Raw genomic sequence first — 221,320 nt, 5'->3', positions numbered from 1 at the left:
GCATCCTCTCGCGAAGATTGATGGTCCTGTCTCCCTGCGGCAGCTCGCCGATGAACCGCTGATCCTTTACCCGAGGGCGCCGCGACCTGGCTATGCCGACCAGGTGATCGCGCTCTTTCACGATATCGGCGCGGAGCCGCGCATCGCGCATGACGCGCGGGAGTTGCAGATCGCCGTAGGACTCGTTGCGGCTGAAGAAGGCGTGAGCATCGTCCCGGTATCCGTCCAGAAGTCTCGCGTGAACGACATCCGCTACCTGCCGCTGATCGAGCGGGCAACGTCCCCCATCATCATGAGCCATCGCATCGGTGACGCCTCGCCAGAGCTTGCTCTTATGGGGCGCGTCATTGCCCGCATGTACCCGCGATGGGGCTACGACGTTCCCGAGCCCTTTCGCTGCGCAACATCGTGACGGATGTCTGACCCGGACCTCTTCATTTCCGGTATAGTTTGAATACTCCGATAGTCTTGGACAGGCGGCCGTCTCCTGTTCAGTTTCAAGAGACTGCCAGTGTCGAACCTCTACAGCGGCGACCCTGAGCAACGCGGAACTACCGCACGTTTCGGAGGGGATATATGCTGCAGACAAAGGTAGTTCGTCGCTGCTGAGGGCAAGGCCCCATGGCGTTCGGCCATTTCAAACATCGATGGATAAATACCGGAAGCTCAGCGGCCTCGTGCGCCTGCGCGTCTTACCGGGAGAGGAGGGCTTGGATGGGCCATGTCGTTCCGGATTTCTTGCGATCGCGGCACGTTGGAAGGCCAGATGGCATCGTCGGCGATCAGCGGCGGCGACAATCCCGCATGTGGTCCCTTCGCAGCATGTCGGGGTGGCCACGGATGAAGTTGAGCGCCACATTACGCACGTCCATTCTTATGGCGGCTATGACCATGACCTGGATGGCCGCGCCAGCCGGTGCGACCGACGTGGATCCGGGCGATTATACGGCGCTCCCTCCCGGGACGAACATGTTCCTTATCTACGGTCAGCATATCCACCGCGATGAACTCCGCACGCCCGATGGCGCCACGTTGAAGTCGGGCACCAGCCTGGACACTTCCGTCACGCTCCTGCGCTACGTGCATTTCACGAAGCTTGGGCCTTTCGTGGTTGACCCGCAGATCATCCTGCCGATCGGTTCGGTGCACAACGCGCGTGTCGGCGGACAAGGATTGGGCAAGGATACCGGTCTTGGCGATGCGCTGATCTTCGCAACCATCTGGTTCGTCAACAAACCTGGCAAGCGCCCGACCTATGTCGGATTTTCACCGATCATCGGCGTTCCGACCGGCGACTATGATCCTGAGAAGGGGATCAATTTCGGGAACAACCGGTACACGTTCAATCCTCAGATCGGCGTTATCCAGGGGATCACCGACCAGGTCCTGCTCGATGTCTACGGCGACGTCACCTTCTATGGCGACAACAACAAGGTGGGGCGCCTGCACCAGACGCTCAAGCAGCACGAAACCTACGAAGTCCAATCCTGGCTCCGCGTCGCGATGCCCGATAGCAAATCCACCCTGTCGGTCGGTTATGCCGGCTATTGGGGCGGCAAACAGTATCTGGACGGGATCTACCAGGGGCAGCGGACCGAGCACCAGCAGTTGCGGCTCGCGGCGCAGACGATGCTGACGCGGAGCTTCCAGCTCGAGGCCATCGTCGCCCGGGATGTGCAGGCCAAAGACGGCTTCCGGGAAGCCGGCCGGTTCCAGCTCCGGCTGCTCAAGATTTTCTGATCCGACGACCACGGGGCCGAGCCACGCAAGATGTGCCGGCCCCTTAACAGGGAGAGAATGCTATGTTCAAAAGGGCTTTGGGAGTCTCGTGTCTTCCTTCCTCTATCTCGGCGCTATCGCTGATCGCAGCGCTTGGCGCCTGCGATGCCGCCGCTGCGCAGACGCCGGGTGAGGCCGTGGCTGCCCCGGATGGCACACCGGTGCAGACTGCGGCGGGGCCTGGGCCGGCCGGGATTTCCGACATTGTCGTTACCGCCCGCCGCCGCGAGGAAAGCATCCAGAATGTGCCGATCTCGATCGCGGCGTTCGGCGGTAGCACGCTGGCCGAGCGACAGATCGATTCCGCGGACAAGCTCACCCAGCTTGCGCCGAACGTCCAGTTCAGCGCTGTCGCCCCCGCTTCGGGAAACAGCTCTTCCTCGGCCATCTTCATCCGCGGTGTCGGCCAGACGGACTTTCTCGCCTCGACCGATCCCGGGGTCGGCTTCTATGTCGACGGGGTCTATTTCGCGCGGGCCAGCGGCACCGCCATCTCCCTGCTGGATGTCGACCGCGTCGAGGTGCTGCGCGGGCCGCAGGGAACGCTCTTCGGCCGCAATACCGTCGGCGGAGCGATCCAGATCTTCTCGGCGCGACCGAGGTTCGACAAGATTGCGGGGAATGTCGGCGTGACGCTCGGCGATTATAATCGCCGCGACGTGCGCGGCGTCCTCAATCTGCCCGTCAGCGACACACTGGCCCTCCGGTTTGCCGCGACGAAGCGTGTCCGTGAAGGCTATGTCACCAACATCCTGAACGGCCGTGACCTCGGCGATGTCGATACCTTCGCGGGCCGCGCGAGCTTGCTGTGGAAGCCGACCGACAAGCTCGAAGTCACGCTGATCGGGGACTATACCAAGGACGATGTCCACGGTTCGCCGACGGTGTTCGGCGGCATCAATACGAGCGCTGCGTTCGTCCGGTTCGCGTCGGCGATCGCAGGGTGCCCGGGCTTCGCGCTCACCACGCCGCCCACGCCGGTTCCCGAAAACACCGACCGCCGCTGCGCGAACAACCAGTATCTCGGCCTCGGGCCCTACAAGGTTGCCTCCAATGCCCCCAGCAAATCCGAACTGGAAATGTACGGCGTCGGGCTGACGGTCCAGTATGAGCTTTCCGACTGGATGACCGTGAAGTCGATCACCGCCTATCGCAAGACCAAGCCTTTCTCCATCCGGGATGCCGACAACACGCCGCTCCAGATCCTCGAGACGGTCAACAGCGACAATATCAAGCAGTTCACGCAGGAGTTGCAATTCCTGGGCGATGTCTGGGACGGCCGCCTCAAATATCAGTTCGGCGCCTATTATTTCCGCGAGACCGATTACCAATTCTATCCTGTCTACCTTCCGTCCCAGATCAGTCCGACGACAGGCGAAGAGTTGCGCGTCGGCGGCCTCAATAACAATGCCTCCATCAAGAACCAGTCGATCGCCCTGTTCACGCAGGAATCGTTCGCGATCACCGACAAGCTCAACCTGACCGTCGGCCTTCGCTATACCCGGGACCAGAAGGAAGCCACGCCGGACGAGACCGCGGCGGCGTCGGGCTATGGCTACACCAATGTCGGGTATAATGTCGCCTATCCGGCGCCACTCTCCGGCCAGACCGTATGTCTGGGGCCTCCGAGGACTGGAGCGGCGGCCGCGACCTGCGCGGGCTCGAATGTCTATCTCTTCGATCCCGTTCTCAACAAGAAGACCATGAGCAAGGTCACCCCCGCCGCGACGCTCCAGTATCAATGGACGCCCGAGCTTATGACCTATGGGAGCTATTCGAAGGGCTTCAAGAGCGGCGGATTCAACACCCGGATCGTCCAGCCGGTGATATCTGCCAACGCGCCGACCGGCAGGGAATTCCTGCCGGAATTCGATCCCGAACAGGTCACGACATACGAGATCGGCGGCAAGCTATTGATCGGGCGCACGTTGCGCCTGTCGGGCGCGGGCTTCATCTCGAAGTACAAGGACATTCAGATCGTCGTTCGCGAAGGCGTGGCGCCTGTCGTGCGCAATGCCGGCAAGGCGACGATCAAGGGCTTCGAACTCGAAGGCACCGCCAATCCGGTCCGTCCACTGCTGATCAACTTCGGCGTCGGATACACGAACTTTCAATATGACAGCTTCACGGCCGCGCTCGAGGCCGGCCAGGTTGGACTGGCGCCCGGTGCTTTGGGGCGTGTCGACCTCAACGACAAGCAGGCCTATTCCCCCAAATGGAGCCTGAACGGCGGTCTTTCTTACCGCATCAAGGTCGGCGAGGGGTCGATCACGCCGCGTGCCGACATTTCCTATCGTAGCAAGACCTATTTCGATGCGCCGAACACGGAGCAGATCGCCCAGGGCAAATACGCCCTGGTCAATGCAAACATTCGCTACGAAGCACCGGGCAACCGATTCAGCCTCGCGGCCGGGATTACCAACCTGACCAACAAAGCCTATCGCGGCAGCGGCAACTCATCGCTGACCGCTTCCTCCGGCTACGCCGAAGTGACCTATGGCCCGCCGAGAATGTTCACCTTCGAGGGGACGTACAACTTCTAGGCGTCACGCCCCGCCACAGCATGGTCCCCGGGGTCTGACGCATCTTCCGATCGGATGAAGCGGCTTACCCGAGCGGCCGTGCCGGGTTCGCACAAATCTCCAGCGGGCTCGGCCTGGCGCTACCCGTCCACCGATGCGGCCGCGCCAGGCTGGAGGCCCAAGGCCCGATTGGGCAAGCGGCGACGAAAGCACGATCCCTATGCGATACGCGCGGTTGATGACAACGATTCGCGAACCCGGGGAGAGCGAGTTCTAGGTTTCCCGTTGCAATACCGCGCGTATGAGCCTGCAACTTTCCGGCGAATAGCCACGATTCAGCAGATCAGCCTCTGCCTCCTGTGCGCGGCTGTCTCCATGAATGAAGAGGACGCAATAGCGACGAAGCGCCTCGAGCCTCGCGTCGGCGAGTGGATTTTGAACCTGGATATCGAATACGCGTTCGATAAGCCGGCGCATGCGCCCGACCTGGGACACGCTGCGCAGGCTGTCCTGCCTGGACAGCTGCGCGACCTGCATCGTAAGCCGATCGAGTTCCTGTGAGCCACGCGTCTTTGGCGTGAACGAGCCAGACACTTCTTCGGTAAATGCCTCGGCAAAGTCGAGAAACATCACCGCCTCCTGACCGCTTCAAGCGGTGCCCAGCACCGGGATGACTGCATTTCCAGCCATCGCGCCATGACGCCCAAGGTCATCTCGTCTATTCCGATTCCCCAGAAACGGAGTATTCCAGTCGCAAACCTCATGGATGCGTCCCCCGGGCGGGATGCCCAAAAAAGTGGGGCGCGGCCGTGACCACGATCAGCGCACAGATGATGATCGCGATGAACAGATCATCAAGAACCCGTAAAAGCGCCACGAAGAGAATCGCGACTATCGCCACGGTGGCGGCGCAGAACGAGACCGAGGACAGTCGGGCCAGCATGTGCGGCCGCGTAAAAGTCGAGATCGATCTTCGCTTGCGGTCGCCGTTCAGGAGCAGAGATGGCGTGCGGCGCACAATGGGGAGCAGGAACCGTTTCATGTCTTCAACCAGGGTCTGAGATCAAGCTGGTGTCTGCGCCGCGCGGACGCGCAATTCAAAGATCGAATTGCTACTCGATGATACCGCTGCGGTATGGACTCACCCTTCGCTCTCGTGGATCATATCTGCATACCGCAGCGGAACTCTGGTCCTGCCAGCTTGGGAAGACGATCCCGCTCACCGCGCGATAGGCTGGAGACCGGGCTTGCCATCGCACCGGACGATTAGCCCTCTCTCCTGATCGACGCGCTGTTGAAGAGGCGAAGATGCGCGCCGACGTTGAGGACGGACAGCTTCTCCTCGAACCTCGATGCGGCGCCACCGGTCACCGTCACCTTTTCCCGAGAACAGGGTCTGGGCCTGGTCCGGCGGTCCCGCGACTATTGAAGCCGAGATCCAGTGAACCCTTTGGTCGCCTGGCGGGGCGGCTGCGTTGACGCCAGCCCCGCCATTTGTCGTTGCATCGTTGCTCAGAGCGCCATCGTCCTGCCGAACAGGGCTCTTCGCGCTTCATCGTCAATGTCGGACTTGAGCTTGAGCGTGTCGCGAAGAGCGATCGCGCGGCCCGCTGCCGGACGCGCATTCATCGCCTCATGCCACCGCCGAAGATGGCTCAGCGAAGAATAAGCCTCGCCGACGATGCCGGGTGCGAAATTCACCCAACCCCATGCAGCGAAGTCGACGATCGAGCAGCTGTCTCCAAGTGTGAAGGACCGATCGGCAAGGCGCGCATCGAGAATCTCGAGATGCCTTTCGGCTTCTTTCATATAGCGGTTGATCGCGTAAGGCAGCTTCTCCGGTGCAAATTTCACGAAATGGACCGCCTGACCAGAATATGGCCCAAGCCCTGTCGCGATGAACATCAACCACGATAGCAACTCGCCGCGCGAACTACCCGCCGGTGCGCCGAACTGGCCGGTCTTTTCCGCCAGATAGAGAAGAATCGCATTGGAATCGAACACGATCTCACCGTCATCCACGATCACCGGCACCTTGGCATTCGGGTTGAGCGCGGTGAAGGCCGGGATATGCTGATCTCCCTTGAAGATGTCGACGGGGATCATCTGGTATGGAAGTCCCGTCTCCTCGAGCATCAGTGCGACCTTCATTGGATTGGGTCCCGAGTGAAAATAAAAATCGATCATAGGTTGTGTTCCTGTTGAGCTTGTTCGCAGAAGTTCGGCGGCAATGGTGCCTATTGTCCTTCTTCCTGAAGTGCGCCGCGCACGACGGACCGGCCATTCCCGTTCAGTCAGCGCGCCCGCGCACGAACTGAAGCGTCGTTTCCGCAACGCGCCGGCCAAGATGCTCGGCGGTACGCAGGTCGGCGGCGGGAGGAGCAACATCGGGCCCTTCGTCAGCGTTCGATTGTGCCGACGCGCCGAGCCAGATCCCTAGCCGGTTAAGGTCCTCTTCCGATCCTGTGCTGGAATTGTTTGCGGGCGGTAGGCCGAGGCTGACCCAGTGCATGCCCTGCTGGGCCGCAAAAAGCGCGATCTGGATCAGCGTCGCAAGCTTGTCGCCAGACCGCGAGGCCGAGTTCGAGAAGCCGGCCGCGATCTTGTCTTTCCAGGCGAAGCCCTTGGCGAAGACGGTGCTCGAGGTCAGGTCCAGGAAGGCTTTGAACGGCGCGGACGCGCTGCCCATATAGGTCGGCGCGCCGAAGATGATGGCCTCCGCCGCCTCCAGATCGTCCCAACGGGTCTGGGCCTCTTCGACCGTCAGCAGCAGGGCCTCAGCGCCCTCCACCTGGTCCACGCCCGTTTTCACCGCCTCGGCCTGCCGGGCAGTATGGCCGTATCCGCTGTGATAAACGATGGCGATGCGAATGTCCGACATATGCAAACTCCTTTGTATATATGTTGGCGACATACCAGCATAATGAGGTAAATGAGATCATCCTTGCCAGGGAATGGTGAACTGGCCCCGCCGGGCGATGTCGGCGGCGACTTCCGCGATCGAAACCCTTTGCAACTCCTCCTCCAGCGCTCGACGGGCGCGATCGAGCGCAGGGAGCATCGCGGCCTGGATATATTTGCCGACCACGCATTTCTCATCGGGCGGCGAGCGATGCAGCGAAAAAATCTCGCAGTCCTCCACGGCCTTGTAGACGTCGAACAGGCTGATCTTCCCGGCGGGCCTCGCCAGCAGGGCTCCTCCGCCCAGGCCCATCTGCGCCGTCGAGAGACCGGCATCGGCGAGCCTGGAGAGAATAGACCGGATGACTGCCGGATGGGTGCTGGCGCTTCTTGCGAGATCCTGGGACCGCACGGGCCTGCCCTCGTTCACGGCGAGCGCGGCGAGCGTATGGACGGCGACGGCGAAGCGAGTGCTGGTGGGCAAGTGAAAGACCATATCCGGATGTGTTGTCATAGTGATTACACATTGGAACGGGTCCTTCAAGCCCATAAGAATGCCGCACCGGACACATGTATTTTTGTCCGGGGTGCTTAGCGCTCTGGTAAACCTCTCGCGCCGGCACATCGTATAGCGCTATGAACGCACAAAGTTACGTTGATGTAAGGCCGTCCGTCCGTCGCGGGCTTGTTCGGAATGCGTGCCACCAACTCGCTGGTCGGAGCCTGCCGACTGTACGAATTGAATTTCCCATGGCGGGATCCAAAATCGTTTTATTGTTGAGCGATAGCTTCCGGTGTGACGTTCGAATCTACATTGATGGGCGAGAGACGCTCCATCAACGTGTCGAGCATCAGGTTCGCCGCGCCGCGGATTGCCGAACCATCGCATCCGGTCGCGGCCTGGACAGACATGCCGGAAAGCGTGATGGAAATAAGCCGCGCCAGATCGACTGAATCGACGTCGCTCCTGAGCTGCCCGGTCTGGATCGCGATGGATATCCGGCGTTCAAGTTTCCATTGCCGAAACCGTCGTCGCCGTTCGACAAAATCGCGAATCGCCTCGCAGCACGGAGCACCGGAGAGGATGGCGAGGAAGCCGGTCGGGCCGCTGTCTGCGGCCAGGACGGCACTATCCACATTGCCGGTCACAAGATCTTTCAGGACGTCACGAATATGGACCCGCCGCAGGGCGGTTCGAAAATAACGAAGCCGTGTCGCTTCGAAGCGCAGAAAGGCGTGGCGAAAGAACGATTCTTTAGGGCCGAATCTCCGGTAGAGGCTCGGCCGGCGCAGGCCGGTTGCATGCTCCAGATCGTCGATGGTAGTCCCTTCGAATCCCTTGGCGCAAAAAACCGCCATGGCCGCCTCGAGCGCCACATCCGGATCGAACGAGAGATGCCTGCCCATGTGCGTTAACCGGTCAGCTCGCACCGGCGTATCGGGCGAGTTGGATCTTCCCGTTTTGCTGCGGTGTGGGATGGCTGAGTCGCGCAAGTTGGCGGCTGCTTATTCCGGGATGCCAAGTTATTGGCTTGCGGAATGATCCCCATGACTTTCATGTGTGCAGCAGCCGATCGAACGGGCAATTTAGTTCTTCCTATCGATGGATTGCTAGGCGTAGCCGGTGTTTCAGCCGCTGTCGTGCCATGATCGGGCGTGACGCATAGCGCTGCATGTCCCGGTCGCATCGATTGTAACGGGTTGGGGTGCATAAGATGAGGATGTGACCTTGAGCGACATAACACCATAGGCCGAGGTCCAGCTAACGATAACCGGCCGCAAATCTGCTGCTTCTGCTTAACGTGCAGTTGCTTTTGCTGCTGTCGAGCTCTCCTGCGGTTCTGGTCGCTCAGTTCCGTCCGTCCAACCTCCACCAAGTGCCAGGAACAGATCGACCTGCCGGTCGACAAGCGTCGCACGCGATTGTGCAAGCGTTGCTTCCGCGCTCGCCAGACTGGCCTGGGCGGATAGAACATCGATGAAATTGGTCCGTCCGAAATGATAGAGTCGGCTTGCCTGGTCGCTTGCCTTGCGTGTGTCGCCCTGGGTGAGCTCGAGGGCATGGTTTCGATCTGCTTCCCGCGCATAGGCCGACAAGGCCGTTTCGGTCTGCCGCAGCGCTTCGATGACGGTGCCGTCGAAATTGGCCGAGGCGGCTTCCGCCGCAGCCCCAGCCTCGGCGATCCGGGCATGCGCGACCGACCGATTGGGAAAGGTCCATGAGAGGAGGGGACCCAGACTGCCGCCGAAGCCGTTGCCCGAAAGGAAAGCCGAGAACGGGCCTGCGAAGCCCATCGAGCCGCCGAGCGAGATATGCGGGTAAAGTTCCGCCGTCTCGACTCCGATGGTCGCCGTCGCGGCGTGAAGCTGGCGCTCCGCCGCGCGGACATCCGGGCGCCGGCTGAGCAGCGCGGCACCGTCCCCGATCGGGATGAGCTGCCGGAGCGAAGGCGGAGCAGCACATTGCTCGGCCTCGCGAGGGTAATCCGCAGGCGCGCGCCCCATAAGCGCAGCCAGTTCGTACAGGGCAGCCTGACGGCTGGCAAGGACGCCCGGAATAGCCGCGGAGCTCTGGTCGACGGCCGCCCTGGCGCGCGTGACGTCGAAGGCGGTGCCGCGCCCACCGCTCGCAAGGCGTGTGGTAACCTGCAGTGTTTGGCGCTGCACATCGAGCACGCGTTGGGTGGCGGCGAGCGTCACGTTCGCAGAGCAGACGGCCGCGTAGTTGCGTGTGACCGCCGCAGCGACAGTCACCCGGACCTGGTCGCGTGCTGCCTGTTCAGCCTCGCTGTTGGCGCGCGCCGCCTCGATCCCGCGCTTGATGCCGCCGGCCAGATCGAGCGGGTAGGATACCCCCGCGCCCAGATTATAGGTGTAGGACGAGCCGGGGCCCGTAAAGCCGCCGATGCGGTTGATATCCGCGCCGCCCGAGATGGTCGTCTGGATCGTCCGGCCCGCTTCCGCCTCGCGCACGACATAGCTTGCACGCTTCAGATTGGCATCTGCGGCACGCAGATCGGTATTCGCCGCGAGCGCTTCCGCCACATAGGCGTCGAGCCTTGCATCCTCATAAAGATGCCACCAATGGTCGGGGAGGGGAGCCGATATGTAAACCGCCTCGTCTCCGCTGTGGAATGGCGCGTTTGCCGACGGTGACTTGACCATCGCATGGTCCGGAATCCTGAAATCCGGACCGGCGGTGCAGGCCGACAGCATCGCCATCAGCAGTCCGGACGCGGCGGCATAGCGTTTCATGACCGCTTGCTCCCCGGCAGGATCGTGACGGTCGCTGTCCGCCCGGGAATAAGCGCGGTGTTCGGAGCCAGCCGATCGATATGGATCCGGACCGGAATGCGTTGGGCCAACCGGACCCAGGTGAATGTCGGCGCGACCGTTGGCAGCAGGTTACCGCTATTGCTGCGCTGGTCATCGGCGATACCGCCGGCGATGCTGTCGACATGGCCCTCCATGGGCTGCGACGCGCCCATGAGCCGCACGGTCGCGCGGTCTCCCACGCGAATGCCGTCGAGCTTGGTTTCCTCGAAATAACCCTCCACCCTCAGGGTGTCGGTCGCGATCAGGGCCATCGCCTGCGTGCCGACCCCGATATAGTCGCCAGGATGAAGATCGAGATTGGTGACCTGACCGTTGACGCTTGCGCGGACCTCGGTCCGTCGCAGATTCAGCGCGGCGGTCTCTCGGGCCGATTGCGCCTGCATCAGCGCCGCTTCCGTGGTCAGCACACGGGCGACGTTTTCCTCGTGGGTTTCGGCCGCGACCAGATCGCCCAGCGCGAGATCGCGCCGCGCCGTCTTACGCGCCATATCGAGCGTTGCTTTCGCGCTTGCGATGTTGGCGTCGGCCTCATCGAGCGCGGCCTGATACCTCGGCCGGTCGACTACGAATAGCAGGTCGCCGGCATGTACGGTCTGGTTGTCGCGCACATGGACCTCTGTCACCAGACCGGAGACATCGTTCGTGACACGCACCACATCGGCGCGGACATGTCCGTCGCGCGTCCAGGGCGAGATCTCGTAGCGGTGCCACATAGCGACCGCGACGAGCGCCGCGACAACGACGATGACGAGGGTCGCCGCCAGTCTGATCAGATAAGGAGCAAAGCGTTTCATGACAGGGATCCGGAAATGCCGCTCACATCCGCGAGCGCAGCAAGAAGGAGAAGGAAGATGGCGAGATCGACGATTGGTCGATGAACGATGAACCGATAGAAACCGATCGTCGAAAGGAGCATCGTCACGACGCCGCACAGGATGAGCGCGACAAGCCCGACCAGGATGAGGGTCGGAACGAACACTCCGAAGACCGAGATTTCACCGATCATGCTTGCGTCTCCAGGAGAGGTGTGGCGGCATCGGGAAAGAGGCTGCGCCGCAGACCCACCAGAGCGAGCGAGAGCGCCCGCGCGGCATCCTGCGGAAACCTCGCCGCGCTCCTTGCCAGGAGCTGGTCGAGCTGCCGGCAAGCATCTTCACCCGTACCGGGAGCCGATGAACCGGCCGCTTCGAGATGGTCGTGAACCGCAACCAGAACAGACCCGATGGCACCATCGGCGTCAGCCAAGCCCTCGCTGCCCCTGATGCGGCGAAGCTCGTCGATGTTGATGCCCGCCCGCGTGTCCGCCAATATTCCTTCAAGCGTGTCGGACGAGGCCTCTCCGCGCGCGACATGCGGATAGAGATAGGCGACGCGGTCAAGCATGGTGGCGAGCCAGCGCTCGGTGCGGGGTCCGGCACGGCTCAGGCATCGGCGAGCCAGGTCACGCCGCGTGACCTGAAGCAGCTTGCGCGCACGAATGTTACCGTCGACGCTCGCAAAAAGTGTCAGGCTGATCACAGGCGCAGCCATTCCGGCGAACTGCGCCATATTGCCGTTGATGAGGGCATCGAGGCTGCTGGAATAGCGATCGAGGAGCCCGATCGAGGTGGGCAGCGTCACCATGAAACCGAGCGCATAGGGTGCGGTCGGAGGCATGGTTGTCATGCCTCCCATCAGGAGGAGCGCGGGAGCCAGAACCATGACCAGCGGTACGAAGTCCGTGACACGCGGGAAGATCGCGAAATCGTAGATCGTGCAGAACAGCGTCGCGACCACCGCGCCAACCAGCATCTTCCAGCCGGTCGCGGAATCGGCGCCGATGCTCGCAAGGATGGCTCCCACGGCGCCCGCGATCAGGGCGGCTGTGGCGCCGTCAGGCCAGGCGGTCCCGATCCAGATCGTGCAAAGCAGCAGAACCGCGGTTGCGACTCCCACGGCCGACCGGATGGCGGTCCCGTGATCGCGGTGGAGCGGGCGATGACCGGCGCGGCGCAGAACGGTTTCTATCTCTGTCGGTGGCATTGCATGCGGATCGGCTATCAATGTTCGCAAAGCGGCGCAGGCACCGTGGGATTGGATCAGTTCGTTGAGGCGCACGAGCAGGTTGGCCAGCAGCAACTCAGACCAGGTCGAGGGCGCGGTCGGTTCCAGTTCGCGCGCACGGCGCGCAAGCATCGTCGCTTCCGCGTCGAGATGCGGGCCGGACAGCAGCCAGCCGCGCGTGTCCGCCAGCAGCGCCTCGACCTTTCCCGGCATCGCTCCGGCTGTACGGAGCTGGTCGATCCGGTCGAGACACGCGGCGCCCAGCGGCATGATGAGGGAAATCTGATCCTGGAGCGCCCGAACCACCGATATTCGCGGCTGCAGGCGCGCCATGTCGAACGGCAGATGAATCGAAAGCTGGTGAAGATCGAAGATGTCGACCGCGAGACGGCGTCGGTCCCGATCCAGAGCTGCCTCCGGCCGGTCGGTCAATGTATCAGCCGACCAGCGCGCTGCATCCCTGAGGATCGCATCCACGCGAGCGATCAGACGAGAGGTGACGGTTTGCGGAAGGATCACGCCATGGATCAGGCTGGCGCAGAGGATCCCGAGCGTGATCTCCTGGACGCGCAGGATCGCGGTGGTGAAGATGGCATCGGGCGCGGAGACCGAAGGAAAGCCGATGATGCTCGCCGTATAGCCGGCGAGCAGGAAGATGTAGGACCGCGGAGTTCTGTCCAGCAGTCCGAAATAGACGCAGACGCCAAGCCAAAGGGCCAGTGCAAGCGTGAGAAGCTCGGGCGCGTTGACGAGGTTGGGCACGAGGATCACCGCCGTCGCAGCGCCGAGAATTGTGCCGAGCACTCTGAACAGGGCTTTCGACAGAACCGCGCCCGCGAGCGGCTGCGAAACGATGTAGGCGGTCAGCACCGCCCAGGACGGACGGGGAAGGCCGATGCGCAGTGCGATATAATAAGCGAGCATCGCTGCCACGAGGCACTTGAGCGAGAAGAGGGCATCGCGGACGCCGAACAGATCAGAGCTCATTGCGCCGTTCCCCGTCGAGCGATCGGGCGATCCTGCGGATCACGCGCAGGGCTGTGGCGAGATCCTCATCGTCGAAGCCTGCCAGCGCCGTAGCCCGGAGCGCCGCTATTGCCTGCTTGACTTCTCGCGCGGCGTCTCGACCACTGGCGGTGAGCCGAACGCGGCGCACCCGGCGATCGATGGGATCGAAGAGACGTTCGACATAGCCGGACTCCCCGAGCGCATCGACGAGCCGGACGAGCGATGCCGAATTGATATCGAGACCTGAAGCCAGATCGGTTTGCCGAAGATCGTCGCCGAGTTCGTCCGTGAGAAGCAGGGCGAGACCAGTGGCTCCCGAAAGCCCAAGTCTGGCCAGCTTCATGTCGAGCGCATGGCGCCAGGTGCGGGCGAGCGGAACGAACTCGCGAGTGAACTCGCTTTCCAGTGCAGCGCGGCCGCCCGCTCTGCCGTCCTGGATATCCAGGGGCATGCCGTTGCGCTTTCCACAGGATCGGGGCGATGCGCGTTGCCCTGCGTCCATCTTCTCGGTAGCCATTGTCAGGAAAGCCTTTCGGGGTGATCGCCCGACGGGTCATTTGCGCTGACGGAATGGCTGCGTAAAAGATCGTTATGGTTCGAACGAATACCGTGGGGGTATCGTGTACGATGTGAAACATCTCCGCTATTTCGTCGCCGTGGCGACCGAACGAAGCTTTACGCGTGGCGCTGAGCGGCTCAACATGGCCCAGCCGCCGCTGAGCCGCCGGATCCATGAAATGGAGGAGGAACTCGGAACGAAGCTTTTCGACCGTGAGGCAAGGCCGCTCGCCCTCACGCCCACAGGCCAGCTTTTCTACGAGCAGGCGATCCAGGTCATCCAGCGAGCCGAGCAGATGCGCACGACGATGAAACGCTTTGTCGCCTCGGAGCGCCCGCGATTTGTCATGGGGATCGTCTCGTCAATGCTCTATGCGCGTCTGCCGGAGGTGGTGCGTCGTTTTCGTGCGCGGGCGCCAAATGTCGACCTGAGTCTCGTCGAAATGAACAGTGCCGAACAGCTATCGGCTCTCAAGGAGGGGCGCATTCATGCGGGCTTCGGACGCCTGCGCCTGAATGATACGGCCGTGCGTCGGGAAATTCTGCGGGAAGAGCCGCTGGCGGTGGCCATGGCGCCCGACCATCCGCTTGCCGCCGGCGATGGACCGCTCGAACTCGAAGCTGTGGGCGATCTTCCACTCATCGTTTATCCCAAGGAGCCGCGCCCGAGCTATGCGGACGTCGTTATATCGATGTTCCAGGATCTCGGCATGTATCCGTCCCAGATCATCGAAGTGCGCGAACTGCAAACGGCGCTCGTCATGGCAGCGGCGGGCGAAGGAGTATGTGTCGTGCCGGACTCGGTGCAACGCATGGGCCGGGTCGACATCGCCTTTCGCGCACTCGGCGGCGCCATGACGATTCCGATGATCCTGAGCCATCGGGTCGATGACCGTTCCGAGGAGCTCCACACCTTGTTCCAGGTGTTCATGGACGTCTTCGCGGAATGGGGCTTTCCGCTGCCGCAGGGCATGGTCGACGCGATCAGCGGTAATCAGGAAACGGAATAGACGTCGAGACACGCGGCATCAAGACCCTTCACGCTGATCGAGCTCGTCGAAGGCGCGCTGCCACCTGTCAATGTTCTTAAGCGCTTCCTTCACGAAGGCCGAGCGCCGGATGCCAGCCAGAAAAGCTTGCGCGATTGCACGGCCAGGCTGTGCGAGCGGGCGCTCGAACTGAACAAGCAGCACGATCCGGGTTCCGTTTGTGCCGTTCCAGACCTCGTGATGCCAGGTATCATCGAAAACAAGCGTCTCTCCTTCGCGCCAGCCGAGTGTCTGGGTACCGACGGTCATGAAAAGGCCCGCGCCACGGGGAACCTGCAGGCCCAGATGACAGGTTAGCAGGCCTTTCGTGACGCCCCGATGCTTGGGAATGTGAGTACCCGGCCGCAGGACGGAAAAGAAGGCGCTGTTGAGCCCGGGCACCTGACGGAGCAACTTCTCCGTCCTCGGGCAGCGCGCCAGATTGCGTTCGACACGCTGGCCGTAACCGATCAGGAAAAAGGAGCGCCACCCCTCATCGGTGGCGATTCTGGTATGATCCGGGGAAATCTCCCGCAGGGTGGGAACAGCATCGGACGATTGTGTGACTGCGAGCGCTTCCGATTGGATGGCTCCCCAATTGGAGCGAAGCATCTCCGTCCAGGGAAACATCGCAGGATCAAGGGCCGGATCGTTTGGAACGCGCGATGAGCGGGCGATCAAGGCGTCCAGCGAGGGCCGCATTTTCTTGCCCAGCCTGATGAGAAGCGGCCTTTTGCCCGCCCCGAGGTGGGCGCCTCGAGAATCATCCGTCACCGTTCACCCACATGCCGGTTCTCGATTATACCTCCAGAAGGTCCGGAGCGCCCCTGTACGACCATCAAATCCGCGCTGAACCCGGTTTCAGGAGGATGCTCGACACATCGACACGCCGCGGCTCCCGATTGGCCCCGTTCCTCGAAAGAGCCAAAGATCGTTTTGGTCCGGGGTCATACCGATCGGGTATCGATGGGCGTCGGTAGGTGCCATCGCTTCGCGATTGGAACGAGGTGCCCGAACGGCGGACGGAAGCAACCCGATCTTAACGCCAGGCGCCTACATCTGATGCATGATCAAGCTGAAAACATTGTTCAGGCGCAACGTCCGACCGTCGGTTCCGCGGCGCGACGGTGAGGAGGCATTCTATCGCGCGCTCGCGGAACAGGCTTGTGATGTGATTGCGCATGTCGGCCCGGACGATCGTATCGACTATATTTCGCCGTCGGTGGAGACATTGCTGGGCTGGCTGCCCGAAGCGTTCATCGGGAAGGACGTCCTCGGTTCCGTGATCGAGGAGGATCGGGCGAGGGTCGCGGAGACGATCGTCAAGCTGAAGTCGGGCCAGGTTGCCGACGCGTGGACACAAGCCCGCGTACGCCGCGCCGACGGAAGTACCGTCTGGATCGAGACGACGGCGCGTCTGGATGCCGCGGGAGACGGTTCGGCCGTCCTCGTGCTGAGGGATATCACCACACGCAAGCAACTTGAGGAAGAGCTCGCCAAGCTGGCTCTGCAGGACGCACTGACGGGGCTTGCGAACAGGCGGTCGTTCGATCAGGCCCTCGAGCGTGAATGGGACCGGACCGTTCGCGAGGAAGGCCAGATGGCACTGCTCCTCATCGACATCGACCAGTTCAAGCTGTTCAACGACGAATATGGCCATCAGGCAGGAGATGACTGCCTGCGGAGCGTGGCGACCTGCATTCGCTCCCAGCTTTCCAGATCGACGGATACAGCCTTTCGTTACGGTGGTGAGGAGATGGCGGTGGTTCTGGGCGGCACCGGCCGCGAAGGCGCCATGGAGGTCGCCTTGCGGTTGCGGCAGGCTGTCATCGCCCTCTCGATCCCGCATGCGCGCAGTTCGGCTGCCCGGCATGTGACAATCAGTATCGGTGTCGCGACTGCGGTATCACGGGATGGCGGGTCCATGCGGATGCCGGAAGGTCTTCTCCAAGCAGCGGATCACGCGCTTTACCGGGCAAAAGCCGAGGGGCGAAACCAGGTGTCGGAAGCGCTGCTCTTCGCACCAGCACGGAACGGCCACGCAGCCGTTTGAACGGGATTCCTCATGGTGTCGCGCGGTTTTGGAAAGATTCCGACGCAACCCTGTATCGAGAGATGCAGTTCGCTTTGAGAGCCGGCGGGCGTGCTGCGCGCCGGGACGGAAACTCCTCTCAATCGCCGGCCAGGCCTGAGCGGCAACGATCGTCAGCGCCGGAAAAGGGCGGGCGGAGGCTGACGAGCATAGTCGCTTCCGGCAAAACGAAACGGACAAGCCGAGAACGACAATCCGCAAAAAAAGGCCACCCGAAGGTGGCCGAAGTATTAGGAGAGGATGTCTGAAAGGCCCACCTCTCATGCTGTCTCTCCGTCTATTGTGCAATTGCGAAACATGCACCCGCAGATGCCGATGCGGCACTATGCTAAAAATGATAGCATGATCATACCTAGATAGAATAGCGCCAAAACGCCAGATTTGACTTTACAAAATCCGGCTCATGCTACCGAACGATCCTGATTGCACATTTTATAACCAGGATATCTCCGTTACGACTATTTAACGGCGACCACCGCAGCGACTGCACTTTCCCAGCCTTGTCCGATTGCCGACCTCGACATTGCCGTCAGGAGGTCGACAACGGGTTCAATCCGACTGGATCAGAAGGGATAAGCCGGTGGCGCGCTCTTGATCGTGACCCACTGCCAGTCCGTGAACAACTCCCAATTGGCGGGTCCCCCGATAGAAGTACCGTTGCCCGAGGCGCCGATCCCTCCAAAGGGGTTCACGACATCGTCGTTGACCGTCTGGTCGTTGATATGCAGCAAGCCGGCGTGCAGGCGCTCGCCGAGTGCGAGCGCGCGACCGACATCCCGCGAAATGACGGCCGCCGATAGGCCATATTCCGTGTCATTGGCGAGCGCCACCGCTTCGTCGTCGCTTTCGAACGGCACGAGGACCGCGACCGGTCCGAAGATTTCCTCGGTGAAGGCCGTCATTGTGTGGCTGACCCCCTTGAGTACGGTCGGCGCAAGGAACAGTCCTTCCGACGTGCCGCCAGCGAGAATTTCCGCCCCCTCCGCCACCGACGTCTCGAGCACCGACAACGCGTGATCGAGCTGCGGCTGGTTGATGATCGGCCCAAGCGCGACGGTTCCGCTCATCGGATCCCCGACCGGCAACGCCCGGGCTTTTTCCGCGAGCTTTGCCGCGAAATCCTCGATGATCGATTTCTGAACGAGGATACGGCCTGCAGACATGCAGATCTGGCCCTGATGAAGATAGGCGCCCCAGGCGGCATTCCTGAGCGCCAGCTCCATGTCGGCGTCATCGAGAATGATCAGCGAATTCTTGCCGCCCAGTTCGAGCGAGACCTTCTTGAGGTGTTTGCTCGCATTCTGCCCGACCATCCGGCCGGCGTTGGTCGAGCCGGTGAACTGGATCATAGCGATGTCGGGATTGCTGCACAGGGCTTCTCCCGCATCGCCCCGGCCGGGAAGGACCTGGAGCACGCCGGCGGGCAGACCCGCGAGCTCGAATAGGCGTGCAATCACGAAGCCGCCGCACACCGCCGTGCGTGGGTCGGGCTTGAGTACCACCGCGTTGCCGACAGCCAGCGCCGGCGCGACGGCGCGCATCGCGAGGTAGAGCGGGAAATTGAACGGCGCGATGATCCCGACGACGCCGAGCGGGCGGCGCTTGGCGAGGCTGGTGCGTCCCGCCTCGCTCGGCAGCACGAGTCCTTGCGCCTCATAAGGCATGCCGCCTGCCAGCTGGATCGCCTTCAGAGACAGACGAAGCTCGAACTCGGCCTTGGCGCGGACGGAGCCGCTCTCCCGCATGATCCATTCGACGATCTCGTCCCAGTGTGCGTGACCGGCCTCGACCGCCTTCGGGAAGACCCCCGCACGCTGGTCCGGGCTGGTCGCAGCCCACGCCTTCTGGGCCTTGCGGGCAGAAGCAGCCGCGGTCGCGATATCGGCGGTGTCGGCCATTCCGATCTTGCCGATCACCTGGCCTGTCGCGGGCTCGATCACGTCGGCCACCGCCGGTCTCGCTGTCCATTCCCCGTCGAAGATGGAACCGCTCAGATGGTTTTTTGTCAGAAATTTTGTCGTCGTCATAATGCATCTCCGATTGTCGAGGTGGCAGGCGGAAGGCGCTCGCTGAGGGATTCCGGTGCCGTGGTGTTGCATGAATTGAGAAAGCGGATGATCGTAGTCGCGAGCGCTTCCGGCGCTTCAAGCGGCGCGAGGTGCGCGGCGTGGAGATGGGCTGTTTGCGCCCGGGGGATTGCCTCGGCAATATGTTGCCCATGTCCCTCGAACGGCGTCGACGTGTCGAGATCGCCGGCGACCACCAAAGTCGGAGCCTCGATTTCCCGAAGCCGCCAATAGATGTCCATGTCGCGGATCGCGGCGGCGCAGCCGGCATAGCCATCATTCGACATGCGACGCAGCCCCTCGGCAATATAATCGCTGGCATCCGGGTCGGTCTTCCGGAATTCCGGAGCCAGGAAACGTCCCATGGCCAGGTCAAGGATCGCCTCGGTGCCTCCGTGGCGAACAGCCTGCACGCGTGCCGCCCAGGCGCTCGGGTCCATCGTTGCGGAGGTGCAGACCGGGATAAGCGCGTCGACCCTGTCCGCGTAATCGAGCGCCAGTCCCATAGCCATCATGCCGCCCAGCGAGACGCCGGCGACCGCGGTCCGCGCCACAGCCGCATCGTCGAGCACCGCGATGACATCATCGACCAGCATGTCGATGCTATAGTCTCCTCGAGGCGCCTCAGAACGGCCATGGCCACGTGTATCCATCCGCAACACATGGAAGCCGGCCAGATAGGGCAGGACCCGATCCCACAGATGCAGATCGGTTCCAATCGAATTGAGGAGGAGAAGCGGCTGACCTCCAGTATCGCCGGCCGTCTCCCAATGGATGCTGACGCCGCGTCTCACGGTTGTCGCCATGAACTTAGTCCTTCTGCGATCCGGAAGCTCGGAATGATTGCGAACCGATCAAGACGAGGACCGCCAGCCATCGTCAGTCGTGATCCGGGCGCGATCGGGAAAGATCGTGCGCGGCGGCGCAACGGTGCACTTCGGTATGCGATACGACCCTTCAGCGGGAAGCGCTTTTTGCCATATCGGACCGGGAAGGGCCACTCGGCGGTATGTTTCGGTCTGGCGGGAATCGCCTCTGTGGATACGATTGTTCTCATAGATATTCCAAACTTCAGAAGCGTGCAGCTCGCGGGCTTTGGGTGCGCCACGCGAGCTGCAGCGGAAGGTAAGCGGGCGGCGCCATTTTCATGGCATCGCCCCTGAGTCATTCCCAGGGGGAGGGGGATGAGAACGACTCCTTGTACCAACCTCACTTACTGATGCCGGCTGCCGCCGGCACGCGAGCGACATGGCGAATGCCGGCCGCTAACGAAAAGACCATTTCGGTAACCGGCCAAACCGTTTTGATATCGCCCACCCTGAAAGCGACTGGTTCGAGGCAGCCCGCCGTTCGGTCATGCACTCACAAACCGGATCGGGTTCTCGATCGGGGCGTCCATGACGCTAGCCGAAAGATTGGCGCGGGTCTGGTGTTGTTTCGATCAAGACCTGCACATGTTTTCCGGCCATTCGCCATGGACGCTGACTAAAAGATTTTGGCGATGCGGATCTGGGCCCGTATTGCCTCACGGAACCCGCCCTCAACATGAACCATGTGGCCCGCGCTACCCTCGACCTGCAGACCCGGCGCGACGAACGTCTGCACGGCGAAGCGGATTTGCTGGTTTTCGGTCTTCGTGCCGTTGTAGAGTCCACCGACATATTGGCGGCCACCCCAATAGCCGGCATAGCCGATCGACGCTGACGTCTTGGGCGAGAGAGTGTAGCGGCCCCAGATCTGCATGGCGTCCGTGCGATGTTGCGTCAAAGTCTGCCTTTCAGCACCATAGTCGCCATTATGGCCATACCATGTCATGTCGCCATAGGCTTCGAGCGCGAACCGACGCGCAATACCCTGCACGATGCCGACCTGCATGTCATATGTGTAGCGGTTGCCGCCGATATTGGCGGCTTTGTTGTGGCTATAGGTCCCGGTTGGTATAGAGACGATGGGCGAGAAGCCCACATAGGTGCCGTGCACGGGATCGTCATGATGCACGAGCCACAAGGTCGCGAATGGCATGATGTCGCCGATTCCGCTTGAACTCCGTAGCCTCTGACCGGCCGCACGGCCGGTGTAAATCGCGCCGAACGGCACGATGATCTGCGGGTCGGCAATGAACGGACCTATCTTCACGAAGTGAACGAAACGGACGAGCCCGATGCTTGACCGGAGTTCGGTGCCATCTCCGAGCAGGCCCACGCCAGGCACCTGGATCGCATCACGATCCGTGTAGGTGCCGTACAACAGCAACATGTTGGTGCCAGGCTTCAAAGCGACGTAGTCGCCAGGATCCACATCGACTGCCGCCGCCGGGCTAGCCACAGCGGCTGCAAGCAAGAAGAACAATCCGCTACGGCGCCAGCCCATCGATCCCTCCCTGGATATCGGGTTATTCAATGACCAGGCCAAGCGATCGAAGCAAAAACCTTTATGGTCTGCGCGCTATACCCGTTCGGTATCGCCGCGCGGCGGCCTTCGACAAATCCGCCGCGCAACTTCCAGCCGCGACGCCTCATGATACCCTCGCGATATAGCAGGTTATCGATAAGGTATTTCGAATGGGGCAGCGGTGCTTCTAATGCGAAATGCGCCTGCCGATTACACCGTCAACGGGTCAGACGCGGTCAGCATAGGGTTCGCGCTCGGAATACCAGCCCGCGCTCAGGCTGGCAGGCAGTCGCGTGGATTGTCCGTGGTCGCTGGGGCGACCGCGAGTATGGAAGACTGAGAATGTCCAAGGAAAGCTACGACTTCGTGATCGTCGGCGCTGGTGCAGCCGGCTGTGTGGTGGCGAGCTACCTGGCCGAGCACACCGAAGCGTCGATCGCACTTATTGAGGCGGGCGAGACTGATCGCGATCCGTTCATCCACATCCCCGCGGGCTTCGCCAACATCCTCATCCATGACCGGCACGTGTGGAAGTATGAGACGGTGCCGCAGCATGGGACCGTCCGCGCCTATCGCGCGGGCAGGGTGCTCGGCGGTGGGTCGTCGATCAACGCGATGTGCTACGTTCGCGGCCAGGAGCGCGATTATGATGCCTGGCAGGACGCCGTTGGCGACACCGGCCGTTGGTCCTATGCGGACCTCCTCCCGTTTTCATGGCGCAGGAGGATAATGACACTTTCCACGACGACTATCACGGCATCAATGGCGGGCTGTCGGTCCAATTGCCCAAGGGCATCAACAAGCTGAACCAATATTGCCTGAAGGCATTCCAGGAATATGGCCTTCCCTACAATCCTGATTACAATGGCAAGAGCCAGATCGGAGTCTCTCCGGTCCAGTCTACGGTCGGCAACCAGCGCCGGTGCAGCGCGGCCGACGCCTATCTGCGACCGCATCTCGCCTCGGGCCGGGTAACGCTCCTCACCGACAAGACCGTCACGCGCATCCTGATCGAGAACAAGCGTACCGTGGGCGTCGAACTCCATGGGGCGACTCCGGAAGTTATCCTGGCGGGAGAGGTGATCCTTTCGGCGGGCGCGATCCAAAGTCCGAAGATCCTAATGCACTCAGGCGTCGGGCCGGCTGAGCAGCTGCAACAGCATGGCATTCCGGTCATTGTCGATTCTCCAGAAGTTGGCGAGAATCTCCAGGATCATCCGATCGTCCCCGTGCGCGCCTATGTGAAGGGCGATCTCGGCTACCAGATGGCGGCGCAAGGCCTCGGAAGCATGAAGGCCGGTCTGCGCTACCTCGTCACCAAGGACGGCCCGGCGTCGGGTAATGGCATCGAGACGGTGTCCTACTGGAATCCTGCCGACGTCACGGCCGCACCCACCATCCAGTGCTATCATGTTCCGATCATCTCGGCAGACGGTTTGAGTCCGACAGGCGATCGCGCCGGCATCACCTTCGAGCTCGTCGTCCTTCAGCCGAAAAGCCGCGGCTCGATTCGCCTGGCGGATGGCGATCCGACCTCGATGCCGCTCATCAATCCGAACTTCATCGGCGAGGAGGAGGATCTGAAGGCCGCCATCGCATCCGTCCGCGCGATTCGTGAAGTAATGCGCCAGGAGTCGCTCGCGCCCGTGATCAAGGAAGAGATTGAGCCTGGTCCGCAAGCGCAGACGGACGCGGAGATCGGCGAGTGGGTCAAACGCGTCGCCACGACGATGTGGCATCCGGTCGGCACCTGCCGGATGGGGGCGGACGAGCGGGCCGTCGTCGATGCGCGTCTGCGGGTACGCGGAGTTGAAGGTCTGCGGGTCATCGATGCGTCCATCATGCCGAACATCACGAGTGGAAACACCAACGCCCCCACCCAGGCCCTCGCACGCCATGCCTCTGCCATGCTGGTGGAGGACGTCTTGCACCGGTCTACGGGACAGGCTCCCAGCTCGGCGCAGTCTGCGGTCGTCTTTTCCGCCCGGACGTTGCCTGCCTGAAAATCCAGCATCGGTTTTGCGCCGGCAATCTGCTTCCTCCAGCCGATCACACATCATGACGGTACACGAAATCAAGTCGCCCTGCTGTGGTAGGCGCTGTCGATGTGGCAAATGACGAAGAGAACCCTCAACGCCGTCCCCACAAACCGCACAGGATCGGACGATCATCAGGAGGTGCTGTTGCGTGATCAGAAAAAATCGGCGGGTTAGTGGAGGATATCGAAGGTCTATCCTCTTCAAGCACACCAATGGTTTCCGATTTGAGCAGGGAACAGCTACGAGCGCCGTGGAGGCGCATGCGGTGGACATCGATAAGCCGATGACCTCGCCGGAAAAACTTTGCCCCGCGCAGAAGAACGACCGAGATGAGTGATGTAAGGTAACTCCTCGGCTCCTCGCCGACGGGCTCGGCGGGGCGAAGACATCCTCCCATTACGCCACCGCAACCGGAACAGCTTACGTGCCGCAAATCGCTTTAGACATGCACGGTTGGCTGGACAAACCGAACGTTCTGCCTCTCGGGCGACGATCAGTCGGCCTCCATTGCCAACCATTCCCTGAGAAGGGCGGTCGTTTCTTCCGGATGCTCCAGTGCCGCCATATGCCCGCAGTCGCGAATGATATGCATTACTGAACCCGCGATGTTGCCGTGGATTTCTTCCGCGTGTTCGGGCGGCGTAATCCGATCCCCATCGCCAGCGACGATCATTGTGGGGACCGCGATGCTGCCGAGGAGACCGGTCGAGTCGGGCCGGTTCATGATTGCCTGTTGCTGCCGAAGAAAAGCCTCTCCGCCCACGCGTTGGGCCATTGCGCGCATTTCGTCGGCAACGGTCCCTTCGACATGACTTGGATGCACAAGACTGTTCAGCAAGCGGCGAGTGACGCCCAGAAACTTGCCCCGCTGAAGGGATTCGATGCCGGCGTGGCGCTGAGCGATCCGCTCCGGCGTGTCGGCGCGCGCGCTTGAGTTGAAAAGGGCCAGACGACGTACACGGTGAGGCGCCCTGCGCATTATATCGAGCGCTACATAGCCGCCCATCGAGAGGCCGGCCAAGGAGAAGCGGGGCGGGGCTGCTGCAAGTGTCCGTAGCGCCATGTCGCCGACGTTGTCGTCCAGGGTGAGGTCTGCGATCATCGGCGCGACGACGTCAGAGAGCGCACGCACCTGGCGGCGCCAGAGCGATTGGTCGCACAACAAACCGGGCAGGAAGACGATCGGCTCGAATGATCCCGGATGCGTCGATCGGGAAGGGGAGGGCGGCGGTTGTTCCAGACTTTGCGCGTAAACCATGGTGCGTGACATATTGACGATCTCCTGCATCAGCAGGTGAGCTTGTCGTCGTCATCAGTCCAATACGCGTTGGGTGTGGTCTTAATAGCCTTTGAGCATGATATGGAATTGCGGCAGAACTTTACTTTCCTTGCTATTACGGAAGGAGGGCATTTTACCCGGGTGACGGGCCTTCCGGAACGAGATGACATAACCGCCATACTGTCGTCACCATTCGACATCGTCCCCTTGATCAACCTAGAACATCATCGAGCGCTTCATCGCCGGGAAACTCTAACCCGGGTGGTCCGGAGAACGGTGTCGGATCACCCATAGGTGGCGTCCATGCACGATACTCGCTATCTGAATTCGAAGCTGATTTTGCAGCCAGACGCAGCGATCGGACATCGGAAGCAAGCGCAGGAAGACTTTCAGTATTCCAGAGATCAAAATGCTTCAACCACAAACAGCCGATTTGGGCGGTTTCGCCCGTGTGTTCATGACCGGGAGCAAAGCGACGTTCGGCTCCGCCCTGATCTCCTGGTGCAACGCGTTAATGATCGTGCCAGCAATCCCGGCGCGGCAGTCGCCATGAAAAAATATCAGGCGTACCCCTATGTCCGGGCGAGGCGCTCGATGATCGGGCATTCGGGCCGAACATCGCCATGACAGGCTTTGGCCAATTCGTTCAGCGCCGCCCTCATTGCCTCAAGCATGGCGGCCTTGCGGCCAAGCTCCTGGGCACGCGCCAATGCCAGCGCCTTAACATCCCTGCTCGATCGCCCTCGGTCCTGCCACAAGCCGAGGAGGGAGCGGATTTCCTCGATCGGGAAACCAAGGTCACGGGCATTGGCGATAAAACGGAAGCGATGAACGTCCGCGTCCGAATAATCGCGATAGCCGCTGTCCCGCCGCACCGGCGGCGGGACGAGACCGACCTTCTCGTAGTGACGGATCATTCGCTGCGACACGCCGCTTGCCTGCGCGGCCTGCCCAATGTTCATGGTTTGCCTCTGTCGAGCCGCACGACGTTGAGCCGCAGCGCATTGGTGACCACCGTGAAAGAGGAAAGGGCCATGGCGGCACCCGCGAACATGGGCGACAGCAGGATGCCTGCTACCGGATAGAGCACACCTGCCGCGACCGGCACGCCAATACCGTTGAACAGGAACGAGAAGAAGAGGTTCTGGCGGATGTTGGCCATGGTCGCGCGGGCGAGCCGGCGCGCCCGGACCATTGCCGCGAGATCACCCTTCGTCAGGGTCAGTCCGGCGCTCTCGATGGCGACGTCGGTGCCTGTACCCATCGCGATCCCCACATCCGCCGCGGCGAGCGCCGGCGCGTCGTTGATGCCGTCGCCCGCCATGGCGACGCATCTGCCATTTGCCTTCAGCTCAGCGACGATGCGCGCCTTGTCGTCGGGTTTGAGATCTGCATGGACCTCGTCGATGCCGCCGATCGCGTTTGCGACCGCCTCGGCCGTGCGGCGGCTGTCCCCGGTCAGCATGACAATGCGCAGGCCCTCCTCATGAAGCGCGGCGAGGGCCTCGCGTGTCGATGCCTTGATCGGATCGGCGACCGCAATCAGACCTGCAGCCTTCCCGTCGACAGCGACGAACATGACGCCAGCTGCGCTCGCCCGATGGCTTTCGGCCGCAACATTGAGCAGCGAGATGTCAACGCCGACCCTGTGCATCTGTGCGGCGTTGCCGATTGCGATCGCGTGCCCGCCGACGGTCCCGCTGATTCCCGTGCCGGTTTGCGATCCGAAATCGTCGACGTCATCCAGAACGAGCCCACGATCACGCGCCCCTGCGACGATCGCCACGGCAAGCGGATGCTCGGAACGCTGCTCCAGAGCGGCAGCAAGCGCCAGCACCTCATCGGCTGCGAAGCCTTGGGCGGGGTCGATCGCTACGAGCTTTGGCTTACCCTCGGTGAGCGTGCCGGTCTTGTCGATCACCAGCGTATCGACGCCGTCGAGGGCTTGCAGCGCCTCGGCATTCTTGACCAGCACGCCGGCCTGCGCGCCGCGTCCGGTGCCGACCATGATCGACATCGGCGTTGCGAGGCCCAGCGCGCATGGGCACGCGATGATGAGGACGGCGATTGCGTTGAGCAGCGCGTGGCCGAAGCGCGGCTCCGGCCCGACCAGGCTCCAGACGATGAAAGTCGCGATCGCCACCAGCACAACCGCAGGGACGAACCAGCCGGCGATGCGGTCGGCCACAGCCTGGATCGGTGCGCGACTGCGCTGCGCTTCTGTCACCATCGCGACTATGCGCGCCAAAACGGTGTCCGAACCGATCGCCTGTGCTTCCATGACGAGGCTGCCGGTGCCGTTGACCGTGCCGCCGGTGACCGCCGCGCCGGCCGCCTTGGGCACCGACGCCGGCTCGCCGGTAAGCATCGATTCATCGACGGACGAGCGTCCGTCCGTCACGACGCCGTCGACCGGGATCGACTCGCCTGGGCGTACACGCAACCGCTCCCCTTTAGCGATGTCCGCCAACGGCACGTCGCTCTCGGTCCCATCGGAGCCGATGCGCCGAGCTGTCTTAGAGGCTGTTTGGGAACGGTAGCGGAATGAGGTTGGACGATCGGGCTTCGGTGTGATTCCAGAGGGTTGCGACACCTATTCTGGAGTGACCGATGTGGAGCCCGACCGCCCGCGCGCAGCATAGCCGCGCTGGCCTGCGCTATGGAAGCGATCTTACCGATGCCGAGTGGCGGCTGATCGAGCCGCATCTGCCATCACCTCGACCATGCGGACGACGTCGCCGGTGGTCGATGCGCCGGATCATTGAGGCGATCCTGTACGTGCTGAGGTCCGGCTGTCCCTGGCGTCTCCTGCCCGATAGTTTTCCGCCGTGGGGCACCGTGTATGGCTGGTTCTCCGAACTGCGCGACGCAGGCGTGTTCGAGAGCCTGAACCACCATCTGGTCCAGCGCGATCGTGCCCGCCTCGGTCGCCCGCCTTGCCCATCGGCCGCCGTGATCGACAGCCAGAGCGTGAAGACCACCGAAGCGGGCGGGCCGAAAGGCTACGATGCCGGCAAGAAGGTCATGGGGCGCAAGCGTCACGCCATGGTCGATACCGATGGCCGCGCCCTCGAACTGCTCGTTCACCCGGCCGACGTGCAGGATCGCGATGGCGCGGTGCCGCTCCTGCGGCAGTCACGGCGGCGGCATCCCTTTGTCGAGCGCGCCTTCGCCGACAGCGCCTACAACAGCGCGCGCGTCGCTGACGCCACCTCCATCACCATCGAAATCGTCCGCAAATTCGCCGACCAGAACGGCTTCGTGGTCCATCCGAGACGGTGGGTGGTCGAGCGCACCTTCGCCTGGATCAACCGAAACCGGCGGCTGACCAAGGACTTCGAACGATCCCTTCGCTCCGCAACCGCCTTCCTCTACGCCGCCGCAGCGCTCGTCCTCGTCAGACGTCTCGCTCGTTACGCATGAGATTCAAAACGGGCTCTTAGGCGCGAGATTGAGCAGAGCGCGAATGGCGCGGCCGGTGGATGCGCGCGCCCGTAACTCCAGGACCTGGCCGAGCAACACGAGCGCGACGACGACGCCCGCCGCTTCGTAGTAGATCGGGACCATGCCACCGTGCCCGCGGAATGCGTCCGGGAAGATACCGGGTGCGAGGGTGGCGACGAGGCTGTAGAGGAACGCGGCGCCGACGCCGATCGCGATCAAAGTGAACATATTATAGTGGCGGCTCTTCAGCGAGGCCCAGCCGCGCTCGAAAAAGGGCCGTCCACCCCACAGCACGATCGGCGCGGTGAGCGCGAGTTGCGCCCAAGGCGACCAGCGCATGGGCACAAGGTGCAGCCCAACCATTTCACCCCCCATCGAGAGCAGCAGCAGCGGTGCCGCGAGAATGCCGCTCACCCAGAGGCGGCGGGTGAAATCGACCAGTTCGGGGTTCGGCCCTTCGTTACCGTTTTGCTCGACGGGCTCCAGCGCCATCCCGCAGATCGGGCAGGTGCCAGGGCCGTTGCGACGGATCTCGGGATGCATCGGGCAGGTCCACATCCCGGAAGCCGATGCGGCGGGGGCGGGCGGCGATTGCGGCGTCAGATATCTTGCGGGATCGGCAACAAATTTTGCCCGGCATCCCGCGCTACAAAAGTGAAAGGTTGCGCCATCTCGTTCGGCATGGTGCTGTGTCTTGCGGGGATCCACGCGCATTCCGCAGACAAGATCCTTCACCTCGCGCGCAGGCTCGGCATGCGGGGAGCAATCGCTGTCATGCCCATGATGATCGTGCATCGCCTTTCTCCTTTGTCGTAGGAAATAAGGTCTGACATCATGTCAGGGTCAAGTGGATGTCGCCTTCGAGTTGTGTCCTGTAAAAGGAATGTTGTGCCGCCCCCCCCAACTGATCGCCGATATAGGGGCGACGTGGGAGCGTGCATGTTCGCAGAAGGCTGCCAGGAGAGGTGATGTCCTCCGCTCAACCCAGGACGATGAGGAGGGCCGACCAATGTCGACACCCTGTCCTGCGTCACTCGGTCAAGCGTGCGCTCATTGCCCACGGGGCCTTGCTCGCGACCCCGACGGGCGCCGCCTCCTGACCAGCCGCTCGCTTTAATCTGCACACCCTCTCACATGGGCTGCCACATCTCGTACTGAGCTTAGCACCCCTCGGCTCCGGAGGCTGTGGCCCGTGCCGAGCCTTCTGCGCAGAAGGATGAGGCGAGCGGCTCGCCGTCATCCACCGTCACGAACAGAATTGAAACCATGACCATGATTGAAATTGTTGCGGGCGATCGACGGTTGACGGCGCATATCGGCGATGCACCGATGGCGCGCGAATTCCTGGCACAACTCCCCTTGGAACTGTCGCTGAAAGACTTTGGCGGTAACAACGGACGCCGACCTGCCCCGACGTCTCAAGCGAGAGGCGGCGTCCGACGCGATCACACCGAAGACGGGAGACCTCACATCCTACGCGCTACGCGGTAATCTCGCGATATTCTGCCGTGACGGACATCGCTCCCCCACGCTTATCCACCTTGGCCACTTGGAAGGGGATTCTGAGGCTTTTGCCAGCGCCAGCTTGGTCCGCCTCTCACCCGGTTCTGCCCCTGCGCGATCTCCTGCACAATAGGCATGGTGCGATTCACAAAGGAGGGGGTACGCTAGCTTATCGTGGGCATCGCGCCCGCGTGCGTCTGACTATGTGGGCCGGACATGGATGGGTAGAATTTTCCGTCACGCTCGGCCAGCTTCGCCATGTCGCACGCCGCAAGGTTCTCGCCGATTCTCGCGCAGATCAGATGTTTCTTTGAGTCTACAGGATGGCAGATGGCGCAAGGTGCGATGTGGTCATACAGGCGATCCAGCCGCGAGACCTCCAAATCGTGGTAACCAACATATTTTGATTGTGTTAACTATGCGAACGGTAAGTTGCCATTTTTAGATGATAATTCTCAATACCGTTTAAAGGTAATTATCAATGCCTATCTATTGTAATAGAAGTTATTCGCATATTGGATGATGTTTTAATGTTGGTATTTTGCTATTTTCTGGGGAATCTGTAATAACCCCGTATTGATTATGGCAAGATTCCGGCAAGAAATGCTAGGATCGGAAACCGATCATTCACTTCGTGCTGCACAGTTTCTCAAAGAGTTTTCGTCGGATGCCTGGGCGAGCGGGCTACCGCTAGAGCCCTGAAAGCAATGACTGACGAACCAGAATCATCTCAACCTCAGCAGGCGAGCGAATTTGACGCTTCCTTCGAGACCGGTAGCAACGACCCGGCGCAAAGGCTACTTGCCCTGCTTGAGAGCGAGTATGACTCGCTGCTGAGGCGTCTCTCCGGGCATCTGCGCTCTCCGGAGGCCGCCGCAGAGGCGCTCCACGATGTCTACGTTAAACTGAGGTCTGAGCCCAGCATCGGCGACCTGCACAGCCCGCGGTCGTATCTCTACCGTATGGCCGTAAATTCGGCTATCAACCGGCGTCGCAGCGAGTGGCGCACCGTGAACTTGGATGTGGCCAAGCTATCCGAATTCCCCGATAACACACCGGACCAGGAAGCTGCCGTCCTTGCCGCAGACGAGATGGACCGGGCCCTCGAGGCGCTTCACTCTCTTCCCCTTAAGCGGCAGGCAATTTTTCTGGCCAGATGGCGCGACGAAAAGCAGCAGAACGAGATTGCCGCGGAGTTCGGTCTGCACAAGCGCTCTGTTCAAAAGGAGTTGGTTCGCGCCGAAACCTATCTCCGCAAGATCCTGCGCCGGCCCAAGAAGCCATCCTAACCCGGAATATTCACCGGTAGACCAACTTGGTGGTGGCGATCATGGTCTAGTCTCTGATTTGTAATAGAGAACGGGTGCTTACGCCATCCCTCTGCTCCAGACAGAAAGTGCCACGACCGCTATGGCTGACGATAGCGGATTCGCCTCACCTTCCCAGCCATTCGTGGCCGGAAAATTACAGCCGCGTTCGATGGCGGTCGTCTGACGTCGGACGGCGGTGTGCTGCTGCTTGCGCAGGCCGAGCGGCGGTTGGGGATCGCAGATCGACTCGCCGCATGCATCGCTGATCCGCGCGATCAGGGGCGAGTGATCCACCGTGTCGCCGACATTCTGCGCGCCCGTATGCTGACGATCTCCTGCGGCTACGAAGACGCCGACGATCTCGACACTCTGAGCCACGATCCCGGCTTCAAGCTGGCGCTGGGCAAGCTGCCGGATGGACCGGTCGGTCTTGCGAGCCAGCCAACAATGTCGCGCTGGGAAAATGCACCGACGACCCGAGAAATCTTCCGCCTGACCGGCACGCTGTCAACATCTACTGCGCGAGCTATCTCATGCCGCCGTCTGCGGTCACGTTCGACATCGACGATACCGTCGACGTCGTTCACGACATGCAGCAGCTGTCGTTCTGGAACGGCCATCATGGCGAGCGCTGCTTCCTGCCGATCCACGTCTACGACACCGCGGCCGTCGCCCTGTCGCGATGCTGTTGCGCACCGGCGAGACACCATCCGGCGCTGAGATCGCCTGCCATATTCGCCGGCTCGTGCGTCGCATCCGCCGCCACACGCCTGACACCCACATCAATCTGCGCGGCGATGGCCATTCTAGCCGTCCAGAGCCGATGGCGTGGTGCGAAAGGAACTGCGTCGACTAGGTCTTTGGACTGCCGTGCAATGCCGCTCTGCACACCGATCCCGTCATCGTCACCGAGGCCGAAAGGTGCGCGACCGATCGCGCGATCCGTGGCGACAGCCAGCTACGGCGATATACCGAGACCCGATATGCGGCGAAAAGTTGGGGTAAGACCAAACGCCGCGTCGTCGCGCGCATCGAGGCCAACACTCTCGGTTTTGATATCCGCTTCGTCGTCACCTCGCTGGCCGTCGGCAGCGCGAAGCATCTTACGACGTCCTCTATTGCGCACGCCGCCAGGCAGAGAATCTGATCAAGCTCCACAAGTCCCAACTCAAAAGTGATCGGACCTCCTGCCGCTCGGCTAACGCCAACCAGATGCGGCTCATCCTCCACACCGCCGCCCACTCCTGCGCACCGCTGAATTTGCCACCATGCGTCTACGCCCTTTTGCCCTCCGGCAACGCTCTCAGTTGGTGATTTTATGACGCATGTCATGGCTGCTCTTGTCCTTGGGCTGCTCACTCTTGCCGTTGGCCGCAAATTCGTCGCGGTATGAATGCTGCAGGAGTGATCTGCCGCAACCACAGTTAGAAAGTGCAATTGCGCCGGCCCAGAAGCCTCGGGAAAACCACGACGCCAGATAAGGCCATCAGCGCTCGCAGAATCCTTCGCGAAAAAGATGGGCGCCTTTCCTCGCGCCCGCGTGTCCACGCACGGGAATGCAAGGATCTCCTCCTGCAAGTCGCTGTTCGCATTCGTGCGGCAGGCTTTGGGTGGTGATCGAGGAAGCAGCGCGTTGAAATTCCCAGCGCGGAAAGGCTGCTTCGATAGGCCCGGAGGAGTCGCCATGGCGGCTTGTAACGTATGACCGCGGAGGTTGCGCCATGTGCTCGATCGACGGATTTCGCGCCTTCTTCGCGCTGCGCACGGAAGCGAAAGCGCAAGAGCGTCGCGCATTCGAGACCTGACGTCAGGCCAAAGCTCGCGCCTTGGCAAGTCCGTGTCGCGACACAGATCATGCTACGCGACGTCAGTGAAATTATCTCGGTCCACGAGCTTGCGTCCGAGTGCCGGCTATCGCTGTGCTATTTCATTCGAGCATTCTCCAACACGATGGGTATCGCACCCTACGCATGGTTCGTGCGGCAGCGCGTGCAGCGTGCTGAGGACCTGCTGGCCCGAACGCAGATACCGATCGCGCAAATCGCACTTGAATGCGGTTTTTCGGATCAGGCTCATTTCACAAAGGCCTTTGCCAAGGCAAACGGGATACCACCGGCGCGATGGCGGCGTGAGCTCCTGTTGTAATCGGCTATACTGAGACCCGGCCGAAAAGTTTAGTTGTCGTCGGTTCGTTCGCCCTTGCGAGCGGCGGCTCGGCGAAGAGCCGTCCGCAGGAGATTTGGATCATGCACAGGGCAATCCCAACGTGCGGAATCACTGAGAGCGGTGAGGTCCTCTATATGGGTAAGGAACGTATAGACCCGGTTTACGATCTCGATCATGAGCGCCTTCATCTCGGCGTCCGAGATGCGCGAGAGCTGAGGCCAGGGAATTTCTCCATAAGGTGTGACCACCTTCACGTCAGTGAAGTCGCCCGAAAGACTGTCCGGCGCTTTTCCTGCATGAAGTTCCTCAAGCTGCGTATTGCGTACGCATTGCTCGACGAGTGCCAGTGCTATCCGGCGTGCCGCCCGGTCGGGAATTGCTTCCTCTGCCACGTGATCAACCTCGGTTACGGCGACCCGGCCTACGCCTCATTATGTACGGTTCGGCGATTCTCGCTTGACGACCTAGGGGTAGCCTTTGACATCTGGCCCTTGGACCCTTTCAGACTTAGCACCGGCAGCGGGCCTCTGTCCGCCGCCGGTCTAGTTCGTTCAACCGTTCAGCTTGTCCTTGACGGCCTTGGCAGGCGTGAAGGTCAGCTTCTTGGACGCAGCAATCCGGATGGTCGCGCCAGTCGCTGGATTGCGACCTTCGCGAGCCGCGGCTTCCTTAACTTTGAACTTGCCGAAGCCGTTGAGCGAAATCTCTTCGCCGCTTGCCGCGGCCTCTGCGATTGCGGCGAACTGAACCGCACCGAGTTTGCCGGAGGCTCCAACTCCTGAGAAGGTGGAGCCTGTATGAGCAAGACGACGAACAAATTTGCGCCTGAGGTCCGCGAGCGTGCGGTGCGGATGGTGCTGGATCACGAGGCCGACCATCCCTCTCGCTGGGCAGCTATTGTGTCGATCTCGGAGAAGATCGGCTGCGTTCCGCAGACGTTGTTTGAGTGGGTGAAGAAGGCCGAGGTCGATAGTGGTAGGCGCGCCGGTGTCCCGACCGAGGTCGCCGATAAGGTGAAGGCGCTGGAACGCGAGGTTCGCGAGCTGCGGCAGGCCAACGAGATACTGCGCAAGGCGTCGGCATATTTTGCGCAGGCGGAGCTCGACCGCCCGTTCCGGCGATGATCGCCTTCATTGACGATCACCGCGATGCCTATGGGGTCGAGCCGATCTGCCGCGTCCTGCCGATCGCCCCATCCACCTATCACGAGCGCGTCGCGCAGCGACAGGATCCGACACGCCTGTCAGCACGGGCGCAGCGGGACGTTGCCCTGAAGCCCGAGGTCGCTCGCGTATTCGCCGAGAACTTCGCGGTCTACGGCGTGCGCAAGGTCTGGCGGCAAATGATGCGGGAAGGCTTTCCGGTCGCCCGCTGTACGGTCGCGCGGCTGATGCGTGAGATGGGCCTGGCAGGGGTGATCCGGGGCAAGCCGGTGCGCACAACCATCAGTGACAAGGCGGCGCCATGCCCGCTCGATCACGTCAACCGCAGGTTCTACGCGCCAGCGCCGAACATGTTGTGGGTGTCCGACTTCACCTACGTCGCGACCTGGGCGGGGTTCGTCTACGTCGCCTTCGTCATCGACACCTACGCCAGGCGGATCGTCGGCTGGCGAGCCAGCAGGACGGCGCATGCCAGCTTCGTCCTCGACGCCTTGGAACAGGCGCTTCACGATCGACGGCCGGCCCATCGGGGCGGCCTCATCCATCATAGCGACCGCGGATCGCAATACGTGTCCATCAAGTACACCGAGCGCCTCGCTGAAGCAGGGATCGAGCCGTCGGTCGGCAGTGTCGGAGACAGCTACGACAACGCTTTGGCCGAGACGATCAACGGCCTCTACAAGGCCGAGGTGATCCACAGGCGTGGACCGTGGCGCAGCTTCGAAGCCGTCGAATACGCCACCCTCGAATGGGTCGACTGGTTCAACCATCGTCGGCTGCTCGAACCCATCGGCAACATCCCGCCTGCCGAAGCCGAAGAGCAATATTATGCTGCCGCGGACAACCTCGATATGGCAGCGTGACTCACAACCCAACGCCTCCGGCAAACCCGGCGCGGTTCAAACACCGCGTCCACCGTTTTACGAGCATCGGCCTTGCTCACACCGGACTCGGCCACCAGCTTGTCGGCTAGATCACTGTTATTCATGAAAAACTCCCATTGGGTTGTTGTGGTTCGCTGTGGGCCAGGCCACTATAACTTTGCCTCCAGCTCAGCCAGCTTTTCCTGGCATAGCTCGTTGACGACGTTACCCAGCAGTTCAATCCGCTCCGAGAGATACAAAAATTCCTCGTCGGTCATTTGGAACCAGTCGGAGTGGCGCGCCTTCACATAAGCGTCCTTGAGCTTCAGGAAGCGGGCCTCGAGCTTCCGCTTGTCGCGTGGCCACACATCTATGAGTTTGGGCGACAGCCTCTCCGCCAACTGCCGCAGAAATTTGATGTTGTGGCTGTATGGCGTGTAGAAAGTGAAGACCAGCAGAATGCAATAATAGAGCCGCTCGCACGCCTGCTGCAGGTTGTAGGCAGCGTCCGGATACTGCTTGGCTTGGTAGAAAAATTGAAAACCCATTCTTGAGGATACGGCCAGTCCGAACCACTGGTCATAATAGCCCTTGGCCATATCGTAGGCCTGCTGCGCCGTCTTTGGCTTGGGCTTGTGCAGCTCGCTGTCGTCGGCTTGGTAAAGGGCGATGCCTTCGCGGGCGATGTCCATGAAGAAATAGCGGCCGTGCGCGAGTCCGTCATTCACCTCCTGCAGGGTGTGAACGATGAAATTGACCGGAGTCCGCAGCCGGTTCAGGATCATGGTCTCGCGATCAAGGCGCTCAGCCGCCTTTTCCCAATATTCCAGCCGGTCGGTCAGTTCCTTCTGGTTGACGATAATGAGCAGGTCGAAATCCGAGCGATATCCGCGCTCGGTGTGCGGCTCATGGACCCAACGCCCCGTCGCGTATGAACCATACAGGATGATCTTCAGGATGCGGCCCAGCTTGCGGGGGCCGGTCGGCTGGCCATGCGCGTCCTCGAATTCCTCAAACAGGATCTGGATGACCCGATCAAGTTCGCGTCGCTTGTTCGCCGGCAGATGGTCAAGTTCGGTTTTCATAGTGTCGCTCGGCTCAGGCCAAAGGAAAGTGGGATGGATCGTCTTCCCAGGGATTGAAGATCACGGCCCCGCTGTGACGGGTGTCCTTCACGTTGCGCGTCACCAGGAAGAGGTCATGTTCGATCGCGGTCGCGGCGAGCAATGTGTCAATGACCGGCGGAGCCTGCCGGACTCTGCGCTTGACGTCGCCCGAAATCTCGCCCCAGCGGAAGACGATGGCGTCGTCGACAGAGAGGAGCCGATCGCCGAAGCGGTGAGCAAGCGCATCGCGGGCCGCCATATAGCGGGAGCGGTCCGGATGATCGGGTTCGATGTTATGAATACCCTTATCATATTCGGCGAGCGTCAGGACGCTCAGGAACATACGATGTTCTGGCTGCCCCGATGCCCATGCCTTCACGGTTGGCGCACCGCCAGGACTCGCCAGCGCCGAAACGACATGTGTGTCTAGCAGCCAGCCCTTCATAGGACGATGTCCCGTCCCCGGTCGACCTCCCGCTCAAGGTCGAGACCGTCGAGGCCAAGACCCTCAAGGAACGGCACGAAATCGGGCTTGCCAGCATCCTTGGGGAGGAGGCGATTAAGTTCGTCCACGCTGATAACGACAACAGCTTCCCGGCCTCGAACCGTCACTCGCTGCGGGCCTTCGTTCTGCGCGCGCCTGACCACTTCGCTGAAGCGGGCCTTGGCATCCTCCAGTTTCCAGGCACCGGGTTGACCGGATTTATCCCTGTTTCCCTTGCGAACGGCTGTGCCCACTTGCCTTCTCCTGACTAGCTAGTCAGGCATAGCCTTTCTGTCGGTTTTCGGCAAGCGACTCCGGCAGCTTGCGCGCAAAAGCCTTGCGCGAGTTCTGAGATTCACACTGCACGTAAATAAAGTCCATTTGATGGTCGCGATCGGCGATAGTCGACCCCCTCGGCAGCGCCGATTGCCTCGGCTAGCTGCCGCTCATCAAAGACACGGCCAGCAAACTTTCCATTGGACAGGCTGGAAGCAAGCACACTCATAAAATTCTAGATACTTGCGAATAGTGAAGGTTTCAGGAATTTTGTGAAGGTGTTTCCATCGACCGGGTGCGCGCCGCCGCCCCGCCCTAACCACAGTCGAACCAAGAGATAGGCGACGATCAAGAGCGCGCCACTTCGAGGATGCGGTTCTGCTCCAGGTTGCGGGTGAAGTGTCAGCCGATGGTTACAGTCCCTGCCTTCGTCGCCATGCACAGAGCCCGGTATTCCTTGGAAAATAATGGTCGGTATTCACGGGTTGGGCGACCAACTAATCCGCAACTCCGAATGCGAAGCTTGTTGATGGCGTGGCTGCCTCCACATGCCCGATAGGCGCACTTCGGCGCCTCGCCGGGTCGGCCATTCAGGGCTCGACGAATATTTTTCCGAAGTGATGGGCGAGGACGGTCGCTTGGGCCGCTCCAATTGCAACCGCTTTAATTGTCGTCTCGGCAATTGCGTTCGCGGCGCGATCGAACAGCGCTACACAGCGATGGTTGTCGAACCGGGAGGTATAAAGAATGCCATCGGCAACCGTCGTCGCATGGATTTCTGCGCTGTCCTCCCTGCATCGCAGATAGTCGATACCGTGAAGATCGGAGAAAGAGAGGCCTTGTGCGGAGACACTGGCATCGATCAGCGGATATAGTTTTAGAGCTCTTGTGGTCTCCAGTTCACCGCGCACTCGACTTTCGATGGCTGACGACAGGATATATGGCGTTTCGGGCGTTCGAACGAGCGTTTCGCCGAATGCCGTTTCGAGCGTCCGTGCCGCGTAGAGCACCTTGTAGCTGCCATCGGGCGAGTCGAATCGGGACTGCGGCGCATCGCCGGCAGGCCCGAAGAAAATCGGACCATGCTCGGCGCGATGTATGCGATGAAGGCGCACGCCCGCGCCGATACGTCTCAATCGGATGGGCACCACTGACGATCAGGCGGTCCAGCTCGCGACCAAACCTGCAAGCTGCTTTAGAATTCTCTGCTCCGGCCGCCTCGCGAGCGTTTGGAAAATTGTTTCGGGGGACGATCCAAACCCATCGAGCGGCGTGGTGAGCATCATCAACTGCTCCCAGGGGTTCATATCGTCAAAGGCTTCCAGCACAGCCTTCAGGCCATGCAATACCTCGCCTTTAACAAACTGCGCGGCGGGATAGCGGATATCCGTTCCGTAGGGGACGCCCAGAATCTGGCGACGCTGGCGCTGCTTGTCGATCGCGGCCTGAGAGACGCCGAGCATCTCGGCGACATGGGGGCGGTCGAACATGCCGCCGGCCCGCTCGGCCATTTCCTCACGAAATTGCGCGGTCCGTTCGCGTGCTGCCCTGATCGCTTCGAGGTCGGCGGGCGCTTCGGGCGCGATGTCGCGTGGTGCGATGACCAGCGCGTGCCGGAGATCTTCAGAACCGACAATATCGGCAAGCGTATCGTCGCTGGCGGACTCCACTGCTTTGGCAATCGCCAGCTTCAGCTTTTCCAGCGCCTTGTGCCGCAAAGTGTCGTTTGCGGAAAAGGCTGCCGGCGGCGAGGTGCGCCGGCTGGATTTCGCGACGTGGGCGGTGTTGACCATGATTGTCCTTTCCGTCCGTGATATATAAATTAGGACAAAAAGGACAAGGGCGGATTATCGATTGGGGTGACGTTAGACGCCTTTGATGGTAAGAGGAATCCGAAAGGATTTCACGGTGGAAACCGCCATCGACGATCAGGACAATGCGAGCAGGCCGGAGGCGCCGAAACTGTCGGCGTGGCTCTGGTCGCCTTGGTATGCCAAGCTATGGTGGATGGCTATTCCCATCTGGTGGGTGGGTATGGCCATGTCGACGCGCGTTGACGCGCTGGCGGTGTTTTATCGTGGAGCACTGGCGGGCTATCTGAATATCCTGTTCTTCCCGATGACCGCCCTGATGGTGCTGGGTGTCGGCTATGTCAGGGAGCGTTTCGACAACTTTGTCGGACAGGGTGGAGGAATGCCGCTGTTCGATGAGGAGACCGACGCAGAGAGACAGCGCGTTTGGGAAGAGCATGAGCGGATGGTAAAGAGATCGCGCGCCTTCGCCGATCCGTCCGATCCCCGATCTGGACCATTTTGGATCGGGAATCCCTTAAACCCGCTGAATCCAGGCTACATTGATCCCCATACCGGAAAGCACCGTTAGCGCTTCTTGAAGGTACTGTCGCCGTCGCCAGGACTGCCGGCGATGTCCGTTGAGAAGCTGCCCTTCGAAAGAACAGAGTTTTGTTCCAGCGAAGTCAGTGGACCAGTGATATCAAAGGTGGCACGCCCGTTGTCCGCATCCTGAAGGTAGCGATTGCGCAAGCCGTCGGTGCCCAAGACTCGGTTCGACAGCTCACGGGAGAAGGTTGTTGCGGGATCGCTGGAGCGCGCCGCAGCACGCTCAGCGGCAGCAATCGATTCCCGAACATCGTAGTTCACAATGTCCATCGTGGATTGCGCGGCTTCGGTAGTGGATCCCTGATCCGTGCTCCGAAAACCTACATCGCCACCAAAGCGACCAGCCGTCGTTTTCCCTTTGCTAGTCGTCTGGGTTGGTCCTCGTTGCCGTCCCTTGCCAGACCGCGCGCTGTCGCTCGTCGTTTCACTATCTGAAGTAGACACCGTCCTTCCAATTTCGAGGCCGACAGTGCTTCCCATTGTCGTCTGATCAGCGGCTGAGCGGGATAGAGTTCTCTGCCATCCCGTCTGCGCCATGACCGCCTGCACATCGCGCTGGAGCGTGTCGGCGACCTGTGGCTTGAGACGCCACTCACCCTTGCGATCCATCTCGAAACCGCCGCGAAGCCAGTTTGAGAGCATGGCCTGACCCTCGGCGCCGCCGCCCATGAAATGCTCGATGGTATCGGGGCCAGCTTGTTTGCCGGCCTCGAACCGTGTGCTGGTGTCGTTGCGCGCCGAACGGCTGAAATCCGTCCCGCTTGAGACGAGGAGGTCATTGTGGGCGAAACTGAAGCGTGCATGCCCTCCATTGGCAATCGCACCGAGTTGACTTTCGTTGATGAGCCCCGCCTTCCACATGGCGGCAGCAGTCTCGGGGGTGAGATTGAGCCCCAGATCGCCATTCTGGTCCATGGCGATCTGGCGCTTGCTCAGGTTGACACCATGCTCGGCAAGCAGGCCCTGCATGCGGGTGAGCCGCTCCCGATCGACGATCGAGGTCAGCCGCTCGTTACGCGCGCGATCGGCGATACCGGGCGCACCACCTTCCGACATGTCGACCTGGTTGCCAGCGGTCCGGCTCAGTGCCTGGATGAAGCTGTCGAGACGCGCAGCCTCGCGCGTCGACGCGCCAGCAGCCGCAGCTCCCTCGGCAAAGCCGAAATTCTCCGACTGCCTGCGTTGCTCGCCGATCCGCGCCGCGTCGCGCGTCCCGGAGGTTCCAACCTCACGCTGTGCGTCGAGCCTGCCCGAGCGCTCGGCGAAATCATAGCCGGCCGCCTCGCGGGTGCGGCCATAGATGCTTGTGCCTTCGCGGCCTGCCTCTGCAGTCGCGCCATCAGCGGTGCCAAGGTGAGTGGCCGCACTGTAACGCTCCAACGCAGCCTCGACCTGCGCCTCGTTGCGGCCGGTGGCACGGGAGAGTTGACTGATCGCGGTGCTGCGCGCTTCGCCCGACAGCGCATTGATAAACCCTATGCGGCGGGATGTTTCGTCCACCGACAGGCCCAACATAGACGCGGCTTCGCGCTGGCCCTGATTGCTGCCGGTGCGCCAGCCCTGTTCGGTTGCGACGTTGGCGCGTTCGATGCCGGCTACATTGTCGCCAGCATGGTCCCGGCGTCCCTCCATCGCACCCACCTGGATTTGTGCAGAGGTGAGATCGTTCCTGAACATCTGTTCCTGGTCGAAAGCATTGGCAGTGAGCTTGGCGAAGGTTGGGTCGGCCTGCGCCTCGCCGATAACACCCGACGCCTTGAGCTGCGCGTCCGCTGGCGAATATCCAGCGCGTTCAAAGTGACGCGTCGCGCCTTGCATCATCATCCCATAAGCGCGCTGGTCGCCGAATGCGCGCCACTGGACAAGATTCTGGCTGAAGGCGGCGAATGCCTTCTCACCGGCTTCGCCCTGCCCGAAATAGCTTGTCCCAAGACTTCTCAACGCATCCTTCTCGGCGAACTGATGAATGGCCGTGGTCGCAGCATTGGCCTGGACCGTGCGCGCGACAGCCGGATCGGCAAGATCGCGGCCGCCCAGCGCCGGCGCGAGGCTCCCCAACTGGCGCGAACCCTCGATGCCGCCGAGCGCGAAAGCCGTACCGCCCGGCGTTCCTGGGCGCTCACCCAGAATGTGGCCAGCCTCGCCATAGGTCCGGTTGGCACCGAAAGTGGAGCGCTCTCCAAAATCCCCAAAGCTCGAAGCCGCCGCGGCGCGGGAACGCGTTCCCATTGCCGAAGCCTGAGCCTCCAGCGCGGAAGCCTGACCCTCGGCCGTGCCCATAGGCGCTGCCGCGGCTGTCCCTTGACTCGCAATCCCAAGCGATCCCGAGGTGAAGGAAGTGAACACGTTGCCGCTGAAACGGAAAACGGTAAACACGAAAGCCCCGGCAAGCCCGGCGGCGGCCGTTCGGAAACTGCCGAAGATCGCAAGCGCCTTCATTGCGGCGGACGGCGCAAGCAACCAGGCATTGACAGCGAGCGCATTGGATCGCAGTTCGGCGAGTGTCGCGGTCGCGCGGCCGAGAGTGAGCTGATAGATGCCCGCGTCGATCACACCCCAGAGAGCCACGAAGACGAACATACCGAGCGCGAAGCTCGCCACGCGCAGGTTGATCGGCGTCAGGATGAACAGCAAAGCGATGGGGATCATGAAAAGCATGATGCCGAACACCGTGGCCCGGATCGTCGGCATCCATTCGTTTGCGACCGACATGGTCGCCAGGCCATTCGAGATGACCGCGCGATTGGCCATGACCCTCGCCGCACTGGCCGGCGAATCCTCGAAGAGAACGTCGCCGACCGTGTTGCCTAGAAGGATGTGGGTCAGGAACGCCTGCGCGCTCAGCGGCCGGCCGAGCATCATCTGGCCCATTTCGTCAAGCTGTTGCCGACAGCGGGTCATCTGCTGGGCATTGCCGGTGTCATAACCCGTGCGAGCGCAGATCTGACTGGTGTAATTATCGAACAGCACGGGGTCGGACAGGCGATCCGAAATGTGCGTCCAGGCTTCGGAGCAACTCACCGTCGTGCCGCCCTTGTCGGCCTCGGTATAGACTGTCGAGAAGGTCGCTGGCCCCGCCATTGCCGCGAACGAGGCAGGCAAGTCGGTCGACGTCCGGAACAACTGATCGTCATCGACGCCATAGGCGGCCGACACGCGCGCGACCGGATAGCATTGACGGACATAGTCCTTGATGGTCGCATCGAGAAACACATCGGTCATCGGCCCGCGTGGGCTGACCGCGTTGAGGAACAGGTCGAAACTGTGTCCGCCCGCGCCGAATTCGATCTTGGCGTTGGGATCGAGGGTGTTGTCGTCGATCGTCTCGACCATCGCGCGCTCCATCATGTTGGTTGCGCCGGCGACGAGGACAAGCAGATTGGGAACGCCACCGACTGGCTGATAGGCGTTGCGGACGCGATCGTAGACATGGACCGTGCCAGTCGTGGCGATCAGGCCGACGAAGAGCCCGACGCCGACCAGGATCTGGAAACCGAAGGCGACGAGGCCCATGCCGGTTCCTCGCACGCTGGCGATGATTGCCCCGAGACCGATGCCGACCGTCGCGACGATCATCACCAGTGTCTCGTAGCGCGGATCCCCGAAGATCATCGAGACGAGACGGAAGGCGTCGACCGTCTCGGCGAACCCGTCATAGGTGTGGAAGCTCGTATCGACCGCGAGCGCGGGCGAAGCGAGAAAAAGGGCGGGGAAGGTGGCAATCAGCCTCGCAAGCCTGCGCATGACAATTTGTTCCTATTGGTTGCGGGCAGCGGCGCCGGCGGCGTCGCGAGCATCACGGTCGCGTGTCCGCAGGAGCCCGGCGTAGTTTGCGGAAAGATTGGCTTGATTGAGAGCGGCCATGTAGCTCTGCCGCATCTGCGCGCGCTGGCGCAGCACCTCGTCTCTGAGATCCCGTAGCTGCTCGATGCCTTTGGACAGTATCCGCGTCTGGCAGACATTCTTGTTGTTCCCGTCTGCCGAACCCGCGACGGTCGCGCCGCGCTCGGCGTTCGTCACCGTGAAGTCGATCGTGCGGGTCAGGTCATTGAGCATCTGGTAGGCAAGGGTGAGGGCTACCAGTTCGTCGGTATCGGCAACGACGGAGTCGACGACGCCCTGGCGAACGCCCCACTCCAGCATGCGATATACCGGAAGCGTCCTGACATTGGCGACGAACTGTTTCTCCTCGGCCGAGAGCGCCGCACGGGTGCGGATCTTGGTCGCGATCGACTGCATGCGCTCTCGGGCCAGAACGAGCGCACCGCGACCCGACCCGTCCTGCTCGCAGTCGGCGCCGGTCGGCGGGAAATTGAGCGTACGGCGCTGGACGCGGCCTGTCAGGAAATCCTGCGCGCTTTCCGTGTCCTGTGCGGGGCATTGCGGAATGGCCGTGAACAAGGGCACGCGGTCGCCGTCGTCCCAGCGCATATAAACGTCGCCGACCCGGGCGCGCATCACGCTCGCCCAGTCGGCTGCGCCGACGCGCGAGGCGGCATGAGAAAGCAGCGACCCGGTGCGGAAGATGTCGGTCACTTCTGCCGGGCAGTTGGCGAGCGCGTCCTTCAAGTCCTCTGTTGGGTTGTTGTTGTTCGCCTCGATCTTCTCGCGGCTTTGCTGGTAGCTCTTCGCAAATCCCTGCTTGACCGAGCGATAGCCGGTCATCTCCTCGATGATCCCCGACATATTGTCGTCGCCTTTGGCGATCTGGACCATGCGATTGGCGAGACGGCAGTCATTGACCTGAATCGAGTTCAGGAAATTGGTGGCCGCCTCCATTTTCGAGATGATGTTCCCCATCTTCTCGTCGAGCGTCTCGAGCAGATACTGGAAGGCGACCGCCGGCGCCGCCTGAAGAATGCTCTCCAACTTCTGGACCAGATAATCGGGGTCGAGGAACGACATGCCGCCCAGGAACATGTCGATGCCGCCGCAACCCGCCCTGACCTTGGGCAGGCTCACCGACATCAGATAGTCATTATGGACGTCGACGCGGCCGGACATCCCGCCTGCGGTCACATAGCCGCGGGTCTGATCCTCGAAGCTGCCGGGGGATGTGTAGGTGACGTTGTCGAACCAGCTCTCGGCCCAACTCTGGGCATGGGCGGGCGCCGCGGAGAAAAGCGTGGCGACAAGGAGAGCGATCAGCGCGCGAACGGCTGCACGAGGCCTGGCAAACATGGCGGACTCCGGACAATCTGAGGTGAGGGAGGAAGGGCTGAGGCCGCCATCGCTCAGCGCCTTCCGGTTCGGGTCGCCGGCAGCCCCACGATGCCGGTGAACTTGGACATGGCGCGGACGCCGACCGCGGGTCTCACGCCCGTCAGCATCTTCGCGGCCAAATAGAGATTGCGGGCCAGGTTGGGCGCGTGATCGGTGCCGATCGCCACCGGCACGACCCGAACATCGTCCGAGACGGGGCGAACCCAGGCCACGGGATGCCCGACCCAGGGCAAGCCGAGACGTCCCGACCGGATCATCGCCTCCTGGGCGCCGATCGTGCGGACCTGCCAGCCATATCGCGTGCCCAGCGCCGTCAGCTTGGTCCAAAGGTCGCCGCAGGGCACGCAGCCGGGTGTTGTCGTCATTTCGATGACGAACGCGGCGCCATGCCCTCTCAGCGTGGTCGTGAAATCATCGGGGAACTCCCGTGTAACCGGAACCCGCGAGAGCCAGGCCTGCATCGCCTTCGCGTCGCCGACCGGGTGGATCGCGGCCCGCATCGCCTCCGCTTGGCTGACGGTCTGCGCGGATGCCGAACCCATGCCGATGACCAGGCCCGGGATGCCGAGGAGGATGAGCGCACGCATCACGGTTTCCGTCCAATGGAAGCGTCTACCAGATCGCCGCCGAGAGCACGGGGATCGGTTGCGGACACCGGGCCGTTGCCGAGTGCATCGAAGAAGCCGGCATCTTCGCCCGGTCCTGTCATGAACTGCTCGGGCCGGATATCGCCGCGCAGCAAGCGAACCGCCTGATAGGCCATCTGTGCGAGGTTGGGATATGCCTCGACGCCAGAGGCTATGATCATGCGTTGCTGGCTGCCGCGCCGGATGATCATGGTCGTCGGCGTGATCTCGACACCGAACCGCGCGCTGACATCAGGCCGCTTGTCGAGATCCATGAGCGTCACCTGCCAGCCCATTTCCTCCTGGAATCGCTGGATGATCGGCCACTGGACCCGACAATATCCGCAGGTTGAACGCGAGAACATGACGAGAGCGAACTCGCTCGCATGGGCGCGCAGATAGGATCGGCGAATGGCGTCCTTCTCCGCCGACATCTCTGACCGGGCATCGCCGACCATCGGGTTGGCCGATTTCGAGTTGAGTTCGGGATATTGCAGCATCGCGATCTGCGTCACACCCGCGAACGCGCGTGCCTTGCGCCGTGCGAAATCCTGAAGCCGCCAGAAATCGGCGACCGCATCGACCGTCAGCACCGTCGCGGCATAGTCGCGCTGCTCTTCGATGAGTTTGCGGATCTTCGGTGGACTCCAGGTCGCCAGTTCCGCCATCGGTGGTATGACGGGCTTGACCAATGCGTCCGGCTCGGCCCTGTCCTCAGCCTTTGGTTTGGGCGCCTCATACCACCAATAGCCTTGCCTGGATGGGACGGCAGCCGGAGCCCCTTGCGCACTGACCGCTGGCGGAAGCGCAAAGAGCGCCGCGAGGGAGAGGCCGATGATGGAAAGTCGACGCTGCGGGCTGTCACTTTGTATTGACATTGTCGTGGCAAAGCGCCAGATACGGCCAAGGAGTTTTGCGACATGGCACAGCACGCACATACCGATCGAAGCGCCTCGACGCGTAAGGACGATGTCATCCAGATCAGGGCTGCGGCCGAGCTCAAGGCGATGCTCAGCCGCGCCGCTTCGTTGCGTGGGCAGAAGCTGTCCGAGTTCATGCTCGCGAGCGCGAGGCGGGAAGCCGAAGCCGCGATCCTCGATCAGCGCACCTTTTTCCTGGATGCCGAAAGCCATGAGCAGTTCCTGAGCCTTCTCGATGCGCCGCCCGCGCCGTCGCCAGCTCTTGAAAAACTGATGAAACGCGAACCACTCTGGAATCGATGATCGGACGCGTCGCTCGATTCCATGTCCAAGCGCCGTGTTACGCCGCCCGAACGCCTCAACGCCGATCACGAGGTCGCCGCGTTCGATAATGGGCGCCATGCCTCGCTCAACAGCTGGCTCGCCGAGCGCGCCCTTGCCAGCGAAGGCGCTTCGGCGCGCACCTATGTGGTCTGCGAAGCCGAGCGGCCCAGTCAGGTGGTTGGCTATTATACGATTACCACCGCGATGGAGGAGCGCGCGGCCTTGCCCACTGCGAGACTGCGCAAGGGCATGCCCGACAAGGTGCCCCTGCTTTTGATCGCGAGGCTGGCCGTCGCATCGAGCTTTCAGGGGCTTGGCCTTGGCGCCGATCTGCTTGCCGATGCCCTGCGCCGCTGTGCTGCCGCCTCGGAGATCGCCGGGGTTCGCGCGGTCATCGTGCACGCGATCGACGACGAAGCCGTCGGCTTCTACGCGCGGCATGGTTTCATCGTCTCGCCGCTGGGAGAGCGCGTTCTGCTCATGCCAATCGAAGCCGTTCGGGCGCTGCAGGGCTAACCACATCCTGCACTGCGTGCAGCCTGACGGGGCCTTTCGGGGATCGAGGACAGGCCGATGTTCGTAGCGGCGCCTGATGAGCCTTGCCTGATCGCCCGCGCTCACAGGATACGCTCCATGCGAATGAGGCTCGCGATCGGCAGCAGCCCGAAATAGCGGCTGTCGAACCCCCGAGGATGCGTCGATCCGACATAGGCCATCCCGGCGGGGATGATGCCGCTCCATTTCATATGGCTGAGCTCCATCCCGTTATGGGCCAGCGGAAGGCTCACACCCAGCAGGTGGCCATTGCAGTAATAGTGACCATCCCAGCTGCTCGGCTTGAGCGGGGAGGGCGTCTCGAACATTGTAAGCCGGTCGCCAGGCAGGCAGAGCGCATGCTTCGTGACCGATACCGGCTTTGGACCCGCAATCGCGTGATGCAGCGTGAACATCACATAATCACCGCGGACGATCAGCCCGGGGCTCTTGCGGACGGCATAGGCCTCGATCGACGGGGACATGACCAAAGTGACTTGCGGCATCAGGACCGCGGCGAACAGCGCAAGGGGCAGAACTACCAGCATGGCGTGCCAGAGTCGTTTCGGCCGCGCGGGCTGATCGGGGCCGGGAGCGCCGAGCGTCACCGCCGCCTTCCGCGGCAGGCTGCGCAAGCGTGGCCAGAGACCGGCGATCCACCTAACGATTAGCCAGAAGAGCCTGAGCATGGCTTACCTCCTCTTTCCCGCCCAGGCGGGCATATTCGTCGAGCATTCCGGAGAGCGCGCTGTCGCCGAACACGACATGGGCTGCCCGAGGGCTGTCATCGTCGCGTTCGCAATAAGCCTGGGTCGGATCACCCGGGATCATGGCGAGCGCGGGGACCTGGACGATCCCGTGCTGCCGGAACACGATGGGGTCGATGATAAGCTGGACATTGCGCATGACGCAGTTCGGCCCCTCACAGCCCGGATCGATACGCAGGATCTGGGCCGTCAGCTTCGCCATCGGGCCCATCTTCCGAAGACCTCCCGGCACGCCGCGAAACGCCATCACCCCGTGCACCCGCTCGAGCTGGACCGCATAGTTGCGCAGCGTCGAGATTGGCATCGAGGAGGAGACGAACAGGACCGGTACCCAACCCTTGACGATCACCGCAGGGGCGGCCTTGGCGAGCGCTTGTTCTTCGGCGGGTTCCAGCCCCAAAGCCTGGCGCAATGCCTTGGCTTGTCGTTCCCGCTCGGCTGCAAGGCTTACTTCTCCGCGCGCCTGCGCAGCGCGGGCGCGCGCATCCATTTCTGGCATAGGCGCGCGGCCCCTAAGGCCTTCGAAGGCGCGCCTGCGGTCGGCAGGGTTATCGGTACGCGGAAGCCTTAGATCCGGCGGCTGCCCCACAGCTTGCTTCCCGCGGGCGACGGCGCTTTCGAGCCGGTCCATGCTGGCGTGGCCCTGATCGGCGGCGGCATGCCTGGCATCGCCTTGATCGGCGCCATGCGTGGCATCCTGTCCGAGCGCGGCGGTTGCAGCACCTATCAGCGCAAGGAGGGCGAGTTTATGGATTGACTGCTTTGAGATACGCATTGACGCGCTCCCCCATGTCTATCTGGATGTCGGATTGGGCGCGGGCCTCGATGTCCGCATAATATTCGGAGAGGTCGATCTTGCTGAAGTCGAGTGCCTGGAACTCCTCAGGCGTGAAGCCGCGGCACATCGGCTTCTTTGCCGTCCCCCATAGATTGCCGTTGAACGCCTTGAGCTGGGGACGGCCCTGTTCCTGGATGATGCGCCCGAGCTTTGTGTTGAAGCAGCAATGCGCACGCGCCTTCTGGAGGCAGATGCCGAGGAAGCTCGACGTGCAATAGCTGCCGATCTCGTGGCACATGCCCGACGACCGGAGCATCGCCGTCTCCATGTCCTGCTGGTCACAGCCGGAAAACAGGAAATCGATCATGAAATTGATCGCGAGGCTGATCGCGATTGAAGTCGGGTCAAGTCCCACGATCAAAGCGTTGGCGCCAGAACTCGCCGCCTGACTTGCGGTCGCCCCGGCCTTGAACGCTGTGTAGGCGGCCTTCATGCCGGTGAACACGCCCTTGGCCACCGCGATCTTGGTGCCGATTGACGAAATGGACGATCCCATCCCGTCTTTCACGATCTTGCCCTTGTCTTTGCAGCAATTGGAAAAGGTGGTCGAAAGTCCGGCAGGCCGGCAGCGCACGCCGCGGCCCGAGAAGATCTCGATGGTCCCCATGCAATTGCCGTCGGCATCGATGCCGCCGGTGGGCTCGGTGCCCGGATCGTCCATCGGCGGTTCTTCGACGACCGGATTGTTAGCAAGATCGGCGCACTGATTGGGCGAACACGATGGCGCCCCGCCGGTGCTCTTGACGAGGCAGGCATATTGCGGACCGACCGGGCAGCTATACTGTCCCATGGCATCGGCGACGCAATCGACCTCCTGGATCGGGCAGAGCCATGCTCCGCTGATGGTCGCCAGGCAGCTTGCCTGCTCCCCTTCGTCGGCCGCATCGCCATTATTGTTGATATCGGCGGCGCAGATCTGCTGCGCATTGGCGGCACTCGGGCAGGCGAGGGCAACTCCCAGGCCGAGTACCAGCGCGAGCGCGGCACCGCGCGGATCGAAACGCCATTGTCCGTTGATGAAACAGCGGCTCATTGTACGCTCCCCGTGCAGACGAGATCCGCGCCTGCAAGGCGGACGGTCTGCATCATCACGACAGCCTCGGGAAAATCGTCGAGGCAGCCACAGGCTGACACGATCTCCTCACCGGGGCCTGCCGGGCACTGGCTGTCGGCTGTGCAGGCGTGGAAGAAGGTGTCGTAGCCGGTCGGCACATTCTGTTTGGCGCCGACAACGCCGTCGATTGCCGCTTCACTGTTCGCCTTGGGCGCGCGTGTTTTGCAGACGGGTTCGCACGCCGGCACCGAGCCGCGGTCGGGAAGGCTGAATGCTCGTGTCGAGGTGGAGTAACTGCCGTCGCTCTGACGCGTCCGGTCGGCCAGCAATGTCTCGGTCGAATGGTCGATGATATAGGCGCCGCGACTTGTATCCGGCTTCTCGATGTCATCGACGCTACAGCGATAGGTGCGGTCTTTTTGGAAGAAGTCACGCATGAGGTCGGTCGGGCAGGCGGGACCGCCCAGGATGCGGGTCTGGGGCAGGGGCCTCAAACCCGTGGCGACACCATTGATCCAGGTCTGGACCCCATCGACCAGCTCACTGTCGAGCTTGCATTGCGGATCGGCGGCGATCGCTCCGCAACCGTCGACGACCTGCTCCAGCGTCTTGCAGCTATTGTCGACGTCGACATGCACCTGCGCGAAGCCCTCGCCGCCTGACGCCACCGCGACGCGCAGCCAGATCTCGTGATCGCCGGCGGTGAGCCAGGGCTTCAGGTCGAGATTGGGATAAGCATAAAAGGTCTTCTTGAGTTCGCATTTGCTCGGTGGGAGCCCAAGTGTCGTCCAGGGCGAAGGACCCGAACCGACCAGTTGGTCATCAACACGTACCTGCGCCCAATCATCTGCGAAGAACTGGGTGAGGCGTGCGTCGATGATACGATCCGGGTCGCTCACATGCAGCGTCATACGGAAGTCGATCAGCGTGCAACTGCCGCCTGCAAGGCTGTTGTCGGTTGGCGAACCCATCAGGAAATCGAAGGACGAGCCATTCTGGATCGTCGAATAGCCGCCCGAGTTCCGGCTGATGATGTCCTCCGCGCCGGGCTTGAGTACCGTCACTCGCCGTTCGATGGTGCAGTGCCGATATTGCAGCGATGTGCCGGTTCCGGTCGCCGAGCCCTTGAGCGCCTGAAACACCGCACTGCCGCTCGATGCGGCATAGGCGTCGGAGGCGATGATCGCGGGATTGGATCTATAACCGGTCTGGGGCAGGTTAGGGTTGGATGAGCAGGCGGTCGACTGCGCGCCGACATAGCGAATGGCCGGACCGTCGATGATGGCTTCTGCGACCCCATAGCGCGGGTCGGCGGTCGTCAGCGCGCCAATCATCCCGCCGCCCAGATCGCGCAGTACGGAGGCCATATTGCCCCAGGCAAGATTGGTGCCGCAGCTATTGTTGATGCAGTAGCAGCCGGCGAGCTTGGGCATGTCGACCGAGGTCAGCTTCAACGCCTTGGTCGCATCGACATCCCAGCGGTAGAAGCTGCAGCCATTCCAGCTGCCGGGTTGACACGACACAACGCCGTTCGCGCAAATGCCCGAGACCGGCACGGGCAGGTTCGATGTCAAATCGACCGTTCCATCGAGATCGGTGTCGCGCGCGATCGTGACTGTGCCGAGGTCGCCGGTGCCCGATGGCTGAACCAGTACCTCGAGCATCGTCGCGGTCTTCTGGCAGGCGATGTTCGGCGCGAAAGTGCGGCTGTTGTCGACGGTCGAGATCGGCTGTCCAGCCAGACCCGGCGTCACATAATTCTGCTGAAGCGCGTCGCTGTCACTTGTCTTGGCGCGTGACGCCTCGGCAGCGGCACGCGCCCGCTCGTCCATCGTCTGCGCCGAGGCGCATGAAGAGAAGGAAATGGCCAGCGCGGTCGCGATGATGGAACAGGCGGAGAGGAGACGCCGGTCCCATCGGGGGAACATTGCGGCCGCGCTGGCCAAGGGTGGAGCGACGCCGCCAGGGGGGCTTGACGGCGCCGCTCCGGTCCCGCGCGGCAGCCCTCGACCGTAGGGGCCTTGGCGAACAGACCTCCGGAAAGGACGGCTGTCGCGCGCGGGAACAGGGGAAAGCGATCGGCTCATGGCACCGGTATCCCGGCGCAGCAGATCACCTTTTCAAAGAGCATGAATTGGGCATTGTCTTTGCCCGGCGCGTGCTTGGCCGAGGACCAGAGTGAACCTGGCCGACCAATGTTCACGCACTTGCCGCCCTTCACAGGCTCCATGATCTGGAGCTTGTAGCGGCTCTTGGTCCAGACGGGCTGGGGGACGAAGGAGCAACCATCCGACGAGCTGATGGTGAGCGCGCCCAGGCGCCCCATCATGAAGACCCCGCGTGCTGCGAGTCCCGCCCAGGCCTCGACGCTGTCGTCGAAATGGATGTCGCCGGCGATCGGATAGGTGGCGCCCCAGCTCCCCATGCACCAGAAGAGCGGATCGATGACCTTGCCTGCGGCCGCCGCGGCGCTGTCGCCCATGCAGGCAAGGCCGGCGGCGGGGTTGCCGAACAATATGCCCTCGGGCTGGATGATCGCGCCTAACGTCCCCGACTGCCAGGTAGGCAAAACCTCGGTGATCATGGCGACATCGAAGCCGTCATTCTCGAGGCAGGGCAGGTCGGTGAACATGTCGAGCATCGCCCACACCGGCGAGATGTAATAGTGCATCTGCGCGAACATCTTGCGGGTGTTGGTGCCGTCCGAGATCGACGACTGACTGCCTTGCAGTTTGCCGCCGGTCGGCAGCAGATCTGCGCCCAAGGCCATCATGCAGCCTGGTTCGGTCACGACATCCACCATTCGGTTCGGCGACCAGTAGGAAACCTTGACCCCGAACCAGAACTGGATGCCCTTGCGACAGGCGCACAAGGGCTTGGAGGCCGATTGCGCGTCGAGCGCCTTGTCGAGCTTGTCGAAGCTGCCGACCCGAATGCCCCCGACCGTGATCGGAAAGATGCAGGTCCAGCGAACCTTGGTGATCGGATTGAAGACCGTGCCAGCCTCGCATTTGGAGGCATGGGCCTGGCTTGGCCAGGCAAGCGTCATGACAAGCCCGATGATCAGGCCAGCGACGAAGACAGGCAGACGTCCGATCATCGCATCGCTCCTTTTGGCGGAACGGCAGCGGCGCGGCTCTTGGGCCCATATTCGGTGAGAACGAGCCGTGTGCCGGACTGCTCGACGATGACCGGCGCCACCGTCAGCCCGAGCCGCTGCTTGACCCTTTCCTCCAGGATGTAGATCGGCCGGCCAGTCTTCTCGCTAAGATCGATCGCATCGCCATTTTGCGTGCCCAGCGCCGAGAGTAGAATGAAATCGCTGGTGCGGGCGTTGCGGAGCGCCCAGTCGAGTTCGCGCGGATGCACGACGACGAGGCGCTGGGGCAGCTTCACATAGGTCAGCGGGTTGAAGGTGAAGCCCTTGGGATAGAGCGTCTTGCCATCGGGCAAGGTGATGTCGAAATCGAGTGTATAGAAGGGGACGACGCTGCGAACCCGGTCGGCGCCGGCAATCCCAAGTGGCGCGGCCTTGAGCGCCGTCCACCTGTCGCGCGCGCCGAACGCCTTGCTCATGTCGCTCGGAAGCGTCGCGACCTTGGCTTCGATCTCGGCTAGCGCATCAGGTTCTGCGATCGGCCACGTCCGCCCGATCGTGCTACGCGACGGGGCAGTGCTGTTGATCGGTCCGGCTGCGCCGAATGCAGCTGCGACAGCCAGCAGATTGCCCGTGGCGAGCACCAGCAGTATCGGGCCGCGGCGAACACGACCGAGCAGCCTATCTGCCATGACGGTGCCTCCAATGCTGTTCGGGCGGCTCGGGAATGCCGATGAGCGCGGCGACGAAGGCTGAGAACGCCAGAGGTGTCAGGACCCAGATCAGCATGCCGGAGTCCCGGTCGAGCGCAGGGGACATCAGCAAGAGCGCGCTTTGGACCATCATGAGCAGAAAACCGCTGACCACGAGCCGGATCACCGACGGCGAGGGCGTGGAAGAGGTGAGGCCGTTCATTTGCCCCTCCACCGGCGCAGGCGGCTCATCAGCTTCGCGGTGCCCGCCGAGAGGCTCAGCAGCAGCAGGCCAGTCGCAAGGCACGATGCCGCCACGAGTAGCGAGGCGCGCAGCACCATCATGGTCGGCTGCTTGAGCAGGAGCCCCGCGACGAGAACCAGCAGGCCCATCATCACGGTTTCGATCATGACGAGCCGGAAACGCCACTGGAAGGATTCCGCCTCGAACCGCTCGGCGAGTCGTCGCTCCACGATTAATTCGATTGCTTCATTGTCGGACCAGTTGAGCGGCAACTGGTCAGGATGCGGTGTAAAGCGCGCCATGCCGATCACACTCCCACCAAACCGGGCGCAGCGGACGGGCCCAGGATTTGCGAGGGCTCGACGCCGGCCAGACGGCAAATGGCTTCGAGCGGCGAAAGACCCTGACGCATCAGCGCCTCGAAGGCGGCGACTTCGTCGGGAGCCGAAGTGTTGATCCAGTAGCTGAACGGATCGACCACGAGCCGCGCGATGCCGAGCCCAAGCGGCGAGTCGATGAACACCTCGCTGTAATTGGGTTTGGAATTGCGGACCGATTTCAGCAGGTCGAGAACGAACCCCGAATAATCGAGGATCTTGTTGTCGACCGCCCGGTCATAGGTCGAACCCTGAAGCAGGAACCGGGTCGCGGCATTCTCCAGGATCACCTGCCCCGTGCCGCCGAACAATGTCAGATCGTTCATCGACTGCAGCACAATGCCGAACGAGCCGCGATATTTGCGGGCGCGGCGATAGCCCTGCCCGAAGGCCTCGGCGAGGCGCGAGAGGTCCTGGCCGTCGGTGCGCGTCATGAACTGCGCGGCTTCGTCGCACAGCACGAAGCGGGGCTTGTCGCGCGCGGACAGATAGAGTTCCTGCGTGACCGCGTTCACCACAACCATGACGATGACGTTGAACAAATCGGGCATGGATTTGAGGCGCTCGAGTTCGAGCACCACAAATTCATCGTGGCGGATGTCCAGCGTCGAGGGGCCGTTGAAGTAATGGCCATAGGCGCCGCCAGACCCGAAATCGCGCAGGTTGAAGGCTAGCTCACGCGCAACAGGTACGAGATGGTCCACATGATCGAGCGCGGTCTCGACGAGCTCGGGATAGGTGCCGAGCCATTCGCGCACAGCATCGATGCCATGATCTGCGCGGCCCGTATCGATCGTCCACTGGACAGCGGACTTGAGGAGATTCCACTCCGAGGTGGTAACGCCCTTGCGGGTGGAGGCATTGGCCATCTCGGCGACGATCGCTACCGCCATGGTGATGGCCGACTGCTTGTCATCGCCGTCGAGAGCGAGGCCCATGTCAAAGGGATTGAGGACAAGATGCTCCTCTCCGATATCGATATAGCGGCCCGAGCAGAGCGTGCAGAGCTTGCGGTAGCTGCCGCCGATATCGATGATGCGGATGAGCGCGCCGCAGGCGAAATATTGCTGGCACAGATTGTTGAGCAGGAAGCTCTTGCCGGCACCGCTCTCGGCAGAGACGATGAAATTGTAATTGTTGATGCGCGGATCGAACAGATCGAGCGTGACGAGTTGGCCCTTGCGTCCGGTATAGAGCAGTGCAGGGCGGCCGCCGCCGCGAAAGTCGGTCTGGATGGGCGCCATCAGAACGGCCGCCTTCACCGGCATGCGGAAGTCGCGCTCGAGGAGCCTGAGCGTCGTGCGGTCAGGATAGAGGCCGAATGGCAGGCTCATCACCAGCAGCGTCGGGTTGAGATAGCTCTCCTCCTGCATCGAGAAGGGAAGCGGCTCCCCTTCCCATAGTCGCTTGGCGCGCGCGGCGAGATCACGGGCATGGGCGCGGTCGCGGCCGAACACCCAGATCGTCGGAATCACGCGGACGAACTTGCTGTTGCCCGCTTCGTCCAGGATCCAGCCGATCTCCTCGATCTGCTTGCCGACCTCGACGGCGAAGCTGCCGGCCGCCTTCTGCGCAGAGAGGATCTGCGCGCGCTTGTGGATCTCGAATTGCGAATGATCGAACAGGATGTTGAGCGTATAAAGAAACGGCCCGCCGATCTGGTCGCTGTCCTCGGACGCACCGCGCATGCCGCCCATGAGGCGGTTCGCCCGCTCAGCCGTGATGCGCCGCGCCGGCGCTTTCGGCGTCAGGCAGCGCGCGACCTGGTTGCCGAGGAACACCTCCGTACCGTCGAACACGAGATCCGGCCCCGCATCAATGATCTGCTTGCCGATCGGCGGCGCGCCCGTCGTAGTACCGCCAGCGAAGACGCCGGGGGCCGTATCTGCGACGCCGTTGAAGATGCGTCTGTAGAAGGCGACCAGATCCTCTGGCGGAAGCCGACGAATGCCGAGCTTTGCCAGTTGCTCCTCGACCTGCCGCCGAAGGTCCTCACCAAGTGGCCGGCGCGTCTTGATCGACAAAAGCGTACGGAAGTTGCGCACCGGGATTCCGTGGAGCGCCTTGAGCCCATGTCGCCCTTCGCTGAGATACGCATGAGTGTAACGTGCCGATGCCTGGATCAGCGGATCATCACGGGTCTTCAGATCGAGGAAGGCATCGAGCGCGTCGTCGATCAGCGGATCCGCGAAGGTGTGGATCTGCAGGACCGTCCCGTCCGGAAAATGGATGTTGAGTAGCCCCTGCAACGCGCCCTGGACATGCGCGAACATATAGGCGGTCGGTACCAGCTCCCAGGCATGGCCCCAGGTATCGTCGATGCACAGGAACGCTTCGCTATGTTCGTCCCAAGCGACCAGAGGGAGATAGTCAGAAAAACTATCCCGTCGGACGGCGCTCCGCAGCCGTGCATAAGAGAGGCCGCTCATGGCTGGGACTCCGGGGCGGGCGGGACGATCGCGGGTGCGGTAGGAACGGTGGCCTCCTGCGCCGTCTCACCATCGGGCGCGGCACCAGCGCGCACCTGACCAAGGATTGGTGCCTGTGACGCGCGATCAGGAGAGGCGACGAGCGCGCCGCCCACCACCCAGACCGGCTTGTCGATCACGGAATAGACATAGCGCGGCATATAGAGCCGGTCTGGGCGCTGGCGGTCAGCATAGGGGAGGATGAGCGTCCGAACGGTGCGCGCAGGCTTCAGCATTGGCGTGACCGGCGCTTCGATCAGCCCCTTGAGCTCCTGGTAGACGCTGTCGCGATAGCTGCCATAGGCATTGACTGCGGCGTTGCTGCCCGGTCTGCCGTTTGCTTTGCCCAGGTCCTGGCCACGCAGCATGGCGCGGTCGTTGGTGACCTTGGGATCCGATTTCGATGCGACGCCCGCGACGGCATCCTCATAGGCGCGGTCCGGATGGATGCACTGCCCATGGTCGCTGTTCTTGCAGTCGAACTTCTCCGAATAGGGCGACATTATCGATCCGACCGTCGCGCAGCCTCCGAGACTTGCGACCAGGCTGAGCGAAAGCAGCGAACGATGAAGAGCTTGATAGGCCAGCTTGGACATGGCGGGATCTCCTGAGGAATTGGACAAGCACATCAGAATTTGCTCCCGACCGACGGCTTGATCTCGAGGGCGAGCCCCTCCTGGATGACGACCACGACATCCTTGGCCGCGCCGACCTCCACCACCGGGCCAGCCTGGCGGGCGAGATCGAGATAGAAGTCCGTAAGCTTGTCGGAGGACTTGGAGAGGCCACCCGCGACGCCGGACTTGACCGCATCGCCTGCATCCAGGCTCCGCACACTGCCTAGCGCCGATGTCGACAGGCTGCCGAACGATCCTTCCACACTTTGCGAAATGCCGGCGATCGTGCCCGCGATGAAGGAACGGGCGAGCGTGGCGCCGGCGCGGGTCACGACCTTGCCGGACAGGCCCTTCTTGCCGTCGGCGTCGACGAAGAAGCCTTTGATCGCCTGGTCGACCACCGCGTGACTGTCGAAGTCCACGCAGGAGATCGACACAAGCTGGATCTCGACCCGCTCCTTCGCGAGGCTTCCCGTCGCGTTACCGATGACGAAGCAGCCGGCGAGATTGGCCTTGACCTCATTGGGGAGGACGGCGGGTGCCTGAACCCTGGCGATAATCGGCTCGGGATTACTGGTCGCGTCCCGGCTCGCCAGGGCGTCGATGCCGGTCAGCAGCCGCGCCTTCATGAAACCAGGTGGCAAATAGATCGTCCGCTTCCCTTTTTTTGAGGCGGCGCCGCTGCCAGCACCTCCTTCCGAGGCTTGCGTGGCTGTCGCCGCGCCGATCGCGCCGACCTGCCGCTGCGTAGGCGGAGCGGGAGGCGCCGGCGGTGCAGCGGGAGCAGCAGGCGGAGTAGGGATTTCGTCGGCCGCGCCCCTGGCCCCGGGCGGCGCTGGCGGATAAGCTGGAGCCTCGCCGGGTATGGCCGGCGGCAAATCGCCACCATCTCCGGCAGCGGCCATATGAGAGCCGCCACCTGCGCCGGGAACCACTTTGCCTTCCTCAATCGCGGTGACCCGGTCGCCGAGCAGGGTCTGTCCGTCGAGAATCTTCTGGAGATCGCCGCGGAGCTTCACTTCGAGGCTGTCGCCGCGAAGGCCAGCGCCCATATCGAGGTTCGAGGCTTGGGGCGCCTTGGGCGCTTCCTTGTTGCCGCTGGTACTCGCGGTGTAGAGGCCGAGGCCGAGCAGCGCGATCGTGGAGACAACGCCGAATTGCTTGGCGCGCAGCTTTTGGTCGGAGGTCAGCTTCGACCATTGCGCGGGTAGATCCAACAGGGCCGGTCGCGCGATAACGCTCTCGTCGCTATCGTCGACGGGGTGGCTCGGGGCCGTTGGCGGCGTCGCCGGTCGGCTATCGTCAGGCGTCGTCATTGCTGGACACTCCGGCGGACGATGATCAGCCGCGCGGTCTCGTTGGGACCCAGGGTCAGCCGGTCGATCGTGATGGCAAAGATGTCGGCGCCAAGCGCGGAATCGAGGAAATAGCGCTCATCGAGCGCGGTGGCGGCACTGGCACGGACCAGATATTCGCTGACCGACAGACCAGCCCCCTCGACTTCGAGCCGCCGCCGTTCGGTAAGCGTCGCTGTAGGCAGGTCCGCAAGGATCAATCGGTCGTGCGAGGGTGCTACCTCGGAGAAGGAGGCCGGCACCCTGTCTTGCAGGATCGCGAGCACGATTCCGACCGCACGCTCTTCCTCGACAAGTGGTCCAAGCAGGGCGTCATTGGCCCGGGCGCGCTGGGCGCCCCCAGGGACGAGCGTGACGGTCTGGGCCGGTATGTCGGCGGGCTCGGCATAGAGCGGATAGATCGCGCCGTTGCACGAGACGAAGAATTCCGATGGCGTCGTCACATAGCTGTGCGTCTTGGCACCAGTTCCCGGAATATTTGGGTCCTCGGTCTCGAGGACAAGGAACTTGATCCACGCATCCGAGCCGCCGCGTTCAACAGCGAGGCCCTTCTCGGCCGAGAATTTGACGTCATCGATGTCGCCGCCCACGCACACGACGTGATTGACGTCATGGTTGGAAAGGCGGATTCGGCTCGTCTGGTCAGGCAGCGCCGCGATCGACTGGGCGAAAGCGGGTACACTTGCGGGCAGGGACGCAACGAGGGCTCCGGCGAGGCAGGCGAGCCTCGCGCGCTTAACGGATATCGGCACTGAAATTCTCCTCCTGGAGCGTAGTCAGCCAGAAGCGGCCATTTTCGAGCGCGTATCGGATGCGCAGATTGCCGCGGAACTTGCGGATCACGCCGCCAATCACCCTGACCTTCTCGACAGGCACAAGGATCTCGCTGCCCGTCCAGGTGACGGGCTGGTCGCCGCGGATATAGGTCGCGATCGACAGCGTCGGATTGTTGCCGAGCTCATCGAGCAGCCTGTTCAGGCTGTCGCGAAGACCGTTGTAGGCGCTGGGATGCGCGATCCGCAGCAGCTCCTGAAACTGACGATCCGCCGAATAAGCGGAATAGGTGCCGGCGAGACCCACGATGTTGAAGGTGATCGAGCGCAGATAAGCCGCGGAAGGCTTGTTGCCTGTCACATAGAGGTCGCCGTCCGCGCCGAATGGCACGATCACGGTGCGCGTGTTCTGGTGCGAGGTGTAGATGACGGTACCGAGGACGGCGGTAATCCCGAACAGGCCCGCGATCGCGACCTTCAGCAGCCGGTTCTCCTCGAAAAGGTTAGCCGAGCCCTGCAGATAGCGGTGCAGGTGCCAGCTCGGCCTCGTGTCGCCGATCATGTCGGGTTGGCGCTTGCGCCTGAAGGGATGAGCCATCTCGCCTACTCGAAGAAGCGGGTCTGGGTCGGACCCGGATAGTTGCGGAAGCGGGCGAGGCCCCAGCGCCAGGCCAGATGCGGGATGAATCCGCGTGGCTTGGTCCGCTTCCAGGGAATGAAAAGAAGAAGAGCGCCGATGAGCAGCCAGCCGATGATCCCGCCGACGATGACCGCGACAAAGATCACGCTCATCACGACTATGAATTCCTGACTGTCGAACCAGAGGATCTGGACCGGCCGATGCAGGAATTGCGGCAGACGTTCGTCCACGCTCTTCTCCCTTGCTTCACCACGCCGCTGGGCGTGGGTTGCGGAAGGCGACCACCGCCTCCCGTTCCGGTGGCCCGACGCCGGTCTATCCGGCGCCTGGCCAGACTTTCAGATCAGCATGCCGAAGGTCTGGAGGATCGAATCCGCCTTGATGAGGCAGACCGCCGCCACGATCGTCGGGATGCCGATCATGATGTTGGAGAAGAGCCGCGAGACGCCGAACAGGAAGGCGGCAACGCCGCCCACGAAGCCGAGCGGACCCTTGACGCCCTGGTTCACGACGATGTCGTAGATGTCGTAACCAAGGTCGCCAGCAGCCGGCGCCTGGAAGGCGTAGGCGACGCTCGTTCCGGCGATCGCGGCCAGGAGGAAAAGGACCGCCGCGTCGATCGTGCGGAACGTCCTTCCCCGAAGCAAAGTCAACATATGCAGTCTCCTTGTCGTGGTTAGGAGCCGTCCCGATCATGCTTGCCGGCACCGACGAATGATCGTTTCCGGCCGACGAGGCGCTGGACGGCTCCCGGAGCCACGTCCTCGCCGGCATTCCGGTCCTCGCGGGCACTTCTGGAGCGCACGCAGGCGAGGTCCGCCAAATCTCTGAAATGCTGCTCAGGGGCTGGCCTTGGCCTTCTTGCCGCTTGCTTCGATGAAAGCCTCAAGCTCCGCCTGCTGGAAGCCGGATACGAGCTTGCCGTCGACGAAGAGCGTCGGCGTGCCCGAGACGCCCATCTTGCGGACCGTCTCTGCATCGCGGGCCACCTTCTCGGCGCCGGCCCGGCATTTGTGCAGTACCGCGGGTCGCTCGCCGGCATAGACCGACTTGAAGGTCGCCTCGCGGTCGGGGGAACAGAGGATGTGTTCAGCCTTCGCTGCCGCCTGCGGGTGAATGCCGCTCACGAAATAGACGAGCCTCTGGACCGGTTTTCCTTCCGCTTCCTTTGCCAGCCAGAATCGCTCCAGCGCCTGGCAGTAGGGGCAATCGGGATCGGTGAACTCGATGACCTTGGGCGCCCCCGCAGGACCAATGACCAATGCATCCGCCGGATTGATGGCGCCGAGGCGCTTCCTCGCACTCGCGTCTTGGGTAAGGGCCGTCAGATTGACGCCATTCTTGTCGTAGATCGCGGCGAACAGAAGATGCTGACTCTCGGGCGCGAAATAGATGACTCGTCCGCCAGCAATGGCCTGATATATTGGTCCTCTGACAGGCGCCGGACCAAAGTCCTCGAACGTCAGATTGGTGAAGGTCTGGCGCAACTGACGCTGAGCCTCCTCGGCTGCGGCCGTGAGCGGCTCGCTGCCGCTATCCTGGGCGTGCGCAGGCGCAGTCGCGCAGATCAGCGCTGCCGCGATCAGCTTAGCGCTGCGGGACATGATGGGACTCCGGACGAACGAGGGAGGTGCGCGCGAAAAGTCGGCCGTCGAGGGTGAGCGAGTTGCCGATCTTGATCGCCGTCGATGTGGTGGGAACAACGGGCTGTTCGGGCTTTTCGCGGATCGAGAAGCCGGAATCGCTCTGAACGACGGCGAGTTGGGCGCTTCGGGCGCAAGGATAGGCTTCAGCGTCCGGCCGGTAGGTCTGGGCGCAGGCAGGTCCCGCGGCGATGCCGAGCAAGATTGCTCCGGCACGCATCGGGATTGAGCATGGGATGTCCATGGCACACGTCTCCTCGTGGCGCCACGAGGCGCTCGGGTTTGGGGTTTGGATAAACCGGGCAGGATGGCCTGGACTTGGGTCCTTGCGGCCGCCGATCCGGTGCGCCCCAAGACATGACGATCAGAAATGACAGCCGCAACAGGGAGGGCACTGAAGTGCCGAAGCGGCGAAACAAAGCACTATTCAGATGAAAGCGGCTAAATGATCTCAAAGAGCGTTGGAAAGATCAGTTTTGGGCAAAAGCGGCACTATAATGCCGCTTTTGCCTCCACTCGCCGTGGAAATGCACCCGCTCGCGCTTGTCGGCGGGTGACAAGAACATAGCTGAGGCAGGAGAAGGAGTGATGGCTCGAGCTAGACGCAGCTTCAAGCTCCGGCTTTCACCGGCCGGACTGGACGTACTCATCGACTCCCATTGCCATCTGATTCGCATTACGCGCTCGCTGATAGCCTGGGGTACGACGCTGCATGTGGCGGTAGAACATCTTGCGACGCTGTCTACCGCCGAAATCGTCGACCAGTTGAACACTTTGGAGTTTGGATGCCTCGGTGGCGGGGAGGAGCATCATGTCGGGGCATCACATCGTCTCTGGGATGTCGCCACTCGAATAACCGAGCGGGTCCAGGAAAGTTTGCCTGGCACACGTCAACCCAACCTGGGGACCATCTACATCGTAGCGCTCATGCAAATCCCCAAAGCGGACCAAATGGACCTTATGAACGCTTTTGAGCGCGCGTTGCAGTCGGGGGCGCGCAGCCCCGCTTCGCGCGATGCCAATGATCTTGTTGGGTAAATGCAGACATTTTGGCCGAGGTTGTATATTGACGTTGGTGGTAAGTACACCATAGGGTTCGACTTACGGAATTGCCTTGGCGGGCGGTATCTCCCGTAAGGAGACACGGACATGTCGCACTATTTAGCGACTTCCGTTGCTGAAAGTCCAATCCTGTACGTCAAAGTGCAGTCCGGGCGACAAATTGAAGAGGCACGGAAGAAGAGGCGCCTGACGCAACGCGATTTGGCGCGAGAGCTTGGTATGGGTGTACGCTGGCTTCGCGAGATCGAAGGCGGCAATCCCCGCTCGCGGCTAGACGATCACCTCATCTGTGCCTACCGGCTTGGTTTGTCGACCGGCCATATCCTGATACCGCTGCTATTTGCGGGCCAGAAAATGTCCTTTCCTCGCCAGTTGGCAACAGGTGATCTCAGCGAGCTTGAGCGGATGTGCATCGAGCTCATCGCTCAGCGCAACCTCGACCATCTGACACAGGCTTTGACGCCAGCCTGGTCCGCCGTGGCTGTTCCAAGGGTTACCGGCCTATGATGTCGGCGATGGATCCTCCACTTCAGGAGATCGTCTACAGATCACTGAAGGAAGATTACGCTGCGGGCGTATTTTCCCCAGGACGCCGGCTCGATGTGCAAGAGATTGCAGACCGATATCGTGCAAGCAAAACGCCTGCGCGGGAAGCCCTCTGTCGGTTGATGGGCGAGGGATTGATTGAGCCGCATCCCGACGGTGGTCTTCGATTACCTATGTATAGTGGTGAAAGGCTGGCGGAACTATATGCGTGGAATATGAGCCTTCTCATGGGTTTGGTTCACGAAGTCAGACTATCAGCGTTGAAACGAGCAATTGAAGAGGCTACCCCGCAGAATCTGCAACGGACACCCGTAGAAATCTCGCACGCGGTGGGCTCGTTATTTCTCTCCCTTGCATCGGCGACGGGCAATGAGTTTGCGATCTTGTCCGTCAGCAACCTGAATGAACGGCTCCATTATGTCCGAATCGGCGAAATTCAAGATCTCCGCGACGCCGCGAAAGAGGTCAGAATTTTGACAAATATTTCGGTGACGGATCTCCAGAAGAGCATGCGGCGCAGGCTTGAGGCTTATCATATGCGGAGAATTGACCGGCAAAAGTCCGCTCTCGGATAATCGGTAGAGCGTCGGTTTGTAGGAAATCATTTTATAATCAATAGATTGGATAATTTATCGCGCTTTGGAATGTGAATCATGTGTATTTCCAGCCATCTTGTCGGGGTATATTTTGGGAGATCGCTCAGAGATCAATTTATCCTCCTTCAGTCGCAAATCAGTGCGGCAAATGAAGAGGAATGAACCATGCAACGGAAGAACGACAAGCGGGACGTGAAGCGCCTCGATCTCGGCGGGGTCATGCAGCAGACCAAGGGCGGCGCCATGTCGGTCAACGACAACCAGAACGGGCTTCGTCCGATCTTCGGCGGTCTCACCGCCGACTGACCAGGATGCCTCGGAACGTCCGTTAGGTTGATCGCTGCGGACGTTCCCTTCTGTATGGGAAATTAGCGATGGACCTTTACATCAAACCTGGATTGCACTTTTGCACGGTTGATGGTCGGACCATCTTTCTTGATGAGGATACGAGCCGGTATTTTTGCATTCCTGAGGATGTCGATCGAGCATTTCAACGCATGATCTTGGCGGGCGGAAAACGTGGCGGGAGCTCTGATGACGCCTTGATCGCCGACCTGATGTCCTTGGAGATAATCCAAGGCGAACATGCCAGGAGAAGCGGACTGACGACACCCGATTCTTTCGTCGAGCCGAATGGCGATCTTGGTCGGCTTTCCATCCATGATGCACCAGTGATTGAAATTGCTGCAGCCCTCTTCGAACGGCTGCGCTCAAAGCGGATCGCGACACGCCAAGCGATAGCTGACGTTCGACGCCTGATTGCGCAAGAGCGCCTGCGGTTCGCCCCCCGACGTTCAGCGTGTATTCCGACCTCGAACCTTGCCGTGTCAGCGGCCTTCGAGGTCAGCGATTTTGTCTTTGGCCGCAATGATCGTTGCCTCCCGCGGGCGATTGCGATCATCAGACGGTGCTTGCGTGTGGGTCACAATCCCTCCCTGGTGATCGGTGTGCGGATCAACCCGTTCACCGCCCACTGTTGGGTGCAGCAAGGTTCGGTCGTTGTTGGCGATTCAATCGACATCACGCGGATATACACCCCGATATGCGCGCTGTGAGCGCTCCGCGATTTCTGATTGATCGGGCTATTCCCGACCGGAGGCGGGTCGAGAAAGCAGCGGAACGCTTCGGGCTCGAATTATGCTTCGATGCATGTGGAGTCCGGGCTTTCGTGTCGCCCGGCTACGCCATTCGCCTTGGTGGCGATCGTGGCGTAATTCTCGGGACACTCTTCGACCGCCACGGTCCACCAGAACCCATAGGCGAAATGAAAATGGATCAGCAGAAGCTGATCTCTGCTAGAGGCGAGCGAGCCCTCCTCGAGAACTATTGGGGATCCTATTGTTTTCTCTTAAGTGATGGCACTGTTTTCAACATTATGCGCGATCCTTCTGGCGGGCTGCCGGTCTACCATTCGGGCGCTGCTGGTTCCTGCGTGATAGGCTCCGATCCCGAGATCATTGCCGCCACTGGACATTGGAAACCCGCAGTATCGTGGGAAGACTTAGCGATCCACCTCTACACACGGGGGCTACCAGGCCCTGTGACGCCACTTAAGGGGTTGGCTGAGCTGCTGCCTGGCACTGCGTGCAACATCTGCGAAACCTCGATGAGCGTGGAAGAGTTGTGGTCTCCCTGGGATCATACACAGTTGGGATCCGTATCCGATATCTCCGACCAGGCAGAAATCCTCCAACGAACTATCCAGAACGTGGTTTCGTCATGGTCTTCGAGATATCCCTCAATCCTGATTGGTGTTTCTGGGGGACTAGATTCATCCATCGTCGCGGCCAGTATCCCAACTCGACGTACGGAAGTTGTGGGTGTTACCCTCGTTACCGACGATCCAGATGGCGATGAAAGGCTCTTCACGAGATATCTCGGGTGTGAGATTGGGCTAGAGATTCTCGAGATACATTATGATCCGGCCGATATAGATCTCGCCACTTCATGCGTTGCCCACCTTGCCCGTCCGCTTGGGCGAAGCCACGCCTTGGCGTATGATCGCGCGATACATCGTGTAGCTCACGAGCGACGCATCGACGCGTTTTTCAGTGGAAACGGTGGCGACAATATATTCTACTATACCCAATCCGCAAATCCCATCGCTGATAGGCTTCTCGTTGACGGCATAGGTATCGGTGCCCTTCAGACGGGGCGCGACGTCTGCCGATTGACGGGGTGCACGCCTGTCGAAGCTGCTGCAGCAACGATTAGATCGATCCACGAGCGAGGAAAAGGATACCAATGGCGACCTGATTCTCGCTTCTTACATGCCGATCTGGTGGCTCGCCTTGCCACAAAACCAGTGAAGCATCCGTGGCTATCGGATGGTCGCGCGCGCCTGCCGGGAAAGGCAGCGCACATTGCCGCCATGTTGAGAATACAATCGGGTCTGGAGGGGTATGACCGTCGGCATCCAGCGATGATCAACCCGCTTATGAGTCAGCCAGTTCTTGAGACGTGCCTTGCCGTGCCGTCCTGGGCCTGGGTTGAAGGAGGAAGAGATAGGGCGTTGGCTCGACGCGCCTTCAGGCGCATCCTGCCCAGTCGGATATTGGAGAGGCGATCTAAGGGCGGTCCTGATGGCTTCGCGAACCAGATTATAACCTTACATCGAGCCGAGATTCTCGAGCGGCTGACCAGCGGCCATCTAGCGCGCCAGAAGATCATTGACTGCGATGAAATCGTCTCGGCTCTCTCCAAAGATCAACCGACCATGGGAGCGGATCAGGCGCGCCTGTTGTCCTTGATCGATACCGAAGCCTGGGTGTCTCACTGGAGCCCATAGCAGCCCTTTTCATCAGAGTCAGATGGTGATGTGGGAATCCATCTGCGAAGCCATTCCAGCTGCCGCCTCGCGCTATCGAGCCGAAGCGCCGGCTCAAGAATCTGATGGGCGGTTCTTGGATAGATCGCAAGCTCGACGGGCGCCGAGCCACGGGTATTGCCGGTACGGAAAAACTTCAGACAATCAGTGGGGCCCAGACTGTTCTCTCCGCATTCCAGGAGTACAGGGGTTTGAAGCGCGTCGATTGAAAGCAGGGGCGACTGCGATAGAAGCCGTTCCTTCTCACCGATGTCATAGGGGTTTCCAAAACCCATGTTGGCGTAGGCTGCTTGTTGGTTTGGTCCGCCATATTCCAGCAACGCCCTGCTGTAGAAATCGACAACGCCTTCCATTGCTATGGTCGCTCGAAACGCATGCACGTGGCTGGCTGCATAAGCGGTAAGGATTCCGCCATAGCTGAAGCCAGCTAAAGCCATTCGGGATCGAGGAGTGCCGAGCCCTTTTGTCGCATAATCGACCCCTCCCAGGACATCCTCCAGCGGGCCTTCCACATAATCCTTCCGGTCGCGGATCGCGGCTTCAAAATCACGTCCATATCCGCCGCGCCCTCTCGTGTTGGGGATCAATATAGAAAAGCCGTTCATAAGAGGGCCATAGGGAAGAAAGGGGGCGTCATCATTATAGCTATCCGGTGTAACCATGGCCGGCCCGCCTGGGACGGAAACGAGCAATGCCTGATCTGCTTGGCGACCGACTGTCCGGATGAGCACGCCGCTTATCAGGTAATCGCCGTCCTTGCTTTGCCATGATACCGCCTCAGTGCGCCAAGGAAGGCGCGGGCCGCCCGGCTGAAGGATCAGCGCTTTTGGCGACCATAAATTCCCGGCCGTCGTGATGACTTCCCCGGGATTTTCGAGGCTGTGCCGGGTCATGAGCAGCGAACCACCAGCCCCGATTTTGCTTCCGCCGAAGCAATTTAATGACTGCCGCCCTAGGATCGCCGCTGTTCCCCGAATGGCATCAACCTTGAAGACCGGACATTCCATCTGACGCATGGCGACATAGGTGAGATGTTCGGCGTCGATCCAGGTCGGAAGATAGGGAGAACCTGTCGTCTCGTCCGGTTTCGATACGATCACCTGCTCGTGGCCGGAACTGCTCTGAATGACCAGTTGCAAGCCGCCTTTCAGCAAGTCTCGGCGCTCGGAGGTCAGATAGGCTATCCTTCTTCCATCAGGAGACCAGCGCGGGTCAAGATTGGGCCCCGGTCGGTCAGACAGGACCTTGATCGCACTAGTGACGAGATCCCAGACATAAATGTTCGGCCCGGCAGGGCTCGACCTATCCGCTCCCGATAGCTGCGCGCTGAACGCAATTTTCTGGCCATCGGGCGACCAGGAAAAATCGGCATCAAGCCCGACAAGATCATAGGCAATCGGCACCTCGCCGACGACGGCACCGTTTGATGAATCAAGGATCGCGACACTTTGACGGGGCGTGCTTCGGCTCGAGCCATCCCAATCCAGTGATGGTTGAAAGGCGGTGCGTCGCAGACCGGCTTGGGCAGTCGTGGCCAGTACGGCCAATGACTTCCCATCTGGAGACCAGCGCAAATCTGCAATGGCCGCATTTTCCAGGCTGAATGCTCGGGATCGATTATCCGACAGATCGAAGACTGTAACGCCAGCCGGGACCTTCCCCCCAAGAACTGCAACGCGAGTTCCATCTGGATTGAACGAGGGGCTTGGCAACCGCAAATTAGCTCCGTCACGGGCGGTCTGGAGCACGCTTACGAAATGTCGTTTGAGACCGTCCTTCAGGTCGATCGTCCACAATCCGTCGGTGATCGAATTGTCGGCAACGTTCGCAGATCGCTCAACATAAATCAGGTACTTGCCATCTCGCGATACATCGAACTGTGGCCGTTCCATCCACGAGCCTGGTATGCGCGGACGCTCAATGGCGTAGGCCGTAAGCCGTTCGAAGCAGGAATTGTCACGGGGCATGGCGGCCGAGCCTGAATATGGCACCAGGCACACCAGCGCGAGCAGATGGATTGCCTTGTTCATGGCGTTCACTAGAATAGCTTGCGGAGCGTCACAGAAACTTGCCGTCCGATCACCGAATAGTTGGACGAGTCATAAGGCGGCAGCGATGGATCGGAGTTCTGGATTAAAGCTGGCTTCTCATTCAACACATTGAGAACCGAAAGCATGAGCTCGGAACCGGCGAGTATGCCACCGGCTTTATCGGCTTTATATCTTAGCGTTGCGTCGAATGAAGTGAACGATCCCACATTGAGCTCGGGGAGCGATCGAGTGTCGCTGGTTCCCCCAATATGGTTGGCGAATAGCGAGGCGTCGAAGGACGTGCGGGAATATGTAAGACCTCCTTCGGCGCGCCAGTGCGGTGGGTTGAAAATGGTGCCAGCCAGTCGACTGAATGGCAAGCCAGTTGCCACTTGGCGGCGGCTCTCGAGGTAACTCGCGTTCGCTGATAGCTCCAGCGTCTGTGATCCACCGATCGAAAACTTATATTGGGCGGAGAGATCAATGCCTCGCGCGTTCTGTCGAGCTACATTCTGGTCCGTAGCGTCGATGATCGCCGCGACGCTCGCTGCATCAAACGCTGAACCACTAAAATTGGAAAGCCCTTGAGGAAGACGACCGATTTCTGCCTCGACAGTGGCTGACGACGGCGACAGGCGCACAAGATTGGCGTATATCGGATTATTCAGAGCGGCCGTGGCGCCAACAATGGGTACCGAAACCCTATCCTTGTACGCCACGTCAAAATAGCTCGCCTGCAAATGCAGGCCCGAAACCGCTCGCGGCGTCAACGAGATGGTTGCCGTCCAGGTTTCAGCCTTCTCCGAGCTTAGAGGCGTGCCCCCACCAGCCAGCAACAGGACGGGAAGGCCGCTCGGATTATCCGAAAAGATTGAACCGGGCAGCAATACGCCCTGTCGTATCTGGTTCTGTTGATAAAGAGTTGGCGCCTTGAATGAGCGGCCCCAACTGCCCATCAGACTCAAATCAGGCGATGGCGCATAGCGAAAGCCGAACTTTGGGGTCGCAACCGATCCGACCGCCTCATAATGCTCGAACCGGCCCGCCGCCGTGAAATCAAGCCGATAGAGTAGTGGTCGGCTGTTTCCCGCGCCAAAGACCGGGATCGTCAGTTCGCCATAGGCAAACTGGACGGCTCGCCTCGTATGAAACTGTTCGGTCACGATCGTCGGTGATCCGGAAGGCGTGTTGGATACCTCAACACCGAGCCCCAAGGATCGGATTCCGCCGCCGGCCGCAAGCTTGACCTCCCCCCCGGGCAGCTCTGCGAGATGCCCCTGAACCCCCACTTCCAAAGCTTTCAGGTCGTTGCCGTAAACAAGGCGCCCCGGTGTCTCGATCGAAGCAGCGTATCGCCTTGAATGAAGGTCCGCTTGGCTATCGGCGATCGTTCCTGAGAAATTGAGCGACCAGACCGGTGTCAAAGCTATGGTCAGGCTCGGCGAGACCGAATAGGTGCGAACGACGGGGTTGGACCGGAGTCCGTTTTCCGTAACTGCCCCTGTGTTCAGGTATGGATTATCGTATTTTGAATTGCGCCGGCTGAAGGTTCCATCGATCTTCAATTCTACGCCTTCCGCCATCTGCTGATGGCCGGTAGCGACGATGCTGATTTGCCGCACGCTTGGTACAAGCGTCGCGCTCTGGTCCATAAGGGATGTGTAGCTGCGCTGCCCTGCGCTAATGCGCTCCGAAGATAGATAGTCCGCTGCAACCATGAAGCCACCGCTCGACCATGTCGATCCTGTCACCGCCGAGACTTGAGCTTGTCTGCCGCCGCCATCTGTCGTCGTTGCAAACCGCGTCGAGATCTCAGTTTCGCGGAACTCCGGACGCAAAATGATGTTCGCGACGCCGCCAACCGCATCGGAGCCATAGAGCGCCGACGCGCCGTCTGCCACCACTTCGACACGATCGACCGCGGCTAACGGTATGGCAGAGATGTCCACGCCCTGAGCCAAGGCGTCGTAAGCCAGTCGATGGCCGTTGAGCAGTGTAAGCGTCGCATCCGGACCAAGTCCACGCAGATTAAGCGTGGAGGAGGAACTCACATTATTGTTGTTGCCCTGAGCCCCACCGCCGGCGACATTCGGATTTTGACCACCATTGTAGTTTTGCGGTAGAAGCCTGATGTAGCTCCCAAGATCCGTCGCGCCCTGCTTTTCAATTTGGTCTCTGGAACGGATCGTGACTGGCGATGTCGCCGGAGCACCCTTGATCCGCGAACCCGTAACCACGATGTCGCGCTGATCCGCCGGGCGATCCGCTAGAACCCCCGGCGGCTCCGATCGCCCCCGGATGATGATGACATCCTTCCGGAACTGCGCAACGAGGTCGGAACCTTCCAGCAGCGCCCGAACCGCTTCGTCTGCGCTATAGGTTCCGTGCAGCGCCGGAGCACTCCGTCCCAGCACTGCCTCGGAAGTGAAGATGATGTCCTTGCCCGACCGGCGGCTGACTGCCTTGAGTGTCTCCCCGAGATCACCGGCCTCGATCTTGTATTCGGCGCGGCGTTGCTCCTGGGCAAGTGCGGAGGCGCCCGGAACAAGCGTACCGATCGCCGCCGCAGCAAGGAGTGCAAAACGAAACCGTGACCGAGACCGCATCTGAACCATTCTTGCCCCCTATGAAATTCCCGACAATCTGGCGGGAGTTTCAGGGAGCATCGCAACAAAACTGCAATCTACGGGGTAGGGGGTATAAAAATCTCGGACTATCTTTTGCGAAGCGTGATTTCGTCCGATTTGGTTCGTTCGACGTCGAGATCGAACAATATCGCGAGGCGGTCCGCAACCTGATCGGCATTGTCCACGCGGAAGCGCCCGCTCACTCTGAGCGCCCCAATGCCTGGATCTGCCAATCTGATCGACGTCGTCGAGTCCCTGTTCGCTTCGGCAACGACGGCGGATAGCGGCGTTCGCTCATATTCCCGGATCAGCGGCTGATCCGGTTTAAGCATGACGGGCTCGATCGCGCCCTTGCCCGAAATGTTCGGAAGTGCCACCGGCGTTATCACTGCGAAGCTCAACACCTCGCCGGCCTCCAGTCTCGCCACCGCGGCGGCGGTACCCCGACCGCCTTCCACGCCCTGTGGGCGCTCGACGTCAACCGCGCCTCGCAACAAACGTACCGTGACGCGCTGGTCCCTGCCAAGAATGACATCGAACACCGTGCCACGGGCCGTCACGCTGCCGCCACCGGCCAATACAACGAATGGACGGCCTTCATGTGCAACTTCAAAACGCGCGCGCCCGCGCTTGAGTCTAAGTTCGCGCCTGCCCTTGCTGAACTCCGTCGACAATTCGCTGCCCTCGTCGAGCTCGACGAGAGATCCATCAGCGAGTCGAATGTTCCGTCGTCCACCAACCACCGTATCGTAGACACCCCGTTCGATGCCGGTGTGGGCATCCAACTGTGCCACCTGGGGAGTCCCACCGGCCGAGCCGCGCAACTCGCTGTTCGCAAACCAGCCGCCGGCGCCGAGCGCAAGAAGAAGGCTGGCTGCGATGGCCGCCCATTTCCAATTATGGCCCATAGGCCCATTGTCGTTGGCGTCAGCTTCGATTTCTTCCCTCTGGCTGGCGAGGAACCGCCCCAATGCGAAGATTTCACCTGCACGCTCATAGGCATCGCGGTGCGAGGCGCCCAACGAGAGCCAGTGTTCAAACTCGGGGCGATAGCTCTGCGCATCGGGACCGCGCATCCGCGCGAACCATAGCGATCCTTCGCGCGTCAACTGATCCATACGAGGCAGGCCCTCCGGCTGTGCGTTCTCAGCCATTGGAATTGCCAATGCTCTTGCCGATGCGAACAATGGCCTCCGCCACATGCCACTCCACAGTTCGGATACTGATGCTCAGTTTCTCCGCAATCTGCCTATATCCGAGTTCTTCAACACGATGTAACAAATATACCTCTTTCGTCCTAGGCGGGAGGCCATCAACTGCCAGGCGATAACGGTCCCGCATTTGGTTCAACTCCGCAGTTGCGTCTGGCCCAGCCACTTCCTGGCCGACTAGGCAGACCACGGGATCCAGAGGCCGGCTTCTGGCCCAGGCCCGCACACGATCAGCGAGGAGATGCCGCACGATCCCGTGGAGATAGGCTCCGGGGTTGCTCCAGGCGGTAGCCGATCGTGATGCTGCCAGTCTGGTGAAGGCCTCCTGCACCATGTCATCCCTATCGTCTTCGAGCCATATCCTTCGTCGGAGAAAGGAGCGCAGCTTCGGCGCTTCCTCGCGATATACGGCCACGAACTGGTGTTCCTCGTATATGTTTGCTGCGGGCGCACACGCGCCTTCGCTTTGCTGCGCCCGATACATAAGCTCAAGCGCACCGGACGAGATCGAATGGCGCCGAGGGGCGGCCGCATTTTTGAACGAAAGACAGCATGACAGAACCACCCACGGGTGGCGGGCAACATTGTCCAACAATTGCGCTCAACCGTTATGGATGAGCCCACCATCATGCCTGGAAGGATTATCCTGCAATCGGGTCCCAGCCATATCCCGCATTGCACCAGAATTGTGCATTGGATTTTCGTCTCTTGCAAGGCGCGAAAATCCCGCGTCGCAGTGCTGTGATGCAGCAGGCCAATCTTCACTTCTGGTGCCGGTGAAGCATGGGCAGACCGGCAGCCATCTCGACCAGTCGATCGAAGAAGCGATCGAGCATCTCGGTCGTTTCCTCTTTAAGCTCGACGATGATCCGGCGCCCGTCGGACGGATCACGGTGAAGGTCCACGAAGCCGCGTTCTGCCAGGCGGTGGACTATCCGTTGGGAATTTCGTTCCGACGCACTCGATGCGCCTGTGAGCGACGTCAGTGATCGCGGCTGGGAACTCTTGCGAGTATAGAGATCGAGCAGCATTTCGAATGCCGGGATCGTGAACAACTCCCTGCCGAACTCGTCGGCGCGCAGTTGTTGTACCTGTTCGGTCAATCCGATCATGCTGCAGCGCGTGACGGTCGCCGTTATACGTCGCCCCTCAATCATTGTGCGCTCTCCGCTGCCGGGGGTAGTGCTGATCGCAGCGGATGGGTCTTCAATCTGGTGCGGATGGGCATAGAAAGCTCCTTTCTCATGCGAGAAGGAAACTCATGTCGCACCGCTCATATTGTAAGTTTCTGCGCGTAAATGCCGCGCAATCGCCTTTCCCTCCATTATGAATGATAATATCAACTTCACTAAGAACGGCGGCGATGACCGCGAGCAGACGGTTGCTGAAATGCCCCGAATCTCGGTCTCGATCACCTGTCGGCGGAAACCCGGGAATGGGACCGATCGATAACCGCCGCCCACAATAATCTTGATCCGAATGCGTGGTGACTAGACCTTTGTCCTCCGCCTTTGAGTTTGGCCTGATGGCGTGCTTCTGCTTCTCTAATGATGCCCAAGGAGGCTTCGGCTCGATTCGGAGCGTGACGTCGGATCGGCAGGAGGGCTGCGCGAGGCAAAAACCGTCAAGAGCACGCCCCACATGCTGTGCGCATAATCCGGCCCGACATCGCGCGCCAGTTGGCAATCGCTTGCAATGGCACTCATGGGCTCATTCGGACTTGCGCCGACACGGACACGTCGGCAGAATTGGGCCCATCCACTGGACCCGATTTCAACAAGCCTGTGTTGTTCGCCGGGATCACCGGCGACGGAGGGGAGTGGGCGGAAATTGGTTGGGCGATCTGCGGGTCGCCCGTCCAACGCTTGCCCGCCTCTTCCTATCTGCCGTTCTTCACGTTTGATGAACGCACCGGCGGGCGGCCCATCTTCGGGACACGCCCATGGCTCGCACCATCAGCAAATATAATCCGGAACTCGAGGCTATCGGGTCTGATATCGTGAAGCGTCTGGGGGGCGTCTGGAGGCTGGGCGGCGCGATGTGTCGTTGTCCGGCCCATGCCGACCGCAGCCCCAGCCTTTCTGTCCGCGTGGGGGACCATGCGCTGCTCTTCAAGTGTTTCGCCGGCTGCGATTCCCGCGACGTCATCAATGAGATCCTGCGCCTCGAAGAAAAAGCGCTGCACCATGTGGACAAGGCCTCTCAGGCCTCGGCGGGAATGCCAACAGACCTGTGGCGGCGTCAGCAGGCATTGCGGATATGGGATGAAGCCAAGCCATTGATAGGCACACCCGCCGAAATCTATCTGCGCCGCAGACGAATAGCGCTGCTGCCCCGTGCCTTGCGCTTCCATCCCCGGACACCTCTCGGACAGGGTGACGACGTCGAGTTCCGGCCCGCCATGATTGCGGCTCTTCAGGACGGCGGTCTTCATGATGAGGGGCGCTTCATCGCTATCCAGCGCACCTTCTTCGATCGGGACGATGCGCGGCGCGCCCGCGATCTTGCCGATCCACGCATGACGCTTGGCCGCCCCGAGCGCGCGGCAGTCATGCTGGGCACAGCGACGTCGATCCTTGGACTCGCCGAAGGGGTCGAAACCGCAATCTCCGCAATGATCCTGTTCGGGATTCCGGTCTGGGCCACGCTCGGCAGCGAGCGACTCCATCAGATTGCAATCCCCGACCGCGTCAGGCGCCTGATTCTCTTCCCCGACAATGACATCGCCGGCGAAATCGGCGTCGCCCACGCGCTCGAAAGTTACGCGATGCCGGGCCGCGATATCGACACCGAGTTCCCGCCGCCCGGTTTCAAGGACTGGAACGACGTGCTCCGGGTGGGAGGGGAGGGAGTGGGGGAGTGGTGGCGGAAAGTGGCCTGATGGTCAGGCTGTCCCCGCCAGGAGCCTATCCACATGACCCAACTACCCATCCTCGTCGCCGCGGCGAACCTCGCCAAGTCGCCGAGCAACGTCCGAACTGTCGGCGATCCCGTCGCCGATGCCCAGCTCGAGGCGAATATTGCCGTCAAGGGCGTCCGCCAGAACCTGATCGGCGTCCCTGTGTCGCGCAAGAAGGGACATTACCGCATCATCGCGGGCGGACGACGGCTCGACGCGGTCCATCGCCTGATCGAGAAGGGCGTGTTCGCTGCCGACTATCAGCTGGCGGTCCTCGTTCTGGGCAATGCCAAGGACGCGATCGAGACCAGCCTCGAGGAGAATTTCTTCAACCTCACGATGAACCCGGCTGATACCTGCCGGGCCTTCCAGGACATCATCGAAAGCGAGAAGAAGACCCCGGAGGACGTCGCCAAGCGCTTCGGCCTGACCGAGCGGTTCGTGCGCAGTCGGCTTCGCCTTGCCGATCTCGCCGATCCGATTTTCGAAGCCCTGCGCAACGGCGAAATCACGCTGAATGTTGCCGTCGCCTATGCCAGCAACAGCGACCGTACCAAGCAGGCTGAGGTCTTCGAACTGCTCAAGGACGGCTATTACCGGGCCAACGTCAACGAGATCAAGCGTCAGCTCGTTGAGGACACTTATGTCGGCAGCGATCCCAAGGCGCTTCTGGTCGGGCGCGATGCCTATATCGAGGCAGGCGGCCGGGTCGATCTCGACCTGTTCACCGACTCGACGACCGAGCGCTGGATCGACGGCGATCTCCTTAATCGTCTCGTGGCGGACAAGCTCGCGGCCGCCGCGGAAGACCTGCGTACCCGTGAGGGGCTGGCGGAAGTCCGCATCATTCCCTCGACCCATGTCAGCTACAACGACACCTGGGACCTGCGCCCGCTCAAGGGCGACACGCCCGAACTCACGGCGGAACAGCGGGCGCGTCTTGAGGAAATCGAGGCTGAGATCGAGGCCGCCAACGAAGCCTGGGAAGATGCTGATGAAGACGGTGAGGTCGAACAGGCCAACCGCGTCGAAATGCTCGAAGCGGAATATCGCGCGATCGAGAAGCCCGTACCGATCATCTCCGAGGAGCAGAAGGCGGGGGCGCTCGCCTATGTCGTCATCGGTCATGACGGCCAGCCGCGCCTTCACGAGCAACTCTATGTCGCTCCGGTGGAGGAGCCGGACGATGAGGAGCAGGACGAGCAGTCTGAAGGCGAGGTCGACAACGACGATGTCGTCGGCTCCACGGGGAGGTCCGCGTACAGCCAGCGGCTCAGCCTGGAACTGGCTGAGATGAAAAGCGAATTGCTGCGCGTTCATATCGCCAGCGATCCGAGCTTCGCCCTCGATCTCGGAACGTTCTGGATGGTCGAAAAGGCAACCCGGCATTCGAGCGGTTTCGATCTTGCGACCGAACTCAAGGCCGACAAGCCCTTCTCCGGGCTCACCGGCTACCAGAGCGGCACGCTTGCCTCCGAGGAATGGGGCAAGATCGACGAGGCACTCGATCGCAGCTGGACCGAGGCTGGCGATGCCTGTCAGCGCTACGACGCCTTCTGCGCGCTTCCCGATGAAGCTCGTGCGGCCTGGCTCGCCTGGGCAATCGCCCGGACGCTCCACGCAGTCGTCGCGGGCAAGACTGGCGAGGCCATGATCGACCATCTCGGCACGAAGCTCGAAATCGATGTAGCGGCCTGGTGGCGTCCGACCGCGAACAACTATTTCGATCGCCTGAGCAGCAAGGCAGCCATCCTGACCCATCTCGAAGAGATTGGGGGCAAGGAATTGTCGAGCCGCTACGGGGCGTCGAAGAAGCATGATCTCGCGACCTCGGCCGAAAAGATCTTCGGCGGGTCCGTCCCCATCGAGGCTGAACTGCGCGAAGCGGCTCTCGCCTGGGTGCCTGACGTCATGCGTTTCAGCGTGCCCCCTATCGCGCCTGAGCCGGTGCCTGCGAACGACGAGAACGTCACCGGCTCGGATGACGAACTCCAGCAGGCCGCCTGATCCAACGTCCATGGGACCGCAGCCTCGCGTTGCGGTCCCTCACATGGGAGTTCTCAGGTCAAGAGGCTGTGCGGTAGAGCGTGCAGCCTCTTTCCTTCCGCACAATCATATCTGTTCTACCTTGCCGGTTCGGCTGCCAGCCGCAGCAATGAACCAAAACAGCGCGCCTGCAATAGCGCCTAATAGGGCAATTTGGCCGACGTAGTAGAAGTTCATCAGCCATCCGTAAGCAGTCAAAGATCCGTCGATGACGGTTGATCGTCCATCAATGCTCGCATTATCCGGTCGACTTATTAACGCGAGCACGAGCCAGGGAAGAGCGGCGACCACTGCACCAGTCGCAGCGCAGTTGATGATTGTCGCATTGACGTGTCGGCGTAACATGAAGAACGCCGGGAGCCCGATGATAAAGGCTGGAGGGNAAGCGCCAAACACGGCAAATGCCACAGCGCTCCGCCAGATCCGTTCGAGCGGATCGGTGATGCCCTCATATGCTGGCATAGCAATAGCCATCAACAAGGCGGCTGCGCCCGGGACCACTACAAAGGCGAGGATCACCCGCCAAATTGAAGGATAGGTGCGCTTGGCTCGTGCGGCGTACATGACGCCAGCTTATCGCTTTGTCGTCGCCATTCCAGATCAATCGTCAGGAATGGTCAGAGCGTCAGGCCATGGTCGTCCTCCTCAATTTCTGGATCACTGGCCTGAGCCTGTTGCAACAAGCGTCCCGGTGACCGGTCCGCTCTAACCTCACATCCGGTCGCCGCTCGTGCGCGGCTGCACCACAATCCCGCTTGCGTCGGGTCTGGCTCAGGAGACGGGACCAACCTTTTTTTCGGCATCTGAAGCCAACAGGGACCTCCGGTCCGTCCACCTGGATCCGGCAGGGACGATGCCCTGCGGGAACTCGTATCGGGTTACGTGCTCATGCGGCCTTCAGCAGCGCGCCTGCGGGCACCACGCCGGCCGAGACGAACTGCCACAGCGCGATCAGCAGCTTGCGTGCGACTGCCACGATCATGACCCGCCGCGCGCGACCACCGTTCGCGCCCACCCGCTCCGCGTACCACTTCGTCAGCTCCGAGTCCGGCTGATGACGCAGCCACAGCCAGGCGACCTGGATCATGGTCGTTCGCAACCGCTTGTTGCCCGCCTTGGACACGCCCTGCTCCCGGTCCATGCTGCCGCTTTGCCACGGTGATGGGGCCAGCCCGGCATAGGCGGCGACCTGTCGTCGATTGCTGAAGCTGCGGAAGAACGCTTCTGCGTGCAGCACGCCGGCGAACTCAGGACCGATGCCGCGCAACTGGATGAGCCGGGGACCAGTGTCCGCCTCACCGGCGGCATCCGACCGCGGCTCGAGCAGCGCGTCGCGCTCGGCTTCGACCTGCTTGATCTGGCCGACGACCATCTCCAGCCGGTCCAGCTCGCGCTCGATCTCGCGGCGAACATGCCGGGGCAGCGGTCGTCCATCGCCGGTCACCAGTTCGTCCAGCCGCGCCCGCCGGTCGGCGCGCAGTGGCTCGTAGTCGCCGACCCCTTGCGCGAACAGCAGGCCCTTGATGCGGTTGACGTGCCGCACCCGCTCCACGACCAAAGCCCGCCGCTCGCGCGAGATGCGTCGCCGGTCCTCGTCCTCGACGCTCGGCACCGCCACCATCGCACACACCCGCGGCTCCCCGCGCTTGTAGGCCAGCAGCGTGCGGACCAGCGCCTCGCCGTCGAGCTTGTCCGTCTTGGCGCGCCGGCTGCGTCGTGAAGCGGCAATCGAGGCGGCGTCGACGACGTAGCTCTCGATACCCTCGCGCACCAGGCAGCGGTGTATCCAGAAGCCGTCGAGGCCCGCCTCCTGGATGACGACCAACGGGTACTGCTCGCCCATCCGCGCCTCGGCCTTCGCCTGTAACTGCGCGAACCGCTCCAGGAGTGCCGGCACGTCGCTGCCCTTCACCTGATGCCGCGAGATCCGCTCGCCGCGACCCGGCGACAGCGACGTCACCAGCCAGGTGGAGCGGCTCAGCTCCAGCGACACGAAGATTGCGTTCAGCTGCGTGCTGACGGCGGCATGGCATGAGACGGACACGGGCACGGGCAACCTCCTTCACGACAAAGCGGGAAGGTCAGTCTGCCTCAACCGGCGCCAGCCCGCGCCCATGGGATCTTTTTTCGTCCACTTGCGCCTCGAGCGGCGAACCAGGTCCGAGGAACCAGACCATGGCCGATATCACCCAGCTCCCCATCATGACCGCGCGCGACGCCGAATCGATCGGTTTCGCCCGTTTCAACGATGTGCCGACCATGCCGATCGATATTCCCGACGGCAACTTCACAATCAGCGCACGCACCAGCGATGGACGCCGCATCACCTTCTTCTTCGGCGAATATAAACGCGGCGCGGCGCCGAGCTTCATCGACATCCAATATCACGACAATGGGACCACCATCCCGAATGCGAATGGTGGGGCATCGCCCAGCTTCGACCTCTTCACCATCGGTCGCGGGGGCCATAATGCTTATGACAGCCGGCGCCATCCGTCTGAGGAGAAGCCGTCGATTGCCGTGATCCTCCTCGGATCATCATAGGCCGCCACCAAGTTCTCCATCTCACCTTCTGTCTCCAACTCAGGGCCTGGCCTCACGCCACGGCCCTGTTTTCGTGCTGGCCGCACACCGGGAGGGAAGGGGGAGGAGGAGTGATGGGCCGCGATGGTCCTGATCCAATCCGGAGTTCCGCCATGTCTGTTCCTTTGCTCGCGCTCGCACATCCCGACGAGCCTGAAACTTCCAAGACCACGCGTCTTTTCGACGTCGCTACCCGGTTGGCTGACCTGCTCCGACGCGGCCAGTCTATTCGCCGCCAGGACCTCAAACGCCTGATGGAGGAAGCCTTCTCGGCCTCCGACGCGACGGGCAACTGGTCGATGCGCGATGCCTATGATGCGCTCGAGGCGGCACAAGTTATCCTCCTCAAATCCCCTGGAGGCTGGACCGGCATCGTTCCGGACGGCGCTGATGCATTCGCCTCGCTTCGCCGCTTCGAACGGGCGCTCCCCACCCAGACCTATCGCAGCGAGCATCAGGTCGAGATGCAGCAGTTCAGTACGCCGATCTCGCTTGCCTGGCTCGCCGCGCAGGCCGCGCGTATCCGCAAGGACGACCAGGTGCTCGAACCCTCTGCCGGCACCGGCATGCTGGCAGCGCAAGCGGTTCGGCTCGGTGTCGCGCTGACCTTGAACGAGCGCGATCCGGGCCGCGCCGCGCTGCTTGGAAAGCTGCTCGGCGACCCTGTCACAAACCACGACGCCGAATTCATCAACGACCTGCTAGCCCCCGGCGTTTCCCCGAGCCTCGTGCTGATGAACCCGCCCTTCAGCCGGAGCGACGGTCGGGGCAAGGACCGCTTCGCCGGCGCCCGTCATTTGCGTTCCGCGCTGCTCAGGCTGGCACCGGGCGGCCGCTGCGTCGCGATCATGCCACCCAGCTTCGCAGCGGACGGTACAGCGGCCACCGGCTATACGATGGTCTGCGAGACCGCGAACCCTCGTGTCGAGATCACGATCCTCGGCAACCCCTATGCCAAGCATGGCACCAGCATCGCGGTCCGCCTGATCATATTCGACAAAGGCTGGACAGGGCCAACGGAACGCCTGACCGCCCAAACGATTGAGGAAGCCGCGACGCTGGTCGGAAGCGTCCCGCCGCGTCTTTCCGTGCCCGAGCCGGAGCCGCCAGCGCCGGCCGTCATCCCCCTTCGACCGCGCGCCTCCGCCAAACCATCGCCGTCGACGATCTTCGGCGGCATCCAGAAACGCGCGCTGGTTGTCCCCGACCGCATAGCGGCCGATGGAAGTGCCAGTCCGGTCGACTATACGATCCGCGCAACCCCGCTGCCAGCGGGCGATCCGGCCGGACATTACGCACCCTGGCGGCCTGCACGCATCGAAATTCACGGCGCAAGGCCCCACCCGGACCAATTGGTGGAGTCGGTTGCCATGGCATCCGTGCTGCCGCCCGCGACCAGCTATCGTCCGATGTTCCAGCCGCAGGCTTTCGCCGCCCTGTCTGACGCCCAGCTCGAAACGATCATCCATGCCGGCGAAGCCTGTGAGCGCGATCTGAAAGGCACCTTCTCGCCCAACAAGGCGGGCGACCAGTTGCACGAGGATGCGGAAGGCGCCGTTTACCGGACGGGCTTCTTCATCGCTGACGGCACCGGTGTCGGCAAAGGCCGTGAAGGCGCGGGCATCATCCTAGACCAATGGAACCGTGGCCGCCGCCGGGCGATCTGGATTTCGCGCAGCTCGGCCTTGATCGAGGACGCAAGGCGGGACTGGAGCGCCCTCGGGGGCGTGCCGATCGATATCCAGCCGCTCGATGCGTTTCCTCTCGGTGAACCCGTCGCCATGGCTAGCGGGATCGTCTTCCTCACTTATGCGACGCTCCGCTCTCAGCGGCATGACCGCGCATCGCGTCTGCAACAATTGCTCGATTGGGCGGGGCCAGACTTCGACGGCGTCATCCTGCTCGACGAGTCGCATACACTCGGGAACGCTGCCGGCACCGAGACCGAGTTTGGCGCGGCCAAGGGGTCCGAACAGGGCCTTGCCGGCGTCCGGCTGCAGATCGCGTTGCCGCGCGCCCGGGTTATCTATGTCTCCGCGACCGGAGCGACCAAGCCGGAAAATCTGAGCTACACCGCGCGGCTCGGCCTGTGGGGGCCAGGCACCGCCTTCCGGGACAGAGACGCTTTCCTTGCGGCAATGGAGGAGGGCGGCATCGCGGCGATGGAGATCGTGGCGCGCGACACCAAGGCCATGGGTCTCTACACGGCCCGCGCACTCAGCTTCGCCGGGGTCGAATATGAGCCGCTCGAGCATAAGCTTACACCCGCCCAGATCGAGATTTACGACGCCTATGCCGACGCGTGGGCCGTGATTCATCGCAATGTCGACGCCGCATTGAAAGCCGCCAATATCGTTGATCGCGCCTCGGGCCGAACCCTGAACGCGATGGCCAAGGGATCTGCGCTGAGCCGGTTCGAAAGCTCCAAGCAGCGCTTCTGGTCGGCATTGCTGATCTCGATGAAGATGCCGGCGGTCTTCGAGGCGATCGAAACCGAACTCGCGGCCGGCAACGTTGCGGTTGTTCAACTTGTCAGCACCGCTGAGGCTATCCTCGACAGGCGGCTGGCCGAACTCTCTCCGCAAGAACGCGCTCATCTCGATCTGGAACTCTCGCCCCGAGCGACCATGATCGACTACCTCAAGAACGCTTTCCCGACACAGCAGATGCGTGTCTTCGCCACCAGCGACGGTTCGCTCCGATCAGAGCCGATGCGTGATGAAGCGGGCAATATGGTCGAATGTGCCGAAGCCTTGGCCACGCGCGATGCGCTGATCGAGGAACTCTGCGCCATGCCGCCAGTTCCGGCTGCTCTCGACGCACTGCTTGCGCATTTCGGTACGAGCCAGGTCGCCGAGGTGACCGGCCGATCGCGCCGCATCGTAATCGGCAGCGACGGTTCCCAGAAACTCGAACGGCGCGGCGCACGCGCCAATCTCTCCGAGACCCAGGCATTCATGGACGGGCTGAAACCCATCCTTGTCTTCTCCGACGCCGGTGGCACCGGTCGTTCCTATCATGCTGATCTGACCTGCAGGACGGCCGACAAGCGCCGCGTCCATTTCCTGCTGGAACCGGGCTGGCGGGCCGATGTCGCGATCCAGGGCCTGGGGCGCACCCATCGCACCAATCAGAGCATGCCGCCTGTGTTCCGGCCGGTGACGACCGACTGCAAGGGCGAGCGACGCTTCATCTCGACCATCGCGCGCCGTCTCGACAGTCTGGGTGCGCTGACACGCGGGCAGCGCCAGACGGGTGGCCAGAACCTGTTCGATCCTGCGGATAATCTGGAAAGCGACTACGCGCGAGAAGCCCTCACCCAATGGTATCATCTTCTCCATGGCAAAAAGCTCTCGAGCGTGAACATGGAGAGCTTCCAGGGCATGACCGGTCTCAAGCTCACCGACGAGGACGGCACACTTCTGGAGAAACTGCCGCCGATCCAGCGCTGGCTCAACCGCATCCTCGCACTCAGGATCGCGACCCAGAACGCGATCTTCGATGAATATATGGGCCTGATCCAGGCGCGCATCGATGCGGCGCGCGAGGCCGGCACATTTGACGTCGGGGTCGAGACCATCCGCGCCGAACAGATCATCACCCGATCCGAGCAGACGCTGCGCACCGATCCGGTGACCGGGGCCGAAACCAGGTTGCTGCGGCTCGAGCTTCATCTGCGCCCGCGCGTCATGCATTGGAAGCGGCTGATGCAGATCTGGGACGGCACGAGCGAAATCGCTTATCTCTGGAACAGCCGATCCAGGCGCGTCGCTCTCAAGGTGCCGTCCTGGTCGATCACCGACGAGGAAGGGCGCATCGTGTCCATGTGCCAGCTTGTTCGTCCGACCGGTGGAACCCGCATGCAGGAAATCGCGATGTGGGCCAGCCTCTGGAAAGAGATCGACCGCGACAAATTTCAGCAACTCTGGGAAGCCGAAGCGAACGAGGCGGAAGCCAAGGTCGATATCGAAACCGTCAACGTCGCGACCGGGCTTCTCCTGCCGGTGTGGCACCGACTTCCACAAGATGATGTCCGCGTCTGGCGGATCGACGATGGTCAGGGAACTTCAATCCTCGGCCGGCTCATCCCTCCGGCGGCAATGGCGGATCTGCAATCAGCGTTCGGTCTCGATGGCACGGTCCCGCTTACCGCTGCCGAACTTGGCGCCGCCGCCCAGAAAGGCACTGGTGTCGCAATTCCAGGCCTGGGTGGCGCGACGATGACGACCGCGCTCGTCAACGGATCACGCCGCCTCGAAATCCGCAACTACCGACCGGAGGACCGCGAGCGGTTGAAGGCACATGGCGTGTTCAGTGAGGTCATTCAGTACAAGACCCGACTGTTCATTCCGCTCGATCGGTCGAATGAGGTCATCGAGGCAATCCTGGCGATGACGCGGACCTGATTGCCCCTGCAGTCCGCGCGATCATGAGCAGCGGTCCGGGACCCACGATGGACCCGGACCGCACCGATCAGCCCTCCACGATCGTGGCCTCGGGCACAGGTTCGGCCGAAGGAACCGCCTCGGCGTCTGCCTTTGTGGCTCGACTGCGCTTGGGCTTCTCCGCAGCTTCCGAGCTCGCAACCCGAGCCTTGGCCGGAGCGCCCTTCGAGACCTTGCGCTTGGGTTTTTCTTCCGCGGGCTTCGGTCGGGCCTCGACAGCCTTGGCGCGCGAGCGACGCACCGGTGCGGGCTTTGCCGATGGTGTCTCCGCGACCGACGGCTCCGGCACCTCGGCGGCCGGAGGGGCAGGTACTTCTTCAACGACGGGTGCAGGAGACCTTGTGCGCTTACCGCCCAAGCCAAGCTTCAACGCAACTTCCCTCCGGGCCGCCGAATATCCGCGCGCAACCAACGGATAGTCCGCCGGAAGGCCATAACGGCCGCGATATTCCGCAGGGGTCAGCCCGTGCGCTGAAAGATGTCGTTTCAGGGCCTTGTAGGGCTTGCCATCAATCAGGCTCAGTATGTGATCGGCCGAGGCCAGGCTTTCCTCAATGGAGACCATCGGCTTATGTTCCGGCACGGCCACCGGCGTCGTCGGTGCAACCGCTGACGTTTCGGGCGCGGCCACGGGCGTCTCCTGCGCAACATCTTGAGTCGCAGGAGCGGCGGCTGGTATCGCAACAGGCGCGCCGCCCAGGAGGGCCCGCCGTGTCCCTTCCACGAGCGCCGGCAATTCGCCACTCGGCACCGTATTGTTCGCGAAATAGGCGCTGAGCAACGTCACGGTCAAAGACATGACGCCCGAATCTTCGGTTTCGGCCATGTAACATCCTTCTTCTTGCTGGAAACACAGGTCTTGAACCAGACGCTCTTGCGCAAGCGTAAACGAACTCGTGCCGTCATTCGGTGCTCAAGTCAAAGGGAGGGGAGCAGGGCGGTTGTGGGTGCCGCGGCAATTGGGCTGCCCACTATCTTCATGGAGGCCCCATGGCCGACCACTTCATACAGGGCTCATTCGCCTTCACCTGCTCGATCGCCGAAGCGGCGTTGATCGAAGAGGCATGGCAGCTTGCCGCCGATCTTATGGGAGATTTCAAACCTGTCCCCCTCAGCGACGAATTGCTGGCAGTCTTTCTGCCGACCACTGCAAATAACCCCATAAGTGGTTTTACCGCGATCTTTGACGATATGAACTTTCCCGACTTCGGCGCCGACATTCGGGTCGAGAGTTCGACCGACGATCCGATGACCTGTTCAGTCACCATCTACAGCACGATCGACTTCCAGCCCTGGCCGATCGCCGCTCTGATCCAACGTTGCTGCCAATCGTCGCTGGCGATTGCCCCGGTCGGGTTCGACTGGAGCTTCACCTGTACCAAACCCAATCTCGACAGTTTCGGCGGAGGGTGGTGCGCGGTTTTCCCGGACCGGATCGAAATAGAATTCACGCGGGAAGCGCTTTCAAAGGCGCTTGAGGGAGGCATTTCATGAGCCGCCGTGATCATTGGGAAGACGATCCCGACCATCCCGTCGACGACTGGAAAACCGAGGTCGCGAACGACGATACCCGTCTTGGCTATTGCGCATGGATCGACGCCCGGTCGGAAATGCTCGCCTCTGACGACAATCCTCGAACAACCAGCACCGCACCGCGTCGTGACCCCGTTCGAATTCGTGCAACCGATCGACTGGGCAACATCGCTTATATCCATCGTGAAGCGAACCGCCCGATGCGGTGCACACTCGCAAATGGCGTGTCCGCGGCGCTCTTCTACGCCGGCATCACAGTCGATGAGATGACGTGTCGCTTCGCGCTCGACGACTGCGAAACCGCCGACCAGGCGCTTGCGATCGTCAGGCGCTACGGGTCGCTCGATCATGGCTATCGCCACGCCGGACCGCCATCGGGCTGGGATAGTTCAACGGCATCTCCAACGGCGCTTCATCTGCTCTCAAGCCTGCTTGGGGCGATCGATCGCCTGGCGGCTGCCACGCCCGAGGTCGCGGGCCACATCGATGAGGTCGTCGTGAAGCGCGCCCGCGCCTTCATCGCGATGGAATTACCATAGGGGGCCCTGACGCCTCACAACAGCCGGCCGCAGCACCGGCCGCCTCAGCTTCAACACGGAGAAAGACCATGACCGACGTTTCGACGCCAAGTGCCCCCGCGCGCCTGTACAGCCAGACCCCGTTCGATGAGCGGGGCAACTTCCATTATGAGGGCGACCTCTATCGAACCGGCGACAATCTCTCGACGCTCGCCGCGCGCATCGAAGGTCATCTCAAGACCAGATTTCCCGACACGCGCTTCGCGATCAAGACCGAAAAATTCGCAGGCGGCCGCAAGATCATTGCCGAGATACTCGACACGCCAGCGGACCTTACCGGGCGTGACGCACAGAACGACTTTTTTATCGCGGTGCGCGACCAGATGGAGCGCTTCGGCTATACGCGCTCCAACCTGCTCCAGGATTACCACACCTGCTCCTTCTACTGCGAGGCACGGGTCGGGCAGGCCTATTGGGCAGCATTGGCCGCGCGTCGGGGAGCAAAGAATCCCGTCGAAGCCAAAGTCTCCCTTGCCGCGTTCAAGAAGCAGGTCAGAGCCGGTGACAGCCTGAAGCTCGTCGATGCGCCAGCCGGACACCGTTCGCTCGGAACGACGAGGGCAATCACTCAGGTTCGCTCAGGAGATCTCATTCTCGAGGGCCGCTCCTATCTGAGCTTTCCGCGCGCCTCCGCCTTCGCTTGCGACGGGCGGCTCGTACGGATTTCGAATGGCTCGGAATATGACCCCGATTCGCATCTGCTCTATGAGTGGCTGCGCCGGGACGCCGCCTGAGCCATGGCCTTCATCGTCAAGGGACCGGCTGTCTGCAACAAGCCGGGCTGCGGCAAATGCTGGGAGGTCGATCCGGTATTACTTGTCCCATGCCCGGATTGCCACGCGCCCGCAGGCGCCGGCTGCCGGCGCCCCAGCGGCCACAGCGGCCCGTTCGTCGAACTTCATGCCGCTCGCGACCTCCTCGCAGACCGCGAGGGCAAATACGGCCCGTGCCCCCTCGGCAGCTGCGGCCTGGCAGCCCGTGACCGTCAGTCGAGCCTGCCGCTGTTCGACTGAACGAAGCCTCACAAAACGCGGAGTTCGGTCTCCTCCATCATCTTGGGAGCAATAGATGCCCGACACTCTATTCCATCAATTTGCCGACAGCGAAGGTTGGAGCGAGGCTACCCAGATCGGCCTTCTCCTGCGCTATATCGGCACGCAGGACGATCTGGCCACCTTTGCCGACTTTCTTGCCCACTGCCGCGACGGCGAACCGGGAGGCGTGACCGACCCGGCGGATCGCTTCATGTGGCAGGTCATCGAGAGGCTCGGCAATCCCGGTCTCACCCTCAACACGGCATTCCAGTCCTTTTGCGCCAACGCCTTCGATCTGCTCACCCCAAGCCAGGCCGCCGAACGCTGGTGCTGCTGGTCGGTCGCATAGCGAGATTCCCCATGGCGATTGACATCATGGTGGGGCTCCCGCATCTCGGCGATGGAACAATCCTCAAGCGTGCCGTCAACATGCGGGTGCCGGCGCTGGTCTCGGCCAATGCGCTGTCGCGATGGAGCCGCCGCAAGGGCTGGCCGGAATGGCAAGGCTGGAACCTCGGCCAGCTCGCCAATGCGCGGCGACTGGCCAGCCTATCACTCGATTCGGCGGGGTTCGTAGCCATGGCAAGCTATGGCGGTTTTCCCTGGGCGACCGGCGACTATCTGGCGCTCGCCGCCAGCTATCCGTTCCGCTGGTTCGCCAGCATGGACTACTGCGTCGAGCCCGAAATCGCCCGCGACCGCGAGGAAGTGCTCGACCGGATATCGCGCACCGTCCGCGCCAACTTCGACTGTCGGTCCGGCGCACGGGATCTCAGCATCGAACACCGTCTGATGCCGGTGATCCAGGGCAGGCGGCCTGAGGATTATGAGCGCTGCCTTGACGGCCTCGCGCTTGACTATAGCCGCACGCCCCTGATCGGCGTGGGCAGTATGTGCCGCCGGGAGGTCTCGGGTCCGGAGGGCCTGATTGCTGTCTTCGATCACCTCGACTGCATTCTGCCGAAGGGTGTCATGTTGCATGGCTTCGGGATCAAGGGCACCGCGCTTTCCCACCTGAAGGGGATCGAGCACCGGATCGCCTCGATCGACAGCCAGGCTTATGGCCAGGCCGCAAGACATGACGCCTTGGCGCGCGGAGTCGCTAAAACCGACACTCTTGTGGCGCAGCACATGCAGGCATGGACGGCCAACCAGTTCGCGCGCCTTCGCAGGGACGCAGTGCCCCGCCAGTCGGAGTTGTTCCTGCCACAGTCGGATCAAGTCCCGGCCGACCCCTGGGAGCAGGCAATTGCTCAGGCGCGCGCTGAAATCCGTTCTCTCGTCGAGGACGGCGACATCGGCCACGAGGACGTGACGACGCTCTGGGTCGAGCAATGGGCGGCCGACATCTACCGAGACCATCTCGCACGCTAAGCCCGGATCCCGGGCACCACGCGCCGGGATGGAGGGAAGGGGGTGGGGAAGGGTTGGCCGGTTCGAAACGGATCGGGCCGTTCCAACCAGGAGATGTCCCATGGCAACGCTTGCCCAGCATATCGACGCGCCCCAGGTCTCGGGCGCCTACAAGGTCGACATATCCCGCGGTCGCAATATCGGACGGGTCTCGTCCGAATGGTATTCGCGTCCCGACGACGAGAAATTCCTGTCCCTCGACGATCTCTATGAGAGCGTTCGACGCCGCGCTGACCGTGCGCGCACACGGATCGTCGAAAGCCGCGACGTCCGCGTCGAGGCGAGCATGGACAATGCCGAGCGCCTCAGCCTCATCGTTCCCGGCGAAGCCGAGCCGATCGCCCCCACCAACTGGTCGTTCGGTCAATTGTCGAGCCTCGTGGGCGCTCCCGCCTCCTATCTGCGCAACCTTCCCGCCGCGCTCGCCGGCATCAATCTCCAGCATGGCCTCCTTAGCCATCGCGGCGAGCAGGTGAAGCTTCTCAAGACCCATGAGGGTCGCGCTGAATTGCGAGCCGTCACCGGACCCGATTACGGCCGGATCTGGGACCATGAACTGGTCGCGGCCGTCATGAAGATCGCAGGAAACGGCGTTTCAGATACGCGCTGGAAGGTCCCGGGCGTGCTCGACTGGCGCTCGATGCGCTATAACCCCTATGTCGACGTCACGCACGAGACGACGACCCTCTATGCGTCGGATCGCGACGTTTTCCTGTTCCTCGTCGACGACACGCATCCGATCGAGGCAGGGAAATTGCCGAATGGCGATCCCGATCTCTTCTTTCGCGGATTTTATTGCTGGAACTCAGAAGTCGGCTCCAAAACGTTGGGAATTGCGACTTTTTATCTGCGCGCGGTTTGCATGAATCGTAATCTTTGGGGCGTCGAAAATTTCGAAGAGATATCCATCCGCCACTCGAAATTTGCCGCCAACCGCTTCGCCCATGAAGCAGCGCCCGCACTCGAGACCTTTGCCGACTCCTCGGCCATGAGCTTCATCGAAGGCATCAAAACGGCGCGCGGCCGAATCGTCGCACGCACCGATGAGGATCGCGACTCCTTCCTGCGCAAGAACGGCTTCTCCAAGACCGACACCGCGAAGATCATCCAGTCGGTGATCGCCGAAGAAGGCCATCCGCCAGCCAGCCTGTTCGATTTTGTCCAGGGCATCACCGCGCATGCGCGCGCGAAGTCCAACCAGGACACCCGGCTCGAGATCGAGGGCAAGGCGCGCAAGCTCTTTGCCAAGGCGAACTGAGGAGGACGCCATGCCGAGCTTCACGATCGAAAGCACCTACCGGCTGCCGATTTTCCGGCACCGGACCTATCAGGCGGCCACGGCCGAAGATGCCTGCCGGCTTGCCGTCCAGGACAACGACTGGGAAGGCCAGAAGGAGGACTATGAAAATAGCGGCGCCACTTACCTGACCGGTATCTGGCCCGGTGTGGATAGCGCCTATACCGCCTCCTCGCTGGCGCTCCCTCCCGGTTTTTCCGAGGGTGAAAATCCGCCGCTGGCAAACGGGACGAAATCGGTCACGCCAACAGCGGCTCCGCTCATGCCGCGCTGTCGTCATTGCGGCAGCGCGGACATTTGCCGGGACGCAAACGCCATCTGGGACGAAACCACCCAGCAATGGTCGCTGCTAGCGACCTATGACAGCCAAACCTGCGAGCGATGCGGCGCGGACAGCAACAATCTCGCCCTCTGGGTCCCGGTCGCCGAAGCTGGCTCGGCCACGGCTTTTCTATGGGAAGTGATCCAGGCGCTGGAAACCACGTCCCTTGCCGGGGAAGCCGAATTCCAGCGTTTCTGCATCGAGAGCCATGGCCAGCTGACGGCTGATGAAGCTGCCGCCCGATGGCGCAGCACCGCGGGCGCCTGACCATCCAGTCCGGCCCAACGGGCCAACCTTCGACACCCGTCCACCCCGAGGCGGCTTCGACACAGGTCGGGGCCGCCCTTTTCATATCGAAAGGATCCGATCATGCACGCTTCCTCCCAAATCGAACTGCGCTCATTCTCCGTCGAGATCGAATTCTCCAGCGGCGGCGAACCCTATGCAACCGAGACCTATACGGTCGAGGCGACCGACCGGTATCGCGCCCAACGTGACGCGCTCGAGATGTCGGTCTCCAGTCCTTACGACAATGCGCGCATCCCCGAAATCACGCGCCGCGTGATCGCACACTAAGCAGCCCGGCTTTCTCCCGCCACCGATCACGTCATGGCGGGAGAAGTCACGGCTGCAACCGGAGTTGCCGCTGATGATCACCACCAGAAGCCAGCGCTGGCGCGATCGGCGCTGCCGCTGGGTACCGGGCGCCACTGAGATCGATCCCCGGCGCTTCGCCGTCGATGTGATTGACACCGTCAAACAGGCTGCCCCGTTCGTGCGCCAGCATCACTATGCCGCCTCGATGCCGGTTACACGCCTGTCGATCGGTCTTTTCCGAAATGGTGCCGGCGGGCGATCCGACCTGGTCGGTGTTTGCGTCTTCGCCCACCCGGTCAATAATGCCAGCGTCCCCAAATCCGCGGGCCTCTCCGATCCGCGCAGCGCCAGCGACCTCGGGCGCCTTGTGTTGCTCGATGACACAGGCGGTAACGCCGAAACCTGGATGCTCTCGCGCGCCTTCAAATTGCTGCGTCGCGAAAAACCGGAGATCGTTTCAGTCATCTCCTATGCCGATCCGATCCGTCGCACCGACGAACAAGGGCAGGTGTTCATGCCGGGCCATGTCGGCACGCTCTATTGCGTGATGGGCAGCCGCTATACTGGCCGCTCGTCAGCGCGCGTCGATCTCATCCTGCCCAACGGCCAGCCGATTTCGAGCCGGGCGATCTCCAAGATCCGTAACGACGAATGCGGTCAGCGCTATGCCGCCGAGCAACTGATTGCGGCCGGTGCGCGAAGCCGGCGTTCGAGCGAAGATGCAGCCCATTGGCTCGCCGATCTCGAGCGTGTCGGTTTTCTGCGCCGCCAGAAGCACCCGGGCAACCATGTCTATCTGTTTCCGCTCACCAAAGCGGCGCGGATCGCGGCACGCACGGTACCAAGCCTGCCTTATCCCGTTCTTGATCGCGCCCCGCCCGCCGCAGACGTGACGGCGCTCCCGCTGCTCGCCCGCGCAGCCTGACGCAAGCATGTCGGCGCGGAGGGAAGGGGGTGGGAATGGGGGCCGGTCAGGGATCGGCCCAACGGAGACCCCACCATGTCCGACCATGACGCCCGCGCCCTTCTTGTCGAGGCGCTCGATTTCTTCAACGACCATCCCCGCTTCAGCCTTCGACGCGGCCGGCGTCGGACGAGCTACGAGCTTGCCGCGCGGATCGACGCTTTCCTTGCGCCGGACACGGCCGTTCTCCCTATCGTGGCTGCCGCCCGCGAACGCTGGGCTACCGCCCATATGCTGCGCATCGACCCCGACGAGCAAACGGTCCAGCGTGATGGCGAGGGCTATTGGGTGCGTGCATGGGTGCACGTTGATGCAGCCGGTCTGGGGGAAGCCGGTGCAGCGCAGATCGACCGATACGCCAGCGCGGTTACCGCACTGCCAGAGATCACCCGCCAGGTTTTTATGGCCCATCTGCTAGGCGACGAAGATTTTACCGCGATCGCGGCGCGGCTCGGCATCACCACGCACGAAGTCGAGCAGCGTATCGCCGACGCGCTCGTCGCCATCGGCCGGGTGCTCGACCGGCGCTGATGACACCCTCCGGTCGATCGCCCCGCCGCGCACCCGACACATCCCAAGGAAAGAATCATGACCCAGACGACAAGGCACGATTTTGCGCGCCTGCTGGCCCGCGCTCGCACTGCGATCGCCGACGCAAACCCGGCAGGACATATCCTGTGCGACGAATTGGCACAGGCCGAACGGCTCATGGAAAACCACGCAGTTCCCTGGTCGGCCGACATCCACGTCGCGTTCATCGACCATCGTCATGGAGGCGATCTCTATGCCGCCTTCACCCGCGAGGCGTTAATGGCGGAGGTCGCCTCCTTCTGCCGCGAATGGTGGTCTCAAATCCGCGACAGGCGCGATCCCTCTACGCTTTGCGATGAAGAGGCAGGTTCGATCTACTTCGACGCGCACGAAGAAGAATATCTCTGGACCGAGCGCATCTCGGTCGACGCGCCGCCGATCGGTTCTCCGAACGCATTGCGCGTCGGTCGCCATCTCGTGATCAGCACCAGCCATATCCGTCCCGCCACCGCCGACCTTCTCGACCAATGGGCGCCGATGATCCCGGAATCTCGCCCGCTTGGTGTCGCCGAAGCCGGCTATGGCTGGTTCGTCCTCACGGATCCGCTCGACGGCCTGGAACGGGAGATGGTCCCAAACGAGCTTTGGGCCGCCATCGAATTCGCGCGTGCCCAGGGCTGCCGTTGGCTTCTTCTCGACCGCGACGCGGATTGCATCGACGGTCTTGAGGCCTTCGAGTGGTGAGGGCCCTGCGATGACCCGCCGCTCCGCCAGGGCCGAGGTTCGCAATCCCGTCCTCGGTCTTCCCGCCGCACGCCTCCTTCAGGCTATGCCAGCCGATACCCGCACCTTGCTCGCGGTGCTGCTGCTCGACCTTGCCGCCGAGGCGCGCCGCCGATCGCGATCGAGCTGGGAAAGCCGCAAGGTGTTTGTCGCCGCCTATTGGGCGACCGTCGCGGTCTATGCTGGGCATATAGCACGTGTCCTGCACCGCGGTGAACGTCGGTCGGCGATACGCAAACCGTTCCGGATCACTCAGAAAGCCTATCCCGACCTGGTGGCGGCGGATTGGGCCGAGGCATCGCGTCTCTATTGCGAGCGGCGCGATCAGCTTGGTCTTGGCGCCAGCCTCTATCCCGAAGCGCTGGTCCTGGTTGGCGGCACGCCGGTGGGTCGGATCAGCTACAACGGGCGGATCTGGATGCCCGGCCCATGGGAACCCGGCGACGAGCCACTGTTCGACAATCGCCGCGCGGATGTGGGCTGAACGCAGCCGCCCGCCTCTATCCATCATCTTTCAGGAGACTTGCCGTGGGCGCAACTCTCGCGCGCGGCCGCGTCGTCGCGCTTGCCGAACTTCTGCCTGCCGTAGACGAGCAGGTGATGGCCGCCATCAGGGATGGAGCCTGGTTCGTCTTCAACCTGTCGGGCGGCAAGGACTCCACCGCCGCGGCCCATGTCGCCATCGCGCTGCTCGACGCGATGGGCCATCCCCATGATCGCCGGATCGCCATTCATGCCGATCTTGGCCGCGCGGAATGGCGCTCGACGCCGACGACCATCGCCGCGATCGCTGAACGGCTCAGGCTGCCCTTGCTGGTGGTCCGCCGCACCGCCGGCGATATGGTGGCACGCTGGGAACAACGCTTCCTTGTCGGCAAGCGCCGCTATGAGGCGCTGGAAACCTATAATCTGATCGGCCCCTGGTCCTCGGCATCGCTGCGCTTCTGCACCTCCGAACTCAAGGTCCAGGTCATCGGCCCCGAACTCGCCCGGCGCTTTCGTGGCGAGATGATCGTCTCCGTCATCGGGCTGCGCCGCGCGGAAAGTCCCAGCCGGCGCGCCACGCCGATCTCCCGGATCGACGAGCGCTTCGCCAAAGCCGGCAACAGTGCGGGGACGCGCATGCTCACCTGGCACCCGGCCGTCGACTGGAGCGCCGACGATGTGTTCGCGCTCCACCACAGCCATGGGCTGCCGCTCCACGAAGCCTATACCCATTATCGGTCGACGCGTCTGTCCTGCGCCTTCTGCGTGCTGGCCTCCTCGCACGATCTGACGGCCTCCGTCGCCGCGCCCGAGAATATCGACCTCTACCGCCATCTGGTGTCGATCGAGGCGGCCTCGACCTTCTCCTTCCAACCGCAGCGCTGGCTCGCCGATGTGGCGCCAGACCTCCTTCCGGCGGCGTTGCTGCGCGACATTGCGCGCGCAAAGACACGGGCTGGCGAACGGCGCGCAATCGAAGCGGCCATGCCCGTGGGCTTGCGGTTCGTGAAAGGCTGGCCGCCGCGCCTGCCGACATGGGAAGAAGCCGACGCGATCGCACGGTCCCGCACCCGGATCCTCGCTCATCATGGTCTTAGTGACCGCTTCCCCGATGCCGGTGCGGTCCTCTCGCGTTTTGCCGAACTGCTCTGCGCCAAGGCGCTCTAGCACCACCATTCCCTGACAGGAGGGGAGCGGGAGCTTCGGGTGTGACGGCCGGATTTCGCCCGAGGATCGCCGTGGCCGTCGTCGGCGGCGATTCACCTCCCATCATCGAAGGATAACCCATGGACGTCATCGTCTCCCGGTCCCGCATCGCGGGAACCGCCTCGACCTATATGTACCGCGCACTCGTGCCGCTCGCCGAGGTCGCAGCGTCACGCCGTTCCCGCTGCGTCATCATCCAGGCGCGGATCGGGAGCGTCCGCCTGCCTTCCACCCGCATCGCCGATGTCGTGGCGCCCGCGGCATGGTATGATCGCGAACTGGCGACACCCTGCGGTCTCGCCGTCAGTCTCAATCTGGTCGCACGCCGGATCGAGGCGCTCATCATTCGCACGGCCTTTCCGGAGATGACTGCCCGGCTCACCCCGCCAATGGTCGCGCTCGACTTCGCCCCGAACGACGCAAGCTACAAGCTTGCCATGGCCGACCTCAATGCCGCCTTCGACCGGTTCGCCTCCGGGATCGATGGACTGATGGCCGCCGATCTCGACCTCTACCAGGGCTGTGATCTGCGCGCCGCCTGATGCCGCGCGATCAATATCGCCCCGAGCTTGAAGGTCGGCTCAAGGCCTCGCGCCCGGCCGACCGCGAAATCCATCCATTATGGAGGAAAATATGAGCAGTTATGCCAGGACGTTCGCCGAAACCTATACGATGCGCAGCCGCTTCTGGCAGGCGCTCGGAGAGATCGGAAAGGCGATGGCAGATGCCTACGCCTTCGATGCCGATCTCGAAAATCGCGCCGCCATCAAGGAACTAGCCTGGGACGCCATGGTCCACTCGTTGGTCGAGCATCATGGTTTCAAGCCGGAGGAACTGTGATGGACCAGGCCCCCACCGCCCAAGGCGCTCCGAAGTCAGATATGGAGGAGCGCTCCGACCTTGCCGACAGTCGGCTTGAAACGGCCGCCTGTCTCTGGGAAGCCGTGCTCGGGCTTCGCGACCGGCCGATCAGCGATCCCGACGCGATCGGTCTTGCCCTTATGATCCGCAGCGCCTTCGAGGCGCTCGGCACCGCCGCGCTGCGGCTGACCGTGGTCGGCTGGACTGACGCCGTCGATGCCGCCTGGCGTGCGGTCGAGGACGACTATCCACTCTGCTTCGACTGGGATTTCGTGCCCGACTGGATCGTCGATCATGTCGACTGGTCCGATCCGCTGCATCCGACTGTCACCCAAAGGGGAGGGGGATGAGCTTCGTTGCGGCGGGGCATTGGTCTGCGCCGCGCAGGAGCATCATCCCATGTCCTTTCCCACCACCATCCGGCCCGCGGTCGGCCAGACGCTGATCACCAAGGTCTCCCGCTTTTATGCTCAGACGCTCGGTGACGTGCTTAGCGAACTGTTCCAGAATGCCCGCCGCGCCGGCGCCAAAGGCATCTACGTCGCCCTCTACAATCTGCCCGACGGACCGGCGCTGTCCATCTATGATGACGGACGCGGTATCAATGATCCGGCCAAGCTGCTGACGCTTGGCGATTCAGGCTGGCAGTCGGACATTCTCAAGCGCGAGGATCCGGCCGGCATGGGCGTTTTCAGCCTCGCCGGGCAGGATGTTGAGGTCTGGTCCTGGTCGCGCAGCGCGGGCCGGGGCTGGTCCGTCCATATTTCGCCGGATGGCTGGGAAGGCGCCATCGCGCTCGACATCCATTCCTGCGGAATCGTGCGCGGCACCGAGTTCCTGATCAAGCTGCCGCCGGTGTGGGAACAGCAGCTCGGATCGGCCCTGCGTCTGGCTGCTCACTATCTGCCTCTCCCGGTCCATTTCGAGGGCGGTGAACTGCCGCGCCAGGACTTCCTTGCCGGCGCCAGCCGGATCGAGGAGTGGGAGGGCTGCCGCATCGGCGTCTTCCATGACAATGTAAGCGACGCTTCGCACAGCCACCGGATCAACTTCCACGGCGTGACGGTGCCATGCCAGCTTCCCAGCGTCGGCCAACTCGGCAATCCGCACAACTGGCGGGTGCGGGTCGACATCGTGGACGCGCCTGCGCTCCAGCTCGTGCTGCCCGCCCGCAAGGAAATGGTCGAGAATGAGGCACTGTCCCGCTTGAGGATAGCTGCCGAAACCGCTCTCTACCGGGCCGTCGCCGACGAGCCGTCGCACCGTCTTCCCTACAAGGCCTGGGCACGCGCCCGCGATCTCGGCGTCGATCTTCCCGAAGCCGAGGTCTGGCTCAATGCCTGGCAGCCAAGCGTCGCCGACACGGACAACCGATATATGGGTGGTCCCGTTCGATCCGGGCCGATGATCCTGATGACCGAGCATGAACCGGACGTCGAACAGGCACTCGCCCACACGCTCAAAAAGGGATCGCCATTCAATGGGCGGCTCGTTCACGAGGCGCGCGATCTCGAAGGCTATCGCTGGTACGACACTCTCCCGCGTCTCCTGTCCTCCAGCTTCACCATGAAACGCGACGGCGTGTCCCACCGCTATGCCGACGATGTCGCCTTGCCGGACGATTTCATGTCCGGACCGGTCGAGGCGTTGACCGCCGAGATTGTCCTGTGTCCCGGCGATGCGAAAGCGTCCGAGCCCATCGTGCATTGCATCCCTGCGGACATGCTGGTGTGCAGGGATGCGTCCTGGACCCTCGATGAGGCGACCATCCTCATCGATAGCGAGGCGAATGTGCAGCCAGGCGCGCTGGCTGACCTCATCTATGCGAGCCTGTTCTGCTACTCCGATGATCATGAGAGCGACAGTTGGGACACCCAGTCGGTTGCCTTCGAGCGGCAGGCGCTCAATCTCGCCAACGAACTGCTGCTCGGCGAAGATGAAGCGCTCCTGGCGCAGTTGCGCGCAGCAGTTTTCGAGCATGTCCAGTGGCTCATCCCCGAAGGGCGCAGCCTGACCGTCAGTGCGAACCGCAATGCGCTTTCGATCGACCTCGCCCAGGCCGCCTGAGGCTTCAGCCGCGCCAACCTCCATCGCAACCCTTCAGAGAGAATATCCATGCGCCGCTCCGCGCTCATCGTCTGTTCGACCGCCCACCTGCCGGTAGCCGAACGCCGACACATCGACACGCTGATCGCCGCCGCCCCGCGCGGCGACGATGGGCGGGCGGATGTAGGCCATCCCGATCTTGTGATCGAGCCTTATGCCTATGGCTTCTTCGTCCACACCTCCATCGTGGGATGCGGCGGCGAGCAGCCGGACGACATCAGCCCGCAATTCTGGGCGATCCTCACCCGGGCTTTCGACAGCGATGTTTCCTGGGTGCTGTTCGACCGCGACGAACCCTTGTCGCCCGACCTGCCCGTCTTCCCCGATCCCGAACTTCCCGAGGAGTATCAGTCATGATCGTTGCCTTTCCACCGGCCCGTTCATCCGCGCTCACGACGCTCGCAACCTATGAGCGCGCCTATGCGGTCGCAATACAGAAGCGGCGTGAAACCGGACGGCCGCAGTTCGTTCTGCGCACCGACAATCCGCTTCAGCCTTTCCGGGTCTCGGCCACCGGACCGAAGCGCCAACAATCGCTGATGACCCTCATTGCCTGACATATGCGCGCCGGTCTGTCGCAGGCTCCACATCAGCCCCATTTCAAGGAGCAGGGAAATGCCCCACGACATTGCAACCCCGCCCACTGCCGGGACGGAGATGCCGCCCTATATCGAGATAACCGAGGACGAATTCCTCGCTCGCTTTCATCCCGTGCCGAACCATCTCTCGGATACGGCCGGGTTCGATTTCGGGGAAGGGGGCTGCCTTTTCGAGGCCTCGGGCCCGAACCTTTCGTTTGTGCGCGCGCAGCCGCCCGCACGAATCTGGACCGTCATCGAGGGCGACGATGGTCTGGAGATCACTGACGGCATGCATGACGTCAATCGTCTCGGCTATCTCGTGACGGAACGGTGCTGCCCGCCGAACGTCGCCGTCAGCGTCCCGCTCGACGGTTGAATGCCGCCCTTCCGGCGGTCGCTTCCTGAACTGCCGTACCGTTGGGCCGCCTCCATGGGAGCACAGCTATGTCCGGATCAATGCGTCCGCCTCTCATGGCGGCGAACGATGACGCCTGTCACGACGACTTGTTCGGCGTCCCTGTGGTCGCCGCCTGGGGCATGGGCGTCGACAGCACCGCGATGATCATCGAATGGGTCGCCCGGGGCCTGCCTTTGTCCGTCGTTTTGACGGCGGATACAGGCGTCGAGCGCGAGGAGACCTATGCTTATCTGCCGATTTTCCAGCGCTGGATGGACCGGCATCATATCGAACATCATGTCGTGCGCTACGTCCCAAAGCGCTTCAAACACTGGCCGCCCTATTTTTCGCTGCTGGAAAATTGCCTGACCAACGCGACCCTGCCGTCGATCAGCTTTGGCCGCCATTCCTGCTCCCAAAAATGGAAAATTCAGCCGCAGGATCAATGGGTTGCCGGATGGGCGCCGGCGCGGGAAATATGGGCCCGTGGCGGCAAGGTTGTCAAGCTCATCGGCTATGACAACTCGCCCGCCGACAGCCGTCGCTATGCCCATCGCGAAGGCCATGCCAGCGACCTTTACGACTATCGCTATCCGTTGCGCGAATGGCAGTGGGACCGGGACGCCTGTGCCGCCCGCATCCGGGCAGAGGGCGTGCCGGTGCCCCATAAATCCGCTTGCTGGCTCTGCCTTGCCCAAAAGACGAGCGAATTGATGACGCTGCCGCCATGGTGCCTGCGGCTGATCGTGCTGGTCGAAGCGCGGGCGGCGCCGCGTCTCCAGACCGTCGAGGGGCTGTGGCGCAAATCCACCCGCGAACGCCCCGGATCGATGACCCGCTTCATTCGGGAGCGCAGCCTGTTGCCATCCACCGAGATCGACGCGATCATCGCCGGTGCGCCAGTCGATCTCATCGATTTCCAGCGAGTAGCGGCCGAGATCCCGATCGCCGAGCGCCCGACGATGCGCGACTGGATCGAACGCTTCAACGCCGGTGTCGAGCGTCTCGCGGCCTGATCGTCACGGTCGCGTCGGTCCGTCTGGCTGCTGGATCCGAGTGCGGACAATGCCCGTGGAACAGGCGTCGTCTTGCGCGCCACTATCATAAAGTGATAGTCCTCCTTTGCAGAGGAGTTCGGCCATGCCTTCCAGTTTTACCCTCGGCTCCCATTTCGAGAGCTTCATCAAGCAGCAGGTGCATAGCGGTCGCTATGCGTCGGCGAGCGAAGTCGTGCGCGACAGCCTGCGGCTGCTCGAAGAGCAGGACGCGCTGCGCCAGGCGCGGCTTGAGGCCCTGCGTGCCGAGATCGACCTTGGCGCCAATAGCGGCGCCGGTATTCCGGCCGAACAGGCCTTTGCAAAGGCTCGCAAACGCATTGCCGACATAGCCGCCGGCGTTGCCGAAAGCTGATGCGTCTGGAGTTTTCTCCTGCAGCGGACGCAGACCTCGCCGGGATCGCCAGCTTCATTGCCCGGGACAATGTTACCCGGGCCCTTACGTTCGTCGATAAGTTACAGTCATCGTGCGAACGGCTTCTCGAATATCCTCAGTCCGGCACCTTGCGTTCCGAAATTCGGGAAGGGCTGAGATCCAAACCTCATGGAAGCTACGTCATCTTCTACGAAGTCGAGCTGCAGGTCGTTCGCATCCAGCGCATATTGCATGGGGCACGCGATATCGGCGCCATCCTTTCGGTCAGTTGAGCAGGCCGATCATTGATCGGTCGCGCGCAGGAAGGAACCCGGTCGGGACGTCTGAAGAGACTTACGCCAATCTGTCCGAGACGTGGCTTGACCTCTCCGCGCATCCACTGGCCTAATCATGCCCATGCGCCTTATCGACCAGCTCGCAGCGGAGCGAATCTATTACCACCGGCCGTTGCCGACGCTGCCCGATATCCTGCTGATCGATATACCGCCCGGCTTCTCGGGCGACGGTCTCGCGCTTGGCCGCTATTATCCGGTGATCCTCGAGACCCTGGCCGAGATGCAGGAGTTCGAGGCCTTTCTATGTGAACGGCGCACCGAACTGATCTCCCCATCGCTGCTCGATCGCCGGCCATCCGGCTTGCGCACCGACGACATCGTCTTTGCACGATACCGCCCGTCGGCACCGTGCTGGCCATGGCTGCACTTATGTTGCTGGCCGCCTCACTACACCATGACGGCATCTGATCCGGGCGACAACTTCGCGCGCGGCGCCTATACGGTTGATGCCTTTTTCAGTGTCGATGAAGTCGATGCCGCCGAACGGCTTTTGCTGGCCACTCTCGGTCCCAGTGAGGCGCGCCATGTCCGGTCGATCCCGTCTGTTGCGGGGCACGCCTGATCCTCGATCACTACCCTCAATGGGTTCCGCAGCATTTCTTGTATTTCTTGCCTGAACCGCAGGGGCAGCGGTCGTTTCGCCCGACCTTGGTGCGCCGAACCGCGACGGGTCGATGGGGATCATTCTCCACGCGCCACTGGTGCAGCATTTCCACCCAGATCGGGATCAGGTCCGGTGCCTCGGCGTCCCAGCGATCCTCCTCCTGCTCACCGAGGGCGAGATTACCCTCGGCAAAATCCCGCAGCGTGCGGATGCCCTTGAGCGCTGCATGGCAACCGGCATCGTCGTCGCCGTCGATCCGTGCCCAGCCGTCCGGGGAAAGCGCCATCGCCTGCGCGAAGCCGTCGATCCACATCTCCCACAAGGTTTCGTCGGTGCGCGTGTCGGTCTCCAGCACCGGCGCATAGGCGCCCGGATGAGCCAGCGCATCGATGATCGCATGATAGTGGGTCATCACCAGATTGAGGAACGTCTGTAGTTCCTCCTCGCTCTCGAAGTCGGGCTCACCATTGCCCTCATCACCGGCCCAGATCAGCGGAATCCATCTGCCCGGCGTGATCAGATCCGGGCTGACCACTATTCCGGTGAGAAACCCATCCAGCTGCGATACCAGCATCGCTTCGGGCTGATCGAGCAATTGCCGGTCGAGGGCCTCGAGATAGGCGGGTTCGGTCTCCATGGCCCTAACCTAACCCCGACGCGGGCGACCGTCACCGGATCGTTGCCGCGGGAAGGCAAGACAGGGGCGTCTGAACCCGGGCACCTCCGGTGCCCGCTACGCCTGCCGGTCCAGGGCCGTCGAGATGACGGGCGCCATATCGACACGCCGCTTCATCAGATCCGTGAGCCAGACGAGATGCGCCGCCGCCTCCGCCAGGGGCAAATCGCAAACCTCCTCAAACAGCTCCCTCTGATAGTCGAGATCCCGATCGAGAATATCGCGTAGCCGCACTCGCGCCGGACTGTCATTCTCCGCGATCTCGGCATTCGCTTCGCGCGCCGCATCAAGGAACGTCTCGGCCAGCTCCTGCGCCTCATAATAGCCGCCATTCAGACCTTCGCTCGCCGCAAGGCTCGCGAGCCGGCGACGCACAAGCGGCAGTTCAGGATCAACCGCCGCATCGTCGAGCGGCAGATTGAAATCATAGCTGGCAAGATAGTCCCGGATCATGCTGCCTTGAGAACATAAAACGAACAAGATTGCAATCGCCATCTTTCACATGGCATGCGACGCTACATGTCTCGTTATCTTTTTCATGACTTTTCCCGTCGTGTTTCGCGCCGCTCACCAATTCCAGTCCAGGCCAGGATCAAACCCCGATGAGTGCCGGCAAGGCTCCGCTGCGATTGCGCGGCACTCTGCGCATCAGCGAGCGTGGTCCACTGCTCGAAATCGATGACGGTCCGATCTGGCGCCTCGAAACACAGGATGACCTGCAAGCCTATCGTGATCTTCCGGTTCGCATCGAGGCATGGACCCGCGGGACGAATCAGCTCGAGTTGCTCTGGATCGGTCCGGTCTGATCTCTCGCCGCCCATCGCATCCGCGCCGTCTGCGCCTTCAGACACGGAACGCGCGGAGCCGGCGACCTTCCTGGAGACAAGGCGCGACTCAGGCCTGTGTGTGATTACTCCACCGGCGCAATGCCGGTTCGATCCGCCGCGCCTTCGTGGCATAATCGACGACATCCCGGGGTATCACCCGCCGCGCTGCCTGACGAAACGACTCGAGGGAGGGCGGGAAGGCCGTGTCTGCGCTGGCAAAAACGATGCGATTGCCGCGCTGCTCAGCCGGGATGGCAATGGCCCGTCCATCGAAGCTGCCGGCAATACGGCGCTTGAGAATGGTGAAAGCCGTGGCATTGTCGCAGAGATTGGCCACCAGCAGCCCCGCTGGCCCGAGCCTCGCCCGGCAACTGTCGTAGAAGGCGCGCTCGCTCAGTGCCTGGGGAAGTCCGCGGCTATCGAAGCCATCCAGGAACAGCACGTCAGGCCGGCCCCCGGCCTTCGCCACATAATCCGCGCCGTCGCCGCAGAGGACCCGGAACCGGTGGTCATCGGCGGGCACATGAAAGTGATCCCTGAGCGCGATAACCTCGGGATCAATCTCCACAACCGTGATGTCGCAGTCGGGAAGGCAGCGATAGCAAGCCTTGGCGAGAGAGCCGCCTCCCAAACCGATCATCTCGATCCGCCGGGGCTGTGGTCGGAATAGCCGGAACCCCATCATCACCCGGGTATAATCGAACAGGAGATGACCGGGATCGCTCAGTTTCATCCCGCTCTGCACCGTGGTCCAGTCAAATAGCAGCGACAGCATGTCACCCAACCGGAACAGCATCGGCCCCGTCGCGCCGAATGGCGCGTCGAGCGCGATCGGGACCTGTGCGGTGCCGTCAAATCGACCCTGAAGGTTCGACCCGGGCTCGGGCCGCTCAAGGCGTAGATCGAAGACCAGATCGTGAAACCGGTCCAGGTCGACCTCAGCGCAGGACGAGGCCGGTTCGATCGCGCGAACGTCTTCATCCATTGTCCGTCCTTACCGGTGCCGATTCGTTGCCGGGCATAGAGAGATCGCGCTCCCATCGAGCGATTTCCGCCGCGTTCAGCGCCTTCAACCGTGAAAGCCTGGCAGCGTCCTCCCGTCCAAGCGACTGACTGGCGAGGCCCTCACGCACGAAATCGCTCAACAGCATGTTCTGGAGCAAAAGATATCCCGTGAACTGCTTCGCCGCCCTGGTCTTCACAAGATCATGCCCGTCCTTGCCTTTGAGGATAGAACTAGCTCATAGCACATGAAGTATGATTTTGAAAGATTGAACTGTGATGGATAATACATCATAGAGATCTGATGATCACGTCACAGCAAATGCGGGCCGCGCGCGCCCTCCTCGGGATCGACCAGAAACGCCTCGCCGAACTCGCGGGCGTCTCGCTTCCCACAATCCAGCGGATGGAAACATCGGACGGGCAGGTGCGCGGCGTCGTGGAAACGCTGGTCAAGGTCGTATCGGCCCTGGAGCGGGAAGGGGTCGAACTGATCGGTGAGAACGCGCCCAGTCAGGGCAGGGGGCGGGGTGTGCGTCTGCGCGATACTGTGCGACGCTTGGTTGATAGTTGAATGGACAAGGACAGATGACGGACAGTAGTGACGACTATGTGTATGACGAGGACAGCGGCGAATGGATGCCGGCCTCGGAACTCGCCGAGCGGCAGCGCGCTGCCTCGCAGGTGGAAGTTCGCGATTCGGTCGGCAATCTGCTCGCCGACGGTGATCAGGTAACCCTCATCAAGGATCTGGACGTCAAGGGCGCCGGCCAGACGCTCAAGCGCGGCACGCTCATCAAGTCGATCCGCCTGACCGGTGACGCCCAGGAAATCGATTGTAAGTTCGACGGCATCAAGGGCCTCGTGCTGCGCGCCGAGTTCGTTCGCAAGCGCTGATGGCGCGACGCCGGATCCCGATGCCCTCTGCGATCGAAATCCGCGCGCTGGCGGATCGCGAAGGACGTCTCGCGCTCCGCGCCACGCCCAATGCTTCGGCCGACGCAATCCTTTTGCCATCGCACGCCGGGGGCCTGGAACTTCTTGTGCGCACAACGGCCACAGCCGAGGGCGGCAAGGCCAATGAGGCAATCTTGCGGTTGCTCGCCGATGCGCTGGGGCAGCCTGTCTCGGCGCTCGAATTGCTGCGCGGCGGCAGTGGACGGACTAAGCTCGTGCGTATCGGGCAGCCGCGCGGATGATCGCGGAATGCTGATCCGCCAGGGCGACGCACGCGACAGTCGTCTCGACCGCAAGCTTGCCTTCGCGCTGGCGTCGGTGGCGGGCGGACTCAATGCGGCGGCGTTTCACGAGGTCGGCTTCTTCTCCGCCAACATGACCGGAAATGTGTCCGCGCTCTCCAGCCTGCTCGCAATGGGACAATGGCGGCAGGCTCTTGGCTATCTCGCCATAGTCTTGTCCTTCATCATCGGCTCCATGGTCTCGACACTCGCGATCGGCTCAGGCCTGCGGCGCGGGATCGGCACCATCTACGCCCGCGTGATCCTGGTCGAAGCCGCTCTTCTTGCCGCGCTCGGTCTTGCGCGGATGGCGCTCGATCGCTCCGCAGGCGTGCCGATGCTGATCATCGGCCTCGCTTTCCTCATGGGGCAGCAGAACGCCATCGTTACCCATATTTCGAACGCGCGGGTGCGCACCACCCATGTATCGGGCATGGCCACTGACATCGGCATCGGCCTCGCCAGGATGCTCGATATCCTTCGCGGCAAAGCTGGCCCTGCGGATCGCGCGGAGATTACAACCCGATTGAACCTTCACACGGGTACGGTGCTGTCCTTCCTGCTCGGCGGAGTCGCGGGGGTGCTGGCGTGGCGCATCGTCGGCGACCTCTGTTTCGTGATCGCAGGCCTGGTTCTCGCAGCCATCGCGGCAACCTCGATGCGACGTGCCGGCCAGACCGTCCCGCAAAATGATCCGCTCGATTGATCACCATTACTTCATTGCTCATTACTATGGTGAAATGAGGCCGTCGGCCCGAACAGTCACCGAGGGCCGATGATCCTGCTGCCACAATGGACCGAAAAAGCCGAAAAGCGCGGGCTCGACCCGCTCGGCATGCAGAATAGCGGCGTGCTGCTCTATCAGTCACTGCTCCCCGGCATCAGCAACGTCACGCTGCGCATGCGCTACTATGGCTATTATTGCTGGGTCAGCGAAACCTATGCGCGCCGGGGCACGACCAGCGACTTCCAAGCCTGGCGCATCTGGGTGCGCCGCGCCGAGGCACTCTACGCCCTCGTGTCAGCACGGACCGGTGAAACCGGTGTCGGCGGTATCGAATGGGCCAATCGCCGCCTCGCGACCACGGGACGCGTGATCGACTTTGAGGCCGCCGCCTCGACCGATCCCGCGCAGGAACGCTATCTTCGCCAGTCGCTCGGCGTCTTCGGCGGCGCCTATTACAGCCAGATGGCCGAAATGAACCTCTTCACCGAGAACCGCCACGGCATCCAGGTCGCCACCAAGGATCTCGGCCGTCGCGCGGCCTCCCTGTTTGCAGACGCCATCGGACCGGACCTCGCCAGACTCCTGCGACAGAAGATCGTCGACGCCAAGGTAAGCCTTCGCGAACTCGACCGGCTTCAACCCATCGCACCTTCGCAGATCAAGGAAGAAAGCGAAGAGCGGAGTTTCTACGAAACATTGCTCTTTGCCCGGTCCGGTGACGCTGGAAAGACAGGGCCGAGCCGCGCGGCCTCGCTCGACCTCATCCTCGAAACCGCCTTCATGCAAGAGGAGTGGCCAAGCCCCGAACAGGTCCGCTGGCATCTTTTCGATCCACCCGAGCCGGCCCTTCCTTCCAGCCTCGAATCCCAGCGGCTCGCCTGGGAAGCCTATCAATGCCAGGACATGATGCAGGTAGCGTGCGCCGCACTGCTCGCATGGGGCATAGCGATCATCAACGCCGAGGCTCAAGGCAAGTCGCTTGTCGAGATCCGAGCGGAGGTCGTCGCCCATCTCGAAACGCTGGATGACCCCGATCCGGACTCGAGCTGGCGCGCGCTGCGACTCGGCCTCGATCCGCGTACCTTCGATTATGCCGAGATGTGGGACGAACTCACCGGCGCGCGCGGCGCCGTTGCCGACAAGGCCGTCAGCGCATGTCTGCTGATTGCTGCGCTTCATCAGCGTCTGCTCGACCGTCCCGATCTTGCTGCCGCCGCCGCGCAAGGTCTGCCCGATCGCGGGATGGCCCACTCACTGCGTACAGAAATATCGTGGCTCGAAGGCAGGGAAGGGGAGCGCACCGCCACGCTCATCGCCGACTATATGATCGAGCGCATCATCAGGCGGCACAGTCATGTCGCCATGCAGAAACTGCGGCGACAGGGCGATTATACGTTCCTGTTCGAGCAGCAAGAGGGGCGTTTCGTCTATCTCGCCGCCTACCAGCCGGTCGCCACCACGCCGCGGCTGGCATCCGCAATCCAGTTTCTCGCCGACATCCATCTCCTTGATGATGATGGCCTGACGCCGCTCGGTCTGGTGGCGCGGGATGCCGGCCGATGAAGCTCCCCGATCGTCTGGGCCGCCGCAGCGGCCGCCCTTTCCACAGCGCAATCGCCACCAGCTTCGCCCTGGAGTTCGCTGCGGTCGAGGAAATCCTGCTGCCGCAGCTCATGGCCAGCGGCGCAACGAACCTCCTCCTTCTGACCGACGCGCGCATGACCGCGCTCGCGCTTTCGGAAGGATCAGCCCTTCCTGCCGCCCTCGGTCGCGACTATGCGCTCTACAGCCCGCCTGCCGCAAACGGCATTTTCCACCCGAAAATCATCCTGCAAATTGGTCGGGAAAGCGCCAGGGCGATCGTCAGTTCCGCAAACCTTACCGCATCGGGCTTTGCCGGCAACGCCGAGGTCGCGATCGAGATCGAATGCAAGAACATGGACAGCCCCGAGCGGGACATCATTCGCTCTATCTGGCGCTATATTGACGCACTCGTGCCCGCCGCACCTTCTCCGGCGCGCGATGCGCTGCGCTGGACGCAAGAGCGTGCGACCTGGCTGGGCGGGCCAGCAGAGGATGCCGTGCACGAACTGGATGGAACCGGCATCGCTTTCCTCCATGGACCCGGCGACACGGGAATTGCAGACCGGTTCGTGTCGCTGATCCAGGGCGCGAAGGTTCAGAGTCTGACGGTAATCAGTCCCTATTGGGACCATGATCTCGCTGCGCTGGCCGATCTCTCGAAGCGCCTCTCCCCGACCCGGATCATCCTGCCGATCGACCGCAACCATCATGAATTTCCGGTCGATGCACGCTTCGCCAGAAAGACGACGATCGTCGATCTTCGGTGGCCATCCCGGCGCTTCACGCACGCCAAGATCATCATCGCCTCGACCGCTGATCACGACCATATCCTCTTCGGCAGCGCCAACTGTACCAGTGCCGCCCTCGGATTAGCCGGGATGCCAGGCGCCAATGCCGAAGCCTGCATCTATCGCAGGCTTCCCGCCGGCGCAGCAGGACAAGCTTTGGACCTCGAACGCTGGACTGACGCTGAGCCGATCAAGCTCTCCGACCTGTCACCGCGGATTGTGACATCCCCGATCCCGCTCGACACCATCGAAGCCCGACAGCCCGGCATCTTCGAACTCGACCAGGGCCAGCTCATCTGGACAGCCGCGAAAGCGGATTTGGCAGATGGAGACATCCAGCTGCTCGACCGGTCTGTGCGCCTGATCGGGACGATCCCGGTGCGATCCTTCGTCCAGATCGATAACCGGCGACGCGCACCGGTAGAGCCCGCATTGCACAAGTCCCTGTGCTTCGCTCGACTGGCCACCGGCGATCTCGTCTCGACCCTCGCGCACATCACGCATCGCGAGATATTGCGCGCCCGACGTCGGGAGGTAGCGACCGGCAGCGTGGCCCGGGCGCTCGCGCCCTTCACCGATGGCGCTGATTTCGATCTCTGGATGCACCAGGCATTCGAAACCCTTGTGCGCGCGGATTTCGAAGCCGTGACCCAGCCGCGCGCCCTGTCGCCCGCCCGGCCGCAGGAGCGCAAAAGCGTGGACGAGCCGGCGGCCCCCGTTCCATTGAGCTATGAGGAGTTCACCCAGGCGCGCTCTGGCGCCGACCGCTCGGGCGGCGAGGGCGATAACAGTCTTGCCGGCACCTACAGCGACGCGATTCGCGACTTCCTCAATCTGCTCTCCGGCCGCGGCCCTCAAGCAGATCAATCCGCCGAAGACGACACAGCTTTCGATGACCTCTCGGACAAAAAGGCCGGCACCGACCGTGAGGATGACCCGGCCGATGAAAGCGTTAAACATCGCGACACTGGCAAGCCATCGCTTACGCCCACGCCGGTCGACGCCCGGCTCTATGAGCGCCATATTCTTGGCTATACCGAGGGACTCGAGGCCGATGAGGAGGCGCTCGGGTCCAGCGACGTGCTGCGGCTGCGCTACTGGGTCCTGTTCCTCCTCTACAAGGCCCGATGCCCTGATCTGCCGAAGGGCCTGGACACATCCAGCGCCCTCCTTGGCTGGCCACGCTTCGTCGTGCGCGTCCTTGTCGCCTTTTTCTGCGGCGGGAAGCCCGCAATACGGCGCGTCATGCTCGCACGCGATTTCGAGGCTATGCCGGTCGATTTCATGGAATGCTGGATCACCATATTATGGAGTCTCGAGGCCATCGAGACGCTGTTGGCGAACCAGCGCAAGGACCGCGAATTCCTGAAATACATCCCCGAACTGCGCCGCCGCGTGATTTCCCTTCTCGGTCTGAGATCCGACGAGCTGAATGGCGATATCGCAGCCGCGATTCGTGCAGGACTCGACAAGTCAATCGGGATCAGACTCGGGCTTGATCCGATCGCTGTTCGGCTCGATGTGCCCCAGCCATAAAGGGAGCCGGCTGCTCTTGAAGTCCCAAGCCCCAAGCGGCGCAAACCATTCGGGCACCGCCTCGCCATGGAGCTGAATCACCTGATCGCCGTCGACCGTCTGCGCGGCATAATAGCGGCTGAAAATCCGGCTGGCCCAGCCGATCCCGTCAAAGCCCTGGTCCGATGGCTCCTCAGGCTGCGCCACGAACTCGACACCTCCGATCTCGCCACCATCCATCCGTGCGATCGGCTCGCCCACGGTCCAATCCCCGAACAGGAAGAGAATCTGCGCCAGCCTGCGATCCCGAGGATCGCTCAGTTCTGTGTCCCCGCTGTACATGCGCGCCGCGCCGATCATGAACTCCGCCAACCCCTCCGGGCTCAACTTTCGCGGCATTTTCCGGTCTGCGTCGAGCACCAGGCGGAGCGGCGGCCGCGTCATAATGATCACCTCGCCGAGCCTGCCGAATTCATTCGCCATGACCGCCTCCTCCATGGTCACACGCAGGCCGCCATCGGAACGGCGAAAAGGCTCCGGGGGAATGATCGTCCAGATATTCCAGAGCGACCAGAAGATCGCCAGCTTGAGCGGCGTGCCGACCATGTCGGCATAGGACTGCAGCGAGTCGAGGTAAGCCGCCGACATGGAGGTGCGCTGCCTGAACGGCTTCTCGCTACGGACATTCTTGACCTCGACCAGCCATTGCTCACCATCGTCGAGAACAACCCGGAAATCGGGAGCACGCGATGCCGCGCTGCCATGAACACGGCCGATGTCCTCGGTCTTCAGCATCCGATAGCGTCCAAGGGTCAGAACCGTTGCCTCGAACAGCCGTTCGGTTCGCGAGCCATGGATCAGCGTCGCATCGGACAACGCGGTTTCCAGCCTCGGTCGGGCATCGGTCATGAACCTGTCGATCAGCATCGGATCATTCAGGGCGACGCCTTCACGCTGCGCGAAGGCCGCCAGCGACGCCAGCAGATCGAACGCCTTTGGCTGGGGTTGCCGAGGCATGCCCTTGGTCATGGCGTGCTCCCGTTCGAACCTGGTGGCTCGACATCGGGCGGGTTCATATATTGCCGGAATCCGGCCAGATCCTCATCGCTTGGATTTTCCGCCTCAGGGAAAAAACGGATCGTTTCGGCAATGTCGCGACGGGAGACATAGCCGATGATCGAGCCGCCATTGCTCATCTCATAGTCCATCGACCCGGTATGGCGATTGGGAAGGGCGAGACCCGGTGCAAATGCGATGGGCTTCTTGTTACCCTTCTTGCTGACCTCATGCTTGGCGAGCGCGACCCGAATGAACTCCAGCGTGGTGAACCCCATTTCCGTGCGGCGCAGATCGACGCGCATCTGATCCACCAGCTCCGGGCGTTCCTGCGCATCACGCAACTGCTGCGCGCGAAGCTCGCGGTCATAATGACGGTACCCAAGCTCGCGTTCGAGATAGCTCGCCTTCTGGTCGAACCCACCATTTTCTGCCAGCCTGATGACCTCTTCACAGCGCTGCCGCCACGTGCGCAGCAATTCATAGGCCGCGAAGATCCACATCGGCGAAAGCGCCTGCACCATAGCAATGATCGACCGTGGCGGATCATCCTCCGCCATCTGTTGCAGGACCTGCTCTTCAAGGCCGTTCAGCAGATTATCGACATGGCAAAGCTGGCTCGCCTGCATCACGAGAAACGGGTTCTCGGCAAAACCGGCCAGCAACTTCAGCGCCTCGAACAGATCGCTCCGCCCGATGTCGGACACGCGATGATAGCGTGGTTCTTCATCCCCCGGTTCGAACATCTCCGGCACGTCGTCAGGCGCGCCCATAAGGCGGGTTTGTCACCGCCAGGGGTAGGGGATCCGCCAGACCCCAGAACCGGGTGGTTGCCCGGATATAGCGTACAAGGTCCGCTTGCCGGATGCGCACATGGTCGCTTGCCACGGGCGTTCCGGGGAGGAGATCATGATAGTCGGTAGCATCCTCATCCCACAAGTCCGGCGCAAGCGCGCGCAGCCTTTCGCAGGACCGCCCCTCTCCATGACGCACGACATTGGCAACCACGAACATCTCCGTCAGAGCCTCTCCAAGACCATCAGCCGCAAGATCGATACCGGCCTGCCCGGCGCAGCCCGCAACCAAAGGTTCAAAGCCGGTGAGCCTGCTCATCTCGGCACCCCCCGCATCCTCCATCGCGCGCGCCCAGCGGCTCATTTGTCGCTCGAACAAACCGGCGAGGGTAAGGACAAACGCCTTGGCCGCCTCATTGGCAGTATAATTGTCCACCTGCGCCGCCGCTCGATCGAGAAACTGATCAAGGCTATCGGCCTCCCCGGTCTCAAGCTCCGAATGGGACGGCAGCTTGTCCATGACGGGCAAGATCACGCGATCGAAGAACCGCCCGAGATTGGCCTGAAAGATCCTGGGTAACTGCTCCGCCGTCGACATCATCGCAATCCTCTTGCGCGCTTCCTCGCGCGTCCAAAAAGGTGAAGCTTTCTCCCATAGTTGCAAGTCATCAAAACCTCGCCGTGGTGACGACGATGCGATAGAGTTGCATGCAATTAGACACAGGGGGAATGCGTGAAGAGTGCCAAAGGCGATGCCCACCGGAAATCTTCGCGAAAGCCCTATAATGAGCGCACCGACCTTGAGAAACTCCAGTCCCAATGGACCAAATTGTCGGGGCTCCACGGGCGCGATGAACCATCCGCGGCGATCGTACGCTGCGCCACGGCTGCGGAAATCGCCGCCAATTATGCGGTACGCACCGAGTGGGGCAAGAAGACCCAGTTCGATGCAGCCATCGTCGACCAGTTCCTCCGTTGGGCAAATGGTCTCCCACTGAAGGTCGAGCGCCTGTTCGTACCCGTTTTCTTCGCGACCCCCCGGACAAGCCCAACCGCACGCGCCCTGATCAGCTCGGCGGGCAAGATCCACACCGTCCGCAACGCCGTCGTCCACCAAGGTTCCTTCAGCAACAAGGATGAGGCCGAGGCGGTGATCGCGGAGGCCAAGACCTTCATCAACATGATCGTCGGCCTCTCGATCGACGGCTTTGATATCGACGCGCAGGCCGCATCGGTCAGGGCTGGAACCCCTCCCGAGGGAACGCCAGAATGACCGCCGAGAAGCCCAAGCGGCATCATTATGTGCCGCAATTCTATCTCCGTCGCTTTGCCTGCCCGGACGATTCAAACAAGGTTCGCGTGGTCGAACGACATGGCGATATCCTCGCCATCGACCGCAAATCCATCGATCGCATCGGCTATGAGGACGCCCTCCACGACTTTGTCGCGGACGGGGTCGCAGGGTCGATCGAAGGTCCGATCAACCATATGATCGAGACGCCTTTCTCCAACAGTCCGACCTGGAGGAAGATCGTCGAGGGTGCCGGCGCCAGTCTCGCCGAGACCGACAAGATACCGATCTATGGTTTCGCCCGTCACCTCCAACGTCGCAACCTTGAGACCTTACGCTTCATCGAGGCTGAGTCCGCCCGCTTCGCGGATGGCGCGCTCGACGGCGACTTGAGCGAGGACGAGCAGGAGATGCACGCATGGATCGCTGCATCCGCCGACAATGCGCATGCCCTGTTTCGCGAGGGCGCGATGGACAAGAATATTCCCGAAGACGCCGACGCCATCAATGTAATGGTCTGCCATTCGCCGATCCCTTTGCGGACATCGACGAACCCCACGCTGATGATCTCGGCGCCGGGCCATCAATCCATCTTCGGTGCCTTCTTCAACGACCTGCGAACCTGGTGGCTCACGCTCGATCGATATTGTGGCGCCTTCATCATCGCCGGTGGCCCGCCGGGGTTCAGCAATTCCACCCTGCCGCCTGACGCCGCCCGCATGATCAACCAGCAATATCTGGTCCAGCATGGCAACAGCATGACGGTTCGCTATCTCCTCGCCAACGACCCCTATCTTGACGACGACCTTGTGTGGGCCGGCTATGGCTTCGAGCGGTCCACGACCCATGGTGCCCGTTGGCGCAAGCTCGGCACGCGGCGATGAACCGGCAACCACGATCCAGCGCTTTGCACCAGGACAAGCCTCCGGTTTGTCGTGAAAGCGGGGCATCTCGGGATTGCACGCCGAGCGATCGACGACGGGATAGACATTCCGAGGTCGGGCGGATGCCCGCTGAAGCGGGCACCGGGCTCTATCTCCGCTCCGCTCCGACCAAGCCCCCTTTGGGGTCTTGGCGGCTGACGCCGTAACGATCCCTTCCGCAGGGATGCCGGGCAGGGCAGACATTCTTCCCGAGACGCCAGAATGCCCGGCACGACCATCGCAATGCAGGCTTCGCCTAAGGAATCGCGCTAGTCGCGCGATGCGGATCGTGGAGCCAGCAGACAAGTCATCACCCCCTTCGCCGCCCTCGCAGGATCCGTGCGTTGCAGGACGGGTTTCGTCCGCAAGAATTGCGTCGGGACAAAGCTACGCTAGGCGAAAAGGGGCCGGCGATGTTTGTCTGTTTTCAACAGAAGCGCCGGCCCCTTTTCGCCAAGCTTCGCTAGAGCCCCTCCCGTGCTTCTTGCGGACAAGAGCCCCGCCCTGCGCCTTCGGACCTGCGAGGGCGGCTCCGGGTGCGATGACTTGTCAGGCGGCCCACGCTCCCTTTCCATTCAAGCAGAACCGGCCGCAAGCGGCCGGTGCGTCTTTGTCATTTGTGGGCCGCTGGCGCGGCCGTTCGATGCTCGGGCTCACCAGGTACGATGGATTTCTGTCAAGAAATCAATGATATGGAAGTAATGGAGGGGAGGGAGTAGGGTTCTGATGTGGCCGGGAAAGAGAAACGAGCCACAGTACAGAGAAAGGATGAAGTCATGAAGATCGGTAGCTTCAAGTTTGACGAGCGCGCCAGCGACATTATCGGCAAGATCGCCACCCGCGAAATGCGCTTTCCTTACCTCATTATGCGCCGCGTTGAGGATCGACAAAGCGACAGCGCCCCCGTCTATGAGATTTACGAGACGAACCGCGCTGGCGATGAAATCCAGATCGGTGTCGTCTGGGAACGCAAGATGCGCTCGAATGACGAGGTGTTCCTGTCCGGCATGGTGGACGATCCGAGCTTCCGCGAGCCGCTGCCCATCGCCCTTTTCGGCGACGAGACCAACGGCTTCGATGTCCAGTGGCGGCGCGAGCGCGAGCGCGAGGCGCAGGGCGGCGGCTTTGGCGGGCGCAATAGCGGCGGTCAGCGGTCGGGCGGTTTCGGCGGACGGACCGGCGGCGGTTTCTCCGGCGGCAGCACCGCAGGGCCGGACGGCGGATATACCGGCAACGGCCGCAGCCTTGACGATGAGGTGCCCTTTTAAGCGGCACGAAAAGACGGACCGGGGGAGCGCTGGAACGCTTCCCCGGTCCTGAACCGTCATCCCGTCAACAGGAGCCTATCCCATGAGCAAGCCAACAGCCTTGGCCAAGGTTAGCAGCTTTGCCGACCTGCCGGAACTCTATGCCGAAGCCATCGCCACGCCCGATTTCGTGGCATCCTTCGGCGATCCCCTCCCGCTATCCATCATCGAAGCCGACGAGGAACCGGGCGAATTTCTCATGCCCGATCCGCTCGCGGCACAGGCGGAATGCGGCGGCATCATCGCCGCCATCTTCGACCTGCTAGGCGATACCCGGCTGGACCCGCTTGCCCCGGAACTCGCATGGGGCTTCGTAAACAGCTTCCATTTCGTCGCAAACAAGCTGGAAGGCCGCGAGGACAGGCTGGCCGATACCATTCGCGATATGGCCCGCCGTCTGGAACCGGGCGAGGTGTTCAACAAGGAACTGGAAGACACCCAGCTTGAATGCCAGTCGGTCGCGGAACAGCGCGCCGCCATGGAAGCCATGCGTGACTATGCGGCGGCAATGTATCGTGCCTATGCCGGTCGCCCATGGTCGCCCGCCAAGGGTTCGCGCGCGTCCCATGTCACCACCGCCAGCCAGATTTCGGCGCTCGACTTCCTGCGCGCAAGGTCCGAACGGAAGCGTGACCGATACGACCCGCAAGGCCCCGTCGTGGTCGTGTCCGGCCCTTCCGACTGGCACGATTGGCGGATTATCTGGGGACGGCTCGACCAGATCAGAACCCGCATTCCTCACATGGTGCTTGTCACCACCGGGCAGCGCCTTGGGGTCGATGCAGCCGCCGCCGCATGGGCAGCGCAACGGGGCGTGGTCTGCATCGCGTTCGGCCTTTATGGGCGCGGCAACGGCAAAGCCTTCCGGCGCAATCGCAACATTGCCGAGCTTATGCCCGTCGAGGCGTTGCTATGCGAAGGGTCGGGCATCCAGTCGAGCCTCTATGACCTGTTCAACCCGGAGAAGGGCCACCGTGTTCCAACCCATGTTTTCATGCGGGCAGATCAGGCGCCCGATGTGCCGATCAAAAAGAAGCGCCGCGTCATAGCGGCCTGATCGCGAAGCCACCAAGAGAAGGGCCGGGGCGGGCAACCGCTCCCGGCCCCTTGTCGTGCCTTTGGCACGAGCGGGGGAAACCCGAACGGTTTTCCCCGCGCCGCTCCTTTTGCCGGGCGTGCCGCCCGCCAACGTCGCTCCCCTTTCCGCTAAGGATGCACAGCCGTTGAGGCGTCATCACCGCCAGCCGGGGGAACAACCGCACGCTTGCGAGCCGACCCCGCAGACGGTTCCGCCTGGACGCCTTGTGCCGTCAGCCCCTTGAGCGCGGCAATCGCCACGCCGCCGCCGACCCGAATCGCTTGGCTCAGCACGTCGCGAAATTCGCGCTCGCTTAAGCGTTCGACCGGCAATTCCGTCGCCAGCTTCCCATAATGGGCGCGCAATCCACGCCGCACCGTTTCGGCTTCACGCGCGAGATTTTGCTGATCGGCCTCGATCTTCGCCAGCCGTTCGCGTTCCGTCATCTTGGGCATTCTTAGACTCCTTGCTCAAGGAGGTCTGCTCGCCGCCTTCGACTATCCACCAAGGACCACCGCCATGCAATGCCTCCCCCGCGATCGGAATGCGATCACGCCCGCAAACGCACCCAACCGGGGAGACCCGCCCACGGTCGAGTCGACGGGCGCAGCGGGCAAGCGCGCTGCGGAGGAGGCACGCACGCCGGAGGCGGATGTAATGCACCGTACGCACGGGTGCTGCGGGCGCGAATCGCCCGGATTTCCGCCGCTTTCCGCCGGCACAGAGCGGCTGTCGCTTTGGCACTGATCGTCTGCCGCCGGCAGCCAAGCACAGTCCAACGGACATGTAAGTGTCTGATCTGCCTTGGCACCGTGCGGCTGCCACCGGCAGCATTGATAAATTATTGGGATTGCGCCGAAATTCTGGTATAAGGGCGGTGCTTCACCACGTTGCTGGCGTGCCGGACAAGGAGTCCGCCGCTTGGCACGCATCACGATACGCATAGACGACGACCTCTATGCGCGCCTTTCCGTCAAGGCGCGCAATGCCGGTCTCGGCGCCGCGACCTATTGTCGCGACATCCTCGAACGCTTCGAAGGCAGCGATCCGTCGGGCTATCATGCCCGCTTCGACGAGATCCATGCGACCGCCATCCAGGCCTTCGCCATTCTCGCGACGTCGGTCGGTGAGCGCTCGCCGGACATCCTCCAGAAGGGGCTGGGCGAAGCCCGTCGTCTCCTCCGCGAAAAGGGGCTGCTCGATCCCGAGCAGGACCGGCCGTGAGTATCTTCCGGCACGACACGCTGGGCTCCTGGACGCGGGGCGGTCAGGCCATCGTCCATAACGTGCGGATGACCACCCAGGTCTTCTACCAGACCTTCCTCGCGGGGCTCGTCATCTGGATCGGCGGCACCATCTGGTACGCGCTCGAAAAGTCATCCGAATACGAACGCTTCGTGATGCTCAAGATCACGCAAGCCTATTTCATGGGCGACACGCTACCTGGCAACGCGACACCGATCCTGTTCAAGACCGCGGCGGGCAAGCAATACTGGACCACTCCCAAGGGGCTTATCGGTTCGGGTGTCGCGCACAGGACGCTTGCCGCCTTCGAGACATACCTCCTCCATGGGGCCTTACTTTCCGGTCTGTTCGCCCTCGCCATGCTGTTCTGGGCGTGGTTCTATTTCACCCGGACGGGGAGGGGCCTTGGTTCTAACCAATTCCTGCGCGGGGCCCGGTTCGGCACCGTCAAGCAAGTTCGCCGCGCGCTCTGGCGTCAGGCCAAGGGCAGCTTCGAGATTGGTGGCGTCAATGTGCCTGACGCTTTCGAGCCGGAGCATATCCTGATCTGCGGTGCCCCCGGCACCGGCAAGACCAACATCATCGTCAAGATGCTCGACGGGATCCGTAAGCGCAAACGCCGGGCGATCGTCTACGACACGGCCGGCACATTCGTGGAGAAGTTCTACCGGCCGGGTATCGACGTTTTGCTCAATCCGCTCGATGGCCGCGCGGACTCCTGGTCGCCTTGGGTCGATGTACCGCGCGACTATCATTACGACCAGATAGCGGAGTCCACGATCCCGGATAAGGCGGGCGATCCCTTCTGGGCGAAGGCCGCGCGCGGCACGCTGGTCGCCGTCCTTCGGAAGCTGGCGAAGCAGGAACGGACCCTTGTCTCGATCCTGCTCGACACGCTGCTGCGCTCCAAGCTGAAGGACCTCGCTGCCTTCGCCGCAGGCACCGATGCGGCGGCATTCATCTCGACCGAGGGTGAGCGCACCAGTGCCGGCATCCAGGCCGAGCTCGCCTCCGTCATGCGCAGCTTCTCCTATCTCGACGACACGACCGACGGCTTCTCGATCCGCGACTGGGTTTCCAATGAGAAGGACGACAGCTGGCTGTTCATCACCGTCAAGGCGGACCAGCTTCCCTCGCTCCGCCCCCTGATCACGGTATGGCTCGACATAGCCATCAGCGCAATCATGAGCATGACGCCCGATCGCAACCGGCGCCTCTATTGCGTGATCGATGAATTGCCGACGCTCCAGAAGCTGCCCTCGCTCGGCGACTTCCTCGCCCGCGCCCGCAAATATGGCGGCTGCGGCATCCTGGGCTTCCAGAGCTACCCGCAACTCGAGGCGACCTACGGCATCCAGGATGCGGCGGCAATCACCGGCTATTGCTCGACCTGGGTGGCGCTGCGCGCCAACGACACCCCCACCGCCAAGCATGTCAGCGAGAATCTCGGGCAGGTCGAGCAGGTCGAAGCCAATGAGGGCATGTCCTACGGGGTGAACGATATGCGCGACGGCGTGAACCTCTCGCGCATGCAGGTCACCCGCCCGCTGGTGATGCACACCGAGGTCACCAACCTGCCGAACCTCATGGGCTATCTGCGGTTCGGCCGCAGTCTGCCCGTGGTCCGGTTCGAGGACAGCTACAACAAGGTGGCCTCGGTCGCCGAGGCGTTCGAGGAGCGGACAACCACCCCCGTAAGGTTGGTCGGGCCGGTCGTCGAAGCGCCCCCGGAACCGGCGGTCCCATCCTCGCCGACCAGGCCCAAATCCTCCCCTCCGAAGCGGCGGCGGGCCGGGTCCGAAGAGCAACCTGCAGAGCTTCCGCTTCCGCAACCGAAGGCACCGCCAACGCCGCCCGTGGACGCTCCGCACGAGGTGCCAATAGCACCGCCCGCCGATCCACCGGGAGGGCGAGAGCAGCAGGCCACGCGTCCGCCCCTCGAACTGTTCGGTAAGCCCGCAGGGTTCCGCCTTGAGCAACATGGTCGCCGTGACGGCGCTCGCAACAAGGCGAGGCCGGCATGATCCATCCGCGTCGCCTCAAGGGCACCGCCGCCAACATCGCCCGGTATTATACGGTCGGAGATTATTACACCAAGGGCGCCGACGAGCATTCCGAATGGGGTGGCAAGATCGCCACTGAACTCGGCCTCGAAGGGAGTGTAGACCCCGGCATCTTCAAGGACCTGCTCGCCGGCAAGGTCGAGAACCAGCAACTCGGCCGGCGCCGGGCCAATGGCGAAATCCAACATCATCCGGGGTGGGACTTCGCGGTCAGCGCCCCCAAGTCGGTGTCGATCATGGCGCTGGTCGCTGGCGACCAGCGGATCGTCGAAGCGCATGAGCAGGCCGTGGGCGTGGCGCTCTCCTATCTCGAGGAGCACGCCACGATGCGGCACCGCGTCGATGGCGAGGTCACCGAGAAGACGACCGGGCGCCTCATCTATGCGCGCTTCACCGAGCACGCCTCGCGTGAGCTCGATCCCCATCTTCACACCCATGTCGTCGTCATGAACATCACCGACGAGCGGGATGGGGCGAACAAGGTCAGCCTCGAGACCCGGGCGATGTACGCCGAGCAAATGACGGCAGGCCAAGTCTACAGGAACGAACTGGCCCATCTTCTGCGCGAGCGTGGCTATGATGTCGAGTTCGACCCGCGCAAGGGGTTGTTCGAAATCCGGGGTGTGCCAAAGGATCTGATCGCCGACATGTCGCAGCGCGCCGAGCAGATCGACGCTCATGCAAAGGAGCACGGGCTGACCGGGCAGGCCGCGCGGCGCATCTCCTTCTACGAAACCCGAGGGGCCAAGGAAAAGGTCTCGCTCGAAGCTCTCCACGAGCGGTGGGAGGGACGCCTTGGCAAACATGCCGAGCCCATTCGCGATCTGCTCGCCGACGCCGAGAAATCCGGAACGCGCGAGATCGAGGTGATCCAGGCGGTCGCAGCCCGGGCGATGCTCTTCGGGCTCCGGCAATCGGAGGGAAAGGAAGCGGTTAACAATCTCGGCCGGTTGCTTCAGACTGCCTTGGCCTCCCATGTGGGCGAAGTGCGCCTGTCGGACGTCAGACCGATCGTCGACGAGCACCAGGCGCGCGCCAAGCTCCTCGAAACGCGGCATCGGACGGGCGACGAGATTCACACGCGCGGCCGCACGTCACGCAAGACCGCGCGCTTGGAAATAGCGCTGTCCGACCATTTGGCGCTGGCGCTTGGAGACGCGAAGCTGCTCGCCTCGGTCGAGAGCCTGCGCGACGCGGGGATCGCGCACGGGCTGAAGCCTGACCAACGGACGGCGCTCCTTCATCTCGGGCTTTCTTCCGATCGAGTCGTCGGTGTCCATGGCGTCGCCGGCTCGGGCAAGTCGACCATCATTGGCGCGCTGCGAGAGGCCGCGGGGGATGAGGCGACACTCATCGCGCTCGCGCCCACGTCATCGGCCGCCGCCGAACTAGGCAAGAAGGCCGGTATCGAATCGCGCACAGTGGCCAGCCTGCTCGCCTCTGGCGGCGCCAAACTCGATGACAGCCATGTCCTCGTCGTCGATGAGGCCGGCCAGCTCGGCAACCGGCAAGCGATCCGGCTGCTGGAGATCAGCCGGACCACCGGCGCGCGGCTGATCCTGCTCGGCGACACCCGCCAAACGGGAGCGATCGAGCAAGGCAAGCCCTTCTGGTTGATGCAGCGTCTCGGCCTACCCAAGGCGGAACTGCGGGAGACGATCCGGCAGGAGAATGACAAGATCACCCAGGCCGTCCGCCTGGCGCGGCTCCAGAATTATGACGGATCGCTCGGCGCGCTCGACAAAGTGACCAGCGGCGATAGCGCCGAGAAACTCGCGGTCTCGCTGGTCGCCGACTGGACGCGGCTTTCCCCTGAAACCCGGGACAAGACCAACATCCTGGTCCTCGAGAATGCGACCCGGCTCATCGTCAACACCAAGGTTCGCGAAGCCCTGAAGTCGGAGGGGGCTATCGCCGCCGAGGATGCACGGCTTTCGATCCTGTCGCCCTCTGGCATGACCGACCAAGAGAAGCATTTTGCGCGCTTCTACTCGCGCGGCCAGGTGGTGGTGTTCTCCCGGGACAATGTCGGCCTCGGTATCGCCCGGGACTCGGAATATAAGGTATTAAGCGTCGGGCGCGATGCGCGTGGCCGGCAGATGGTCAACATCGTCGATGAGCATGGGCGAACCATCCAGTGGGATCCGCGCCTCGGTCGCGCGTCCCAGATCAACGTGTTCAAGGACGAGAAGCGCAACCTCGCCGAGGGCGATCGGATCCAGTGGCGGCTGGCGAACAAGGAGCTTGGACTGAAGAACGCCGAGCGCGGCACGGTAGAACACCTCGACGGGATGCTCGCCACGATACGCTGGGATCGGGACGGGAAGGCGCAGGAGATCGACCTCTCCCGCCATAAGAACTGGGATCATGGCTATGGGGAGACGGTCTACTCCTCCCAGTCCAAGACCTATGATCGGGTCTATGTCCTCGCACCGGTAAACTCGCCGCTCGTCACCGGGCAGAACTATTACACCGCAATCACCCGTGCCCGGTTCGGCGCGAGCCTGTGGACCGAGGATCGCGAGCGGCTCGTAGAAAAGCTGACCCTCCGGTCGGGCGAGAAGACATCCTCGCTGCAGGGGCTGGGCCGAATCGAGACGGACAGCGTGAAAGGGCGCACTGCGCTCCATGGCGAGCGATGGGATCGGCTTCGCGACGAGCAGCGCATCGAGCGGGAGGCCCGCAAAGACCGTCTAACTGCGGCCCAACCACAACCGGAAGCCGGTAGGGCTGACGGCCTCGCTTCATATATCGCCGGACGGGCGCAATCGGCGGCGAGCTTCCTCGATCGGTGGATCGTCTCGCTGCTCGACCGGAACTCGGGCAGGGGAGACGAGCGCGAGCAAGGTGCGCGACAGCAGTCCGCAGCCCAACAGCCGGCACGCGAGCTCCAGCACGCCCCCGCTCAGGATCACGGAGGCGGGCATGATCGTTGATCTCAAACCCGGCCAGATCTTGCTCTCGCTCTCGATCCTTCTCGCATCGGCAGGCCAAGCAGACGCCAGAGTTGTACCGTCGGCCGATCACGACGCACGCCTTGGACAATGCATCCAGCAGGCGGCGGGTGGTCGCGCCTGGCTCGAGAAGACCCTTTGGGGGCTGCGCGATCAGGAAGGTGGCTGGATCGGTGCTGAGGTGCCGAACGGCAATGGCAGTCACGATCTTGGACCGCTTCAGGTCAACAGCTTCTGGGTGAAAAAACTGTCGGTACTCACACGGAGGCCGCCAGAGCAGGTTCGAGCTTGGCTGATAAGCGACCCATGTTTCAACGTGCAGGCCGCGCGCTGGATTTTCCTGTCGGCGCTATCCACGACGGGAACCTATTGGAAGGCGATAGGTGTTTACCACAGTCCCACCGGGTGGCGGCAAAGACGCTATGTCGCAAGCGTTGCTGGGCACCTCCGGCGGCGATACGGCCTGCAGGTCTTTCAACAATGAGCGGGAAGAAACCTCGTCGTTCGGGCCCCGCGGTATTGCCTCCGTCAGAGCCTGCCGTTGGGCGAGTCGCAGACTCCCCAAAATGTCAGCCATCCGAGGCCATAGGCCTGGCCAGGGTGACCAGCAGCGCACCGCAATCGGTACCTGAAGCAGAACCAAGGATGGCAAGACGAGATCGATTCTCGGATGGTCTGGTGGCAAGAGCGCAGTCGATTTTTGGAGCACGGCTAAAGCGTGACGTGTCGCCAGCCGAGGCAAGGCTTATGCTTGGTGACCTCACGGACTTTTTCGAGCTTGCAGTGGTTGGCATGGCACGCTTGAGAAGGGACGATCCGAACGATCCTTCCTCGATTTCTGATAAACTCCCGCCTTCGTCAGGTCATCGGTGACTCGCGCCTTGACTGTAGCTCCCTGAGGATAGAATAAAAGGTGAACAAATGCTTCCATCGCGCTGGCGCGTCAAGCAGTGACCTAGGTTCGCTGTTTAAGTTGCTCCCCGGAGGGGAGCTGGCGGATGTGGGTGTTGTAGGATGGAGTGATTATTGTGGCATCCCCCCGTGGTAAAATGAGAGCGCGGTCGCAAGGGCGCAAGGCGCAGGCAGAAAGTCGGAGGAGGGCTGTGCTCTATGCGCGCGTTTCCACTGCCGAGCAGGAACGTGAGGGTTTTTCGATCCCTGCTCAGCTGAAGCTTCTTCGAGAATATGCTGCGTTGAATGGTATCGACATCGCCGGCGAGCATGTCGATGTCGAAACCGCCCGAAAAACCGGCCGCACCCAGTTCGATGCCATGTTGGCCTACTTGAAACGCCATACCACGGTGAAGGCGATCCTGGTCGAGAAAACCGATCGACTCTACCGGAACCTGAAGGATTGGGTTACGCTCGACGAACTCGGTGTGGAAATCCATCTTGCGAAAGAGGGGGTAGTCCTGTCGCAGGATTCTCGCTCCTCAGAAAAATTTATGCACGGCATCAAGGTACTGATGGCCAAGAATTATATCGATAATCTCTCGGAAGAAGCCCGCAAAGGGATGAACGAGAAGGCCGCTCAGGGCTACTGGCCCTCACTGGCTCCACTCGGCTACCGCAATGTCAGAAATGACGATGGCAAGAAGGTGATCGTCGTTGATCCCGAAATAGGACCACGCGTGGCCCGACTTTTCGAGTACGCCTCGACAGGTCAGTTTTCTCTCAATGAGCTGGCGGCAAAGGGAAGGAAGTTAGGAATATGCTATAGGCGTAGTGGGAAGCCGATTGGGACGAGCACGCTCCACTACCTGCTTCGAAACAGGCTCTACTCGGGTTCTTACGAGTGGAATGGTCGCATCTACCAGGGAAGGCACGAGGCGATTGTTACGCCGGAGCTCTGGGAGGTTGTCCAGGATGTCGTAGACGGTCGGGCGGCGGCCAACATCCGGGCAGATTCCAAGGATTTTGTCTATTCAGGACTGATGACGTGCGGCCATTGTGGCTGCGCCGTCGTCGCTGAAATCAAGAAGCAGAAGTACGTCTACTATCACTGCACCGGCTACAGGGGCAAATGTCCCGAACGCTATGTTCGCCAGGAGGTGCTCGACGAGCACTTTGAGAATCTGCTTAAGCAGCTTCGCTTGGATACCGAAGTTTTCGAACTCCTTCGCTCGGCGCTGAAGGAAAGTCATGCCGACGAGGTCGTGGAGCGAGAGGAGGCCAGAAAACGGCTTTCAGATGAGGCAGACAAGCTCCAGAGGCGAATGGACATGATCTACCTCGACAGGATCGAGGGGCGGATAACTGCTGAGTATCATGATCGCATCATCATCCCTTGGCGGGAAGAGCGTGCCCAGGTGATCCGGAACCTCGAGCATCTGAATAGCGTCGATGAAGCTTATGTTGACGACAGCATTGCACTGCTGGAGCTGGTCACGAACGCCCACAAGGGGTTTTCCGCTACGCTTCCAAAACACAAGCGAAGAGCGCTCAATTTGGTGCTATCGAACTGCACCTGGGCCAACGGCGCATTGACTGCGACTTTCCGTCAACCGTTTGAGATGCTGAGGGATTTAACGCCTCAAACATCCTGCCACCCAGTCTCGAAATCGGCCGATTCGGCCGAATTTCAAGATTTGGTGACCCCTACGGGACTCGAACCCGTGTTTTCGCCGTGAGAGGGCGACGTCCTAGACCGCTAGACGAAGGGGCCGTGTGCGGTGGAGGGGCGCGTCTAGGCTTGGGGGCGGGGGGCGTCAAGCGGGTTTGTTGACGCCTCCCCGCACAAACCCTCGTTCAGGCGGCGGCCTTGCGGCGTTCGGCCATTTCCGTGTTCAGCATTTCCGCGAGCAGGAAGGCGAGTTCCAGGCTCTGGCCGGCGTTGAGGCGCGGGTCGCAGTGGGTGTGATAGCGATCCGCCAGGCTCTGTTCGGTCACGTCGATCGCACCGCCGGTGCATTCGGTCACGTTCTGGCCGGTCATCTCCGCATGGATGCCGCCGGCATGCGTGCCTTCGGCGCGGTGAACGTCGAAGAAGCCGCGCACCTCCGCCAGGATGCGGTCGAAGGGGCGGGTCTTATAGCCGGTTGCGGCCTTCACCGTATTGCCGTGCATCGGGTCGCAGGACCAGATGACGGGATGGCCTTCGCGCGTCACGGCGCGGACGAGCTTGGGCAGGTGCGCCTCGATCTTGTCATAGCCGTAGCGGGTGATGAGCGTCATGCGACCAGGAACGCGGCCCGGGTTGAGCGTGTCGAGCATGCGGAGCAGCGCGTCGGGTTCGAGGCTGGGGCCGCACTTCACGCCGATCGGGTTGCCGATCCCGCGCAGGAACTCGACGTGCGCCGAATTTTCGAAGCGGGTGCGGTCGCCGATCCAGAGGAAGTGGGCGGATGTGTCGTACCAGTCGCCGGTGAGCGAATCCTGGCGTGTTAAGGCCTGTTCGAACGGCAACAGCAGCGCTTCGTGGCTGGTGTAGAAATGCGTCTGCGACAACTGGGGCACGGTTTCGGGATCGATGCCGCAGGCGGCCATGAAGTCGAGCGCTTCGCCGATGCGGTCCGCCGTTTCCGCATATTTACGGCTCCACGGGCTGCGGCCCATGAAGTCGTGCGTCCAGCGATGCACCTGATGCAGGTTGGCATAGCCGCCCTGCGCGAAGGCGCGCAGCAGGTTGAGCGTCGCCGCCGATTGCGAATAGGCGCGGATCATCCGCTGCGGATCGGGGATGCGGCTTTCGGGCGTGAAGGCAATGTCGTTGACGTTGTCGCCGCGGTAGCTGGGCAGTTCGACGCCGTCGAGCACCTCGGTCGGCGCGGAGCGGGGCTTGGCGAACTGGCCGGCCATCCGGCCGAGCTTCACCACCGGCAGCTTCGAGGCGAAGGTGAGGACGACCGCCATCTGCAGGATCACGCGGAAGGTGTCGCGGATGTTGTTCGCGCTATGCTCGGCGAAGGATTCGGCGCAGTCACCGCCCTGCAGCAAAAAGGCCTTGCCCTCCGCAACCTTGGCGAGTTCCGCGGTCAGGTTGCGCGCTTCGCCGGCAAAAACGAGCGGCGGAAAGCTCGCGAGCGCGTCCGTCGCGCGGGTCAGTGCCGCGGCGTCGGGATAGTCGGGAAGCTGGCGGGCTTCGGCGCGGGTCCAGCTGTCGGGGGCCCAGTTCGCGGCCATAATGTCGTCCTTCGGGGTGTAAACGTCGCGGCACATGCGCCCAAAACGGATTTTGCGCAATGAAGGAACGCTTGGGGGGCGTATCGATCGGCCGGTGGCGTGCTATGCACACGATACAGACAGAGGGGGCGATGATGCAGAAGCGGCTGGTGGCGGTGCTGATCGGAACGGTGGTGATGGCCGGCGCAATGGCGTCGGCCCGCGACCTGCCGGTGCCCGCGGACAAAGGTTGGCGCCATGCCGAGACGGGCGTCGCCCTCATGGCGCAAAACGCGGGGCTGACGCGCACGGCGTTGACCGATGCGACCCAAGGTGAGTTCGATGTCGCCGCGCAATATTGGGCGCCCGACAAGAGCGTCACGGCGACCGTCTATATCTTTCGCCCCGCGATCGCCGACGTCGGCCTGTGGTTCGATCGGTCGCAGACGGCGCTGGAGACGCGTGCCGAGTTCCGCAATGCGGCGCCCGCGAGCGCCGATCCGGTCGCCTTCGCGCTGCCGGGTGCGACGGCGGGATCGGCGCTGCGCCAAAACTATGCCAATGCGAGTGGAGCCTATCGCAGCACGGCGCTGGCCGTCATGCCGCTGAACGGCTGGATCGTAGCGATCCGCATGAGCGCGACGACGCTGACGGCGGACAAACTCGATGCGGCGTTGCAGCAATTCATCGCGGGCATTCGCTGGCCCAAGGTGACGGCGACCGGCGCGGCGGCCAGGCTGGTGAAGCCATGCGCGACGCCTCTGGTCTTCGGAAAGGCGAAGCAGGTGGCGGCGGGCGCGGGCGACCTGCTGATGTCCCTGATGATCCCGAGCCTCGCTGCGAGCGAAAAGGCCAAGACGCCCGCCAAGACCGATGACGCACCTTTATGGTGTCGGGAGAGTGAAGGGCGCACCGAATATGGCGTCTATCGCAATATGCGAGACGATCGGGGCTATACGATGGCTCTGTACGACGGCGGGCGCTCGGTGAGCGTGTTCCCCTCGATCATGGGGCAGATTGACAAGACGGGCACGTACAGCGTCTCGCTAACGGACGTCGACGGATCGACGGCGGTCCTGCCCTCGTTCAGCACGATGCCGCAGCCCAAGCAGGTGTGGGCGGTGGTGTCGCAGGGCAAGGTGCAGGGCAGGGCGGTCGGCAAGACGATCACGCTCGATGCGAAGGCGTTGAAATAGTGCGGCGGCCGGTTCCGCTGCGTCGCGCGCTGCCGTAAGGGACGGCGTCGAGTAAGCGTAAGGATGGTCGGCATGCGCTATGGGATTTCGTGGGCAATCGCAGCGGCCGTGGCGGTTGCTGCTCCGGCGGTGGCGGCGGACCCGGACACCGCGGCGACGTTCGATGCGTTGCGGCAGGTCGACGGCCGGATGGCGGCGATCGCCTATCGCTTGACCACGGCCAATGCCCCGCTGTGTCGCTCGCTGGCGCCGACGCCGGGCTGGGCGATCCATAGCCTGGGGCAATATGATCCGGCGCTGCGCGACCAGGCGCGGGCGAGCTTCGGGTTCGAAACGCCGATCGCGGTCGAGGCGGTGGTGCCGGGGTCCGCGGCGGCCAAGGCGGGGGTTCGAGCCGGCGATTCGATCGTGTCGGTCGATGGTCGGCCGATCGGTAGCGGCGCGCCGGGCAAGGACGCGAGCAGTGCCGCGCGTGATGCGGCGGTGGAGCAGATCGCGGGCCTCACGGCCGATCGGCCTTTGGCGGTCGAGCTGATGCGCGAGGGGCGCACCCGGACCGTGACGATCCCCGCCTCGCCGGGCTGCCGGAGCGCGTTCGAGGTGCTGCTGGGGCCGGGCATGACCGCGTCGGCCGATGGGCGGATCGTGCAGATCGGGGTCCGCTTCTTCGAACGCTATACGGATGACGAGGTGGCGGTCGTGGTCGCGCATGAGCTGTCGCACAATATCCTGCGCCACGCCGCACGGCTGGAAGCGGCAGGCGTCAAGCGCGGCCTGCTGTCCGAAGTGGGGCGCAACGGCCGGCTGTTCCGGCTGACCGAGGATCAGGCCGATCTGCTGGGCGCCTATCTGCTGCGCAATGCGGGATATGATTCGCAGATTGCGGTGCGGTTCTGGCGCGAGCATGGCGGGGACGTCGACGGCGGCCTGTTCCGCAGCCGGACGCATCCGTCATCCTCGGCGCGCGCGAAGGCGTTGGAGACGGCGATCGCGACAATGCCCGCGGGCCATGGCTTTTACGCGCCCCCGCTGGCGGCGGAGGCGGATCGGCCGCTTCAGTAACCCGCGTCGAGGTCGGCGACGTTGCGCATCGGCTGGCCGGCGACGAAGGCCTGCACGTTTTCGAGGAAGAGCGCGGCGGCACGCTGGAACATCGTGGTCTGGCTGCGCCCCGACAGATGCATCGAGATGAGGCAATTGGGCGCGTTCCACAGCGGATGATCCGCTGGGAGCGGCTCCGGCGTGGTGGGATCGAGGAAGGCGCCCGCGATCGTACCGTCGGTCAGCGCCGAGACCAGCGCGTCCTGATCGATCATGTCGCCGCGGGCGATGTTGATGAGCCACGCGCTGCGCTTCATTGCCGCGAGCTGCTCCGCCCCGATCATCGTGCGGGTCGCATCGGTCGAGGGGGCGGCAAGGACGATCCAGTCGTAATCCCCGATCTGCGCCGCCCATTGATCGGGGGCAAGCGTGCCGTCGCGGCCGGAGCGGGTGACGCCGGTGACGTCCACGCCGAAAGCGGCGAGACGCTCGCCGATCAGGCGGCCGATCGTGCCATAGCCGACGATGAGCGCGCGCGTGTCGGCCAGTTCGATGCGGCCCGGCGAGACCATCGGCCATTCGCGGCGATCCGCCATGCGAACGACCTCATCATAGCGCTTCGCGGCGGCGAGGATGCCGAGCACGGCATATTCGGCCACCGCAACCGCATTGATCCCGGCGCCGTTGGTGACGGTGACGTTGCGATCGCGCAGCAGGTCGAGCGGGAAGGCGTCGAGGCCCGCGTAGAGCGTCGAAACCCATTGCAGCTTCGGCCCCGCCGCGCGGATCGCCTGTTCGGTGAGGTGGGTCGGCTGCATGTCGACCCAGGCGATCGTGGCGTCGGCGATCATCGTTTCCGCTTCGGCCGGTGTGGTGAACCACACAGGCTCGACCTCGGCGGGGAGGTGCGGTTCGAGCAGGCCACGAGCGATGGCGGGCAGGACGGCCTTCACAGCGACAGCCTCCAGTCCCAGCCCAGCGGATCGCCGTCCATCACTTCGACGCCGGCCGAGGCAAGTTCGTCGCGCAGCGCGTCGGAGCGGGCGAAGTCCTTGGCGGCGCGGGCCTCACGGCGCTCGGCGAGCGCGGCGGCGATGCCGGCTTCGTCGATCGTCGCACTGTCTGGGCGAACGCGCAGATCTTCGCGGGAGAGGGTGAGGAGGTCGAGGCCGAGCACCGCGTCGAAGTCTTCGAGTGCGGCGAGGCGGTCGGCCGGACTGACGCGCTTGTCGGCGAGCAGTTCGTCGAGCACGGGCAGGGCCTTGGGCGTGTTGAGGTCGTCCGACAGCGCGGCGTCGAGGCGTTCGGTATAGGGCGCGGCGGACGCGGCGCCCTTGGCCTCGCCGCGGGCGCGCAGAGCGGCGACGGTTTGGATCAGGCGCTTGAGGCGCGTCTGCGCGGCGGCGAGATTCTCCCACGAAAACTCCAGCTCGCTGCGATAATGCGCCTGCAGGCACATCAGGCGATAGGCGAGCGGGTGGAAGCCGCGGGCGACGAGCGCGGGCAGGGTGAGGAACTCGCCCGAGGATTTCGACATCTTTCCCGTACGATCGACGAGGAAGTTGTTGTGCATCCAGAGCGTCGCACCGGTATCGGCGGTGCCGCTGATCGCCTGGTTCTGCGCGATCTCATTGGGGTGGTGGATTTCGCGATGATCGATGCCGCCGGTGTGGATGTCGAAATGATCACCCAGATACTGCCGGCTCATCACCGAGCATTCGAGGTGCCAGCCCGGCGCGCCGCGACCCCAGGGGCTGTCCCACTCCATCTGGCGGTTCTCGCCCGGCGCGCTGGTGCGCCAGATCGCGAAGTCGGCGGGGTGGCGCTTGCCCTCGACGCTGTCGATGCGGCCCTCGACCGGACCCTCATCGCGCGTGCCGGCGAGGCGGCCGTAATCGGGGACGGTGGTGGTGTCGAAATAGAGGCCGTCGGGCAGGCGGTAGCAATGCTTGTCGGCGATCGCCTGTCCGAAGGCGATCATGCCGTCGATATGGTCGGTCGCCAGCGGGAAGCGGGCGGGATCGCGGACGTTCAGGTCCTTGAGATTGGCTTTGAACGCCTGCGTATAATGGTCTGCGATGGCCCAGATATCCTGGCCGCTCTTCTTCGCGGCGGCCTCCATCTTGTCGTCGCCGGCATCGGCGTCGCTGGTCAGATGGCCGACGTCGGTGATGTTGATGATGTGGGTGAGGCCATAGCCCTTCCACGTCAGCGTCCGGCCAAGCGTGTCGGTGAAGAGGTACGCGCGCAGATTGCCGATATGGGCGTAGTGATAGACCGTCGGCCCGCACGAATAGATGCGGACGTTGGCGGGGTCGGCGGGCTGGAACGGCTCCGCGGCTCGGGTCAGGCTGTTGTACAGCGTCATCGGCGTCATGCGCGCGGCCATAGCGCGGGCCGAGCGATGCCGCCAAGCCTCCAGCGGTAGGGCTTTATCGACGAAGGGGCAGATCGCGGCGGAGATAGACGAGCAGGTGGGCGTCCTCGCGCGGGACGGTGAGGACCTGCCGATAGGAACGCGCGAGCGTGGCGGTCATGATGCTGTGGGTCGCGGGATTCCAAGGCGCCATCGGTTCGTCCATCGTCACGATCACCGGCGGACGTGTGGCGAGGATGCGGTTTAGTTCTGCGACCTCGTTGGCCCCGGACGCGCCGCGCTCGGCGTCGTACGCGAGCGTCGAGGGGAAGGCGTAGCGCGTCGGGATGCAGGCGTTCGCGAGCAGGTACAGCACCGAATCGCCCGCGAAGACATAGGGGCAGCCGCCGCGATCGTTGGCTTTCATCACCTGTGCGACCGTGCGGGCGGAGCTGGCATCGGTAGGCGGCAACAGCACGCGGGCGACGAACAGGATCAGGCCATAGCCGATCAGCGCGACCGGCGCGGCGCGGTGCTCCAGCACCGGCGCGGCGATCATGGCGAGCGGCAGCATCAGCGGCAGCGCATAATGATCGAAAAAGGCCCCGATCATCGCGAAGGCGATCAGCGCGGCGGCGAGCCAGAGGAAGGCGATCCACCGCTCGGGCGCCATCGGGCGCTGGCGAAGGGCGATCGCCGTACAGACGATGAAGGGGAGCAACTGGGCGCCCGTGCCGGCGAGCCGCGCGGCGATCTTGGCGGCGGGATAGCCCTTGCGCAGTGAGACGGAGGCGAAATTGGAGAACCAGAAGGCGTCGAAGACCGCCGGGCCGCGGCGCCAATACTCCGCGACGACCAGCCCCGTCGGCAGGATGCCCAGCAGCATCCACAGCAGCGCCGCGCCGATGCAGAGCCGGAGCGTGGCGCCCGCGCGGTGCAGATACCAGAGGTGGGCCGCGCCGAAGAACGCGCCTTCGACGACGGGCGTATATTTGGTTTGGATCGCGAGGCCGGCGAGCAGGCAGGCGGCCGCGCCGTTGAGGACGATCGCACGCGTCGCACGAGCCTCGGCCAGCACGGGCAGGCGCAGCGTCAGTACCGCGGCGCCGGCGGTGAAGAGGTTGTAGAAGACCGGCGATTGCCCCCCGCGACCGCTGAGCAGCGACAGCCACAGGATGTACGCCGCGCCCGCCATCAGGGCCGCCGCAGGCCGCGCCCCCAGCATCCGCCCGCCGCGTGCCACCAGCCACGCCGTGGCGGCTGCGAACAGCGTCGCGACCAGCTGGTAGGCGAGGATGCCATCGCCGGGCAGCAGCCGGATCGCGGCAAAGAACAGGAACAGGCCGACGGGCTTGCGGTCCCACAGATCGACATACGGCAAGGCGCCGTGCAGCATGCGGTCGCCGACGAGCAGGTAATATTGCTCGTCGACATGAATGATCGGGTTGCCGAAATCATGCGCACGCAGGGCGATCGCCCAGAGCAGCAGCAGCGCGAACGCCACCCATCCGGTCGACGACAGCCGTGTGTCAGGGGCGGACGATGCACTGTGGGCCATGGCGCGCGCTCATAGCAGCGCCGCCCGCGGCGTCATGCCCGAAATTAATTTCGCCGCCGCGGTGCGGGTCCGGACGATCGGCGTCGTCCTGTCAGCAAGGAACGGGCGTGCGTGTCGCATGGCCGGCTGAAGCGTGGCTCGTGGGGGGCGTTGGAATGTATCTTGTTGTCGATCAGGATCGGATGGAGACGGGCGGTTCGCCGCTGTCGGCCGCCATGTTCGGCCCGGAGCGGCGCGCGACGCCGCTGTGGACCGTGCTGATCCCGTTCTTCAACGAAGCGGCGTTCCTGGGCCAGACGATCGCCAGCCTCGCCTCGCAGACGGTGCCGTTCCAGTTGCTGCTGGTCGACAACGGTTCGACCGACGACAGCGTCGTGATCGCCCGCGCGGCGATCGCTGCGCATGGCCTGGATGCGACGATCATCAGCGAGACCGTGCCGGGCAAGGTCAGCGCGCTGCGCACGGGCCTGGGGCGCGTGCGGACCCGCTATGTCGCCACCTGCGATGCCGACACGCTGTACCCGCCGCATTATTTGGCAGAGGCGGAGGCGCTGCTGGCGCAGGACGGCTGCGTCGTTGCGGGCGCCTATTTCGTCGATCCGGGCGCGGACCAGAGCGCGCTCGACGCGGAAGCGCGCCGGATTTTGACCGCCGCACGCATGCTGCCGCGTCAATGCCATGCCGGCGGGGCGGGCCAGTGCTTCGACGTGGCGGCGCTGCGGGCGGTCGGCGGCTTCGATGCGGCGCTGTGGGGCTATATCCTCGAGGATCACGAGGTGATCCACCGCACCATGTCGCAAGGCGACATGCGGTATTCGAAGGACCTGTGGTGCATGCCGTCGCCGCGTGAGCGGGATCGCGCATCGATCCGTTGGACGCTGTTCGAACGACTCGTCTACACCGCGGCGGCGCCCTGGGCTGGCGACTGGTTCTTCTACCATTTCCTGGCCCGCCGGTTGCAGCGCCGGCGCCTGATGAGCGTGCAGATCCGCGAGCGCGCGTTCCAGACCGTCACCAGCTTTGCCCATTTGCCCGTCCCGTCGAACCATGGAGGACCGATCCGTGCCGCGTCTCATCCTGTGCGCTGACGATTTCGCCTTTTCGCGCGATGTCAGCGAGACGATCGCTGGCCTGGCGCGCGAGGGGAAGCTCAACGCGACCAGTTGCATGACGCTGATGCCGGGCTGGGCGACCGATGCCGCGCTGCTGCGCGACCTGCCGCGCCATGTCGAGATCGGCCTGCACCTGACGCTGACCGGTGAGCGGCCGCTGACCGATATGCCGCAGTTCGCGCCCGACGGCGTGATGCCGGAAATCGATCCGCTGACCCGTTCGGCGGCGCGTCGCGAGCTACCGCTCGACGAGATCGCAGGCGAAGTGGCCGCGCAGTTCGACGCTTTCGTCGCGGCGATGGGCCGGGCGCCGGACTTCGTCGACGGCCACCAGCACTCCCACGCGCTTCCCGGGATTCGCGACATCGTGCTGTTCGAAACCGCCCATCGCGCGCCGAACGCCTGGGTGCGCGACTGCGTCGACCGTGTCGGCGCGATGCTGCGGCGGCCGTTTGCGGGCAAAGCGATCGGCAGCGCTTTCCATTCGCGGGGCCTGAAACGGGACGCCGCGCGTTATGGCCTGCGTTGCAACGACAGTTTCGCGGGGCACTACGATTTCTCAACCGATTATCGGGGATTATTCCCACGGTTTCTACGCAAGGCGGCGAGCATGCATCTGGTGATGTGCCATCCCGGAGCGGGTAAACGACCCGGCGATGCGATCGCGGCAGCGCGTCCGCGTGAAGCCGATGCCTTGCGTACTTGGTCGATTGCCGACATGGCAGCGGCTGAGGGTCTGGCCTTTCCGGCCTGACATGAGGAGCTTGGGCGCAGATTGGCTGACGGGAGCACGGCGGATGGGGGGCTGCGTGCCGTCTTCCTTGCGCAGCGCGCTATGCTCCTGCGTCTGTTCGTCGCGCGCCTTGGCTCGCGGGAGGAAGCCGAAGACGCGCTCCACGATCTGTGGCTGCGGCTCGATCAGCTCGGCGCGACGCCCATCGCCCAGCCTGCTGCCTTCTTATACCGCGTCGCCAGCAATCTCGCGACCGATCGCCGCATCGCCGGCGCTCGGCGCGATGCACGCGACGGTGCGTGGCTCGCATCGCAGCCCGCGGCCGATGATATGCCGGATGCCGAACGGGCGCTCGTCGCGCGCGATGCCCTGCGCGTCGTCGAGCAGGCGATCGATGCCATGCCCGAGCGGATGGGGCGGGCGCTCCGTCTGTTCCGTATCGAAGGGCGTAGTCAGCGCGCCATCGCCGATGAATTGGGCATCAGCGTGAGCGGCGTCGAAAAGCTTCTGCAGCGCGCCTATCGCATCCTGCACGCGCGCCTCGCCGAGGTGAATGGCGCGATGCCCGTGCTCGGCATGGAGCAGGATCGATGAGCGCGGCCATGGCAGCGATCGTCGATCAGGCCGCGCTGTGGCACGTTCGTCAGGCGGACATGTCGGCCGACGAATGGGAGCAATTCGTATTCTGGCTGGAAGCGGATGCCGAGCATGCGCGTGTCTATGACGCGATCGCCCTGCAGGATGCGCTGATCGCCGAAGCGCATTTCCCCGATGCGCCGGCAACGCCGGTGGCGGCGAACGACGACGAACGCGTGTTCCGCCGGCGCTGGCCGCTTGCCGGCACCGCCGGGGCGGCGATCGCCGCCGCGCTGGCGCTATGGCTGGTGCCGGGCGTGCTGTTCAATCCGTCGCCGCAGGCTGGCATGAGCGAGGTGATCGCCACTCGTGATGGCGAACGGCGCGATATCCGGATGGCGGATGGGACGCAGATCGCGATGAACGGCGGAACGGTGCTGCGGTTCGACCCGGCCGATCCGCGGACGATCGCGATGGATCGGGGCGAGGTGGCGCTGCACGTCGTCCATGATTCCGCGCATCCGTTTACGCTACACGCCGGCGATCAAGTCATCCGCGACATGGGCACGACCTTCGACGTCACGCGTGACGGCGGCGATCTGTCGGTCGCGGTCGGCGAGGGATCGGTGATGTTCGAGCCGGACGGCGCCGCGGTGACACTGAGGGCCGGCGACGCTCTCACCCGCGACGGGGCGACCGGCCGGATCGTGCGCAGCACGATTCCGGCGGACAGCGTGGGTGGCTGGCGCCAGGGTGTGTTGAGCTTCGATGCGGCGTCGGTCGCCGAGGTTGCGGCCAGCCTGCGGCGATTACACGGGTTTCGTCTGCGGATCGCGAGCGGCTTGTCCACGCGTCCGTTCACCGGCATAATCCACCTCACGGGGGAAGCCGATCGCGACATTCCGCATCTGGCCGATCTGATCGGGGCAACTTGGCGGCGTGACGGGGCGGATTGGGTGTTGGCGGAACGGTAAGCGGCGATCCCGACGGGGTGCCGGCTTGTTTCTCGCCGCCTGTTCGCTGAGCCTGCCCGCCACCGCGTTGGCCAACTCGCCGCAGCGGCGCGTCGCCCTCGCCATCGCGCCCATGACACTCGACCGTGCCGTCATCGCACTCGCGCGCGTCGCGGGGGTCGATATCGTCAGTACTGAACGCGGGCTGCATACCGTGCGGACGGCGGAGCTGCGCGGCACGCTGACGGTAAAGCAGGCGCTTGATCGCCTGCTGGCGGGTAGTGGCTTTCGTGCCGTGGCGAGCGGCCCCGGCAGCTATCGCATCGTCGTCGCGCCGCCGGCGCCACCGCCGCGACCCGTCGCCCGCCCGGCAGCGCCTCCACCGCCCGAACCGGCGCCGGCGGATATCGTCGTGACCGCCAGCAAGCAGCGGGTGCCGCTGCTCCGCTATCCGGGGAGCCTGACGTTGGTGAGCGGCGTGCCGCGTCGCGCGAACGGTGCGACGGCCGATCTCAGTCAGATCGCGGGACAACTCCCGATCCTGCAAAGCACGCAACTGGGGCTCGGCCGCAACAAGGTGTTCATTCGGGGGATCGCGGACAGCAGCTTCAACGGTACGACCCAGTCGACCGCGAGTGTTTACCTAGACGACGTGCAGCTCAACGCGTCCGGCCCCGATCCGGCGTTGCGCCTGTACGACATGCAGGCGGTCGAGATCCTGGAAGGGCCGCAGGGTACGCTTTATGGGGCGGGTGCGATCGGTGGGTTGTTGCGGCTGACGACGCGCGCACCGGTGCTGGACGGTTTCGCGGGTAGCGCGAGTGCGGGCACCACGCTGACGCAGGGCGGCGCGCCGGGGTACGATGTGGCGCTGATGGCGAACGTGCCGCTCGTTGCGGGTAAGGCGGCGCTGCGGGGCGTTGCCTATCAGGTGCGCGACGGTGGGTATATCGACGCGGCACGGCGGCGTGTGGTCGACGCCAACCATAGCGACACGACGGGGGCACGGCTGGCGTTGCGCGTCGATCCGGGGAGCGGCTGGCAGATCGATGCGAGCGGGGCGGCGCAGCGGGTCGAATCGGCGGACGGGCAATATGGCGATGTGAGGCGATCGCCTTTTGCACAGCGCAATTATATCGCGCAGCCGTTCTTCGGGCGCTTGCTGTTCGGGCGGGTGACGATCGCCAAGGATTGGGAGAGCGGACTGCGGCTGGTGTCGGCGACCGGCATCGCCGATTACCGGACGGTCGAGACGTTCGATGCGACGGGATTTGCCGCGCCGGTGTCGCGAGGGGCGGCGCGCTACGATCTCGACAACGACAAGCTGCTGGTGTCGCAGGAACTGCGGCTGTCGCGATCGCTGGATGGCGGGCGATCGTGGTTGGCGGGCGTGAGCCTGTTGAGCGATCGGTCGATCCTGACGCGATCGGTGGGGCTGGGCGGTGCGACGATCGATATCGTCGGTGTCACCAACGTCACGCGGTCGGCGTCCGGTTTTGGCGAGGTGACGGCGCGGCTGTGGCGTGATCTGTCGGTGACGTTGGGGGGGCGCGTCACGACGGCGCGGGTCGATGGCGAACCGTCGAGTACGCGGCGGCCGGGCAATTACATCAAGGGGCGATCGACGCAGCGGTTCGATCCGACGATCGCGCTGTCCTATCGCATCGCACCGGAGCTGGCGGCATTCGCCCGCTATCAGACGGGCTTTCGCACCGGCGGTCTGGCGGTGGCGCAGGGCATCGGGCGGGTCGCCAATTACGATCCCGATTCGATCCGCTTCGCCGAGATCGGGCTGCGGCGGCTGCGCAGCGGCGTGCGGGGCGTCAGCTTTGCAATCAGCGGGTCGACCGCGGCGTGGAGCAATATCCAGGCGGACCTGATCAACCGGCGCGGACAGCCCTATACGACCAATCTGGGCGATGCCCGGATCCAGACGGTGGAGGCGTCGTTCGACTGGACGCCGACGACGCGGCTGACGATCGACGGGTCGGCGCTGTACACCCACAATATCGTCTACGGCGCTATCGCCGATCAGTCGCGACTGAACAACCGGCGCCTGCCGCAGACGCCGCCGTTCGCGGCACATGGTGGGCTCAGCTATCGCTGGCCGGAAGGACGGGTTACGCCGCGGATCGCGGCGAGCGCCGATTACGTCGGACGGTCAGTGCTGGGGACCGGGGACCTGCTGGACGTGAGCCAGGGCAAGTATCTGACGATCGGCCTGACCGCCGGACTGCGCTGGCGGGGGATCGACCTGGGGTTGGGCGTCGAGAACCTGACCAATACCGCGTCCAACCGCTTCGCCTTCGGCAATCCCTTCGGCCTGCCGGGGCGGAACGAGACGACGCCGCTGCGCCCCCGCAATGTGCGGATCGGGGTATCAACCGCCTGGTAAGTCAGCGTTTTCTGGTGAGCTCGCGCATCGCGTCATCAAGGCCGGCGAGGGTGAGCGGGTACATGCGATCGGCCATCAATTCGCGCAGGATGCGGATCGACTGGCTGTAGCCCCATTGGTCCTTGGGCATCGGGTTGAGCCAGACGGCGGCGGGGTAGGTCGTCGTCAGGCGCTGCATCCAGACGGCGCCCGCTTCCTCGTTGAAATGTTCGACCGAGCCGCCCGGATGGGTGATCTCATAGGGGCTCATCGACGCATCGCCGACCAGCACAAGCTTGTAATCATGACCGAATTTGTGGAGCACGTCCCACAAAGGCGTGCGTTCGGCGAAGCGGCGGCGATTGTCCTTCCACACGCCTTCGTACGGGCAATTGTGGAAATAGAAAAATTCGAGGTTCTTGAATTCGGACGTCGCGGCGCTGAACAGTTCTTCGCACAGCTTGATCCACGGGTCCATCGATCCGCCGACGTCGAGAAACAGCAGCAATTTCACGGCATTGCGTCGTTCTGGCCGCATGCGCACGTCGAGCCAGCCGGCCCTTGCGGTGCTGTCGATCGTGCCGTCGATATCGAGTTCGTCGGCGGCGCCTTCGCGCGCGAAGCGGCGCAGGCGGCGTAGCGCGATCTTGATGTTGCGCGTGCCGAGTTCGCGGGTGTTGTCGAGGTTCTTGAATTCGCGCTGGTCCCAGACCTTCAGCGCGCGACCGTGCTTGCTCTCCCCGCCGATCCGCACGCCTTCGGGGTTATAGCCCGAATTGCCGTAGGGACTTGTGCCGCCGGTGCCGATCCACTTGTTGCCGCCCTGGTGACGCCCTTCCTGTTCGGCGAGACGCTGTTTCAGCGTCTCCATGATCTCATCCCACGAGCCTAAGGACTTGATCTGCTCCATTTCCTCGGGCGTCAGATATTTCTCGGCGACGGCCTTCAGCCAATCGGCGGGAATCTCCGTCGGCTGGGTGCCGTAGGTCGTCGCGATCCCGCGGAAGACCTTGGCGAACACCTGGTCGAACCGGTCGAGCAGCCCCTCGTCTTTCACGTAGGTGGCGCGGGCGAGATAGTAGAATGCTTCCGGCGTGCGGTCGATCACCTCGGCGTCGAGCGCCTCCAGAAGCACCAGATGCTCCTTCAGGCTGGCCGGAATGCCGGCGAGTCGCAGCTCGTCGAGGAAGGTCAGGAACATGGTCGACTTCCGCCATTCCGAGCGTGGAAGTGGACGAAGTGGACGGTACGTGACGTCCCGAATGCGGCTGCGTGCAGGGGCGTCGGAAGGGAGGGGAACAGCGTCGGGGCGAACGGATCGGTCATGGCCTGCCACCGACGCTAGGAGCATTCGGTCGTGTAGGACAGCCCCTTTTTGAAGATCGGGTTTCGGCCGGCGATCAGCGGGCGGCGTAGGCGTCGATCAGCGCGCCGACGTAATCGGGGTTGCGGGTGGTGATCTGCGGGGAGGGGCGACCGCCGTAGATGAAGCCCTTTACCGGATAGACGCTGCTGCCCAGCCCCTCGGAATCGCGGAACCAGACCTTCACCTCGCTCCAGTCGTTGTCGGGCGACACGTCGTACAGCGTGACGTCGCGTTCGGCATGGCCGCGTTCGCCGTTGAAGCGCGACCAATTGGCGTGCGTCAGCATAAGCACGCGGCGTTCGACGACCCGGCTGACGACGGCGACATGGCCGAGCGGCAGGCGCCCGCTCTTGGCGAAGACAATGACCGAGCCGACGCGCGGATCGTGGCCGCGATCGTAATGGCCGTCCGCCTTCGACCACCAGGTCCAGGCATCGCCGTAGATCTGGATGCCCGATGCCTCGCGCGCGAAGGGGACGCACTGGCCGACATAATCGAGCAGATTGCCGCCTGCTGCGTTTGCCGGGGCGGCAAACTGCGTTGCCGCTCCGATTGCCGCGGCGATCATGCCGCACTTGCGAAGAATGCCCTGCATTCGATGGGTTTTAGGGAAGGGGCGGTGACCGTTTGGTTGGGATTCGTGGTTAAGAAACGGTAATCCGGCAAAATATTGCCGGTCGTTTCGCTGCTGAAATGAGTGATTTTGTTCCGGGTGGGTGGTGAATTTTTGCTGGTGCTGCTGCCGGGGGGCCGAGGTTCGTGGCGCGGTCAGACGTGGCGCCACCTAGCCGTTACCCCGGACTTGAGCCGGGATCCCGCTTCTTCTGCTGCGGCCGTGGTGAAAAGCGGGACCCCGGATCAAGTCCGGGGTGACGGTGGAGGTGGGTGAGGGGCGGTGGGGGATTGCTGCTGTTTTGTTTGGGTGCGGCCGTTTGTGGTCTGCGTGGGGGGATCGGTTTGTTTTGAGAGAGGGCGTCCCTCACCTCCCCCTTCGTCACCGCTGCGCGGTGCCACCTCCCCCTGGCGGGGGAGGACTTTGGCGGATCGGGTGCTGGGCACGGTGTTTTCTCCGTCATCCCGGGCTTGAGCCGGGATGCCGCTTTTTCTTCTTTTGCCGCGGCGGCAAGCGGGACCCCGGATCACGTCCGGGGTGACGGTGGGGGCGCTTAGCGTCCCTGGCGCTTCGCCATGAAGGCCAGGCGTTCGAACAGCATGATGTCCTGTTCGTTCTTGAGCAGCGCGCCGTGGAGCGGCGGGATTGCCTTGGTGGGGTCGCGGTTCTGGAGGACGTCGAGCGGCATGTCTTCGTGCAGCAGCAGTTTCAACCAGTCGAGCAGCTCGCTGGTGCTGGGCTTCTTCTTGAGGCCGGGCACCTCGCGGACATCGTAGAAGATGTCCATCGCCTTGCTGACCAGGATCTTCTGGATGCCGGGGAAGTGGACGTCGACGATCGCCTGCATCGTATCGCGATCGGGGAATTTGATATAGTGGAAGAAGCAGCGGCGCAGGAAGGCGTCGGGCAGTTCCTTTTCGTTGTTGCTGGTGATGACGACGATCGGGCGTTCGGTGGCGCGGACGGTTTCCTTCGTCTCGTAGACGTGGAATTCCATGCGATCGAGTTCCTGCAACAGGTCGTTGGGGAATTCAATATCGGCCTTGTCGATCTCGTCGATCAGCAGGACGGGCGGCGTGGGCCGGGTGAAGGCCTCCCACAATTTGCCGCGGCGGATGTAATTGGCGATGTCGTGGACGCGCTCGTCGCCCAGCTGGCCGTCGCGCAGGCGGGCGACGGCGTCATATTCGTACAGGCCCTGCTGCGCCTTGGTGGTCGATTTGACGTTCCATTCGATCAGCTCGGCGCCGGTCGCCTTGGCGATCTCATGCGCCAGCACCGTCTTGCCGGTGCCGGGTTCGCCTTTCACCAGCAGCGGACGGCGCAGCGTGACCGCGGCGTTGACCGCGACCTTCAGGTCGTCGGTCGCGACGTAATTCTGCGTGCCTTCGAAGCGCTTCATGGCCGGATCCCGGATATTGAATATCGGGTACGTCGTTGCCGGATCGCGGGGCGGAGCGCAAGCGGGGGTGGTGGGGTGTGCGCGCAACCGATTGCTGTCCCTGCCGGCCTGATCCATGATCGACGAGGTGTCAGGGGAGACAATGTGATGATCGCGTTTCGTGCGCTGCTGATCGCTGCCTGGACTGTGCTGGCGATCTACACGGGGGTTGTGATCGCCAGGCATGGCATGGATTTGCTCCCGATCTTTTTCGGGGATCTCGCACGCACGACGTGGTCCGGCCAGTTCAATGCAGACTTCTCATGCTTCCTGCTGTTGTCCGCACTGTGGACCGCTTGGCGTCATCACTTCACCCCCGTCGGCTTCGGTCTCGCGATCTTGGCGTTCTTCGGCGGCGCCGGATTTCTGCTGCCGTATCTTCTGCTGCTCAGCATCCAGACGCGAGGTGACATGACGGCCCTGCTGACGGGCGGTCGTCGCGCGGCAACGGGTGGCCGCGGCACAGTCCAATAACCGCCTTACCCCTCCCGCGCGCTGGCCCTTGCCTCCAGCAAGTCCCAGATCGCGCGGTGCTGGGCGAACAGTTGCTGCGCGCCGAAGCCGATGGCGCGTTCGGTCGCGGGGGTGCCGCCGAGTGCGTCGATGCTGGCGCCCGTTTCCAGATGCGGCGGGAAGGCGCGAGGGGCCGGCTCCACGCCGAAGCGGAGCGCGGCGGCGTCGAGCAGGCGGCGGATCATGCCCCAGTCGTGGACCAGCGCGGCGACGGCGCCGGTCGCGCAGCCGCGGCGTTCGGAGGCGCCGAGCGTTTCGAGCGTGTGGCGGCTGGTGGTGAGCGCGGTCTCGCTATCCGCCTGGCCGGGCGTGGAGGGCAGCGGGCCGGCGGCGGCGGCGAGATGCGCGATATAGGCGCGCTCGACGGCGAAGGCATCGGCGATCCGATCGAGCCAGTCGCAGGCATCGGGCTGCGCGCACTGGCTGCGTGCGGCGGCGGCGAGGCCGGGGTGGACGCCATGGACCGCACAGAGTGCATGCACCGCGTCGGACACGTCGCGCGCCGAGGCGCGTGGCGAGACCAGGCGGGCGAAATGCGGATGCGCCGCGCTGCCGTCGACGGCCCCCAATCGGGCAACCATGTCCCATGCGCTTGGCGACCAGGCCGTCTGTACGGTGTTCAACATATCACTCCGGGACATTTACTGATGCCGACCGCCGATCCGGTGCGACACGCCACCCTTGTCGCCCCGTACCTATACCGAACCACGTAAAGACACGGTTGATGCGCCGGTAACCCTGCCGCAATCCCGCTTTACGTCGGCGGATCGTGCCCTAAGAACGGCGATACGTTGGAGTTGGAGTAGGTGATGCGGACATGGTGGTTGGGGCTGGCGCTGGCATCGGTGGGCGCGATGGCGATAGGCGCTGAGGCGGGCGCGCAGACAGCCGCGGCGCCGCAAGCGGACAAGCTGACGCTGGCGCGCGTCTTCGGCAGCCCCGACTTGTCGGGATCGCAGCCGCGCGGCGTACGCCTGTCACCGGACGGCACGCTGCTTACCTTCCTGCGCCCACGCGCCGACGAAAAGGAGCGCACCGATCTGTGGGCGCGCGACACGCGCACCGGCGCGGAGCGGATGCTGGTCGACAGCAAGAAGGTGGGCACCGGCGCCGAATTGACCGAGGCGGAGAAGATGCAGCGCGAGCGCGCGCGCATCGGCGGGTCGAAGGGCATCGTCGCCTATGACTTCGCGCCCGATGGCCGGTCGATCCTGGTGCCGCTGGACGGCGATCTGTACCTCGCGACGCTGGACGGCAAGGTCCGCCGGCTGACCGCGACGCCGGGTGGTGAGCTCAACCCGATCATCTCGCCCAAGGGCAATTACGTCAGCTTCGTGCGCGACCAGAATCTGTTCGCGCAGCCGCTGAGCGGGGGTGAGGCGCGCGCGCTGACCACCGGTGGCGGTGGTACGGTGCATTTCGGCGAGGCGGAATTCGTCGCGCAGGAGGAAATGGATCGGCGCACCGGATATTGGTGGTCTCCGGACGAGCGCTATGTGGCGGTCGAGCGGTTCGACGAGGCGCCGGTGCGCGTCTTCACCCGCGCGTCGATCGGCGCGGCGGGGACCAAGACCTACGAACAGCGCTATCCCGCGGCGGGCACGCCCAACGTGCTGGTCGATTTGTATGTGATGCGGCCGGACGGGTCGGGGCAGGTGAAGGTCGATCTGGGCAGCGACCCGGACATCTATCTGGCGCGCGTCGACTGGACGCCCGACGGCAAGACGCTGCTGGTGCAGCGCGAGAGTCGCGACCAGAAGACGCTCGACATGCTGGCCGTCGATCCCACGACGGGCAAGGCGAAGGTGCTGTTCACCGAGAAATCGAGCGCGCGCAGCTGGATCAACCTCAGCGACGATTATCGCGTGCTGAAGGACGGCAGCCTGATCTGGCGGTCGGAGCGGGATGGCTATGGCCATCTGTACCTGCGCAGCCCGGCGGGCAAGTGGACGCAGCTGACCAAGGGGCCGTGGGTCGTAACGGGCCTGGTCGGTGTGGATGAGGCGAAGGGGCGCATCTACTTCACCGGGCTGAAGGACGATGTGCTCGAACAGCATCTGTATGCGGTCGATATCGCGCGGCCGGACGTGCTGACGCGGCTGACCGAGCGGGGGTGGACGAACAGCGCGTCGATGGACGGCGCGGCGAGCCGCTTCATCATCTCGCGCTCTAATGCCGGGCAGCCGACGCAGGTCTATCTGGCGGACACGAACGGCAAGCGGCTGGAGTGGATCAATGAGAATGCGATCCGGCCGGGGCATCCCTATTACCCCTATCTCGCCAGCCACCAGCCGACGAAGTTCGGGACGATCAAGGCGAAGGACGGCAGCACGCTGTATTGGGAGATGATCACCCCGCCGCTGGTGCCGGGCAAAAAATATCCCGTGTTCTTCGAACATTATGGCGGTCCGGGCACTGGCCAGCAGGTGACGCGTGGCTGGCAGGGGGCGCTGCCGCAATATCTGGTCAGCCAGGGCTGGGTCTATTTCAAGATCGACAATCGCGGCTCGTACAACCGCGGCAAGGCGTTCGAGGACCAGATCTATCACGCGATGGGCACGGTAGAGGTCGAGGACCAGCTGGCTGGCGCCAATTACTTGAAGTCGCTGCCGTTCGTGGATGGTAACAAGATCGCGACCTATGGCTGGTCCTATGGCGGATACATGTCGCTGAAGATGCTGGAGAAGACGCCGGGGGTCTATGCGGCGGCGGTGTCCGGCGCGCCGGTGACCGACTGGCAGCTGTACGACACGCATTATACCGAACGCTATCTGGGCGATCCGGCCAAGGACCCCAAGAGCTATGCGACGTCGCAGGCGGTGGAGGATTCGCCGAAGATCAAGGACCCGCTGCTGCTGATCCACGGCATGGCGGACGACAACGTCTTCCTCGACAATTCGACCAAGGTCGCCGCGAAGATGCAGGCGACGGCGACGCCGTTCGAGATGATGTTCTACCCGGGCTACACGCACCGGGTGGGCGGGCCGATGGTGAGCCAGCATCTGTGGGGGACGATCCTCGACTTCCTCGATCGGAATGTGAAAAACAAGAAGTAAGCCCTTTAATTCCTCCCTCGCTTTAGCGGGGGAGGGGGACCAGCGAAGCTGGTGGAGGGGGCGTTTCCGCGAACGCGAGGGCTCCGTATCCTCCCCCTCCGTCACGCGCTTCGCGGCGCCACCTCCCCCTGGCGGGGGAGGACTGGTCGTGACGTGCGTTCGTCACGGTCCGCCGCTAAGGCGCCACCCCATGCACTTCGTCGCCGCCTTTCATTTGTGGCCGTTCCTCGACACGGTCGTCAGCTATCTCACCGCCTTCGTGCTCGGCACCGCGATCGGGGCGGAGCGGCAGTATCGGCAGCGGACCGCGGGCCTGCGCACAAACGCGCTCGTCGCGATCGGAGCGGCGGCGTTCGTCGATCTGGGGCAGCGGCTGGGCGGGGACGTCGAGTCGATCCGGGTGATCGCCTATGTCGTGTCGGGGATCGGCTTCCTCGGTGCGGGCGTGATCATGAAGGAGGGGATGAACGTCCGCGGGCTCAACACCGCGGCGACGCTCTGGTGTTCGGCGGCGGTGGGATCGATCGCGGGGTCGGACATGATCGCCGAGGCGACGCTGCTGACCGGTGTGGTGCTGTTCGCCAATACGGCGCTGCGACCGCTGGTCGATGCGATCAACCGCATCCCGATCGCGGGCGGCACGGTGGAGGCGACGTATAGCGTGACGATCACCGTGCCGGTCGCCGCGGCGGGGCCGATGGGGGATGTGCTGGTCGGGCATCTGGAGGAGGCGGGACTGCCCGTCGCCGACCTCGACACGCAGGTGCGCGACGACGAGCATGTCGCGCTGGTCGCGACGCTGGTGGGCAGCGGCGTGGTGGACGCGGAGCTCGACGCATTGGTCGAGCATCTGGGCCGCGTACACGGGATCGACCACGCGACGTGGCAGCTGAGCACGCACGATTAGGAAAGTCGGTGGACGTTTCCGCGCAACCGTATTAGGCGGCGCACACTGAATTGGAGGACGTGATGGGTTATCGGGTGGTGGTCGCGGGCGCGACGGGCAATGTCGGGCGCGAGATGGTCAACATCCTCGCCGAACGCGACTTCCCCGCGGACGAGATCGCGGTGCTGGCGTCGAGCCGCAGCCAAGGCGACGAGATCGAGTATGGTGACACCGGTCGCATGCTCAAGGTCCAGAATATCGAATATTTCGATCCGACCGGCTGGGACATGGCGCTGTTCGCGATCGGCAGCGAGGCAACCAAGGTCTATGCGCCCAAGTTCGCCGCCGCCGGCTGCACGGTGATCGACAATTCGTCGCTGTACCGGATGGACCCGGACGTGCCGCTGATCGTGCCGGAAGTGAACGCCGACGCGATCGACGGCTATCGCGCCAAAAACATCATCGCCAACCCCAATTGCTCGACCGCGCAGATGGTCGTCGCGCTGAAGCCACTGCATGACGCCGCCAAGATCACGCGCGTCGTCGTGGCCACGTACCAGTCGGTGTCTGGCGCGGGTAAGGTCGGCATGGACGAGCTGTTCGAACAGAGCCGCAACATCTTCGTCGGCGATCCAGCCGAGCCCAAGAAGTTCACCAAGCAGATCGCGTTCAACGTCATTCCGCACATCGACAGCTTCCTGGACGACGGATCCACCAAGGAAGAGTGGAAAATGGTGGTCGAGACCAAGAAGATCCTCGATCCCAAGATCAAGGTAACCGCGACCTGCGTGCGCGTGCCTGTGTTCGTCGGCCATTCCGAGGCGCTGAATATCGAGTTCGAAAACGAGATTTCCGCCGAGGACGCCAAGCGTATCCTGCGCGAAGCCCCCGGCATCATGCTGATCGACAAGCATGAGGACGGCGGATACGCGACGCCCATCGAGGCGGCGGGCGACGACGCGACCTATGTCAGCCGCGTGCGTGAGGATCCGACCGTGGAGAACGGGCTGGCGTTGTGGTGCGTCAGCGACAATCTGCGCAAGGGTGCGGCACTGAACGCGGTGCAGATCGCGGAACTGCTCGGCCGACGGCACCTGCAGAAGGGCGGTTGAGCGGCTGATAGCGGAGTGATAGCATCTGTTCCATGGGACAGGTGCTGATCCGCAATCTCGACGACGCGCTGATCGCCGACTTCCGGCGCGTCGCCAAGGCCAATGGTCGATCTTTGGAAGCCGAGTTGCGCGAGGCGCTGGCGCAGGCTCGACCTAAGGTGCGGTTGGATGGCGATGCACTCCGAACGCTGGTCCACGGTCTGTGGGCGATGACTCCACCCGAGGCGGCAGCGGTCGATAGCACCCCGTATATTCGCGAGGCCCGGGACGCGGGATGATCGTTCTCGACGCGAGCGTCGCGATCAAGTTGGTTACGCGCGAACCGGGTGCAGAGGCCGTATTGATCCGGGTAGTCGGGGAGGTGGAGCGGATCGCACCCGACTGGTTCCACGTCGAAGTAGCCAACGCGCTGGCCAAAAAAGTGCGGAATGATGGCCTGTCCGAAGCCGCAGCGGCGGCGGGTCTGACCGCTGCGCCCGACCTGCTGACCGATACGGTCGCTACGCTATCGTTACTCGACGAGGCCTTCGCATTGTCTATGCAGGCAGGTCATGCGGTGTATGACTGCCTGTACCTTGTGCTGGCTGTCAGAACTGATGCGATCGTCTTGACGGCCGATGCCGGCATGGCCCGGGCGGCAAAACGAGTGGGATTGGCCGGGCACGTTGAACTGATCGGTTGACGTCGATCCCCCCCTCACGCCCGCCGGTGTTTACCGCCGTAATGCTGGCCGACATATTGCCCGATGCGGGCCATTTCGGTGGCGGCGGCGCGGGTGGCTTCGGCGCAACAGGGCAGGGGATCGCGTTCGGCCTGAGCGGCGCGCATCGCGACGCGTTCGGTGAGTTCCTCGATGTCGGCGCGGCTGAGCACGTTCTTTTCACGCAGCAGGCACAACAGGCTTTGCAGGATCACGAGGCTTTCGTCGCCCGTGCCGGTCCGATGCAGGTCCATCATCGCTCTCCTAGCTTGTTTTGAAGGGAGAGTATGCCCTTTTTTGGAGGTTGGGAAGGGGCAGGCGGAGGTTTGGGGATGGGCTCGGATCGTCGTTGTAATTGCCTGGTTGGGCTCGCCTCGTCCCGTCACCCCAGACTTGATCCGGGTCCCGCTTCCAAGGCGCGCCGGGAATAGCGGGACCCCGGATCAAGTCCGGGGTGACGATGGGGTGAGGGGCGTTGCGAAACTGTCCTGCAACGATCGGTGCTGGACAGGCGGTTGATCGCGACCCACGTGGGGTCACGCTCGCAACCGATGGATGACGACCCTTGGCCCTTTCTCCTACCCATCCGCAGTATTTCGCCAGCTTCGACGGCACCCGCATCGCCTATCGCGAGCTGGGCGAGGGGCGGCCCGTCGTGCTGATCCATGGCTATTTCTCGACGGCGGAGGTCAATTGGATCAAATACGGCCATGCCGCCGCGATTGCGGCCAAGGGCTTTCGCGTGATCATGCCGGACCTGCGGGGCCATGGGGCGTCGGACAAGCCGCATGACCTTGCCGCTTATCCGGCGGATGCGTTGATGCGCGACGGGATGGCGTTGATCGCGCATCTAGGGCTGAGCGATTACGATCTCGGCGGCTATTCGCTGGGCGGGCGGACGACGATGCGGATGCTCGCCAACGGGGCGAGGCCGCGCCGCGCGGTCATTGCGGGCATGGGGCTGACCGGCATCGTCAGCACGGCGGGGCGAGGCGGCTATTTCCGGCATGTGCTGACCAACCTCGGCAGCTTCGAGCGCGGGTCGGGCGAGTGGATGACCGAGGCGTTCCTGAAGACGACCGGGGGCGATCCCGTGGCATTGCTCAACGTGCTCGAGACATTCGTCGATACGCCGATCGAGGCGGTCGAGACGATCGACGTGCCGACGCTGATCGTTGCCGGGATCGACGACGACGACAATGGATCGGGCGCGGCGCTGGCCGACGCGCTGCCGCAGGCGATCTTCCGCGAGATTCCCGGCAATCACATGAGCGCCGTCACCAAGCCGGAACTAGGCCAGGCGATCGCCGACTTCCTGAACGCCTGACCGCAGGCGCTTGACCAAAAGGGGCGCCCCCGCGCATCGTGTCGGCAACGACAAGAAGTCAGTAGGGGATTGTTTTCATGCGTCTCGTTTCCACCGCCGCGCTCGCCGCGGCGCTGTTTGCCGCGCCCGTCGCGGCGCAGACCGCGCCGGCCGGGCAGGCCGCGCCAGCGAAGCCGACCGCGGCCGAGGCCGACACTTATGTCGCTGCGGTCGAGAAGGAAGCTGCCGATCTGTCGGTGCCCGCGCAGCAGACCGCTTGGGTCAACGCGACCTATATCACCGACGATACCGATGCGCTGGCGGCGAAATCGGGCGCGGAGCTGACCGAAAAGGCGGTGCAATGGGCGAAGGGCGCGGCGCGCTTCAACGGCGTGACGGGCCTGTCCTATGACACCAAGCGCAAGCTCGACCTGCTGAAGAATGGCGTCGGCCTGCCCGCGCCCACCACGCCGGGTGCGGCGACCGAGCTCGCGACGCTGACGACGCGGATGTCGTCGCGCTACGGCAAGGGCAAGGGCACGCTGGACGGCAAGCCGATCAACGGATCGGACATCGAGGCGGCGATGGGCACGACGCGCGATCCCGCCAAGCTGAAGGAGATGTGGGTCAGCTGGAACGACAATGTCGGCGCGCCGATGCGGGCCGATTATACGCGCATGACGGCAATCTCGAACGCGGGCGCAAAGGAGCTGGGGTTCGCCGATGTCGGTGCGATGTGGCGGTCCGGCTATGACATGACGCCGCAGCAGTTCGAGGCGCTGACCGACCAGATCTGGAAGGAGGTAGAGCCGCTCTACCTGTCGCTGCACACCTATGTCCGCTGGAAGCTGAACGAGAAGTACGGCGATGCGGTGCAGGCGAAGACCGGGCCGATCCGCAGCGACCTGCTCGGCAATATGTGGGCGCAGGAATGGGGCAATATCTACGATCTCGTCGCGCCCAAGGGGGCGGGCGATCTGGGCTATGACACCGGCGATCTGCTGAAGGCGAAGGGCTATGATCCCGTTCGCATGGTGAAGCAGGGCGAGGCCTTTTACTCGTCGCTCGGCTTCGCGCCGTTGCCCGAGACGTTCTGGCAGCGTTCGCAGATCGTGAAGCCGGCCGATCGCGAGGTGATCTGCCATGCGTCGGCATGGGATATCGACAATATGGACGATATCCGCATCAAGATGTGTACCAAGGTGAACGGCGACGATTTCGTCACGATCCACCATGAGCTGGGCCACAATTACTATCAGCGCGCGTACAAGAACCAGCCGTATCTGTACAAGAACGGCGCCAACGACGGCTTCCACGAGGCGATCGGCGATACGGTCGCGCTGTCGATCACGCCGGATTATCTGGTGAAGATCGGGCTGTTGCAGCCGGCGCAGGTGCCTGCCGCCGACAAGGACATCGGCCTGCTGCTGCGCCAGGCGATGGACAAGGTGGCGTTCCTGCCGTTCGGCCTGCTGGTCGACAAATGGCGCTGGGACGTCTTTTCGGGCAAGATCGCGCCGGGTCAGTATCAGCAGGGCTGGGATGCGCTGCGCCTGAAATATCAGGGCATCGTGCCGCCGGTGGCGCGCGACGAAACCAAGTTCGACGCGGGCGCCAAGTATCACATTCCGGGGACGGTGCCCTATGCGCGCTATTTCCTGGCGCGGGTGCTGCAGTTCCAATTCTACAAGGCGGCGTGCGAGCAGGCGGGCTGGAAGGGCCCGCTGCATCGCTGCTCGTTCTACGGCAACAAGGCGGTCGGCGAGAAGCTGAACGCGATGCTGAGCATGGGTCAGTCGAAGCCGTGGCCGGATGCGCTGCAGGTGATGACCGGCACGCGGCAGATGTCGGGCAAGGCGCTGGTGGAGTATTTCGCGCCGCTGAAGACGTGGCTGGACCAGCAGAACAAGGGTAAGCCGCAGGGTTGGTGATGGAGCGGGCGGGGTGCTTTCGAGTACCTCGTCGTCCAGTACTTGGTCCGGGGTCTATGCCGCGGGGGCAGTGCCTAAGCCTCAGGCCGTCCCCCTCGCCGCGGAGTGGACCCCGGACCAAGTCCGGGGTGACGGAGTGGGTGGGGTGAGCGGAGCGCGTCGCCCACCCCCTTCGCATCAGAGCGCGTCGAGCAGGTGTTCGGCGCTGCTGACCTTGAATTCGCCGGGGGCTTCGACGTGGAGTTGCTTCACGACGCCGTCTTCGACCAGCATCGCGTAGCGCTGGCTGCGCAGGCCCATGCCGAACTTGCTGCCGTCCATCGTCAGGCCGACCGCCTTGGCGAAATCGCCGTTGCCGTCGGCGAGCATCGTGATGCCCTCGGCCTCCTGCGACTTGGCCCAGGCGCCCATGACGAAGGCGTCGTTGACCGAGGTGCAGGCCACTTCGTCCACGCCCTTGGCGGCAAGCGCGTCGCGCTTCTCGACGAAGCCGGGCAGGTGGCGGGCGGAGCAGGTCGGCGTGAAGGCGCCGGGCACCGCGAACAGCGCGACGGTGCGACCGCGGAAGAAATCATCGGTGGAGACCTGATCGGGGCCGTCTGGCGTGACCTTGGTCAGGGTGGCGCTGGGGATCGTATCGCCGACGGTGATCGTCATCATGGGTCTCCGGGTAGAAAGGTTGCGCGCGGGACCGTCGACCACATCGCCGCCGATTTCAAGCATGGCGCCGGCCGGCGGGACGGTTATGGTGGCAAGGTTATGGAAGGTCCCGTTTATCTGTCCGGCCAGTTCCTGCTCGCGATGCCGGGCATGGCCGATCCCAGTTTCGACCATGCGGTGATCGCGATGTGCGCGCATGATGCGGGCGGCGCGCTGGGCGTGGGCCTGGGCGCGACGATCGATGGGCTGACGCTGCACGACCTGCTCGACCAGTTCGAGATCGCGCACGGCGCCGCACCGCCCGCCCCGGTACACTTCGGTGGGCCGGTGGAGCCGCGCCGCGGGTTCGTGCTGCATGCGCTGGATTGGGCGGGACAGGACACGGTCGAGGTAGCGGGGCGATGGGCGCTGTCCGGCACGATCGACGTGCTGCGTGCGATCGCCGACGGCACGGGGCCGTCGCGCTACGTCGCCGCGCTGGGCTATGCGGGCTGGTCAGCCGGGCAGCTCGACGCGGAGCTGTCGCAGCCGGGGTGGTTCCATGTCGCGGGCGACGATGCGCTGCTGTTCGACACGCCCGCGCCGCAGCGGTGGAGCAGCGCCTTTGCCAAGGCGGGGATCGACCCGCGGCTGCTGGTGGTGGGCACGGGAACCGCCTGACGCGAGATATAAAGATATCTTTATATTTGATCTGTAGGGGCGGAGCGGCTAGGGGCAACCCATCCAAACCTCTTCAGGAGCATGCCACGTGGCTACTGCGCTCGCGCCCAACGGCACGAACACCGATTACGTCATCAAGGACATCGGCCTCGCCGATTTCGGCCGCGCCGAAATCAAGATCGCCGAAACCGAGATGCCCGGCCTGATGGCGCTGCGCGACGAATTCGGCGCTGCTCAGCCGCTGAAGGGCGCGCGCATCACCGGCTCGCTGCACATGACGATCCAGACCGCGGTGCTGATCGAGACGCTGACCGCGCTCGGCGCCGACGTCCGCTGGGCGACCTGCAACATCTTCTCGACGCAGGACCATGCCGCCGCCGCCATCGCCGCGACGGGCGTGCCGGTCTTCGCGGTGAAGGGCGAGAGCCTGGCCGAATATTGGGATTATGTCGGCGACATCTTCACCTGGGACGGCGACGTCGAAGGCCAGACCGCGAACATCATCCTCGACGACGGCGGCGACGCCACCATGTTCGCGCTGTGGGGCGCCAAGCTCGAAGCCGGCCAGACCTTCGGCGAGCCGGAGAATGAGGAAGAGGTCGAGTTCCAGCGTTCGGTCAAGGCGTTCATCGCCAAGAAGCCGGGCTATCTGACCCAGACCGTCAAGAACCTGAAGGGCGTGTCGGAAGAGACGACGACTGGCGTTCACCGCCTTTACGAGATCGCGAAGAAGGGCGAGCTGCCTTTCCCGGCGATCAACGTCAACGACTCGGTCACCAAGTCGAAGTTCGACAATCTCTATGGCTGCAAGGAATCGCTGGTCGACGCGATCCGTCGCGCCACCGACGTCATGCTGGCGGGCAAGGTCGCCGCGGTTGCCGGTTTCGGCGACGTGGGCAAGGGCTCGGCCCAGTCGCTCCGCAATGGCGGCGCGCGCGTGCTCGTGACCGAAATCGACCCGATCTGCGCGCTGCAGGCGGCGATGGAAGGCTTCGAGGTCGTGACCATGGATGAGGCCGTGAAGCGCGCCGACATCTTCGTCACCGCGACCGGCAACGCCGACGTCATCACCGCCGATCACATGAAGGCGATGAAGCCCATGTCGATCGTCTGCAACATCGGCCACTTCGACTCCGAGATCCAGATCGCGGCGCTGTCGAACTACAAGTGGACCGAAGTGAAGCCCGGCACCGACCTGGTCGAGTTCCCGGACGGCAAGCAGATCATCGTGCTGGCCAAGGGCCGCCTGGTGAACCTGGGCTGCGCGACCGGCCACCCCAGCTTCGTGATGTCGGCCTCGTTCACCAACCAGACGCTCGCCCAGATCGAGCTGTGGACCAAGTGCGAGAACTACAAGAACGAAGTCTACGTCCTGCCGAAGCACCTCGACGAGAAGGTTGCCGCGCTCCACCTCGAAAAGCTGGGCGTTCAGCTGTCGAAGCTGAGCGAGAAGCAGGCGGCGTACATCGGCGTGCCGGTGGAAGGCCCGTTCAAGCCGGATCATTACCGCTACTGATCCGGACGGCGCCCGGTATCGGGTGCTGCGGATGTGAAGAGGGGCGACACCGCGAGGTGCCGCCCCTTTTTTTGTCGCCGGGTGAACACTGTCCGCCACCCCAGTGTAGGCTGGGGTCTTCAGCGGTTCTTGCAATGCCCCTTAATGGGGAGATTCCGACCTTCGCTGGGATGACGCCCATGGCCGATCGACATCCGGGACAACGCGTTCATTCCTCCCCCTGGCGGGGGAGGATTTGCTATCACACTGAATGTCGATTGGCCTGCGGGGCCTAGGAATAGTCCGCGGGCTGGCGCCGGACCTATGGGGGCGGTGGCCCGCCCCCATAGCCTTACTTCGGCGCGGCGCTGCTGGTGGCGGCGCCGGTTGCCGAGGCCGCGGTTGCGGCGGCGAGCTGAGCGGCGGTGATGCCGACGATCACCTTGCCGCTGGCGTCAGCGCTGAAGCCGTTGATCGGCAGCTTCACCTCACCCTTGGCGGTATTGAGCGTCACGAATTCGGCGTCTGCCGACTTGATCGTGCCGAGTGCCGCGCCGCCGAGACCGGTGACGGCGGTGCCGGGGACCAGCTTCGCCTTCACCGCGGCTTGGGCCTGTGCCTGCGAGCTGGCGATCGCCGCGTCGAGCTGCGCTTTGGTCATCGCCATGGCGAAGCCCTTATCGGTCTTGCCGATCGAGGCCGGCGGCACGGGCACCTGCGCGGTGCCGGTGTTGAGGACGATCGCCTGCGGCGTGACGCTGGCGACGGTGCCCAGCGAGACGCCCGCGCTGTCGTAGATCGTGGCGCCGACCGTCGGGGTGGTCGCGGTCGCGCTGGCACCGGCCTGCGCGGTCGCGCCGGCGGCCGGAGCCTGTTGTGCCACAGCCGCGGCGGGCATCAGCATCAGGGTGCCGATCGTCAGGGCCAAGGTACGCATCGAGTGTCTCCATTGTTGCTCGTTGTGACAAAGTAACGATGGGATTTCGGATGCGGTTCCGCCCGTTTTTGGCGGCGAGGCGAGTGTCCTTTCAGATCAACCGGTTATGGGCAGGCGAACCGTCCCGTCTTCGGCACGCTTCAGCGGACCGTAGCTCAGGACGGCCTCCAGCGGCAGTGGGCCGTAGAGATGCGGGAACAGCTGGCCGCCGCGGGATTCCTCCCACTTCAGCGATGCGCCGAAGCTGCCGAGGTCGACCGCGGCGACGTGCAGATCGCTTTGCCCGGCGAAATGCTTGTCGACCGTCTCCGTCAGCTGCTCAGCGGTCGACATGTGGATGTAGCCATCCGCCAGGTCGACCGGCGCGCCGGCGAAACTGCCATCGCGTTCCAGCGCGGCCATTTGCTCCGCGGTCAGCACCTTATAGGCGACGAGGGGGAGGGCGCTCATGCGTCCTCCTCGCCATCGTCGCTCTCATCGACGCGTTCGTCCATCGTCGCCGGGCCGGTGCCGTCGTCGACGACCAAGGCGTCATCGGCGGAGGTCGCGGGCGCGTCGCCGATCTCGTCGGCGACGATCGCCTCCGCCTCGTTCTCGGGCTCTTCCTCCTCGTCGATCCGGGCGGCGGAGACGACATGCTCGTCCTTCGCCACGCTGAACAGCGTCACACCTTGCGTGTTGCGGCCCGTGACGCGGACGTCACCGACCGACATGCGAATGAGCTTCGCCTGATCGGTCACCAGCATCAGCTGCTCGCCCGAATGCGCGGGGAAGCTGGCGACGACGGGGCCGTTGCGGCCGGCCGACACGATGTTGGTGATGCCCTGGCCGCCACGGTTGGTGCGGCGATATTCGAACGCCGAAGTGCGCTTGCCATAGCCGTTCTGGGTGACGGTGAGGATGAACTCCTCCGCCGCTTCGAATTCGGCCATGCGTTCGGGGCTGAGCGACATCTCGCGCTCGCCTTCCTTCCACGGGGCGGCCTTCAGATAGGCCTCGCGCTCCTCGGTCGTCGCCGCGAAGCCGCGCAGGATCGACAGGCTGATGACCGCATCGCCCTCAGCGAGGCTGACGCCGCGGACGCCGGTGGAGGTGCGGCTCTGGAATTCGCGCACGTCGGTGGCGGCGAAGCGGATCGCCTTGCCCGCCTTGGTCGCGAGCAGGACGTCGTCGCTTTCGGTGAGCACGGCGACGCCGATCAGCCGGTCCTCGCTGCCCTCGTCGAAGCGCATGGCGAGCTTGCCGTTCGACGGAATGTTGGCGAAGGCGTCCATCGCGTTGCGGCGGACGGTGCCGTTGGCGGTCGCGAACATGACGTGCAGGTCGCCCCAGCGGCCTTCGTCCTCGGGCAGCGGCAGGACGGTGGAGATCGTTTCGCCCGGCGCCAGCGGCAGCAGGTTGATCATCGGGCGGCCGCGCGTCGCCGGCCCGCCTTCGGGCAGGCGCCACACCTTCATGCGATACACCTTGCCGGCGGTCGAGAAGAACAGCACCGGCGTGTGCGTGCTCGTCACGAACAGGTTGGTGATCGCATCCTCGTCCTTGGTCGCCATGCCGGCGCGGCCCTTGCCGCCGCGCTTCTGCGCGCGGAAGGCGTCGAGGGGCGTGCGCTTGATATAGCCCTGCACGGTGACGGTGACGACCATCTCCTCGCGCTCGATCAGGTCCTCGTCGTCGATGCCGTCGGCGGCCGCGGCGATCTCGGTGCGGCGCGGGGTCGCGAAGATCGAGCGGACGTCGACCAGCTCCTCGCGCATCACCTCGTACAGGCGGGCGCGGTTGCCGAGGATTTCAAGCAGCGCGGCGATCGATTCGGCGAGGCCCTTCAGCTCGTCGCCGATCTCGTCGCGGCCGAGCGCGGTCAGGCGGTGGAGGCGCAAGTCGAGGATCGCGCGGACCTGCGTATCGCTGAGCTTGTAGCCGTCGCCGACCTGCTCGCCTTCGACCGCCTCGACCAGGCTGAGGTAGGGCGCGATCTCGGCGATCGGCCATTCGCGCGCGAGCAAGGCGGCGCGTGCCTCGGCGGGGCTGGACGAGCCGCGGATGATGCTGACGACCTCATCGAGGTTGGTGACCGCGATGACGAGGCCGAGCAGGATATGGGCGCGGTCGCGCGCCTTGTTCAGCTCGAACTTCGAGCGGCGGGTGATGACCTGTTCGCGGAACTGGACGAACGCCTGGATGATGTCCTTGAGGTTCAGCGTCTCCGGCCGGCCGCCGCGGATCGCGAGCATGTTGGCGGGGAACGACCCTTGCGCAGGCGTGTGGCGCCACAGCTGGTTGAGGACGACTTCGGGGGTCGCATCGCGCTTCAGGTCGATGACGATGCGCACGCCTTCGCGGTTCGATTCGTCGCGGATGTCGCTGACGCCCTCGATCCGCTTGTCCTTCGCCGCCTCTGCGATCTTTTCGACGAGCGCGTTCTTGCCCTGCTGGAACGGGATGGCGGTAAGGACGATCGAGCGGCGATCGCCGCGGCCTTCCTCGATGACGTGGCGCGAGCGGACGATGATCGAGCCGCGGCCGGTGTGATAGGCCGAGCGTGCGCCCGCCTTGCCGAGGATGATCGCGCCGGTCGGGAAGTCGGGACCGGGAACGATCTCGATCAGCTCGTCGATGCTGATCGATTCGCCGGCCATCGTCTTGTCGATATAGGCGAGGCAGGCATCGACGACTTCGCCCAAGTTATGCGGCGGGATGTTGGTGGCCATGCCGACCGCGATGCCGCCGGCGCCGTTGACCAGCAGGTTGGGGAAGCGCGCCGGCAGCACCTGCGGCTCGCGCTCGCTGGCGTCGTAGTTCGGCTGGAAATCGACGGTATCCTTGTCGAGATCCTCCATCAGGTAATTGGCGGCGCGGGCGAGGCGCGCTTCGGTGTAGCGCATCGCGGCGGGCGGATCGGGATCCATCGAGCCGAAGTTGCCCTGGCCGTCGATCAGCGGCAGCCGCATCGACCAGTCCTGCGTCATGCGCGCCAAGGCGTCGTAGATCGCGGTGTCGCCGTGCGGGTGATATTTACCGATCACGTCACCGACGATGCGGGCGGATTTGCGGTAGGGCCGGTTGAAGAAGAAGCCGCTTTCCTGAGCGGAGAAAAGGATGCGGCGGTGGACCGGCTTCAGGCCGTCGCGCACGTCGGGCAGCGCGCGGGCGACGATGACGCTCATCGCATAGTCGAGGTAGCTCGACTTCATCTCGTCGACGATCGAGATCGTCGAAATGCCCTCGGGATGGGCGGGGGGTTCGGCGAGGGTGGTCTCGTCGGCCAAGGTGTGACGCTTTCGGATTGTTACAGATGTATGGCCCCGGTTTAGGGGCATCCGTACCGAAAGTCACGCGCGCGTACGCACACGCGTACGCGCGCGGGCCTATGGAGTGTTACTTCTTGCAGGCAGCCTTGTTGGCGTTGCCGGCCTTGCTGCAATTGTAGGTGATCGTCTTGCCCGTGCTGGTCTTGGTGGTGACCATGCGGCCGTTGGCTGCGACGGCGGTCTTGGTCGTCGTCCGGGTGGCGACGGTGGGCTTGCCGACCGCAGGCTTGGTGGTGGTGGTCGTCTTGCTGGTGGCGACCGTCTTGGCCTGGGTCTTGGCCTGCATCTGCGCGCCGGTGGCCATCGCCGCGGAGCCGCAGCAGAGCGAGGCGGTCGCAAGCAGGACGAAGGGCAGGGACGTCTTCATGGGGTTCCTCTCCACCTTGAACGGACGCAACGGTATGGCGTCGTGATGCAGGGGATGCGCCCCGTGGAATAACAACGGGATGGCCGGATCATGACGTTTTCGTCATGTTGGGTGGGCCGGGCGCCACGTAGGTCGTCACCCCGGACTTGATCCGGGGTCCCGCTTTTGTTGGGTGTAGCAGTAGAAGAAGGAGCGGGACCCCGGATCAAGTCCGGGGTGACGGGGGGGGGTGTCTCTCCCCGCTAGGGCGCGATTTCCTTGCCTTCGAAGTCGAACAGGCGGCCGGTGTCGGGCGCCTTCAGCCCGTCGATCACGTCGAGCAGTTGCGAGGCGGCGCGGTCGGGCGTGAAGAGCGTGCCGGGGCGGACGTTGGCCTGAAAGGGCTTGGACAGAGCGGTGTCGACCGTGCCGGGGTGGAGGCCGACGATGATGCTGCGATCGTTGCGGCGCTTGTCCTCGATGCTGAGCGTGCGGACGAGCTGGTTCGCTGCCGCCTTCGCCATGCGATAGCCGTACCAGCCGCCGAGACGGTTGTCGGAGATGCTCCCGATCCGCGCCGACAGGATCGCGAAGACGCTGCGGCCCTGTTTTGGCATGATCGGCAGGATATGCTTAGCGATCAGCGCCGGGCCGATGGCGTTGACGCGCAAATTGGCGGCGAGCCAGTCGGGATCGAGCTCGCGATAGCTCTTTTCGGGCAGGCGATCGCCCTGATGCAGCAGGCCGGTGGCGACGATCACCAGCGCCGGCGTGGGGCCGGCGGCGATGCGCGCGGCGGCGGCGGCGATGCTGGCTTCGTCCTCGATATCGATTGGATCGCTGCCGGAGCGCGAGAGCGCGTGGACGACGTCATACGCCCCCTCGTCGCGCAAGGCCTCGACCAGCGCGGCGCCGATGCCGCCGCTGGCGCCGATGACGACGGCGCTGGTGCCCTTCGCGCTCATCGGACGAAGCGCCACTGGTCGTCGGTGCTGGCCGCCGCATCGAAGGCATAGCCATCGCTGTCGAAGCCGCGCATCGCGTCGATATCGGTGATGCGGTGTTCGATCATCCAGCGCGCCATCAGCCCGCGCGCCTTCTTCGCGTGGAAGCTGACGAAGCGGTCGCCTTCGCGGAAATCGACCGCGACGACGCGGATGCCGGCGGGCAGGCGCCCGGCGACCGCCGCCCAATATTCCTGGCTGGCGAGGTTTAGGACGACGCCGGTCTCTTCCGCCGCCACGTCCTCGGCCAACGCCTGCGCGATGCGGTCGCCCCACCAGTCGGTGAGCTTCGGCTTCCGTGGCGCCCAGCGGGTGCCCATTTCCAGTCTGTATGGGCGCATCGCATCGAGCGGGCGCAGCAGGCCGTACAGGCCCGACAGCAAGCGCAGATGGTCTTGTGCGAACGTCACCGCCTCCGGCTCCAGCGTTTGCGCGTCGAGGCCGGTGTAGACGTCGCCGGCGAAGGCGAACATCGCCGGCCGCTCGGGCGCATCGGGGAAATCGCGAAAACGGTCGGCGTTCAGCTTCGCCAGCGCTGGCGAGATCTTCATCAATTCCGACAGGCGTTTCTGCGTCAGGTGCGACGCCGCGGCGGCGAGCGTGGCCGCTTCGGAACCAAAGCGGGGCCGCGTGGAACCCAAATCGGGCAGCGGCGTCTCGTAATCGAGGGTCTTGGCGGGGGAGAGGACGGCGATCATGCCGGTCCGGTACTGCGCCTTCGGCCACCGTTCAATTCCCGTTCACGGGCTTCAAGCCACTGCGGGATCAGTCCCCAGCGTCGCTTGTACCCGCTGCGGCGGCCGGTTACAGGCCGCGCGTACGTTAGCGGCAGCGATGCCCCAATTGTCGGAGAGAGAGTTAGCATGAAGACCCTTTCGAAGCTCGCGCTGGCCGCGGTGCTCGCTACCGGTGTGAGTGGCCTCGCATTCGTCGCCCCGGCGATGGCCAAGAAGGAAGAGCAGCAGGCGCCGGGCTTCAAGCTCAGCAAGCCGGTGCAGGCGATCGCCTACAATGCGCAGCAGGCCGTGAAGGCGAAGGTCGTCGCGACGGCCGAGCCGCTGGTCGCGCAGATCGAGGCGGCCGCCACGACCGACGACGACAAATATGTGGCCGCGGCGCTGCGCTACGACCTGGAAAACACCAAGCTGGTGCTGGCGCAGCAGGCGAACCCGAATGCGCCGCTGAACGAGACCGCGCTGGCCAAGCCGCTCGACGCGCTGATCGCTGCGGCGAACACGCCGGCGGCCGATCGCGGCAAGTATCTGTTCCGCCGTGGGCAGCTCGCGTTCAACGGCGGCCAGTATGCCGTCGCGTCGCAATATTTCACCAAGGCGAAGGAAGCGGGCTTCAACAGCCCCGATTTCGATCTGCAGCTGGCCAAGGTGAAGGTGCAGGCGGGTGATGTCGCGGGCGGCTTGGCCGACCTCGACCGCTATATCACCGCGCAGAAGGCGGCGGGTCAGGCCGTGCCGGAATCCTATTACCGCTTCGCGATCGCGACCGCGAACAACAAGAAGATGGCGCCTGAGACGCTGGCGTGGATGCAGAAGTACGCCGCCGCCTTCCCGAATGCGAAGACGTGGCGCGACGTGATCCTGCAATATGCCTTCGCGCAGAACAGCATCGCGACGCCGGACAAGGCGCAGACGCTCGATCTGTACCGCCTGCTGCGCGCGGCCGGCGCGATGCCGGACCAGTCGAGCTATGAGGATTATGCGCGCATGGTCAGCGACCGCGGCAATCCGTACGAAGCGGCTGCCGTGCTGAAGGAAGGCCTGGCGTCGGGCAAGATCCCGGCGAGCAGCACCTATGCCAAGAGCCAGCTGGCCGCGGCGACCACCGCTATCCAGCGCGACGGTTCGCTGGCGTCGAGCGAGAAGACCGCGCTGGCGTCGAAGGACGGCAAGATCGCCTCGGCGACCGCCGATGCCTATCTGGGCCAGAACAACTACGCTAAGGCCGCCGAACTGTATCGTGCGGCGCTGTCGAAGGGCGGCGTGGATGCGAACGAGGTGAACACGCGCCTCGGCATCGCGCTCGCCAAGTCGGGTGACAAGGCCGGTGCGCAGGCGGCCTTCGGTGCGGTGACGGGCCAGCCCCGCGCGGGCATTGCGGCGCTGTGGAACACCTGGACGCAGGTCGGTTCGGCGCCCGCTCCGGCGGCGTGATCGCGGCGACGATGGAATGAGAAGGGGCGGTCCGGCGACGGGCCGCCTTTTTTCGTTGCGGGTGGTGGTGACGGTGAACGTCGACCAAACGACGTCATCCCAGCGGAGCCTGGGATCTTGTGGTAACGGGCGACGTGTTGGCCGCAAAAGACCCCAGCCTTCGCTGGGGTGACGTAATTCGACAATCGGGCGTCAACCGCAGATGTGCGGCGTATCGGGTGGTGTGCCGGGTGGCCTTAATCGACCGAGACGGGAATGCCGGAGGTCGATTTGGCGGTGCGGATCGTCAGCGAGGTCTTGACGCTGGCGACGTTGGGTGCCGGCGTCAGGTGGGTAGTCAGGATTTCTTGGAAGCTCTTGAGATCGCTGGCGACGATTTTCAGGATAAAATCGATTTCACCGTTGAGCATATGGCATTCGCGCACTTCGGGAATGTCGGCGACATGGGTTTCGAAGGCCGCGAGATCGTGCTCCGCCTGGCTGCGCAGCGAGACCATCGCGAAGACGGTAATCGGGAAGCCGAGGCTGGCGGGATCGAGATCGGCGTGATAGCCGCGGATCACACCCGCTTCCTCCAGCGCACGCACGCGGCGCAGGCAGGGCGGCGCTGTGAGGCCGACGCGTTCGGCGAGCTCGACGTTGGTCATGCGCCCATCCTGTTGCAGATGAGCGAGGATTTGACGATCGATCCGATCGAACGACATTGCGTGAGCCACTCCTAAGACGCGCCGAACGATATCGGCGATTTCCTCTAAGCATAAGAAAATTGCGGCGCAACGCAATTGTCCCACTTTGCGACGGCCTGCAGACAGTCGGAAAATCACCTGTTTCCCCTGCGACTCCGGCTCGTTAAGGAATCGGTGTTGCGCTCCGCTGGCGTAACGCCTTCCGGGAGTGAGCGTGCGCTTCGACGACAGCCTCAAGACGGTGCTTTCCGCCGACATGGACAGCGGCTTCGGCGCGCAGTCGGCGTGGCGGCAGCTCGTCGACCTGATGGGGCGCGGACGGATTGCGGCGGACGAGCCTGGCCTGGCGCGGCTGCGGATGCTGCGGCAGGCGGTGCCGCTGCAGGTGCGGTCTGCCAGCGCGCGGGCGCTCGCCTTTGCGACGCCGCCAGCGCCGCTCGTCGGGCTGTTTGCGGAAGATGCCTTTGCGGTCGCGGCGCCGTTGCTGCGCACGGTGACGCTGGACGCGGATACGTGGATCGCGTTGCTGCCGCGCCTGTCGCCGCAGGGGCGGGCGTTGCTGCGCCACCGGCGTGACCTGCCCGCGGCGGTGGAGCGGGCGCTCGAAAGCTTCGGATCGGTCGATTTCGTTTTGCCGGATGTGGCTGCCGCGGCCGATGTCGCTCCGGTGCCGGCGAAGTCGGATGTGGGGCCCGCTGAGGTGGAACCGGCGGTCGTACCGACGCCTGTGGTGGACGCGCCGGCTCCCGAGCCTGTCGTAACCGCGCCGTTCCCTGCGCCAATCGAAGCGGAGCCGATCGTCGTCGCCCCCCGCGTGGTCGCGATGCCGACGGTCGCTGTTGCCCCGCCGGAGCCGCGGCCGATAGCGGCGGGTGGCTTTCAGATCGCCGATGTTGTTGCGCGTATCGATGCCTTTCAGCGCCAGCGCGAACCGCTGGCGGCGCCCGCCGAGGCGGTGGAGCAGGCGCCTGCCACTTGCTTCCGCTTCGATACCGACAGTGCCGGCGTGATCTGCGCGGTGGACGGCGTGACGCGCGGGCCACTGATCGGCGTGTCGCTGGCGGTGGGGGCACCGCAGGGCGTGGTCCGCATCGATGCCGGCATCAATGGCGCGTTCCGTCAGCGCCAGCGATTCGCCGACGTGCGGCTCGACGTCGGCGGATCGTCCGACGCGGGCGGCGCATGGCGGGTGACGGGCGAGCCGCAATTCGATGCCGCGACGGGCCGCTTCACCGGCTATGCCGCGATCGCCCGCCGACCGCGCATCGACGAGGATGCGGGACGGCCTGCGCAGGGCAGCGGTGCGTCCGATTCGCTGCGCCAGCTGGTGCACGAGCTGCGGACGCCGACCAACGCGATTTCGGGCTTTGCCGAGCTGATCGAGGCGCAGCTGCTGGGGCCGGTATCGCCCGTGTATCGCGACCACGCCGCGACGATCCGCCGTCACGCCGACGGTCTGATCGCGGCGATCGAGGATCTGGATACCGCCGCGCGGATCGAAGGCCGTGCGTTGGAGCTGCGCCCGCGTGCCGTCGCGATCGAGCCGCTGCTGGAACGGATCGCGGCCGATCTGGCGCCGCTGGCGGCGTTGCGCGGGAGCGCGCTCGACATCCATCCGATGGGCGATCATGCCGCGCTGGCCGACGATCGGGCGATGGAGCGCTTGCTGTCGCGCCTGCTCGCCACGCTGACGTCTGCCGCCGTCGCCGGGGAACGGATCGACATCGCCGAAGCGCCGGCGCCTGCGGGGCAGGTGGCGCTGTGCTTCGCGCGCCCGCACGCGCTGGGCACCGGCGGTGAAGACGCGTTGCTCAGCATCGATGCCGATGCCGGTGAGGAAGGCGCGCCGCTGCTGGGCGCGGGCTTCGCGCTGCGGCTGGCGCGCAACCTGGCAAGCGAGATGGGCGGCGCATTGATCTTCGGCGACCATCTGTTGACACTGCGCCTGCCTGCCGCCGTACAAGAGGGGATGGAGCAGGCGGCCAACTGACCCGTGCGACGAGGCACCATCCCGCCGTACCGGCCGCCCGCCCCGACGGTCGACACGCTGATTCGCTGGCCGGAGAGCTTCGGCACTCGGTTCCTCGTGTTCGTCGACGTCGAGGAGGAGTTCGACTGGTCCGCTCCGCTGGAGGCGCGGCACCGGTCGGTGACGGCGATGCGGGCGCTGCCGGCGGCGCATGCGCGCTTTGCGGATCGGGGCGTGGGGCTGGTCTGCCTCGTCGACCATCCGGTGGCGAGCGATACCGAGGCGGTGGCGATCCTGCGCGACGTCGTGGCGGACGGGCGATCGACGATCGGGGCGCAGCTGCATTCCTGGGTCACGCCGCCTTATGGTGCGCCAACGCCGGGGGATAGCTATCCGGGCAATTTGCCGCGCGCCGCACAGGCGGCGAAGCTGGATGTATTGACCGACGTGCTGGGCGCGGCGTTCGGCGCGGCGCCGATCGTCTATCGTGCGGGTCGGTACGGCATCGGTCCGGATACGGCAGAGCTGTTGGCTGAGCGGGGCTATCGCGTCGAAACCTCGATCCGTGCGCGCTACGACTATTCGGCAGATGGCGGGCCGGATTTCAGCCGGATCGGCAGCGAGGCCTATCGATTGGGATCGTTGATCGAGGTGCCGTTGACCAGCGTGTTCACCGGCGCGCTACGCGCTCGCGGGCCCGGGCTGTATCCGGCGCTGGGGCGGGTGCCGCACGGTCGCGGCGTCGCGGCGCGAAGCGGGTTGTTGCAGCGAATCGCGTTGACGCCGGAGGATATGCCGATCGAGCAGGCGTTGGCCGCCGTGCGAATCGCGGTACGCGACGAGGGGCAGCGGCTGCTCACCTTCTCCTTCCATTCGCCGTCGCTGGAGCCGGGGCACACGCCCTATGTGCGCGATGCACGCGATCTCGACCGGTTCTGGCACTGGTGGGACCGGATGTTCGCCGAACTGGATGCACTCGGGGTGAAACCGACGACGCTTAACGCGATGTTGGCGGCTGCCGATTGCCAGGTATGACGCGCCGCAGGGGACGTATTGCAGGCAGGTTTGCGATGAAGGGGGCAAAACCGAAGATTGGGTACGCCCGACGTCGACGCCGATAAACGTCCGGTGCGGCTTGTTCGGCCAGATGTGCGCACATGCAAATAGGACGATGCGCGGTCATCATTCGCTGGGATAACGCACGCCGTCATGAGACAGTAACACTAGAGCAGATGCCGCCGAATTGCTTGGTACATTTGCAACACTGGCGCCTGCCTTTTGGGCGATGTGGCGATTTTACCTTGAATTCGATGAATTATATGTCATTGGAGCATCTCAACCTACCAAAGAGGGGACCATCATGGTTGCCAAGTATCTGATGGCTGTCGCTGCAGCCGCTCTCGCCGTGGCCCCCGCTGCGGCCGCTCCGTCGAACCCCGCCGCGAGCCTGTCGGTTGCCAAGTCGGTCCGCACCGGTTCGGCGTCGGCGAAGAAGAACGAACTGGCCGGTGGCGGTCTGATCGTTGCCCTGGTCGCGGCGGCTGCCGTCGTTGCCGGCATCGTGATCGTCGCTGACAGCGGCGACAGCAACTAAGAGTTTCTGACGATCCGGCGGAGTTCCCAAGACGCTCGCCGATCGACATGACTTTAAAGGCAAGGGGGGCTTCGGCTCCCCTTGTTGATTCTGGGGCCTGTCGAACGGTCCGAGTGACGAACTGAAACGGCGCTGCGGTCGTCTGCGGTCCGTATCGTCAGCCAGTTACGGGTTGACGGCGTTGCCGTGGATCGACGCCGTCGGGCAAATCGGTTCGCAGCATAAGCAAGGCGCCCGGACCGTACGATCCGAGCGCCCCTGATCACCTCTAAGGAAGTGCTACGTCGACTTACGCAGCCTTGGCGGCGTCCGCGTTGTTGTCGACGGCGGCCAGCGGCGCGCCGGTCTTAATCGCGATGCTCTTCGGCTTCATCGCTTCCGGCACCTCGCGGACCAGATCGATCACGAGCAGGCCGTCGTTGAGCCGCGCATCTTCGACGAACACGAAATCGGCGAGTTCGAAGCGGCGCTCGAAGCTGCGGTTGGCGATGCCGATATGCAGGAAGTTGGCGTTGGCCGCCTTGTCGTCCTTCTTGCCGGCGACGAGCAGCAAATTCTGCTGCGCCGTGATCTCGATTTCGTCGCGGCTGAAGCCGGCGACGGCGAGCGTGATCCGGTAACGGTCGTCGGCGATCCGTTCCAAGTTGAAGGGCGGGTAGTTTTCCGCGGTCGCGGCGCGCGCGTTGCTTTCCAGCATGTCGAACAGACGGTCGAAACCGATGGTCGAGCGGCGATAGGGGGTCAGGTCGAGTCGCATGTCAAATCCTCCGAACGAAGCGAGTTGAACGACGGCATCCACAGCGGTGCGATGCCGGTGCATGGCCCATCATGGCGCCATGCGTCCCCAAATTTGGGAAGGTCCGTACCGGCTTCAAGAGGGGGCGGGCCGCAAAAATCGTAAGTGAATCCAGCGCACGAAGCCCGGCTATCGCAGCCCCAAGGTTCTCCATCTTTGTAATCCCAGCGATTCGGGGGAGTTTGGTGGCAACGATAAAAGGGAGCTTTCGATGTCGCTGACGCTTGCCATGCTGCTTGCCGGCCAGACCGTGCCGCAGCCTACGCCCGAGCCGGTGCCGACACCCGAAAGCGCGCAGGCGCAGGACGACGCCAGCGCGGCGCAGGGTGCCCCCGCCCCGGCGGGTGCCGGCGACATCGTCGTTACCGCGCGCCGTCGCGCCGAATCGGTGCAGCGGGTGCCGATCGCGATCTCGGTGATCGGGGGCGCCGAACTCGACAAGACGGGTGCGTTCAACGTCAACCGCCTGCAGCAGCAGCAGCCCTCGCTGCAATTCTATTCGAGCAACCCGCGCAATTCAGCGATCAATATTCGCGGGCTCGGCGCGCCGTTCGGCCTGACCAACGATGGGATCGAACAGGGCGTCGGCTTCTACGTCGATGGCGTGTACATCGGGCGGATCGGGGCTTCGACCTTCGACTTCGTCGATGTCGAGCGGGTGGAGGTGCTGCGCGGACCGCAGGGCACGCTGTACGGTAAGAATACGACGTCGGGCGCGCTGAACATCACGACCCGGCCGCCCAGCTTCACCCCCGAGGCGCGGATCGAGCTGACCGCCGGCAATTACGAATTCGTTCAGGCCAAGGCGTCGGTATCGGGCCCGCTGTCGGATCGGGTCGCGCTGCGCCTGTCCGCGTCGTCGACGCAGCGCCAGGGTACGATCTATGACGTCACATCGGGGCGCAACCTGCACCGGTTCGAAAACAATGGCGTGCGTGGGCAGTTGCTGTGGAACGCGAGCGACAGCCTGAACTTCACGCTGTCGGGCGATTACAACGTGCAGAATCCGCTCTGCTGCGTGCAATATTACGCTCGGGTCGGCACCACGCAGCGGCCGATCGCGCGGCAATATGCGGCGCTCGCCGCGGCGTTCAATTATCGGCCGCCCAGCACCAATCCGTTCGATCGCGTGACCGACCTGGATGCGCCGATCAATTCGCGGCAGGAGATCGGCGGCGTCTCGCTGGTCGGCAATTGGGATTTGGGGCCGGCGACGCTGACCTCAGTCAGCGCGTGGCGCTATTGGGATTGGCAGCCGCAGAACGATCGCGATTTCATCGGCCTGCCGATCACGACGGTGTCGCAGAACCCGTCGCAGCAGAAACAGGTGTCGCAGGAGCTGCGCCTCGCCTCTAATGGCACCAACCGGCTGGACTATACGGTCGGCGCGTTCTTCTTTCACCAGACGATCAACACGCAGGGGTCGCAGGTCCAGGGATCCGCGGCGAGTCGGTTCCTGCTGTCGGGCAATGACGCGAACAATCCCAATGTACTCAACGGCCTGCCGTCGACGAACACGATCAACTTCGACAACACCAGCTTCGCGGTGTTCGGCAAGCTGAACTGGGCGCTGACCGATGCGCTGCACATCCAGCCGGGCCTGCGCGTCAATTACGACCGCAAGTCGGGCTTTTACGAATCGGTCGTCAGCATCCGCAACGCGCAATATGCCTTCACCGCGACGGCGGACAATGTGGCCGCTCTGCTGGCATCGCAGCCGACCGCGGCGGCGCGCACGACCTTCCAGAACCAGATCAACACGCTGGCGCCGCAACGCTACAGCCCGCGGTTCAGCGCGTGGAACACCTCGGGCGACATCACCGTTTCGTATGACGTCAGTCCCGACATTCATGCCTATGCGACCTATGCCCGCAGCTTCAAATCGGGCGGCATCAACCTGTCGGGCCTGCCGCTCAATTCCACCAGCACGGGCGTCGATCTGTCGACGCAGACGGTGAAGCCCGAGAAGGTCAACAATTACGAGATCGGGTTGAAGACGCAGTTCCTCAACCGGCGACTGACGCTGAACCTTGCCGGATACTGGACCGATGTGTTCGATTATCAGGCGACGGTGAACAATAATGCGATCAACGTGATCCGCGGCTATCTTGCCAATGCGGGTCAGGTACGGTCGCGCGGGTTCGAATTCGATACGAGCTTTCGGCCGAACAGCCGGCTGAACCTGTACGTCAACGGCGCCTTCACCGACGCGAAATACGTCCGCTTCGCCAACGCGCCCTGCCCGCCGGAATTGTCGGGCGGCTCTGCGGCCAGTGCCACGAACCCGGCGAGTCCGGCAGGGCAGGCCGGCAGTGCCACCCAACCGTCGTACAGCCCGGCCCAATGCGACATCTCCGGTCAGCGGCTGCCCGGCATCTCGAAATGGTCGTTCTCGTTCGGCGGTGAGTATAACGTGCCCGTCGGGAGCAAGGGCGGCGAAGCCTATGTCGGCTATGACGGCAGTTACCGCTCGCGCTTCTCGTCCAACCCGTCACCGTCGGCCTATACCTGGATCGAGGGCCATTCGCTGTCCAACGTCCGCGCCGGCTATCGCGAGGGCGGCATCAACGTCTTCGGCTGGGTGCGCAACGTGTTCGACAAGCAGTATTTCGAGCTGCTGTCGACTCAGTCGGGGAGTACGGGGTTGATCGTGGGGCAGCCGGGCGATCCGCGGACCTATGGTGTGACGCTGTCGACGCGGTTCTGAGGCACTCTTCGTCATCCCGGCGTAGGTCGGGATGACGAGGGCGGGGGTGGTATGCGCTTTTCGTCATTTCCGCGGAGGCGGGAATCCAGACGCGCTAGGCTCGGAGCTTGATTCGCGGACGTTCGCCAATCTGGATTCCCGCCTTCGCGGGAATGACGGTTGGATGGTGGTGGGGGGCGTCGCCTCGCGTACCGGCCAAACCAGCGTCCATCGTGAGAACGGCCCTGCGTTCGGACGGCGTTCAGCTTTGATCTGCGATAAAAGAGGTCGCCGGACGGGGGGCGTGAATTGGAAGCTCCCGCCCTTCGCCCGGCGCCGTCGAGGCGGTCCGGACAAGCAAACGCCCGGACCGTTTCCGATCCGGGCGCCTGCGTGACGAGAAACCCGTCAGCCCCCTTAGGTCGTGTCGTGAACGATCGCGCGTTTTCGCTGCGTCGCCGGAACACTGTTTCCCCGAACCACGGCCGTTGCCTGTGTCTCAGATGAGTCTGTGCTAGGCAGGGGCAGGGGCTTTGTCACCGGATATTGTCGCCCGTCATTTCGATTGCGGCTGCCCTGTGTCGAATCCGCAACATTTGTTGCTTGTCGCCGTCTCTCCGCCTAGAGCCGCGGCCATGATCCTCTCTACCTATGAACGGATGATCGCGCGGCGATATCTGCTGCCGGGCAAGGGGGAGGCGTTCATCTTCCTCGTCGCCTCGATCAGCCTCGTCGCGGTGATGCTCGGTGTGGCGGCGCTCGTCATCGTCATGAGCGTTATGAACGGCTTTCGCGCCGAGCTGTTCGACAAGATCGTCGGCCTAAACGGCCACGCGGTGATCCAGTTCGATCCCACTCGCCCCGTCGACTGGCGGCAGGTGGTGGCCGAGGCGAAGCGCACGCCCAACATCACGTCGGCGGTGCCGATGATCGAACAGCCGCTGGCGGCGACCTATAACGGCCGGGCGGAGGCGGTGCTGGTCCGCGGCGTGCGGATGCAGGACATCGCGCCGGTGATCGGCAACAAGGTGGTGATGGGGTCGCTCGCCGGCGTGACGCCGGGCAGCGGCCGGATCGCGATCGGCAGCCGGCTGGCCGAAGCGCTGGGCGCGACCGTCGGCAGCGACATATCGCTGTTCAGCCCGCAGGGGCAGACGACGCCGTTCGGCACCGTGCCGCGTATCGTCAGCTACAAGGTCGCCGCGATCTTCGAGATCGGGCTGTACGATTACGACAAGCAATATGTCTTCATGCCGATCGAGGACGCGCAGACCCTGCTGCTGCTCGGCGATAATGTCGGCATGGTCGAGATCGAGACGAACAACGCCGACAAGGTCGGGCAGATTTTGGCGCCGCTGGGCGACAAATTGCCGCCGGGTGCGGTGATCAGCGACTGGCGCAGCATGAATGCGCAGCTGTTCCAGGCGCTGGAGGTCGAGCGGGTGGCGATGTTCACCGTGCTGTCGATCATCATCCTGGTCGCGGTGTTCAACATCCTGTCCAGCCTGATCATGCTCGTGCGCGCCAAGACGCGCGACATCGCGATCCTGCGGACGATGGGTGCGACGCGGGGCGGGTTGATGCGCATCTTCATGGTGGTCGGCACGACGATCGGCGCGCTCGGCACGGTCGCGGGGCTGCTCTTGGGCTTCGTGTTCCTATTCTATCGCCAGGCGGTGGTGAACCTCGTCCAGATGGTGACGGGGCAGAATCTGTGGGATCCGTCGATCCGCTATCTCACCGAACTGCCGTCGAAGCCCGATCCCGTAGAGATCATCGTGATCGCGATCATGGCGCTGGTGTTCAGCTTCCTCGCGACGCTGTATCCAGCGTGGAAGGCGGCGAGCACCGATCCGGTACAGGTCCTTCGCTATGAATAACGTCCTCGAAACCGGACGGCTGACGCGCAGCTTCACGCAGGGCGGCGAGACGATCCACGTCCTGCGCGGGGTCGACCTGACCGTGGCGCCGGGCGAGATCGTCGCGCTGGTCGGGCCGTCGGGTTCGGGCAAGTCGACGCTGCTGCAGGCGGTGGGCTTGCTGGAGGGCGGGTTCGAAGGATCGATCCGGATTGCCGGCACCGAAGCGGCGAAGCTCGATGCGCATGGCCGCACCGTGATGCGCCGCGATCATCTGGGCTTTGTCTATCAGTTCCACCATCTACTGCCCGACTTCAACGCGACCGAGAATGTCGTGCTGCCGCAGCTGGTGCATGGCGCGGCGCGTAAGGCGGCGGACGATCGCGCGGTCGCGTTGCTCACCGCGCTAGGCCTGGGGCATCGGCTGACGCACCGGCCGAGCCAGCTGTCGGGCGGCGAGCAGCAGCGCGTCGCGGTGGCGCGCGCGCTCGCCAATCGGCCGGCGCTGGTGCTGGCGGACGAGCCGACGGGCAACCTCGACGAACATACCGCCGATATCGTGCTGGCCGAGTTCCTGCGACTGGTGCGCGGCGAGGGTTCGGCGGCGCTGATCGCGACGCATAACGAGCGGCTGGCGCAGAAGATGGACCGCGTCGTGCGCCTGCACGAGGGCGTGCTGTCGTGAGCGATGCGTGGCGGACCACCCCGACCTTGGTCGGCCGTCACGTCACGCTCCGGCCGCTTGTCGCCAAGGACAAGGACGCCTTGGTCGCCGTCGCTGCGACGGATGACCTGTGGAATATATTCTACGCGAGCGTGTCGCAGCTGAAGGATGCGGATCGCTGGTTTGCCGCCACGTTCGCGCAGGTCGAGCAGGGGCGGGCGCTGGTATTCGCGGTCTGCGATCCGGCGGGCGCGGTCGTCGGCACCACGCGCTACATGCGGATGAACGAAGGCCATCGGCGTCTGGAGATCGGCGGCACCTTCTATGCGACGCGGGTCCAACGCACCGGCGTGAATACCGAGGCGAAGCGGCTGCTGTTGACGCATGCCTTCGACGCGATGGGCGTGCAGTGCGTGCAGATCCGCACCGATGCGCTCAATATCCGCAGCCAGCGCGCGATCGAACGGTTGGGCGCGAAGCGGGATGGCGTGCTGCGCGGTCATCAGATCGTCGGCGGGCGACTGCGCGACAGCGTCGTCTATTCGATCCTGGACCGCGAATGGCCGGGCGTGCGCCAGAATCTCGACTATCTGCTTGGGAGGTACGCATGAGCGGCATCACCGATCTGACCGTGCGGGGCGCGGACGGCAACCCGCTGTCGCTGGACCGCTGGGCGGGGCGGGTACTGCTGATCGTCAACACCGCGTCGAAATGCGGGTTCACGCCGCAGTACGAAGGGCTGGAGGCGCTGCATCGGCGGTTCGCCGACAGGGGGTTCGAGGTGCTGGCCTTTCCCTGCAACCAGTTCGGCGCGCAGGAGCCGGGCGATGCGGCGGAGATCGCGAATTTCTGTTCGCTGACCTATGATGTGACGTTTCCGGTGTTTGCTAAGATCGACGTCAACGGTGCGGCGGCCGATCCGTTGTTCGATCGGCTGAAGACGGCGGCGCCGGGCGTGCTGGGTTCTAAGGCGATCAAGTGGAACTTCACCAAGTTCCTGGTGGATCGGTCGGGGCAGGTCGTGCGGCGCTATGCGCCGACGACGAAGCCGGAGGATCTTGCGGCGGATATCGAGGCGTTGCTGTAGGGCGGGCCGCGCCCCACACGGGCGTCACCCCGGACTTGTTCCGGGGTCCACTCCGCGGCGAGGGGGACGGCTGAAGCCTCTTGCCGTTCCCTGGCGGCCCGGTGGACCCCGGATCAAGTCCGGGGTGACGGGGTGGCTTGGCTTACAGCGCCGGGGCGGCGAAGGGCTTGGCGCCTTTCTTGTGGTGTAGCGCCGACAGGATCGAGGTCACGCCGCCGAACACGAAGCTGATGCCGAGGATGAAGCCCGGCAGCGTCAGCGCCGACCAGGGGAGCGTTGCGAGGACGTAGATCGCGAGCAGGATGTTGACGACGCCGAGCGCGATCATCAGCCCGCGTCCGCGCTTGAAGCGTGCGCCGAGGCCGATTTCCATCGCGCCGCGGATGCCGAGCCACACGCCGACCAGCAGCGTCAGCGACAGCGCGCCCGACATCGGATCGAAGGCCATCAGCACACCGATGACCAGCGACAGCAGGCCAAAGCCGATTGCATAGCCGCGCCCTTCGTGCTTGCCCATCACGCCCGCCGCGAGCGAGACGATACCGGCGGCGATGAAGAAGGCGCCAATGACCAGGGTGGCGGCATAGGTGGCGGCGAAGGGATTGAGGAACGCGAGGACGCCGAGCGCCAGCGACAGCACGCCATAAGCGAGGATCCAGGCCCAGCCGGCCCCGGCGGCGGTGGGTGCAAGCGGATCGGTAAAGGTGCGCGTGTCGGTCATGGCGATGTCTCCTCGTTATGGGCGCGAAACGAGGTTATCCACCGCTGGTTCCGTCCATTCCGGGCGGGTCGCCTGTTCGAATCGGGTCGGAGTCGCTAAGTGGTTCGCATGGCTCATTCGGGTTTCGTGCCGCTTCGCATTTTTTCGTCCTACACGATGCTCGACGGGGCGATCGATCCGAAGGCGATCGCGAAACAGGCCAAGGCGCAGAAGTTTCCCGCTGCCGGCCTGACCGATCGCAACGGGCTGTACGCGGCGATGGCCTTTTCGGACGCCGCGAAGAAGGACGGCGTGCAGCCGGTGATCGGGACGATGCTGTGCGTCGCGCGGCCCGATATGCCCGATGGCGTCGCCGCGCCGCTCGACTGGATCGCGCTCTATGCGCAGGATACCACCGGCTACGACAATCTATGCGCGTTGGTTAGCATGGCGCATCTCGACCGGCCGATCGAATTGCCGGCGCATGTCGATTTCGCTGCGCTGGAAGGGCGAACCGATGGTCTGATCGCGCTGACCGCGGGGGCCGAAGGCGGATTGGCGCGCCTGTTCCACGAAGATCAGCCTGACCGCGCGCGCGCCTATTGCGACCGGTTGCAGGCGCTGTTCCCCGACCGGCTGTACATCGAACTCGTCCGCCGGGGCGACGCGGTGGAGGAAGCGGCCGAACAGGCGCTGATCGACCTTGCCTATGATCGTGACCTGCCGCTGGTCGCGACCAATCCGTGCTGCTTTTCCGACAGCGGCTTCCTCGACGCGCACGATGCCATGCTGTGCATCGCGCATTCGACCTATGTCGAAAGCGAGGATCGCGTCCGCTCGTGCCCCGATGCATGGCTGAAACCCGCCGAGGTGATGAAGCAGCTGTTCGCCGATCTGCCCGAGGCGATCGACAACACGCTGGTCGTGGCGCAGCGCTGCGCGGTGATGGCGCCCTATCGCAAGCCGATCCTGCCCAGCCTGGCGGGCGATCGCGACGGCGAGGCGGCGATGCTGCGCGATCAGGCGGCGGCGGGACTGGAAGCGCGGCTCGACCGGATCGAGGAGCTGGGTGCGCAGCCCGACGATCCCAATTGGCGCGACGTGTATCGCGAGCGGCTGGCGTTCGAGGTGAACGTTATCGTCCAGATGGGTTTCCCCGGATACTTCCTGATCGTCGGCGACTTCATCAAATGGGCGAAGGATCACGACATTCCGGTGGGGCCGGGGCGTGGTTCGGGCGCCGGCTCGGTCGTCGCCTGGGCGCTGACGATCACCGACCTCGATCCGATGAAGCTGGGCCTGCTGTTCGAGCGGTTCCTGAACCCGGAACGCGTGTCGATGCCCGACTTCGACATCGACTTTTGCGAAACCCGGCGTGGCGAGGTCATCCGCTACGTGCAGGAGAAATACGGCCGCGATCAGGTCGCGCAGATCATCACCTTCGGTAAGCTGAAGGCGCGCGCGGTGTTGAAGGACACCGGCCGCGTGCTCCAGATGAGCTATGGCCAGGTCGACCGGCTCGCCAAGCTGGTGCCCAACCATCCGACCGATCCCTGGGACCTCAAGCGCGCGCTGAACGGCGTGCCCGAGTTGGCGAAGGAATATGCCAACGACAATCAGGTCCGCCGCCTGCTCGACCTCGCGACCAAGCTTGAGGGCCTGCCGCGCCATTCGTCGACACACGCCGCGGGCGTGGTCATCGGCGACCGGCCGCTGAGCCAGCTTGTCCCGCTCTACCGCGATCCGCGGTCCGACATGCCGGTGACGCAGTTCGACATGAAATATGTTGAAGGCGCGGGGCTGGTGAAGTTCGACTTCCTCGGTCTGAAAACGCTGTCGGTTCTGAAGAAGGCCGTCCAACTGCTTGGCAAGCGAGACATTTCGATCGACCTGGATGCGCTGCCCTGGGACGACGAAGCGACGTACAAGCTGCTCCAGAAGGGCGACACGGTCGGCGTGTTCCAGCTGGAATCGGAGGGCATGCGGCGCACGCTCAGCGCCGTCCGGCCGACCAATTTCGGCGACATCATCGCGCTCGTGTCGCTGTATCGCCCCGGCCCGATGGACAACATCCCGAGCTTCGGGCGGCGCAAGCAGGGGACCGAGGAGATCCTCTACCCCCACCCGCTGCTGGAACCGATCCTGAAAGAGACCTACGGGATCTTCGTCTATCAGGAACAGGTGATGCAGGCCGCGCAGATCCTGGCGGGCTACAGCCTGGGCGGCGCCGATTTGCTGCGCCGCGCGATGGGCAAGAAGATCAAGGCGGAGATGGACGCGCAGCGCGCGACCTTCGTCGCCGGTTGTGCCGAGCATAACGGCATCAAGGCGGATTACGCCAACCAGCTGTTCGACTTGATCGACAAGTTCGCAGGCTATGGCTTCAACAAGAGCCACGCCGCCGCCTATGCGCTGCTCGCCTATCAGACCGCCTGGCTGAAGGCGCACCACCCGCACGAATTCTTCGCCGCGTCTATGTGTTACGACATGGCGCAGACCGACAAGCTCTGCATTTTCGTCGACGACATGCGACGGCTGGGCGTCGATATCGTCGGGCCGGACATCAACCAGAGCGATGCCGAGTTCGACGTGCAGACGGTCGGGGAGGGCGAGGAACGCCGCCTCGCGGTCCGCTATGCATTGGGCGCGCTGAAGTCCGTCGGCGAAGGCGCGATGGAGAAATTGATCGTCGAGCGGGTCGCGGCGGGGCCGTTCAAGAGCCTCGACGACCTCGCCAATCGCGTCGATCCGCGACTGATCAACAAGCGGCAGCTCGAAACGCTGGCCGCGGCGGGGGCGTTCGATGCGATCGAGCCGAACCGCGCTGCGGTTCATGCCGTCGCCGAGACGATCCTGGGCCTCGCCGCCTCGACGCATGCCGGACGGACGAGCGGTCAGGGTGGCCTGTTCGGTGGGGACGAGGTTGCCGGCGACACGATCCGGCTGCCCCAGGGGCTGCGCTGGACGATGGCGCAGGCGATGGAGCAGGAAAAGGACGCCTTCGGCTTCTATTTCTCCGCGCATCCCGTCGACCGGCACGCGCATCTCGCCAAGATGCATGGCGCGCGGCAATATGTCGCGCTGACCGAGTTGCGCATTCCGGAAGACGGCACGCGCGCGGGGGCGACGATGGCGGTGCTGGTCGAGGATGCGCGCTGGCGGACCTCGGCACGCGGCAAGCGCTACATGATGGCGACGCTGTCGGATGCGAGCGGCCAGTTCGTCGCGACCTGTTTCGACGATGGCGTCGCGGCAGAACTGGAAGAGGCGGCGCGTTGTGGCGGGTGCGGCCTGATCACCGTCGAGCTCGACCGGCGGCCGGGCGAAGAGACTCCGCGCGTGTCGGTCAAACGCATCCAGCCGTTCGAGGGGCTGGCGTCGATGGCGCGCTTCACGATCGAGGCGCGGGTGGCGACGGCGGAGGCGTTCGCGGCGTTGGCGACCTTGCTGGGCGAGGCGCGCGGTGCGCGCGGCGAAGTGCGCGCGCGCATTCCGGCGGGCGACGGCGAGGCGGTCGTCCTGCTCGGGCGCGATTTCCTGCTCGACCTCGAACTGGTCGAGGCGATCCAGGCAATTCCGGGGATCAGCAACGTGGCGCTCGACCGGGTCGCTTCGCAGTTGCGGGCGGTGGGCTGATGCCGATCGACCCCGATCTGCCGTTTCGCGCGATCAATATCGCCGTGCTCACCGTCTCCGACACGCGGGGCCTCGCCGAGGATCGGTCGGGCGATACGCTCGTCGCGCGGCTGGAGGGCGCGGGGCATCGCCTCGCCGATCGCGTCATCCTGCGCGACGACATCGAGGGCATCGTCGCGCAACTGGAGCGGTGGATCGACGATCCCGCGATCGATTGCGTCATCACGACGGGCGGCACGGGCGTGACGGGACGCGACGTGACGCCGGAGGCGGTCGAGCGGGTTGCGACGAAGATGATTCCCGGGTTCGGCGAGCTGTTCCGGCATCTGAGCTTCGCCAAGATCGGCACGTCGACCGTCCAGTCGCGCGCCTGCGCCTGCGTGGCGCGGGGGACCTATATCTTCGCGCTGCCGGGCTCGACCGGCGCGGTGAAGGATGGGTGGGACGGCATCCTTGCCGACCAGCTGGACAGCCGGCATCGGCCCTGCAACTTCGTCGAGCTGATGCCGCGCCTGACCGAACGATAGGGCGGACCTTCGCGCGAGTCCGCGACGTTGTGCGGGCATGGATGACGATCGATTCGAGGCACGGCATCGCGCGGTGCCGACGGGCAGGCTTGCGCGACTAGGCGGGTTCGGGCGGCTTGCTGGCGGTGTGGCGGGCGGCATGCTGGCCGAGGGCGCGCGGCGGCTGGCGCAGGGCGAGCGGCCGCGGATGGGCGATCTGGTGCTGACCCCGGCCAATGCGGCGCGTGTCGCCGACCGATTGTCGCACCTGCGCGGCGCGGCGATGAAGCTGGGGCAGATGATCTCGATGGATGCGGGCGATGTGCTGCCGCCCGAATTGTCGGCGATCCTCGCGCGGCTGCGCAACCAGGGCTATCGCATGCCGCCGCAGCAGCTCGACCAAGTGCTGGCGCGCGAATGGGGACGGGACTGGCGGCGCCGGTTCCGGCATTTCGAAGCGGCGCCGGTCGCGGCGGCCTCGATCGGGCAGGTGCATCGCGCGACGCTGCCCGATGGGCGACGGCTGGCGATCAAGGTGCAATATCCCGGTGTTGCGGAGAGCATCGATTCGGACGTCGACAATGTCGCGACGTTGCTGCGCGTATCGGGGCTGCTGCCGCGGGGCCTGGATATCGCCCCGCTGCTGGCCGAGGCGAAGCGCCAGCTGGCCGAGGAGGCGGACTATACGCGCGAGGGCGAACAGATGCGGGCCTATGCCGCGCGGCTGGCGGGGGATGCGCGCTATGTCGTGCCGAAGCTGGAGCCGGAGCTCACGACGCGACACGTGTTGGCGATGAGCTTCGTCGAAGGGCAGGCGATCGAGACGCTGGAGGGTGCCTCGCAAGAGGCGCGCGACGCCGCGCTGACCGCGCTGGTGACGTTGGTGTTGCGTGAATTGTTCGAGTTCGGCGTGATGCAGACCGATCCCAATTTCGCCAATTACCGCTGGCAGGCGGATAGCGGCGCGCTGGTGCTGCTCGATTTCGGGGCGACGCGCGCGGTGCCGGCGGAGACGGCGGATGCCTATCGCCGGTTGATCGAGGCGGGGCTGGCGCGCGATCGGGACATGATCCGCGAGGTGGCGGTGGAGACGGGCTTCATCGGGGTCGAGGCCGCGCGGGCGCACCGTGGCGCAGTTGATCGGATCATCGCGGCGATCGACGCGGCGCTCAACCGGCCTGGCGCGTTCGACTTCGGCGACCGCGCCTTCGTGCCGGTGGTGCGCGAGGAGGCGAAGGCGATGATCGCCGATCGCGACACCTGGCACGTACCGCATGTCGAAACGCTGTTCGTGCAGCGCAAGGTCAGCGGCACGGCGCTGCTCGCCGCGCGGTTGAAGGCGCGGGTGGATGTGCGCGGGCTTGCCGCCGCGGCGATCGGGCGCGCCTAGCGGACGGCGTGGCCGCTCATCTCGGCACCGGCGTCGGCCGCGAACCGGCGGTTCCAGATGACCGCCGACGCCGAGATGGTGGCGACGACGACGAAGGCGAGCGAGAAGGTGAGCAGCGTCGGCTGACGGGTGCCCTCGATCACCGTGCCGATCTCCAGCACCGTTGCGGCGGTGCAGATGCCGAGCGACAGCGTCAGCTGCTGAAAGGTCGCGTAGAAGCTGGTCGCCGCGCTCATCTGCGCCTTGTCGGTGTCGGCATAGGCGATGGCGTTGTAGCCGGTGAACTGGAATGACGTGAAGAAGCCCGAAATGCCAAGCACCAGCACGATCGCGGCGGTCGGCCAATCGGGGCGGAACAGCGCGCAGGTCGCATAGCCGAGGCTGCTGGCGATCCCCGACACGATCAGGCTGCGGCGAAAGCCCCAACGACGCAGCACGCGCGGGGCGAGCGCCTTCATCGCCAGCGCGCCGATCGCGCCCGCCATGGTGATCGTACCGGTCTTCGCTGCGGTGAGGCCGAAGCCGAGCTGCAGCATCAGCGGCAGCAGGAACGGCTGTGCCCCTTGTGTGATCCGCGTCAGCGACCCGGCGATCACCGACAGGCGGAAGGTCGGCACCCGCATCAGCGCGGGGTCGAGGATCGGATCGGCCACGTGACGGGCGTGGCGGAAATAGGCGATGCCCATGCCGAGGCCCGCGACCAGCAGGATCAGGGCGACCAACCCGGTGCCGGGGCGGCTCGCCAGCTCGAAGCCGAACAAAAGGCAGCCGAGCGACATGCCCGACAGGATGAAACCGACCAGATCGAAACGGGCGCGCGCATCGCCGCGCACCTCCGGCACCAGCAGCAACGCACCGATGATGCCCATCACGCCGAAGGGGATGTTGAGGTAGAAAATCCAGCGCCAGTCGAGCCAGGTGACGATGACGCCGCCGATCGGTGGCCCCAGGATCGGGCCGGCGAGCGCGGGCATGACCAGCCAGGACAAGGCCTGAACCATGTCTTCCTTGGCGACGCTGCGCAGCAGGACGAGGCGGCCGACCGGCACCATCATCGCACCGCCGATCCCCTGGACGAAGCGGGCGGCGACCAGCGTCGGCAGCGACCCGGCCTGCGCGCAGGCGATCGAACCGAGCAGGAACACGACGATCGCCCCGCAGAAGATGCTGCGCGAGCCGAAGCGGTCGGCCAGCGTGCCGCTTGCCGGGATGAACAGGGCGAGCGCCAGCAGATAGCTGGTGAGCGCGAGGCTGAGGCTGGTGGCGGGCGTGCCGAGATCGCGGGCCATGGTGGGCAAGGCGACGGTCAGCACGGTCCCGTCGAGTTGCTGCATGAACAGCGCGGAGGCGACGACCAGCGCGATGACGCGATAGCTGCGGGTGGAAGCGGGCGGTCGGCCCTCGCCGCTGGTGACGGCTTCGACTGCGGGCGCCAAACCATCGCCGACATCGGCGCTCATCGAAGCGAGGTTACGTCGTCTCCACCGCATGTCGTTCGTTCATGCTCCTTCGCCAGGCGCGGCGGCATGCGCCGGCCCGCTTCGATCGTGATCCTCACCCGGTTCGATGGCGGTGTTCCGTCCGGCGTTTGCGCTCGGCGAGAGCCCTGCCGGGTCGTTCATGGAACGACCGTCTGCGGGAGCACCTAATCCCATCCGCTTCGAAACACACGGCGAAAACGCCGGCATGCGAAAAGGGGCACCGCCGTTGCCGGCGATGCCCCCTTCCCGTCGCTACGACGTAGCGCGTGCTCAGTTGATGCTCAGGCTACCGCTGCCCGATGCGCTGCCGCTGGCCGAGGCCGAGCGGTTGCCCGCGCTCGCGGAGCCGCTGCCATTCGCCGAGCCCGAACCGGCCAGCGATCCGCGCGTGCCGTTGGCCGCGCCGTTCGCGGCGCCTCCGGCGGCGAGGGCGCCGTCGTTCACCCGATTGCGGGTCGCATTGGCCGCCGTCGTGGTGCGGTCGCGGGCGGTCACCGCGGTGGCGGCGGCGCGATCGTGCACCGCGCCGGCAGTCGAGGTCGCCCGGTTGCGGGCTGCCGTCGCGGTGGTCGTAGCGCGATCGCGCGCGGCGCCGGCCGTTGCCGCCGCGCCATCGCGGGCGCCGCGTACCGTGTTGGCGACCTGATCGGTGCCGACCAGCTGGGCGTCGACGCCGCCGTTCGCACTGCCGCTGGCCGAGCCGCTCTGGCTCAGCGCTCCACTGAGCGCACCGCCCCGCGGGCCGGTCGCGCCAAGCGCGCCGTCGGTGCTGCGGCTGACGCTACCGGCGAGGCCGCCATCGGCGCTGGCGCGGCCCGAGCGGGTGTCGATCGAGCGGCTGCCATGCGCCCGTGCCGTACCGTTGACGGTGTTCGACACGCGGCCGCTGGTCTGCCCGACGGTCGAGCCGAGCTGGCCCGCGCCGTTCAGCGTGCCCGACACGGCGCCGCCGAGGTTGCCGGCACCGCCCAGCATGCCGCCGACGCCGCCACCACCCAGCAGCTGCGCCGAAGCGGGGGCCGTCATCAGCATGGTCGTCGCGATCAGGGCGAAACGGATCGTGGGGGTCATGAGAAATCTCCTTTCGTCCGAGCCGGGGTGGGGGACTGCCCGGCTTCCGAAAAGGACAACGATGGACCTTTTCGGTTTAATCCCGGCATCGCGAAAATTATTTCAGGCCGACCGCCTTCGGGGGCGTGCGGCACGTGTCGCAGAGGATCCCGCGGCCGATGCGGCCGCTGCCGGGCTTGGCCTCTGCGGCAAGGGCGGCGGGCGTTCCGACGCGGGCGAGTGTTGCGGCGACGAGGGGGGCGGCGAAGCTGGTGCCGCGCAGCACCTCCCACCCGCCGCCGGGCACCGCCCCGACCATGTCCGCGCCGGGTGCCGCGTAATCGAGATGGAGCGGCTTGCCGGCCTCCATCAACGCCTTGCCCTTGGCGTCGACGCCGGTGACCGCGATCACATCGGGATAGGAAGCGGGATATTGCGGCGGGGCGGCAGGGCCGTCGTTGCCGACTGCGGCGACGACGCGGATGCCCTTGGTAGTCAACGCACGAATGCCCGCCGCGAGCAGCGGGTTGGGCGGGCCGACCAGGCTGATGTTGACGACCTTCGCGCCATTCTGGGCGAGCCAAGACATGGCGCGGACGATGGCGACGGCCGAGCCGTTGCTCGCCGATCCGCCATAGACGTCGGCGACGAGCAATCCGGCGCCGGGCATCGCGCCATGGAAGGCGCCGCTGCGGCCTACCATCAACGACGCGACGGCAGTGCCATGGCCGCTGGGCTTGGCGTCTCCCGCAAAGCCGCGCTGCTCGATGGCTATGCCGGCGAAGGCGGGATGGCGGCCGACGCCGCCATCGATCAGGCCCATGCGCAACGGGGCATTGCCGCTCGTCGCGCCGCCACCGCCCGCCAGTGCGCCGGCCATCGCCGCCAGCGGTGCGTGCGCGGGTTCGTAGATGGCGTCGAGGGCGTAGGTGCCACCCGGATCCAGCGCGCGCAGCGCCTCGATCGCTTTGCGCACCGGCTTGCCGTGTGGGGGTGCGAGTATGGAGGTGCTGACATCGAGGCCGTCGATCGTCTCGACGCGGGTCAGCGTAAAGCCCGCGGCCTTCGCCTTTTCGAGCGTGTCGGGGGTGAGGGCCAGCGCGAGGATCACATCGCGCCGCACGGGATTGCCGTCGTCATCCACGTCCAGCGTCGCGCGGTTTTCGCGGACCAGTGCGCGCAGGCGTTCCTTGCGTAGCGCCAGCAGGTCGCGGGGGCTGAGCGCACGCAACGCGCCGTCGGCCATCAGCAGCGGCCCGCCGAGACCGGACGCGACGCCCTGCGACAGCGCGTCGGACGCCTGTTGCCGTGATCCTAGGAGGCTGCCCGCGGCTCGTTGTACGGGGTCGGTCACCCCGCCCAGCGGCGTCGCCAATCCGCCTGTCGGCAGGCCACCACCCAGCAGCTGCGCCGCAGCCGGGCTGGCCAGACCGATCGTCAGCATCAGCGCCCATCCCTTCATCTTTGTCTTCCTTTTTTGGCTCGCTCCATGGATGAAACGACCGCCGGGTGACGTTTCATCCGCATGGACGAAGGACAGGGCCACTTTGGACGAAGTCGAGCGACGTTTGGCAAGCCTGTTGCCGCGGCTGAGGCGATTTGCCCATGGCTTGGCGCGCAGCGGCCCCGATGCCGACGATCTCGTGCAGGCGGCGGCGGAGCGTATGCTGAAGGCGCGCGATCAGTGGCAGCCGGGCACGCATTTCGAGGCCTGGGCCTATCGCGTGGTCCGCAACCTGTGGATCGATACGGCGCGATCTCGCCAGCGCCGCGAGGCGGTGCATGCGCCCGAGGAACAGGGGATGCAGGTCGGCGTGGCGGGCGATGCCGAGGCGCGGGTCGAACTATCCTATTTGATGCGGGCGCTGGACCGCCTGCCGGACGAGCAGCGCGAGGCGGTTGTCCTGGTGATGATCGAGGGCAAGAGCTACGCCGAAGCGGCGGAGGTGCTCGAGGTGCCGATGGGCACGCTGACCAGCCGGCTGGTGCGCGGGCGGCAGGCATTAATGGCGGCGGTGGAGGCTTGAGCGATGGGTGCTGATCCAGTGGACGAAGCGGCGATCATCGCCTGGGTCGACGGCGAACTGACCGGGGCGGAGGCCGTACGGGTCGAGGCTGCGGTGGCGAACGATGCCGACTGGCGTGCGCTCGCCGACCGCCACCGTCGGATGAAGGCGCGCTTTGCCGCAGCCTTCGATCCCTTGGCGCGGCCGCCGGCGGAGGTGATTTCGCTCGCCGACGTGCGCGCGCGGCGGGCGGCGAAAGCGGCGCCGGCGCCTAGCCACGGCTGGCGGCGCTGGGCGGCGGGCGGCGCCATCGCGGCGAGCCTGGTGGTCGGGCTATTCGTCCTGCAGGATCGGGGCGGGGCGCCTGGCGGCGACGTGCCGGCGCCGGTGGCCGTGGCGCTCAACGATCAATTGTCGGGCGATGCGGGGCCAGTGCGGGTCGCTTTGTCGTTCCGTGACAGGAACGGGCAATATTGCCGCAGCTTCACGGGGGAAACGCTGTCCGGGATCGCCTGCCGCGCGGGCACGGATTGGCAGATGCGCTACACCGCGCCCGGATCGGCGCCGGCCACCGATTATCGCATGGCGGGGACCGACGGCGCCCGGGCGACGGCGATCATGGGCATGATCGCCGGTGAGCCGCTCGACCGCGCGCAGGAAGACGCCGCGCGGCGGGCGAACTGGCGCTAGACGCAGATCGGGCGACCGTCGTCGGCCCATGCCGCACTGACCGCGGCGAGGCTTGCCAGCACCGGATCGACACGGCGCACACCGAGCAGGTCGCTCATCAACAGCCGGGCCGTGTCGGGCGCGGTTTCGATGCGCGCGATGACGGTGAGCAAGGCGCGTTCGGCGGCGGTCATACGGGCGCAGCAGCATGGCGCGATCGCGATCGTATCCGCGGCGGTCGAGGCCAGGTCCGTCATCAGCGCACGCATCAGCACCAGCGGGCGGCGAAAGCCCTCGCCGAACATCGTGAACAGCGCATGCGTGGCGCGCGCGTCATGCAGCCCATGCGCACCCATGCGGCGCAGCGCGAACAGCGCGATTCGCGCATTGGGGCAGGCGGGTAGCGCATGCGGCAATGCCGCGACGGTCGTGGTGATTTCGGACATGCGGCGACTCCTTCGTTCACCGCCGACAGTCTTAAATCAGCTATTGCAAGTCAATCGCAATTAATCGGTCAGTCGGGCGTCTCGTCGTTGCGGGCGAGCGCTTCACCGGCGAGATAGAGCGAACCGGCGATCAGCACGACGTGCGGCGGCTCGGAGGCCAAGCTCTCCAGCGCCGTTTCCAGGCTGTCGGTGGAGGTGGCGCTGACGCCGAGCCGCTGGGCCAGCGCCGCGAGGTCTGCTGGCGCATGGCAGGCGTGATTCGGCACGGGCACCGCAACGACACGTGACACCATCGGCGCGAGGAGCCGCAGCACACCCTCCGCATCCTTGTTCGACAGCATGCCGAGGACGAGCGTGACCGGGCGGCCATCGGCGAGACGGCCGAGGCTCTGGGCGACGGGACGGGCTGCGGAGGGATTGTGCGCACCATCGAGCCACAATTCGCTGCCGTCGGGAAGGCGGGCGTGGAGCGGGCCGTGGCCGAGCCGCTGCATACGCGCTGGCCATCGTGCCCATTCTGCCGCCGCGCGCATCGCGGCTTCGGGCACGTTGACCGCGCCCTGATGACGCAGCATGGCGAAAGCGAGCGCTAGGTTGCGCGTCTGGTGCGGGCCGACGAGGCGCGGGCGCGTGCTGACCAGGGTGAAGCCGGTGTCGCGGTAGCGGACGGTGTTGCGGCTGGTGTCGCTCCACCATGCCGCGTTGCGGGCGATGACGGGTGCCCCCGCCGCGTCCGCTACCGCGGCAATGCGGGTGGTGCAGGCCGCGGAATAGTTCATCGTGACGAGCGGCACGCCGGCCTTGGCGATTCCCGCCTTCTCACCGGCGATGTCGACCAGGTGGTTGCCGAGGAATGCCTCGTGATCCATCCCAAGCGCGGCAATGCCGGTGACGGCGGGGCGGCGGATGACGTTGGTCGCATCGAGTCGACCGCCCAGGCCAACCTCCACAATCGTCGCCGCGGCGGGCGCGCGGGCGAAGGCGAGGAAGGCGGCAGCGGTCGTAATCTCGAAGAAGCTGGCGCCGATGCCGTCCGCATGATCCAGCACTTCGGCCAGCAAATCGGCGAGCGATGCGTCGTCGATCAGCTTGCCTGCGATCCGGATGCGTTCGTTGAACCGCACCAGATGCGGACTGGAGAAGACGTGAACGTCATGCCCCGCCGCCTCGATCGCGGCGCGCAGGAAGGCGCAGGTGGAGCCTTTGCCGTTCGTGCCGGCGACGTGAAACACCGGCGGCAACGCGTCCTGCGGGTTACCGAGCCGATCGAGCAATCGCGTGATCCGCTCCAGGCCCAGCACGTCGGCCCCGGGCGACAATGCCCAGAGCCGGTCGAGCTGTGCCTGGACGGCGGGATCGGTCGAGATGGCGTGATCCGGCACGGTGGCGCCCCGCTGCGGCTGGTTGGCGTCAGGCGGCGCGGGCGGCCGTCAGATAGCCGATCACCGTCGCGAGCTGGTCGCGCAGATCTTTCCGGTGAACGACCATGTCGAGCATGCCGTGATCCAGCAGATATTCGGCGCGCTGGAATCCTTCGGGCAGTTTTTCGCGGATGGTATTCTCGATCACGCGCTGGCCGGCGAAACCGATGAGCGCGTTGGGTTCGGAAATTTGCACGTCGCCCAGCATCGCGTAGCTGGCGGTGACACCGCCCGTCGTCGGATCGGTCAGCACGACAATATAGGGCAGGCCGGCATCGTGCAGCATCTGGATCGCCACGGTGCTGCGCGGCATCTGCATGAGGCTGAGGATGCCTTCCTGCATGCGCGCGCCGCCGGCGGCGGTGAAGATGACGTACGGGGCCTTGTCGGCGATCGCCGCTTCGACGCCGCGGACGAAGGCTTCGCCGACAGCGAGACCCATCGATCCGCCCATGAAGCCGAAGTCCTGTACGCCCATCACGACGCGGTTGCCCAGGATCGTGCCGCGGGCGTTGATAAGCGCATCCTGTTCCTGCGCGGACGTGCGTGCCGCCTTCAGGCGATCGGTATAGCGCTTCGAATCGCGGAACTTGAGGGGGTCTTCCGGCACGCGCGGTGCGGGCAGTTCGCTGCAGCTGCCTTCGTCGAGGATCTGTTTGAACCGCTCCTTCGGCCCGATGCGCTCATGGTGATCGCACTTCGGGCAGACGTAGAGGTTCTCCTCCAGCTCGCGGGTAAAGATCATCTGCCCGCAGCCCTTGCACTTGTGCCAGAGGTTTTCCTCCGACGTTTCGCGCTTGGTGCCGAAGGGCAGGGCGTTGCGGACGCTGGTGATCCAGCTCATCGATTTACCTTTCGCGCAGAGGCCAGTGCCTCGCTCAGCGATTGAACATAGGTGCGGACGGCGTCGGGCGCATCGGCGCCGTGCTGCGCCACGATCTCGACGATCGCGGAGCCGACGACGACGCCATCGGCCACGGCGCCGATCGCCGCGGCCTGCGCAGGCGTGCGGACGCCGAAACCGACCGCGATGGGCAGGTCGGTCGCCGCCTTCAGCCGCGCAACGGCCTGGTCGATCGAGCCTTGCGCCGCCTGTTGCAGGCCGGTGATGCCGGCGACGGAGACATAATAGAGGAAGCCGCTGGCGCCATCGAGGACCTGCGGGAGGCGCGCGGCGTCGGTTGTGGGCGTCGCGAGGCGGATCGGGTCGATCCCCTTCGCCCGTAGGGCTGGCCCGAGCGCGTCGTCTTCCTCGGGCGGAATGTCGACGCAGATGACGCCATCGACGCCCGCCTGTGCCGCCGCGTCGGCGAACCAGTCGGCGCCGCGACGGAGCATCGGGTTGGCATAGCCCATCAGCACCAGCGGCACGTCGGGATGGCGGCTGCGGAAGGCGGCGGCGATCGACAGGATGTCGGCGGTGCGCGTGCCCGCGGCCAGGCTGCGGATGTTGGCGGCCTGGATCGCGGGGCCGTCCGCCATCGGATCGGTGAAGGGCATGCCCAGTTCGATCACGTCCGCGCCGCCCGCGACGAGGGCGTCGAGGATTGCGCCGGTGGCGTCAGGCGTGGGATCGCCGGCGGTGACGAAGGTCACGAGCGCGGGATGGCCCTTGGTGAAGGCGTCTGACAGGCGGCTCACGGGCGCTTCCCTCCCTGTATCAGCCGCGAGGCACCGATGGCGAGGCCGATGGCCAGCGCGGACACCAGATGCGTGTTGCCATCACAGCCGCGCAGGACGAGGCTCACCACGCCTGCCACGGCCGCCGCCAGGACGATGCTGGTCAGCCCCTGTCGCCAGTCGAGGGTCATATCGCCACCCCCAGCGCATTGGCGACGGTGAAGATGTCCTTGTCGCCGCGGCCGCACAGGTTCGCGAGGATGATCTGGTCGCTGCGCATCGTCTTTGCGCGCTTCGCCACGGCGGCGATGGCGTGGGCGGGTTCGAGTGCGGGGATGATGCCCTCGGTCCGGCAGAGCAGCTGGAAGGCGTCCAGCGCCTCCACGTCGGTGGCATTGGTATATTCGACGCGGCCGATATCGCGCAGCCACGCGTGTTCGGGTCCGATGCCGGGATAGTCGAGGCCGGCGGAAATCGAATGGCCCTCGGCGATCTGGCCGTCCTCGTCCTGCAACAGATAGGTCTTGTTGCCGTGGAGCACGCCGGGGAAGCCGCCCGCCAGGCTGGCGGCATGTTCGCTGCCCTCCAGGCCATGGCCCGCCGCCTCGACGCCGAGCATGCCGACATCGGGATCGTCGAGGAAGGGGTGGAACAGGCCGATCGCGTTCGACCCGCCGCCGATCGCGGCGACGAGCAGGTCGGGAAGCTTGCCCGTCCGTTCGAGCAATTGCGCGCGCGCTTCACGGCCGATGATGCTCTGGAAGTCGCGGACCAGCTCCGGGTAGGGGTGCGGGCCGGCGGCGGTGCCGATGATGTAGAAGGTGTCGTGGACGTTCGCGACCCAGTCGCGCAGGCCTTCGTTCATCGCGTCCGACAGCGTCTGCGCACCGCTGGTGACGGGGCGCACTTCGGCGCCGAGCAGCTTCATGCGGAAGACGTTGGGCTGCTGCCGCTCGACGTCCTTCGCGCCCATGTAGATGACGCAGGGCAGGCCGAAGCGCGCGCAGACCGCCGCGGTGGCGACGCCATGCTGGCCGGCACCGGTTTCGGCGATGATCCGCGTCTTGCCCATGCGGATCGCGAGCAGGATCTGGCCAATGCAATTGTTGATCTTGTGCGCGCCGGTGTGGTTCAGCTCGTCGCGCTTGAACCAGACCTGCGCGCCCATGCCGGGCTCGGCACCTTCCCGCAGCGCTTCGCTGAGGCGCTCGGCATGATACATCGGGCTGGGACGACCGACGTAATGCGTCATCAGATCGTCGAACTGCGCGGCGAAGGCCGGGTCCGCCTTGGCGGCGCGATATTCGCGCTCCAGGTCGAGGATCAGCGGCATCAGCGTTTCGGCGACGTAGCGGCCGCCGAACTGCCCGAAGTGACCGCGATCGTCGGGCTGCGCGCGGAAGGAGTTGGGGGCGTTCATAGCTGCGCCGCTTTAAGGAAGGCTGCGATCTTGTCCACATCCTTGACCCCCGGTGCGCTCTCGACGCCGGAGGACACGTCGACCAGCGGTGCTCCGGTGCGACGGATCGCCTCGGCCACGTTGGCAGGATCGAGACCGCCCGAAAGCGCCCAGGGCAAGGGGTGGCGAACCCCGTCGAGCAGGCTCCAGTCGAAGCGCAGGCCCATGCCGCCGGGTAGAGCAGCGCCGTCCGGAGTCTTGGCGTCGTAGAGAATGCGGTCGGCGGCGCCGGCGAAGTCGCGCGCGGCGTCGAGGTCGGCACGGGTCTTCACCGCGACGGCCGCCCAAGTCTCGCAACCGAAGCGCGCGCGGATCGCAGCAACGCGGGCGGGGGCGGTCTTGTGGAGTTGGAGCGCGTCGAGCCGGCCGGCGTTGATCGCGGCATCGAGCAGCGCGTCGTCGGGATCTACGAACACGCCGACGCGGGACACGGCCGAGGGGACCTGAGCGGCAAGGCCGGCGGCTCGGTCGAAGGCGAGGTTGCGGGGCGAGGCCGCGAAGAAGACGAAGCCGACGTGGCTCGCACCGCCTGCGAGGGCGGCGCCCAGCGTGTCGGAATTCGTCAGGCCGCAGATTTTGGTCAGGACGGGCATGGGGTCGCTATACCGCGGTGAGCGGGGTGCGGAAGGGGTGGTTTCGTACGCGCCTTTGATTGCTCGCACGCCGGCGATCTATGGCATTCTCGTTGGCCTAGACGCGCTCAGCTTTGTCCCAACCCCGCGCTAGTCGGAGGCTGGCACGTTTTCACAGACGTGCCACAGCACACCTGCGGGATCGACCAACATGCCGACGCGCAGGCCCCATGGCTTCATCTCAGGCGCAGTGGGGAGCCGGACGCCGAAGCGCTCTGCCAAGGTCGCGGTGCGCTGCCACCAGTCGTCGAGATCACGGACAAACAGCTGGAGCATCGAATTGCCCGCCCAATCCTCGACATAGTAATTCTGGAGCAGGATGCCCGCTCCCTCGTAATCGTAGATTGCAAGGTCGGCGTCGGCGTAGACGAGGATGAAGCCGATCGCTTCGTAGAAGGCGCGCGACTGCGCAAAGTCCTTTGCAGGGAGGAAAGGACGAACCAGCGCCACGACTACAGCGTCGCACCAATCGCGCGGGCCGCGGCGTCGGGGTCTTCTGCCTGGGTGATCGGGCGGCCGATGACGAGGATCGAGGCGCCGGCGTCAAGCGCCGCGCGGGGGGTGACGACGCGCTTCTGGTCGCCGGCGCTGCCGTTGGCGGGGCGGACGCCGGGGACGACGAAGAAGCCCTTGGGCCAAGCCGTTTTGGCCGCGCGCACCTCTTCGCCCGAACAGACGATGCCGTCGATGCCGGCTTCGTGTGCGAGATCGGTGAGGCGCAGTACCTGATCGTGCGCGTTGCCCGTGATGCCGGTGGCGGTGAGATCGTCGGCGTCGAGGCTGGTCAGCATCGTGACCGCGACCACCTTCGTATTGAGCGGGGCGGCGGCCTTGGCATCCTCCAGCATCGCGCGGCCGCCGCTGGCGTGGACGGTGAGGATCGCGGGTTCGAGCGGCCCCAGCGCCTGGATCGCCTTGGCGACGGTATTGGGGATGTCGTGCAGTTTCAGGTCGAGGAAGATCGGCAGGCCGAGCTTCGCCATCTCGTGCACGCCGTGCTGCCCATGGGCGCAGAAGAATTCGAGGCCGAGCTTGATGCCACCGACATGGGTGCGGGTGCGTGTGGCTATCGCCTTGGCGCGGGCGAGATCGGGGGTGTCGATCGCGACGTAGATCGGGCTCATGCGACGGGCTCTTCGGCGATGGCCGGTGTTGCGACGGGTGTCGCGACCGGTAGCGCGCGGGCGTCGGCCAGCATGCGCTCGCAGGTCGTCAGGCGCTGGCGCAGCCGCCAGCGAACCGTGCCGAGATACAGGTAGGTCGGTACGAAGCCGATCAGGAACGTCACCAGCAGCAGCAGCGGCAGGTTCACGTCGGCGATCAGGCCGCTCCACAGATTGATCTGGACGCGCGTCCAATTGCCATAGGTGAACAGCGCCGCGACGAACGCGAGCAGGAACCAGAACAGGATCTTGAGGAACTGCATGCAACACTCCTGAGGTGCGCGGGAGGGTAGCCGCAGAGGCGGAGGAAGGCCAGCCTATCCGATTTCGACACGCAGGCTGGCGAACAAGGCGGGGATGGCGGTGAGGCGCGGTTCCTCTTCGTCGAGGATCGCGCGGAAGGCGGCACGCTTGATCGCGGCGACCCGGCCGGCCTTCATCCGGACGGTGGCGGGCAGCGTCGACACGCAGATGTCGATCATCCGTTCGGCGCCATGCAGCCGACCCCACAGATAGTCGTTTTCGCGATAGGCGCGGCTGAAGAAGGCGCCGAAGCTGTTGAACTGGATGCCCTTCAACGTCGCCTCCGCGCCGCCGGAGCGGATCGCGACGGCATCGTCGGGGGCGATGCGATCGACCTTGATCGGATCGAATTCGTCGAGCCCCTCGCCCTGGAGCAGCGGCAGCGTCGCGGTGTCGAAATAGGGGAAGCCAAGGTAAGTGAGCAGCAGCGTGCGGCGGGTAGTCTTGTCGACCGTCGCCAGCGCCTCGGCCAGCCGTTCGTCGGTGGCCGCGTCGAGCGCGGTCAGGTCGAGCGCCTCGGCCAGCGCATCGAGCAGCGGTGCGGCATCCTGACCGCGCATCTGCCGGACCAGCATGCCCAGGTGCAGGTGGTCGTCGGCGCGCTGGCGGTCGAGATAGGTCGCCAGCGAGGCATAGATCGCCTCCCGCATCGTGGCCGTGCCGCTGGCATCCTCCGCCTCGCCATCGATCTCGCCGAGACGCCGCGCCATCAGCCGCAGGCGCCGGATGCGGAAGCCGATGTCGAAGGTGCGCAGGAAGTCGATCGTCGCTGCGCTTTCCTTGCCTGAGAAGCTGGGCGCGGTGCCGCCGAAGCCGCGCTCGGCGATCGCCGCCTCGATCGCGGAGCGGATCCGCTGCCAGCGCTGTTGCCCCAATTCGCCGCCGACGCGGTAGAGCAGCGCAGTGATCGTCGCGACGACGTCGCTGAGCTTGAGGTGGCCATAAGCGGCGTAGCTGTAGCCGGCGCGCGTGGCGGCGGCGGTCTGCGCGCGGCGGCGCCAGGCGACGAGGCGCGCGGGCGTCGGTCGGTCGAGGAACAGGGTATGGCCGAACAGCGCCTCGATCTCTTCGTCCACCGCCGGGCGCAGGGCGGTGACGATGCCGCGCATCCGGTCGATCCGCTGCGAGCGGGCGGCGATGGCGTCGAGATTGTCGCGGATCGGCTGCTGGCGGGGCAGATCGCTCAGCGCGCCGAGGATGGTCTGAAAGAAGCCGGGCGCCTCGCCCGGCGTGCCGAGGCGGATCTTGATGCCGGGCGAGGGGTCTATGTAGACGAAGCGGCGGTCGATCTCGCGGCGGGCGGGGCGTTCCTTCAGTGCGTCGATCGCGGGGCGAAAGGGCGCGTTGGCGAGCACCGATCCGTCGATCAGCACGGCCTTATCGACCTGTCGCGCGGCATATTGGCGCGGCAGCGATCGGCGCAGGAAGTCCTCGCGACCCGGCCATGCCACGTCGCGCTCGGCGAGAACGCCGTCCAGCTCGCCGACGGTGAAGGGCGGGAAGGCGCCGGGGAAACTGGAGGTCGCCCGCGCGGCGAAGGCCAGTTCGGGGATCGCGCCGATCGTGCCGGTGGCGCCGTGATCCGAAAAGCCGAGCACGATGCGATGTTCGGTTTCGAGCACTTCGGGCGGGGAGTTCAGCTTCAGCCGCTCGGGATGGCCCGTGAAGTCGGTGCAGGTAACGAACAGGTCGAGCGGCTGGCTGTCGGGCAGCAGGCGCGGACCGGCTTCGCTGCGCGCCATGGCATCGAAGGCGTCGAGCAGCAGGCCGGTGAAGGTGGCGCCGCCGAACGGCGGTTCGAACCAGCGCGAGCGGACGAAATGCGACAGCTTCGTGCGCACCTCGTCGCGCGTGGCGTCATCGAGTGCGGCGACCGAATCGGCGCTGCGGCCGGCGGCGACCCAGGCGAGCGGCAGCGCCCACATCTTCGAAAAGCGGCTGGCCGGCGCGGCCTCGGGATCGATCAGCGCCTCGACGTCCGCCGAGGTGAGCCAAAGGTCGGTCAGCGGTTCCAGGCTCTGGCCGGTCGTAATCGCCTGCGCGAGGAAAATGCCGTTGATGCCGCCCGCCGACGCGCCGGCGATGATGTCCGCAAGGACGCGGAAGCGGATGCCGGCGAGCGCCTCCATCTCCTCGATTAGTTCGCGATAGACGCCCTGCGTGCCATCGGCTGGCGGTTCGCCGGCATGGGCGGCGCGGCTGGCGCGGACCATGCGCCACACCTCTTTGGTGATGCCGTGCATGTAGACCGCGAGGCTGATGCCGCCGTAGCAGACGAGCGCGAGGCGAAGCTCCTTTTCGCGCATCAGGGTGCCACGGCCAGCGTCGCCCAGATGGGCAGATGGTCCGACGTCTTGCGCGCGGCGGCGCTGGCGTGGACGCCGCAATCGGTGACGGTCAGGTCGCGCGACACCATGATCCGGTCGAGCCGCCCGACCGGGCGGCGCGAATGGAAGCTGGGGCCGGTCGCCGCCATGCGATAATCGCGGCCGAAGTCGCGCAGGCACCCGGCGGCGGCGGTCCATTCGTTGAGGTCGCCCATCAGCACGGTCGGACGCCGCTCGCTGCATCCGTCGACATGCGCGCAGATCGCCGCGGCCTGCCGCCGGCGCCACAGGCCGGACAGATCGAGGTGCATGCCGACTACGCGGAATACGCCGGCCGCCGTGGCAATGTCGGCCATCACCGCGCCGCGGGGTTCGAGTGCGGGCAGATGGATGGGGGTGTGGTGGACGATCTCGGCGCTCTTGCGGACGAGGATGACGTTGCCGTGCCAGCCCATCGACAGCGCGCGCATGCCGAAGGGCACGGGCTTCCAGTCGCTGTGGTCGTCGAGCAGGTGGAGCGGCAGCACCGATTCGCGGGTGCCGAAACGGCGGTCGGCCTCTTGCAGGGCGATGACGTCGGCATCCACCTCGCGCAGCACCTCCAGCACGCGTTCGGGGTTGCGCCGGCGGTCGAGGCCGATCCCCTTGTGGATATTGTAGCTAGCGACCTTCAGGGGACGAGAAACCATTGCGGAGGCGTAACGCCGCCGCGCGCATTTGGTGCCGTTATGGTGCCGAGTGCAGGGATCGAACCCGCGACCTTCGGTTTACAAAACCGCTGCTCTACCAGCTGAGCTAACCCGGCGCGGCACGCCCCATGCGACAGGCGCGCGCCATAGTCCAGAGGGCGTGCGTCACCGCCGCCTCGCACGCAGGCCGTCCCAATGTGCGAGGCGTTCCTGCAGGCGCGCTTCGAAGCCGCGGCCGGTGGGTTCGTAGAACGTCTGCGGCGGCAATTCGTCGGGCCAGTAATTGGCGCCGGAAAAGCCGTCCTCCGCATCGTGATCGTAGGCGTAGTTCGCGCCATAGCCGATCTGCTTCATCAGCTTGGTGGGCGCGTTGAGGATATTGGCGGGGGGCATCAGGCTGCCGGTTTCCTTCGCGCTGCGCCACGCCGCCTTTTGCGCCTTGTAGGCGGCGTTCGATTTGGGGGCGGTGGCGAGGTAGAGGCACGCCTGGGCGATGGCGAGTTCGCCCTCCGGCGAGCCGAGGAAGTCGTAGGTGTCTTTCGCCGCGATGCACTGGACCAGCGCCTGCGGGTCGGCGAGGCCGATGTCTTCGACCGCGGCGCGGGTGAGCCGCCTGAGGACGTAAAGCGGTTCCTCGCCCGCGGTCAGCATACGGGCGAGATAGTAGAGCGCGGCCTGGGGATCGGAGCCGCGGATCGATTTGTGGAGCGCGCTGATGAGGTTGTAATGCCCCTCGCGATCCTTGTCGTACACCGGCACGCGGCGCTGGAGGAAGGCGGAGAGGCCGGCCGGATCGAGCGGTTCGGGCAGGTCGACTGAGAACAACGTCTCGGCCTGGTTGAGCAGGAAGCGGCCGTCGCCATCGGCCTGCGCGATCATCGCGGCGCGGGCATCGGGCGTGAGGGGGAGGGGGCGATCCTCCAGCTGCTCGGCGCGGGTCAGGAGTTTGCCGAGCGCTTCGGCCCCGAGGCGGTGGAGGATCAGCACCTGCGCGCGGCTGAGCACGGCGGCGTTGAGTTCGAACGAGGGGTTTTCCGTCGTCGCGCCGACCAGCGTGACCGTGCCGTCCTCGACGTACGGCAGAAAGCCATCCTGCTGCGCGCGGTTGAAGCGGTGGATTTCGTCCACGAACAGAAGCGTGCGCTTGCCGAGGCGGGCATGGTCCCGCGCCTCGGCGAACGCCTTCTTGAGGTCGGCGACACCGGAGAAGACCGCGGAAATGGCGAGAAAGCGCAGGCCCACCGCGTCGGCGAGCAGGCGCGCGATCGTCGTCTTGCCGGTGCCGGGCGGCCCCCAGAGGATCATCGACGACAGGCGGCCGGCGGCAACCATGCGGCCGATCGCGCCTTCGGGGCCGGTGAGATGCTCCTGGCCGACGACCTCGGCCAGCGTCTGTGGGCGCAGGCGATCGGCGAGCGGGGCGTCGGCGGCCGGTGGGGTCGGGGTCGGCTCCGGTTCGAGGCCGGTGAGCAGGTCTGCCATGACGGTCAGATAAGGCGTGGGGGGTGGGGCGTCACCCCCGTCGTGATCGGGGGGGGGGGGGGCGGTCCGCCGTTTTGCGCGACTTGGACAACATGAACACCTTACGCGAAACGATCCAGGGCGATCGTTTCCATTCTGGTGGCATCGGATCGCGACGGGTGAGGGCGCGGGGCATGGTGCGGGCGTAGCATGGCGCGCGCGGTGTAGGGCAGTCGTCCGGCGTCCTGCATTTATCATGAAGGCGTTGCGCCATTTGCGATCCAACGGGCAGCGGGACCGACCAAACTTCGACGCAAGTAAGTCCTCCCCCGCCAGGGGGAGGTGGCGCCGCCGAAGGCGGTGACGGAGGGGGCGGACGGGAGCGTCTCCGATAACGAAGCGCTACCCTTACCTCCCCCTCCGTCATGCCTGCGGCATGCCACCTCCCCCTGGCGGGGGAGGACTTCGGGCCTTGGCGAATGTCGATCCATTCCAGACCGCCGCACCCGATCAAAATATATCTTGATCGGGCTTGTACCCTTCGCTCTGTGATATATCTTGAGTGCATCGAAACACAAAGGACGTACAATGTTTGGTCATGGGCATGAACACCGCCACGGGCGGGGATATCGCCACGCGCGCGATCACGGTTTCGGGCCGCGCGGGGGCTGGGAGCAGTGGGGCGAGAAGCTCGACCAGCGTTTTGCCGAGGTGTTCGGCGAAGGGCGCGGCGGCGGCGGGCGGAGTCGTCGGATGTTCGACGGCAGCGAATTGCGGCTGGTGCTGCTGAAGCTGATCGCGGACGAACCGCGCCACGGCTATGAGTTGATCAAGGCGGTCGAGGAGCTGACCGGGGGCGCGTATGCGCCGTCGCCTGGCATGGTCTATCCGGCGCTGACGATGCTCGCCGACATGGAATTGATCGCCGAGCAGGCGTCCGACACGACGCGCAAGCGCTATGCGATCACCGAGGCGGGTGCGGCGCACCTCGCCGAAAATGCGGAGCTGGTCGCGGCGCTGATCGCGCGGTTGACCGACGTCGGCGAGCATCGCGCGCGCGCCGATCGCGCGCCGATCCGGCGGGCGATGCGCAACCTGCGCACGGTCCTGCAGACCCGGCTGGAGGCGGGCGACCTGTCCGAAGAGGCGGGGCATGACGTGGCCGAGCTGATCGACGAGGTCGTGCGCAAGATCGAGCGGCTGAAGTGAGCGGCACGCCCCACATCTCCGTCGTGCGCGTGCCGACGCATTCGGCGAGCCGCTACCTCCAGCAGCTGGCCAAGCACTGGAGCCACAAGATGACGGTGGCCTTTACCGAGGAAGAGGGGACGATCACCTTTCCCACCGGATCGGTGCTGGCGATGCGGGCGGACAGCGAGAGCTTGGATCTGGTGCTGACCGTGCCCGAGGGCGAGGACACGGGCCGGATGCGGGAGGTGGTGGCGAGTCACCTCGACCGGTTCGCGTTTCGCGAGGCGCCGCTGACGTTCGATTGGCGGGAGGGGTAAGGGCTTTGCGTCCTTCGTCATTCCGGCGAAGGCGGGAATGACGAATAGGAGTGTTCACGCGAAGACGCGAAGACGCGACGTAGAGAGAAGATCGGGTGACGCGGAGGCGCGGCGAGGAAGAGGGATTGTCGCTGTCTTCGATCGAAGGGACGGCAGGAATCCTCTAATTCCACCGTCCGTCATTCCCGCGGAGGCGGGAATCCATAACCTCTGACGTTTCGCTTCCATCGCAGACGTTAGCGTGTCTGGATCCCCGCCTTCGCGGGAATGACGTGTGTGGGTGGGGGCGCGGATCGTGTGACGGTGTTAATAGGGCCTTTGCGGGAATTTTGTCGCTACCAGCACGCGATCCGTCACCCCGGACTTGGTCCGGGGTCCACCGGGCCGCAGGGGGGGCGATAGAAGCTCGGGCCGTTCCCTCGCCGCGGAGTGGACCCTGGACCAAGTCCGGGGTGACGGATCGGAGGGGGTGGGCGGCCTGGCCTTTGCAGAGACCTTGCCGTCGCGGGAGTGACGCGATCCGTGACGATGGTTCAGCCTAGCGACCGGCGTGCGGCCCGTCGTGCAGCTCCAAGTACGTGTCGAGCACCGCCTGGTTCGCCGTGTCCCAACGATATTGCGCGGCCTTGGCGTGGCCGGCTTCGCCCATGCTGGCCTTCAGTGCAGGGTCGGCGACGATGCGTTCGATCGCATCGGCATAGCCCGCAATGTCCTTCGGATCGACGAGGAAGCCGGTGACGCCGTCCTCCACCAGATCGACCGCGCCCGTCGCGCGCGCGGCGACGACGGGAACGCCGGCGGCCATGGCTTCGGTGGTGACGTTGCCGAAGGTTTCGGTGATCGAGGGGTTGAAGAAGACGTCCATCGACGCGACCGCGCGGCCGAGGTCGTTGCCCGACTGGAAGCCCGCGAAGATCGCGTGCGGGGCCTGTTGCGCGAACCAGTCTTCCGCCGGGCCCTTGCCGACGACGAGCACCTTGTGCGGCACGCCGCGGCGGGTGAGCTCTTTCACCACCTCGGCAAAGACGTCGAGCCCCTTTTCCTTCACCAGCCGGCCGAGGAAACCGATCGCGACCTCATGATCGGCGATGCCGAGGCTGCGGCGCCAGGCGCAATCGCGGCGGTCCGGCTTGAAGCGTTCGTGATCGATGCCGCGCGACCAGATGGTGATCGGCGTGGTGACGCCCCATTCGCGGAGCGCCTCGCCCATGCTGGGGCTGGGCGGCATGACGCGATCGACGCGGTTGTAGAAGCGCGTCATGATCGCCTTGATCATCGGTTCGATGAAGCCGATCCGATAATAGCGGAAATAGGTTTCGAAGCGCGTGTGGAACGAGGCGACCGACGGCACGCCGTGACGGCGCGCCCAGGTGACGGCGCCGTGGTTGAGAAACTCGGGCGCGGAGACGTGGATGATGTTGGGCGCGAACGCCTCGAGATCCTCACGCGTCGCCTTGGGCAGATAGCGGCCCAGGCGATATTCCGCGCGGCCGCCGGGCATCGGGATCGCCGGCACCGACACGAGGTCGCCGGTCGGCGGGAAGGCGGGCGGATCGATCGTCGGCGAATAGACGCGCACCGTCACGCCGCGGTCGAGCAGGTGGCGCACGAGCAGGTTCAGCGCCTGATTGGCGCCGTCGCGGGTGTAATTGTAATTGCCGCTGAAGAGCGCGACACGAAGGTCCGACGGGTGCATGATGGCGCCGGCCATAGCGTTGCGATTGCGGCGTGACTATGTCGCTTGGGGGTGGTTGTCGCGCCTGCGCACCGTTACCCCGGACTTGTTCCGGGGTCCACCGGGCGGCAAGGGGACGGCTGGAGGCTCGGACCTCCCCCGTGCGGAGGAGTGGACCCCGGCACAAGCCCGGGGGTGACGGGGGATTTGGGGGCTGCCGATAGCCCGAAATCTGTTCCCTTATCGTTCTCATTCCGCTACACGCACCGCCATGGCGAAACCGCAGAAACGATATGTGTGCCAGGCGTGCGGATCGGTGTCGCATCGCTGGGCGGGGCAGTGCGGCGATTGCGCCGAATGGAACACGCTGGTCGAAGAGGCGGGTGCGGTCGTTACGCCGTTCCAGGCCAAGCATAATCTGCACACCGGCGGGCGGACGGTGCAGCTGGTCGGGCTGGATGCCGAGATCGCGCTGCCCGAACGAATGGCGACGGGAATCGCCGAGCTCGACCGGGCGCTGGGTGGCGGCTTCGTCGAAGGGTCGGCGACGCTGATCGGTGGCGATCCGGGGATCGGCAAGTCGACATTGCTGCTGCAGGCGGCGGCGAAGTTCGCGCTCGCCGGGCGGTCGGTCGCCTATGTGTCGGGCGAGGAGGCTGCGGATCAGGTGCGGCTGCGCGCGCGGCGGCTGGGGCTGGGAAGCGCGCCGGTGCAGCTCGCTGCGGCGACATCGGTGCGCGATATCCTGACGACACTGTCGATCGGCGCGCCGCCAGCGTTGCTGGTGATCGATTCGATCCAGACGATGCACAGCGACCTGATCGAGGGCGCGCCGGGCACGGTGAGCCAGGTGCGCGCATCAGCGCAGGAACTGATCCGCTTCGCCAAGGAACGCGGGACCGCGCTGGTGCTCGTCGGCCACGTGACCAAGGACGGGTCGATCGCGGGGCCGCGCGTGCTGGAACATATGGTCGACACGGTGCTGAGCTTCGAGGGCGAGCGCAGCCATCAGTATCGCATCCTGCGGTCGATCAAGAACCGCTTCGGTGGAACGGACGAGATCGGCGTGTTCTCGATGCAGAGCGAAGGGCTGGCCGAAGTCGCCAATCCGTCGGCGCTGTTCCTGACGCAGCGTGACGAGGGAGTGAGCGGGACGACCGTGTTCCCGGCGCTGGAGGGGACGCGGCCGGTGCTGGTCGAGATCCAGGCGCTGGTCGTGCGCCTCGCCAGCGGCGCGACGCCGCGGCGTGCGGTGGTCGGCTGGGACAGCGGGCGGCTGGCTATGATCCTGGCGGTGCTGGAGGCGCGGTGTGGGCTGAGCTTTGCGACGGCGGAAGTCTATCTGAACATTGCGGGCGGCTATCGCGTGCAGGACCCGGCGGCGGACATGGCGGTCGCGGCGGCGCTGGTATCGGCGCTGTCGGAACGGCCAGTGCCGGTCGATGCGGTGGCGTTCGGTGAGGTCGCGCTGTCGGGCGAGCTGCGGCCGGTGGCGCATGGCGCGCTGCGGCTGAAGGAGGCGGGGAAGCTCGGCTTTGAACGCGCGATGGTGCCGATCGCGCTGGCCAAGGACGACAGCGCGCTGCGGCTGACGGGGTTCCGGACGCTGGGGCAGTTCGTGGATCATATGCTGGGGCGGGGGTGAGGGGCTTCGGCTACTTTCCGTCATTCCCGCGCAGGCGGGAATCCATAACCTCTGACGTTGCGGTTCTCTCGCTATCGGTAGCGCGTTTGGATTCCCGCCTGCGCGGGAATGACGGGGGTGGGTGCGGAAGGCGGGGCGGCCTCACGTCGCCCTCGCACATCGCAGTTCGTCCGATGCAGGACTAGCCGCGGGCGTTCCGCGTCCTTATTCCCGGGGGTCTATGGGTCTTACCGCACTCGATATCATCGTCCTGCTGCTCGTCGGGGGCGCGGCGCTGCTCGGCGCGCGGCGGGGGTTCGTCGCGGAGGTGTTGTCGATGTTCGCCTGGGTGGCGATCGTCGCGATGCTGAAGCTCTTCCACGTCGCGCTCGCGGCCAAGCTGGCGGGGACGGTCGGCACGCCGTCGGGCGCGGCGGTGGCGGCGTTCGCGATCATTGCGGGCGGCACGTATCTGGGCGGCAAGCTGGTCGCCAATGCGATCGGCAAGCGGACGCGCACCTCGATCCTGGGGCCGGTGGATCGGGCGCTGGGTTTCGGCTTCGGCGCGCTAAAAGGGCTGATCCTCGCGAGCCTCGCCTTCCTGTTGGCCGCGTTGCTGGTCGATACCGCGCGTGGCGGGCCGGCGCGGCGGCCGGACTGGATGACCCAGTCGAAATGCTACAATCTGCTCAACGCGACGAGCGCGGGGATCGCCGATTTCGTCGATCGTCGCCGTCGCGGGCTGCCCGTGTTCGGTTCGCGCGCGATGCTGGATCGCGAGGCGGGCCAGCCCGACAATGGAAGTGACCCGCGATGAACGCCCCCTTGTACAATGCCGAAATCCTGCGGCTGGCGGCGTCGATCCCGCACCATGAGCGGCTGGCGCATGCGCAGGCGACCGTGGAAAAGCGATCGCCGATCTGTGGCAGCCGGGTGACGGTGGACGTGGGGCTGGGCGATGACGGCCGCGTGAAGGAGGTCGGGCTGCTGGTGCGCGCCTGTGCGCTGGGCCAGGCATCGTCGTCGCTGCTGGCGGCGGACATCATCGGCAAGACGCCCGAGGAGCTGGCCGCGGCGCGCGATGCGCTGACCGCGTGGCTGGCGCGGGAGGGGGATACGCCTGATTGGCCGGGGATCGACGTGTTCACGCCGGCACTGGACTATACCGCGCGGCACCCTTCGATCCGGCTGGCGTTCGAGGCGGCGGCAGAGGCCGCATTTGCGGCGCGCGCGGAGACGGCCGATGCATGAGGCGGCCGAAGGCGTGTCGATGCTCCGCGACGGGATGATCCTGCTGGGCTTCGGCCTGGGGTTCGTGCTGCTGTTCCGCCGGATCGGCCTGGGTGCGACGCTGGGCTTCCTGGTCGCGGGTGCGGTCGTCGGGCCGCATGTGCTGGGCCTCGTCGGCGATGCCGAATCGAAGATGGGGATCGCCGAACTCGGCATCACGTTGCTGCTGTTCGTCGTGGGACTGGAACTGAACCCGTCGCGGCTGTGGCGGATGAAGCAGGAGATTTTCGGGCTGGGGCTGTTGCAGGTCGTCGCCTGCGGTCTTGCCGTCACCGGTGTGATCTGGGCGTTCGCGCATTTCTCCGTCCCCGCATCACTGGCGCTGGGTCTGCCACTGGCGCTGTCGTCGACGGCGCAGGTGCTGCCGATGCTGCAATCGTCGGGGCGGCTGCGCACACCGTTCGGCGAGCGGGCGTTTTCGATCCTGCTGTTCCAGGACCTGTCGATCGTGCCTCTGATCACGATCGTCGCGGCGATGAGCCGCAACCCTGCCGATGCGGGCGGTCCGCCGGGGTGGCTGCTGGCGCTGTACACGGTCGGGGCGGTGGTCGGGCTGATCCTGGCGGGCAGGTTCCTGCTGCGGCCGCTGTTCCGCCTGATCGGCAATCTTGGCGAGCGCGAGATGTTCGTGTTCGCGGCGCTGTTCACCGTCATCGCCAGCGCCGCGTTGATGGAGGCGCTGGGCCTGTCCACCGCGCTGGGCGCGTTCATCGCGGGCGTGATGCTGGCGGACAGCCCGTACCGGCATGAGCTGGAGGCGGATGTCGAGCCGTTCCGGTCGATTTTGCTCGGCCTGTTCTTCCTGGCGGTGGGCATGATGCTCGATCTGCAGGCGATCGCCGAGCGGCCGCTGTTCGTCGCGGCGATGGCGGCGGCGCTGATCGTCACCAAGACGGCGGTCATCACCGGCATCGGCATGGCGTTCAAGATGACGTGGCGCAGCGCGCTGGCGCTGGGGCTGCTGCTGAGCCAGGGCGGCGAGTTCGGCTTCGTGCTGTTCGCGCAGGCGCAATCGGGCTTCCTGATCGCACCCGAGGCGGCGAGCCTGTTCGGCGCGATCATCACGCTGTCGATGGCGACGACGCCGTTCCTGATGGCGGCGACCAAGCGGTTCCGCGAGGAACCGATCGCCAAGGACGAACCGCGCGACGGCCCGACGGCGGACGGCGCCAATGCGATCATCGTCGGCTATGGGCGCTTCGGCCAAACGGTGGGGCAGATGCTGCTGGCGCAGGATATTCCCGTCACGCTGATCGACACCGATATCGAGATGATCGACATCGCCGGCGAGTTCGGCGCCAAGGTCTATTATGGCGATGGCACGCGGATCGACCTGTTGCGGCAGGCGGGCGCGGCAGAAGCCGAGCTGATCCTGTTCTGCATGGACGGCGACCAGATCGATGCGGAGATGCTGGAGGGCATTCACGAAGCCTTCCCGAAGGCGGCGATCTACGTCCGCGCATTCGACCGGCGGGCGCTGGTGCGGCTGAAGAAGAGTTCGGCGGTCTATGTCGTGCGCGAGGTGCTGGAATCGGCGATCAAGATGGCGCGGGTCGCGATGCGCGATCTGGGCATCGGGCAGGCGGATATCGATCGGGCGGAGGACATGTACCGCAGCCGCGACAAGGAACGGCTGCGCATCCAGATCGAGGCCGGCGACCTGCGCGCGGCGCGGGCGCTGGTCGCCGAACAGCAACCCTGGGGGAATGACCCGCGATGATCCTTGGCCTGCTTGCCGCGCTGTCGGGCGCGATTGCCGTCGCTGCCGGCGCGTTCGGGGCGCATGGCGCGAGCGGCCCGGCGGTCGAGTGGTTGAAGACCGGGGGGCAATATCAGCTGATCCATGCGGTGGCGGCGCTGGTCGCGCTGCGGTTCGAGGCGCGCGGGCCGGCGTGGCTGTTCGTTGCCGGGTCGGCGATCTTTGCAGGCACGCTGTACCTGATGGCACTGGGGGCGCCGCGCTGGCTGGGGGCGGTGACGCCGATTGGCGGCACGCTGCTGATTATCGGGTGGTTGTGGTTCGCCTGGGGGTTGCGGGGGGCTTAGGGTCGCCGTCATTGCTTCGCTGGGCTCGCGATGACGGTGGAGGCGGGTTTCAGCCGAATCCGTAGCGTTTCGCCCGTGCGGTGATCGTCTTGCTGAGGCCCTGCGCGGTGGCGATGTCGCGATCGCCGTCGGCGGTGCGGCCGAGATGGCGTTCCGCGAGGCCGCGGCCGTACAGCGCCCAGACCAGTTTGGGATTGATCGCCAGCGCCGCGGTGAAGTCCGCCACCGCGTCGGCATAGGCACCCTGACGGAAGGCGACGAGGCCGCGGCCGTCGAGGTAATTGGCGTCGGTCGGAACGGCGCGCACCGCGGCGGCGCAGTCGGCCTTCGCCGCATCGATATCCTTGTTCGGCAACAGGCGTGCCCAGCAGCGGCCGTTCTGTGCTTCGGGCCGGCGGGCGTCCTCGCGATGGCTGGCGAGCCACAGGTCGTATTGGCCGATCGCCGCGTCGAAGGCGTCGGATTCGAGGTAGAGCTGCCCCATCCAGAGCCGCTGATTGTCCTCCTTTGGCAGACGGCCGGCGGCATCGTCGAGGTCGCTGATGGCGCCGGCGTCGTTCCGCGCACGCATTCTGAGTTCGGCGCGCAGCAAGCGGGCACGGACATCGGTGGGATCGAGCGCGAGCGTCGTGCCGAGATCGTCCATCGCCAGCACGGGGCGGCGATCGGCGATATAGGCGAGCGCGCGCTGGCGAACGTAGCGCGCTTCCTTGGGCGCGAGCGTGACGGCGTGGCTGAAGGCGTCGATCGCACCCGACAGGTCATGCTGTGTCTGGAGCATCGCGCCGCGCTGGCTATAGCCCTCTGCCGTCGTCGGCGCGGCTGCATCGACACCGCCGACCACGGCGATCTGGCTGGCCGCATCGATGTGCGATTTCGTGTCGAACAGCCGGCCGCCCGTATAGGTGAAATAGATGCGGTGCTGCGCGTTCGACACGTACAGCCGGTGTGAGACGAGCCAGTCGGCGCCGAGCAGCATGTCGTTGTCGAACGACGGGCCGAGATCCGCGAAATGCAGGCGGATGTTGTGCAATTCCTCGTTGCCGATCTTCAGCAGCGCGAAATGGCCAATCCATCCTTGCGTGACGTGGCGGCCGATGCCGGTTTCCCAGCCCGATGCCTCGACGCCCGGATCGCCGGGGTGGACGCCCGCGCGCGCGGCGGCCTTCAGCGTCAGCACGGTCTGCGCGGCGCCGGTATCGAAGACGGTGCGCAGCTTCGCACCGTTCAATTCGGTGGTGCCGACGGTGTGCGATAGGGCGTTCTGGCGCGCTTCGATGGGGATTTCGAAGAAGGGCTTGCCTTGCGTCCAATAGGCCATGGCGAGCTTGCCGCAGCCCTGCGCGCGGAACAGGCGGACGGCGCCGCCGGGCAGATCGTATTCGACATCGCCGATGCTGAGGACGTTCTGACCGAGCAGGCCGGTCTGGCCGACGTCGGTGCCGCCGACGAGGAACTGGACCTGCGGGATTTCCGCACCCGCGAGGCCGAAGTGGCGGACGGTCGTGAGATCGACGTTCGATTCGCCGCCGATCCCCTTCATGCGCAGGCCGACGGGTGCAGGCTGCAGATGGAGGCCGAACGCCTTGGCGACGGGCGCGGGCATCATGCTGTACGAGGCGCCGCTGTCGAGGATGAAGGGGGCGGGCTTGCCGTCGATCGTGGTCTGCACGATCGGGCGCCAGCCCTGCATGGTGATCGGCAGATTGGCGAGCATGCCCGCCTTGCAGGTGGCGGCCTGGGCGGGGGCGATCGCGGTCGCGGCGAGCAGGGTGGCGGCGATCGCCGATGCCGTGATGTGCCGTGCCATGTGCTTTCCCCCCATATGTGTGGGGGAGAGGGTAGAGGGGGAAGCTGACAACTGGCTTACGGGTGGTGGGTGTGAGCTTTTCCCGTCGCCCCGGACTGGTTCCGTTGTCCACTTCGCGGCGAGGGGGGTGGATTGAGCCTCTTGCCGTCCCCTGGCGGCCCGGTGGACCCCGGAACGAGTCCGGGGTGACGGCGTGTGTGAGGCGCGGCCGCGTTACCGCTTCTTGCGGCAGGCGTCGGAGCAATAGACGACATTGTCCCAGTCCCGCGCCCATTTCTTGCGCCAGGTGAAGGGGCGGTTGCAGGCGGGGCAGACCTTGGTCGGCAGGTCGCGCTTGGCGGTGCCGTTGGGCATCAGCGCGGCTGCCGGTCTAGGAACGCCTCGACGTCGGTTAAATCAACGGTCTTGTCGAGGTAGGTCTGCCCGATGCCGCGGGCGAGCAGGAAGGGCAGGGTGCCGGCCGCCATCTTCTTGTCGTGGCGCATATGGTCGACGAGGCGCGCACCGCTGGCGGCAATGCGGGCGGCGGCGAGGCCATCGGGCAGGCCGACGGCGCGCATGTGCGCGGCGACGCGGGCGGCGTCGTCGGGCGGGCACAGGCCGTGCGCGGCGGAATAGGCGAAGGCGAGCGCGCAGCCGGCGGCGACGCCCTCGCCATGGATCAAACTGCCGTCGAAGCCGGCTTCCGCCTCCAGCGCATGGCCGAAGGTGTGGCCGAGGTTGAGCAGCGCGCGCGTGCCGTTGGTTTCGTGCTCGTCGGCGGCGACGATGCGTGCCTTGGCGGCGACGGCATGCGCGATGGCATAATGGCGCGCGGCGGGGTCGCCGGCGAGCAAAGCGGCGCCATTGGCTTCGCACCAGGCGAAGAAGGCGGGATCGTCGATCAGGCCGTATTTGACGACCTCGGCATAGCCGGCGCGGACTTCGCGCAAGGGCAACGTATCGAGGACGGTCGGGTCGATCAGCACCAACGCGGGCTGGTGGAAGGCGCCGATCAGGTTCTTGCCCGCGGCGGTGTTGATCGCGGTCTTGCCGCCGACCGAACTGTCGACCTGTGCGAGCAGGGTGGTGGGCACCTGCACGAAATTGCAGCCGCGCTTCAGGATGGCGCAGGCGAAGCCGACGAGGTCGCCGATCACGCCGCCACCGATCGCGATCACATGGTCGCCGCGCTCGACACCGAGGCCGAGCAGCCGGTCGCACAGCTGGCTGAGGTGTGGCCAGCTCTTGGTCCCCTCACCCGGCGGCAGCACGATCGTCTCGCTGGCGACGCCGGCCGCGGCGAGGCTGTCGCGCACGGTGTTGGCATGGGGCAGGACGTGGTCGTCGGTGACGATCGCCATCGTGCGGCCGCGGGAAAGCGGGGCCAGATGCTCTGCGGCGCGGGCGAGCAAGCCGTCCTCGATCAATATGGGGTAGCTGCGGTCGCCCAGTTCGACCGTGACGCGCGCGCTCATGCCGTCTGCCCCGGCTGACGGATCGCCTTCAGGATCGCATTGACCGTGGTTTCGTGCGGCGACTTGTTGCTGGTGATGTGGATATGCGCCTCGGCATAGATCGGGTTGCGGATCGCGGCGAGCTCGGCCAGCACCGCGCGCGGGTTCTTGCCGCGCAGCAGCGGCCGGGTGTCGCGCCGGCCGACGCGCTCGGCGAGCACGTCCGGGTTGGCGTGTAGCCAGATGGCGGTCGACGATTCGAGGATCAGAGCCCGCGTCTCGGGATTGATGAAGGCGCCGCCGCCGGTCGCGATCACCTTTGGCGTGCCGTCGATCAGCCGGGCGATGACGCGGCGTTCGCCGTCACGGAAATAGGCCTCGCCGAAGCGTTCGAAGATCTCGGCGACGGTCATGCCCGCCGCCTCCTCGATCGCGTGGTCGGCGTCGACGAAGGGCAGCCGCAGGCGGGCGGCAAGGCGGCGCCCCACGGTCGACTTGCCGACCCCCATCAACCCGACGAGCACGATCGCGCGTGGCGGTTTCGCGGGGGCATGATCGTCGGACGGGGGAACAGCGCTTTGCAACATCGGTCTCGGCGCTATACAGCGGGTCAGGACGGGGCAACAGCTCCGGTTTGCGTTTACGTGTTGCAAGGTACGGTATGTCCCGCTTCGTCCTTTCCGTCATCGTCGTTCTCGTGGTGATCGTCGGTGGCCTGTTCCTGCTCGCCGGTCGGGCCTCCGAACGGCCGCAGACCCATGTCGAGAAGGCCGTGACGCTTGCCAACCTCAGCTAGGACGCGCGTCCGCCTGCTGGCCCGGGGTGCGGCGCTGACCGCGATCGCGATCGCGGCGGTGCCGGCGTTCACCTCCGCCATCGGGCAGGAGCGTCCCGAATCGATCCTGCCGCCGGGCTTTGGCGAGCCCGCGTCGCAGCCGGCCGCACGGCCGACGCCGGCGCGCACGGGCGGGTCCACGGCGCCGGCTCCGGCCGCGAGCGGCACGCCGGCGTCCGGCCAAGCGGCCGGCGCCGGCATGGTGCAGCCCTTGCCCAGCGATACGCCGACGCCGGTTGCCAGCGCGACGCCCACGCCGGTGGCGACGATCGATCCGTCGGTGCTGGCGCAATATGAGATGCCGGCCTTTGCCCGGCGGTCGCTCGACCGAGTCGGCCCGGCGGGCGTGCGAGAGGGCGGGCTGGAGGCGAATGCCTTCGCCGGTGCGGACGGGCGCTTCGCCGAGGCGCTGATGCGCCGGGTGGCCGCGCCGCTGCCGTCGCGCTGGCTGTCAATCCTGCTGCGGCGGACGCTGGCAGCGCAGCTCGACACGCCCGAGAATGTCGATGGCGCGGACTTTGCCGCCGAGCGTGCGTGGCTGTTGCTGCGCATGGGCGAATCGGTGGCGGCGCGAGCCGTGGCGCAGAGCGTCGACAATGCGAATTACACGCCGAAACTGTATCAGGTCGCGATGAACACCGCGCTCGCCACGGGTGATCCGGGCGAGCTGTGCGGGATCGCCGATGCGGGCCTCGCCGCGACACACGAGCGCGGCTGGACGATGGCGCAGGCGATGTGCGCGGCGCTTGCGGCCGAGCCGGGCCGCGCCAAGACGCTGCTCGCTGCGGCGAAGCGGCGCAACGTCGCGAGCGGCATCGACTATCAGCTGGCGCAGAAAGTGGTCGGCGCAGGTCCCGATGGTGGGCAGGCGGTGACGATCGAATGGGCAGGCGTCGACGTGCTGACTGCGTGGCGCTTCGGCCTCGCGATTGCGACCGGGGTGACTGTGCCCGATACGCTGTTCGCGACGACCGGGCAGCAGGCGCGCTATTGGTACGCGCTGTCGCCGAGCGTGCCGCTGGGCGACCGGGTGCCCTATGCCGAGGCGGCGGCTGGACAGGGCGTGCTATCGTCGGCGGCGTTGGTCGATCTGTATGGCGCAGTGGACGCTGCCAACGATATGCCGAGCGGTGCCGCGGCGGCGGCGAACGATCTGCGTGCCGCCTATGTCGGCAATGACGTGGATACGCGGTTGGCCGCGATGCGGCGGCTTTGGGGTGGCGACGATAAAGGCGCCGAGCCGTCCTATGCGCGGCTGGTGCTGACCGCGCGTGCGGCGGGGCGCTTGCCGGCGCGGTTGGGTGTTGCGGATGCGCGCTACCTCGTAGCATCGATGCTGACCGCGGGGCTCGATCGCACCGCGACGCGCTGGCGCCCGGCGGTGGAAGAAGGCGGCGACGCCTGGGCGATGATCGCGCTCGCCGATCCGGATATGACGGGGCAATTGAGCTATCGTCAGCTGTCCTCCTACGTCGGGCGCGGCGATGCGGCGCTGAAGCAGCGCTTGTTCTTCGCGGGGCTCGCCGGGTTGGGGCGGCTGTCTGCCGACGATATCGAGCGGGCGGCGAAGGCGCTGGACGTGCGGATCGGTGCCGAAAACACGTGGACGCGCGCGATCGATCGCGCCGCGGCCGACGGGCAGCAGGGCATGGTCGTGGTGCTCGCCGCGATCGGCATGCAGACGCCGCGCTGGGACGGCGTCCCGCCTGCGATGCTCTACCGTATCGTCGGCGCGCTGCGCGCCGTCGGGCTGGAGGGTGAGGCGCGGATGATCGCGGCCGAGGCGCTGGCTCGGGCCTGATCGCGGGGATCATGGCCACCGACCGCGCGCTGATCGAGCGGTTCCTCGAAATGCTGGCCGCCGAAGCCGGGGCCGCGGCGAACACGATCGCGGCCTATCGCAGCGACCTGTCGCTGGCGTCCGAGGTGTTGGGCGGCGGGCTGGTGCAGGCGGATGCGGCGGCGTTGCAGCGGCTGGCGGAGGCATGGCGCGCGCTGGCGAAGAGCAGCGTGGCGCGCAAATCGGCGGCGTTGCGGCGTTTCTATGCCTTTCTGGTCGACGAGGGGCATCGCGCGGACGATCCGGGGGCGGCGTTGCCTCGGCCGGGGACGGCGCGGCCGCTGCCCAAGGTGCTGAGCGTGGGCGACGTCGATGCACTGTTCGGCGTGATCGGTGACCGGCTTGCGTCGGCGACGCCGACGCGCGCGGACCTGCGGCTAGCGGCGCTCATCGAGCTGTTATACGGATCGGGGCTGCGCGCGACCGAGCTGGTCAGCCTGCCGCGCAATGCCATTCACCCCGACCGGCCGTTCCTGATCCTGAAGGGCAAGGGCGGGCGCGAGCGGCTGGTGCCGATATCCGACCGCGCCCGCGCCGCGGTGGCGGCGTGGCGGATGCATGTCGCGCCGGATCGCGCGTGGCTGTTTCCGTCGGGCAAGGGGCATCTGACGCGGGTGCGCCTGTATCAGCTGGTGAAGGCGCTGGCGGCGGACGCGGGCATTCCGCCCGATCGGGTCAGCCCGCACGTGCTGCGCCATGCCTTTGCGACGCATCTGCTGGCCGGTGGCGCGGATTTGCGCGCGTTGCAGGCGATGCTGGGCCATGCCGATATCGCGACGACCGAAATCTATACGCACGTCGACGCCAGCCGCCTCGTAGCGCTGGTCAACACGCGCCACCCGTTGGCGGACCCCGAACGGCGCGGCAGCGGCACGCGTTGACGCGACGGGCTGTGGCCCGTAACCGGCGGCACTATGGCGAGCTTCCTCGAATTTGAAAAACCGATTGCCGAACTGCAGGGCCGGATCGACGAACTGCGGGCGACCGCGGCGGATGGCACCGTGGACATCGCTGCCGATCTGGTGCGGCTGCAGGGCAAGTCGGACAAGCTGCTGCGCGACACGTTCGCGAAGCTGACCCCGTGGCAGAAGACGCAGGTCGCCCGGCATCCCGAGCGCCCGCATTTCAAGGATTATGTCGCCGGGCTGTTCGACGAGTTCGTGCCGCTGGCCGGTGATCGTGCCTTTGCCGACGACCAGGCGATCATGGGCGGCTTCGCGACGTTCCGCGGCACGAAGGTGATGGTGATCGGCCACGAAAAGGGCTCCGACACCGCCACCCGCCTGCGCCACAATTTCGGCATGGGTAAACCCGAAGGCTATCGCAAGGCGATCCGGCTGGTCGAGATGGCCGACCGGTTCGGCCTGCCGGTGGTGACGCTGGTCGACACGATGGGTGCCTTCCCCGGCATCGAGGCGGAAGAGCGCGGCCAGGCCGAGGCGATCGCGCGCTCGACCGAGGCGTGCCTGGCCGCGGGTGTTCCCGTGGTCGCTGCGATCGTCGGCGAAGGCGGATCGGGCGGCGCGATCGCGCTGGCGGCGGGCAATCGCGTGTTGATGTTCGAACATGCCATCTATTCGGTGATCAGCCCCGAAGGCTGCGCGTCGATCCTGTGGCGCACTGCGGACAAGGCGGCGGAGGCGGCCGAGGCGATGCGCGTGACGGCGCAGGACCTCAAGACCTTCGGCGTGATCGACACGATCGTGCCCGAGCCGCTGGGCGGCGCGCATCGCGATCCCGCCGAGGCGATCCGCCTGCTGGGTGACGCGCTGCGCGATGCGCTGGCGTCGCTGTCGGGCCGTGATGCCGCGACGCTGCGGCGCGAGCGACGCGCGAAGTTCCTGGCGATGGGGCGGCTGTAAGACACGGCCAGTGCCCGGTGTGGGGCGGTCGCTTTCGCCCCGCGTCCATCGTCAAAACGAAAAAGGGCGGCGAACCCGTGAGGTCCGCCGCCCTGTTTCGTTCGATCGAACGGTAGCGCTTAGGTGGCGCTCATGTTCGACGAGACGTTATTGAAGGTCGTGGTCAGCTTGGTGCCCAGGCCCTTCATCGCAGCAATGGCGGCGACGGCGATCAGCGCGGCGATCAGGCCGTACTCGATGGCGGTGGCGCCCTTGCTGTTCTTGATGAACTTACGAATCGCTAGCATTCCGGTCTCCATGTTCGAACTTCAGTCACCCGGCTGAACCGGAAACCCGGAGCAGCGGGGACGGGTGTACGGGGGTGAGGTTGCCAAAGGTTTAAGACGAGCGGCTAAGGTATTGCTCAAAACGGCGGATTTCTGCGGCTGGTTAGCCAGCCTTGCTGACCTGGTCGGACACGTTGGTCCACATATTGACGGTGACGCCCGCGACCCCGCGCAGCGCGACGATCATGACCAGCACGACGAGCGCGAGAATCAGTCCGTATTCGACCGCCGTCGCGCCGCGCGCGTTGCGCAGGGCCGGAGCGAGCCGCCGGACGAGACGACGAAGGTACGCACGCGCTGTCATGGCGTCGGCGATAGGGGAAAGCGCTTAAGAAATGGTCGACAGGTGTAACGATATCGCCGGCGAGGCCGTCACGCTGTTGCCGGTCGTGGCGGCGGCGATGCTGGATGGTGAGGGACGCGTGCTGCTGCAGCGGCGCCCGCCGGGCAAGCAGATGGCGGACCTGTGGGAATTTCCGGGTGGCAAGATCGATCCCGGCGAACGCCCCGAAGCCGCGCTGGTGCGCGAACTGGCCGAGGAGCTCGGCATCGTCGTCGATCAGGAGGGCTGCGTTCCGCTGACCTTCGCCAGCGCGCCGTTGGGCGGGCGGCATTTGCTGCTGCTTTTATACGTGATTCGCGACTGGCAGGGCGATCCGGAGGCGCTGGAGGCGACCGAGCTGGCGTGGGTGACGCCCGCGGCGATGCACGATCTGCCGATGCCGCCCGCCGACGTTCCATTGGTGGCGATGCTGGAGCGCTGGTTGACCGGAAACGATGCAATCGGCGGTTGACGCCACGGGGAAAACCGATCATCAGCCGCCCTCCCGCATCGAGGCGCGATGGCGGAGTGGTGACGCAGAGGACTGCAAATCCTTGCACCCGGGTTCGATTCCCGGTCGCGCCTCCAGATGCCGGGACCAGATGTCAGGACGGGGCCTCAGCCCTCGTCCGGCATCTTCACGCGCGCCGCGTCGCGCGCCAGCAGCATCGGGCGCAGGCGGATGCCCAGGCAGATCACCGTCGGCCAGAACAGGGTGTTGGCGATGTCCGACGTCGTGTCGGCCCAGCGCCACGACCCGAAGTTCAGCCGGTCCATGATCTCGTTGAACGCCTCCGCCGCGGCGACGAACGACCAGGGGACGAAGCTGCCCAGCGATCGACGTGTGACGATGCGCGCGACCATCAGCACCGCCATGCCGGCATGGATGTGCAGGATGGTGTCGGGAAGACCGGTGCCGTCGCCGATCCAGTCGATGAATGTGTGATAGAGTTCTGGGATCATGGCGCGCCCATACGGCCTTGCGACCGTGCTGACCATCCGCGGACGATTGCGCCCTCCACACGCATCCGCCGCTTGGCGCGACGGGTTGCGCGCGATACAAGCCGGACTGTCACGAAGTGTATTGCGCAGCTAATACGGTTGTGCGAGAGGGGTCATCATGAACGTCAGCATCGATAACGGTCTGGGTAACGCGGCGGCATCGGAGGCGATGCGCCATGCGATGGTTGCCAGCCAGTTGCGGACCAATGCGGTGAACGATCAGCGCGTGCTGGTCGCGATGAACACGCTGCCGCGCGAGGCCTTCGTGCCCGCCGAGGCGCGCGCCATCGCCTATCGCGACACGGCGCTGCCGGTTGCCGGCGGCCGGGCGATCAACCTGCCGATGGTCACCGGCCGGCTGCTGACCGAAGCCTATCTGCAAAAGGGCGACCGCGTGCTGCTGGTCGGCGCCGCGGGTGGCTATACCGCCGCGATCCTGGCGCAGATCGTCGCCGAGGTGGCGGCGGTCGAAGAGGATGCAGGCCTCCTCGGGCTGGCGAAGGACGCGCTGGCGGGCACGCCGAACGTCACGCTGATCGAGGGTGCGCTGGCTCAGGGCCATGCCGCGGGCGCGCCGTATGACGTGCTGATCGTGGACGGCGCGGTCGAGCATCTGCCCGACACACTGGTCGATCAGGTCGCGACCGGCGGCCGCGTCGTCACCGGCATCGTCGATCGCGGCGTCACGCGACTGGCGACGGGGCGCAAGACCGATGGCGGCTTCGGCCTGTCGCCGTTCCTCGATTGCGATTGCGTGGTGCTGCCGGGCTTTGCAAAGCCTAAGGCATTTACATTCTAGAATAAGTTAGTGGGGGGATGATGCGAGGATTGCTGCTGGGGAGCGTGGCGCTGGTCGGACTGGCGATGTCGGCGATGCCGGCGGAGGCAGAGACACTGCGCGATGCGCTCGCCAAGGCCTATGCGTCGAACCCCACGTTGACCGGCCAGCGTGCGGCGCAGCGCGCGACGGACGAAAACGTGCCGATCGCACGGGCGAGCGGGCTGCCGGGCGTTGCCGCCACCGGCTCCGTCACCGACAACATCCTGCAGGCGAACAACAACTTCCTCAATCCCGAGCGTAGCGGCAACGGCGCGCTCAACCTCTCCGTACCGCTCTTTCAGGGCGGCGCGGTGAAGAATGCGGTGCGCGCGGCGGAAACGCGTGTCGATGCGGGCCGGGCGACGTTGCGCGGCGTGGAGGCGTCGACCTTCACCAACGTCGTCGCCGCGTACATGAACGTCATCCGCGACGAGGCGATCACGTCGCTCAATCAGCAGAACGTGCGTGTGCTGGAGGTGAACCTGCAGGCGAGCAAGGATCGCTTTCAGGTCGGCGACCTGACCCGCACCGACGTCGCCCAGTCCGAGGCGCGGTTAGCGCTGGCGCGGGCGCAATTGCAGCAGGCCGAGGCACAGCTGATCTCCAGTCGCGAGAATTATGTCGCGGTGGTGGGCAGCCCGCCGGTCGCGTTGGAACAGCCGCCGGCGCTGCCCAAGCTGCCCGCATCGCCCAACGAGGCGGTAAGCGAGGCGCTGAACCTCAACCCCAATCTCATCGCCGCGCGGCGTCAGGCCGATGCGACGCGCTACGACATCAACGTCGCGCGCGCGAACCGCCTGCCCAAGCTGTCGGCGGTGACGGGCGGGACCTATTTCACCTATCTGGGTTCGCTGCCGCCGGCATCGGTGGCGCAGGGCGTGCCCAATTCCGGCACCGCCGCGACCGCCGGGCTGCAATTCTCGCTGCCGATCTTCCAGGGCGGTCGTCCCGCCGCACAGGTGCGGCAGGCGGAAGCCCAGCGCAGCCAGGCGCTGGAGGCGGTGACCGCGACCGAGCGGAACGTCATCGCACAGGCGCGATCGGCCTATGCGGTGTGGCAATCCTCGCAGCAGGTGATCGCCTCGTCAGAGACGGCGGTCAATGCCAACAAACTGAGCCTGGAGGGCGTGCGCGCCGAAAACAGCGTCGGTACGCGTACCGTGCTCGAGATTCTGAACGCGGAGCAGGAATTGCTCAACAGTCAGGTGACGCTGGTGAGCGCGCGGCGCGATGCCTATGTCGCGGGCTTCGCGCTGCTGGCGGCGATGGGCCATGCCGAGGCGCGCGATCTGGGGCTGGAGGGCGGCGCGCTGTACGACCCGGTGCTCAACTACAAGCGCGTGCGCAACCGGATCAACGACTTCGCGGGCGATGGCGAGCCGGAACCGGTCGCCACCTCGACCGCGCAGACGCCCGCGCAGACCGCCACCGTCACGCGGAACTTCGACCCGATGCTCGATACGCCGGTTGACAGAAGCCCGGCGTTAACCACAGGTGCGTCCTCGCCGAACCGCCAGTAACGGCGGTAAGAACTCGGGGCAGGGACACAAGAGGGCAATGGGGGACATGAGCGCCGAACCGTCGATGGAAGAGATCCTTTCGTCGATCAAACGGATCATCGCCGAAGAAGGCGAGGGGACGCAGGCGCGTGCCCGCCGGGCGCGTGCCGCACCGCAGCCGATCGAGCCGGAACCCGAAGAGGTGCTGGAGCTGAGCGATCCGATGCCGCATTCGCGGATGGAGCCGGCGCGGGTGGAACAGCCGCGTGTGGAGCGCGAGATGGCGCGGGTCGCCGCGCCGCAGCCGGTCGCCCAGCCGGCGCCCCAGCCCGTCGCGCCGCCCCAGCCTGTCGCGCAACCCGCGCCCCACCATTATGCACCGGAGCCCGAACCTGCGCCGCAGCCGGCGCAACCTCCGAGGCCCGCGCCCGTTGAGCCTGCAATGTCGGACGAACCCATTTTGTCCCAGCGCGCCGCCGCGGCGAGCCTGGGGTCGCTCGAAACGCTGAGCAAGCTGCTGGTCAAGCCGGAGCCGGAGAGCGACGGCACGCTGGAGGGTCTGGTCCGCGAGATGCTGCGCCCGATGCTGCGCAGCTGGCTCGATACGCATCTTCCCGAGATGGTCGAGACGATGGTCGCGCGCGAGATCGCCAAGATTACCGCACAGATGCGCTGAGGCCGACGGCGGGGCAGGGCGTGGCGGCCTGCCGCACATCTCGCGTGTCCCGCCTGACTTGCCACCGTCACGGGCTTTGCGTAGCCATCGGGGATGACCAAAGCTTCCCAGATCGTTTCCGAACTCGACCGCCTCTACCGCGCTTCCGTCGACCGCCTGCAAGCGGCCCTCAACACCTATCTGACCGATGGCACGCCGCCGTCGCCGCAAAGCCGCCTCGACGGCTCGTTCGCCTATCCCGTCATCCGCCTGCGCTATGCCGCGACGAGCGACCGGCCTGCGCCGCCGCGGTCGTTCGGGCGGCTGGTGTCGCCCGGCGACTATACGATCAGCGTCACCAAGCCCGCGCTGTTTGCGGATTATCTGACCGAACAGCTGACGCTGCTGATCGAGGATTATGACGTCGAGGTCGAGGCGGTGCCGGGGCGGCAGGAAATCCCGTTCCCCTATGTGCTCGATCCCGGTCATGCGCTGAGCCTCGACACCGTGTCGGCGACCGAACTGGCGCGGCATTTCCCGGCGACCGAACTCGCCCATATCGGCGATGAGATCGCGGACGGCCTGTGGATCGCCGAAGGCGGTAGCCGTCCGCTGGCGCTGTTCGACGCGTTGCGCACCGATTTCAGTCTCGCGCGCCTGCGTCACTATATGGGGACGCCGTCGGAGCATACGCAGCGCTTCGTATTGTTTACGAACTATCACCGCTATGTCGATGAATTCGTTCGCTGGGGAGCGTCGCAGCTGGGTGAGGGTTCGCGCTTCACGGCCCTGTCGGGTGCCGGCAATATCGTGATCGACAAGCCCGGCGACGTCGACAAGCTGGTCAACGACAGCGCGTGGCGGCGGCATCAGATGCCGGCCTATCACCTGATGGCCGACGATCGCACCGGCATCACGCTGGTCAACATCGGCGTGGGGCCGTCGAACGCGAAGACGATCTGCGACCACCTCGCCGTGATGCGGCCCGAAGCGTGGCTGATGATCGGTCATTGCGGAGGCCTGCGCCCCAGCCAGCGGATCGGCGACTATGTGCTCGCCCATGCCTATCTGCGCGACGATCATGTGCTCGATGATGTGCTGCCGCCCGAAATCCCGGTGCCGGCGATCGCCGAAGTGCAGCAGGCGCTGGCTAAGGCGTCCGAGATCATTTCCGGCCAGTCGGGCGAGGAGTTGAAGCGGCGCCTGCGGACGGGCACGATCGTAACTACCGACGATCGCAATTGGGAATTGCGCTATTCGGCGTCGGCGCTGCGCTTCTCGCTCAGCCGTGCGGTCGGGATCGACATGGAATCGGCGACGATCGCGGCACAGGGCTATCGCTTCCGCGTGCCGTACGGGACGTTGCTGTGCGTGTCGGACAAGCCGCTGCATGGCGAGTTGAAGCTGCCGGGCCAGGCCAATCGCTTCTACGAGCGGGCGATCAGCGAGCATATGCGGATCGGCATCGAGGCGTGCGAGCAATTGCGGCTGGAGGGCGATCGCCTGCACAGTCGCAAGTTGCGCGCCTTCGACGAGCCGCCCTTCCGCTAAGCTATTGAAATAACGTTGGCGTGCGGCGGGACGGGAAACGATCCGCCGCACATGCGTTACGCCTCCGAATCAATCAGGGAGCCGTATCGTGGCCGACGACACCGACACGCCCAAGACCGACACCCCCGCCGCCACGCCACGCCGTCGCGCGCCGCGCAAGGCGAGCACGACGCGTACCACCGCCGCGAAGACCGGCACGACGAAGCCGCGCGCGCCGCGGAAGGCTGCGGCGCCGTCGACCGTCGAGAAGGTCGAGACTGCGATCAGCGACGCGGCCACCAAGACGACGCGCCGCGCTCGCACGGCGGTGACCAAGGCGGAAGGCGCCGTCGCGTCGGCCGCCAAGGCGGTCAAGCCGCGGTCGACCAAGCGCGCCGCGCCGCGCCCGGCGACCAAGAAGCCCGCGACGAAGACGACGGGCAAAAGCGGCGATCTGCTCGGCGGTAAATGGGGCGTCGCCGCCGTCGGTGCCGGTGTCGCGGCCGTGGGCGCCGCCGCGGCGGCCGCGTTGCTGACGCTGCGGGGCAGCACGCCGAAGGACAAGGACGCGGACCGCAAGGCGCATGCGCCGGATGGCGAGGACGCGTCCGCCTCCTTCCAGGCGGGTATCGCCGACGAGAATACGATCCCCGAAAAGGTATGATGCGCGCCGTACGGTCCCGATGGGATCGCGCGGCGGATCAATGACATTGCCGCTGCCCCGTTTTCCGTTCTACACGTCGGACGCCACGCCCGCCGGAGCGGCGTGATGAGGGGTGAGCGTTGATCCAGCTTTCGGTGATGACGGCGGTCGTGTGCGGCGCGGTGCTCGCGCTGCTCGTCGGCGGTGCGGGCTACGCGCTGTTCGTCGGCCGGCGGCTGGCGGCCGAGGCCGACGACGCGAGCGCGCGGGTCCGCGAGGCCGAGGCGCTGCGTAGCGTCTCACCCGCGTTGCCCATGCTGGTGCGCGCGGATGGTCGGGTCGAAATGCCGCCGCGGCTGGTCGATTGGCTGGGTCTCGCCGTCGCGCCTCGTTTCCTGCAGGATCTGTCGGCCGATGGCGCGGGCCTGCCCGCCGACGAGGCGACGGCGCTGGCGAGTGAGGTGAAGGCGGCGCAGCGGTCTGGACGGGCCTTCGTGCGAGCGCTCCACCCGCAGGGATCGGGGCGAGCGATTACCGTGCGGGGCAGCCGCGCGCCGGGCGAATTGGGCGCGACGGGCGCGGTCGTGCTGTGGACGATGGACGCGACCGACAGCGAGAGCGAGATCGGGCGGTTGCAGACCGAGGTCGACGATTTGTCGACTGCGTTCGATGCGCTGTCCGGGCTGATCGAGGCGGCGCCGCTGCCGATGTGGTATCGCGGCTCCGACCTGCGGCTTGCCATGGTCAACAGCGCTTATGTCCGTGCCGTCGAGGGCGCCGATGCTGCCGATGTAATCGCGCGCGAGCTCGAACTGGTCGAGGGCTCGGGCCGGGGCGGTCCACGCGCGGGCGCGCAGGCGGCGCGGATCAGCGGCAAACCGCAGCGCGAAATCCTGCCCGCCACGATCGACGGCGAACGCCGCAGCCTGGAAGTGCATGACGTGCCGCTGCCGACGGGCGGTGTCGCGAGCTTCGCGGTCGATGTCGAGGATTTGGAGCAGTCGCGGGCCGGGGCCAAGCGCTTCGCCGAGGCGCAGCGTGCAATGCTCGACCGCCTGTCGGCCGGCGTCGCGCAATTCGGCGCGGACCGCGGCCTCGTCTTCTGCAACCAGCCGTTCCGCCGCATGTTCGCGATGCGCACCGAATGGCTGTCCGACCGACCCGAATTCGATCGCGTGCTTGAGCGGATGCGCGAGGCGAACCGGTTGCCCGAAGTGCGCGACTTCCCGTCGTGGAAGGCGGAACGGCGTGCCTGGTTCGTGCCGGGCGAGGATGCGGCGGAGGAGAATTGGCACCTGCCCGGAGGCACGCATCTGCGCGTGGTCGCGCAGCCGCTGCCCGATGGTGGCTTGCTGGTCATTTTCGAGGATCGGACCGAGCAGGTGCAGCTCGCCTCCGCGCGTGACACGCTGCTGCGGGTGCGGACCGCGACGTTCGACAATCTGTTCGAGGCGCTGGCGGTGTTCGCCGGCGACGGCAAGCTGCAATTGTGGAACAACCGGATGCGCGCGGTATGGGGGTTCGAGGAGGAATTCCTCGCCGGTCATCCGCGCGTCGATACCTTTGCCGAGGCTGCGGCGCCCAAACTCGCGACGCCCAATCGCGCCGCGCTGATCCCCGAACTGGTGCGATCGGCGACGGTCGAGCGCCAGCAGCGCGGCGGCCGCGTCGCCTTCGCCGACGGGCGGCATTTCGAGTTTGCCGCGGTGCCGCTGCCCGATGGCAATGCGCTGCTGACGATGCTCGACATCACCGACAGCCGGCGCGCCGAACAGGCGTTGCGCGAGCGCGCCAATGCGCTGGAGGCGGCGGACCGGGTGAAGACGCAGTTCGTCGCCAATATGA

Annotated in this window: 220 protein-coding genes, 3 tRNA genes, 6 pseudogenes and 1 other annotated feature (2 of these 230 only partly in view); of the genes and pseudogenes, 119 read left to right on the top strand and 110 right to left on the bottom strand. The window is 64.4% G+C overall.

Features of this window, described 5'->3' with window-relative positions; translation table 11 throughout:
* The 3 genes from SPHME3_RS0114585 to SPHME3_RS0114575 form a co-directional block, all read left to right on the top strand.
* Positions 1-412, top strand: partial view of a LysR family transcriptional regulator gene (locus SPHME3_RS0114585; protein WP_018250959.1) — the 3' end only. The gene continues 515 nt to the left of window position 1, outside the view; only the last 412 of its 927 coding nucleotides appear in the window; the start codon falls outside the window, past its left edge; the stop codon is at positions 410-412.
* Positions 413-885: 473 nt separating this feature from the next.
* Positions 886-1,740 (top strand): transporter, encoded by an 855-nt coding sequence (locus SPHME3_RS0114580; RefSeq protein ID WP_051076128.1) that lies wholly within the window; start codon positions 886-888, stop codon positions 1,738-1,740.
* 176 nt (positions 1,741-1,916) lie between these two features.
* Entirely contained in the window at positions 1,917-4,322 is a 2,406-nt protein-coding gene (locus SPHME3_RS0114575; RefSeq protein WP_196801627.1) for a TonB-dependent receptor, read from the top strand.
* Positions 4,323-4,574: 252 nt separating this feature from the next.
* On the opposite strand, the gene SPHME3_RS21110 is transcribed toward SPHME3_RS0114575, so the two are convergent.
* The 11 genes from SPHME3_RS21110 to SPHME3_RS0114520 all read right to left on the bottom strand — a co-directional run bounded on the left by SPHME3_RS21110 (position 4,575) and on the right by SPHME3_RS0114520 (position 14,106).
* On the bottom strand, positions 4,575-4,931 hold the full coding sequence (locus SPHME3_RS21110) for a hypothetical protein (protein WP_156021385.1): 357 nt from the start codon (positions 4,929-4,931) through the stop codon (positions 4,575-4,577).
* A 130-nt stretch (positions 4,932-5,061) separates the two neighbouring features.
* Positions 5,062-5,343, bottom strand: coding sequence for a hypothetical protein (locus SPHME3_RS0114565; protein ID WP_018250955.1), 282 nt, complete (start codon positions 5,341-5,343; stop codon positions 5,062-5,064).
* A 470-nt stretch (positions 5,344-5,813) separates the two neighbouring features.
* Positions 5,814-6,488: a glutathione S-transferase family protein gene (locus tag SPHME3_RS0114560; RefSeq protein ID WP_018250954.1), complete on the bottom strand. Its 675-nt coding sequence runs from the start codon at positions 6,486-6,488 to the stop codon at positions 5,814-5,816.
* Positions 6,489-6,591: 103 nt separating this feature from the next.
* Positions 6,592-7,182 (bottom strand): flavodoxin family protein, encoded by a 591-nt coding sequence (locus tag SPHME3_RS0114555; RefSeq protein WP_018250953.1) that lies wholly within the window; start codon positions 7,180-7,182, stop codon positions 6,592-6,594.
* Positions 7,183-7,239: 57 nt separating this feature from the next.
* The gene (locus SPHME3_RS0114550) at positions 7,240-7,698 is read right to left on the bottom strand and encodes an Rrf2 family transcriptional regulator (RefSeq protein ID WP_196801626.1); all 459 of its coding nucleotides are present in this window, start codon (positions 7,696-7,698) and stop codon (positions 7,240-7,242) included.
* 275 nt (positions 7,699-7,973) lie between these two features.
* Positions 7,974-8,609 carry a TetR/AcrR family transcriptional regulator gene (locus SPHME3_RS20170; protein WP_018250951.1) on the bottom strand — a complete coding sequence of 212 codons (636 nt, stop codon included), beginning with the start codon at positions 8,607-8,609 and terminating at the stop codon, positions 7,974-7,976.
* A 390-nt stretch (positions 8,610-8,999) separates the two neighbouring features.
* The gene (locus tag SPHME3_RS0114540; RefSeq protein ID WP_018250950.1) at positions 9,000-10,457 is read right to left on the bottom strand and encodes an efflux transporter outer membrane subunit; all 1,458 of its coding nucleotides are present in this window, start codon (positions 10,455-10,457) and stop codon (positions 9,000-9,002) included.
* The gene (locus SPHME3_RS0114535) at positions 10,454-11,332 is read right to left on the bottom strand and encodes an efflux RND transporter periplasmic adaptor subunit (RefSeq protein ID WP_018250949.1); all 879 of its coding nucleotides are present in this window, start codon (positions 11,330-11,332) and stop codon (positions 10,454-10,456) included. The genes SPHME3_RS0114540 and SPHME3_RS0114535 overlap by 4 nt, the downstream gene beginning before the upstream one ends.
* Positions 11,329-11,544, bottom strand: coding sequence for a DUF1656 domain-containing protein (locus tag SPHME3_RS0114530; protein ID WP_018250948.1), 216 nt, complete (start codon positions 11,542-11,544; stop codon positions 11,329-11,331). Before SPHME3_RS0114530 ends, SPHME3_RS0114535 begins: the two co-directional genes overlap by 4 nt.
* A complete protein-coding gene (locus SPHME3_RS0114525; protein WP_020493496.1) occupies positions 11,541-13,568 on the bottom strand; it encodes an FUSC family protein in 2,028 nt (675 codons plus the stop codon). The genes SPHME3_RS0114530 and SPHME3_RS0114525 overlap by 4 nt, the downstream gene beginning before the upstream one ends.
* Positions 13,558-14,106: a MarR family winged helix-turn-helix transcriptional regulator gene (locus SPHME3_RS0114520; RefSeq protein WP_081614868.1), complete on the bottom strand. Its 549-nt coding sequence runs from the start codon at positions 14,104-14,106 to the stop codon at positions 13,558-13,560. Before SPHME3_RS0114520 ends, SPHME3_RS0114525 begins: the two co-directional genes overlap by 11 nt.
* Before the next feature lie 103 nt (positions 14,107-14,209).
* Between SPHME3_RS0114520 and SPHME3_RS0114515 the strand changes: the two genes are divergently transcribed.
* Complete coding sequence (locus SPHME3_RS0114515; RefSeq protein WP_018250944.1) at positions 14,210-15,157, top strand: LysR family transcriptional regulator; 948 nt, start codon at positions 14,210-14,212, stop codon at positions 15,155-15,157.
* An 18-nt stretch (positions 15,158-15,175) separates the two neighbouring features.
* Here SPHME3_RS0114515 and SPHME3_RS20165 read toward each other — a convergent pair whose 3' ends face one another.
* On the bottom strand, positions 15,176-15,949 hold the full coding sequence (locus tag SPHME3_RS20165) for an aspartyl/asparaginyl beta-hydroxylase domain-containing protein (RefSeq protein WP_051076127.1): 774 nt from the start codon (positions 15,947-15,949) through the stop codon (positions 15,176-15,178).
* A gap of 292 nt (positions 15,950-16,241) precedes the next feature.
* Between SPHME3_RS20165 and SPHME3_RS20160 the strand changes: the two genes are divergently transcribed.
* Positions 16,242-17,228, top strand: coding sequence for a sensor domain-containing diguanylate cyclase (locus SPHME3_RS20160; protein WP_018250942.1), 987 nt, complete (start codon positions 16,242-16,244; stop codon positions 17,226-17,228).
* Positions 17,229-17,830: 602 nt separating this feature from the next.
* Here SPHME3_RS20160 and SPHME3_RS0114500 read toward each other — a convergent pair.
* From SPHME3_RS0114500 to SPHME3_RS0114490, 3 genes are all read right to left on the bottom strand, one after another.
* Positions 17,831-19,294, bottom strand: coding sequence for a benzaldehyde dehydrogenase (locus SPHME3_RS0114500; RefSeq protein ID WP_051076126.1), 1,464 nt, complete (start codon positions 19,292-19,294; stop codon positions 17,831-17,833).
* The gene (pcaD, locus tag SPHME3_RS20155) at positions 19,291-20,139 is read right to left on the bottom strand and encodes a 3-oxoadipate enol-lactonase (RefSeq protein ID WP_081614866.1); all 849 of its coding nucleotides are present in this window, start codon (positions 20,137-20,139) and stop codon (positions 19,291-19,293) included. Before pcaD ends, SPHME3_RS0114500 begins: the two co-directional genes overlap by 4 nt.
* Before the next feature lie 679 nt (positions 20,140-20,818).
* Positions 20,819-21,703, bottom strand: a complete 885-nt coding sequence (locus SPHME3_RS0114490) for a transporter (protein ID WP_081614865.1) — start codon at positions 21,701-21,703, stop codon at positions 20,819-20,821.
* Between the two features lie 363 nt (positions 21,704-22,066).
* Between SPHME3_RS0114490 and SPHME3_RS21605 the strand changes: the two genes are divergently transcribed.
* Both SPHME3_RS21605 and SPHME3_RS0114480 read left to right on the top strand, forming a co-directional pair.
* Complete coding sequence (locus tag SPHME3_RS21605; RefSeq protein WP_026189105.1) at positions 22,067-22,531, top strand: GMC family oxidoreductase N-terminal domain-containing protein; 465 nt, start codon at positions 22,067-22,069, stop codon at positions 22,529-22,531.
* Positions 22,438-23,727 carry a GMC family oxidoreductase gene (locus SPHME3_RS0114480; protein WP_231376760.1) on the top strand — a complete coding sequence of 430 codons (1,290 nt, stop codon included), beginning with the start codon at positions 22,438-22,440 and terminating at the stop codon, positions 23,725-23,727. Before SPHME3_RS21605 ends, SPHME3_RS0114480 begins: the two co-directional genes overlap by 94 nt.
* A gap of 529 nt (positions 23,728-24,256) precedes the next feature.
* On the opposite strand, the gene SPHME3_RS0114475 is transcribed toward SPHME3_RS0114480, so the two are convergent.
* The 3 genes and pseudogenes from SPHME3_RS0114475 to SPHME3_RS20150 all read right to left on the bottom strand — a co-directional run.
* Positions 24,257-25,051, bottom strand: coding sequence for an alpha/beta fold hydrolase (locus SPHME3_RS0114475; protein ID WP_018250937.1), 795 nt, complete (start codon positions 25,049-25,051; stop codon positions 24,257-24,259).
* A 563-nt stretch (positions 25,052-25,614) separates the two neighbouring features.
* Complete coding sequence (gene cueR / locus SPHME3_RS0114470) at positions 25,615-26,004, bottom strand: Cu(I)-responsive transcriptional regulator (protein ID WP_018250936.1); 390 nt, start codon at positions 26,002-26,004, stop codon at positions 25,615-25,617.
* Positions 26,001-27,566, bottom strand: a pseudogene (locus SPHME3_RS20150) (copper-translocating P-type ATPase); the annotation flags it as partial. The gene cueR and the pseudogene SPHME3_RS20150, both read right to left, overlap by 4 nt.
* An 86-nt stretch (positions 27,567-27,652) precedes the next feature.
* On the opposite strand from SPHME3_RS20150, the gene SPHME3_RS0114460 reads away from it, so the two are divergent.
* Complete coding sequence (locus SPHME3_RS0114460; protein WP_037476622.1) at positions 27,653-28,465, top strand: IS5 family transposase; 813 nt, start codon at positions 27,653-27,655, stop codon at positions 28,463-28,465.
* A 12-nt stretch (positions 28,466-28,477) separates the two neighbouring features.
* On the opposite strand, the pseudogene SPHME3_RS0114455 reads toward SPHME3_RS0114460, so the two are convergent.
* Positions 28,478-29,281: pseudogene (locus SPHME3_RS0114455) on the bottom strand (YHS domain-containing protein); the annotation flags it as partial.
* A 471-nt stretch (positions 29,282-29,752) separates the two neighbouring features.
* Here SPHME3_RS0114455 and SPHME3_RS21780 point away from each other — a divergent pair.
* The 6 genes and pseudogenes from SPHME3_RS21780 to SPHME3_RS0114425 all read left to right on the top strand — a co-directional run bounded on the left by SPHME3_RS21780 (position 29,753) and on the right by SPHME3_RS0114425 (position 33,444).
* Positions 29,753-29,977, top strand: a complete 225-nt coding sequence (locus tag SPHME3_RS21780; protein ID WP_196801625.1) for a cyclophilin-like fold protein — start codon at positions 29,753-29,755, stop codon at positions 29,975-29,977.
* Complete coding sequence (locus SPHME3_RS21775) at positions 29,868-30,122, top strand: cyclophilin-like fold protein (RefSeq protein WP_196801624.1); 255 nt, start codon at positions 29,868-29,870, stop codon at positions 30,120-30,122. The genes SPHME3_RS21780 and SPHME3_RS21775 overlap by 110 nt, the downstream gene beginning before the upstream one ends.
* A gap of 574 nt (positions 30,123-30,696) precedes the next feature.
* Complete coding sequence (locus tag SPHME3_RS20145) at positions 30,697-31,278, top strand: RNA polymerase sigma factor (RefSeq protein ID WP_018250933.1); 582 nt, start codon at positions 30,697-30,699, stop codon at positions 31,276-31,278.
* Positions 31,279-31,416: 138 nt separating this feature from the next.
* Positions 31,417-31,737: pseudogene (locus SPHME3_RS21770) on the top strand (transposase); the annotation flags it as partial.
* A 95-nt stretch (positions 31,738-31,832) separates the two neighbouring features.
* Positions 31,833-32,613 (top strand): annotated as a pseudogene (locus tag SPHME3_RS21765) (IS1380 family transposase).
* Positions 32,614-33,153: 540 nt separating this feature from the next.
* Positions 33,154-33,444: a helix-turn-helix domain-containing protein gene (locus tag SPHME3_RS0114425; protein WP_018250930.1), complete on the top strand. Its 291-nt coding sequence runs from the start codon at positions 33,154-33,156 to the stop codon at positions 33,442-33,444.
* Between the two features lie 29 nt (positions 33,445-33,473).
* On the opposite strand, the gene SPHME3_RS20780 is transcribed toward SPHME3_RS0114425, so the two are convergent.
* Both SPHME3_RS20780 and SPHME3_RS20775 read right to left on the bottom strand, forming a co-directional pair.
* A complete protein-coding gene (locus SPHME3_RS20780) occupies positions 33,474-33,857 on the bottom strand; it encodes a hypothetical protein (RefSeq protein WP_081614863.1) in 384 nt (127 codons plus the stop codon).
* Between the two features lie 159 nt (positions 33,858-34,016).
* Positions 34,017-34,331, bottom strand: a complete 315-nt coding sequence (locus tag SPHME3_RS20775; RefSeq protein ID WP_018250929.1) for an HU family DNA-binding protein — start codon at positions 34,329-34,331, stop codon at positions 34,017-34,019.
* On the opposite strand from SPHME3_RS20775, the gene SPHME3_RS0114410 reads away from it, so the two are divergent.
* Positions 34,263-35,491 (top strand): IS3 family transposase gene (locus SPHME3_RS0114410; RefSeq protein WP_156021381.1). Its coding sequence is split into 2 segments (ribosomal slippage): positions 34,263-34,551 and positions 34,551-35,491, totalling 1,230 coding nucleotides; the frame shifts between segments, so codons are not numbered across the junction. The two genes, SPHME3_RS20775 and SPHME3_RS0114410, sit on opposite strands and share 69 nt — an antisense overlap.
* Positions 34,544-34,660: a sequence feature (AL1L pseudoknot), on the top strand. It overlaps the preceding gene by 117 nt.
* Positions 35,492-35,529: 38 nt before the next feature.
* On the opposite strand, the pseudogene SPHME3_RS21735 reads toward SPHME3_RS0114410, so the two are convergent.
* From SPHME3_RS21735 to SPHME3_RS0114390, 6 genes and pseudogenes are all read right to left on the bottom strand, one after another.
* Positions 35,530-35,616: pseudogene (locus SPHME3_RS21735) on the bottom strand (HU family DNA-binding protein); the annotation flags it as partial.
* Positions 35,617-35,661: 45 nt separating this feature from the next.
* Entirely contained in the window at positions 35,662-36,576 is a 915-nt protein-coding gene (locus SPHME3_RS0114405) for a HEPN domain-containing protein (RefSeq protein ID WP_018250926.1), read from the bottom strand.
* 13 nt (positions 36,577-36,589) lie between these two features.
* Positions 36,590-37,042 (bottom strand): type II toxin-antitoxin system VapC family toxin, encoded by a 453-nt coding sequence (locus SPHME3_RS0114400; protein WP_026189101.1) that lies wholly within the window; start codon positions 37,040-37,042, stop codon positions 36,590-36,592.
* Complete coding sequence (locus tag SPHME3_RS0114395) at positions 37,039-37,335, bottom strand: type II toxin-antitoxin system Phd/YefM family antitoxin (protein ID WP_051076125.1); 297 nt, start codon at positions 37,333-37,335, stop codon at positions 37,039-37,041. The genes SPHME3_RS0114400 and SPHME3_RS0114395 overlap by 4 nt, the downstream gene beginning before the upstream one ends.
* Positions 37,336-37,947: 612 nt before the next feature.
* On the bottom strand, positions 37,948-38,493 hold the full coding sequence (locus SPHME3_RS20770) for an RES family NAD+ phosphorylase (RefSeq protein ID WP_231376759.1): 546 nt from the start codon (positions 38,491-38,493) through the stop codon (positions 37,948-37,950).
* Between the two features lie 21 nt (positions 38,494-38,514).
* Entirely contained in the window at positions 38,515-39,150 is a 636-nt protein-coding gene (locus tag SPHME3_RS0114390; RefSeq protein WP_018250922.1) for a hypothetical protein, read from the bottom strand.
* A 115-nt stretch (positions 39,151-39,265) separates the two neighbouring features.
* On the opposite strand from SPHME3_RS0114390, the gene SPHME3_RS0114385 reads away from it, so the two are divergent.
* On the top strand, positions 39,266-39,739 hold the full coding sequence (locus SPHME3_RS0114385; protein WP_018250921.1) for a hypothetical protein: 474 nt from the start codon (positions 39,266-39,268) through the stop codon (positions 39,737-39,739).
* Here the strand turns inward: SPHME3_RS0114385 and SPHME3_RS0114380 are convergent.
* Genes SPHME3_RS0114380 through SPHME3_RS0114365 form a run of 4 tightly spaced genes read right to left on the bottom strand, consistent with a single transcriptional unit; the run spans position 39,736 to position 46,483 of the window.
* Entirely contained in the window at positions 39,736-43,500 is a 3,765-nt protein-coding gene (locus SPHME3_RS0114380; protein WP_018250920.1) for a conjugal transfer protein TraG N-terminal domain-containing protein, read from the bottom strand. The genes SPHME3_RS0114385 and SPHME3_RS0114380 overlap by 4 nt on opposite strands.
* 12 nt (positions 43,501-43,512) lie before the next feature.
* Positions 43,513-44,937 carry a conjugal transfer protein TraH gene (locus tag SPHME3_RS0114375; protein ID WP_018250919.1) on the bottom strand — a complete coding sequence of 475 codons (1,425 nt, stop codon included), beginning with the start codon at positions 44,935-44,937 and terminating at the stop codon, positions 43,513-43,515.
* Positions 44,938-44,990: 53 nt separating this feature from the next.
* Positions 44,991-45,566: a hypothetical protein gene (locus SPHME3_RS0114370; protein WP_018250918.1), complete on the bottom strand. Its 576-nt coding sequence runs from the start codon at positions 45,564-45,566 to the stop codon at positions 44,991-44,993.
* Positions 45,566-46,483: a conjugal transfer protein TraF gene (locus tag SPHME3_RS0114365; protein WP_051076124.1), complete on the bottom strand. Its 918-nt coding sequence runs from the start codon at positions 46,481-46,483 to the stop codon at positions 45,566-45,568. Before SPHME3_RS0114365 ends, SPHME3_RS0114370 begins: the two co-directional genes overlap by 1 nt.
* 42 nt (positions 46,484-46,525) lie before the next feature.
* On the opposite strand from SPHME3_RS0114365, the gene SPHME3_RS0114360 reads away from it, so the two are divergent.
* Positions 46,526-46,828 (top strand): type II toxin-antitoxin system TacA family antitoxin, encoded by a 303-nt coding sequence (locus tag SPHME3_RS0114360; RefSeq protein ID WP_018250916.1) that lies wholly within the window; start codon positions 46,526-46,528, stop codon positions 46,826-46,828.
* Positions 46,829-46,849: 21 nt separating this feature from the next.
* Positions 46,850-47,365: a GNAT family N-acetyltransferase gene (locus SPHME3_RS0114355; RefSeq protein WP_018250915.1), complete on the top strand. Its 516-nt coding sequence runs from the start codon at positions 46,850-46,852 to the stop codon at positions 47,363-47,365.
* Between the two features lie 101 nt (positions 47,366-47,466).
* On the opposite strand, the gene SPHME3_RS0114350 is transcribed toward SPHME3_RS0114355, so the two are convergent.
* The 17 genes from SPHME3_RS0114350 to SPHME3_RS0114270 form a co-directional block, all read right to left on the bottom strand.
* Positions 47,467-48,072: a S26 family signal peptidase gene (locus SPHME3_RS0114350; RefSeq protein WP_026189098.1), complete on the bottom strand. Its 606-nt coding sequence runs from the start codon at positions 48,070-48,072 to the stop codon at positions 47,467-47,469.
* The gene (locus SPHME3_RS0114345) at positions 48,044-48,925 is read right to left on the bottom strand and encodes a type-F conjugative transfer system pilin assembly protein TrbC (protein WP_026189097.1); all 882 of its coding nucleotides are present in this window, start codon (positions 48,923-48,925) and stop codon (positions 48,044-48,046) included. Before SPHME3_RS0114345 ends, SPHME3_RS0114350 begins: the two co-directional genes overlap by 29 nt.
* The gene (traN, locus tag SPHME3_RS0114340; protein ID WP_018250911.1) at positions 48,897-50,021 is read right to left on the bottom strand and encodes a conjugal transfer protein TraN; all 1,125 of its coding nucleotides are present in this window, start codon (positions 50,019-50,021) and stop codon (positions 48,897-48,899) included. Before traN ends, SPHME3_RS0114345 begins: the two co-directional genes overlap by 29 nt.
* Positions 50,018-51,874 carry a hypothetical protein gene (locus SPHME3_RS0114335; RefSeq protein ID WP_018250910.1) on the bottom strand — a complete coding sequence of 619 codons (1,857 nt, stop codon included), beginning with the start codon at positions 51,872-51,874 and terminating at the stop codon, positions 50,018-50,020. The genes traN and SPHME3_RS0114335 overlap by 4 nt, the downstream gene beginning before the upstream one ends.
* A gap of 251 nt (positions 51,875-52,125) precedes the next feature.
* Positions 52,126-53,142: a TraU family protein gene (locus tag SPHME3_RS0114330; RefSeq protein ID WP_018250909.1), complete on the bottom strand. Its 1,017-nt coding sequence runs from the start codon at positions 53,140-53,142 to the stop codon at positions 52,126-52,128.
* A complete protein-coding gene (locus SPHME3_RS0114325) occupies positions 53,139-53,831 on the bottom strand; it encodes a hypothetical protein (protein ID WP_020493494.1) in 693 nt (230 codons plus the stop codon). Before SPHME3_RS0114325 ends, SPHME3_RS0114330 begins: the two co-directional genes overlap by 4 nt.
* The gene (locus SPHME3_RS0114320) at positions 53,821-54,054 is read right to left on the bottom strand and encodes a hypothetical protein (protein WP_018250907.1); all 234 of its coding nucleotides are present in this window, start codon (positions 54,052-54,054) and stop codon (positions 53,821-53,823) included. The genes SPHME3_RS0114325 and SPHME3_RS0114320 overlap by 11 nt, the downstream gene beginning before the upstream one ends.
* The gene (locus SPHME3_RS0114315; protein ID WP_026189095.1) at positions 54,051-54,377 is read right to left on the bottom strand and encodes a hypothetical protein; all 327 of its coding nucleotides are present in this window, start codon (positions 54,375-54,377) and stop codon (positions 54,051-54,053) included. Before SPHME3_RS0114315 ends, SPHME3_RS0114320 begins: the two co-directional genes overlap by 4 nt.
* Before the next feature lie 5 nt (positions 54,378-54,382).
* A complete protein-coding gene (locus SPHME3_RS0114310; RefSeq protein ID WP_018250905.1) occupies positions 54,383-56,881 on the bottom strand; it encodes a TraC family protein in 2,499 nt (832 codons plus the stop codon).
* Positions 56,878-57,516: a TraV family lipoprotein gene (locus SPHME3_RS0114305; RefSeq protein WP_018250904.1), complete on the bottom strand. Its 639-nt coding sequence runs from the start codon at positions 57,514-57,516 to the stop codon at positions 56,878-56,880. Before SPHME3_RS0114305 ends, SPHME3_RS0114310 begins: the two co-directional genes overlap by 4 nt.
* 32 nt (positions 57,517-57,548) lie before the next feature.
* Positions 57,549-58,853, bottom strand: coding sequence for a TraB/VirB10 family protein (locus tag SPHME3_RS0114300; RefSeq protein ID WP_026189094.1), 1,305 nt, complete (start codon positions 58,851-58,853; stop codon positions 57,549-57,551).
* Positions 58,850-59,644 carry a type-F conjugative transfer system secretin TraK gene (locus SPHME3_RS0114295; protein ID WP_026189093.1) on the bottom strand — a complete coding sequence of 265 codons (795 nt, stop codon included), beginning with the start codon at positions 59,642-59,644 and terminating at the stop codon, positions 58,850-58,852. Before SPHME3_RS0114295 ends, SPHME3_RS0114300 begins: the two co-directional genes overlap by 4 nt.
* The gene (locus SPHME3_RS0114290; RefSeq protein ID WP_018250900.1) at positions 59,628-60,227 is read right to left on the bottom strand and encodes a TraE/TraK family type IV conjugative transfer system protein; all 600 of its coding nucleotides are present in this window, start codon (positions 60,225-60,227) and stop codon (positions 59,628-59,630) included. The genes SPHME3_RS0114295 and SPHME3_RS0114290 overlap by 17 nt, the downstream gene beginning before the upstream one ends.
* A 41-nt stretch (positions 60,228-60,268) precedes the next feature.
* A complete protein-coding gene (locus tag SPHME3_RS0114285; RefSeq protein ID WP_018250899.1) occupies positions 60,269-60,535 on the bottom strand; it encodes a type IV conjugative transfer system protein TraL in 267 nt (88 codons plus the stop codon).
* A gap of 108 nt (positions 60,536-60,643) precedes the next feature.
* On the bottom strand, positions 60,644-60,961 hold the full coding sequence (locus SPHME3_RS0114280; protein ID WP_018250898.1) for a hypothetical protein: 318 nt from the start codon (positions 60,959-60,961) through the stop codon (positions 60,644-60,646).
* Between the two features lie 183 nt (positions 60,962-61,144).
* Entirely contained in the window at positions 61,145-61,909 is a 765-nt protein-coding gene (locus SPHME3_RS0114275) for a DsbC family protein (RefSeq protein WP_018250897.1), read from the bottom strand.
* Entirely contained in the window at positions 61,893-62,150 is a 258-nt protein-coding gene (locus SPHME3_RS0114270) for a hypothetical protein (RefSeq protein WP_196801623.1), read from the bottom strand. The genes SPHME3_RS0114275 and SPHME3_RS0114270 overlap by 17 nt, the downstream gene beginning before the upstream one ends.
* A 386-nt stretch (positions 62,151-62,536) precedes the next feature.
* Between SPHME3_RS0114270 and SPHME3_RS20130 the strand changes: the two genes are divergently transcribed.
* From SPHME3_RS20130 to SPHME3_RS20765, 6 genes are all read left to right on the top strand, one after another.
* Positions 62,537-62,986 (top strand): hypothetical protein, encoded by a 450-nt coding sequence (locus tag SPHME3_RS20130; RefSeq protein WP_018250895.1) that lies wholly within the window; start codon positions 62,537-62,539, stop codon positions 62,984-62,986.
* Positions 62,987-63,097: 111 nt separating this feature from the next.
* Positions 63,098-63,517 carry a helix-turn-helix domain-containing protein gene (locus tag SPHME3_RS0114260; protein WP_196801622.1) on the top strand — a complete coding sequence of 140 codons (420 nt, stop codon included), beginning with the start codon at positions 63,098-63,100 and terminating at the stop codon, positions 63,515-63,517.
* Positions 63,514-64,131 (top strand): GntR family transcriptional regulator, encoded by a 618-nt coding sequence (locus tag SPHME3_RS0114255; RefSeq protein ID WP_081614861.1) that lies wholly within the window; start codon positions 63,514-63,516, stop codon positions 64,129-64,131. Before SPHME3_RS0114260 ends, SPHME3_RS0114255 begins: the two co-directional genes overlap by 4 nt.
* Positions 64,132-64,317: 186 nt before the next feature.
* Positions 64,318-64,458 (top strand): hypothetical protein, encoded by a 141-nt coding sequence (locus tag SPHME3_RS21100; protein WP_018250892.1) that lies wholly within the window; start codon positions 64,318-64,320, stop codon positions 64,456-64,458.
* 68 nt (positions 64,459-64,526) lie between these two features.
* Entirely contained in the window at positions 64,527-65,207 is a 681-nt protein-coding gene (locus SPHME3_RS0114245; RefSeq protein ID WP_026189090.1) for a lasso peptide biosynthesis B2 protein, read from the top strand.
* Positions 65,204-66,940 (top strand): asparagine synthase-related protein, encoded by a 1,737-nt coding sequence (locus SPHME3_RS20765; RefSeq protein ID WP_231376758.1) that lies wholly within the window; start codon positions 65,204-65,206, stop codon positions 66,938-66,940. The genes SPHME3_RS0114245 and SPHME3_RS20765 overlap by 4 nt, the downstream gene beginning before the upstream one ends.
* Here the strand turns inward: SPHME3_RS20765 and SPHME3_RS20760 are convergent.
* From SPHME3_RS20760 to SPHME3_RS0114225, 5 genes are all read right to left on the bottom strand, one after another.
* Complete coding sequence (locus tag SPHME3_RS20760) at positions 66,925-69,009, bottom strand: prolyl oligopeptidase family serine peptidase (RefSeq protein ID WP_081614859.1); 2,085 nt, start codon at positions 69,007-69,009, stop codon at positions 66,925-66,927. The two genes, SPHME3_RS20765 and SPHME3_RS20760, sit on opposite strands and share 16 nt — an antisense overlap.
* A gap of 8 nt (positions 69,010-69,017) precedes the next feature.
* Entirely contained in the window at positions 69,018-71,624 is a 2,607-nt protein-coding gene (locus SPHME3_RS20755) for a TonB-dependent receptor (RefSeq protein ID WP_081614858.1), read from the bottom strand.
* A gap of 98 nt (positions 71,625-71,722) precedes the next feature.
* Positions 71,723-72,790 carry a FecR family protein gene (locus tag SPHME3_RS0114235; protein WP_018250889.1) on the bottom strand — a complete coding sequence of 356 codons (1,068 nt, stop codon included), beginning with the start codon at positions 72,788-72,790 and terminating at the stop codon, positions 71,723-71,725.
* The gene (locus SPHME3_RS21760; RefSeq protein WP_018250888.1) at positions 72,783-73,331 is read right to left on the bottom strand and encodes an RNA polymerase sigma factor; all 549 of its coding nucleotides are present in this window, start codon (positions 73,329-73,331) and stop codon (positions 72,783-72,785) included. Before SPHME3_RS21760 ends, SPHME3_RS0114235 begins: the two co-directional genes overlap by 8 nt.
* 277 nt (positions 73,332-73,608) lie before the next feature.
* Positions 73,609-73,959: a helix-turn-helix domain-containing protein gene (locus SPHME3_RS0114225; RefSeq protein WP_196801620.1), complete on the bottom strand. Its 351-nt coding sequence runs from the start codon at positions 73,957-73,959 to the stop codon at positions 73,609-73,611.
* Positions 73,960-74,789: 830 nt separating this feature from the next.
* Here SPHME3_RS0114225 and SPHME3_RS0114220 point away from each other — a divergent pair.
* Together SPHME3_RS0114220 and SPHME3_RS0114215 are read left to right on the top strand one after the other, a co-directional pair.
* The gene (locus tag SPHME3_RS0114220) at positions 74,790-75,728 is read left to right on the top strand and encodes a DUF7146 domain-containing protein (protein ID WP_018250886.1); all 939 of its coding nucleotides are present in this window, start codon (positions 74,790-74,792) and stop codon (positions 75,726-75,728) included.
* A 33-nt stretch (positions 75,729-75,761) separates the two neighbouring features.
* Entirely contained in the window at positions 75,762-77,753 is a 1,992-nt protein-coding gene (locus SPHME3_RS0114215; RefSeq protein WP_018250885.1) for a ParB/RepB/Spo0J family partition protein, read from the top strand.
* A 925-nt stretch (positions 77,754-78,678) separates the two neighbouring features.
* On the opposite strand, the gene SPHME3_RS0114205 is transcribed toward SPHME3_RS0114215, so the two are convergent.
* Positions 78,679-79,836, bottom strand: coding sequence for an IS110 family RNA-guided transposase (locus SPHME3_RS0114205; protein WP_172436192.1), 1,158 nt, complete (start codon positions 79,834-79,836; stop codon positions 78,679-78,681).
* A gap of 131 nt (positions 79,837-79,967) precedes the next feature.
* On the opposite strand from SPHME3_RS0114205, the gene SPHME3_RS0114200 reads away from it, so the two are divergent.
* Together SPHME3_RS0114200 and SPHME3_RS0114195 are read left to right on the top strand one after the other, a co-directional pair.
* Positions 79,968-80,336, top strand: coding sequence for a hypothetical protein (locus SPHME3_RS0114200; RefSeq protein WP_018250883.1), 369 nt, complete (start codon positions 79,968-79,970; stop codon positions 80,334-80,336).
* Positions 80,337-80,488: 152 nt separating this feature from the next.
* A complete protein-coding gene (locus tag SPHME3_RS0114195) occupies positions 80,489-84,781 on the top strand; it encodes a strawberry notch-like NTP hydrolase domain-containing protein (RefSeq protein ID WP_026189088.1) in 4,293 nt (1,430 codons plus the stop codon).
* Between the two features lie 67 nt (positions 84,782-84,848).
* Here the strand turns inward: SPHME3_RS0114195 and SPHME3_RS20750 are convergent, their stop codons facing one another.
* Positions 84,849-85,646 carry a MucR family transcriptional regulator gene (locus SPHME3_RS20750; protein ID WP_081614857.1) on the bottom strand — a complete coding sequence of 266 codons (798 nt, stop codon included), beginning with the start codon at positions 85,644-85,646 and terminating at the stop codon, positions 84,849-84,851.
* A gap of 164 nt (positions 85,647-85,810) precedes the next feature.
* Between SPHME3_RS20750 and SPHME3_RS0114190 the strand changes: the two genes are divergently transcribed.
* From SPHME3_RS0114190 to SPHME3_RS0114070, 25 genes are all read left to right on the top strand, one after another.
* Positions 85,811-86,314 (top strand): hypothetical protein, encoded by a 504-nt coding sequence (locus SPHME3_RS0114190; RefSeq protein WP_018250881.1) that lies wholly within the window; start codon positions 85,811-85,813, stop codon positions 86,312-86,314.
* Positions 86,311-86,892: a hypothetical protein gene (locus SPHME3_RS0114185; protein WP_018250880.1), complete on the top strand. Its 582-nt coding sequence runs from the start codon at positions 86,311-86,313 to the stop codon at positions 86,890-86,892. The genes SPHME3_RS0114190 and SPHME3_RS0114185 overlap by 4 nt, the downstream gene beginning before the upstream one ends.
* 68 nt (positions 86,893-86,960) lie before the next feature.
* The gene (locus SPHME3_RS0114180) at positions 86,961-87,665 is read left to right on the top strand and encodes a hypothetical protein (RefSeq protein ID WP_018250879.1); all 705 of its coding nucleotides are present in this window, start codon (positions 86,961-86,963) and stop codon (positions 87,663-87,665) included.
* A gap of 3 nt (positions 87,666-87,668) precedes the next feature.
* Complete coding sequence (locus SPHME3_RS21095) at positions 87,669-87,944, top strand: zinc finger domain-containing protein (protein ID WP_156021377.1); 276 nt, start codon at positions 87,669-87,671, stop codon at positions 87,942-87,944.
* A gap of 55 nt (positions 87,945-87,999) precedes the next feature.
* Positions 88,000-88,314: a hypothetical protein gene (locus tag SPHME3_RS0114170; RefSeq protein WP_018250877.1), complete on the top strand. Its 315-nt coding sequence runs from the start codon at positions 88,000-88,002 to the stop codon at positions 88,312-88,314.
* Between the two features lie 11 nt (positions 88,315-88,325).
* Positions 88,326-89,339 (top strand): deazapurine DNA modification protein DpdA family protein, encoded by a 1,014-nt coding sequence (locus tag SPHME3_RS0114165; RefSeq protein WP_018250876.1) that lies wholly within the window; start codon positions 88,326-88,328, stop codon positions 89,337-89,339.
* Between the two features lie 100 nt (positions 89,340-89,439).
* On the top strand, positions 89,440-90,636 hold the full coding sequence (locus SPHME3_RS0114160; RefSeq protein WP_018250875.1) for a hypothetical protein: 1,197 nt from the start codon (positions 89,440-89,442) through the stop codon (positions 90,634-90,636).
* A 10-nt stretch (positions 90,637-90,646) separates the two neighbouring features.
* The gene (locus SPHME3_RS20465) at positions 90,647-91,264 is read left to right on the top strand and encodes a hypothetical protein (protein WP_018250874.1); all 618 of its coding nucleotides are present in this window, start codon (positions 90,647-90,649) and stop codon (positions 91,262-91,264) included.
* A gap of 102 nt (positions 91,265-91,366) precedes the next feature.
* Positions 91,367-91,573, top strand: a complete 207-nt coding sequence (locus SPHME3_RS0114150; protein WP_018250873.1) for a hypothetical protein — start codon at positions 91,367-91,369, stop codon at positions 91,571-91,573.
* 73 nt (positions 91,574-91,646) lie between these two features.
* Positions 91,647-92,519 (top strand): Mom family adenine methylcarbamoylation protein, encoded by an 873-nt coding sequence (locus SPHME3_RS0114145; protein ID WP_037476759.1) that lies wholly within the window; start codon positions 91,647-91,649, stop codon positions 92,517-92,519.
* A 75-nt stretch (positions 92,520-92,594) separates the two neighbouring features.
* Positions 92,595-93,089 carry a sigma factor-like helix-turn-helix DNA-binding protein gene (locus SPHME3_RS0114140; protein ID WP_018250871.1) on the top strand — a complete coding sequence of 165 codons (495 nt, stop codon included), beginning with the start codon at positions 92,595-92,597 and terminating at the stop codon, positions 93,087-93,089.
* Between the two features lie 57 nt (positions 93,090-93,146).
* A complete protein-coding gene (locus tag SPHME3_RS21600; RefSeq protein WP_018250870.1) occupies positions 93,147-93,833 on the top strand; it encodes a DUF5983 family protein in 687 nt (228 codons plus the stop codon).
* A gap of 10 nt (positions 93,834-93,843) precedes the next feature.
* Positions 93,844-94,356: a hypothetical protein gene (locus SPHME3_RS21595; protein ID WP_231376757.1), complete on the top strand. Its 513-nt coding sequence runs from the start codon at positions 93,844-93,846 to the stop codon at positions 94,354-94,356.
* Between the two features lie 44 nt (positions 94,357-94,400).
* The gene (locus tag SPHME3_RS0114125) at positions 94,401-95,525 is read left to right on the top strand and encodes a phosphoadenosine phosphosulfate reductase domain-containing protein (protein ID WP_018250868.1); all 1,125 of its coding nucleotides are present in this window, start codon (positions 94,401-94,403) and stop codon (positions 95,523-95,525) included.
* Between the two features lie 119 nt (positions 95,526-95,644).
* The gene (locus tag SPHME3_RS0114120) at positions 95,645-96,106 is read left to right on the top strand and encodes a hypothetical protein (RefSeq protein WP_018250867.1); all 462 of its coding nucleotides are present in this window, start codon (positions 95,645-95,647) and stop codon (positions 96,104-96,106) included.
* Positions 96,107-96,197: 91 nt separating this feature from the next.
* Complete coding sequence (locus SPHME3_RS0114115; RefSeq protein WP_156021375.1) at positions 96,198-96,404, top strand: hypothetical protein; 207 nt, start codon at positions 96,198-96,200, stop codon at positions 96,402-96,404.
* Positions 96,404-96,775 carry a hypothetical protein gene (locus tag SPHME3_RS0114110; protein ID WP_231376756.1) on the top strand — a complete coding sequence of 124 codons (372 nt, stop codon included), beginning with the start codon at positions 96,404-96,406 and terminating at the stop codon, positions 96,773-96,775. The genes SPHME3_RS0114115 and SPHME3_RS0114110 overlap by 1 nt, the downstream gene beginning before the upstream one ends.
* A 49-nt stretch (positions 96,776-96,824) precedes the next feature.
* Positions 96,825-98,492 carry an ATP-binding protein gene (locus tag SPHME3_RS0114105; RefSeq protein WP_026189087.1) on the top strand — a complete coding sequence of 556 codons (1,668 nt, stop codon included), beginning with the start codon at positions 96,825-96,827 and terminating at the stop codon, positions 98,490-98,492.
* A gap of 48 nt (positions 98,493-98,540) precedes the next feature.
* A complete protein-coding gene (locus SPHME3_RS20120; RefSeq protein WP_018250863.1) occupies positions 98,541-98,888 on the top strand; it encodes a DUF5983 family protein in 348 nt (115 codons plus the stop codon).
* Complete coding sequence (locus tag SPHME3_RS0114095; RefSeq protein WP_018250862.1) at positions 98,885-99,088, top strand: hypothetical protein; 204 nt, start codon at positions 98,885-98,887, stop codon at positions 99,086-99,088. Before SPHME3_RS20120 ends, SPHME3_RS0114095 begins: the two co-directional genes overlap by 4 nt.
* A gap of 58 nt (positions 99,089-99,146) precedes the next feature.
* Positions 99,147-99,488, top strand: coding sequence for a hypothetical protein (locus SPHME3_RS0114090; RefSeq protein WP_156021372.1), 342 nt, complete (start codon positions 99,147-99,149; stop codon positions 99,486-99,488).
* 95 nt (positions 99,489-99,583) lie between these two features.
* Positions 99,584-100,525 carry a hypothetical protein gene (locus tag SPHME3_RS0114085; protein WP_018250860.1) on the top strand — a complete coding sequence of 314 codons (942 nt, stop codon included), beginning with the start codon at positions 99,584-99,586 and terminating at the stop codon, positions 100,523-100,525.
* Positions 100,526-100,649: 124 nt separating this feature from the next.
* Positions 100,650-100,919 carry a type II toxin-antitoxin system ParD family antitoxin gene (locus tag SPHME3_RS0114080; RefSeq protein WP_018250859.1) on the top strand — a complete coding sequence of 90 codons (270 nt, stop codon included), beginning with the start codon at positions 100,650-100,652 and terminating at the stop codon, positions 100,917-100,919.
* On the top strand, positions 100,919-101,212 hold the full coding sequence (locus SPHME3_RS0114075) for a type II toxin-antitoxin system RelE/ParE family toxin (protein ID WP_018250858.1): 294 nt from the start codon (positions 100,919-100,921) through the stop codon (positions 101,210-101,212). Before SPHME3_RS0114080 ends, SPHME3_RS0114075 begins: the two co-directional genes overlap by 1 nt.
* Before the next feature lie 124 nt (positions 101,213-101,336).
* Positions 101,337-101,837: a hypothetical protein gene (locus SPHME3_RS0114070; protein ID WP_018250857.1), complete on the top strand. Its 501-nt coding sequence runs from the start codon at positions 101,337-101,339 to the stop codon at positions 101,835-101,837.
* Positions 101,838-101,853: 16 nt separating this feature from the next.
* Here the strand turns inward: SPHME3_RS0114070 and SPHME3_RS0114065 are convergent, their stop codons facing one another.
* Both SPHME3_RS0114065 and SPHME3_RS0114060 read right to left on the bottom strand, forming a co-directional pair.
* The gene (locus SPHME3_RS0114065; protein WP_018250856.1) at positions 101,854-102,516 is read right to left on the bottom strand and encodes a UPF0149 family protein; all 663 of its coding nucleotides are present in this window, start codon (positions 102,514-102,516) and stop codon (positions 101,854-101,856) included.
* 96 nt (positions 102,517-102,612) lie between these two features.
* The gene (locus tag SPHME3_RS0114060; RefSeq protein WP_231376754.1) at positions 102,613-103,050 is read right to left on the bottom strand and encodes a hypothetical protein; all 438 of its coding nucleotides are present in this window, start codon (positions 103,048-103,050) and stop codon (positions 102,613-102,615) included.
* A gap of 107 nt (positions 103,051-103,157) precedes the next feature.
* Between SPHME3_RS0114060 and SPHME3_RS0114055 the strand changes: the two genes are divergently transcribed.
* Positions 103,158-103,361, top strand: coding sequence for a DUF5818 domain-containing protein (locus tag SPHME3_RS0114055; protein ID WP_018250854.1), 204 nt, complete (start codon positions 103,158-103,160; stop codon positions 103,359-103,361).
* Positions 103,362-103,449: 88 nt separating this feature from the next.
* Here the strand turns inward: SPHME3_RS0114055 and SPHME3_RS0114050 are convergent, their stop codons facing one another.
* The gene (locus SPHME3_RS0114050) at positions 103,450-104,367 is read right to left on the bottom strand and encodes a fused MFS/spermidine synthase (protein ID WP_018250853.1); all 918 of its coding nucleotides are present in this window, start codon (positions 104,365-104,367) and stop codon (positions 103,450-103,452) included.
* On the bottom strand, positions 104,360-104,584 hold the full coding sequence (locus SPHME3_RS0114045) for a hypothetical protein (protein ID WP_018250852.1): 225 nt from the start codon (positions 104,582-104,584) through the stop codon (positions 104,360-104,362). Before SPHME3_RS0114045 ends, SPHME3_RS0114050 begins: the two co-directional genes overlap by 8 nt.
* A 104-nt stretch (positions 104,585-104,688) precedes the next feature.
* Between SPHME3_RS0114045 and SPHME3_RS0114040 the strand changes: the two genes are divergently transcribed.
* From SPHME3_RS0114040 to SPHME3_RS0114015, 6 genes are all read left to right on the top strand, one after another.
* Positions 104,689-104,958, top strand: coding sequence for a helix-turn-helix domain-containing protein (locus SPHME3_RS0114040; protein ID WP_018250851.1), 270 nt, complete (start codon positions 104,689-104,691; stop codon positions 104,956-104,958).
* A 14-nt stretch (positions 104,959-104,972) separates the two neighbouring features.
* Positions 104,973-105,281 (top strand): alkylphosphonate utilization protein, encoded by a 309-nt coding sequence (locus SPHME3_RS0114035; protein ID WP_018250850.1) that lies wholly within the window; start codon positions 104,973-104,975, stop codon positions 105,279-105,281.
* Entirely contained in the window at positions 105,281-105,583 is a 303-nt protein-coding gene (locus SPHME3_RS0114030) for a DUF167 family protein (protein WP_020493490.1), read from the top strand. Before SPHME3_RS0114035 ends, SPHME3_RS0114030 begins: the two co-directional genes overlap by 1 nt.
* Positions 105,584-105,590: 7 nt before the next feature.
* Positions 105,591-106,328, top strand: coding sequence for a YoaK family protein (locus SPHME3_RS0114025; protein ID WP_018250848.1), 738 nt, complete (start codon positions 105,591-105,593; stop codon positions 106,326-106,328).
* Between the two features lie 69 nt (positions 106,329-106,397).
* Positions 106,398-107,912 carry a hypothetical protein gene (locus SPHME3_RS0114020; protein ID WP_018250847.1) on the top strand — a complete coding sequence of 505 codons (1,515 nt, stop codon included), beginning with the start codon at positions 106,398-106,400 and terminating at the stop codon, positions 107,910-107,912.
* Complete coding sequence (locus SPHME3_RS0114015) at positions 107,909-110,257, top strand: hypothetical protein (RefSeq protein WP_018250846.1); 2,349 nt, start codon at positions 107,909-107,911, stop codon at positions 110,255-110,257. The genes SPHME3_RS0114020 and SPHME3_RS0114015 overlap by 4 nt, the downstream gene beginning before the upstream one ends.
* Here the strand turns inward: SPHME3_RS0114015 and SPHME3_RS0114010 are convergent.
* The 3 genes from SPHME3_RS0114010 to SPHME3_RS0114000 are packed head-to-tail and all read right to left on the bottom strand — an operon-like array spanning position 110,195 to position 112,687.
* Positions 110,195-111,265: a hypothetical protein gene (locus SPHME3_RS0114010; RefSeq protein ID WP_018250845.1), complete on the bottom strand. Its 1,071-nt coding sequence runs from the start codon at positions 111,263-111,265 to the stop codon at positions 110,195-110,197. The genes SPHME3_RS0114015 and SPHME3_RS0114010 overlap by 63 nt on opposite strands.
* Positions 111,262-112,065: a hypothetical protein gene (locus SPHME3_RS0114005; RefSeq protein ID WP_018250844.1), complete on the bottom strand. Its 804-nt coding sequence runs from the start codon at positions 112,063-112,065 to the stop codon at positions 111,262-111,264. Before SPHME3_RS0114005 ends, SPHME3_RS0114010 begins: the two co-directional genes overlap by 4 nt.
* A complete protein-coding gene (locus SPHME3_RS0114000; RefSeq protein ID WP_018250843.1) occupies positions 112,052-112,687 on the bottom strand; it encodes a hypothetical protein in 636 nt (211 codons plus the stop codon). The genes SPHME3_RS0114005 and SPHME3_RS0114000 overlap by 14 nt, the downstream gene beginning before the upstream one ends.
* 132 nt (positions 112,688-112,819) lie before the next feature.
* On the opposite strand from SPHME3_RS0114000, the gene SPHME3_RS0113995 reads away from it, so the two are divergent.
* The 4 genes from SPHME3_RS0113995 to SPHME3_RS0113980 all read left to right on the top strand — a co-directional run bounded on the left by SPHME3_RS0113995 (position 112,820) and on the right by SPHME3_RS0113980 (position 116,664).
* Positions 112,820-113,359, top strand: a complete 540-nt coding sequence (locus tag SPHME3_RS0113995; protein WP_081614855.1) for a hypothetical protein — start codon at positions 112,820-112,822, stop codon at positions 113,357-113,359.
* A complete protein-coding gene (locus SPHME3_RS0113990; RefSeq protein WP_018250841.1) occupies positions 113,356-114,261 on the top strand; it encodes a DUF4238 domain-containing protein in 906 nt (301 codons plus the stop codon). The genes SPHME3_RS0113995 and SPHME3_RS0113990 overlap by 4 nt, the downstream gene beginning before the upstream one ends.
* 815 nt (positions 114,262-115,076) lie before the next feature.
* Positions 115,077-115,568, top strand: coding sequence for a DUF736 domain-containing protein (locus SPHME3_RS0113985; RefSeq protein WP_018250840.1), 492 nt, complete (start codon positions 115,077-115,079; stop codon positions 115,566-115,568).
* A gap of 82 nt (positions 115,569-115,650) precedes the next feature.
* Positions 115,651-116,664: a DUF2493 domain-containing protein gene (locus SPHME3_RS0113980; RefSeq protein WP_026189085.1), complete on the top strand. Its 1,014-nt coding sequence runs from the start codon at positions 115,651-115,653 to the stop codon at positions 116,662-116,664.
* Positions 116,665-116,813: 149 nt separating this feature from the next.
* Here SPHME3_RS0113980 and SPHME3_RS20115 read toward each other — a convergent pair whose 3' ends face one another.
* A complete protein-coding gene (locus SPHME3_RS20115; protein WP_018250838.1) occupies positions 116,814-117,140 on the bottom strand; it encodes a hypothetical protein in 327 nt (108 codons plus the stop codon).
* A gap of 466 nt (positions 117,141-117,606) precedes the next feature.
* On the opposite strand from SPHME3_RS20115, the gene SPHME3_RS0113970 reads away from it, so the two are divergent.
* The 5 genes and pseudogenes from SPHME3_RS0113970 to SPHME3_RS21755 all read left to right on the top strand — a co-directional run.
* The gene (locus SPHME3_RS0113970) at positions 117,607-117,909 is read left to right on the top strand and encodes a hypothetical protein (protein WP_018250837.1); all 303 of its coding nucleotides are present in this window, start codon (positions 117,607-117,609) and stop codon (positions 117,907-117,909) included.
* Positions 117,906-119,954, top strand: a complete 2,049-nt coding sequence (locus SPHME3_RS0113965) for a type IV secretion system DNA-binding domain-containing protein (RefSeq protein WP_018250836.1) — start codon at positions 117,906-117,908, stop codon at positions 119,952-119,954. Before SPHME3_RS0113970 ends, SPHME3_RS0113965 begins: the two co-directional genes overlap by 4 nt.
* Positions 119,951-122,929 carry a MobF family relaxase gene (gene mobF / locus SPHME3_RS0113960; RefSeq protein ID WP_018250835.1) on the top strand — a complete coding sequence of 993 codons (2,979 nt, stop codon included), beginning with the start codon at positions 119,951-119,953 and terminating at the stop codon, positions 122,927-122,929. Before SPHME3_RS0113965 ends, mobF begins: the two co-directional genes overlap by 4 nt.
* Positions 122,919-123,431 (top strand): lytic transglycosylase domain-containing protein, encoded by a 513-nt coding sequence (locus SPHME3_RS20745; protein WP_231376753.1) that lies wholly within the window; start codon positions 122,919-122,921, stop codon positions 123,429-123,431. Before mobF ends, SPHME3_RS20745 begins: the two co-directional genes overlap by 11 nt.
* Before the next feature lie 565 nt (positions 123,432-123,996).
* Positions 123,997-124,968, top strand: a pseudogene (locus tag SPHME3_RS21755) (recombinase family protein); the annotation flags it as partial.
* Here the strand turns inward: SPHME3_RS21755 and SPHME3_RS21585 are convergent.
* From SPHME3_RS21585 to SPHME3_RS0113940, 4 genes are all read right to left on the bottom strand, one after another.
* A complete protein-coding gene (locus tag SPHME3_RS21585; protein ID WP_026189084.1) occupies positions 124,873-125,091 on the bottom strand; it encodes a hypothetical protein in 219 nt (72 codons plus the stop codon). The pseudogene SPHME3_RS21755 and the gene SPHME3_RS21585 overlap by 96 nt on opposite strands.
* A 42-nt stretch (positions 125,092-125,133) precedes the next feature.
* Complete coding sequence (locus SPHME3_RS21580) at positions 125,134-125,346, bottom strand: hypothetical protein (protein ID WP_026189083.1); 213 nt, start codon at positions 125,344-125,346, stop codon at positions 125,134-125,136.
* A gap of 190 nt (positions 125,347-125,536) precedes the next feature.
* A tRNA-Glu gene (locus SPHME3_RS0113945) sits at positions 125,537-125,612 on the bottom strand.
* Between the two features lie 83 nt (positions 125,613-125,695).
* Positions 125,696-127,069, bottom strand: coding sequence for a class II 3-deoxy-7-phosphoheptulonate synthase (locus SPHME3_RS0113940; protein ID WP_020486476.1), 1,374 nt, complete (start codon positions 127,067-127,069; stop codon positions 125,696-125,698).
* Positions 127,070-127,200: 131 nt separating this feature from the next.
* Here SPHME3_RS0113940 and SPHME3_RS0113935 point away from each other — a divergent pair, with 131 nt between their 5' ends.
* Together SPHME3_RS0113935 and SPHME3_RS0113930 are read left to right on the top strand one after the other, a co-directional pair.
* Positions 127,201-128,244: a hypothetical protein gene (locus SPHME3_RS0113935; protein ID WP_017978583.1), complete on the top strand. Its 1,044-nt coding sequence runs from the start codon at positions 127,201-127,203 to the stop codon at positions 128,242-128,244.
* Between the two features lie 72 nt (positions 128,245-128,316).
* Positions 128,317-129,306, top strand: coding sequence for a M48 family metallopeptidase (locus tag SPHME3_RS0113930; protein ID WP_017978584.1), 990 nt, complete (start codon positions 128,317-128,319; stop codon positions 129,304-129,306).
* Here SPHME3_RS0113930 and SPHME3_RS0113925 read toward each other — a convergent pair.
* Genes SPHME3_RS0113925 through SPHME3_RS0113915 form a run of 3 tightly spaced genes read right to left on the bottom strand, consistent with a single transcriptional unit; the run spans position 129,300 to position 133,199 of the window.
* Positions 129,300-130,238 carry a D-2-hydroxyacid dehydrogenase gene (locus SPHME3_RS0113925; protein WP_017978585.1) on the bottom strand — a complete coding sequence of 313 codons (939 nt, stop codon included), beginning with the start codon at positions 130,236-130,238 and terminating at the stop codon, positions 129,300-129,302. The genes SPHME3_RS0113930 and SPHME3_RS0113925 overlap by 7 nt on opposite strands.
* Positions 130,235-131,662 (bottom strand): cysteine--tRNA ligase, encoded by a 1,428-nt coding sequence (gene cysS / locus SPHME3_RS0113920; RefSeq protein WP_375292254.1) that lies wholly within the window; start codon positions 131,660-131,662, stop codon positions 130,235-130,237. The genes SPHME3_RS0113925 and cysS overlap by 4 nt, the downstream gene beginning before the upstream one ends.
* Before the next feature lie 55 nt (positions 131,663-131,717).
* A complete protein-coding gene (locus SPHME3_RS0113915) occupies positions 131,718-133,199 on the bottom strand; it encodes a hypothetical protein (RefSeq protein ID WP_231292007.1) in 1,482 nt (493 codons plus the stop codon).
* Between the two features lie 155 nt (positions 133,200-133,354).
* On the opposite strand from SPHME3_RS0113915, the gene SPHME3_RS0113910 reads away from it, so the two are divergent.
* The 5 genes from SPHME3_RS0113910 (at position 133,355) to SPHME3_RS0113890 (ending at position 138,968) form a co-directional block, all read left to right on the top strand.
* Entirely contained in the window at positions 133,355-134,287 is a 933-nt protein-coding gene (locus SPHME3_RS0113910; protein WP_017978588.1) for a glycosyltransferase, read from the top strand.
* A complete protein-coding gene (locus SPHME3_RS0113905; protein ID WP_017978589.1) occupies positions 134,247-135,065 on the top strand; it encodes a ChbG/HpnK family deacetylase in 819 nt (272 codons plus the stop codon). The genes SPHME3_RS0113910 and SPHME3_RS0113905 overlap by 41 nt, the downstream gene beginning before the upstream one ends.
* An 81-nt stretch (positions 135,066-135,146) precedes the next feature.
* Positions 135,147-135,638, top strand: coding sequence for a sigma-70 family RNA polymerase sigma factor (locus SPHME3_RS0113900; protein WP_017978590.1), 492 nt, complete (start codon positions 135,147-135,149; stop codon positions 135,636-135,638).
* Positions 135,635-136,594, top strand: coding sequence for a FecR family protein (locus SPHME3_RS0113895; protein WP_017978591.1), 960 nt, complete (start codon positions 135,635-135,637; stop codon positions 136,592-136,594). The genes SPHME3_RS0113900 and SPHME3_RS0113895 overlap by 4 nt, the downstream gene beginning before the upstream one ends.
* Positions 136,595-136,619: 25 nt before the next feature.
* On the top strand, positions 136,620-138,968 hold the full coding sequence (locus SPHME3_RS0113890; protein WP_017978592.1) for a TonB-dependent receptor domain-containing protein: 2,349 nt from the start codon (positions 136,620-136,622) through the stop codon (positions 138,966-138,968).
* Between the two features lies 1 nt (position 138,969).
* Here SPHME3_RS0113890 and SPHME3_RS0113885 read toward each other — a convergent pair whose 3' ends face one another.
* The 3 genes from SPHME3_RS0113885 to SPHME3_RS0113875 all read right to left on the bottom strand — a co-directional run bounded on the left by SPHME3_RS0113885 (position 138,970) and on the right by SPHME3_RS0113875 (position 142,328).
* Positions 138,970-140,148, bottom strand: coding sequence for a vWA domain-containing protein (locus SPHME3_RS0113885; RefSeq protein WP_017978593.1), 1,179 nt, complete (start codon positions 140,146-140,148; stop codon positions 138,970-138,972).
* 199 nt (positions 140,149-140,347) lie between these two features.
* Complete coding sequence (locus SPHME3_RS0113880; protein ID WP_017978594.1) at positions 140,348-140,908, bottom strand: CHAP domain-containing protein; 561 nt, start codon at positions 140,906-140,908, stop codon at positions 140,348-140,350.
* A 571-nt stretch (positions 140,909-141,479) separates the two neighbouring features.
* Positions 141,480-142,328 (bottom strand): AAA family ATPase, encoded by an 849-nt coding sequence (locus SPHME3_RS0113875; protein ID WP_017978595.1) that lies wholly within the window; start codon positions 142,326-142,328, stop codon positions 141,480-141,482.
* 147 nt (positions 142,329-142,475) lie between these two features.
* Between SPHME3_RS0113875 and SPHME3_RS0113870 the strand changes: the two genes are divergently transcribed.
* Positions 142,476-142,841 carry a hypothetical protein gene (locus tag SPHME3_RS0113870; RefSeq protein WP_017978596.1) on the top strand — a complete coding sequence of 122 codons (366 nt, stop codon included), beginning with the start codon at positions 142,476-142,478 and terminating at the stop codon, positions 142,839-142,841.
* Positions 142,842-142,846: 5 nt separating this feature from the next.
* Here SPHME3_RS0113870 and SPHME3_RS0113865 read toward each other — a convergent pair whose 3' ends face one another.
* Positions 142,847-143,506 carry a DUF6975 family protein gene (locus tag SPHME3_RS0113865; RefSeq protein WP_017978597.1) on the bottom strand — a complete coding sequence of 220 codons (660 nt, stop codon included), beginning with the start codon at positions 143,504-143,506 and terminating at the stop codon, positions 142,847-142,849.
* 183 nt (positions 143,507-143,689) lie between these two features.
* Here SPHME3_RS0113865 and SPHME3_RS0113860 point away from each other — a divergent pair, with 183 nt between their 5' ends.
* The 5 genes from SPHME3_RS0113860 (at position 143,690) to SPHME3_RS0113840 (ending at position 148,616) form a co-directional block, all read left to right on the top strand.
* Positions 143,690-145,936 (top strand): S9 family peptidase, encoded by a 2,247-nt coding sequence (locus SPHME3_RS0113860; RefSeq protein ID WP_017978598.1) that lies wholly within the window; start codon positions 143,690-143,692, stop codon positions 145,934-145,936.
* A 190-nt stretch (positions 145,937-146,126) separates the two neighbouring features.
* Positions 146,127-146,843, top strand: a complete 717-nt coding sequence (locus SPHME3_RS0113855; RefSeq protein ID WP_017978599.1) for an MgtC/SapB family protein — start codon at positions 146,127-146,129, stop codon at positions 146,841-146,843.
* A 62-nt stretch (positions 146,844-146,905) separates the two neighbouring features.
* The gene (locus SPHME3_RS0113850; RefSeq protein WP_020486479.1) at positions 146,906-147,934 is read left to right on the top strand and encodes an aspartate-semialdehyde dehydrogenase; all 1,029 of its coding nucleotides are present in this window, start codon (positions 146,906-146,908) and stop codon (positions 147,932-147,934) included.
* A 32-nt stretch (positions 147,935-147,966) separates the two neighbouring features.
* On the top strand, positions 147,967-148,212 hold the full coding sequence (locus tag SPHME3_RS0113845; RefSeq protein ID WP_017978601.1) for a FitA-like ribbon-helix-helix domain-containing protein: 246 nt from the start codon (positions 147,967-147,969) through the stop codon (positions 148,210-148,212).
* Complete coding sequence (locus SPHME3_RS0113840) at positions 148,209-148,616, top strand: type II toxin-antitoxin system VapC family toxin (RefSeq protein ID WP_017978602.1); 408 nt, start codon at positions 148,209-148,211, stop codon at positions 148,614-148,616. Before SPHME3_RS0113845 ends, SPHME3_RS0113840 begins: the two co-directional genes overlap by 4 nt.
* 14 nt (positions 148,617-148,630) lie before the next feature.
* On the opposite strand, the gene SPHME3_RS0113835 is transcribed toward SPHME3_RS0113840, so the two are convergent.
* A complete protein-coding gene (locus SPHME3_RS0113835; protein ID WP_017978603.1) occupies positions 148,631-148,891 on the bottom strand; it encodes a hypothetical protein in 261 nt (86 codons plus the stop codon).
* A 308-nt stretch (positions 148,892-149,199) separates the two neighbouring features.
* Here SPHME3_RS0113835 and SPHME3_RS0113830 point away from each other — a divergent pair, with 308 nt between their 5' ends.
* A complete protein-coding gene (locus SPHME3_RS0113830; RefSeq protein ID WP_017978604.1) occupies positions 149,200-149,961 on the top strand; it encodes an alpha/beta fold hydrolase in 762 nt (253 codons plus the stop codon).
* Positions 149,962-150,038: 77 nt separating this feature from the next.
* Positions 150,039-151,871 (top strand): M2 family metallopeptidase, encoded by a 1,833-nt coding sequence (locus SPHME3_RS0113825; RefSeq protein ID WP_017978605.1) that lies wholly within the window; start codon positions 150,039-150,041, stop codon positions 151,869-151,871.
* A gap of 177 nt (positions 151,872-152,048) precedes the next feature.
* On the opposite strand, the gene SPHME3_RS0113820 is transcribed toward SPHME3_RS0113825, so the two are convergent.
* Positions 152,049-152,528, bottom strand: a complete 480-nt coding sequence (locus SPHME3_RS0113820) for a peroxiredoxin (RefSeq protein ID WP_024310525.1) — start codon at positions 152,526-152,528, stop codon at positions 152,049-152,051.
* Between the two features lie 102 nt (positions 152,529-152,630).
* On the opposite strand from SPHME3_RS0113820, the gene SPHME3_RS0113815 reads away from it, so the two are divergent.
* Positions 152,631-153,191 (top strand): YqgE/AlgH family protein, encoded by a 561-nt coding sequence (locus SPHME3_RS0113815; RefSeq protein WP_017978607.1) that lies wholly within the window; start codon positions 152,631-152,633, stop codon positions 153,189-153,191.
* A gap of 88 nt (positions 153,192-153,279) precedes the next feature.
* Positions 153,280-154,707, top strand: a complete 1,428-nt coding sequence (gene ahcY, locus SPHME3_RS0113810; protein WP_018250833.1) for an adenosylhomocysteinase — start codon at positions 153,280-153,282, stop codon at positions 154,705-154,707.
* A gap of 331 nt (positions 154,708-155,038) precedes the next feature.
* On the opposite strand, the gene SPHME3_RS0113805 is transcribed toward ahcY, so the two are convergent.
* The 6 genes from SPHME3_RS0113805 to yaaA form a co-directional block, all read right to left on the bottom strand.
* Positions 155,039-155,623, bottom strand: coding sequence for a hypothetical protein (locus tag SPHME3_RS0113805; RefSeq protein ID WP_017978609.1), 585 nt, complete (start codon positions 155,621-155,623; stop codon positions 155,039-155,041).
* Between the two features lie 96 nt (positions 155,624-155,719).
* Positions 155,720-156,073: a DUF952 domain-containing protein gene (locus tag SPHME3_RS0113800; protein WP_017978610.1), complete on the bottom strand. Its 354-nt coding sequence runs from the start codon at positions 156,071-156,073 to the stop codon at positions 155,720-155,722.
* Positions 156,070-158,892 carry a DNA gyrase subunit A gene (gyrA, locus tag SPHME3_RS0113795; RefSeq protein ID WP_017978611.1) on the bottom strand — a complete coding sequence of 941 codons (2,823 nt, stop codon included), beginning with the start codon at positions 158,890-158,892 and terminating at the stop codon, positions 156,070-156,072. The genes SPHME3_RS0113800 and gyrA overlap by 4 nt, the downstream gene beginning before the upstream one ends.
* A gap of 109 nt (positions 158,893-159,001) precedes the next feature.
* The gene (locus SPHME3_RS0113790; protein ID WP_017978612.1) at positions 159,002-159,301 is read right to left on the bottom strand and encodes a hypothetical protein; all 300 of its coding nucleotides are present in this window, start codon (positions 159,299-159,301) and stop codon (positions 159,002-159,004) included.
* 242 nt (positions 159,302-159,543) lie between these two features.
* On the bottom strand, positions 159,544-160,245 hold the full coding sequence (locus SPHME3_RS0113785; RefSeq protein WP_017978613.1) for an SDR family NAD(P)-dependent oxidoreductase: 702 nt from the start codon (positions 160,243-160,245) through the stop codon (positions 159,544-159,546).
* Positions 160,242-160,982 carry a peroxide stress protein YaaA gene (gene yaaA / locus SPHME3_RS0113780; protein WP_017978614.1) on the bottom strand — a complete coding sequence of 247 codons (741 nt, stop codon included), beginning with the start codon at positions 160,980-160,982 and terminating at the stop codon, positions 160,242-160,244. The genes SPHME3_RS0113785 and yaaA overlap by 4 nt, the downstream gene beginning before the upstream one ends.
* Positions 160,983-161,147: 165 nt before the next feature.
* Between yaaA and SPHME3_RS0113775 the strand changes: the two genes are divergently transcribed.
* On the top strand, positions 161,148-162,452 hold the full coding sequence (locus tag SPHME3_RS0113775; RefSeq protein WP_018250832.1) for a hypothetical protein: 1,305 nt from the start codon (positions 161,148-161,150) through the stop codon (positions 162,450-162,452).
* Positions 162,453-162,688: 236 nt separating this feature from the next.
* Here SPHME3_RS0113775 and SPHME3_RS0113770 read toward each other — a convergent pair whose 3' ends face one another.
* Positions 162,689-163,156 (bottom strand): Lrp/AsnC family transcriptional regulator, encoded by a 468-nt coding sequence (locus tag SPHME3_RS0113770; RefSeq protein WP_017978616.1) that lies wholly within the window; start codon positions 163,154-163,156, stop codon positions 162,689-162,691.
* Positions 163,157-163,352: 196 nt separating this feature from the next.
* Between SPHME3_RS0113770 and SPHME3_RS0113765 the strand changes: the two genes are divergently transcribed.
* The 3 genes from SPHME3_RS0113765 (at position 163,353) to SPHME3_RS0113755 (ending at position 166,701) form a co-directional block, all read left to right on the top strand.
* Complete coding sequence (locus SPHME3_RS0113765; protein WP_231292008.1) at positions 163,353-165,128, top strand: histidine kinase dimerization/phospho-acceptor domain-containing protein; 1,776 nt, start codon at positions 163,353-163,355, stop codon at positions 165,126-165,128.
* A gap of 3 nt (positions 165,129-165,131) precedes the next feature.
* Entirely contained in the window at positions 165,132-166,142 is a 1,011-nt protein-coding gene (locus SPHME3_RS0113760) for a polysaccharide deacetylase family protein (protein WP_017978618.1), read from the top strand.
* A 325-nt stretch (positions 166,143-166,467) separates the two neighbouring features.
* Entirely contained in the window at positions 166,468-166,701 is a 234-nt protein-coding gene (locus SPHME3_RS0113755; protein ID WP_018250831.1) for a hypothetical protein, read from the top strand.
* 289 nt (positions 166,702-166,990) lie between these two features.
* Here the strand turns inward: SPHME3_RS0113755 and SPHME3_RS0113750 are convergent, their stop codons facing one another.
* Positions 166,991-167,458, bottom strand: a complete 468-nt coding sequence (locus SPHME3_RS0113750) for an Hsp20 family protein (protein ID WP_017978620.1) — start codon at positions 167,456-167,458, stop codon at positions 166,991-166,993.
* A 250-nt stretch (positions 167,459-167,708) separates the two neighbouring features.
* Here SPHME3_RS0113750 and SPHME3_RS0113745 point away from each other — a divergent pair, with 250 nt between their 5' ends.
* The 5 genes from SPHME3_RS0113745 to SPHME3_RS0113725 all read left to right on the top strand — a co-directional run bounded on the left by SPHME3_RS0113745 (position 167,709) and on the right by SPHME3_RS0113725 (position 173,793).
* On the top strand, positions 167,709-170,204 hold the full coding sequence (locus SPHME3_RS0113745) for a TonB-dependent receptor (RefSeq protein WP_018250830.1): 2,496 nt from the start codon (positions 167,709-167,711) through the stop codon (positions 170,202-170,204).
* 614 nt (positions 170,205-170,818) lie between these two features.
* Positions 170,819-172,063 carry a lipoprotein-releasing ABC transporter permease subunit gene (locus SPHME3_RS0113740; RefSeq protein ID WP_024310526.1) on the top strand — a complete coding sequence of 415 codons (1,245 nt, stop codon included), beginning with the start codon at positions 170,819-170,821 and terminating at the stop codon, positions 172,061-172,063.
* A complete protein-coding gene (locus SPHME3_RS0113735; RefSeq protein ID WP_017978623.1) occupies positions 172,056-172,727 on the top strand; it encodes an ABC transporter ATP-binding protein in 672 nt (223 codons plus the stop codon). Before SPHME3_RS0113740 ends, SPHME3_RS0113735 begins: the two co-directional genes overlap by 8 nt.
* Positions 172,724-173,317: a GNAT family N-acetyltransferase gene (locus SPHME3_RS0113730; protein ID WP_020486480.1), complete on the top strand. Its 594-nt coding sequence runs from the start codon at positions 172,724-172,726 to the stop codon at positions 173,315-173,317. Before SPHME3_RS0113735 ends, SPHME3_RS0113730 begins: the two co-directional genes overlap by 4 nt.
* Positions 173,314-173,793, top strand: a complete 480-nt coding sequence (locus tag SPHME3_RS0113725) for a glutathione peroxidase (RefSeq protein ID WP_017978625.1) — start codon at positions 173,314-173,316, stop codon at positions 173,791-173,793. Before SPHME3_RS0113730 ends, SPHME3_RS0113725 begins: the two co-directional genes overlap by 4 nt.
* Positions 173,794-173,935: 142 nt before the next feature.
* Here the strand turns inward: SPHME3_RS0113725 and SPHME3_RS0113720 are convergent, their stop codons facing one another.
* Complete coding sequence (locus SPHME3_RS0113720; protein WP_017978626.1) at positions 173,936-174,514, bottom strand: HdeD family acid-resistance protein; 579 nt, start codon at positions 174,512-174,514, stop codon at positions 173,936-173,938.
* A 108-nt stretch (positions 174,515-174,622) separates the two neighbouring features.
* Here SPHME3_RS0113720 and dnaE point away from each other — a divergent pair, with 108 nt between their 5' ends.
* Genes dnaE through SPHME3_RS0113705 form a run of 3 tightly spaced genes read left to right on the top strand, consistent with a single transcriptional unit; the run spans position 174,623 to position 180,025 of the window.
* Positions 174,623-178,129, top strand: coding sequence for a DNA polymerase III subunit alpha (dnaE, locus tag SPHME3_RS0113715; RefSeq protein WP_017978627.1), 3,507 nt, complete (start codon positions 174,623-174,625; stop codon positions 178,127-178,129).
* Positions 178,129-178,656, top strand: coding sequence for a molybdenum cofactor biosynthesis protein B (gene moaB / locus SPHME3_RS0113710; protein WP_017978628.1), 528 nt, complete (start codon positions 178,129-178,131; stop codon positions 178,654-178,656). The genes dnaE and moaB overlap by 1 nt, the downstream gene beginning before the upstream one ends.
* 37 nt (positions 178,657-178,693) lie before the next feature.
* A complete protein-coding gene (locus tag SPHME3_RS0113705) occupies positions 178,694-180,025 on the top strand; it encodes an ABC1 kinase family protein (protein WP_017978629.1) in 1,332 nt (443 codons plus the stop codon).
* Here the strand turns inward: SPHME3_RS0113705 and SPHME3_RS0113700 are convergent.
* The 3 genes from SPHME3_RS0113700 to SPHME3_RS0113690 all read right to left on the bottom strand — a co-directional run bounded on the left by SPHME3_RS0113700 (position 180,022) and on the right by SPHME3_RS0113690 (position 184,018).
* A complete protein-coding gene (locus SPHME3_RS0113700) occupies positions 180,022-181,485 on the bottom strand; it encodes an MFS transporter (RefSeq protein WP_017978630.1) in 1,464 nt (487 codons plus the stop codon). The two genes, SPHME3_RS0113705 and SPHME3_RS0113700, sit on opposite strands and share 4 nt — an antisense overlap.
* Positions 181,486-181,776: 291 nt before the next feature.
* Complete coding sequence (locus tag SPHME3_RS0113695; RefSeq protein WP_017978631.1) at positions 181,777-182,577, bottom strand: hypothetical protein; 801 nt, start codon at positions 182,575-182,577, stop codon at positions 181,777-181,779.
* 97 nt (positions 182,578-182,674) lie between these two features.
* Positions 182,675-184,018 carry a S8 family serine peptidase gene (locus tag SPHME3_RS0113690; RefSeq protein WP_017978632.1) on the bottom strand — a complete coding sequence of 448 codons (1,344 nt, stop codon included), beginning with the start codon at positions 184,016-184,018 and terminating at the stop codon, positions 182,675-182,677.
* Positions 184,019-184,124: 106 nt separating this feature from the next.
* Here SPHME3_RS0113690 and SPHME3_RS0113685 point away from each other — a divergent pair, with 106 nt between their 5' ends.
* Entirely contained in the window at positions 184,125-184,583 is a 459-nt protein-coding gene (locus SPHME3_RS0113685) for an RNA polymerase sigma factor (protein ID WP_020486481.1), read from the top strand.
* Between the two features lie 3 nt (positions 184,584-184,586).
* Positions 184,587-185,252 (top strand): anti-sigma factor family protein, encoded by a 666-nt coding sequence (locus tag SPHME3_RS0113680; RefSeq protein WP_029720929.1) that lies wholly within the window; start codon positions 184,587-184,589, stop codon positions 185,250-185,252.
* On the opposite strand, the gene SPHME3_RS0113675 is transcribed toward SPHME3_RS0113680, so the two are convergent.
* The 14 genes from SPHME3_RS0113675 to SPHME3_RS0113610 all read right to left on the bottom strand — a co-directional run bounded on the left by SPHME3_RS0113675 (position 185,249) and on the right by SPHME3_RS0113610 (position 196,773).
* Positions 185,249-185,677 (bottom strand): DUF6628 family protein, encoded by a 429-nt coding sequence (locus SPHME3_RS0113675; RefSeq protein WP_017978635.1) that lies wholly within the window; start codon positions 185,675-185,677, stop codon positions 185,249-185,251. The two genes, SPHME3_RS0113680 and SPHME3_RS0113675, sit on opposite strands and share 4 nt — an antisense overlap.
* Positions 185,678-185,745: 68 nt before the next feature.
* Entirely contained in the window at positions 185,746-187,059 is a 1,314-nt protein-coding gene (locus SPHME3_RS0113670) for a bifunctional folylpolyglutamate synthase/dihydrofolate synthase (protein WP_017978636.1), read from the bottom strand.
* 28 nt (positions 187,060-187,087) lie between these two features.
* Positions 187,088-187,942 (bottom strand): acetyl-CoA carboxylase, carboxyltransferase subunit beta, encoded by an 855-nt coding sequence (gene accD, locus SPHME3_RS0113665; protein ID WP_017978637.1) that lies wholly within the window; start codon positions 187,940-187,942, stop codon positions 187,088-187,090.
* On the bottom strand, positions 187,939-188,739 hold the full coding sequence (gene trpA, locus SPHME3_RS0113660; RefSeq protein WP_017978638.1) for a tryptophan synthase subunit alpha: 801 nt from the start codon (positions 188,737-188,739) through the stop codon (positions 187,939-187,941). Before trpA ends, accD begins: the two co-directional genes overlap by 4 nt.
* A complete protein-coding gene (locus tag SPHME3_RS21370) occupies positions 188,736-188,909 on the bottom strand; it encodes a hypothetical protein (RefSeq protein ID WP_017978639.1) in 174 nt (57 codons plus the stop codon). Before SPHME3_RS21370 ends, trpA begins: the two co-directional genes overlap by 4 nt.
* Positions 188,906-190,138, bottom strand: coding sequence for a tryptophan synthase subunit beta (trpB, locus tag SPHME3_RS0113650; protein WP_017978640.1), 1,233 nt, complete (start codon positions 190,136-190,138; stop codon positions 188,906-188,908). The genes SPHME3_RS21370 and trpB overlap by 4 nt, the downstream gene beginning before the upstream one ends.
* Positions 190,135-190,770 (bottom strand): phosphoribosylanthranilate isomerase, encoded by a 636-nt coding sequence (locus SPHME3_RS0113645; RefSeq protein WP_017978641.1) that lies wholly within the window; start codon positions 190,768-190,770, stop codon positions 190,135-190,137. Before SPHME3_RS0113645 ends, trpB begins: the two co-directional genes overlap by 4 nt.
* Before the next feature lie 129 nt (positions 190,771-190,899).
* A complete protein-coding gene (locus SPHME3_RS0113640; RefSeq protein ID WP_017978642.1) occupies positions 190,900-191,259 on the bottom strand; it encodes a VOC family protein in 360 nt (119 codons plus the stop codon).
* 2 nt (positions 191,260-191,261) lie between these two features.
* Positions 191,262-191,933 (bottom strand): orotidine-5'-phosphate decarboxylase, encoded by a 672-nt coding sequence (pyrF, locus tag SPHME3_RS0113635; protein ID WP_017978643.1) that lies wholly within the window; start codon positions 191,931-191,933, stop codon positions 191,262-191,264.
* On the bottom strand, positions 191,930-192,235 hold the full coding sequence (locus SPHME3_RS0113630; protein ID WP_017978644.1) for a lipopolysaccharide assembly protein LapA domain-containing protein: 306 nt from the start codon (positions 192,233-192,235) through the stop codon (positions 191,930-191,932). The genes pyrF and SPHME3_RS0113630 overlap by 4 nt, the downstream gene beginning before the upstream one ends.
* A 54-nt stretch (positions 192,236-192,289) precedes the next feature.
* A complete protein-coding gene (locus SPHME3_RS0113625) occupies positions 192,290-194,581 on the bottom strand; it encodes a patatin-like protein (protein WP_017978645.1) in 2,292 nt (763 codons plus the stop codon).
* Positions 194,581-195,291, bottom strand: a complete 711-nt coding sequence (locus SPHME3_RS0113620) for an endonuclease/exonuclease/phosphatase family protein (RefSeq protein WP_017978646.1) — start codon at positions 195,289-195,291, stop codon at positions 194,581-194,583. Before SPHME3_RS0113620 ends, SPHME3_RS0113625 begins: the two co-directional genes overlap by 1 nt.
* Before the next feature lie 40 nt (positions 195,292-195,331).
* Positions 195,332-195,407 (bottom strand) — tRNA-Thr (locus SPHME3_RS0113615).
* A 49-nt stretch (positions 195,408-195,456) separates the two neighbouring features.
* Positions 195,457-196,773, bottom strand: coding sequence for a replication-associated recombination protein A (locus SPHME3_RS0113610; RefSeq protein ID WP_018250829.1), 1,317 nt, complete (start codon positions 196,771-196,773; stop codon positions 195,457-195,459).
* Positions 196,774-197,340: 567 nt separating this feature from the next.
* Between SPHME3_RS0113610 and SPHME3_RS0113605 the strand changes: the two genes are divergently transcribed.
* Together SPHME3_RS0113605 and SPHME3_RS0113600 are read left to right on the top strand one after the other, a co-directional pair.
* The gene (locus SPHME3_RS0113605) at positions 197,341-197,961 is read left to right on the top strand and encodes a PadR family transcriptional regulator (protein ID WP_017978648.1); all 621 of its coding nucleotides are present in this window, start codon (positions 197,341-197,343) and stop codon (positions 197,959-197,961) included.
* A complete protein-coding gene (locus SPHME3_RS0113600; RefSeq protein ID WP_017978649.1) occupies positions 197,958-198,260 on the top strand; it encodes a DUF2218 domain-containing protein in 303 nt (100 codons plus the stop codon). Before SPHME3_RS0113605 ends, SPHME3_RS0113600 begins: the two co-directional genes overlap by 4 nt.
* A 538-nt stretch (positions 198,261-198,798) precedes the next feature.
* On the opposite strand, the gene SPHME3_RS0113595 is transcribed toward SPHME3_RS0113600, so the two are convergent.
* Positions 198,799-199,956, bottom strand: a complete 1,158-nt coding sequence (locus tag SPHME3_RS0113595; protein WP_024310529.1) for a glycosyltransferase family 4 protein — start codon at positions 199,954-199,956, stop codon at positions 198,799-198,801.
* Positions 199,957-200,206: 250 nt separating this feature from the next.
* Here SPHME3_RS0113595 and radA point away from each other — a divergent pair, with 250 nt between their 5' ends.
* The 5 genes from radA to SPHME3_RS0113570 all read left to right on the top strand — a co-directional run bounded on the left by radA (position 200,207) and on the right by SPHME3_RS0113570 (position 204,895).
* Positions 200,207-201,580, top strand: a complete 1,374-nt coding sequence (gene radA / locus SPHME3_RS0113590) for a DNA repair protein RadA (RefSeq protein ID WP_017978651.1) — start codon at positions 200,207-200,209, stop codon at positions 201,578-201,580.
* A gap of 220 nt (positions 201,581-201,800) precedes the next feature.
* A complete protein-coding gene (locus SPHME3_RS0113585; RefSeq protein ID WP_017978652.1) occupies positions 201,801-202,376 on the top strand; it encodes a CvpA family protein in 576 nt (191 codons plus the stop codon).
* Positions 202,373-202,810 (top strand): iron-sulfur cluster assembly scaffold protein, encoded by a 438-nt coding sequence (locus tag SPHME3_RS0113580; RefSeq protein WP_017978653.1) that lies wholly within the window; start codon positions 202,373-202,375, stop codon positions 202,808-202,810. The genes SPHME3_RS0113585 and SPHME3_RS0113580 overlap by 4 nt, the downstream gene beginning before the upstream one ends.
* On the top strand, positions 202,803-204,569 hold the full coding sequence (locus tag SPHME3_RS0113575; RefSeq protein WP_017978654.1) for a cation:proton antiporter domain-containing protein: 1,767 nt from the start codon (positions 202,803-202,805) through the stop codon (positions 204,567-204,569). The genes SPHME3_RS0113580 and SPHME3_RS0113575 overlap by 8 nt, the downstream gene beginning before the upstream one ends.
* A complete protein-coding gene (locus SPHME3_RS0113570; protein WP_017978655.1) occupies positions 204,566-204,895 on the top strand; it encodes a DUF423 domain-containing protein in 330 nt (109 codons plus the stop codon). The genes SPHME3_RS0113575 and SPHME3_RS0113570 overlap by 4 nt, the downstream gene beginning before the upstream one ends.
* A gap of 49 nt (positions 204,896-204,944) precedes the next feature.
* Here the strand turns inward: SPHME3_RS0113570 and SPHME3_RS0113565 are convergent, their stop codons facing one another.
* The 4 genes from SPHME3_RS0113565 to SPHME3_RS0113550 form a co-directional block, all read right to left on the bottom strand.
* Positions 204,945-206,705 carry a retroviral-like aspartic protease family protein gene (locus tag SPHME3_RS0113565; RefSeq protein WP_017978656.1) on the bottom strand — a complete coding sequence of 587 codons (1,761 nt, stop codon included), beginning with the start codon at positions 206,703-206,705 and terminating at the stop codon, positions 204,945-204,947.
* A gap of 213 nt (positions 206,706-206,918) precedes the next feature.
* Entirely contained in the window at positions 206,919-207,059 is a 141-nt protein-coding gene (locus SPHME3_RS20735) for a DUF2256 domain-containing protein (RefSeq protein ID WP_017978657.1), read from the bottom strand.
* Positions 207,059-208,162, bottom strand: coding sequence for a 3-dehydroquinate synthase (gene aroB / locus SPHME3_RS0113555; protein WP_017978658.1), 1,104 nt, complete (start codon positions 208,160-208,162; stop codon positions 207,059-207,061). Before aroB ends, SPHME3_RS20735 begins: the two co-directional genes overlap by 1 nt.
* Entirely contained in the window at positions 208,159-208,728 is a 570-nt protein-coding gene (locus tag SPHME3_RS0113550; protein WP_020486482.1) for a shikimate kinase, read from the bottom strand. The genes aroB and SPHME3_RS0113550 overlap by 4 nt, the downstream gene beginning before the upstream one ends.
* 74 nt (positions 208,729-208,802) lie before the next feature.
* Between SPHME3_RS0113550 and SPHME3_RS21705 the strand changes: the two genes are divergently transcribed.
* From SPHME3_RS21705 to SPHME3_RS0113530, 4 genes are read left to right on the top strand one after another with little or no spacing between them, the layout of a single operon-like run.
* Positions 208,803-208,937, top strand: coding sequence for a hypothetical protein (locus tag SPHME3_RS21705; RefSeq protein ID WP_018250826.1), 135 nt, complete (start codon positions 208,803-208,805; stop codon positions 208,935-208,937).
* A complete protein-coding gene (locus SPHME3_RS0113540; RefSeq protein WP_020493489.1) occupies positions 208,921-210,777 on the top strand; it encodes a hypothetical protein in 1,857 nt (618 codons plus the stop codon). Before SPHME3_RS21705 ends, SPHME3_RS0113540 begins: the two co-directional genes overlap by 17 nt.
* Positions 210,778-210,788: 11 nt before the next feature.
* Positions 210,789-211,697, top strand: a complete 909-nt coding sequence (locus tag SPHME3_RS0113535; RefSeq protein ID WP_017978662.1) for a tyrosine recombinase — start codon at positions 210,789-210,791, stop codon at positions 211,695-211,697.
* 33 nt (positions 211,698-211,730) lie between these two features.
* Positions 211,731-212,678 (top strand): acetyl-CoA carboxylase carboxyltransferase subunit alpha, encoded by a 948-nt coding sequence (locus SPHME3_RS0113530; RefSeq protein ID WP_017978663.1) that lies wholly within the window; start codon positions 211,731-211,733, stop codon positions 212,676-212,678.
* A gap of 119 nt (positions 212,679-212,797) precedes the next feature.
* On the opposite strand, the gene SPHME3_RS0113525 is transcribed toward SPHME3_RS0113530, so the two are convergent.
* Positions 212,798-212,965 carry a Flp family type IVb pilin gene (locus SPHME3_RS0113525; protein ID WP_018250824.1) on the bottom strand — a complete coding sequence of 56 codons (168 nt, stop codon included), beginning with the start codon at positions 212,963-212,965 and terminating at the stop codon, positions 212,798-212,800.
* A gap of 142 nt (positions 212,966-213,107) precedes the next feature.
* Positions 213,108-213,308, bottom strand: a complete 201-nt coding sequence (locus SPHME3_RS0113520; protein WP_017978665.1) for a Flp family type IVb pilin — start codon at positions 213,306-213,308, stop codon at positions 213,108-213,110.
* 31 nt (positions 213,309-213,339) lie between these two features.
* On the opposite strand from SPHME3_RS0113520, the gene SPHME3_RS0113515 reads away from it, so the two are divergent.
* Complete coding sequence (locus tag SPHME3_RS0113515; RefSeq protein WP_018250823.1) at positions 213,340-213,798, top strand: (deoxy)nucleoside triphosphate pyrophosphohydrolase; 459 nt, start codon at positions 213,340-213,342, stop codon at positions 213,796-213,798.
* A 42-nt stretch (positions 213,799-213,840) separates the two neighbouring features.
* Positions 213,841-213,914 (top strand) — tRNA-Cys (locus SPHME3_RS0113510).
* 30 nt (positions 213,915-213,944) lie between these two features.
* Here SPHME3_RS0113510 and SPHME3_RS0113505 read toward each other — a convergent pair.
* On the bottom strand, positions 213,945-214,289 hold the full coding sequence (locus tag SPHME3_RS0113505) for a hypothetical protein (RefSeq protein WP_017978667.1): 345 nt from the start codon (positions 214,287-214,289) through the stop codon (positions 213,945-213,947).
* Positions 214,290-214,446: 157 nt separating this feature from the next.
* On the opposite strand from SPHME3_RS0113505, the gene SPHME3_RS0113500 reads away from it, so the two are divergent.
* From SPHME3_RS0113500 to SPHME3_RS0113475, 6 genes are all read left to right on the top strand, one after another.
* A complete protein-coding gene (locus SPHME3_RS0113500; RefSeq protein WP_017978668.1) occupies positions 214,447-215,127 on the top strand; it encodes a protein-L-isoaspartate O-methyltransferase family protein in 681 nt (226 codons plus the stop codon).
* A gap of 17 nt (positions 215,128-215,144) precedes the next feature.
* Positions 215,145-216,668 carry a TolC family outer membrane protein gene (locus SPHME3_RS0113495; protein ID WP_017978669.1) on the top strand — a complete coding sequence of 508 codons (1,524 nt, stop codon included), beginning with the start codon at positions 215,145-215,147 and terminating at the stop codon, positions 216,666-216,668.
* A 46-nt stretch (positions 216,669-216,714) separates the two neighbouring features.
* Positions 216,715-217,323 (top strand): DUF2497 domain-containing protein, encoded by a 609-nt coding sequence (locus SPHME3_RS0113490; protein ID WP_017978670.1) that lies wholly within the window; start codon positions 216,715-216,717, stop codon positions 217,321-217,323.
* A gap of 93 nt (positions 217,324-217,416) precedes the next feature.
* Positions 217,417-218,853, top strand: coding sequence for an AMP nucleosidase (locus SPHME3_RS0113485; protein ID WP_017978671.1), 1,437 nt, complete (start codon positions 217,417-217,419; stop codon positions 218,851-218,853).
* 88 nt (positions 218,854-218,941) lie between these two features.
* Positions 218,942-219,496, top strand: a complete 555-nt coding sequence (locus SPHME3_RS0113480) for a hypothetical protein (protein WP_017978672.1) — start codon at positions 218,942-218,944, stop codon at positions 219,494-219,496.
* Between the two features lie 119 nt (positions 219,497-219,615).
* On the top strand, positions 219,616-221,320 hold the 5' portion of the coding sequence (locus SPHME3_RS0113475) for a sensor histidine kinase (RefSeq protein ID WP_018250821.1). The gene runs 647 nt beyond the window's last position; the window shows 1,705 of its 2,352 coding nt (coding positions 1-1,705); the start codon lies at positions 219,616-219,618; the stop codon falls past the right edge of the window.

Origin of the sequence: Sphingomonas melonis DAPP-PG 224 (genome assembly GCF_000379045.1) — a bacterium.
In the GTDB taxonomy this organism is placed as follows: Bacteria; Pseudomonadota; Alphaproteobacteria; order Sphingomonadales; family Sphingomonadaceae; genus Sphingomonas; species Sphingomonas aquatilis.
This window is presented reverse-complemented; position numbering and strand designations above follow the sequence as displayed.

What these genes read in the sequence shown, in the direction of transcription:
- SPHME3_RS0114310 (WP_018250905.1), bottom strand. Translation starts at nt 56,881, where the DNA reads ATGAGCGGCCTCTCTTATGCACGGCTGCGGAGCGCCGTCCGACGGGAT.
- SPHME3_RS0114355 (WP_018250915.1), top strand. Translation starts at nt 46,850, where the DNA reads ATGTCCAAGCGCCGTGTTACGCCGCCCGAACGCCTCAACGCCGATCAC.
- SPHME3_RS0114460 (WP_037476622.1), top strand. Translation starts at nt 27,653, where the DNA reads ATGTGGAGCCCGACCGCCCGCGCGCAGCATAGCCGCGCTGGCCTGCGC.
- SPHME3_RS0113585 (WP_017978652.1), top strand. Translation starts at nt 201,801, where the DNA reads ATGGGTCTTACCGCACTCGATATCATCGTCCTGCTGCTCGTCGGGGGC.
- SPHME3_RS0114480 (WP_231376760.1), top strand. Translation starts at nt 22,438, where the DNA reads ATGGCGCAGGAGGATAATGACACTTTCCACGACGACTATCACGGCATC.
- SPHME3_RS20130 (WP_018250895.1), top strand. Translation starts at nt 62,537, where the DNA reads ATGGCTCGAGCTAGACGCAGCTTCAAGCTCCGGCTTTCACCGGCCGGA.
- SPHME3_RS0114015 (WP_018250846.1), top strand. Translation starts at nt 107,909, where the DNA reads ATGAAGCTCCCCGATCGTCTGGGCCGCCGCAGCGGCCGCCCTTTCCAC.
- SPHME3_RS0114320 (WP_018250907.1), bottom strand. Translation starts at nt 54,054, where the DNA reads ATGAACGGCCTCACCTCTTCCACGCCCTCGCCGTCGGTGATCCGGCTC.
- SPHME3_RS0114325 (WP_020493494.1), bottom strand. Translation starts at nt 53,831, where the DNA reads ATGGCAGATAGGCTGCTCGGTCGTGTTCGCCGCGGCCCGATACTGCTG.
- SPHME3_RS21760 (WP_018250888.1), bottom strand. Translation starts at nt 73,331, where the DNA reads ATGTATCGGGCGCAGCAAAGCGAAGGCGCGTGTGCGCCCGCAGCAAAC.
- aroB (WP_017978658.1), bottom strand. Translation starts at nt 208,162, where the DNA reads ATGAGCGCGCGCGTCACGGTCGAACTGGGCGACCGCAGCTACCCCATA.
- SPHME3_RS0113645 (WP_017978641.1), bottom strand. Translation starts at nt 190,770, where the DNA reads ATGCCCGTCCTGACCAAAATCTGCGGCCTGACGAATTCCGACACGCTG.
- SPHME3_RS0113825 (WP_017978605.1), top strand. Translation starts at nt 150,039, where the DNA reads ATGCGTCTCGTTTCCACCGCCGCGCTCGCCGCGGCGCTGTTTGCCGCG.
- SPHME3_RS0113785 (WP_017978613.1), bottom strand. Translation starts at nt 160,245, where the DNA reads ATGAGCGCGAAGGGCACCAGCGCCGTCGTCATCGGCGCCAGCGGCGGC.
- SPHME3_RS0114190 (WP_018250881.1), top strand. Translation starts at nt 85,811, where the DNA reads ATGGCCGACCACTTCATACAGGGCTCATTCGCCTTCACCTGCTCGATC.
- SPHME3_RS0114565 (WP_018250955.1), bottom strand. Translation starts at nt 5,343, where the DNA reads ATGAAACGGTTCCTGCTCCCCATTGTGCGCCGCACGCCATCTCTGCTC.
- SPHME3_RS0114255 (WP_081614861.1), top strand. Translation starts at nt 63,514, where the DNA reads ATGATGTCGGCGATGGATCCTCCACTTCAGGAGATCGTCTACAGATCA.
- SPHME3_RS0113570 (WP_017978655.1), top strand. Translation starts at nt 204,566, where the DNA reads ATGATCCTTGGCCTGCTTGCCGCGCTGTCGGGCGCGATTGCCGTCGCT.
- SPHME3_RS0113725 (WP_017978625.1), top strand. Translation starts at nt 173,314, where the DNA reads ATGAGCGGCATCACCGATCTGACCGTGCGGGGCGCGGACGGCAACCCG.
- SPHME3_RS20750 (WP_081614857.1), bottom strand. Translation starts at nt 85,646, where the DNA reads ATGGCCGAAACCGAAGATTCGGGCGTCATGTCTTTGACCGTGACGTTG.
- SPHME3_RS0114315 (WP_026189095.1), bottom strand. Translation starts at nt 54,377, where the DNA reads ATGGCGCGCTTTACACCGCATCCTGACCAGTTGCCGCTCAACTGGTCC.
- SPHME3_RS0114540 (WP_018250950.1), bottom strand. Translation starts at nt 10,457, where the DNA reads ATGAAACGCTATGCCGCCGCGTCCGGACTGCTGATGGCGATGCTGTCG.
- SPHME3_RS0114060 (WP_231376754.1), bottom strand. Translation starts at nt 103,050, where the DNA reads ATGGCGATTGCAATCTTGTTCGTTTTATGTTCTCAAGGCAGCATGATC.
- SPHME3_RS0114220 (WP_018250886.1), top strand. Translation starts at nt 74,790, where the DNA reads ATGGCTCGCACCATCAGCAAATATAATCCGGAACTCGAGGCTATCGGG.
- SPHME3_RS0113930 (WP_017978584.1), top strand. Translation starts at nt 128,317, where the DNA reads ATGCGCTATGGGATTTCGTGGGCAATCGCAGCGGCCGTGGCGGTTGCT.
- SPHME3_RS0113850 (WP_020486479.1), top strand. Translation starts at nt 146,906, where the DNA reads ATGGGTTATCGGGTGGTGGTCGCGGGCGCGACGGGCAATGTCGGGCGC.
- SPHME3_RS20755 (WP_081614858.1), bottom strand. Translation starts at nt 71,624, where the DNA reads ATGGTTCAGATGCGGTCTCGGTCACGGTTTCGTTTTGCACTCCTTGCT.
- SPHME3_RS0114405 (WP_018250926.1), bottom strand. Translation starts at nt 36,576, where the DNA reads ATGAAAACCGAACTTGACCATCTGCCGGCGAACAAGCGACGCGAACTT.
- SPHME3_RS21600 (WP_018250870.1), top strand. Translation starts at nt 93,147, where the DNA reads ATGACCCAGACGACAAGGCACGATTTTGCGCGCCTGCTGGCCCGCGCT.
- SPHME3_RS0114010 (WP_018250845.1), bottom strand. Translation starts at nt 111,265, where the DNA reads ATGACCAAGGGCATGCCTCGGCAACCCCAGCCAAAGGCGTTCGATCTG.
- SPHME3_RS0114580 (WP_051076128.1), top strand. Translation starts at nt 886, where the DNA reads ATGACCATGACCTGGATGGCCGCGCCAGCCGGTGCGACCGACGTGGAT.
- SPHME3_RS0113580 (WP_017978653.1), top strand. Translation starts at nt 202,373, where the DNA reads ATGAACGCCCCCTTGTACAATGCCGAAATCCTGCGGCTGGCGGCGTCG.
- SPHME3_RS0113740 (WP_024310526.1), top strand. Translation starts at nt 170,819, where the DNA reads ATGATCCTCTCTACCTATGAACGGATGATCGCGCGGCGATATCTGCTG.
- SPHME3_RS0113530 (WP_017978663.1), top strand. Translation starts at nt 211,731, where the DNA reads ATGGCGAGCTTCCTCGAATTTGAAAAACCGATTGCCGAACTGCAGGGC.
- radA (WP_017978651.1), top strand. Translation starts at nt 200,207, where the DNA reads ATGGCGAAACCGCAGAAACGATATGTGTGCCAGGCGTGCGGATCGGTG.
- SPHME3_RS0113845 (WP_017978601.1), top strand. Translation starts at nt 147,967, where the DNA reads ATGGGACAGGTGCTGATCCGCAATCTCGACGACGCGCTGATCGCCGAC.
- SPHME3_RS0114165 (WP_018250876.1), top strand. Translation starts at nt 88,326, where the DNA reads ATGGCGATTGACATCATGGTGGGGCTCCCGCATCTCGGCGATGGAACA.
- SPHME3_RS0113535 (WP_017978662.1), top strand. Translation starts at nt 210,789, where the DNA reads ATGGCCACCGACCGCGCGCTGATCGAGCGGTTCCTCGAAATGCTGGCC.
- SPHME3_RS0113525 (WP_018250824.1), bottom strand. Translation starts at nt 212,965, where the DNA reads ATGCTAGCGATTCGTAAGTTCATCAAGAACAGCAAGGGCGCCACCGCC.
- SPHME3_RS21705 (WP_018250826.1), top strand. Translation starts at nt 208,803, where the DNA reads ATGTCCCGCTTCGTCCTTTCCGTCATCGTCGTTCTCGTGGTGATCGTC.
- SPHME3_RS0113840 (WP_017978602.1), top strand. Translation starts at nt 148,209, where the DNA reads ATGATCGTTCTCGACGCGAGCGTCGCGATCAAGTTGGTTACGCGCGAA.
- SPHME3_RS0114005 (WP_018250844.1), bottom strand. Translation starts at nt 112,065, where the DNA reads ATGGGCGCGCCTGACGACGTGCCGGAGATGTTCGAACCGGGGGATGAA.
- SPHME3_RS0114560 (WP_018250954.1), bottom strand. Translation starts at nt 6,488, where the DNA reads ATGATCGATTTTTATTTTCACTCGGGACCCAATCCAATGAAGGTCGCA.
- SPHME3_RS0114525 (WP_020493496.1), bottom strand. Translation starts at nt 13,568, where the DNA reads ATGAGCTCTGATCTGTTCGGCGTCCGCGATGCCCTCTTCTCGCTCAAG.
- SPHME3_RS0114095 (WP_018250862.1), top strand. Translation starts at nt 98,885, where the DNA reads ATGATCGTTGCCTTTCCACCGGCCCGTTCATCCGCGCTCACGACGCTC.
- SPHME3_RS0113485 (WP_017978671.1), top strand. Translation starts at nt 217,417, where the DNA reads ATGACCAAAGCTTCCCAGATCGTTTCCGAACTCGACCGCCTCTACCGC.
- SPHME3_RS0114145 (WP_037476759.1), top strand. Translation starts at nt 91,647, where the DNA reads ATGATCACCACCAGAAGCCAGCGCTGGCGCGATCGGCGCTGCCGCTGG.
- SPHME3_RS21095 (WP_156021377.1), top strand. Translation starts at nt 87,669, where the DNA reads ATGGCCTTCATCGTCAAGGGACCGGCTGTCTGCAACAAGCCGGGCTGC.
- SPHME3_RS0114055 (WP_018250854.1), top strand. Translation starts at nt 103,158, where the DNA reads ATGAGTGCCGGCAAGGCTCCGCTGCGATTGCGCGGCACTCTGCGCATC.
- SPHME3_RS0113625 (WP_017978645.1), bottom strand. Translation starts at nt 194,581, where the DNA reads ATGCGCGAAAAGGAGCTTCGCCTCGCGCTCGTCTGCTACGGCGGCATC.
- SPHME3_RS20760 (WP_081614859.1), bottom strand. Translation starts at nt 69,009, where the DNA reads ATGAACAAGGCAATCCATCTGCTCGCGCTGGTGTGCCTGGTGCCATAT.
- SPHME3_RS0113895 (WP_017978591.1), top strand. Translation starts at nt 135,635, where the DNA reads ATGAGCGCGGCCATGGCAGCGATCGTCGATCAGGCCGCGCTGTGGCAC.
- SPHME3_RS0113720 (WP_017978626.1), bottom strand. Translation starts at nt 174,514, where the DNA reads ATGACCGACACGCGCACCTTTACCGATCCGCTTGCACCCACCGCCGCC.
- SPHME3_RS0113820 (WP_024310525.1), bottom strand. Translation starts at nt 152,528, where the DNA reads ATGACGATCACCGTCGGCGATACGATCCCCAGCGCCACCCTGACCAAG.
- SPHME3_RS0113700 (WP_017978630.1), bottom strand. Translation starts at nt 181,485, where the DNA reads ATGAGCGCCGATGTCGGCGATGGTTTGGCGCCCGCAGTCGAAGCCGTC.
- SPHME3_RS0113520 (WP_017978665.1), bottom strand. Translation starts at nt 213,308, where the DNA reads ATGACAGCGCGTGCGTACCTTCGTCGTCTCGTCCGGCGGCTCGCTCCG.
- SPHME3_RS0113940 (WP_020486476.1), bottom strand. Translation starts at nt 127,069, where the DNA reads ATGGCCGCGAACTGGGCCCCCGACAGCTGGACCCGCGCCGAAGCCCGC.
- SPHME3_RS0114390 (WP_018250922.1), bottom strand. Translation starts at nt 39,150, where the DNA reads ATGGTCAACACCGCCCACGTCGCGAAATCCAGCCGGCGCACCTCGCCG.
- SPHME3_RS0113835 (WP_017978603.1), bottom strand. Translation starts at nt 148,891, where the DNA reads ATGATGGACCTGCATCGGACCGGCACGGGCGACGAAAGCCTCGTGATC.
- SPHME3_RS0114035 (WP_018250850.1), top strand. Translation starts at nt 104,973, where the DNA reads ATGACGGACAGTAGTGACGACTATGTGTATGACGAGGACAGCGGCGAA.
- SPHME3_RS0114335 (WP_018250910.1), bottom strand. Translation starts at nt 51,874, where the DNA reads ATGGACGAGCGGGCGCGTGCCGCTGCCGAGGCGTCACGCGCCAAGACA.
- SPHME3_RS0114535 (WP_018250949.1), bottom strand. Translation starts at nt 11,332, where the DNA reads ATGAAACGCTTTGCTCCTTATCTGATCAGACTGGCGGCGACCCTCGTC.
- SPHME3_RS0114400 (WP_026189101.1), bottom strand. Translation starts at nt 37,042, where the DNA reads ATGAAGGGCTGGCTGCTAGACACACATGTCGTTTCGGCGCTGGCGAGT.
- SPHME3_RS0113775 (WP_018250832.1), top strand. Translation starts at nt 161,148, where the DNA reads ATGAAGACCCTTTCGAAGCTCGCGCTGGCCGCGGTGCTCGCTACCGGT.
- SPHME3_RS0114370 (WP_018250918.1), bottom strand. Translation starts at nt 45,566, where the DNA reads ATGCGTGCGCTCATCCTCCTCGGCATCCCGGGCCTGGTCATCGGCATG.
- cysS (WP_375292254.1), bottom strand. Translation starts at nt 131,662, where the DNA reads ATGACGCCGATGACGCTGTACAACAGCCTGACCCGAGCCGCGGAGCCG.
- SPHME3_RS0113490 (WP_017978670.1), top strand. Translation starts at nt 216,715, where the DNA reads ATGAGCGCCGAACCGTCGATGGAAGAGATCCTTTCGTCGATCAAACGG.
- SPHME3_RS20735 (WP_017978657.1), bottom strand. Translation starts at nt 207,059, where the DNA reads ATGCCCAACGGCACCGCCAAGCGCGACCTGCCGACCAAGGTCTGCCCC.
- SPHME3_RS0114090 (WP_156021372.1), top strand. Translation starts at nt 99,147, where the DNA reads ATGCCCCACGACATTGCAACCCCGCCCACTGCCGGGACGGAGATGCCG.
- SPHME3_RS0114115 (WP_156021375.1), top strand. Translation starts at nt 96,198, where the DNA reads ATGAGCAGTTATGCCAGGACGTTCGCCGAAACCTATACGATGCGCAGC.
- SPHME3_RS0114345 (WP_026189097.1), bottom strand. Translation starts at nt 48,925, where the DNA reads ATGCGTATCTCAAAGCAGTCAATCCATAAACTCGCCCTCCTTGCGCTG.
- cueR (WP_018250936.1), bottom strand. Translation starts at nt 26,004, where the DNA reads ATGAACATTGGGCAGGCCGCGCAGGCAAGCGGCGTGTCGCAGCGAATG.
- SPHME3_RS0113620 (WP_017978646.1), bottom strand. Translation starts at nt 195,291, where the DNA reads ATGGTTTCTCGTCCCCTGAAGGTCGCTAGCTACAATATCCACAAGGGG.
- SPHME3_RS0114530 (WP_018250948.1), bottom strand. Translation starts at nt 11,544, where the DNA reads ATGATCGGTGAAATCTCGGTCTTCGGAGTGTTCGTTCCGACCCTCATC.
- SPHME3_RS0113865 (WP_017978597.1), bottom strand. Translation starts at nt 143,506, where the DNA reads ATGTTGAACACCGTACAGACGGCCTGGTCGCCAAGCGCATGGGACATG.
- SPHME3_RS0113495 (WP_017978669.1), top strand. Translation starts at nt 215,145, where the DNA reads ATGATGCGAGGATTGCTGCTGGGGAGCGTGGCGCTGGTCGGACTGGCG.
- dnaE (WP_017978627.1), top strand. Translation starts at nt 174,623, where the DNA reads ATGGCTCATTCGGGTTTCGTGCCGCTTCGCATTTTTTCGTCCTACACG.
- SPHME3_RS0113735 (WP_017978623.1), top strand. Translation starts at nt 172,056, where the DNA reads ATGAATAACGTCCTCGAAACCGGACGGCTGACGCGCAGCTTCACGCAG.
- SPHME3_RS0114215 (WP_018250885.1), top strand. Translation starts at nt 75,762, where the DNA reads ATGACCCAACTACCCATCCTCGTCGCCGCGGCGAACCTCGCCAAGTCG.
- SPHME3_RS0114290 (WP_018250900.1), bottom strand. Translation starts at nt 60,227, where the DNA reads ATGATCGGCGACACGAGGCCGAGCTGGCACCTGCACCGCTATCTGCAG.
- SPHME3_RS0114000 (WP_018250843.1), bottom strand. Translation starts at nt 112,687, where the DNA reads ATGATGTCGACGGCGGAGCAGTTACCCAGGATCTTTCAGGCCAATCTC.
- SPHME3_RS20170 (WP_018250951.1), bottom strand. Translation starts at nt 8,609, where the DNA reads ATGGGCAGGCATCTCTCGTTCGATCCGGATGTGGCGCTCGAGGCGGCC.
- SPHME3_RS0114550 (WP_196801626.1), bottom strand. Translation starts at nt 7,698, where the DNA reads ATGGTCTTTCACTTGCCCACCAGCACTCGCTTCGCCGTCGCCGTCCAT.
- SPHME3_RS0114235 (WP_018250889.1), bottom strand. Translation starts at nt 72,790, where the DNA reads ATGGCTGAGAACGCACAGCCGGAGGGCCTGCCTCGTATGGATCAGTTG.
- SPHME3_RS0113875 (WP_017978595.1), bottom strand. Translation starts at nt 142,328, where the DNA reads ATGAAGCGCTTCGAAGGCACGCAGAATTACGTCGCGACCGACGACCTG.
- SPHME3_RS0114020 (WP_018250847.1), top strand. Translation starts at nt 106,398, where the DNA reads ATGATCCTGCTGCCACAATGGACCGAAAAAGCCGAAAAGCGCGGGCTC.
- SPHME3_RS0114555 (WP_018250953.1), bottom strand. Translation starts at nt 7,182, where the DNA reads ATGTCGGACATTCGCATCGCCATCGTTTATCACAGCGGATACGGCCAT.
- SPHME3_RS0114275 (WP_018250897.1), bottom strand. Translation starts at nt 61,909, where the DNA reads ATGTCCCGCAGCGCTAAGCTGATCGCGGCAGCGCTGATCTGCGCGACT.
- SPHME3_RS0113705 (WP_017978629.1), top strand. Translation starts at nt 178,694, where the DNA reads ATGGATGACGATCGATTCGAGGCACGGCATCGCGCGGTGCCGACGGGC.
- SPHME3_RS0113855 (WP_017978599.1), top strand. Translation starts at nt 146,127, where the DNA reads ATGCACTTCGTCGCCGCCTTTCATTTGTGGCCGTTCCTCGACACGGTC.
- SPHME3_RS0113515 (WP_018250823.1), top strand. Translation starts at nt 213,340, where the DNA reads ATGGTCGACAGGTGTAACGATATCGCCGGCGAGGCCGTCACGCTGTTG.
- SPHME3_RS0114105 (WP_026189087.1), top strand. Translation starts at nt 96,825, where the DNA reads ATGTCCTTTCCCACCACCATCCGGCCCGCGGTCGGCCAGACGCTGATC.
- SPHME3_RS0114170 (WP_018250877.1), top strand. Translation starts at nt 88,000, where the DNA reads ATGCCCGACACTCTATTCCATCAATTTGCCGACAGCGAAGGTTGGAGC.
- SPHME3_RS0113870 (WP_017978596.1), top strand. Translation starts at nt 142,476, where the DNA reads ATGATCGCGTTTCGTGCGCTGCTGATCGCTGCCTGGACTGTGCTGGCG.
- SPHME3_RS20115 (WP_018250838.1), bottom strand. Translation starts at nt 117,140, where the DNA reads ATGCCCAAGATGACGGAACGCGAACGGCTGGCGAAGATCGAGGCCGAT.
- SPHME3_RS0113985 (WP_018250840.1), top strand. Translation starts at nt 115,077, where the DNA reads ATGAAGATCGGTAGCTTCAAGTTTGACGAGCGCGCCAGCGACATTATC.
- SPHME3_RS0113900 (WP_017978590.1), top strand. Translation starts at nt 135,147, where the DNA reads ATGCTCCTGCGTCTGTTCGTCGCGCGCCTTGGCTCGCGGGAGGAAGCC.
- SPHME3_RS0113610 (WP_018250829.1), bottom strand. Translation starts at nt 196,773, where the DNA reads ATGGCAGACCTGCTCACCGGCCTCGAACCGGAGCCGACCCCGACCCCA.
- SPHME3_RS21110 (WP_156021385.1), bottom strand. Translation starts at nt 4,931, where the DNA reads ATGTTTCTCGACTTTGCCGAGGCATTTACCGAAGAAGTGTCTGGCTCG.
- SPHME3_RS0113790 (WP_017978612.1), bottom strand. Translation starts at nt 159,301, where the DNA reads ATGAAGACGTCCCTGCCCTTCGTCCTGCTTGCGACCGCCTCGCTCTGC.
- SPHME3_RS0114110 (WP_231376756.1), top strand. Translation starts at nt 96,404, where the DNA reads ATGGACCAGGCCCCCACCGCCCAAGGCGCTCCGAAGTCAGATATGGAG.
- SPHME3_RS20160 (WP_018250942.1), top strand. Translation starts at nt 16,242, where the DNA reads ATGATCAAGCTGAAAACATTGTTCAGGCGCAACGTCCGACCGTCGGTT.
- SPHME3_RS0113750 (WP_017978620.1), bottom strand. Translation starts at nt 167,458, where the DNA reads ATGCGACTCGACCTGACCCCCTATCGCCGCTCGACCATCGGTTTCGAC.
- SPHME3_RS21595 (WP_231376757.1), top strand. Translation starts at nt 93,844, where the DNA reads ATGACCCGCCGCTCCGCCAGGGCCGAGGTTCGCAATCCCGTCCTCGGT.
- SPHME3_RS0113675 (WP_017978635.1), bottom strand. Translation starts at nt 185,677, where the DNA reads ATGTCCGAAATCACCACGACCGTCGCGGCATTGCCGCATGCGCTACCC.
- SPHME3_RS0113500 (WP_017978668.1), top strand. Translation starts at nt 214,447, where the DNA reads ATGAACGTCAGCATCGATAACGGTCTGGGTAACGCGGCGGCATCGGAG.
- SPHME3_RS21780 (WP_196801625.1), top strand. Translation starts at nt 29,753, where the DNA reads ATGACCATGATTGAAATTGTTGCGGGCGATCGACGGTTGACGGCGCAT.
- SPHME3_RS0113595 (WP_024310529.1), bottom strand. Translation starts at nt 199,956, where the DNA reads ATGCACCCGTCGGACCTTCGTGTCGCGCTCTTCAGCGGCAATTACAAT.
- SPHME3_RS0113800 (WP_017978610.1), bottom strand. Translation starts at nt 156,073, where the DNA reads ATGAGCGCCCTCCCCCTCGTCGCCTATAAGGTGCTGACCGCGGAGCAA.
- SPHME3_RS0114075 (WP_018250858.1), top strand. Translation starts at nt 100,919, where the DNA reads ATGCGTCTGGAGTTTTCTCCTGCAGCGGACGCAGACCTCGCCGGGATC.
- SPHME3_RS0114475 (WP_018250937.1), bottom strand. Translation starts at nt 25,051, where the DNA reads ATGCAGGAGATCGTCAATATGTCACGCACCATGGTTTACGCGCAAAGT.
- traN (WP_018250911.1), bottom strand. Translation starts at nt 50,021, where the DNA reads ATGAGCCGCTGTTTCATCAACGGACAATGGCGTTTCGATCCGCGCGGT.
- accD (WP_017978637.1), bottom strand. Translation starts at nt 187,942, where the DNA reads ATGAGCTGGATCACCAGCGTCCGCAACGCCCTGCCCTTCGGCACCAAG.
- SPHME3_RS0114180 (WP_018250879.1), top strand. Translation starts at nt 86,961, where the DNA reads ATGACCGACGTTTCGACGCCAAGTGCCCCCGCGCGCCTGTACAGCCAG.
- SPHME3_RS0114305 (WP_018250904.1), bottom strand. Translation starts at nt 57,516, where the DNA reads ATGTCCAAGCTGGCCTATCAAGCTCTTCATCGTTCGCTGCTTTCGCTC.
- SPHME3_RS0114500 (WP_051076126.1), bottom strand. Translation starts at nt 19,294, where the DNA reads ATGACGACGACAAAATTTCTGACAAAAAACCATCTGAGCGGTTCCATC.
- SPHME3_RS0113695 (WP_017978631.1), bottom strand. Translation starts at nt 182,577, where the DNA reads ATGACCCCCACGATCCGTTTCGCCCTGATCGCGACGACCATGCTGATG.
- SPHME3_RS0113910 (WP_017978588.1), top strand. Translation starts at nt 133,355, where the DNA reads ATGTATCTTGTTGTCGATCAGGATCGGATGGAGACGGGCGGTTCGCCG.
- yaaA (WP_017978614.1), bottom strand. Translation starts at nt 160,982, where the DNA reads ATGATCGCCGTCCTCTCCCCCGCCAAGACCCTCGATTACGAGACGCCG.
- SPHME3_RS20120 (WP_018250863.1), top strand. Translation starts at nt 98,541, where the DNA reads ATGCGCCGCTCCGCGCTCATCGTCTGTTCGACCGCCCACCTGCCGGTA.
- SPHME3_RS0113885 (WP_017978593.1), bottom strand. Translation starts at nt 140,148, where the DNA reads ATGTTCCTGACCTTCCTCGACGAGCTGCGACTCGCCGGCATTCCGGCC.
- SPHME3_RS0114375 (WP_018250919.1), bottom strand. Translation starts at nt 44,937, where the DNA reads ATGTTTGCCAGGCCTCGTGCAGCCGTTCGCGCGCTGATCGCTCTCCTT.
- SPHME3_RS20465 (WP_018250874.1), top strand. Translation starts at nt 90,647, where the DNA reads ATGCCGAGCTTCACGATCGAAAGCACCTACCGGCTGCCGATTTTCCGG.
- SPHME3_RS0114025 (WP_018250848.1), top strand. Translation starts at nt 105,591, where the DNA reads ATGCTGATCCGCCAGGGCGACGCACGCGACAGTCGTCTCGACCGCAAG.
- SPHME3_RS0114200 (WP_018250883.1), top strand. Translation starts at nt 79,968, where the DNA reads ATGGCCGATATCACCCAGCTCCCCATCATGACCGCGCGCGACGCCGAA.
- SPHME3_RS0114160 (WP_018250875.1), top strand. Translation starts at nt 89,440, where the DNA reads ATGGCAACGCTTGCCCAGCATATCGACGCGCCCCAGGTCTCGGGCGCC.
- SPHME3_RS0113815 (WP_017978607.1), top strand. Translation starts at nt 152,631, where the DNA reads ATGGAAGGTCCCGTTTATCTGTCCGGCCAGTTCCTGCTCGCGATGCCG.
- SPHME3_RS0113755 (WP_018250831.1), top strand. Translation starts at nt 166,468, where the DNA reads ATGGTTGCCAAGTATCTGATGGCTGTCGCTGCAGCCGCTCTCGCCGTG.
- SPHME3_RS0114245 (WP_026189090.1), top strand. Translation starts at nt 64,527, where the DNA reads ATGGACCTTTACATCAAACCTGGATTGCACTTTTGCACGGTTGATGGT.
- SPHME3_RS0114280 (WP_018250898.1), bottom strand. Translation starts at nt 60,961, where the DNA reads ATGTTGACTTTGCTTCGGGGAAGGACGTTCCGCACGATCGACGCGGCG.
- SPHME3_RS0114365 (WP_051076124.1), bottom strand. Translation starts at nt 46,483, where the DNA reads ATGTCAATACAAAGTGACAGCCCGCAGCGTCGACTTTCCATCATCGGC.
- SPHME3_RS0113905 (WP_017978589.1), top strand. Translation starts at nt 134,247, where the DNA reads ATGGAGGACCGATCCGTGCCGCGTCTCATCCTGTGCGCTGACGATTTC.
- SPHME3_RS20745 (WP_231376753.1), top strand. Translation starts at nt 122,919, where the DNA reads ATGATCGTTGATCTCAAACCCGGCCAGATCTTGCTCTCGCTCTCGATC.
- SPHME3_RS0114030 (WP_020493490.1), top strand. Translation starts at nt 105,281, where the DNA reads ATGGCGCGACGCCGGATCCCGATGCCCTCTGCGATCGAAATCCGCGCG.
- SPHME3_RS0114380 (WP_018250920.1), bottom strand. Translation starts at nt 43,500, where the DNA reads ATGCGCAGGCTTGCGAGGCTGATTGCCACCTTCCCCGCCCTTTTTCTC.
- SPHME3_RS0114260 (WP_196801622.1), top strand. Translation starts at nt 63,098, where the DNA reads ATGTCGCACTATTTAGCGACTTCCGTTGCTGAAAGTCCAATCCTGTAC.
- pcaD (WP_081614866.1), bottom strand. Translation starts at nt 20,139, where the DNA reads ATGGCGACAACCGTGAGACGCGGCGTCAGCATCCATTGGGAGACGGCC.
- pyrF (WP_017978643.1), bottom strand. Translation starts at nt 191,933, where the DNA reads ATGAGCCCGATCTACGTCGCGATCGACACCCCCGATCTCGCCCGCGCC.
- SPHME3_RS20145 (WP_018250933.1), top strand. Translation starts at nt 30,697, where the DNA reads ATGACTGACGAACCAGAATCATCTCAACCTCAGCAGGCGAGCGAATTT.
- SPHME3_RS0113605 (WP_017978648.1), top strand. Translation starts at nt 197,341, where the DNA reads ATGTTTGGTCATGGGCATGAACACCGCCACGGGCGGGGATATCGCCAC.
- SPHME3_RS0113575 (WP_017978654.1), top strand. Translation starts at nt 202,803, where the DNA reads ATGCATGAGGCGGCCGAAGGCGTGTCGATGCTCCGCGACGGGATGATC.
- SPHME3_RS0114085 (WP_018250860.1), top strand. Translation starts at nt 99,584, where the DNA reads ATGGCGGCGAACGATGACGCCTGTCACGACGACTTGTTCGGCGTCCCT.
- SPHME3_RS0114050 (WP_018250853.1), bottom strand. Translation starts at nt 104,367, where the DNA reads ATGGATGAAGACGTTCGCGCGATCGAACCGGCCTCGTCCTGCGCTGAG.
- SPHME3_RS0114490 (WP_081614865.1), bottom strand. Translation starts at nt 21,703, where the DNA reads ATGGGCTGGCGCCGTAGCGGATTGTTCTTCTTGCTTGCAGCCGCTGTG.
- SPHME3_RS0114360 (WP_018250916.1), top strand. Translation starts at nt 46,526, where the DNA reads ATGGCACAGCACGCACATACCGATCGAAGCGCCTCGACGCGTAAGGAC.
- SPHME3_RS0113565 (WP_017978656.1), bottom strand. Translation starts at nt 206,705, where the DNA reads ATGGCACGGCACATCACGGCATCGGCGATCGCCGCCACCCTGCTCGCC.
- SPHME3_RS21585 (WP_026189084.1), bottom strand. Translation starts at nt 125,091, where the DNA reads ATGACTTTCCTTCAGCGCCGAGCGAAGGAGTTCGAAAACTTCGGTATC.
- SPHME3_RS0113550 (WP_020486482.1), bottom strand. Translation starts at nt 208,728, where the DNA reads ATGTTGCAAAGCGCTGTTCCCCCGTCCGACGATCATGCCCCCGCGAAA.
- mobF (WP_018250835.1), top strand. Translation starts at nt 119,951, where the DNA reads ATGATCCATCCGCGTCGCCTCAAGGGCACCGCCGCCAACATCGCCCGG.
- SPHME3_RS0114150 (WP_018250873.1), top strand. Translation starts at nt 91,367, where the DNA reads ATGCACGCTTCCTCCCAAATCGAACTGCGCTCATTCTCCGTCGAGATC.
- SPHME3_RS0113745 (WP_018250830.1), top strand. Translation starts at nt 167,709, where the DNA reads ATGTCGCTGACGCTTGCCATGCTGCTTGCCGGCCAGACCGTGCCGCAG.
- SPHME3_RS0113505 (WP_017978667.1), bottom strand. Translation starts at nt 214,289, where the DNA reads ATGATCCCAGAACTCTATCACACATTCATCGACTGGATCGGCGACGGC.
- SPHME3_RS21605 (WP_026189105.1), top strand. Translation starts at nt 22,067, where the DNA reads ATGTCCAAGGAAAGCTACGACTTCGTGATCGTCGGCGCTGGTGCAGCC.
- SPHME3_RS0113935 (WP_017978583.1), top strand. Translation starts at nt 127,201, where the DNA reads ATGATGCAGAAGCGGCTGGTGGCGGTGCTGATCGGAACGGTGGTGATG.
- SPHME3_RS0114300 (WP_026189094.1), bottom strand. Translation starts at nt 58,853, where the DNA reads ATGACGACGCCTGACGATAGCCGACCGGCGACGCCGCCAACGGCCCCG.
- trpB (WP_017978640.1), bottom strand. Translation starts at nt 190,138, where the DNA reads ATGAACGCCCCCAACTCCTTCCGCGCGCAGCCCGACGATCGCGGTCAC.
- SPHME3_RS0114350 (WP_026189098.1), bottom strand. Translation starts at nt 48,072, where the DNA reads ATGCTCAGGCTCTTCTGGCTAATCGTTAGGTGGATCGCCGGTCTCTGG.
- SPHME3_RS0113860 (WP_017978598.1), top strand. Translation starts at nt 143,690, where the DNA reads ATGCGGACATGGTGGTTGGGGCTGGCGCTGGCATCGGTGGGCGCGATG.
- SPHME3_RS0113770 (WP_017978616.1), bottom strand. Translation starts at nt 163,156, where the DNA reads ATGTCGTTCGATCGGATCGATCGTCAAATCCTCGCTCATCTGCAACAG.
- SPHME3_RS0114080 (WP_018250859.1), top strand. Translation starts at nt 100,650, where the DNA reads ATGCCTTCCAGTTTTACCCTCGGCTCCCATTTCGAGAGCTTCATCAAG.
- SPHME3_RS0113680 (WP_029720929.1), top strand. Translation starts at nt 184,587, where the DNA reads ATGGGTGCTGATCCAGTGGACGAAGCGGCGATCATCGCCTGGGTCGAC.
- SPHME3_RS0114195 (WP_026189088.1), top strand. Translation starts at nt 80,489, where the DNA reads ATGTCTGTTCCTTTGCTCGCGCTCGCACATCCCGACGAGCCTGAAACT.
- SPHME3_RS0113690 (WP_017978632.1), bottom strand. Translation starts at nt 184,018, where the DNA reads ATGAAGGGATGGGCGCTGATGCTGACGATCGGTCTGGCCAGCCCGGCT.
- SPHME3_RS0113805 (WP_017978609.1), bottom strand. Translation starts at nt 155,623, where the DNA reads ATGCGTACCTTGGCCCTGACGATCGGCACCCTGATGCTGATGCCCGCC.
- SPHME3_RS0114330 (WP_018250909.1), bottom strand. Translation starts at nt 53,142, where the DNA reads ATGATCGGACGTCTGCCTGTCTTCGTCGCTGGCCTGATCATCGGGCTT.
- SPHME3_RS0114140 (WP_018250871.1), top strand. Translation starts at nt 92,595, where the DNA reads ATGTCCGACCATGACGCCCGCGCCCTTCTTGTCGAGGCGCTCGATTTC.
- SPHME3_RS21370 (WP_017978639.1), bottom strand. Translation starts at nt 188,909, where the DNA reads ATGACCCTCGACTGGCGACAGGGGCTGACCAGCATCGTCCTGGCGGCG.
- SPHME3_RS0114040 (WP_018250851.1), top strand. Translation starts at nt 104,689, where the DNA reads ATGATCACGTCACAGCAAATGCGGGCCGCGCGCGCCCTCCTCGGGATC.
- SPHME3_RS0114185 (WP_018250880.1), top strand. Translation starts at nt 86,311, where the DNA reads ATGAGCCGCCGTGATCATTGGGAAGACGATCCCGACCATCCCGTCGAC.
- moaB (WP_017978628.1), top strand. Translation starts at nt 178,129, where the DNA reads ATGCCGATCGACCCCGATCTGCCGTTTCGCGCGATCAATATCGCCGTG.
- SPHME3_RS0113630 (WP_017978644.1), bottom strand. Translation starts at nt 192,235, where the DNA reads ATGCAGTTCCTCAAGATCCTGTTCTGGTTCCTGCTCGCGTTCGTCGCG.
- SPHME3_RS0114520 (WP_081614868.1), bottom strand. Translation starts at nt 14,106, where the DNA reads ATGGCTACCGAGAAGATGGACGCAGGGCAACGCGCATCGCCCCGATCC.
- SPHME3_RS0114070 (WP_018250857.1), top strand. Translation starts at nt 101,337, where the DNA reads ATGCGCCTTATCGACCAGCTCGCAGCGGAGCGAATCTATTACCACCGG.
- SPHME3_RS0114425 (WP_018250930.1), top strand. Translation starts at nt 33,154, where the DNA reads ATGCTACGCGACGTCAGTGAAATTATCTCGGTCCACGAGCTTGCGTCC.
- SPHME3_RS0114225 (WP_196801620.1), bottom strand. Translation starts at nt 73,959, where the DNA reads ATGATCGGATTGACCGAACAGGTACAACAACTGCGCGCCGACGAGTTC.
- SPHME3_RS0113880 (WP_017978594.1), bottom strand. Translation starts at nt 140,908, where the DNA reads ATGCAGGGCATTCTTCGCAAGTGCGGCATGATCGCCGCGGCAATCGGA.
- SPHME3_RS0114120 (WP_018250867.1), top strand. Translation starts at nt 95,645, where the DNA reads ATGGACGTCATCGTCTCCCGGTCCCGCATCGCGGGAACCGCCTCGACC.
- SPHME3_RS0113915 (WP_231292007.1), bottom strand. Translation starts at nt 133,199, where the DNA reads ATGGCCCACAGTGCATCGTCCGCCCCTGACACACGGCTGTCGTCGACC.
- SPHME3_RS0113980 (WP_026189085.1), top strand. Translation starts at nt 115,651, where the DNA reads ATGAGCAAGCCAACAGCCTTGGCCAAGGTTAGCAGCTTTGCCGACCTG.
- SPHME3_RS21100 (WP_018250892.1), top strand. Translation starts at nt 64,318, where the DNA reads ATGCAACGGAAGAACGACAAGCGGGACGTGAAGCGCCTCGATCTCGGC.
- SPHME3_RS0113990 (WP_018250841.1), top strand. Translation starts at nt 113,356, where the DNA reads ATGACCGCCGAGAAGCCCAAGCGGCATCATTATGTGCCGCAATTCTAT.
- SPHME3_RS0114065 (WP_018250856.1), bottom strand. Translation starts at nt 102,516, where the DNA reads ATGGAGACCGAACCCGCCTATCTCGAGGCCCTCGACCGGCAATTGCTC.